This window comes from Rhodococcus sp. 06-470-2 (genome assembly GCF_002258235.1).
In the GTDB taxonomy this organism is placed as follows: Bacteria; Actinomycetota; Actinomycetes; order Mycobacteriales; family Mycobacteriaceae; genus Rhodococcoides.
In genome coordinates this window covers 397,054-627,256 of record NZ_NOYB01000010.1, presented here as the reverse complement: position 1 = coordinate 627,256, position 230,203 = coordinate 397,054, and the positions used below count along the sequence as shown (strand labels likewise).

Sequence of the window (230,203 nt, the reverse complement as noted above, 5' to 3'; positions counted from 1 at the left end):
TCGGCACGTGCCGCTTCCTCAACGACCTCGACGCAGCGGAGCTGGCCGATGTCCTGACGCTGCACAAGAAGATCTGCCTGGACTTCCCCCGGGCAGGCGAGGGCCTCGACATGTTCACCGCGCCGACGCCGTGACGAAGGCCCCGCGACCGGTGACCCCGACGACCATTCTGGCGCGTGAGCTGAGCGAGATAGCAGATCTGCTCGACGCCGGTGCCGGGGTGACCGACGAGCTGACCACCCGTGTTCATCGAGCCCGCGATCTCGCAGCGGGACTCGACCCGTATCTCGACACCTGTACCACCTCCCAATCCGCAGCGCTGGCGACACTGGCGTCGCGGACCCGCACCGAGGACTGGAGATCACGCGACGTGGTCTCCGGCTCGGGGCCCCTGGAGATGGAGATGCTCTCCGGCCACGTGGAGGGACGCTTCCTCGCGTTTCTCGTGCACATGACCGGGGCGAAGCGGGTACTCGAGATCGGTATGTTCACCGGCTATTCGGCACTGGCGATGGCCGAGGCTCTGCCTGCAGGCGGTGAGGTGGTGGCGTGCGAGGTGGATCCCTACGTGGCCGAGTTCGCGCAGTCCTGCTTCGCGGAATCACCTGCCGGCTCGTCCATCACGGTGGAGGTCGGTCCGGCACTGGAGACCCTTCGACGGCTCGACGGTCGGTTCGACCTGGTGTTCATCGACGCCGACAAAACCGGGTACCGCGCCTACGTGGAGTATCTGCTCGGTAGCGAACTGCTCGCCGAGAACGCCGTGATCGCGGTCGACAACACCCTGCTGCAGGGCCAGCCGTACAGCGAGCAGCCCACCGAGAACGGCAGGGCCGTCGCCGAATTCAACGACTACGTAGCGAAAGACCCTCGCGTGGAGCAGGTTCTGCTTCCTCTGCGCGACGGCGTCACGCTCATCCGTCGAACATGATTCGTACGGTTGCCGCGCTGCTCGGTCTCGCGGCCACCCTGCCCGTCGACCTCGCGGCGACGGCGGTGGCCGCGATCGGTGGCACTGCGCCGCCCACCCGCCGATCCGAGTCACCCAGAACGGTGCTGATCAGCGGCGGCAAGATGACCAAGGCACTGCAGCTCGCTCGCTCCTTCCACCTCGCCGGGCATCGGGTGATCCTGGTGGAATCGGCCAAGTACCGCTTCACCGGCCACCGGTTCTCCCGTGCCGTCGACCGATTTCACTGTGTACCCGATCCGGGTGCCCCGGGATACGCGCAGGCTTTGCTGGACATCGTTCGACGCGAGAACGTCGATGTCTTCGTCCCCGTGGCCAGCCCTGCGGCGAGCATTCACGACGCAGACGCCAGGGCCGTGCTCGACCCGCACTGCGAAGTGATCCACGGCGACGCGGACACCGTGCGAATGGTCGACGACAAGTCCCGATTCTCCGAGCACGCAACATCGTTGGGACTTCGCGTGCCCGACTTCCGGCGGATCACCGATCCGGCCCAGATCGACGACTTCGAGTTTCCGCCGGGTCGCGAATACATTCTGAAACGGATCTCGTACAACCCGGTCGGGCGAATGGACCTGACGCGGTTGTCGGCACGCACACCGGAGCGGAACTCGTCGTTCGCCAGGAGCCTGCACATCACGGACGACGATCCGTGGATTCTGCAGGAGTTCATCGCCGGTCAGGAGTACTGCACGCACGGCACGGTACGCCAGGGTCGGCTGCAGGTGTACGGCTGTTGCGTGTCCTCGGCGTTCCAGGTCAACTACGAGATGGTGGACAAGCCGGACATCCTGCGCTGGGTGGAAACATTCGTCTCTTCTCTGGACGTGACCGGCCAGCTGTCGTTCGACTTCATAGAATCCGCCGCCGACGGCCACATATACGCGATCGAATGCAACCCCCGCACCCACTCGGCCATCACGATGTTCTACGACCAACCCGACCTGGCGGCCGCGTATCTCGACGACGGCCACCCGGTGATCGTGCCGCGTCCGACGGCTCGGCCGACCTACTGGGTCTACCACGAGATATGGCGCTTGTTCTCCGAGGGCAACCGAAAAGCTCGCCTTCGCAGCATCTTCCGCGGCAAGGACGCCATCCTGACCGGATGGGATCCTCTGCCGTACTTTCTCGTGCACCACCTCCAGATCCCGTCCCTGTTGCTGCGCAATCTGCTGGCGCGACGTGGCTGGTCGCGCATCGACTTCAACATCGGCAAGCTCGTGGAGAACGGAGGCGACTGATGACCTTGTCGGTACTGGTGTTGGTCGGATCGTCGGTGGACGAGTTCCATTGCGATCTGTCACGGGTGTACGCGGGCGGATTCCTCGACGCGCTCGGCGGGAATCCCGACTACCGCTTCGAGGTGGCGTTCGTATCCCCCGGTGGGCTCTGGAGCTTCCCCGGCGGTATCGATGCCGCCAGTGTGGCTGCGGCGCAGCAGATGTCGTTGGCACAGGCAGTGGAAATCATGTCGTCGTGGCATTTCGACGTCATGGTGCCGCAGATGTTCTGCCTGCCCGGGATGACGACGTACCGCAGTCTGTTCGATCTGTTGGGCGTGCCGTACGTGGGCAACGGTCCGGACGTGATGGCGATGACGGCGGACAAGGCCCGTGCCCGAGCCGTCGTCGCTGCGGCCGGGGTCGCCGTACCCACCGGGGTGGTGGTCCGCTGCGGCGACGACATCGACGTCGACCTGCCCGTGGTCGTCAAGCCGGTCGACTCGGACAACTCGATGGGCGTCGCGCTCGTTCGCGAATCCGACCGTCTGGCAACCGCAGTGAGCGAGGCTCTGGCGTACTCGTCTGCGGCACTGGTGGAGTCGTACATTCCACTCGGCCGGGAGGTACGTTGCGGCATCATCGCCCGAGGCGACGAGCTGATCTGTCTTCCGCTCGAGGAGTACGCCGTCGAGTCGATCCGCACCAGCGCCGACAAGTTGAATCGCACCTCGGACGGAGATCTGTACCTGGTCGCGAAGGAGCAGACCAAGGCGTGGATGGTCGACGTCTCCGATCCGATCACCGAGAAGGTCTGGGCCGCAGCACGATCGTGCTATCGCTCTCTCGGCTGCCGACACTACGGTCTCTTCGACTTCCGAATCGACCCCGACGGGGAGCCGTGGTTCCTCGAGGCCGGCCTGTACTGCTCGTACTCGCCGTCGAGCGTGCTCGCGGTGATGGCCTCGGCGGCGGGCATCGCCGTCGACGAACTGTTCGTACGATCGCTCGACGAACTGTCGGTGAAGGAGCTGTCCTCGTGACGTTGGGAATCGAGATCACCGAGCTGGACCTGAGCTCTACCGACACCGAAGAACTGCGAGCGCTGTTGGCCGAACACGGCGTGCTGATTCTGCGCGAGCAGCCCTTGGACGACGCGGGTTTCCTGGCGTTTCTCCGACGGTTCGGCGACATGATGTTCACCGAGGGCGAGACGCCGGTGCCGGGCTTCCCCGATCTGAACGTCATCAGCAACGTCGGCCGAACCACACCGCCGAAGTCGGCGTTCCACGTCGACACCACGTATGTGCCGAATCCGCCTGCCTACACCGCGTTACGCGCGGTCGAGGTACCGGAAGCCGGAGGCAGCACGCTGTTCAGCGATCAGTACGAGGCCTACGACACACTGCCCGCCGACCTGAAAGCGAACCTGGCCGGACGAACCGTGACGCATCGAGTGACCGGGGTGGCGTCGGACACCGATTCCAGTGCCGAACATCCCCTGTTCGCAGTGCATCCCGTGTCCGGGCGCACTGCACTGGCGTTGTCGGCACCGGCGCGGTGCGTCGCGATCAGTGGAATGTCCCCCGAGGAGGCGCACGAGACCGTGCGAGTGCTGTTCGAGCACTCGACTCGCGAAACCAACCTGTTGCGGCATGCGTGGGCACCCGGCGATGTGGTGATGTGGGACAACCGATGTGTGATGCATCGAGCCGATCACAGCGGAGTCGTGGGAAACAGGGTGATGCATCGCGGAATGGTGGCGAATGGTGAATCGGCGTCGGTTATGTGATTGACAACTCAAAGATTTGCCGGTTCGCCCGTAGCCAGGAGAATCGAGTCATGACTTCTCCGGTGGCAATCAGCCGCGACACAGCAGTCGGTCCCGAAGCTCGTCTGTCCTGGATATTGTCCGGACTGGCCGGGATGGTGGGCGCAGTGGCGTTCTTGCATTCTGCCGGCTACTTCGTGACCTTCATGACCGGCAACACCGAACGTGCTGTCGTCGGGCACTTCGGGCACCCCGAGGGCAAGGAGGTCACCCCGGGCGCCTCACCGATAGCGGCTCTCGCGCTCATGGGCTCTTTTCTGGCCGGGGTGGTGATCTCGTCGATCTGCCGCCGTCGGTACTGGTCGAACCATCCCCACGGAGCAACGGTGCTGACCACGATCGCGCTCGCCGGAGCGGGAGCCATCGACATCGCCATCTCGGGATGGTCGTCGGCGAACGTGAACTTCTACCCGATTCTGTTGGTGGCCTTCGCACTCGGCGCACTGAACACCGCGTTCACGAAGAAGGAAGAGACCTACATTCCGCTGAGCTACGTCACCGGAACGCTGGTGAAGCTGGGCCAGGGTATCGAACGGCACCTGTTCGGCGGGGGAACGCGCTACGACTGGCTGTGCTACACAGCCCTTCTCGGATCGTTCGCGTTGGGCGGAGCGATCGGAGCCTTCATCGGCGTCGTCATCACCGGACCCCAGGTGCTGCTTCTGACCGCACTGCTCAGCTTCGGCGCAACGATCTTCACCTTCACCCACACCGAGCGTCGCACGCTGCTGGGATGAAGCAACGTCCCCCGGTCAGCCCTCGACCAACGGCGAGGCCACGATGATCTTGCGCAACATCTGCTCGATGAAGGTGGGGGAAAGGCGCGATCCGATCAGCACTTGCCGCTGAACGAGACCTTCGATCATCACCACGAGAGTTTCGGCGTCGGAGGGCGGATCCTCGGAGTCCAGCGAGGCGACGATCCACTGGGTGTAGGTGACGAATGCTGCACGTTGACTGTCGAACAACTCGCGGATTTCGTCGTCGTGCTGCGCCTCGCCGAGCATGATGTGGCGCGCGATCACCCGTTTGACCGCGTCTGCCGATGTCATGGCGTCGATGAAGTCGATGATGTGGGAGATCACGACGTCGACGGTGAGCGGTTTGACGTCCACCAGAGTGCCGAACGTCGCTCCGGCCACCTCGAAGTCGCGGACGAACAGTTGACCGAGAGCCAGGTGAAGCAGCCGACTCCGGGTGGGCGCGTGGTAGTTCACCGATCCGGGGCCGAGTCCCGCTGCGGCGTCCACCGCCCGGTGGGTCAAGCCGCGCAGCCCCTGCGTGGCGAGCACCTCGATGGCGGCAGTGGCGATCTCGTCGCGCCGACGCACTCTCGACTCGTCGTCCTTGGAGTGTGCCGACCTCATACCGCGCAGTGTAGTGCCAGGCCGTTGACATTCGTCGATTCCGAGACCTAGTCTCAACCGATGTTGAGCAACGGGGGGAACACGGGCCGGGGGCCCACCAGACGCCAGATCATGATCGGAGCGGCTGCCGCGGCCACCATCGCCGTCGTCGGCCCGGTCGCCAAGGCGGCAGCGGCCCCGGCGACCGGCTCGGGCGGCCAGTGCACCGAGCGCTACCAGGGCTACCGCGAGGCCGATCGAAACCTGCCGTATGCCAGATACATGGCACCGAGGACGACGCCCGCACCCGCGGTCGTCGCGGACGCCTACGCGGGACCTGCCCTCGCGCCCGAGTCGATCCCCGGATTCGATGCGATCACAACCGATCTCGCGTCCACCGGCTACTCCACGATCGAGACCGGATACGGTCGCCGCGCCGACGGGGTGACGTTCGTAGCGGTCCGTACGGTGATGCCGCGCGTGACGGCAGCGATGTGGGACTGGTGGTTCGGCTGGCATTCCACCGAGGCCGCGCGATACAAGCTGTGGCATCCCGATGCCCACCTCTACGCGGACTTCGCCGAGGATCGAACGTCACTCGACGTCCCCGACAAGGCCAAGTACATCGGCAACACGACGTTCGTGGACGAGTACGTCGGTCCGAAGCTGCAGCAGCTGGGCATTGCCTTTCGCGATCCGATCGCGCACGGATTCGACGTTCCCGCAGATCAGACGATCGTCTTCGGCCGAGTGGGCAGTTCCATCGCACCGGTGGATCTGGGCTGGCTGGCCCACCAGGTGCGCCCTGTCGACGGTGGTGCCGAGATGCGTAGCCGCTTCTTCCTGAACCTACGAGGGCTCCACGTACCGGACGTCAAGCAGGCCGCGTGCGCCGTCGGCCGTGGGGCGTCGGTGGACCCGACGGACCTCGTTCTTGGCCTCGATCTCGCCCGAGACCTCCTGCTGCACTGCGGACAGGAGATGAACCATCTCGCGGGCTTCCTACCGGAGTTGTACGCCGAGTTCGGGAGCTAGTGCCCCAGGAACACCTTCGCCAGCACGATCGACGCAGCAACCGCAGCGGTGGCCAGGCCACCCAGAAAGGCACGGAAGGTCAAGCGATTGCCGCGAATTCGCTGGGTGACCATCTGAATCGTGGCGATGCGCACCACGATCACTCCGCCGGCCAGCAGTTCCGACCATTGGCCCGGGAGCACCGACAACCAACCGAGGGCCAGCATCAACGCAGGGACGGTGCCGGAACTCAGGATGGGAACGGCATCGCGAAATTCCTCGACGGCCTTGAACTTGCGTTGCTCGTCGGTGGCATCACCGTGGGCTTCGGGGATCTGACTGCCCGCGACGAAGTCCGCGAACACATGCGCGAGAAACGTCGTCACCGCAGTGGCCAGAACCAGAACAGCCGCCGTTCCGTGCTCGATCGAGCTGGGCGTCGATGCTGCGACCGCCGCGAGGACCAGGATGTTTCCGTAGACGTAGGCGGAAAGCCTCCTGGCCGCCCGCGCGGGCTCGAGCGGGCCGTCCGCGCGGGTGACCAATCGGCTGTACAGCCGTGTTCCACCGATACCGGGTTCTGCGTCGCTCATGCCGGAGATCGTTGCACGGTAGGCGCGATTATTCGACGGGGACTCCGAGCCGACCGGCCTGGTAGTCCTCGAACGCCTGCAGCACTTCGGACTTGGTGTTCATCACGAACGGGCCTGCCATCGCGACGGGTTCCCGAATCGGCCGGCCACCCAGAACGAACACCTCGAGCGACTCCCCCTCCGCGGATGCGGACATCTCGATGGTGTCGCCGCGGCCGAACAGTGCCGTCTGCCCCATCCTGATCGGACGCTTCTCCGCGCCCACCGTGCCCTCTCCCGCGAGAACATAGACGAGTGCGTTGAATTCTCGATTCCACGGCAGCGTCAGCGCCGCTCCCGGCGCGATCGTGCTGTGCGAGAGCGCAATCGGGGTGTACGTCGAACCCGGTCCCTGCAGACCGGCGATCTCGCCGGCGATGACACGCACCAGCGCACCGCCGTCCGGACTCGACGCCAGCGCCACCTTGCTCCCGGTGATGTCCTGGTAACGCGGATGCGCCATCTTGTTCTCGCGCGGCAGATTGACCCAGAGCTGCACACCGTGGAACAGACCGCCCGACATCACCAGATGCTCGGGCGGAGCCTCGATGTGCAGAATGCCACCGCCCGCCGTCATCCACTGGGTGTCGCCACCGCTGATGATTCCGCCGCCGCCGTGGGAGTCCTTGTGCTCCATGATCCCGTCGATCATGTAGGTCACCGTCTCGAACCCGCGGTGCGGATGCCACGGCGTCCCCTTCGGCTCACCGGGCGCGTAATTCACCTCGCCCATCTGGTCCATGTGAATGAACGGGTCGAGGGACGACATGTCCAGTCCGGCGAATGCTCTGCGAACGGGAAAGCCCTCCCCCTCGTATCCCGTCGGTGCCGTTGTGACCGACCGGACCGGCCGGGGGACGGCGGTGGCGTCGGGCATGGGGATGCGGGGCAACGCGAGGATGTTGTCGACCGTCACTGCGGGCATGGGCTCCCTTTCGGCAATGTAGTTGACTCTGCAACTACTCTACGCGCTTCAACCCGGCGGTGTCCGACGGTATTCCCGCGGTCAGCCCTGCCGGTCGGCCAGCCACTGCCGGATCTCGTCGGTGACCGGTTCGACGATGTCGTCGTACTCCCGATGCTTACCCACGAAGGCGGCCACCAGTTCGCAGATCGGAACGATTCGCCTGGCGTCGGAACGGGTGGCGTCGAGCGCCTGCTGCACGAGAATCGTTGCCAGACCACGTCCGCCGTAGGCTGCGTCGACCTCGGTGTGGAAGAAGATGCGCCTGCCCTGCTCGTCGTCGGCGAACTCGGTGAAGCCGACCTGCGAACCCTCCACCGAGACGGTGAAACGGTCCGCCTGCTGGGAGATCTCGACCTCGGCACCGGTTTTGTCGACCGTCATTCCGCACTCCTCGTTCCCGGTAGGCGCGCACCGCACCTCGTCGGTCACGATCGTGCACGATCGGCGGAGATCTGTCGATCGTGAACCGCACCGAGCACCTGCGTACGGCGGGTTCGTGATCCACCGTCACCGACAGGGGTGCCGAGCGACCGTTTGCGCCTCTGTACGGTGGAGCGAAGGACCTCGACCGATGAATCATCAAGGGGAAGGAACTTCATGGCTCAGCCAGACAGGCTGGAGAAAGACCCGAACAAAGGTTTCGTGGCCCTGCTGGGCTGGAGTTTGGCCGCAGTGGAAGCACTGGACAAGTTCGATCGGCGCTACGTGGTCGTCGCCCCGGAGTGGGCCGAGGCGTACTGCACCGAGCACGACATTCCGTACCTCCCGTGGAACTTCGAGCGACTCAACGATCGCTCGCTGGAAATCGCCGAGACCCTGCAGGCCAAGGGCGTCGACGTCGCGATTCCGTTGTACGAGGAGACAGTGGAGTGGGCCGGTGCCATCAACTCGGTGTTGCTCGGCAACCCACGCCTGTTCGGTCAGGCAATGCTGTTGCGCGACAAGTCCTTGATGAAGCGCCGTGCTCAGCTCGGCGGCATTCGAGTGGGCATCTTCGAGGAAGCCCACGACCGTGAGGACGTCATTCGATTCCTCAAGCGTGTCAACCAGACGCTGCTCAAGCTCGACGGCGATCCCAACGACCCGATTCATGTCAAGGCCTTCGACAAGGCAGGTTGCCTCGGCCACCGCGTCATTCGCACCCCTGACGAGGTCGACTCCATTCCCGACGAGGAATTTCCGGCGCTGATGGAATCGCACCTCGACGGCTGGGAATTCGCGGTCGAAGCATGGATTCACAACGGCAAGATCAAGTTCCTCAACATCTCCGAGTACGTCAGGCTCGGTTACTCGGTGTTCGTCCCGGCCACACCGGAACTGGAGAAGTACCGCGAGCAGATCACGGTGCAGATCGAGAAGCTGATCAAGGCCTTCGACATCGAGTTCGGTTTCATTCACCCCGAGTACTTCGTCACCAGCGACGGCGAGATGTACTTCGGTGAAGTTGCTTACCGGCCACCGGGTTTCAAAGTCTTCGAGCTGCTCGAGCGCGCCTACGGCTTCAACGCGTACCAGGGCCTGGCATTGGCGTTCGACCCGAAGACCACCGAGGAGGAGATCGACGCCTTCTTCCCGAGAGAGGTGGTCGACGCCACCGGTCACGCCGGATGCTTCGGCGTCTACCCGCGGCGACGCGTCGTCAGCGATCTCGTCATCCCCGATGTCACCGCAGACGACGACTACTACGAGACCAACGACCTGTCCGCTCCGGTCGAGGAAACCGTCACCAAGAGAACAGCATTCGGTACTCACTGGGGCCTGCTGTACTTCTTCGGCGAGGACCCGTACCGAATGCGTGATCTGCTCAGGCAACAGGAAGAACTGGACTTCTACGTGTGAAGCAGCAACTCGGGGACGACACCGACCCGCCGTCGCAGACGATGCACGAGCCGGCACCGACGAACGCAACCACGGCCGTGGACCGGGCCCTGGCATCGCGACTGGCCCAACTCGACCACGCGATGCATGCTTTGGCCGACGCACCGGAGTTCAGCAAGAACACCAAGGTGCGACGGGTTCTCGACGGCCTGCATCGAGTGTTGTTGCAGCCCGGCGGTTGCAGCGCAATTCGCGAACGCGCCGCGATGCTCGAGCAGGCCGGACTGTTCGCAGGTACCGACTGGGCCCAGCCGGACATTCTCGTCCCGGCGTTCGTGGGGCCGAGCCTGCGCAGCGGCAACGACGACACCGTGGTGCTCGAGGCGACCAGCGAACTGCGCATGATCGCGATCGTCGCGGGTGAGTACAAGCATCCGGCCGTGACCGCCGAGGAGGCTCGACGATTTCTCTCGCAGGTTCTCGCACTCAACCTCGACGTGCTCTTCACACCGCCGTCGGAGTCGGAGCGAGTTCGATTGGGCCGCACCGCGCATCTGATTCGTGATCTGTTCGGCTACGTCGCGCAGCAGATCGGGTACGACAGCGTGCTCGACGAGTTGGTCGAGGAGATCTGGCGGATTCTGCGCCAGCGTCCGATTCAGGTGGACACCATCAAGGCGATGGTCACGCGCATCGCCATCTATCGCGACGACCCGACCGTGGACCTCGGCAACTCCGGGCAGGGCCTCGATCGATTGATCACGGCGCTGTTCGGCACCACCGATGCCTGCCGCGAGGACCCGGGCGTCGAGGTGTACCGGTCTCGGCTCGAGGCGATGGACGTCGAGGCATTGCAGTTCGAGGCCCGTGGATTCGCGCGGGCCATGCACGACACCGGTCTGGTCTCGCCGTACCACGCGACGCTGACGCAGTATCTCGTCGACCATTACTCGTATGTTCTGCCCGAGGCGCTCGGTCTGTCCGATACCGGCCGGACCTGCCTGACGCGGTATCCCGAACTGGTTCATCGCCTCATCGAGGAGACGGTGTATCCCGAGACCGCGCAGTGCCTCTACGGATTGGCGCTGCTGCTCGATCGGGGAATTCTGCACCAGCCGCCGATCGTGCCGTCCCTGTGGCGCCAGATCTCGCTGAAACTCGCTCCTGCGGTGCGGGAGCGACTGATCACCTCGTTCGGGCCCGTCCCCGCGCCGGAGTCACGCTTGCTCGGGGGTTTGCTCTCGATGCTCGGGCAGCCCCTGGGCGTCGGCCAGGGGGACAACCCGACGTGTCAGTCGGCGCGGGCGTTGTCGATGTGGGCCTACAACGATCCCGACTACCTGCTGCAGATGGTGGTGTGGGCGGCGCGTGACGAGGAGATCGTCATGCACTTCGAGGGGCAGTCGATCTCGTCGACCGAGAGCGTCAGCGGCGTCGCCACGTCCGATCCGGTGGACCTCGATCCCGCGTCGCTGTTGCTGGTTCCGCACCTCGACCGCATCTACGCCGAGATGGTCCGCCGTTGTGCCGATCGTCCCGGTGACCCGCACCGCTGGGTCAACCCAGAATTCCACGGCTGGTGGTCGGCGCGCGAATTCCACATCGACGTCGACGTCGCGACCGGCAATCTCGTGGACCTGGACGTCTTCCTGCGGCAGTTCTATGCCGCGTACCACCCGGAGTACAACGGGCACCAACCGTTGATCCATCCACAGCCGGCCGGTGTGGCCGTAACCGACAGTGCCGCACGGTATGTGGGGTGGCACGCGATCACGATTCTGCGCGTGTCCGCAGACCCCGACGGTGTCATGCGGGTGTACTTCTTCAACCCGAACAACGACAGCGGGCAGGACTGGGGCGACGGCGTCGTGGTGGGTACGGCGGGCAACGGCGAACGCGCAGGCGAAGGTTCGCTGCCGTTCGACCAGTTCGCCTCACGGCTCTATATCTTCCACACCGATCCACTCGAGCACGGCGAGCCGGAGAGAATCCCGGCCGAGGACATCGAGCGGATCCGTGGCTACATCGAACGGAGTTGGGGCGCAGAACGTTCGGTGCCTCAGGCCTGAGATCCTCCGATGCACCCGAGGCCGTGCACTCGGGTGCATCGAAAGAGCCGTGTGTCGTCAGTCCTTCTTGTCGAGCGCGTCCGGCTTGTGCACCGCGTCCTTACCCGACTTGTCGCTCTCGACTCGGTACTGCGGGTCGTCCTTCGACGCCTTCACGGTCCGGCCTGCGGCTTCGGTATCGGAGGTGATCTTCTCCACCACTTCGCCCTCGGTCTTCGTTCCGTGGGTCTGCCATTCGACCTTGTCGCCCTTGTGCAATTCGTCCTTCGACATGTTCGAGTCGTCCCTTCGTCGGTGTTGTCCACCGACGCGTACCCGCGCCGGTGTCGGCGCAATCACCTGGTTCCCAGAGCAGGTGCCAGCGTGGTGAACCACGCCTCGCGTAGCTGATCCTCGAACAGCGGCCAGGTGTGCGCGCCCTCCTCGCGCATGGACACCGTCGCCGGCACGTCGGCTCGGCGCAGAGCGTCGACGAAGATCGACGTGCAGTGGTTGACTATCGCTTCGACCGCCATCCCTCCGAAGGGCGGGATCGCGCCTTCGGGAATGCGATCGACAGGCCCCGGGAGTCCGCGGGACGAACTGACGTACACCGCGGTTCCGCGCAGCCGCTCGACGTTGAGCGATGGGTCGTGATCGCGCCATCCCTGGCTTCCCGGTAGCCCCCACATATTGAAGGGATTGTTGAGTCCGCCGGCGATCATCGCCGAGATGCCCGCAGTGGCAAGCGGGTTGGAGGGTGCCGGACACCCACTGAACGACGCGGCCGCGTCGAACACATCAGGGGCCTGGATCGCCAGGTCGAGTGCGGGACCACCACTCATCGACAGCCCCGCCACGCCGCGCCTGCCGGTCGATCCGTAGGCCGCGTCGACAGCGGCGGGTAACTCGCGGCTGAGGTAGGTCTGCCACATGTTGCTGCCGAGCACCGGATCCGTTGTCTGCCAGTCGGTGTAGAAGCTGAAGCGGCCGCCGATCGGTGCGACGACGGTGACGTTCTTGTCCAGGAAGAACTTCTCGACGCCGGAGTTGTTGAGCCACCCGACGCCGTCCTCGTTACCGAGTGCGCCGTTGAGCAGCACCAGAGTGGGTGCGGGTCCACCGTCGGGGGAATGCAGCACCTCGTTGGAGATGACGCGATTCATGGACGGGGAGAACACGTTCAGCACAGCGCGAGTCGCCGACACCTGATGGATGCCGACCGCTCCGGCAGCCGCGTCGGCCGATCCCGAGTTCCCCGGCAGCGCCTGCGCCGTCGTTCCGGTCATCAGCATCGACGCCACCGCGGCGGCCGTCACGACCACAGCGGATCGAGTTCGCTTCTTTCTCTTCTGTCCCACACGCAACATCAGCACCAATCGAGGGTCGCACGAATTTCGCTTCCTACCGCTAACGATCGGATTACGAAACCGATCGGTCCGTTCGCTCGCGGCGGTCTCGGCCGGCCCGTAACCGCGCGGCCTGCAGCGTCAGATGGTGCCGCTCGGGGATCGACGACGCCTGCTCCGCCGCCTGCACGTACAGGTCGGCAGCACGCAGCAGATCACCGGCCTTCTCGCACAGGTACGCGGCCGCCGCCGTGTGCCGCGGGACGGCCGGATCGACCTCGCCGAGTGCCTCGAGCCCCGCCGCCGGACCGTCGGCCTCCCCGATCGCCACCGCTCGATTGAGTCGCACGACGGAACTGTCGGTGAGAGCGAGCAACTCGTCGTACCACTCGACGATCTGCGGCCAGTCTGTCTCGTTCACAGTCGGCGCATCGGCGTGCAGGGCGGCAATGGCCGCCTGCGTCTGGAACTCGCCCAACCGATCCTGCGCGAGCGCTGCCTGCAGAATCCACACTCCCTCCGCTATCAGCGTTGTGTCCCAACGAGATCGGTCCTGCTCCGCGAGCGGGATGACGTGGCCGTCGGATCCGGTCCTGGCCGAACGGCGTGCGTGGTGCAGAAGCATCAGCGCCAACAGCCCGGATGTTTCCTCGTCGTCGGACAGTTTGGCCAACTGCCGGGTCAACCGGATCGCCTCGGCCGCCAGATCGACGTCGCCGGTGTACCCCTCGTTGAAGACGAGATACAGCACCCGTCGCACTGTCCCGACATCCCCGGGCGCGTCGAAACGCACGTCGCGCACTGTGCGTTTGGCTCGGCTGATGCGTTGCGCCATGGTCTTCTCCGGAACCAGGTACGCCTGCGCGATCTGCCGCGTCGTCAATCCCCCGACGGCACGCAGCGTCAGCGCCACCGCTGCCGCCGGACCGAGCGACGGGTGCGCGCACAGAAAGAACAACTGCAACGTGTCGTCGACGCCGCCGACACTGCCGGGATCCGGTTGGGCGGCGACTCGATCCTCACGTGCTCGTCGCGCGTTCTCGGAGCGTTGCGCGTCGAGAAATTTCCGCCAGGCAACGGTGACCAACCAGCCCTTCGGGTCGGTCGGTGCTTCGGAGACCCACGTCGAGATCGCCTCGAGCATCGCTTCCTGCACAGCATCCTCGGCCGCCGCGAAATCTGCTCCGCGGTGGACGAGAACGCCGATCACCGCGGGCGTCAGTTCCCGCAGAATCCGTGGATCCACGACGGTCGTCAGTCGGCGATGGTGGGAGGTGCCTCCATGAACGGACGCAGTTCGAGCCACTCGTCGATCGGCTTCCCACCGGCACCGGGCGCTGCCGACAGCTGCCCTGCCAGCTCGAGCGCGCGTTCGTAGGAGTCGACGTCGATCACCATCCAGCCTGCGATGAGGTCCTTCGTCTCCGCGAACGGGCCATCGGTGACCGGAGGCTTCCCTTCCCCATCCGAGCGCACCCACGTTCCCTCCGGGGCCAGAGCTTGCGCGTCGACGAATTCGCCGGTCTTCTCGAGTTCGGCGGCGAAGTCCTGCATGAACTCGATGTGGTCGCGCACTTCGGCGGGTGTCCACCGGTCCATCGGGATCCAGTCGGCAGGCTCGGGGGCTCCGCGGTAGTGCTTGAGCATGAGGTACTTGGCCATGGTGTCTCCTGTCGTCCGATGCGGCCATTCTTGCCGCATTCGACCCTGGGACGGAACCGGTCCGCAGATTTCGACACGCTCGACCAAAAAGATTCTCAGCGCATCGTGCGACCTGCCGAGCCCAGCATCTGCGTCGCCTCGACCACCCGAGCCGCCATCGCCGTCTCGGCTGGCTTGCCCCACGATCGCGGGTCGTAGGCCTTCTTGTTGCCGTACTCGCCGTCGACCTTGAGGACTTGGTCGTACTTGCTGATCATGTGCCCGGCGATGGACCGGGTGAACGCGTATTGGGTGTCGGTGTCGATGTTCATCTTGATCACCCCGCTCGCGACCGCGGAGGCGATATCTTCTGCGCTGGATCCCGATCCACCGTGGAACACCAGATCGAACGGGTTGTCCTTACCGGTCTCGGCTCCGACGACGGCCTGGATCTCGGCGAGGATTTCCGGGCGTAGGTGCACCGAGTCGGGGTTGTAGACACCGTGCACGTTGCCGAAGGTCAGGGCGGTCATGTAGCGACCGCGCTCCCCGGCGCCGAGCGCGGCGATCGTGGCCCGAGCATCGTCGACGGTCGAGTACAGCTGTTCGTTGATCTCGTGCGAGACGCCGTCCTCCTCGCCGCCGATGACGCCGACCTCGATTTCGAGGATCGTGTTCGCCTGCATCGACAGATCGAGCAATTCCCGAGCGACACGCAGGTTTTCGTCGAGCGGCACCGCCGAGCCGTCCCACATGTGCGATTGATAGAGCGGGTCGAGTCCGCGTCCGCGTCGGTCGATGGCGTCGGCCAGCAGGGGCCGCACCCAGTCGTCCAGATTCTCGGCTGGGCAGTGATCGGTGTGCAGCGCCACCGAGATCGAATAGTGCTGCGCCACTTCGTGGGCGTACTGTGCGAGCGCCTTTGAGCCGGCGAAGCGGTTCTGCACCGCATTGCCGGAGAGATAGAGCGCCGTGCCGACCGATACCTGAATGATCCCGTCGCTCTCGGCCTCGGCGAAGCCCTGAAGGGCTGCGTTGAGTGTCTGTGAACCGGTGACGTTGATCGACGGGTAGGCGAACCCGCCCTCCTTGGCGCGATCCAGCATGGCGGCGTACTGGTCCGGACTGGCAATCGGCATGAACTGTCCTATCTTTCGGGTGCGGCCGGCACGTCGGCTCGAGGTGCACTGCAGCCGCAGGAATTTCGGTGGGTGAAGGTGGTCGGTACTCGGATCGATCGGGGCGCGTCCTCGTGTCCCTCGATGCGCCGGAGAACCAGGTCGGCTGCGGTTCGGCCGATGGTCTGCACGTCCTGAGCTGCCGCCGTGAGCCGAGGCTCGAACAGGTCCGACCACTCGAAGTCGTCGTAGCAGACGAAGGCCAGGTCCGCCGGAATCGACAAACCCAGGCCTCGAACAGCTTTCAGCGATCCGATCGTCATCGAGTTGTTCATCGACACCAGGGCCGACGGCCGGTCCGGACCGGACATCAACTCACGCACCCGAGACTCGGCCACCTCGACGCTGGACCGGCCGTCGAGAATCAGTCGAGGATCGAGTTCGATTCCTCGATCGGCCAGCGCGCGGGCGTAGCCGTCGAATCGCTCGGTCGTGGAGGAGATCCCTTCGATGCCGCGCACGATCGCGATACGTCGGTGTCCGGCGTCGAGGAGGTGGGTGGTGAGCTCGTACGCCGACGCGTCGTTCTCCGGACCCACCTGATCGCAGGGGACGTCGAGCATCCGGTCGATCAACACCAGAGGCGTTCCACTGCGGACGATCTCGGGAATCGTCGAGAATTCGGAGCCCGCCGCGGGTGCGAGAATCATGCCGTCGACCTGACGGTCGAGCAACGAGTCCGTCACCCTCCGCTCGGACCTGGGCTCGTCGTGCGAATCACCGAGGATCAAGACGTAACCGGCCTCGGACAATCGCTGCTCGACGGCATGGACCAGGCTTCCGAAATACGGGTTGGTCAACGCGGCGATCGACAGTCCCACGGTGTGAGTCCGACCTGCCGCGAGCGATCGAGCGACGACGTTGCGTCGGTATCCGATCTCGGCAATCGCCGCGTCGACGCGTTCCCGGGTGGCGGCATTGACGTTGCGAGTGCCGTTGAGCACGTGCGAGACAGTCGATACCGAGACACCTGCCAATCGGGCGACGTCGTCCATCGTGGGCATGTCAGTCGGCCCAGCGCTGTCGTGTCTCGTGGTTCTGCGCAATCGTCATGTCAGCCGCAGGATTCGGTCGGCGCGACGTGCGGTGGACCCGATCAATTCCGCGTTGCGTTCGTCCGATCCCAGTGCCCAGAACTCCGCGTCCTCGTGCGACTTTCCGTAGGCCTCGTGCCTGGCCACCAGCCGCTCGTGCCGAACTCTCGTGTGTGGAGCCAGAAACCAGACTTCGTCGATCATCGCCCGCGCCGCCGGCCACGCATCGGATTCCATCAGCAGGTAGTTGCCTTCGGTGATGACCAGCGGAACAGCCGACGGGACCGGGATGGAGGAACCGATCGACTCCTCGATCTCTCGGCGAAATCTCGGCGCGTACACGAGCGGACCACCGGGCTGCTGATCGTGAACGGCCGCGATCAACCGCGCGTATCCACCGTCGTCGAACGTGTCGTGGGCACCCTTGCGATCGAGCCGGCCCAGCTCGATCAACACCTCGTTGGCGAGATGGAATCCGTCCATCGGAACCAGTACCGCGAGTTCGGGCCCGAGCGCGTCGACGAGTTGCTGTGCCACAGTCGATTTTCCGGCACCCGGTGCACCGGTCAGGCCGAGTATGCGCCGCTCACCCGGTACGGCCAGCTTTCGCGCCAGCTCCACGAGTTCGTCGAGGGTGGCTTCCTGTACGTCCTGGTCAATGCTCACCGTTGTCGCTTTCGAGTCCGTTGATGGAAAGTTCGCGTAGCCATGCTCTGGGGCCGATCACCGAGCAGCGCAGCGCGGCAACGTGAGCCGAGCTGTCGATGCGCTCGGCCAGCGAGCCCGGCTGCGTGCAGTAGTAGGCGTACGCGCCGTGGAACGCATCCCCGGCACCCAGAGTATCGACCACCGCGACCGGCTCCACATCGACCGATCCGGTCGATCCCTCGGACCACCACTCGACGGGCTCGCCGCCGTGGGTGGTGACGACGGTCCGCACACCGGATGCAACGAGTTCCGCGGCGTTCGCGGCCGTGTCCGAGGTGCCGGGGGCGCGAAAGTCCGCCGAGCACACCATGTCCGTGGCGTGCTCGATCAGCTCGGTCATCACCGGTTTCCAGCGACCGGCGTCCACGACCAACGTGGTAACCCGCGCCGCCGCATGTTCCGCGGCGGCGCAGGCGATCAGGGGGTGGTGCCCGTCGACCAGAACGACGTCGGCACCGGCGACGACGGCCTCCAGCCCCTCGGGCGGCGAGGCGTCGGATTTCACGGCGTCGGCCGAGACGACCGATCGATCGCCGGTCGATTCGATCACCGTCACCGCCGAGACGGGCACCGATCTGCTCGAGCCCTCGGCCGCGTCGATCACGCGGACGCCGAACGCAGCCAGGTCCGCCTTCACCAGCGCGGCCACCGGGTCGTCTCCGAGTGCGGTGACGAGCACGGCCGTCCCGCCGAGCGCGGCAAAGGTGACGGCCGCGTTGGCGGCAGGACCTCCCGCCGCGACGAACTGAGCGCTCGAGGTGATCTTCTGGTTGGGTGCCGGCGCTGCCGACACTCGATGGATGACGTCGAGTGTCGCCAGCCCGACGAAAACACCGACCGGGCTTGTCGATTCAGAGCCCGGCGCGTTCATCGTCGGTCGGCTCCTCCGCGCCGGTCATGAGCGCGACGACCTCGGACATACTGCGGTTCTTCGGATCGACCACGCCCGCCCGCTTGCCGAGGCGGTGGATGTGGATCCGGTCGGCGACCTCGAACACGTGCGGCATGTCGTGGCTGATGAGCACCACAGGTATGCCGCGGTCGCGAATGGTGCGAATCAGATCGATCACCATGCCCGACTCTCGCACACCCAGTGCGGCAGTCGGCTCGTCCATGATGATCACTCCGCGGCCGAACGCTGCTGCCCGCGCTACGGCCACACCCTGACGTTGGCCACCGGAGAGCGTCTCGACCGCCTGGTTGACCGACTTGATACCGATCTTGAGGTCCTGCAGATGCTTCGACGACTCCTCTCGCATCCTCGGCATGTCCAGCCGTCGAAAGAGACTGCCGCTGATGCCTTTACGCTTGATCTCGCGCCCCAGGTAGACGTTGGAGGCGATGTCGAGCGCCGGAATGACGGCCAGGTCCTGGTAGACCGTCTCGATGCCTGCCGCTCGTGCGTCGCGCGTGTTCTTGAACGACACCGGCGATCCGTTCATCAGGATCTCACCCGAATCCGGAATGACTGCCCCGGCCAGAGCTTTGATGAGACTGGACTTCCCGGCACCGTTGTCGCCGATCACCGCCAACACTTCACCGGCCCGCAACTCGAAATCTGCACCGTTGATGGCCGTCACGCTGCCGTAGGTCTTGACCAGACCACGCGCTTCCAGAGCGAGAGGGGCGTTCACTGTGACCTCCGACGTGCGAATTGATCGACGGCCACCGCCACGATGACGAGAATGCCGGTCGCGATGTTCTGGTACAGGCTGTCGACGCCTGCCTGGGTGAGACCGTTGCGCAACACACCGACGATCAGGGTTCCGACGAGAGTTCCGATGACGGTACCGCGGCCACCGAACAGGCTGGTTCCACCGATGACCACCGCGGTGATCGTTTCCAGATTGGCGTTCTGATACGCATTCGGGTCGGCATTGGGGATTCGTCCGAGAGCCGCCCACGCCGCGATCGCCGCGATGACGCCGGTGACGATGTAGACCGAGAACAGCACGCGACCGGACTTGATGCCGGAACGGTCCGAGGCCTGCGGACTCCCGCCGACCGCGTAAATATGCCTGCCCCAGGATGTTTGGGACAACGCGTACCACATCACGGCGTACACCAGCAGCATCACCACCACGCCGTAGGTGGTGGAGAAGCTACCGACCTTGAACGAGGTGCCGAGAAATGTCAGCGGTCCGCTCGGGACCTGATAGGTCTCGGATCCGGCCAACAGTCTGGTGGCCGCTTGGATCGCGGTGAACGTGCCGAGCGTGACGATGAACGGCGGCAGTCTCAGTACCGTCACCAATCCGCCGTTGATCGCGCCGAACGCCACGCACACGGCAAGCGTCGAACCCAACGCTACGACCGGTCCGTTCGCCCCGGCCGACTGTGCCATCACGATGGTGCCCATCACCGCGACCGCGCCGATCGACAGATCGATCCCGGACGTGAGAATGATCAGTGTCTGGCCGACGGCGAGAATGCCGACCACCACCGACTGCTGCAGAATCAGAGAGACGTTCTGCGGGTTGAGGAACGAGCTCGAAATAGAGCTGAACACGATGATGGCAATGACGAGCGCGGCCAACGGCCCGAGCAGCGGTTCACGCAGGACGGTTCCCACGTTGAACCGGCTCGGTGCCTTGGGAGGCGCAGCGGTTTCGGTACTCACTGATCAGTCCTCGTACTCGACGGCGGTCCGGGAATTCGCGATCAGCCCCAGCAATTCGCTTCGCCCCACGCGGTGTCCTGGGAATCGATTCCGGCAACGGGCTTGTCGGTGACGAGCTGCGAACCGGTGTCGTTGAAACCGCTGGGCTTGGTGCCGTCCTGCGCGAACTTCACCACTGCGTCGACGCCCTGCTCGGCCATCTTCGCGGGGAACTGCAGCACCGTCGCGCCGATGATGCCGGACTTCACATTCGCGATGCCGGTGCAGCTACCGTCGATCGACCCGATGGTGATCTGGTCGGCGCGACCGGCGGACTGGATCGCCTGGTACGCACCCGCAGCTGCAGGCTCGTTGATCGTGTAGAGAGCGTTGACGCCCGGAGCACGCTGCAGCAGGTTCTCCATGGCGGTCTGCGCCTTGGTCTGATCACCGTTGGTGTTCTCCTGGCCCACGATCTCCGGCGAACTGTCGGTCAGACCCATGCCTTCGAGGAACCCGTCGTGACGGAAGGTGTCGACCGTGCCGCCCGCGGTGCCGTCGAGCATGATGACCTGGGGTGCGGTGGTGCCGAGCGTGCCCTTGACCCAGGCACCCTGGCTCACTCCGGCCGCCTTGTTGTCGGTGGCGAAGGTGGCGTCGACCGCGTCCTCGGGGTCGGTTGCGGTGTCGAGGGCGATGACGACGACGCCGGCGTCACGGGCCTTCTTGATCGCGTCGAGGACTCCGGTGGACGAGTTCGGGGTGATCAGAATTCCCTTCACACCCTGGCCGACCAGGTTCTCGATCGCTGCGACCTGTCCTTCGTTGTCACCGTCGAATGCGCCGGCCAGAGCCACCAGCTCGGCTCCGCTGGAATCGGCCTTGGCCTGTGCTGCCTCGCGGAGCTTCACGAAGTACGGATTCGAGTCCGTCTTGGTGATGAGTCCGACCTTGACGCTGTCCGAATCCGAACTGCTGCAGGCGGTCAGACCCAGCACGAGCGAACCGGCCATGAGCACGGTCCCGATCGTCAGCGTGGACTTCCGACGGTGATTGAACATGTGGACTCCCTTGTCCCCTGGCCACGCGGTCGCGTCGCTCGATTGCAGGAGCCTAGGACGCATACAAGCGCTTGCGCATGCGCTTTCGCGAAACGAACTCGAAGTTTGTTTCAGCCGACCGGTCAGCCGGTTCGTGACAGGGGTCACTCCATCGCCACCGGTCGTCGACGTCCGCCATCGCCGGCCCGCCCTCCGCTGCCGGTTCCCCGGTCCCTCGCTGCCGGTTCCCCGCTCCCGGTCCCCCGTTCCCCGCAAACGCGCGCGCGTTCGCCATCCGCGCGCGAAACAGCGCCCGATCACCCGGCAATTCCGCTCGCATCCGACGAATGCGCGCGCGTTTGCCTCAGCCCGATCGGCCAGCGAACCGGCCGACCCCCGACTCGTCCCCCGCAGTCAATCCCTACGCGGCGACAGCAGCGCTCCCCAGCCCCTGCCCCGTTCACTCGCAAACGCGCGCGCACTTGCCATCCGCACGCGAATCAGCGCCCGATCACCCGGCAATTCCGCGCACCTGACGAATGCGCGCGCGTTTGCCCGTCGACCGAACCCATCTGTCAGCGCGCGAGCGAATTCCAGAAGTCACAGTGATGCTCGGCATCGGCGTCGATCACCGAGATGTCGTCGGAGACGAACTGCAGAACGGGGCTGACGTCTGCGGTGGTACGAGGCCACGGCGGTGCATTGTCTGCACTGGGTGTTCCGGTGTGGGCGAACGAGGTGAGGTACGCGATCATCGTTCGGGCGAGATCGTGCTGCGCCGGAGTCTTCAGCAGATCGTGTCCCGCAATGTCGAAGAAGTACGGCATATCCGTCGCATGTGCGGCATCCTGTTGCACGCCGGACGCACCGACGCCACTGACGTCAGCGGTCCCGGTATCGGCGAACTCGTACGAATACACCGGCGCATTCACTGCCAGAGCCCGGTTGTTTCGGTACGTCGGGCACGACCAACCGGCATCGGTGGTCGCCGACGCCCATGCCAGCGCCGCAGACGAAAAGTTCTGCAGCGGATACAGATCGGCTACGCGGGCGGCCTCGGGTCCGAATGCATCGGCGAGGAGTGCGGGATACGAATCGGCTGTCACCGAAGTCGGATCCGCCAACAGCGCCCCGCCGACGAACGAATTCTGTTCGGCCCGGTTGCCACCGGAGAACACCGGAACGTTCAGGGCTGCACCGGCTTCGACAGCACGCGCCGGATCGGCGGGTAGTAGCTCGGTACCGTAGGCGAGTTGATTGGAGAAATTCTGTCCCTGCGCTACGAGAGCATCGACGGGCAGCGCACGCAAACATTCGATCGCGCCCGAGCCCGAGCATCCCAGTTGCTTCGCCACTTCGGCTCCGGTGGCCTCGTTGTCGGCCAGCGCAACGTAAGGTCGTTGCTCGGGCACGCCCGGGTAGATCGAGTCGGTCGGAAAGTTCAACGCACACGACCCCGACATGATGGCCACCTTGTCCACCAACCCCTGCGCGGCAGGCGATGTCAGCGCAGCACACGCCGCCATACCGCCTGCGGACTCCCCGAACACGGTGACGTTGTCGGGGTCTCCCCCGAATGCTGCGGCATTGTCGTTCACCCACCGCAGGGACTGAATCTGATCGGCGAATCCGAAGTTGCCGCCCCCGTCCAGGTCGGGGAGCCCCAGGTAACCCAGCATGCCCAGTCGGTAGTTCACCGTCACCACGATGACATTGCCCTCCGAAGCGATCCGCTGAGCTTCGTATGCGGAGCCCGCTCCAGACGTGAAACCGCCGCCGTGCCACCACACCATCACCGGCAGTGGCTCGTTCGACGTCACCAGCGGAGTCGTCACATTGAGGAAGAGGCAATCTTCGTCCGTCGTCGGTGTTCCACCGGACTCGGCCGAGCTCTGCGGACACTGCGAACCCGGCGCAGTGGCGTCGGCATCGTCGTCGGATGCCGGAAGCGGTTGTGGAGGTGACCATCTCAGATCACCGACCGGAGGCTCCGCATACCTGATGCCGAGAAATTGCCGCGTGTTCTGCGCAGCAACCCCGTGCACGGTAGCTGTGGTCGTGGCGACGTCGAGGGGCGCGCTGTCGGATGGATCCGAGGTAGATGCGCACCCGGCGAGTACCAGGAGCACGGTAGCGAGGGCGACCGGCAACTTCCTCATCGGCCGTCCGATCGTGTTGCGGCATCGAATGTTCGACGCAGCTCGTCGGCCAGCTTCACCGCATCGTCGCCAGCTCCTACTTGCCACACGGCCGCGTCGAGAGCAGCGCGAATCGTCATGGCCATGATCCGGGTGTCGAAGGACCGGAACTCACCAGTCCGCTGCCCCGACTCGAGAAGGCCGTGGACTTCGAGCATCTCGGCTCCGTGCTCGGATCGTTCACCGCGAGCGGGAGCTGTGGCGAAGATTGCCGACAGTGCCTTCATGTGCCGAGGGTAGGCAGCGTAGAACATGACGCTGCCGCCGATGAACTCCAGCAACGCTTCTCGACTCGAACCTGCCGCACGAACGAGAGGTCCGACCTCCTGTTCACCGAGTGCGTAGACGAGCTGGACGACGCCATCGAGGAGTTCCTCGCGGGTGCCGAAATGGTAGGAGATGACGCCGCGACTGATTCCGGCGCGCTCGGCGATGCGGACGAACGACGCCTTCTCCGCCCCCGCTTCCGCGATGACATCGACAGCGCATTGGATCAGCTGTTCGCGACGGGCGTTCTGAATAAATGTGGGTTCGGGACGGTCCGCCTTGGGCGATGGCATGATCCCAACTTTAGCACTGACGCATTATTTTTCCCATGCATGTCAGAAATTTCGAGCCGCCAGGAGTGACCACGATTCGCATCCGAACACGGGATCCCGCTCGCGAGCAGAAACAGTGGACACACGGGTCACTTGGTCGGCGCGTCTTCCCCCGTCACCGAATCCGGCTCGTCGTAGGTGACGGTGATGTCCTGGAATCCTTTGTTGCGCTGCGCTTCTGCCTGTCCGGTGTAGGAGTTCTTGTCACCCTCGGTGAGTTCGACGTTGTCGGTGAACGGCGTCAACAGCGCCCGTGGGTGCAGGTGGTCGACCCGCACGGCATTGATTTCGATACACAGCACGATGAGCACCGACGAGACGTAGAGAAAGCCGAGCAGGCCGAGGACGATTGCAAAGATTCCGTTGCTGGCGCTGGCGTTGCCGACGACATAGCGAATGTAGATCCCGCCGAACGATTGCAGTGCCTGCCAGATCACCGCGGCGATCGCAGCGCCGGGCAGCACCTCACGCACGGTCAGGGCTCGGGCGGTGCCGATACGGAATGCGGCGGTGAAGACCACGACGTTGACGACCACGGCCCCGACGAGCGCCAACGCACCGCCGGCAAAACCGAACACACCCGAGGACGCGACTCCGTTGAGAACGGTCAGTCCGATGATCGCCGTGCCGACGGTGCTCAGCAGCAACAGCCCTCGCAGGCGTCCCTTGATCGGATCCGGTTGTTCGTTTCGCGGGACGGACCACGCGGTGTTCATCGCGTACTGCGCGGCAAGTGACACTCCGAGCCCGCCGTACAACGACCCCACCACGCCGATGACGATGGCGGTCGTTCCGCCGCTGAGGCGGTCCGGCTGACCGAGTTGGTCACCGATGACCGGGATCTGGCTCATCGCGGAATCGATGATTCGACTCTGCAATTCGGGGTCGCCGGCCAGCACGATTCCCAACACGGTGGTGAAGAGCAGCAGCAACGGGAACAACGAGAGAAACGAGTAGTACGCGATGAGAGCCGCGAGATATCCACCTCGATCGTCGAGGAACTTGTACAGAACTGCGAGCGGGAAACCCGCTGACGGGTGCCTGCGCTGAAAGCTGTCCACCTTGCCGACCATCATCGCTCGAATGTATCCGCCGTGCCGCTCCTCGAAACGTCGACCGAGCGCGGCGTCCGATGTGACCCAGATCTCATAGGTTCGGCGTGCGCTTTCCGGTTCGAGCATCGACCAACTACTGACACCGCACGAAACGAGAAAGGGACTCACATGAGCTTCATCGACAAGGCCAAGAACGCAGCAGAAGACGCCATCGGCAAGGCCAAGGAAGTTGTGGGCGACGCCACCAACAACAAGGACCTCGAGGCCGAGGGCAAGAAGGACCAGGGTTCGGCAGGCGTGAAGAAGGTCGGCGAGAACATCAAGGACACCTTCAAGTAAGACGCACCCGCGAGGGCCGTCGATCTGCGGATCGGCGGCCCTCGCTGCGCTTTCGGGTGCCTCCGCCGATGCTCGACGGTTCTACGTACAACCGTCCCGAAGGCAGCGTATAAAATGCACGGAGCCGACACCGTCGGCCGAATCGAGCGTCCAGCAGAAGGCGCATGATCTCGGATCTCTGCGACGAAGTCGGCAGGGGTCCCATGCGAGAGGACTGTGTGCATGCCGCACTCTTCTATCGAAGGCAACACAGCCGCATCGGCGGACGCCTCGAGCTTGGCCGAATTCGCCCGATCCTTGCGTGAGACTCGGCGCTCGATGCCGCAGACACTCGATGCGATTCTGCGTACTGCCATCACGATGATCCCGGGTGCAGTCACCGGATGCATCACCACGGTGAAAAAGGGCGAGCGGACGGTGGTCGCGTCCACCGATCCGGTCGCGGAGAAGCTGTGTCGCCTGCAGTACGAGCTCGGCGAAGGACCCATTTCCACCGAGGTTCATCACTTCGACGTCGTCGTCGCCGCCGATCTGACCGACGAGGATCGGTGGCCTCGATTCGCTGCCACCGCCGTCGAAGAGGGTTTCAAATCACTTGCTGCGTTCCAGCTCTACAGCAACGCCGACGACCTCGGTGCGCTCGTGCTCTACAGCGACCGACCCGGCGCATTCCACGCCGACGCGGTGACCATCGGTGAAGCGCTTTCTGCCCACGCTGCCATCGCGATGCTCAGCGCCCGTGACCACGAGCAGTTCCGAACCGGTCTGGCCAGTCGAGACATCATCGGTCAGGCCAAGGGCATGATCATGGAACGCTACGACCTCGACGCGGTGCAGGCCTTCGAGCTGTTGGCCAAGCTGTCACAGCAACAGAACCTCCCTCTGCACCTCGTGGCCCGTGATCTGGTGGAGACCGATCATCCGACGGACTCGACCTTCTGACGAGACGACGGGGTTTCGATTCGCCGCTCGCGAGGAATGGCTGTCAGTGGTATCGGCAGGCAACACGCGATACCCGCGGGCGGTTATCTCGTTGAGACAACAGCGATCGACCGCCCGTCGCTATTGCTCCGGTTGACAGCTCGGACACCACCACGTTCGACGCCTGTCCGGGTCACCGTTCACTTCTGCGACCACCCGAATCGATGTTCCGCACCGCAGGCACGGCTTCCCTGCTCGACCGGCGACCCAATGCGTGCTGCCCCGGCGAGTGTCCCCGGTGGTCACCTGCATCGCACCCGGGACCGTCGCCGAGTGACGCATTGCTCGTTCGAGCAACGCGACCAACCGCTGGGCGTCGACGGCGGTCGACGGAGTCCACGGCCACAGCCCGCGCAGAAAGCAGAGCTCGTTCGCCCACAGATTTCCCGGCCCGGCGATCACCCTCTGGTCCAGCAGCGTCGCGATGATCGGCCGCGTTCCCTGAGCGGCAATGTTGGCAACCGCTCGGTCTGCGTCGAACGTCGAGTGCAGTGGGTCCGGTCCCAGATGTGCGATCAGCGCGTTCATGTCCGGTGTGTATCCGTAATCGACGACCGGTAGCAGAATTCCGTAGGCGGTGGGCCCGTCGACCGCGGCGAGCCGCACCCGCACGTCGGGTCGGACACGCTGCGGAATCGAGCGACCGGCCCGCACCACCGTCCACGATCCGCTCATCCGCAGATGCGTGTGCAGCGTCGTGTCGTCGTCGAAATCGGTCAGCAGATGTTTGCCGTGGGTCCGGTGTGCGACGACGGTTCGCCCGGCCAGATTCTCGACTGCATGCGCGGGCACCTGCAGCCTTCCGGCCCGCAACGATGTGCCGTCCAATGCCCGACGCAACCTCGCGGCCAATACGAACACTGTGTCACCTTCGGGCATGACCTCCGGGTATCCCGCTCGAACGAAACGCAATCCGAACACCGGGCCCGCATCGGCCGGATGTGATCGTCGCTCGCTATGTCGAGAGCGACGCTGTCGGCGACACGCCCCGGCCGGCGTGGGCACGACAGAGCTGGTGGACAGACCCAGAACCTACGGCGCGACCGAGGATCGGAGAATTCCCGACGGCGTCGGCCGCAACACCGACGCGAGTTCGGCCAACGGCACCGGTGCCTCGACGAGGGATTCCCACGGATACTTCGCGCCGGTGTCGCGTAGGAAGGCAACGGCCTGATGGAGGTGCCGCGGCTCGTAGTTGTGGATGCCGGTGATGGTCAGCCAGTTCCGGACCACTGCTTCCGGGTCGACGGTGATCGGCGGACCCGGCGCGACGGATCCGGCAAGCACGAGCCTCCCACCGACGTCGAGTCGCCCCAACGCCGACTGCACGGCCTCCGACGATCCGGAGAAGTCGATCGCCACATCTGTTCGTGCACCGTCGTCCTCACCGGCCCCGAATGCACGAGATTGTCTCTGTCGCTCCGGGTCTCGATCGACGACCGTCACCGATGCCTCTCGCTCGCATGCCGCTGCGGCGGCGGTGACCCCCAGCATTCCGGCCCCGACGATCAGTACCCGTCGGCCGTCCAAAGCACCCGCTGCGTCGAGAGCCGCCATCACCGTGGCCGTCGCACACGCTGCCGGTGCGGCGACGGCATCGGGCATGGTGTCGGGAACCCGGGCCACTGCGGTCCCGCGAGGAAGCACGATGTGTCGGGCGTAGGAGCCGCTGAGAACCCATGGACTCTCGGCAGATTCGTGACCCACCTTGCGCACGGACGAGCACTTGGCCGTGAACCCGCGGCCGCATCGACTGCATCGGCCGCAGGGCACGGTCACCGACCACACGATCCGATCCCCGACCGCCGCTGGGGATGTGGCATCACCGGCGGCGACGACGCGACCGACGGCCTCGTGCCCGAGTACCGACGGGCACGCTCCGTGCCGTCGACCGGACACCGTGTGCAGATCGCTCCCGCACACCGTGGCGAGATCGACGCGCACCAGCAGATCACCCGACTCGAGGGCGGGAATCTCGATGTCCCACATCTCGATCCCGCTCCCCGTCCAGACGGCGGCCGGTGTCAGACCAACAATGATCTGATCCATCCGGAGACCCTTTCCACGATGTACACGACGACGAAGATGACGAGAACGATCGCACCGGCGACGGCGAAGTTCAGGGTACGAATCGACTCGAAGAGCAGGAAGCCGATACCGCCCGCACCGACGATCCCGAGAATGGTCGAGGTACGAATGTTCACGTCGAGCAGATACAAGCTCGAACCGACCATCGATGGAATGGCCTGAGGAACAACGGCACTCAATGTCCTGTTCCACCAACCGCCACCCACCGACGCCACCGCTTCGAGGGGACCGGGATCGATCTCCTCGATCGCGTCCGCCACGAGTTTGCCGAGAAATCCGACGGATCCGATGGCCAGTGCGCAGGTTCCCGCCACCGGACCCAATCCGAGCGCTGCGACGAACACGACGGCGAGGATGAGTTCGGGCACAGCCCGAACCAACACAATCCAGGATCGCGCAACCCAATACACCGCGGGATGCGGAGTTGCGTTGCGCGCAGCCAGAACTCCGACGGGAATCGACAGCACGATACCGATTGCGGTGGCCACGACTCCGATGGCGACGGTCTGTACGGCGGCGTCGAACAGGTCCGATCCCAAAGCGGAGAAATCCGGTGGGACCATTCGACCGAACACCTCGATCGACGGCCCGATCCAGGTCAGCAGCGAGCGCGGATCCAATTCGAGAACCACGAACGACGCCACGATCGCGAACAAGAGCACAGCCGACGCCCCGAGGCGCATCAGTCGATCGCGCTGCGGGCCGGCCGCGGACGGGACCAGCAGCATGCGGCGCAGAGCCATCGCTACAAATTCCATTGCGGCGATGATCACCAGGATCACCAACACGATTCCGAGAGCACGCGGGTAGATCAGTCCGCGGAGAGCGTCCTGCAGGGCAAAACCGATGCCGCCTGCCCCGACGAAGCCGAGCACGACCGACATGCGCAGATTGATGTCGATTCGATAGACGAAAGCGCCGATCCACGCCGGAACCACCTGCGGAACAACGGCATTGATCATCTCCCGGTAGTAGCCGGCTCCAGCGGCACGGAGCACCTCTCGCGGTCCGACATCGGTCTCTTCGATGGCGTCGGCGAACAGTTTGCCGAGCATGCCGATGGAATGTAGTGCCAGAGCCAGGATGCCGGGCAGCACACCGATTCCCAACGCCCGGACGAACAGCACCGCGAACAGCAGATCCGGCATCGCCCGGCAGAAGGTGATGACGGCGCGCGCGATGCCGTACAGGGCCGGGTGGGGCGAGGTGTTCCGTGCCGCGAGGAACGCCAGCGGTACCGAGACGACCGCTGCGAGCACGGTGCCCAGCACTGCCATGAGCAAGGTGTCGAGCGCGAGGGAGACGATCCTTCCGGTGTCGTCGACACGCGGCGGCAGCATCCGCTCGAGCAGGTTGCCCACATCCTCGAGACCGTCGATCAAGGTCGTCGGCGCGAAGTCGATGTAGCCCGCCGAGAGCACGGTGAGAACGAGCGCGACGACACCCAGTGCCGGGAACAGCCATCGACGCCGCTGCGGATCCTTCTGCCCTGCAGTGTTCGTGGGCTTCGGTTCGACGGTGACGGTCATGTCGGTGCCACCGTGGTCATGCTCCCGGGGTCGGGCGCGATCCGTTGATAGATCGGCATGATGTCATCACGCTGGAGACCGGCGGCGGGGCGATCGAGCACCACCCGACCGTCTCGGAGACCCACGAGGCGATGGGCCCAGCCGAGGGCGAGATCGACCTGATGCAACGTGCACACCACGGTCAGTTTCTCCTCGCTGCACACTCGCTGCAACAGATCCATCACCACGCCCGCGTTCTCGGGGTCGAGCGAGGCGACGGGTTCGTCCGCGAGGACGATCCGCGGACGCTGCATCAGGGTGCGTGCGATCGCCACCCGTTGCTGCTGTCCACCCGACAGCGTGTCGGCGCGCCGTTCGGCGAAGTCCGCCAACCCGACTCGGTCGAGGCACGCGCGGGCTTCCTCTCGCATCGCTTTCGGGTAGGTGAGTGCGCCGTAGCGCGGAATCGACAGTCGGCCGATGCCTCCCACGAGTACGTTCTCGAGGCAACTCAGCCGGCCCACGAGATTGAAGTGCTGGAAGACGAAGCCGACATCTCGGCGTAGCTCGCGCACACGGCGGCGGTTCGCCAGGTCGACCCGGATGTCGAGTGCAGTCACGCTCCCCGACGTCACGGGCTGCAAGCCGTTGATGCACCGCAACAGCGTCGACTTCCCGGAGCCGGAAAGCCCGAGCAGAACCAACATCTCACTCTGATGCACATCGAGATTCACGTTCTCGAGCGCTGTGGTGGATCCGAATGTCTTGGTGACGTTGCGAACACTGACCACCACGTCGCCCCGGTCCATCGGTGCGGACATCATCAGCCCTGGCACTTCTCGGAGCCGGTGACCTCGCATACGTGGCGCACGCCGTCGTAATCGCTGTCCTGGGCGGGAACGACGCCCCAGGCGTCCTCGTCGGTGATGCGGCATTCCTCGGCACAGATGCCGTCGGCCACGAAGGCATCCGAGTTCATGCCGTCGCTGAAGACGTCCTGGAGCTTGGCAATGGCGTCGGCACCGAGATCGTTGTTGGCTGCGAAGAGCGATCCGGCGATCATCTCGGACTTCCACACGGTCTTGAGCTCACCGGGTGCAAGTTCACCGTTGTCGATCATCGTGCGGTCGACCATGGTGTCGAACGCGAATCCGGCGTCGCAGTCTCCGGCCTTGACGGCCAGCGCCGATGCATCGTGTCCGCCGGCGTAGATCGGGGTCATCGCGGCGGAGATGTCGGCCTCGGAACCGGAGGAAATGACGTTGTCCTCGATGAGTCCCGCTGTCGGGTAGAGGAATCCGGAGGTGGAGCTCGGGTCGACGAAGCAGACCTTCTTGCCTGCGTAGTCGGCGAGACCGTTCACCGAGGCATTGTCCGAACGAGCGATTCCGTACGACTGGTAGCCGGGAGGAGTTCCCTCGTCCTGGACGGCGGCACCCAGCGGTGTCATCTCCGCACCGTTGATGCCTGCGACGACGTACGCGAAGGGGCCGAAGAACGCGATGTCGACGTTGCCTGCGATCAGGCCCTCGACCACGCCGGCGTAGTCCGAGGCCTGGATGAACTCGACGCTCGCTCCGGTCTCGTTCTCCAGCCGCTCGATGACGGGGTCGTAGCTGGCTTTCAGGTCTGTGGAGTTCTCGGCGGGAATGGCTGCGAGCGTGATGGTTTCGGGGAATCCCTGCTCGGTGGTGGCTCCCTCGGATGAGCTCGAACAACCGGCTGCGACGAGAGCCGCGGCAGAGAGCACGGCCGCGGCGGTTCCGGCACGACGGCGAGAGATGGTGGTCATGGCGTGATGTCCGTTCGGGGTGTGGTGGATGTTCAGGGCAGAGCTGTTCAGGGCAGAGCTGTTCAGGGCAGAACGATGGGGGGAAGGTCGGCGACGCTGTCGAGCACGTGGGTGGCACCTGCTTCGAGCAGCTGGTTCTCGGAATGAGCTCCGGTGAGCACGCCGACCAACAGCGATGCGCCGGCTCGGCGACCGGACAGGATGTCGCTCGACGTGTCACCGACGACGGCGACCGCGGAAATGTCGGTCACCTCGGCGAGCAGGGCGGCCGAGAGCACGAGATCGGGGTGCGGACGGCCACGACCGGCACTCCCGGGTGCGAGGAATGCGTCGGGCAGATCCCGCCAGCCGAGCGCGTCGATGATGCGATTCTGGGTGGGTGCCGAGAATCCGGTCGTCAGGACGACGGTGATTCCGGATTCGCGAAGCTTCGTGATCGCCTGGGCCGCACCGGGTACAGGTGAGACCCCGGCGTCGATGCGGGCGTCGTAGGCCGATTCGAAGGCGCGGTTGGCAGCCTGAGCGCGGTCCTCTGTTCCGAACAGTGCGCGGAACACCTCGATCTTGGACCGACCCATCGTGTCGAGGACGTAGCGGCGGGCGTCGTCGCGTTCCGGACCGGCGTCGGCAAGTCCGACGGCGGTGGCTGCGGCATCGAACGATTCCAGTACCAGACCGTCGTCGGTGACAGTGGTTCCGGCCATGTCGAGGACGACGAGCTCGACGGGGGTGCTGATGTTCGGGCTGGTGGAGTTCGGCATGGGGAAGAGACTGCCGTTTGGTATAGACCATTACGTGGAACGTAAGTGAACGGACCGTGAACGTCGCATGACAATTAGGTCTAGACCAATTGATGCTATGGTTGGTCCATGGCCGTGGACACCGAACCTCGCGTACTCAAGCATCAGATCGTCCGCAGAAGCCTCGACGCGATGCTCGACGGCATGTCTGCGGGCGACGCGTTTCCGTCCGAGCGCGATCTCGCCGATCGATACGACGTGTCCCGCGAGACACTGCGTCAAGCCATCCGAGAACTGTTGGTAGCCGGTCGAATCGAACGTCGCGGCCGGGCGACGGTGGTGGCCGAACCCAAAGTGGTGCTGCCGTTGGCGATCGGCTCCTACACCGAGGCCGCGCGCGAGAAGGGCATGAGCGCCACTCGAATTCTGGTCGGCTGGGAAGTGTTCCGAGCAGACGACGTGCTGGCGGAACTCCTCGCGATCGAGATCGGTTCGGAGGTGGTGCAACTCGAACGCGTCTTCACCACCGGCGACGTGCGAGTCGGACTGGAAACGACCCGCATTCCCGCCTATCGAATCCCGGGGCTACAGGACAGTTTCGATCACCGAACGTCTCTCTATGCCGAATTGGCAGCCCGGGGAGTCACGTTCGGGCGCGTTGTCGACACCATCGAAACCGTCCTCCCCGATGCCAGGGAAGCCGCACTGCTCACCGTCGACACTCGGACACCGATGTTTCTGCTCGGCCGTGTCTCCTACGACACGGACGGTGTTCCCATCGAACACCGACGGTCGCTCTATCGCGGAGACCGGATGACCTTCACCGCCGTCATGGACGCCTGACATGACCTCAGCAGAAAGACTTTCCGTATGACATCGACGTACGACGTCGTGGTCGTCGGGGCCGGGATCGTCGGCCTCGCACACGCGTATCACGCCCATCGGCGCGGACTCACCGTGGCTGTGATCGATCATGCCGATCGTGTCGCAGGTGCCTCCGTCCAGAACTTCGGACACGCCTGCATCACAGCGCAATCCGGGACCGCACTCGAGTACGCGCGAGCAGGCCGCAGTCACTGGCTCGACCTCGCCCGAAGAGCCGACTTCTGGGCAGCGGAATCGGGAACGCACTGCGTCGCCCGGCACGAGGACGAGCTCGCGGTGCTCGAGCAGTTCGCCGAACTACGGGGCGAGGATCAGGTACAGCTGCTGGACCGCAGCGAGGTACTGAACCGACTCCCCCTTGCCGACACCGATGTGGTCGGCGGCATGTACCTGCCTCTGGACGTCCAGGTGGACCCGCGCTCCGCCGCTCCGGCCGTCGCACGCTGGCTCGCCGATTCCGGGGTGGACTTCCACTGGCGCACCGCTGCAACGTCGTTCGCGCCGGGAATCGTTCGCACCTCCCGCGGCGACCTGCATGCCGGTGCCACGTTCGTCACCGTCAACCACGACATCGATCGCCTGTTTCCCGAGAGCGCCGAACGCGGCGGACTGGTGCGGTGCCGACTGCACATGATGCGAGCCACCATGCCGCTGCGTGCACCGCTTCCCTCGCCGCTGTTCACCGGCTGGTCGCTGCTGAGGTACTCGGGCTTCGAGAACCTGCCCGCCGTTGCAGACGTCGCTGCCCGCCTGCAGGCCGAGTATCCCGACTACGTCGAACTCGACCTGCACCAGATGTACACCCCACAACCGGACGGGTCGATCCTGTTGGGCGACACCCACGTTCGCGAGATCACCACCTCGCCGTTCCAGAGCGAAGACGGTTTCGAGGTGTTGCTCGGCGAAGCGAGAACGCTGTTCGGAGTCGACCGCATCGACGTCGTCGAGCGATGGCAGGGAACGTACTGCTCCGCACCGGGTTCGGAATTCCTGCTGGAAGAGCCCATCGACCGTGTGCACATCGTCACCGTCACGACCGGGATCGGCATGACCACCAGCATGGGTCTGGCGTTGTCCAACGTGGACAACGCGCCGACGCTCGTCTAGCGCCGACACCCCCGTCCTCGCCTCACCGCACTGTTCGGCTCGCGACACTACTGGGCACACCCCCGTGTCAAGATGTAGTCATGCCGCCGGTCGTTCGCCCCTACCGAGGTGTCGCCGCAGACAAACGTCGCCGCGAGCGCCGCGAGAAACTGCTCGACGCCTGCCTCGACGTGGTTGCGGAGTCCGGTGTCGCCGCCGTCACGGTCGACGGCATCTGTGCGCGCGCCGGCCTGTCCAAGAGGTACTTCTACGAAAGTTTCGGAGACCGCGACGCCATTCTGGTGAGCGCTCTCGACGACGTGATCGACACCGTGGGAACTGCTCTCGAAGAGATTGTGCAGGAACAGGGGTCGACCTCGGACCGCGTCGCCCAGACTGCAGCCGTTCTGGTGCGCGCGCTCACCGCCGATCCACGGTCGTCCCTGCTGTACACCTCGGCGTCGGCCAATCCCGCACTCGAGGCGCGACGCCGACAGATGGTCGACACGTTCACACCACTGCTGATGCGAGCAGTGCTCGACGCCGACCCCGCGAACCCACGGGCCGAGGCAGCGACCGTCCTGATGGTGGCAGGGACGACCGAGCTACTCGACCGGTGGCTTCGCGGCGATCTGGACTTCACCGAAGTGGAGTTCGTCGACACACTGACCGCGCTCGGCGTCGCCCTGGCGACCTCTTTCTGAGCGCACCCGTGTGTCGGGCCGTCACTCGAGCAGGCTCCGGCCCAGATAGCCGTCGTCGACCACTCCCGGCAGCACGGCGAACACCGCGGACCCGATGGGTGTCGTCCATTCGTTGAGCGCATCGAATTCGGCGAGGCGCCGCTGAATCGGGAGGAACTGGGTGAGCACATCGCGCTGATAGCTTGCGAACAGCAGCCCGGAGTTCGACACCGAGCCGGGAGCAGGTGGGTCGTCGTAGTTGTACGCCCGCCGGAAGATTCGCTCGCCGTCGTGAGTGTGCCGCGCCCGAGCGATGTGCGAGGACGGTGGGATGACCGGAATGCCGAATCGATCGGTCACGTCGAAATCGGCCTCTTCGAACTCGTCGGTTCCGGTCAACGGCGCACCGGTGTCGAGAGTTCGCCCCACCGACAACTCGCGGCCGGGTCGGTCCAATTCGTCCCAGGTATCCATCTCGATTCGAATGCGTCGCAACACCATCGACGTTCCGTGCTGCATCCAGGGCTGCTCGCTGCCGTCGTCCCAGACCAGACCGTCGAAGTCCGTACTTCCGGCCGCCGGATTGACCGTGCCGTCGACCTGGCCCATCAGATTGCGCATCGTGGTGCCCGATTCCTCGGTACCCCGCGAACGGCGGAACCCGCGCTGCATCCAGGCGATCGTCACCAACGACCGAACGTTCTTGGCGAGTACCCGCACTGCGTGCGCAACGGTCACAGGATCGTCCGAGCACACCTGCAGCAACAGATCTCCACCGGTGAATCCCGGTTCCAGACGGTCGATTCCGAACGCAGGAAGCGGCGCCAGCCACGTTGGGCGCCGATCCGGCAGACCGATCGCATCGAACACACCGGGGCCGAGTCCGACCGTCACCGTCAGACGCGCCGGTCGAAGTGCCAATTCCGCCTCGGTATCGGCCAGCGCGGGTGCACCGGCAGTGAGCCGTCCGATGTCCTCGGTCCAGACCTTCAGAATCCCGATCAGCTCGTCGCGTCCGACACGATCCTGCAGATTCAGACCGACGAACGTCGAGTGTGCCTGCGGCGGAACGGTATCGATCCCGGCTTGATGAATGCCGCGCCACGGCACCGTGTCGGCTCCGGTGGTCGTCTCGGCCGCATGGTTGCCGAAGACTCCGTAACCGGTCGCTGCTCCCACGCCCGCGACGCCGAGCGCGGCGACGCCTCCACCGAGGAGGCGTCGCCGGCTCAGCGAGCGTGGGGACCGGTTCTCGTTCTCAGCCACCGTGCGTCGGCGCAGGGGTCGCCGACCCGTCCGTGTTCACGCCCATGGTGCCGGGCTCGTAGTTCTCCTGGGCCCCGGAGAAGTCCCTGACCTGGGCGGTGAACGTCGCAGTCGACGCATCCTCGAACTCGAGGGTGAACTCTGCGTCGGCTCCTGGAGTGAGCGGAGAGGTCACATCCATGAGCATCAAATGGTCGCCGCCCGCGGCGAGCACATGCGTTCCGCCCGCCGGAATGACGAAGCCGCCCTCCTTCGGACGCATCACCATCGCTCCGTCGGCCCCGGTTGCCATCTCGTGCAGTTCCATTGTGCTCGACGCCGGCGACGACGCACCGACCACGTGCACATCGGAGTCGCCGGTGTTCTGCAATTCGGCGAACGCCGCGGTCATACCGGAGTCGGCGGCTTTGACCCACTGCTCGCGGACGACAACGGAATCGGACTCCTTCGCCGCGGCGGCCGACTCGTTGCTGGAACATCCGGTGAGGATCAGACCGGTGACCGACACGGCGGCCAACAAGGTCGAGGTGCGACGGGTGATATTCATGCGAGTTCGCTTTCGTGTCGAGAGGCAGCAGCATTGGCGGTTCTGGTCCGTGCTCGACGAATCGAGCCGAGCACGACGTCGACAGCGAGGAAGGCCACCAGGCTCAGCCCGAGGAGTGGGACGAACCAGCCGACTGCGACGGCGACGACCGCCAAGACGGCGACGGAGAGCGGCGAGATACGGCGAAGACCGCCGCGCAGAGGTGGCCGGCCCGCAGTGAGACCGGTTGCCTTGGTGGGCCGGCGCTTCCACCACATCATGTAGCCGCGCACGATGACCGATGCCAGCGCAACTGAAAGTGCGAGCAGGGCCAGCTGATTGGCCACACCGAACAGCGTTCCCATGTGCAGTTGAATACCCCAGGCAGCCAGCTTGGCCGCGAGCGGCCAGTCGGAGAAGTACAGGGTGTCGACAACCGTGCCGGTGCTGCCGTCGATCGAGATGGAATTGTTCGACATCAGCCAGGGCTGACGGGTTTCGGCGACGACGAACGCTGCGTCGTCCGACGCTGGGATCGACGCCTCCACGGCCCCGTCGATACCGTTGGCCTTCGCGATGTCGAGGACCGAATCGATGCGTCCGACATTGCTGTTCGTCGTCGACGCGTCGGCCGCCATGTCCATCGAATGCCCGCCGTGACCGGAATGATCGGGCGTCGCGGCGTCGGAAGAGCCGATGGTCTCGGTGATGGCGGGTGTGGTCCAGCTCAATGCCGAACGCAGCTCGGTGACGTTCTCCCCCGCGTAGGTGGACCACGTGAGTCCGGTGGCGGAGAGAAATACCAGACCGACGGCGATCCAGATGCCCGCCACACCATGCCAGTTCAAAGACCTGTTGCGGCCTTTGGATTTTCGATCGAAGGTCAGCAGCCTGGTTTTGTCGCGGTTGCGCCGGTAGCGCTCGACCCACAGGTAGAGCCCGCCGAGCGCGATCACCCACAGCCACGATGCGGCGAGTTCGCTGTAGAGCCGACCGGGCTCACCCAGGTGCAGGTGGCGGTGGAGTTCGGAAATCCAGGTGCGTAGAGGTAACGCGCCGGAGGAGCCGTACACCGTCGACTCGCCCACGGACGTCGCGGTCGAGGGATCGACGAAGACGGCCAGCCGCTTCGATTCACCGAGGGAGGGGTCGGTGAACATCACCCGGGTGGTGTCGCCGGGGTCGGTGGCCGGTCGCACTGCGGCGAAGGTGAGGTCGGGTTGTTCTGCCTGCGCAGCTCGGATCTGATCCGCCACCGGTACGGCCGGGCCGGTGGGGTCGACGTGCAGGTAGTCCCGATACAGGAGTTGTTCGATGGTCGGTGCGACGGCGTACAGCCCGCCGCTGATGGTGGCGATCAGGATGAACGGTGCGACGAGGATGCCCGCGTAGAAGTGCAGCCGCAGGATCAGCGGACGCCAACTGCGGGGGCTGGTCGGACGGGTGGGAGGGGAAGGATCGGCGACGCGTTCCATTTCCGGTGTGGACACGAGGACTTCTTTCGTGAAGGCATGACTGGGCGCGCGGATGTGCGCGAGGTGGCATCGCACGACGGATCGAGCCGTGCGCGGACGGCGCGAATCGACGACAGTGCGAAGTACAGGATCGAATGCGGCAACAACGCACTACCCGACGCCTGACGAGCAGGGAGGGTGTGACGGTGGGTTGTGCTCAGGCAGTTCGAGCCGGTGGCCCGCGGTTTCCGCAGCCAGAAAGGTCGAGAAGTCGCGGTGATCCCGGAATCCGGTACACCGGCAGTGGCGGGGCGATGCGCTTGTCGTCGACGACGAGGGCGGCCAGTAGTGGGAGAGCCCTGCCCAGCGAGGTCACCGCGCGTCGGATGCCGAGTTCTGCACCCCTGATGGCCAGGGCACCGACCAGGATGGCGACCACGTGGGCCGCGAACATCTGCTCGGTGATCATGGGACCGTGATGGTGACTGTCGACGACGGTGAGCAGTAGATGGCCGATCGACTGGGCCGCAGCGAGAACGACCAGCAGTCGAGTGCGCGGTGCAGCCCCCGTCGGTGCCACCGCGGTTGCGTATCCGACGGCCGAGCACACCAGCGCCAGCAGCACGATCGACGCATCGGACGGGGCCATCCCGCCGCCGACGGTGTGCGCCCAGGCGGTGACCAGCGCCGAGAGTCCGCCCACGGAGGCACCGCGCAGAGGCGCGAATCCTTCCGTCGGCTCGGACATGGACGGGAGCTTACTACCGACTACACCGAGTAGTAGTTCGGGCACGGCAGCGACGCTCCCGTTACACCAAAGCCGGTCCAGCGGTCTTTTTACAGTTGGTTATCCTGATCATCGGTACTCGAACGATCAACGGTCGAGCCGCGAGATCGAGAGTGGTCGCACATGGCAGAGAATTCGGACGCGGCTCAGGCGAGGGTGTTCGCCGACATGCTGACCGCCGAGATCGCGGCCGCGTCGAGTCGCATCGAGGACTCCGAGCAACTCGCCCGCAAAGCCCTGCGCGTCGGCGATTCCCGCAGCCACGTGTGGCACAGCGACGAAGCGCAGACTCAGAAGCAGTCGCTCTACGAGCTGCACCGCCAGCTCGATGCGTTGCGCAACCGATTCCCCGCCGTGCACCGCCCGTAGGAACGGCCGCCGATCGAAACATTCGACGCCTTATCGACACTGATTACCGTATTGGATTAGGGTCCAGCTCCATGGCCGAAGATTCGTTCGATTCCACGGTTGCGCGCGTCCATGATGTGCACCGACGCCTCGTCGATCGCGGCACCGGATCGGGCCTTCCGACCGTCCCCGCAGCCAACGGGACATGTGTTCTGCCGTCGCCGCCGCCACTCCCACCGATGCCGCTCCGCACAGCACTGCGCGACCGCCGGTCGCACTACCGATTCGCGGACATGGACGCGCTGCGGCTCTCGACTCTTCTCCGGTCGGCAGCGGGGCCCGGTCGAACTACCGAGCGGCCGGACGGCAGGCCACACACCTTCCGGATGAATCCGACGGCAGGCGGTCTCGATTCGATCGACCTTCATCTCGTGGTCCTCCGCGGTACAGGTGAGATCGGTCCGGGGACCTACCTTTTCGATCCACATCGACACGTTCTGAGCAGAACCGGCACCGGACCGTGCGTCGACGCACTCGAATCATGCCTCGTGCAGCCACAATTCGCGCAGCGGGCACCCTTCGTCGTGATTCTCGTCGGACGCCTCGACCGAACCCTGATCAAATACAGCGAACGCCACTATCGCACCCTTCACATCGACGCCGGCATCGCCGCACAGAACCTGTATTTGGTCGCGACTGCACTCGAATCGGCGTGCTGTGCAATCTCGGGCTTCTACGACGAAGAGCTCTCGCACTTGCTCCGCCTGGACCGACTGTCCGTTCCGTTACTGGCTTTCGCGCTCGGCTGACTCGGCGAGGACGGCGAGCAACGGTAGCCGCGGCACCCCGAGCCGCAGGGCTACCGCCCCCGCAAGAGCGAGCGCGCCCGCTCCGAGCACGACGGCCGCGGTCACGCCGAACATATCGGCAACGGCGCCGCCTGCCGCAGCTCCGAAGGGAGTTCCACCCATCGCGATCATCCGCGCCGTGGTGTTCACCCGGGACTGCAGGTGGTCGGGCGTGACGGACTGACGAACCACGATGCCGTTGACGACGATCATGGTGTTGGCGGCCTGATAGACGATCAGGAGCAGTAGAGACACAGCGAGTGCGCCCGTGACGGACCACGCCAGCATCGACAGGAAGGCCACCACCAAGCCGAGGAACGTGATCACGCCGGTCCCGAGCACCCGTTGAATTCGTGCACTGACCAGACTGATGAGGAATGCTCCGAGAGCCGTTGCTGCATAAAGTGATCCGATTCTCGCATCCTCGGCGGCGAGACCGAGCTGCCGAACGCCGACGACCACCATCAGTCCCACCACCACACCGTTGGCGATGCTCACCCCGACGCCGACCGCAGTCAGTGCCCGCACCACGCGGTGCCGCCGAATGAATGCCACACCCTCGACGATCGACCTGCCGAGATCGGAACCGCCCCGAGCCGACGCGGCGCTCACGGGTATCGCGATCGTCGAGGTGACCACCGTCGCGACGAGAAAGCACAGTGCGTCGATCGCGATGGCACCCGGCGGCCCCAGCGTCGTCGCGGCGATACCACCGAGCAACGGGCCCGCGATCCCGATCACCGTCCCGACGCTGACCAGTGTGCCTGTCGCGTCCGCGATTCGATGGCGTCCCACCAAGGCCGGTACGACGCCGAAGGACGCTGCATCGAAGAAGACGAACAGCGTCGACACGGCGAACGCAACGATCATCAGGTGTGCAACGGTCACCGACGCGATCATGTGGGCCGCCGGAATACTGGCCAGAGCCATAGCACTGCCGAGTTGAGCGGCGAGCAGGACTGCGCGCCGGTCGTACCTGTCGGCGAGCGCACCTGCGATCAGTCCGAACATCAGGTAGGGCAACGACTCCACTGCGAAGGCGACACCGGAGAGGAGCGGCGAGCCGCTCAGCTGATAGACCAGCATCGGCACGGCCACCGTGGACATCGCGTTGCCGATCCAGGCGACTGCACGCGCAAGGACGAAGCGTCGAAAGGCGGTCACAGGCTCGGAGGCGGAGCCAGCAGCAGTGTGTTCGGATCGGTCGGGTAGCAATCGGGCGCGTGCTGCCGAGCGATGTCGCGCCATCGGGGTAGCCCGAAGTAGGGAAATGCGGCCGGGGCGTTGGGAATCAAGCCAGAGGCACAGACCCGGGCCACCCTCAGTGGCGTCGACGCCACGTCCGAGGTGGTGATGTCGCAGACGACCACCTCGTGGCCCGCTACCGCGAGCGCGCTCCGCATACCGTCGGCGGTGCCGCGGGGAAGCTCGTCTATCGATACCGTCTCCGCCGGATTCGTGAAGCGGGGAAGATACGCGGCCTGAGTACGGGGATCGAGCCATACCTGGGCTTGTGCGCCCAGGTCGCGGACGTGTTCACTGCGCGCTCCAGCGGCATCGAGGTAGCTGCGATCGACGCGGTGGTCCAGGTAGAGACCCGGCGACAGCACCCCGGCGCGCATCGACCCGAACACCCAGCCGTCTGCCTCGACCAGCCCTCGGGTGAAGACCCAACTGTGGATCGCTTCGAGAACGGCCTTGCGTGCCGTCTCGACCGGGTCCAGCTTCGCCGAGAAGCCGCCTGCGACGATTCCGAGTTCGAGATCGTGAACAACGGCCGCTACCACCGGAACTCCGAAGTACGATGGCAGCTCGAGGAGATGACACCGCAGTCGTGAATCGCCGAGGTCTGCCGTGAGTCCAGGCACCGATGCCGGATCTATACCCCGCGCAGGCAGGTTCAAGTGCCACCAGAGCGACAGCGAATCTCGCTCCACGAGCTCGAGCAGTCCACGTGTGGCCGCGTCGTCGAGCCCCTGTCCGGTGGCGATGCCGGCGTAGTTCAGATGATGAATCCACGGGTCCTTCCTGCGAGATCCGCCGCGCCAGTTGAGGTACACGTACGAGGCCGGAACTGCGACACACGCCCCGTCGTCCGATGTCCCGTCGACCCAGGCGACTCGTGAGTTCTCGGTGAAACGCTCGAACGGAAAGCCTTCAGAGTTCAGCTGCCAGGGCGCGAAGAACTCGAATGTCTCGATCCCCCAATGGCGAACACCCTCGGCGCGCAGTTCTGCGGGAGTTGCGTAGCGCAGCGTGTTCGGTACGTAGTTTCCGCAGTACCGTTCCACTGCCTCGCCGATCGCCGCAATACGGGCCCCTGCGGGATCCGCGAAGGTGGTACCGAGCGACACCAAGTCGCACGGCCACTGTCCGAGCGCACGGGTATCGGCGATCTCCGCCGTCAGTCCGACGTACCGTTCCGGCATCCCGTCGAGCCTCTCGACCGGATGCAGCGCACGGATCAATCCGGTGAAGGGGTCGACCAGATCGTCTACGCGGAAGGAGACATCGCTCATACAGGCATCTCCAACTCGATGCCGCGCACGGTACGTTGCATCGGCACCGCTCGGGTTCCGTACAGATGATCGTCGTCGGTGTGCAGATCGCGGGCATATCGCGGGAAGGCGTGGGCCGAGATCATCAGTGTCAGTTCCTCTCCCTCGTGAATGTGTGTGGACAGCGGCGCGAGATGCACGACGGAGTCGAGGGACATGCCGTGAGTCAGTTGCTCCACCTCGCCGCCGCGCCGGTGGACGACGAGTATCGCGCCCCAATGCCGGTCGCAGTCGCCGCTGTCGACGCGCACCACGGGAGTTCCGACAACGGCTCCGGCTCGCCACGGCACCGGACGGGCAAGGCAATCCGAGCGTGTCGCCAGTCCACGAACATCGGTGCTGGGTGTACAGGAAGGGAAGGGCTGCAGAGGATCTGCGACGAAGCTGCCACCGGGCAGCTCGATCGTCGCTCGGGCAGTGGGCCACGTCTCCAGCCGCAACGGACCACCGGGGTGTCCGTACAGCTGCGCTCCGGTCCACGGCCGACCGTCGAGCGCCGCACCCAGCCATGCGCTCATGCGCTCGGCGCGACCCGACCCCCGCATCGAGTGATCCCACGGTCCGAGGGCGAGTGCCGACGGGCCACCCCACGACGACCAGAGGTCGACGGTGTCCTGGCCGAACCAGTCCGCAGTCCCACCCTGCGCCAGCAGCGGACAGTGTAGTGCTGCGGCGTGGTTCCTGCGTTCCGCATCCGACCTGCCGGCCTCCAGGACCGAGAGCCACGAGGGTATCGGGGGGCTCGACGAGCCTCCGATGTCGGACACCGGCAGCGTCTCCAGCAGATCCGCCGATGCCGAACTCTCGCGAGAGTGGGCAGCATCGCCGTGCTCGCACCACCAGCCGAGGCGCGACTGCAGGTAGAAGGCCCGGTCTCGATTTCGCGCCGTCTCCCCCATCCCCAGAGCGGGCACGACGACCGATACGCCGGCAATTCCCTCGACTTCAGCTGCAGCGAGAGCCGTTTCGGTGGCACAGTGCGCTCCGTAGGACGTGCCGTAGAGGAACAGGAAGGGGGCCTGCGACCACCACGCTTGTGCGGTGATCCACTCGATGCAGGCCAAGCCGTCGGCCCCTTCACCGTGATACGGGTGAAACGACCCGGTGGAGCCGTATCGGCCGCGCACGTCCTGGACGACGGTGGTGAATCCGCGCGCGGCCCAGCCCGCAGCCTCGGCGAGGTGAGCTTCGCTGTTGTACGGAGTGCGAATCGACAGCACGGCACGCGGACTCCGCGCCTTCACGACGAAGGTACGAAGTCCCCCGATCATGTACTCGCGCCCCGTCATCGAGGCGGTTCCGGTACAGGCAGAATCGGGTGCCGAGTCACCCGGAGCGTATGGAGGTCGATCGCCGTCACGCAATGGTCGGCCGTGGGATCGATGACCTCCGCCAGAACCTGAGCCGCCACGAATTCGGCCGCCGCGTCGGACACCGGATGGATCGACGAGATCAGACGCAGCCCGCCGGCGCGAGGGGCGTAGCCGTCCTCGATTCGTTGCCTGTTCCGACGGGAGGCGGCGCGCCGCATCGTCACATCGGTCAGCCGGACCCCTTCGGGCACAACGACGTAACGATTACCGTCACGGAAACAAGAGATCGACCCACCGGACCCCAGAAACTCGACGCCGTCGTCACTCACGGAGATCGATCGAGTCGCCGCATGCCCTGTGGACTTACCGACGCGTCCCAGCATTCCCACCAGCGCAGCCGCGACAGAGCCGCAGCCGAGCACCGCAACCTCCTCGGTCGACGAATCGGGAACGACATGGCCTGCGGTGAGTAGCGCGGACAGCGCCGTCTTCGGTTTCGCGGACACCGGTGCCACGGAGCCGGCCAAAGCTTGTGCCAGTTGGTCGAATTCGTCGCGGTCGAGCGCAAGAGCGAAGTGTTCGTCGTCGGCGGTGCGGAGCACGAATCCCGAATCGGATTCGTACAGTTCGGTTCTGGGTGCAAGTTTCATGGCGACGGCCCGGCCGGGGCCTGCACATCGTGGTGTGCAGACCCCACCGAGATCAGTCCTCGGCTTCCTCGAAGGGATTCTCGACCAGGGCGTTGCTGTGGCCCGCGGAGTGCGTCGCCAGGGATACCGGTGACTGGATCGAACGGAACAGCTCGTTGTCGTTCATGGTTCTCCTTCTTCGATGGGCAAATCGGTTGCGGTGCAACCGATCCATGGACTCGACATCGTCGAGGTGTCCAACCCTACGTCAAGTGATAATGATTTTCAATAAGGACTACAAGCTTTCGAGCTCATCGGTCACAGTGGCGAGCACCATGCGCAACGAGATCGTTCCGCGCCCTGTCGCCCATACTCCGGCGTCCACCTCGATCACCCGATCGTTGCGGGCCGCCGCCACACCCGACCACAACGGATTGCTCGCCAGCCGGTCCGAGAGAGGCTCATTGTCGGAGCCCGATGAAAACGCCTGCGCGAACACCACATCTGGATCCACCGACGCGATCTGCTCCACCGATACCGTCGCGAAGGCATCGGTTCCCGCCTGCCACGGATAGTCACTGACCTCCGCGAGAAGCGAGCCGACGGGGGTGTCGACGGAATCGACTCCGAGACTGCCCGGTTCGCCGTACATCGACAGCGTCGTGAGGCCACTCCACTTCCCCGCGGCCGCGTCGACCTCGGCGGTGAACGCCTCTGCAGCGGCGTCCGCCTCCTGCTGCCGGTCCGTCACACGGCCTATGGTGCGAAGGAATTCGACCGAATCCCGCCAGGATGTCGGGTTCACCAGGTACATCGGTGCCACTTCCTCGACGGCACCGCGCAACCCGTCCTGCACTCCCCCGAGTCCGATGACGAGGTCCGGTTCCGAGAGCGCGATGTCCTCGACGTTCTCTTCACCGAATCCGCCCGTGATCTTGCGCATGTCGGCATCCGGGCCGGCATAGCGGGGATCGGCCGCAAGTTCCTCACGGTAGGCGACGGGGGTCATGCCCACCTCCTTCAACGCGTCGACACACATGAGCGTCAGACACGCGATTCGCTCGACGGGTGCATCGAGCTCGATCACCGTCCCGCTGTCGTCGGTGACCGTGACCGCAGACGCCGCGTCGACGTCGCCCGCATCGGCAGTACCGCAGGCTGCGAGCGCGAACACCGAGAGTGCGAGTGCGCCGAACGATCGAGAAGAGCCGGACAACTTGCGCATGGGAACTCCTTTGCAGAATGATGTGTCCGAAATGATAACCATTACCGATAAAGGGGTCCACGCTGCGGGTACCTGCGCCTGCGTCGCCGTGATGGTGCTGGCCCTGTGCCTGGGTGAGCCGACTCTCGATCCGGCGCGCGCTGCACGCCGTGCTCGACCCGTCGAATGCCCTCCATCGGCACGTTGCGCTCGTTCGACTGCCGCGTGTGCTGTTGGGCCTGGTGAGCGGTGCGGCCCTCGGCCTGGCTGGCGCATTGATGCAGGATGTACTGCGCAACAGGATTGCCGGTCCGGAGATTCTCGGCGTGTCCTCCGGTGCAGCTGTCGCGATGACGGCCGTTGCCGTGTTTGCCATTCCGTTGCCGCTCACAGCTCTTCCCTATCTGGCATTGTGCGGCGCAGCTGTCGCCGGCATCGCGGTGATCACCACCGTCGGACCGACCAGCGACCCGCACCGAGTGGTACTGCTCGGCGCTGCGGTCAGCGCTCTCGCGTCGGGACTGGTCATCGCGCTGGTCAGCCTGGGCACCGAAGGGAACCTGCCACTGCTCTTTCGGTATCTGCTCGGCAGTCTCGGTGAGCGGGGGTGGACCCATCTCGGTGTCGCGGCACCCTGGCTCGCCGTCTTCATCCCGCTCGCTCTGCTCATGCGGCATCGGGTCGCTGCCCTTGCACTCGGCGACGATGTGGCTGCGGGACTTGGCATCTCCGTGGTACCGACCCGGCTGATCGCACTGGTGTGTGCCGCTGCGCTCACCGCCGCAGTGGCATCGGTGTGCGGTCCGGTTGCCTACGTCGCGTTGCTGTCCCCACATCTGGCTCGGTGGGCTCTGCACACGAGCAGTTCGCGGCGGGTATTTCTGCTCACGCCCGTCATCGGCGCATTCCTGCTCGCTGCCGCCGATCTGGCGTCGCGAATCATGCTGTATCCGATCGAGATTCCCGTAGGCATCACGACGACTCTTCTCGGGGTTCCGGTACTGCTGATCGCTCTGCACAGACAGGCCGCCACGCGATGAAGGCTCGTCACCTCGTGGTGATCGCGATGACGTGCGTCGCCGGCCTGGTGATACTTCACCTCGTCTCGGGGCGCAGCGAACTCGGAGCGGCCGAGGTTATCAGAGTACTGACCGGCACGTCGGAGGTACGGGCACACGAGATCATCGTCCGGAACTACCGCCTTCCACGGGTGCTCGTCGGATTGGTCGCCGGCGCACTCCTGGCACTGGCCGGCGTGTTGCTGCAAGCGGTCATGCGCAATCCCCTGGCCGAACCGTCGACCACGGGCGTGGGATCCGGTGCGGCACTGGGCGTTGTGTTGTCGATTCTGGTGCTACCTGCCTCCGGTGCCGCGCCCCTGGCGTCACTACTCGGTGCCGCAGGCGCCGGACTGGCTCTGTACCTCCTGGGCCGACGCTCCCTGGCGGTCGCGGGAATCCTGATCGGCGCTGTCCTGTCCGCGGTGACGTCACTGCTGCTCGTCGTCGATGCCCAACCGATGGGGGTGGTCCTTCGCTGGCTGATCGGCTCTCTCAATGCCAGGACTATCGACGATTGGAATCGACTGTGGCCCTGGGCAATCATTTTGATACCGGCCGGGCTTCTATGTGCGTCACTCGCCAATGCGCTCGTGCTGGGCGACGCGACGTCCACCGGCCTCGGGATTCGCCCCCACAGGACTCGAATGTTGCTGCTCGCCATCGCGGTACTGGCAACGGCAACGGCCGTCACGGCCGCGGGTGCCGTCGCGTTCGTCGGTTTGATCGCGCCTCACGCCGCGCGGGCCGCGCTCGGCGGCGACCACAGAGTATTGATTCCGGTCAGCGTGATCGGCGGTGCCGTGTTGCTGTCCTCCGCAGACCTACTCGCCTTCAGTGCGTCGATCGACATCCCAGGCAGCGGACCGGATGTATCAGGGCTTCCGGTCGGGGCCGTGACGGCACTCGTCGGCGCTCCCTATCTCATCTGGCTGATCAGAAAGGACGCCCGATGACGGGCTACGTCACCACACCGATTCTCGAGGCCGTCGACCTCGGGCTCGGGTATCGCAATCGGACGGTCTCGGAGCACCTCGACATCGCTATCGAGAAGGGAACGGTCACCGCGTTGGTCGGCCCCAACGGATCGGGCAAGTCGACGTTGCTGATGGCCTTGGCCAGGGTCTTGGCTCCTCGGCACGGACAGATACGGCTGGACGGCACCCCTCTTCGTGATCGGTCGTCGATCGAGACAGCCCGACGACTCGCGATCCTGCCCCAGACCGCAATCGCACCGCAGGGGCTGCGTGTCCGAGAGCTCGTCGAACAGGGTCGATACCCGAGGCTCGGTGCCCTGTCGATGCTCAGACGGCACGACGACGAGGCCATGCACACAGCGATGTCCTCGACCGGAATCCTCCACCTCGCCGACCGAACTGTCGATTCGCTCTCCGGCGGGGAGTGTCAACGTACGTGGATAGCAATGGCTTTGGCGCAGGAAACCGAAGTACTGCTACTGGACGAACCCACCACGTACCTCGACGTGCGTCATCAGATCGATGTGATGGAGCTGGTCGTCGATCTGGTCGCGAATCGGGGGAAGACCGTCGTGATGGTGCTGCACGATCTCAATCAAGCAGCGCGGTATTGCGATCGAATCGTGGCCATGCGCGATGGTGTCATCGTCGCCGACGGTCATCCGCGCGACATCGTGACACCGACGCTGCTCGAAGTCGTATTCGAGATCCGCGCCCGAGTGGTGGCCGACCCGGTTGTCGGTAGGCCGATGTTCATCGCCGAGTGAGCTGCGGGTCAGAGCTTTCCCACGACGGCGATGATCAACTCGGTCAATTCATCGGTCGCGTCCTCCGGTGCGAGAGTGCCGGATACCGCCGCCTGAGAGAGCGCCTCCGCTGCACCGAAGATAGCGGTGATCGACGGTGCCGAGATACCCCCGGATCCGCTGTACGGGTCGAGAATCGACCGGCATCGTTCGGAGTACGCCCGTTCGGCCGTTCTCTTGACCTGTTCGAGTTCGGGCGAGCCCTCCAGTGCCGCCAGCACACCCGTCAGCTCACGCCCCTGCGCCAACGCGCAGCCGACGTACGAGTCGGCGATGGCCTGTGCGCGTCCGTTCAACGAGTCGGGCGCGGATCGGAGCGATTCCTCGAGCATGACCGTTTGTCGGTCGTCGAATTCTGTGAACAGTGCGGCCAACAGTTCTGCACGCGAGGCGAAGTGGCTGTACACCACGGGTTTTGCGACGCCGGCATGTTCGGCGAGTCGGCCGAGCGTCAGAGCGTCGGCCCCCTCCGCTCGCACGAGAGCCCAGGAGACCGCCACCAACTGGTCGTATCGGTCGGAGCGAGACAGTCGCGTCCGGGCCATCGGGCACCTCCTTGCGCTATATACGAATAGTAACCTACTGTTGGTACATAGCCGTTTCGCCTCGCAGAAGGAACCAGCCATGACCGCACTCGTCGTAGTCTCCCATTCCGACCCCGACTCACTGACCCACCACGTCGTCCGATCCGTGACCGACGCAATCCGCACTGCAGGTGACGCCGTCGAGACGGCCGATCTCGCCGCGGAGAACTTCGACCCACGGTTCGCCGATGGCGACCTCGATCTGTTTCGGGGAAAGGGAAACACGCCCGCGGACGTGCGGGCCGAACAGGACAGAATCGACCGCGCCGATCACCTGGTTCTGGTCTTCCCGATGTACTGGTGGTCCATGCCTGCCCTGCTCAAAGGGTGGATCGATCGCGTCTTCGTCAGCGGATGGGCCTACGATCTCACTGCCGACTACGGCATCGTCAAGAAGCTGGATCGACTCACCGTCCACCTGGTCTCCCTTGCCGGCGACGACGCCGACAGCTTCGAGCGCCACGGCGTGTACGACGCATTCCGCACGCAGATCGAACGCGGTATCGTCGAATACTGCGGTGCCACAGTGGGGTCGACGACTTTCCTGCACGAAACCGATACCAAGACCCCCGACGCTCTCTCTGCGGAGGTCGCCGATCTCGCTTCTGCCATTGCCGCCCGAGTGGCCGGCCGACAGCAGGCCCTCGTGCACTGAAAGACCCATCACGTCAGGCGGCGCAAGTCATTCTCCGATCTTGTCGACCAACCACTCCACCGTCGACTTACGAACTGCGTCAGCGTGATCGGTGAACAGCTCGAAGTGCGATTCGGGGTAGGACACGTACTCGACCGTGTCGACGTCAGCGAACGCTGTGCGCACTCGCGAGGGCGGAGTGATGGTGTCGGATTCGGCGAGTATCGCGAGAACCGGAACGGTGAGTCGGGCTGCCGCCTTGCGCGTCGACCACCGCAACATGGCCGGTAGCGAAGCGACGGTCACCTCGTTGCGGTAGTTCTCCGCTCCGCGCGCCATCTCCTGTGACCATTCGTAGGCTCCGTCCGAGTTCATCGTCGCCACCTCACCCGGCCGTCCCGCCGCCGGAATGGTCAATCCCGGCCTACGGAACAGACGTCGTAGCGCATCCCGAACGATGACCGGTGCGAGCTCGAGATTGCCGGTGGGAGTGAGGCGGATGAACGGGATGATCGCGGCAACCGCCTTCACTCGCGGATCGTCCGCGGCCACAGCAATGGCATGCCCTCCCGACATGCTGGTACCCCACACGGCAATTCGGTCGGAATCGATCCGTGGGTCGCGCGCCAGTACGTCGAGCGCGGCATGGAAGGACCGCAACTGCTGAGGTAGGTCGATGTGCTGGCGTACGTCGCCTCCGCTTGCGCCGAACCCCGGGTAGTCGAATGCGAGCGATGCCACCCCACCTGCGGCCAGGTCTGCGCTGTAGTTCGGTATCAGCATTTCCTTCACTCCGGCGAACCCAGGAGCCGTGAACACCGCCGGGCACCGCATGGCGTTCTCTCCTTCGGGCAAAGTCAACACTGCGGCTACTTCGATACCGTCCACCGTGAAAGTCGTCTGTTCCTCGATCATCGTCCACCCCTCGGCCGTTCGCCCCCGTCCGAATCGACGGAAAACTACGATCGTAGTTTCTGCATACCGTACGGGAACGACATCCAACGCGGTTCGAAATCCGAGCGCGACGTTGTCGTCAGAGACCGAGCAACCTGCGAACTCCCTGCGCGACATCAGCACGCGTCGGTGCCCGGACCCCAGCGGTGACGTGTGCTAACAGCACACCGTCCGCCCAGGCCACAAGCTGAATCGCCGGATCGATGGAGGCCTCCTCGGAACCGACACCGGCTGCGGCACAGAGCAATTCCGCCAATGCGGTGAAGCGACTGCGCGCGGCGGTCAACAACGGTGCCAATTCGTCGGATCGTGAGGACTCGAGAATCAGCGTGTAGCGCGCGACGAGCAGAGTGCGATTGGCCGGCAGCAGCCACGCGTCGACCACATCCGCGAATACTTCGGCAGCGGTGTCCACACTCCACGGCCCTGGCTCACGATCGCCCAGAGCGTCGTACACGACCACCATTTCCTGCTCGACGAGCGCATCGAGAGCGGCCCGCAGCAGATCGATGCGACGACGAAAGACATTCGAGGTGGAGCCGGGAGGGATACCGAGCGCCTTGTCGAGACGACGGTGAGTCAGTCCGTGCACACCGTCGGTAGCCAGCAGCTCGATCGCCCCACCGGCCAGAAGCCGAGCACGATCGGAGCCGTGGAAACCGCTCACCCGAGTCACGGGCTTCAGTGTATGGAGAACTGCCTCGAAATCGGGCACCGCCACCGTCACGAGGGACACCCTCAGCTCTGGCCGCTTCGCTTCCTTCGAGTGACTCGAGGTCGTTCGGCGGGATCGATGCGCCCGATGCCGTGCCAGTCCCAATAGATTCGATGTCTCGAGATGAGGGGTCCGTCGAGCTCCACGATCTCGACGAGATCGAGTTTGTCGCCGTTCGCCGTCTGGCGCGGGTGTTCCCAGACCAGACGGTGCCCGTCGAACGTGTAGATGCCCACGCGGTCCGGCGACGGCGATTCGTTCTCGTCGGATCGCCGGCGCGTGGTCTCCTGCAGAAAGCTGTCGAGTGCGATTCGTCCTTCGACTATTCCGGATCGCAGATCGAACAGCACCGGAACCAAGGGGCTTTCGAGAACCGCACCTGCGGCGTACAACTCGGACAGAGCGGGCGCGTCTCGATCCCCGATGCGCTTGTGCCACTCACGAAAGACATAGGAGGCTTGCTCCACGGTTGCGGCCACGTCGAATCCTTCTGTGTTGCAGTATTGTCCGCGACGATTGTTCGCGGGTCGACCGAGGGGAAGCACGCTGTCTGGTGCCGGTGCCGGTCACGTTCGGCAGATGATCATGTTTCGCGAGCTGTCGACGAACGGCGCAGACGCCTGCGACACGAACCGACGAAGAGCCGCCGCTGTGGCGACACACGTGGTTCCCACGACAATGTGCATATCTCGTCCCCGTCGTCGAGCAGTGCAGTTCGACAAGCATTGTGCACCAACAGAAGCCATTCGGCACCTTCCGGTCCGATGGTCCCGAACCGATATCCGAAACCCGCGAAACCACGGTTATCGCGACAATTCCGGTGCCCCCGGGCATGTGCGGCAGCGGATCTGCTGCGCGGCGGCACAGCGTCCACCGAGACCGGCACCCCGAAATCGAGCGCAACCACACCGACTGTTCACCTGTAGGTCGACAAAGATTCCGCAGCCGTGACCCTGTGCCGCGAGCGAAGTGGGTTTAACCGAGCACTTCGCGAGCGCGGCGATCGACATCAGCACCGCGCCCGCACCGGCGCGATCGAGTCAGGCCGGCGTCAACCGAAAGATCGGGAACCGACGACCCTCCGCCGTCTCGACGTATTTCGCGAAGCCCTCGGACGCGTCCAAGAACTTCTGCCAGTTCGCGTCCCACTCGTCGTCGGGGAGTTCCGACACGGTCACCGCGATGGTTCGGACGGCACCGTCGCCGGGAACCTCGACGTCGATGGCGGGGTGTGCACGCAGGTTGTGCACCCACGCAGGATGTTTCGGTGAGCCGGCTGCCGAGCCCACGATCAGCCAGCTGTCGTCCTCCGGAACTGCCATGAGTGGGTTCAACCGGATCTCACCGCTCTTGGCTCCGATGGAGTGCAGCACGACGAGCGCATCACCGAACCCTGCCGTCGACACGTGTCCGCCGTTGCTCCGGAACTCGTCGATGATCATCTGGTTGAAGTCGGCCATAGGACGAGTATGCCGCCCACCACGTCGTTTCGGACCCGATCGAATGCCACGATTTCCATCGGCGCAAGACAAAGGTTAGCCTGTGCTCATACGCACATCGGTGTGTGCCGCCGTCGGGCAATCCCCGGCGGCTCGTTGCTGTCTGAACCCGAAGGACATTCCACGTGCTCAACGTTCCTCGCCGCGCAGGCACCCTCGCTGCCGCCGCCGCCCTGATCGGATCGCTCGTCGCCTGCGGAGCATCCGAGGAGGTCTCCGACGCCACCGCGGAGACCACCGACGGAGGGACGTCGTATCCGCTGACGATCGAGAACTGCGGCGAGTCGGTCACCTTCGACTCCGCCCCGCAGCGAGTGGTGTCACTCGACCAGAACTCCACCGAAATCCTTCTCTCGCTCGGTGTGCAGGATCGGATGGTGGGCACCGCATCCTGGACCGATCCGGTCCGCGACAACCTCGCAGACGCCAACGCCGCGGTTCCTCGACTGGCCGACAATGCCCCCACCTACGAGGTCGTCGTCGATACCGAACCCGACCTCGTCACCGCATCGTTCGGACGCCACTTCGAGCAGGGCGGCGTCGCGCAGCGTTCGCGCTTCACCGAAACCGGTGCCGCCACGTATCTTTCCCCCACCGACTGCGACGCCGGTCGTAGCGTCAACGGGGGCAACACCCGGACGACGCCGCTCACCATGGAGTCGCTGTACCAGGAGATCACCGAACTCGCGGCGATTTTCGACGTCAACGAGCGCGGTGCCGAATTCGTCGAAGAACTGAAGACCCGCATGGCCGACGCCACCGCGCGAACCGCAAATGCCGATGTGTCCGTGGCCTTCTGGTTCGCAGACACCAAGAGCCCCTACGTCGCAGGCACACGCGGTTCGGCCAACCTACTGGCCGATTCCGTCGGCACGACAAACGTGTTCACGGAGATCGACGACGACTGGTCCGCAGTCGGGTGGGAAACCGTGGTCGACAAAGACCCGACGGTGCTCGTCCTCGGGGATCTGGCGCGCAACCGTTTTCCCGGTGACCTGCTCGCCGACAAGATCGCATTCCTCGAGTCCGACCCCGTCACCAGCACGATGGCCGCCGTCCGCGACAAGCGCTACATCTCGCTGCACGGCGCGGAGATGAACCCGTCGATCCGGGCCGTCGACGGCGTCGAGAAGGTGTCGGCCGGACTGCGCGACCTGGGACTGTCGTCCTGACCGCGACCATCATCCCGCGGCGGACCGCCCAGCGATCGCACACCGACCTGTGGCGTTGGGGGTTGGCTCTGCTGGGCGGTGTCGTGCTGTGTGTGGTGTCTGTTCTCGTCGCCATCACGCTCGGGCCCGCGAACATCTCGCTGGTCAACGTTCGCGATGTGGTGCTCAACCATCTCGGCGTCACCGATGTGCCGGTGAAAGTGTCGAAGAACGCGATCGTCTGGGAGGAGCGGCTCCCCCGAGCACTCGTCGCTGCGGCCAGTGGCGTCGGGCTCGGGATCTGCGGCGTCATAATGCAGTCGCTTCTGCGCAATCCGTTGGCGGATCCATTCGTGCTCGGGGTGTCCTCGGGTGCGTCGACGGGAGCCGTGGTGGTCGGCGTTCTCGGTGTCGGCGGTGCCGCACTCGGTCTGTCGGGCGGCGCGTTCATCGGTGCGCTCGTTGCGTTCGGGCTGGTGCTCTTCCTTGCCCGCATGTCCGGTAGCGGAAACGACCGCGTCATCCTCGCCGGTGTCGCGACCACTCAATTGTTCTCGGCGCTCACATCTTTCGTGATCTTCGCGTTCGCGGACTCCGACGAGACCCGCGGCGTGATGTTCTGGCTCCTCGGATCGTTCGAGGGAGTGCGATGGAACGACGTCGTGCTCTGTGTGACCGTTGCCGGTATCGGCGCAGTGGTCTGTTGCTACTACGCGTACGTGCTCGACGCATTCGCGTTCGGAAACTCGGTGGCGTCCTCGCTCGGCTTCGACGTCAAGAAGGTGCGCCTGGCACTGCTCGTGGGAACCGCCCTGATCACTGCGACACTCGTCAGCGTGGCCGGTGCCATCGGTTTCGTCGGCCTCATTCTTCCGCACGCGGCGCGACTGTTGGTGGGGCCCAACCACAGCCGCCTCGTGCCCACCACTGCCGTCATCGGCGCGATCTTCATGGTGTGGGTCGACGCCGTCTCCCGAGTCGCCTTCGCCCCGACCCCACTGCCGGTCGGCGTCGGAACAGCACTGGTCGGCGTCCCTGCCTTCATCGCAATCATGGCTCGCAAGAGAGGAATTCGATGACACTGCACGCGTCGAACGTCTCCTGGAAGCGCGGCGGCGCACTCGTGGTCGACGGAGTGACGCTGCACCCGGCACCCGGCCGAACGGTTGGCCTGTTGGGGCCCAACGGTTCCGGTAAGTCCTCGCTGCTCCACCTGCTGGCTGGGGCCGCGTCGCCCACCTCAGGCGTCGTCGAGTTGGACGGTGCCGAGCTCGGTTCGCTCAAACGCAAGCACATCGCTCGCGCCGTCGCGGTCGTCGGACAGCACGCGCACACGGACGTCGACGTGACGGTCGGCGATGTCGTGCGTCTGGGACGGATCCCCCATCGCGGGGCGTTCGGCGGTAGCGACCTCGACGACGACGCAGTGGACGACGCGCTCGCGCAGACCGGACTCACCGACAAAGCGGATCGGTTGTGGCGCACGCTCTCCGGTGGTGAGCAGCAGCGGGCGCACATTGCACGCGCACTCGCCCAGCAGCCTCGCGAGATGTTGCTGGACGAGCCGACCAACCACCTCGACATCCATCACCAGCTCGAATTGCTGGCCCTCGTCGCCCGTCTGCCGATCACCAGCATCGTCGCGCTGCACGACCTGAATCTGGCCGCGATGTTCTGCGACGAGGTGCTCGTGCTCCAGGACGGCAAGGTCGTCGCAGGTGGCGCACCTGCGGACGTGCTGACCGAAGAACTCATCGCCGAGGTGTATCGAGTGCGGGCGCGGGTGTCGGTGGACGACGAGAACGGACGGGTGCACATCCGTTTCGATGCGGCGGCCGGGTACGAGACCGTCGAGGGTGAGCAGAACACCCGCGTGACGGCAGGCTCTCGCGGCTGATCGGAGTCGGACTGCAGTCCCGGGAGGTTGGGTGCCACGATTCGTGGTACCCCTGAACCATGAGCGAATCTTTCGGACCGGGCGTTTCGACCACGAGCCTGCCCCCATTCGGGTTCGAGTCGACCTTGGCCGACCAGGTCCCCGGCGTCACGTTGCCGTGGCAGGGCACCCACGCACCGGATCCTCGCGTTCTGATCCTCAACGACGGCCTGGCCCGGTCACTCGCGCTCGACCCGGCGTCCTTGGCCACCGCCGAGGGGGCAGGCGTGCTGTCCGGGTCCATTCCTCCGGCCGGGACCGCCACCGTGGCGATGGCGTACGCGGGTCATCAGTTCGGCGACTACCAGCCCTTGCTGGGGGACGGCCGAGCGCTGCTGCTCGGTGAGCTTCGCGACGATCAGGGCCGTCGGGTCGATCTGCATCTCAAGGGTTCCGGTGCCACGCCGTTCTCGCGCGGTGGTGACGGGCGTGCGGTGGTGGCAGCCATGCTGCGCGAGTACCTGATCAGCGAGGCGATGCATGCGCTGCACATCCCCACCACCCGCTCACTCGCCGTCGTCACGACCGGAGAACAGGTGGTGCGAGAGGGAGGTCCGCAGCCCGGCGCGGTACTGGCCAGGGTCGCGTCGAGCCATCTGCGGGTGGGCACCTTCGAGTTCGCTGCCCGAAGAGAGGGACTCGCGCAGACCCTCGCCGACCATGCCATCGCCCGCCACTACCCCGCACTCGTCGAGCTGCCTGCCGAGGATCGCTACCTCGCATTCTTCGAGGCCGTCGTCGAAGCCCAAGCATCGCTTGTCGCGCAATGGATGTCGGTCGGATTCGTACACGGTGTCATGAACACCGACAACACGACCATCTCCGGCGAGACCATCGACTACGGGCCGTGTGCTTTCCTGGACGCCTACGATCCGGCTACGGTGTTCAGCTCCATCGACCACGGCGGACGCTACGCCTATGGCAATCAACCCGCAGTGCTCGGCTGGAATCTGGCCAGATTCGGCGAAACACTACTGCCACTGGTCGATTCGACGCCCGATACCGCAATCACAGCTCTCACAGCGGTCCTGGACACGTACGGGGAACGCTACCGCCGACACTACGCGGCCGCGATGTCCGCCAAACTCGGCCTGGGAGACGAGGTCGTCGACGCGGAGCTGGTCGACGACCTGCACCGGGTGCTCACGGACCACCGCGTCGACTGGACCCTGACTTTCCGCGCCCTCGCCGAAAACCTACGCGGAAACTCGCTGCCGTTCGACTCCCTCGTCCCACCCGACGCCTCCAGGAGTTGGCTCGAGAGGTGGCGGACTGCGGTTTCGGCTCGGGGACAGGACTTTTCATCCGTTGCCGACGGCATGGACCGCGTCAACCCGGCATACATTCCCCGCAACCACCTGGTCGACGCTGCGCTCCAGGCTGCGACGACCGGCGATCTGGGACCCTTCGAGCGCCTGCTCGAGATCGTCACATCGCCGTTCGACCGACACGATGACCGGGCGGATTACGCCCTGCCTGCTCCTGAGAACTTCAGTGCCGGTTTTCGGACCTACTGCGGAACCTGACTTCCTGCGCGCACCTGCCTGATCGTCACCGCGGCGGCTCCATGAATTCGATGGTCTCTCCATTCGGGCCCACTGCGTACATGACTCGGGTGCCCACCTTGGTGCCGCCGGCAATCGGTTGTGGAGTTCCCTGCGCCGTCCACCCGAACTCCGCTATGCGCGTCAGGGCCGCATCGATGTCGTCGACCTCGAAAGCAAGGTGGGCGAAACCCGGATCGTAGGGTCGAGACGACCCAGACTCTCCGCGAATATCGCGGTACTCCAGCAGCTCGATCGTCTGACCCGCAACGGTGACCACCGCCATCCGAACTGCCGCTCCGTGTGCTCCGGTGACCTCTCCCAGAAATTCCCCGCCCATCTCCGCCGTCCGTTCGAGGGTTGCTCCGAGACCGTCGATCCAGAATCGAAGGGCGTCATCGAGCGACCCGACAGAGAATCCGACATGGTCGGAGCGAAGAATTCTGAAGGACGTGGCGTCAGTCATGGAAACCAGTATCCCTCCGAGCATTTCCATCGAGCCGAACCGCGCTTACGAGTTACGCTTCTGTTCGGCCCGGATCAGGCCGCCGCCGACGATCAACCGCTGGATCTCGCTGGTGCCCTCGTACAGACGCAGCAGTCGCACGTCCCGGTAGATGCGTTCGACCGGGACCTCTCGCATGTATCCGGCACCACCGTGAATCTGGACGGCGAGATCGGCGACCTTGCCCACCATCTCGGTGCAGAAGAGTTTCACCGCGGACGGCGCGATACGCCGATCGGTCTCCTGCACCCACGCCCGCGCAGCCTCACGGACCATGGCCCGGCCCGCCATCACCCCGACCTGCTGATCGGCGATCATGGCCTGCACCAGTTGGAAGTTCCCGATCGGCTCACCGCCCTGAGTGGACGCCGCCGCATGCGAGACCGATTCGTCCAGCGCACGCTGCGCCTGACCGACGGCCAGCGCCGCAATGTGTACCCGCCCCCGCGCCAGCGAGGTCATCGCCGCCTTGTAGCCGATATCGATCATGGGTCGTTCCGCAGGCTCCACTCCTGCATCGCTGTTGCCGCCAACCAAGGCGTCGGCCTCGACGCGTACGTCGGTGAAGTTCACGTCGGCCGTGCCGGATCCCTGCTGCCCCATCTTCGCGTCCTTGACACCGACCTCGATTCCCGCAGCGTCGGCGGGAACCAGGAATACCACAATACCGTTGCCGCTCAGCGGTTTCGGATCCAATTTCGCGAAGACGACGAACATGTTCGCGATCGGCGCATTGGTGATGTACCGCTTGCTGCCGTTGATGACCCACCCGGAGCCGTCGACCGTCGCAGTGGTCTTCAGGCCCGCCGGATTGGATCCGGCCCCGTCCTCGGTCAGCGCGAAGGACGCAACGACGTCACCGGACGCCATACCCGGCAACCATGTCGCCTTCTGTTCCTCGGTGCCGAACCCCACCAGCACCTGCCCGGCAATTCCGTTGTTGGTGCCGAACATCGATCGCAACGCCAACGAGGTGTACCCGAGCTCCATGGCGAACTCGGCATCCTGAATCAGATTCAGGCCCAGCCCACCCCACTCCTGCGGAAGCGCATAGCCGAACAATCCCATCTCGGCAGCCTGCGTGCGCAGATCCTCCGGGATGGCATCGGTGTTCATGATCTCGAGTTCGCGCGGGACGACACGCGACCGCACGAACTGCGAGACCTGCTTCAACACGTCGGCGAAGACGTCGTCGGGTACATCGGGATTCAGCGTGTCCATCGGACCACTATCTGTCAGAGCAACGTGATTCGTCCACTGCCGTGCGAGTGCTCGAACGACTGGAGGACCCGACGGTCGGGACTACTCCGGCCTCGTCGCGTGCGTACATCGGAGTCCTCGTGACTCTGTTGTCCATCAAGGGCTTCCCAGTGCCGGCCCCTCGGTGCGTCCGACGGCCTTGCGGTGGCCGAGTGTGGGAATGTCCAGCGGCTTGGGATGCCGCGTTCCGAAGTGGTCGGACCAGGATCGGTGGGGCCGATGCGGGCGAACGCCCTGAAATGCCAGGTACGCACCGATCGCCGGCGGCACGACATGCCGATGGCCTCGGGACGGCTCGGGCAATCGATGTATCGCACGCAGGTCTTCGGTGAACACCGACAGCAGAATGCCGTCGGCGAAGCGCTTCGTCCGACCGGGGAACCATCGCTCCTGCCAATCGAGGAACAATTGATCGACGATCTTGCGGGCACCGTCGGTGTGCTCGTACCGAGACTCGTAGTCGAAGGTCCAGCGCAAGAAGCGCTCTCGCGTCTGCGGAACATCGAGGCCCATGTACTCCCCGACCTGACGCCAGAAGCGAAAACGCGCTTCACGCTCGTTGTCGGTGAAGACGCTCAACCCGAGATGTTCGACGATGCGGTCCGGCTCGAAGGCCAGCGAACCCAATGTGTACAGCTTGTCGTCGTCGGTGATACCGAACCGCGAGTGGATCTGCTCCATGCGGTCGATGATCGATCGGCCGTATTCGCTGGAATGCCCGTGATGGAGCATCTCGCCGAAGAAGAGCAGCGTGTCGTCGTTGCGTCTGCGCACGTCGTGCATCATGTCGCCGGTACCGGTCCGGTACAGAATTCGCGCGATCGACGGAACCGCCACCTGTCGAGCGAATGCCACGGTGTACGCGGCATGGGCGAAAATGGCGTCGCCATAACGGACTTCGAGGCTCAGATGCGTGGCTTCCTCGTTGCCCACAACCGGGTCGAGTTCCTCGATCCGGCGACCGACCGCCCGCCCCGTCACCCACTTCCGAGACATCAGTGCCGCGTTCGTTGCCATGACTTACCTCCACGTTCCGTCATCGGCACCAAACAGGAACGGCACCGTTCTCAGTTCACCATGCAACTAGGAACGTCTTCGTGTCAATATGTCACCGGAGATCTGCGCCTCCGGTGGCAATTCCCCCCGTTCGCGCGCTGTGGGTCAGGACGAGGGGCGACTTTCCTGGCCCGCGGAGCTCATTCGCGGCGAAGGGCCGCACATCGTCGGCGCAGATCCTGCGTGACCGGTCAACGACGGGTTGCGGCGAACACGTCGACCGGATGTGGCACCCGGGGCCTGCCATCGGAACCGAGCACCGAGACCGCATCCAGGTAGGCCCGTACCGGCCCGCGCAGATCTGGCGTCAGCCGGGCCTGTACGGAGAAGTCGAGCACCTCGTCGCTCGCGGAAGAGAGGTCGATCTGCGCGTCCAGAGCGACCACGTCGTCGAGAAAGATCCCGGCGTCGACGAACGCCTTCTCGACGTCGGCGCTGAACCACTGCCGGTGGCCCTGCAGCGCCGGGGCGAGAACGCCGACCAACGCGTTGAGCGCAGCCGTCGGCGCAATGGCCACCCAGAGCTCGCCGCCGGGTCGCAACAATCGGAGCGCGGCACGCAGCGTCGCGCCCAGGTCGGGGACGTAATACATCGAGTGCACGAACAACACGACGTCGAAAGTCTCGTCGACCGGGGCGTCGCCGAAGGACGCGACGTGCGCATCGACGCTGAGCTCGGCGGTCGTCAGCGCGGCCATCCTGGCGGTGAACAGCTCCACACTCCCGGGCCAGGGGTCGACGCCGACGTACCGCACCGGTCGGCCGGGTACCCCCTGTATCAGCCCCGCGGCGAGCCGGGCGTCCAGCGAGCCGTCACCGCACCCCACCGACAGCACCGAGACCGGTCCGTCCCCGATCGCTGCCAGCCGGTCGGCGAAGTGCTCGGCGATCAGGCCGCGCTGGTCGGAGAGGCGCTCGAAGGCGGCATGCTCGCGTGCGTAGGACTCGGGCTCGAGGCCGGCCAAGGCCGGAGCACCACGCCGTGCCGCTCGCACACCGTCCAGAAGGACGGCCGCGATGTCGGTCGGAAGATTCGGAGCTATGTTGGACGTCACAGTGAGTCCATCATGACGCACCCACCCGGTGCTTTGCGGTCGGCTTCCAGAAGGAGTGGCATGAGCAGCGGAGATACAGCCGAACGCAGTCTCGAGCACTGGAGCGAGGCCGGCCGCACGGGCATGGAGGCCTTCTACGCCCTGGCCACGGAGGACTACCACCAACTGGCACTGGCCGCCGACTGGCCCGCCCTGCTCGCCGAGCACAGCCGCGACGGCTGGTCGCTGCTCGACGTGGCCTGCGGCAGCGGCAAGTTCCCCACCGCCCTACGCCGCTACACCGATCTGTCGACGGTGCCCGAGCTGGCCTACGACCTGCTCGACCCGTCTGCTTTCTCGGTGGCCGAGGCTCGCGGAGCCCTCGGCACACCGTTCGTGCCTCGAGACGACCTGGTGATGACCCTGCAGGACCTGCCCGCGGATCGGACCGGGTACGACATCGTGTGGGCCACCCACGCGCTGTACGCCCTTCCGCCCACAGAATTGGACGCCGCAGCCGAACGATTCGTGGCTGCACTGGCCCCCGGCGGCCTCGGTTTGGTCGCCCAGGCCACGGCGAGCTCCCACTACCTGGCGTTCTACGACGCCTTCCGGGCAGGCGTGCGTGATGCGACCCCATACACGACGGCCGAGCAGGTGCGCGACGCGCTGATCCGAGCCGGCGCGGATGTGCGCGACCAGCGCGTCACGTACACCACCGGGACATCCGATCGTGTTGTCGCCGAGGGCTTTCTGCAGCGCTGCGCCTTCGACGACTCCGTGTCGCTGGAGGAGATGGAGGCTGCACCGGTGTTGGGCGACTACCTCGCCTCCTGTCGCGACGAGTCGGGTTCTTACACCTTCTCGCACGAGGCGGCCCTGCTGTGGCTCTGAACGAACCTGCGGCTCCGACGAACGAACGGCTCCCCCAGCAGAATCGCGATGGCGGTATCGACCAGGACTGGGCAGGCGACGATCAGGACTGGTGGGATTGGTACGTCACTCTGGCTGCCAACGACCAGGTGCCCGCCGAGTTGGTCGACGGGCCGGGCCTGCCGGACGTCGACGCAGCGTCCGACGAGCAGGTCGAGCGTGAGCTTGCCGAGCCGTACGACCTCGACCCGGCCGCGGTCGAGTCCTTCGCCCGGGAGGCCTTCGTTCGGCTGCCCGCCGTGTTCTCCCCTGCCGTGGTACGACGCCTCGCCGAGCGCCTCGAGGAGCTACTGCGCGCCGAGCACGGCGAGAACGTCGCCGGTCGGTTCACCGCACTGGAGCAGATGTGGCTCCACGACGACCTGATGCGTGCCGTGGCACTCTCGCCCCGGATCGGCGGCCTGGCCGCGGCCTTGCTGGACGAACCGGCCGTGCGGCTCTACCACGACAACGCGCTGTCCAAGGAGCCCGGCTGTGGACGCACGCCCTGGCATCACGACGCGGAGCATTTCCCACTGCAGACCGTCCAGGCGGTCACCGCGTGGATGCCGATGTCGGCCATCCCCGGCCGAATGGGTCCGCTGTCGTTCGCGCGCGGAGCAGACGTGCTCGACGAGGTCGAAGACCTGGAGTTCGACAAGGTCGGCACGTCGTACGACGAGGCCGTCGCCCAGCGCTTCGTCGAGCGCAGCGTCGCGGTGGCATCGGAGCCATTCGAAGTGGGCGACGTGTCGTTCCACTCCGCGCTGTGCTTCCACACCGCCGGGCCGAACCGGACGACACAGCCGCGCCGAGCACTGGCCACCACCTATTTCGCCGACGGGGCTCGGGTCGTGGAATCGCCGACACTGATCAGTGGCACGTGGCGCGAGTTCCTCCCCGGTGTCGAGCCCGGCGGCCTCGCGGCCTCCGAACTGAACCCGGTGGTCGGCCGCCGAGACTGAGCCGACGGTACTCGCGCCGAGACCCCATGCGATGGGATCGGTCGACGCTGCCGTAGTGGCGCAACAGACCCTGGCACTACCGGCACCGATGCGACCGCTCCCTTCCGAATGAGGTGGGCTGCATCGCAGACGGAGGAACCGTCAAAGTTTCTCGGCGAGTACATCGAGGTAGCTTATTTCGGGCGGCGAGGCGAAGAGTTCGTCCGCCCGTTCGCCGAGAGCCTGGCCGACCGGTCCGTTGAGATGCGTTTCACGGGCGGCGTCGTCCGGGAAAGCATCGACGATGCCGAACGTCGATGGGCCGAACCGTACCGCCAACCAGGGTCGGGTGCCGGGCTCCTGTTCGACGAGCGGTTGGGCCGACCGGAGAAACTCCTCGACTGCATCTTCCTTGCCGGGCTTGGCTTCGAGTCGGACCAGCAGTGCCTTGGTGACCATGACGATTCTCCTGTTCGAAGTGGTGGACACGGCCAAGCATCACACCTCGGACCGGCAAAGGGAAGGGCCTGCAGTCCGCGCGCGATCGAATTTGGTTTTACCCCTAGTAATCTCGCAGCCGAGAGAGGAGACTCGACCGGTAGAGGGAATAAGCACGCCAGGTGCAGCGCCGGCCGAATTTCGGTCACGTCGCGAAACATGTTGATGTGCCAACGTTTTGGATTACCGGTCAGTTCAGTGTGCTGCTTCGAACTGCCCACACCGCGTATCGGCTCGAACATCACGATCTGTTGCACGGATACAGAAATATCGAACGACCGACACTGGCCGACGTCGACAGTCGCGACCAGGGATTCAGGCGGTCGACCTCCGTTGTACGGTGAATAATGCTGTCTACCAGCCGCATTCGTTCTCATCCCATCATTTTTCACTGCGGGTGCGTCGGCCACCTTCTCGACCTGCATTTCCCAACAGGCGTGCCGATCTCGACTCGTACCAACCAGTACAACCACCTCACTACGAAGTCTTCGCCGATGTCGGGGTAACGGACGCCGCTGTCCACATGCTCACCGGCCGGACCGATCGAAAGGAACGAGTCATGGCGACTGCTGTGGGTATAGACCTGGGCACCACCAACTCCGTCATCGCCAGCTGGCAAGGCGGCGAGCCGGTGGTGATCTCCAATATCGAGGGAGCGCGGACGACGCCGTCGGTGGTGGCCTTCACCGAGAGCGGAGAACGGCTGGTGGGTCAGCTTGCCCGACGGCAGGCGATCTTGAATCCGAAGGGCACGATCTACTCGGCGAAACGCTTCATCGGACGCCACTACGACGAGATCTCCGATGAGGCAAGAGCGGTCAGCTTCGACATCGTGGCCGGTGACAACGGCGAGGCCCGAATCGATGTGCGGGGCAAGAAGTATGCGCCGGAGGAGATCAGTGCCCTCGTACTGCGCAAGCTCGTCGACGACGCGAGCAAGTTTCTCGGCGAGAAGGTCAAGGAAGCGGTCATCACAGTTCCTGCGTACTTCAACGACGCGCAGCGCAACGCCACCAAGGACGCCGGCCGTATCGCGGGCCTCGAAGTCCTGCGGATCATCAACGAGCCGACCGCTGCGGCGCTGGCGTACGGCATGGACAAGCAGGTCCACGAAACCGTACTGGTCTTCGACCTCGGCGGCGGCACCTTCGATGTGAGCTTGCTCGACGTCGGCGAGGGCGTCGTCGAGGTTCGGTCGACGGCCGGCGACTCTCACCTGGGCGGGGACGACTTCGATCGACGCCTGGTGGACTACCTCGCCGACGACTTCCAGCAGGTGGAGAACATCGATCTGCGCAAGGACGCACAGGCGTTGCAGCGCCTTTTCGAGGCCGCAGAGAAGGCCAAGGTCGAGTTGTCCTCGGTGACCCAGGCCCAGGTCAACCTGCCGTTCGTCACCGCCGATTCGGACGGTCCCAAGCACCTCACGACCACCGTCATGCGATCGAAGTTCGAGGATCTGACGGCGGATCTCGTGGAGCGCTGCCTCGACCCGGTGAAACAGGCAATGAGTGATGCCAAGGTCACCGCCAACGACATAGACGAAGTGATTCTGGTCGGTGGTTCGACGCGCATCCCGGCGGTGCAAGCCCTGGTTCGCCGGCTCACCGGCGGCAAGGACCCCCACATGGGCGTCAATCCGGACGAAGTCGTGGCTCTCGGCGCGGCGGTTCAAGCCGGCGTGCTCAAGGGCGAGGTCTCCGACGTGCTGCTGCTCGACGTCACCCCGCTGTCTCTCGGCGTCGAGACACAGGGCGGGGTAATGACCAAGATCATCGAGCGCAACACGACCATCCCGGCCCGCCGCAGCGAAGTGTTCTCCACCGCGGAGGACGAGCAGTCCGCCGTGGATGTCGTTGTGCTGCAGGGCGAACGCGAGCGGGCCGCCGACAACCGTTCGCTCGGACGTTTCCGTCTGGAAGACATCCGGCCCGCACCGCGCGGCGACGCCCAGGTCGAGGTCACGTTCGATATCGACGCCAACGGCATCCTCAATGTCACGGCCAGGGACAAGGACACCGGCAAGGAACAGAGCATCACGATCAGTGAGCAGAGCAATCTGGACCCGAGCGAGGTCGAACGCATGCTGGCCGAGGCCGAACGGAATCGGGGCGATGACGAGGCGCTGCGCAAAGCTGTCGACGCGCGCAACGAACTCGATTCCGTTGCGTATCAGGTGGAACGGCGACTCGCCGAACTCGGTGACAGCGCGCCACCGCACGACAGGGCACGGGCCGAGATGCTGATCGCCGATGCCAGAAAGGCCGTGAAGGACGGCGCTTCGCCTGCAGATGTACAACCACTCGCCTCCGAGCTCCAACAGCTCCTCTACGGGCTCGTGCCGGTACAGGACGGCGGTGACGGACGTCAGGTCGGTGGCGCGGACGCGGCCTCGACCGATGACGACGACGTGATCGACGCCGAATTCGATCGAAGCTGAGGCACGAGATGGAAAGGGCTGCAGATCATTCGACACCCGAACCAGCGGCCGACGTCACGGAAGGAGATCGAACCGAGACGGTACCGGATCACGCCGCCACGAGTGCCGAGGAGGCTCGACTCGACGACCGCTGGCGCAGAGCCCTTGCCGATCTGGACAACCTGCGCAAGCGGTATGCCAAGGACCTGGAGCGAGAACGGGCCGCGGAGGTGACGAAGGTGTCCGCGGCGTGGCTGCCGGTACTGGACAATCTGGAACTTGCGTTGGCACATGCGGACAGCGATTCGCAGACCGTTGTCGACGGCGTCAAGGCGATCCGCGATCAGGCGGTGCAGGTGCTGTCACGGTTCGGTTTCGAGCGTCACGACGAGGTCGGAGTTCCGTTCTCCCCGCAATTGCACGAAGTGGTCAGCGTGGTGGTCCGGCCCGACCTTCCGTCCGGGACCGTGATCGACGTCGTCCGTCCGGGTTACGGAGAGGACGGACGGCAACTGCGGCCGGCGTCGGTGGTCGTCAGCCGCCCCGAGGGGTGAGCACCGATGGCGCGTGACCACTACGAATCGCTCGGAGTCCCGCGGGGTGCGAGCACCGACGAGATCCAGCAGGCCTACCGCAAGCTGGCTCGCAAGTATCACCCCGACGTGAACAAGGACCCCACTGCGGAAGACACGTTCAAGGAGGTGAACGAGGCCTACCAGGTGTTGTCCGACCCGGACACGCGGAAACGCTACGACCGGTTCGGTGCCGACTTTCGGCGTGTCCCCGAGGATTACGACGAACGGACCCGCACCAACTCGAGTGGGTACGGCGGTGGCGGGAACAGCGGCGGAGGATACGACCGCGGGAGCAGACGCGTGCACTTCGGTTCCGGTGGCGACGGTGGCGTCGATCTCGACGACCTCTTCGGGCAGATGTTCGGCGGCGGTGGCGGGTACGGGCCGATTCCCGGTGCCGATCAGGAAGCGGAACTGGCCTTGACGGTCGAGGAGGCGTACCGGGGCGGCACACGCACGCTCGGACTGGACGGACGGCAGTACGACGTCGACATTCCGGCCGGGGTCGTGGACGGCCAGCGAATTCGGTTGGCCGGGCAAGGCGGACGGAGCAATGGCGGCGCGCCGCCGGGGGATCTGTACCTCGTGGTGCGGATCGAGCCACATTCCCGGTTCCGAGTACAGGGCCGAGACATTCACGTCGACCTCCCGGTATCGCCATGGGAGGCGGTCCTCGGGGCGACCGTCGCCGTTCCCACCCCGGGTGGCGAGGCGAAAGTCAAAGTGGCCCCGGGCTCGTCGACTGGAAGGAAGCTGCGACTGCGCGGCGAAGGAATGCCGAATCCACGTGGCACCAACGGCAATCTGTACGCCGAGATCAAGGTGATGGTGCCGTCGAAACCGTCAGCACGCGAACACGCACTGTTCGAGCAGTTGGCCGCAGAATCGAACTTCGATCCGAGGACAAAGACATGAGCGACCCGAACCCGGTGGTCCGGTACGTACTGGTTCGACGCACCGAACTGTCGACCGACGCCTTCGCCGAACGTACGGGGCTGCATCCGGAACTTGCACGGAAGCTCGTGGTCCTCGGTCTGCTCGACGCCGACCGCGTCGTAGGTGGCGAAATGTTCTTCGCGCCAACCGAAGTGGCCCATGCAGCCCGCATTCGACGACTGCGGACCGGTCTCGGCCTGAACTACTCGGCAATCGGGCTCGTGCTCGACCTGCTGGAACGAATCGAGACACTCGAAGCATCTTCCCGCAGAAGGAGGACAACCACATGGACATCAGCAACCTGACCGAGAAGTCGCGCGAAGCGCTGCAGGAGGCCCAGAGCCTTGCGACCAGAATGGGTCACACCGAGGTCGACGGAGAGCACCTACTGCTCGCCTTGGTCGGTCAGCAGGATGGCTTGGTGCCCCGATTGCTCGAGCAGGCCGGTGCCGAGGTCGATGCCCTGCAATCCGATCTGGAACGTGAACTCTCGCGAAGGCCCAAGGTCAGCGGCCCCGGTGCCGGGACCGGTCAGGTGGCGATCACCCGACGCTTGTCCGTGCTCCTCGACGCCGCCGATCGAGAGGCGAAGCGGCTCAAGGATTCCTACGTGTCGGTGGAGCATCTCCTGATGGGCCTCGCCGAAGAGGGTTCGGCCACTGCGGCAGGGCGAGTACTCGCCCGTCACGGAATCACCAGGGACTCCTTCCTCACAGCGCTGACGAAGGTGCGCGGCAATCAACGCGTCACCTCGGCCAGCCCGGAAGGTGCGTACGACGCGCTGGAGAAGTACGGACGCGATCTGGTCGCCGAGGGGCGGGCGGGCAAACTCGATCCGGTGATCGGACGAGACGCCGAAATCCGCAGGGTCACGCAGATCCTGAGCCGCAAGACCAAGAACAATCCGGTTCTGATCGGCGACCCCGGCGTCGGGAAGACCGCGATCGTCGAGGGCCTTGCCCAGCGGATCGTCCGCGGCGACGTTCCGGAAGGCCTGCGCGACAGAACGATCTTCTCACTCGACATGGGTTCGCTGGTGGCCGGCGCGAAGTACCGCGGGGAATTCGAGGAGCGTCTGCAGGCGGTGCTGGCCGAGGTGAAGGCAGCCGACGGGCGGATTCTGTTGTTCGTCGACGAGTTGCATACCGTGGTCGGTGCGGGATCAGTGGGCGGTGAGGGGTCTCTCGACGCCGGCAACATGCTCAAGCCGATGCTCGCCCGAGGCGAGCTGCACATGATCGGTGCCACCACGCTCGACGAGTATCGCAAGCACATCGAATCCGATGCGGCACTGGAGCGACGGTTCCAGACCGTCCTCGTCGACGAGCCGAGCGCCGAGGATGCCATCTCGATCCTGCGCGGACTCCGCGAACGCCTCGAGGTGTTTCACGGCGTGAAGATTCAGGACGGCGCTCTCGTCGCTGCCGTCACCCTCTCGCACCGCTACATCACCGACCGCTTTCTCCCGGACAAGGCCATCGATCTGGTCGACGAGGCGTGCGCTCGGTTGCGCACCGAAATCGATTCGATGCCGGCCGAACTCGACGAACTCACCCGGAAGGTGACCCGGCTCGAGATCGAAGATGCCGCGCTGTCCAAGGAGACCGACGGCGCGAGCAAGGCACGTCTCGACGAGCTGCGCAAGGAGCTGGCCGACCTGCGGGCCGAGGCCGATGCCCGGCACGCTCAGTGGGAGGCGGAGCGACAGGCGATCCGCCGGGTGCAAGAGCTACGGAGCGAGCTCGAGCGCTTGCGCCACGAGGCCGAGGAGGCGGAGCGCGCCTACGACCTCAATCGGGCCGCCGAGTTGCGTTACGGCGAGATCGTCGAGCTCGAACGCAGGCTCGAGTCAGCAGAGGAGCAGCTGGTCACCAGACAAGGCCGGAGCCCGTTGTTGCGCGAAGTGGTCACCGAGGACGAGATCGCCGAAATCGTGGCTGCGTGGACTTCGATCCCGGTCGCTCGGCTGCAGGAAGGCGAGCGACAGAAGTTGTTGCAGCTCGACGAGATTCTGCACGAGAGGGTCGTGGGTCAGGACGAGGCGGTGCAGCTGGTCGCGGACGCGGTGATCCGGGCGAGGTCCGGCATCCGTGATCCACGCCGGCCGATCGGGTCGTTCATCTTTCTGGGCCCGACGGGCGTGGGAAAGACCGAGCTCGCAAAAACATTGGCCGGCGCTCTCTTCGACAGCGAAGACAACATGGTGCGCCTGGACATGAGCGAGTACCAGGAGCGGCACACGGTGAGCCGGCTCATCGGGGCACCTCCCGGATACGTGGGGTACGACGAGGGCGGACAGCTCACCGAGGCGGTGCGCCGAAAGCCGTACTCGGTAGTGCTTTTCGACGAGATCGAGAAGGCGCACGCAGATGTGTTCAATACCCTGCTACAGGTGCTCGACGACGGCCGGATCACCGATTCACAAGGCAGGCAGGTCGATTTCAGGAACACGGTGATCATCATGACCTCCAACATCGGTTCCCAGCATCTCCTCGAAGGAGTCACACCCGACGGCGAGATCGAGCCGAACGCCCGCGAGCGGGTTCTCGCGGAACTGCGTGGGCATTTCCGTCCCGAGTTCCTCAACCGAGTCGACGACATCGTGCTGTTCACCCCACTCACCCTGCCCCAGATCGAGCACATCGTCGGGTTGCAGCTCACCGATCTTCGAAACCGGTTGTCGGAGCGCAGGATCGATCTGGACATCACCCCGGACGCGCGCAGGCTCGTCGCCGAACGCGGATTCGACCCGGTCTACGGTGCACGGCCATTGCGTCGGTACATCGCCCACGAGGTCGAGACCAAGATCGGTCGCGCGCTACTGCGAGGGGACATCGAACCAGGCGGCACCATCACCGTCACGGTGGTCGACGGAGAACTCGTCGTCGCGTATGCGGAACCCGCCGTCGCGGCGGCCTGAGAGGAGATGTCGCCATGGAATCGGACAAGGTGAAGTGCGCGCACTGCGGCAAGGTCAACAGGGTGCCTGCCGCAGCGGACGGGACACCCCGGTGCGGGAACTGCCACGAGCCGCTGCCGTGGATCGCCGCAGCACGGGACGAGGACTTCGCGGAGATCGCCGAACACCCCTCGGTGCCCGTACTCGTCGATCTCTGGGCGACCTGGTGCGGACCGTGCCGCATGGTCAGCCCGGCGCTCGAACAGCTCGCCGGAGAACGCGCGGGCCGGATCAAGCTGGTCAAGGTCGACGTGGATGCCGCACCCCTGACGTCCGAACGATTCACCGTCAGGGCCGTGCCGACCCTGCTGGTGATGGATCGGGGTGAGGTCCTCGCTCGGCAGGCCGGTGCAGCCCCGGTACCCCAGCTACGCGCATGGCTCGATCGAGCGCTTTCGGAGAATGCAGGCAAGGAGGCGACATCATGACGTTCGTGCCAGTGGACCCGCACGTCGATGCAATCCGGTCCGTGGTGCCCAGAACTCCGCAGGGCTGCGAAGAATGCCTCCGTCTCGGGACCCCGTGGGTGCACCTGAGGCTGTGCCTGACATGCGGGCACGTCGGGTGTTGCGACTCCTCGCCGGGCAGACACGCGAGCGCGCACGCACATGTCGTCGGTCATCCGATCGTTCGGTCGATGGAACCCGGAGAAGATTGGAGGTGGTGTTATGTCGACCGAAATTTCGTCTGAGGACGCCGGACCAGCGGTCGTCGACGAGACCACGGACGAGCACGGCGCGTTCCCGCGGCTGACGGACGATCAGGTCGCAGTGCTCGAGGTCGGTGGCACACGTCGATCGGTTCGTACCGGAGAAGTGCTGATACGCGAGGGTGCGCCCAGCAATGACTTCTTCGTCGTTCTGTCCGGCAAGGTCGCCGTTCTCGACGAGGGTGACCGGGACGGTGAACGTCGAATACTTCGCGTGCACGGACCCGGCCGCTTCTTGGGTGAGCTCGGACTGCTCGAAGGTCAGGTGGCGTTCTACACCGCCGAAGCGATCGAAGACGGCGAGCTGCTCGTCACTCCCGCCGAACGGGTGCGCGAACTGGTTGCCCACGATCCAGTGCTGAGCGATCTGATCCTGCGGGCTTACCTGCTGCGTCGACACCTGCTGATCGGGCTCGGCTCGGGGTTCCGGATCATCGGGTCCTGCTATTCACCGGACACGTTGCGGCTTCGAGAATTCGCAATGCGAAATCGATTGCCTCACAAATGGATCGATCTGGAGCGGGACGAGCGGGCGGAGCAGCTGTTGCGCAGCCTGGACATCGCCCCCGAGGACGTTCCCGTCGTCATCTGGCACGGCGAGAAGGTACTGCGCAATCCGACGAACACAGAGCTCGCCCGCATCGTCGGACTTTCCGTGCCGAACGCTGCCCAGGACGTGTTCGATCTCGTCGTCGTGGGTGCAGGACCGGCCGGACTGGCCGCATCCGTATACGGAGCGTCGGACGGGTTGAACACGGTGACACTGGAGACGATCGCCGCAGGGGGACAGGCCAGCACCTCCTCCCGAATCGAGAACTATCTGGGATTCCCGGCCGGAATCTCCGGATCCGAATTGGCCGAGCGGGCTGTGATCCAGGCCGACAAGTTCGGTGCCCGCATCCTGGTCTCGGCAGAGGTGACCGGATTGACGTCCGAAGCCGGGTACCACGTGCTCCGGCTCTCTGACGGCGGCACGGTTCGCGGCCGGTCCATCGTGCTCGCCACCGGTGCGCGCTACCGCAAGTTGACCGTTCCCGGTATCGCGGAACTGGAAGGCACGAGTGTGTACTACGCCGCCACTCATCAGGAAGCCCGCATGTGCGGGACCGACCCGGTGGCCATCGTCGGCGGCGGTAACTCCGCAGGCCAGGCGACAGTGTTTCTCGCCGAACATGTTTCGGATGTCCACTTGCTCATCCGCAATGACGATCTCGGAAAGAGCATGTCCCGTTACCTGGTCGACCAGATCGAGCACCACCCGCACGTGACCGTGCATCGTCATACCGAGGTTCGCGCGGTCCGCGGCAAGAAGTACCTCGACGAAGTCGTGGTCGAGAACAACCGCACGGGCGAACAGGACACGATCAGGGCGCACGCCCTGTTCGTGTTCATCGGAGCGACGCCTTACACGGGGTGGCTTGCCGACGCCATCGCACTCGACGAACACGGGTTCGTCGTCACCGGTACGGACGCAGCTCTCGCTCGTGGAGACGGCGCCCTACAGATCGGAGCAGCGCTGTGCGGGACGCTCGAAACGAGCCGACCCGGCCTGTTCGCCGCGGGCGACGTCCGCAGCGGATCGGTGAAGCGAGTCGCATCCGCAGTCGGTGAAGGAGCGATGTCGGTACGCCAGGTCCACGAGTATTTCGAGCGACGGTGACGTGGGACAACCGCAACCATCGCAGCCCTGACGGATCCAGTGGACACACGTACACTGAATCGAGTGGGGAAGAGAACTCAGCGCACACAGGAGTTGGGTGAACTCGCAGAAATCGCGCTTCGCGAGCTGGCATCGGCCACGGGTGGTGTTCGCGCAGTTCACTCGGCCATTGCACGACGCACATTTGCCGCCGTGAAACTCGGCGTCGGGCCGGCTGCCGTGCCGACGCAGCTGATGCACGACGCGATCGCCGCCGGAACCTACGCGACCATCACAGCCGCCTGCACCGGCGCAGCCACAGCAGTCGGTGCACTGACCGGCAGTTCCGACGTGACCGGCGACGAGGTCACCGAGGACGATGCGCGGCCGTCACCGTCGCACACCACCCGCGGCGCTCAGACCATCGCCGTCCTGCACGGTCTCATCGGCGACGACATGGAGCGCAGTTCCCGGGTCCTCGCCTACCCGATGTCGATACGTGTCGACGGACGCCCGGTAGTTACCAAGTACCGCGCCCTGGCCACGGCGTTTCCCGACGCGGGAGCGCACCTCGTGGTGTTCCTGCACGGGCTCGTGGAGACCGAATCGGCATGGCGGCTCGGTGGGCGACCCACGTACGGGGAGCGCCTGGACTCAGAATCCGGAACGACCTCGATCTTTCTGCGCTACAACACCGGTCGTCGAATTGCCACCAACGGTGCCGACCTGTCGGACCTGTTGGAACAGCTCGTGCCGGCCTGGCCCGTCAGGGTTCACCGCATCACCCTGGTCGGTCATTCCATGGGCGGGCTGGTCTCGCGCAGCGCCGCACACCACGCTGCGGAGAGCGGCCGCCGATGGGTGGAGCTGTTGACGGACGTATTCACCCTGGGGACACCACATCTGGGTGCGCCGCTTGCGCGCGGCGTTCACGTCGCCACGGCAGCGCTGGCAATAGCGCCCGAGACCCGTCCGTTCGCGAACCTGTTGGCGCGTCGAAGCGCAGGAGTCCGCGACCTGATTCACGGATCGATCACCGAGGACGAGGGACATGCCAGCTACGCCGACGGATTCGACGTCGGAGCGGCCGCGGACATCTCGGTTCCGGAGGGGGTGCGGCATCATCACGCGTCCGCCGTCATCACAGGAAACCCGCGACACCCGATCGGAATCTTCGTGGGCGACGGCCTGGTCCGTACGGACAGCGCCGGAGGGCGGAACAAGCTGCGTGACATAGGACTTCGTCCGGACGACGGTCTGGCGATCAACAGCGCACACCACTTCACCCTCCTCAACGACGAGAGAGTGTACGAATGGATGCGACGCGCACTGGTCGGCCCATCTTCCGAATCGTCCCCCTGACTGTCGATTTCGGCCTACTCGGTCCATCGATAGTCGAGGAACTTCCCGTCGAACGTCACCACGACCCGATCTCCGTCATCGTGCGGTCGTCGTTCGATGTTCATCGTGAAGTTGATGGCGCTCATGATGCCGTCGCCGAATTCCTCGGCGATCAGTTCTTTGAGCGCAGGGCCGTACACCTGCAGCGCCTCGTGGAATCGGTAGACCGTGGGGTCCGAGGAGATGTCCAGCGACCCACGATAGGGAGCCAGGGTCAGCTCGAACAACGAACCGTCGGGCATGCCCAGTTTTTCGGCAAGGAGGTCGGCCTGGGCGAGGCTGAGGGGATGCTGTCCGTAGAGTGCCGACACCGTCCATGCCACCGGCATGTCGATGGCCTCGGCCACAGCGGCCCAACTCAATCCGGCTCGAGCTCGTGCAAGCCGAATCTCGCCGATCAATGGCTTACCTGAAAAATCGGTCAACAGCTCTCTCCTTCGTGGCCGTACTGCAGGCGCACACCGAGTGCGCCCCGAGTTCACAGTCTCAGCTCGATGATCCTGCCTCGCAACATCTGGTATCGATCACGCGAGCACGGTCCGATCGCAGATATGGTGGTTGTTTCCGCCACGGCACAACGAAAGTACTGACGACATGACCCAACTCGGTCTCGGCCTTGCCGCCCTCGGACGCCCCGAGTACCTGACGGTCGGGCACTCCGATGCCGTCGACGGGCGATTCGATCCGGCAGCCCTCGAGCAGCTGTGCCACGCAGTACTCGACGCCGCATGGGACAGCGGAATCAGACACTTCGACGTCGCGCGCTCCTACGGCTTTGCCGAGCGCTTCCTCGGCAGCTGGTTGTCGCGACACCCTTCTCGGCGAGACGAGCTGGTGATCGGCTCCAAATGGGGATACGCGTACGTCGCCGATTTCCAGCGGGGTGCCGAGGTGCACGAAGTGAAAGAGCACTCGGTTGCCCGCTTGGCCGAGCAGTGGCCGCAGACTCTGCGCGACCTGGGCGGTGCACCGGACCACTACCTGATCCACAGCGTCACCCCGGACAGTCCAGCCCTGAGCGACACTGCCCTGCTCGACGACCTACGTGCCATAGCCGAGAGTGGTACCCGAATCGGCATCAGCACTAGCGGGCCACATCAAGCCGACGTGGTGCATGCAGCGCTGGAGATCGGGGTGTTCAGCTCGGTGCAGTCGACGTGGAACCCCCTCGAGCCGTCCGCCGGCCCGGCCATGGCGCGCGCACACGAAGCCGGCTGGTTCGTCGTCGTCAAAGAGGCCATGGCCAACGGCCGGCTGGTGGCCGAAGATTCGGCACTCGCCCGCGTCGCGGACACCGCCGGAATCGGCCGCGACGCACTGGCGCTGGCACGTGCACTCGCCCAACCCTGGGCCGATGTCGTGCTCTCCGGCGCGGCCACTGCGGCACAACTCGAACAGAATGTCGCTGCTCTGTCGATCGACCGCGAACTGATCGCAGCGAGCGATCCGGATCTTGCAGAATCGCCAGAGATGTACTGGGACAACCGCTCTCGACTGGACTGGACGTGATCGGTTCTGGCACGAGCTGATCGTCCGCTGAATACTCGGATCCACGCCGATGTTCGCGGAGGCCGTCTCTGCGACCGACCACCTCGGATCGGCTCCTCCGTTTCGGATACCCGACTCCGATCGGCGTCGGGTTCACAAGAACGGGGAGCTGATTCGTGACGGCGGTATGGGGAGGGCGGATCGAACCGTCGAACGCTCGCAAGCGGGTGCGATCACACCCGAGCTTGTCGAGCCGGTGTCGAGCAGCATTGCGGCGTTTGGGACGATTCGGGCATGACGACGAACCGGCAGACACCCTCCGAACATGGTGACAAGGAGCAGGATCGACCCGGACTCGATGACGTTGTCAGGGGGCGGCCGCCGGCGACGGAATTGGCGGCCAACGTCGTTCGCGGCGGCCTGATCGGTCTGGCGGAAACGGTTCCCGGGGTCTCCGGCGGCACGGTCGCCCTCGTCACCGGCATCTACACCAGGGCCATCGCGTCGGCGAAGCATCTGACGGACATCCCCAAGGCCGTGCTCACACGATCCGACGTGCGCGCCGAGATCCGTCAGGTCGATTGGTGGCTGCTCGTCACGGTCGGCGTCGGCATGCTGTTGATGGTGTTCTCGGTGGCGGGGATCATGGCGGATTTCGTCACGGATCAGCCCGTCTACTCCAAGGCACTGTTCATGGGCATGATCGCGATGTCGGTGGCGATCCCGTTCATGGAGATCAGTCGTGGAGCTTTCCCCACCACCCGGTCCCGACTGTCCGCCGTGGCTCTGTTCGTCGTTCTCGCTGTCGCGGTCGTCGTTCTCACGTCGCTACCCGGGGTCGAGGCGTCGAATCCGTCGTTGATTCTGGTGTTCTTCGCCGCGACGATCGCAATATGTGCGCTCGTGCTGCCAGGTGTATCGGGGTCATTCTTTCTGCTGGTCATCGGCCTGTATGCGCCGACGCTCACGGCCGTCGACGAGCGGAACCTGACGTACCTGGCCGTGTTCGCCCTGGGTGCTCTGGTGGGGTTGGTCAGCTTCGTTCGAGTACTCGAACGGTTGCTGGCGAACTACCACGATCTGGCGATGGTCGCCGCTGCCGGCCTGCTGCTGGGGTCGTTGCGTGCACTGTGGCCGTGGCAGGGCGAGAACAGAGAACTGCTGGCCGTCGGCAACGAATGGCCCGCCGCCGTGGGACTCTTCGCCGTCGGAGTTGCGGTCGTGGCTGTGGTCGCCATCGTTCAGCATCGACTGGCAACCACGCGTACGCCCTGACCGAAACGGTCGGCGTACCCGGCAATCCACTCCCCTCGTCGGAATCCGCACCTCCTGCAGACGCCGTGAATTCCCACGAGGGCCGTGTATGCGCGCGAGCCGTCCGCACCGGCCCGCACAGACGAGAAAAACTCCGACCCCAGCAGCGGGATCGGAGCAGTGGAGCCTCCCAACGGGATCGAACCGTTGACCGCTCGCTCACAAGTATGTTGCGAGACAACCAGATACGTCCGTACAAAACCACCACAGCCGCCCTGACCTGGGCCGATCATCCAGGCGGGGAGCACCCGAATTCACTCTCGCACAGCCTGTCTCTGATCACATCTGCCACCGGACCGGCCTGGAAATGATCTCGGACAGCCGGCGGCGGTAGTACTTTGCGGTCTCCTGGACGAATGCGCTCATGGTGGCGGCGGCTGCGTCCTCGTCGCGGGCTCGCATCGCGTCGAGCACGTCCTGCTGCATCTCGATCGCGGCCAGTCGCGTGGCGATGGGATGCTCGTTCGGCTCCGCGTCCCGCACCAGCAGCCACAGAGTCTCCATGACGATGTTCAGGACCGGGTTACCGGCGGCGTCGTACACGCTGCGCTGAAAGGCCGAATTGTTGTCCTGGAAGTTGCCGTAGTCGCCCGGGTCTTCGCGCATTCGATCCAGAGCGGTCTGCATAACCTCGACCTGCTCATCGGTGATGTTTGCCGCGGCTTCCCGCGCCACGATCGGTTCGAGCATCAGCCTGGCGTCGATGACGTCGCTGATGTTGGCTCCGTCGATCTGGAGGAAGAGCTTCATTGTGTTGCCGAGCGATTCGAGCTGAGGGCGCTTCGCTACCGGCCCACCGCCGATGCCCGACTTGATGGTTACCAGGTCACGGCTTTCGAGGAGTCGAAGCGCCTCGCGGACGGTGGTCCGTGCTACGCCGTGCTCTGCCACCATGTCCTTCTCGGTCGGCAGCCGCTGTCCCTCGATGATGCCGCCGGTCAGGATCTGGTCGGCAATGAGGTTAGCGATCTTCGCGGACATCTTGGGCGCCCGCACGCGCGGGACGATCTCGCCGTCAGTGGTCACCATGAGATAACCATAGCGTCGGGGCCGTGTGATCTACGTTAAACCTATACATAGTTTGCGCGATTAGTTACTGTAGTTGTTGTCAGAAAAGTATCGACCGAACGGTAGGGAGTAGCGATGTTGCCGACAAGGCCGCCGAGCGCCGACCTCGCACACTCGTACCGGACCGACGGGCATTGGAGCGACCGACCGATCGGGCACTACCTCACCCGCGCTGCTCGTATGTACCCGGACGCCGTCGCCGTGGTTGACGGCAAGCGCCGAGCCACGTTTGCCGAGATCGATCGAGATGCGACCAGAGTGGCCGCCGCCCTGCACAACCGCGGCGTCACGTCCGACGACGTCGTGTCGTTCCAGCTCCCGAACTGCATCGAGGCAGTCGTCGTCTTTCAGGCCGTCATGAAGCTGGGTGCGGTCGCCAACCCCATCGTGCCCATCTACAGGTCTCGCGAGCTCCGCTTCATTCTCGGACAGTCACGAGCAAAGGTCGCTTTCGTCCCTGCCGAATTGCGCGGGGTCGACGTGGCCGCCATGTATCGCAATCTGGCCGACGATCTGCCGGACCTGGAACTCGTCGTATCCTTGGCGGAGTGGGATGATCTGCTGGACCGAGTCACGGACGAGATGATCTCGGACTTACGTTCGCGCACAGCACCTTCCGCAGACGATATCTGCCTGTTGCTCTACACATCCGGCACTACCGCCGACCCCAAGGGTGCCCTCCACAGCCATAACACCCTGGTCTACGAGAACTCGTCGATGATCGACTGGTTCGGACTCAACGAGACCGACGTGATCTTCAATCCGTCGCCGGTCACCCACGTCACGGGCGTCAATTGCGCCCTGATTCTGCCGTTTCTTCTCGGTACATCCGTTGTCCTACAACAAACGTGGGATCCTGCTATCGCGCTCCGCCGTATCGTCGACGAACACTGCAGCTTCATGATCTTCTCGACGCCGTTCCTGCGCGGACTACTCGACGAATCCGAATCCGCACAGGTACCGACACCGTCGATCAGGTACATCGTATGCGGCGGAGCCGACGTGCCCGACGCACTCACCGCGGCGGCCACGACTCGCCTCGGCACCGTGGTGCGCATGTACGGTGCCACCGAGGGCCCCTCCGTCACCACTGCCGATCGATGGGACTCCTCGGCCGTGCGTCAGAAATCCGACGGACGCCCCATCGCACCTACCGAGGTGATCGTGTCGGACGGAGCGAACGGCGTCGGCGAAATACTGTGGCGCGGACCGGATACGTTTCTCGGCTATCTCGACCCCACCCTCAACGACGACGCCTTCACCCCCGATGGCTTCTTCAAGACCGGTGACCTCGGCCGCTTCGACAGCGACGGTGCCATTCACGTTGTGGGGAGAATCAAGGACATCATCAACCGTTCCGGGGAGAAGATCAGTGCCCATGACGTCGAGAACCACCTCGGTGCTCACCCGTCCGTAATCGAGGTCGCCGTAGTCGCGGGACCCGATTCCCAAACGGGAGAGCGGGGTTGCGCGTTCGTCGTCACTCGCGATCACCGAGACCTCACCCTGGACGAGGTCCACCGATTCCTCCTCGACCGCGACATAGCCGTACAGAAGATTCCCGAAAGCATCTTCGTGGTGGACTCGCTACCCAAGACCGCCAGCGGCAAGGTGCAGAAGTTCGCACTGCGCAGCTGGACCCGCGATCGCACCGCAGTGCCGGCGCAGATGGCGGCGATGATCTTCGCCGCGTCACACGAGAAATAGAGGTTCCCTTGTCATTACAGCCTGCTGGAATCGACCACGTCGTGGTCACCGAGCCCGAGCCCGGTATCGCACTCGTCGAGTTGGCCCGCGGCAAGGTCAACGCGATCGACACCCAGATGTACCGGGAGATCGCCACCGTTTTCGAGGCACTGTCGGACAACCAGGACGTCCGCGTGGTGGTCCTGACCGGGCGGGGCCGAATCTTCTGTGCAGGAAACGATCTGGGAAGCTTCCGCGTCATGGACGCGACCGGCGGCGAGGTCGAGATGCGCGAAGTGCGCCGGTCGATCTTCGCGGTCCTGGACTGCTCGCTGCCGGTGATCGGGGCGATCAACGGGCCGTGCCTCGGAAGCGGATTCGGCCTGACGTCGGTGTGCGACCTCGTGGTAGCGTCCGAGCGGGCCACGTTCGGTCTGCCCGAGATGGGCGTCGGCGTGCTCGGCGGCGGGCGATTCACCGCCCGGATGCTGCCGCAACAGGCCATGCGGCGGATGTTCTTCACCGCCGAGGCCGTCGATGCGGAGACGTTGCGCGCGTGGGGCGCTCCCATCGAAGTCGTCGATCACGACGTCCTGCTCGACACAGCGATGACGCGCGCACGAACTATTGCGGCGAAGAGCCGCTACGCCCTGACCTTGGCGAAGCAATCGCTGAACGGGTGCGAGAGCATGGACCTCAAACGCGGGTACGAGCTCGAGCAGTCCTACACCCTTCGCCTGTCCGAACACCCGGATTCCAAGATCGCGGTCGAGGCGCGCATCGCCGAGATGGCGGGGGGAACGAAGTCATGACGATCGACGTTCAGGCATTCGCCGAGAAGTCCGAGGCCTGGCTCGCGGAGAACCTCGAACCCAGGACGAACTCCACGATGTCCGACCCCAACTACGCGATCTTCCACAATCGCAGTCACGACGAAGAACGCGAGCTGATCGACGCTGCGGCACACTGGCAGAGCCGCCGCGTCGATGCCGGGTTCGGGGCGATCACCTGGGCACCCGAATGGGGCGGACCGGGTCTCACCGCGAGCCACGAGCGCGCGTACGTCGGGATCGAACGGCAGTACAACGCACCGGAGCGACACGAGACCGTACTCGTGACAGTCGAATTGGTGGCACCTACCATCCACGCTCTGGGTTCCCCCGAACAGAAGAAGACATTCGTCGAACCCTTCCTGAGGGCCGATGAGCTCTGCTGCCAATTGTTCTCCGAACCCGGAGCAGGCTCCGACCTGGCCGGATTGTCGACCAAGGCAGTCAAGTCCGACGGCGGCTGGCGCGTGAACGGTCAAAAAGTGTGGAGTTCGGGAGCGCAGTTCTCCAAGTGGGGCCTGCTCATCGCCCGCACCGACACCACCGTCCCGAAACACCGCGGCATGACGGCGTTCATGATGCCCATGGACGCACCCGGGGTCGACATCAGACCTATTCGCCAAATGTCCGGCGGGTCGACGTTCAACGAGGTGTTTCTCGTCGACGTCGAGTTGCCCGACTCGTCGAGGCTCGGTGCCGAGGGCGACGGCTGGACAGTCGCGCTGACCACACTCGGTTTCGAGCGGAGTTCGAGCGCCGGGATCGTCAGCGCCGGCGGGAACGGCGCTGATCTGGTCCGGCTGGCCAAGAGCCTCGGCATTTCGGACGATCCGCTCGTCCGGCAACAGCTGGCCGAAGTTGCTGTCTACGAAAGAGCGTCGGCACTCATGGTCGCCCGGTACGCCGAGCGTGAATTGGCCGGAGCTGTTCCCGGAGTGGAGGGTTCGATCGGCAAACTGGTGTGGACCCAGAATCTCAAACGCATCGGCGACGCCGCAGCGACATTCCTCGGGCCCAAGATCCTGGCGGACACCGGTGCACCCGACACTTTCGCGTGGACCGAACATCTCCTCGGTGCCCCCGGATATCGGATCGCCGGCGGTTCGGACGAGATCCAGCGCAACATCATCGGCGAACGCGGGCTCGGCTTGCCTCGCGAACCACGATAGGAGCATGCCATGACACTCGAACTGACCGTCGAGCAACGCGATCTACAGGCCGGCCTCCGTTCGTCCTTGGCCAGAACGAAGATAGGCGAGGACGTCCGGCCTGCGCTGGTCGAGATGGGTCTCACGGAAATCCCGTTCCCGGAAAGGTTCGGCGGCGCCGGCTTCACGCTGAAGGACGCAGCAGTGGTGATGACCGAGCTGGGTCGTTCGCTCGGCAGGGCCCCCTATCTGTCTTCGGTCGTCCTAGCAGGCTTCGGTCTCCTCCACGCAGGGTCCGAACAAGCTTGCTCACAGAATCTTCCGACGATTGCCGACGGTACCCGGACGGCCACACTGGTGGCCCCGTTCCCCTTCGCAGCGTCCTCCATCGAGGCTACGGCGGGCAGCGACGGCACCCTCGTCCTCAACGGCGTTCGAGAAGCCGTGGTGGACGGAGCCGATGCGGATCTGCTGATCGTCGTAGCCAAGGGTCCGAACGGCACCGAGCTGGCGGTGATCGAGGGTGGCGCTGACGGAGTCACCCGAACACCCAGTGAGGCACTGGATTTCACCAGGGGCCTCGCACGGGTCGAGTTTTTCGGCGCGGTCGCTCACCGGGCGACGGGTGACGACATCGGTGCCGGCCTCGGCAAGGCGCAGGCGGCCGCGATCACAGCTCTCGCAGCCGAACAGGTCGGATCGGCGCGAGCATGCCTGGACATGTCGGTGGAGTACGCAAGAACCCGTCAGCAGTTCGGACGGGCCATCGGGTCGTTCCAAGCGATCAAGCATCGTCTCACGGACATGCTCATCGCGACCGAATTGGCCGAGGCGGCGGTGCTCGATGCAGCCGGGGCCGACGCGCGCAGCACAAGCGAGTTCGTCGCCGCCGCCGCGACTGCCCGTGTGCTCGCGTCCCGAGCGGCCACCTTCGCCGCCGAAGAATCAATTCAGATCCACGGCGGAATCGGCTTCACCTGGGAACACCCCCTGCACCACTACTTTCGGCGGGCAAAGACCAGTGAGTTGCTGTTCGGTGTCACCAGCGTGCACGCCGAGACGATCGCCGCTGCCCTGATCTGAGTCAGGGCGGCGGGCGGTTACGCCAGCACCAGCAGAAGATCGCCGCCGTCGACCTGAGAGGTACGGCCCATCGGAACGCGGGTGACCGTACCTGCCCTGGTCGCGGTGATCGTCGCTTCCATCTTCATGGCCTCGATCGACCCGACCGATTCACCTTGCGCGACCACGTCGCCCTCTTTGACCGACAGCGTGACGACACCGCTGAACGGTGCGGGTATGTGCCCGGGATCGGTGCGATCGGCCTTCTCGGCAGACCGGGCGGTGGTTTCGATGCTCCGGTCGCGAATCCTCACCGGACGCAGCTGGCCGTTGAGGATGCACAGAACGTTGCGGACTCCTTCGACGTCGGGGTCCGATACCGCCTCGAGCCCGATCAGCAGTTCGACGCCCTGCTCGAGCCGAACTCGGTGCTCCTCCCCCTGCCGCAATCCGTAGAAGTACTGATTGGTCGACAATTGCGAGGTGTCGCCATAGTCCTTGCGGTGCTGCTCGAACTCACGGGCGGGCGTTGGAAAAAGCAAACGATTCAGCGTGGTTCGGCGTTCGTGGCCGGGCGCGGACAGATTCTTCTCGTCCGCCTCGGTCAACGCAGTGGCGGCGCACGCTTCCGCCCGGCCGGTCAATGCCCGACTTCGAAGCGGTTCCGGCCATCCCCCCGCCGGTTCGCCGAGATCACCGCGGAGGAAGTCGACGACCGACCCTGGAATGTCGTAACTCGATGGGTCGTCGGCGAATTCGGCGGCCGTCGCGCCCGCACCGACCAGCGCCAGCGCGAGGTCGCCCACCACCTTCGACGACGGCGTGACCTTGACGAGTCGGCCCAACACCCGATCCGCCCCCGCGTAGGCAGCCTCGATGTCCTCGAAACGGTGCGCGAGCCCCAGCGCGGACGCCTGCTGGCGCAGATTGGAGAGCTGACCGCCCGGGATCTCGTGGGTGTAGACGCGCCCGGTGGGCGACGGGAGGCCTGACTCGAACGGCGCGTACGCGGAACGCACTGCTGCCCAATATGGTTCGAGATCGCAGACCGCCGCGAGATCGAGTCCGGTGGCACGGTCGGTGTTGTCTGTTGCAGCGACGATCGCCGACAACGCGGGCTGACTCGTCGTCCCGGCCAGGGCTGCACTCGCCCCGTCGACGGCATCGACGCCGGCTAGCCACGCGGCGTAGTACGTCGCGAGTTGGCCGCCGGGGGTGTCATGGGTGTGCAAGTGCACGGGAAGGTCGAAGCGCGACCGCAGCGCGGAGACCAGAGTCGCTGCGGCGGGCGGTCGCAGCAGGCCCGCCATATCCTTGATGGCCAGGACATGGGCACCCGCGTCGACGATCCGGTCGGCCAGGCGCAGGTAGTAGTCGAGGTCGTAAAGGGTTTCGTTCGGATCGGCCAGATTGCCGGTGTAGGACATCGCCACCTCCGCGACAGCGGTCCCGGTGTCGCGGACTGCGTCGATGGCAGGCTTCATCTGATCGACGTTGTTCAGAGCGTCGAAGACTCGGAAGATGTCGACTCCGGTGTCGGTGGCTTCCTGCACGAAGGCGTGCGTGACGCGGTCGGGGTACGCCGTGTAGCCGACGGTGTTTCGGCCGCGCAGAAGCATCTGTAGACAGATGTTGGGTATCTCCGCGCGTAGGGCGGCGAGTCGTTCCCACGGATCCTCGTGCAGAAACCGAAGCGCAACATCGTAGGTCGCGCCACCCCAGGCCTCGATCGAGAACAGCTGCGGGGTGAGGCGCGCAACGTGGGGTGCCACCGCGACGAGGTCGCGGGTGCGCACCCTGGTGGCCAGCAGGGACTGGTGCGCGTCGCGGAAAGTGGTGTCGGTAACGGCGAGTGCGGTCGCAGATCGCAGCTCGGCCGCGAAACCGGTCGGCCCGAGAGCGATCAGCCGGTCCCTCGAGCCGGTGGGAGGCGCGACTCGGGTGTCGACGGACGGAAGCTTGTCGATCGCGTAGACCGGCGACGGTCGCTCGCCGTGCGGGCGGTTGACGGTGACGTCGGCCAAGTACTGCAGGATGCGCGTGCCACGGTCGGCAGAGGTGTTCTGCGTCAACAGTTCCGGATGCTCCTCGATGAAGGTCGTGGTGACTTTCCACGCGAGGAAGTCCGGGTTGTCCAGCACCGCCTGCAGGAACGGGATGTTCGTCGCCACACCGCGTACCCGGAATTCGGCGATCGCCCGTCGTGATCTCGCGGAAGCGGTGGCGAAATCACGCCCGCGGCAGGTCAATTTGACGAGCATCGAATCGAAGTGCGACCCGATCTCCGACCCCACGCCGACATTGCCGTCGAGGCGCACACCCGACCCTCCAGGGGTACGGTAGGCGGTGACGCGCCCGGTGTCCGGACGGAAGCCGTCGGTCGGGTCCTCGGTGGTGATGCGGCACTGCATGGCGAAGCCGTGGATCACGATGGAATCTTGGCTCAATCCCAGATCGGCCAGGCTTTCACCGGACGCGATGCGCAGTTGCGAGCCCACCAGATCCACGTCGGTGATTTCCTCGGTCACCGTATGTTCGACCTGAATTCTCGGATTCATCTCTATGAACACGTAGTTTCCAAGCGCGTCGAGCAGGAATTCGACCGTACCCGCACAGGTGTAACCGATGTGGCGGGCAAACCTGACCGCGTCTGCGCAGATTCGTTCTCGCAGTAAGGGATCGAGCCCGGGAGCCGGGGCGACCTCGACTACCTTCTGATGCCTCCTCTGCAGTGAGCAGTCACGCTCGAACAGGTGAATGACCTCACCCGTCGCGTCGCCGAGAATCTGCACCTCGACGTGCCTGGGGTCGACGACCGCCTGTTCGAGAAAGACGGTCCCGTCGCCGAATGCGGTCCTCGCCTCGCGAGATGCGGCTTCGATGGCGTCGCGTAGTTCCTCCGGTGCGACCACCCTGCGCATGCCGCGGCCGCCACCGCCGGCGATCGCCTTGACAAAAATCGGAAACGACATCGTTTCGGCTGCCGCGATCAACACGTCCGGATCCTCGGACGGGGCCGACGATGCCAGAACCGGAAGCCCTGCCGCGGCGGCTGCGGCAACAGCGCGCGACTTGTCTCCGGTGAGCTCGAGGATCTCGGCGGACGGGCCGACGAACGTGATACCGGCGGCCTTGCACGCTGCGGCCAAGTTGGCGTTCTCGGACAGGAAACCGTATCCCGGGTACACCGCATCGGCACCGGATTTCTTTGCGGCCGAGATGATCTCGTCGACCGAGAGGTAGGCGCGGACCGGGTGACCCGGCTCGCCGATCTGATAGGACTCGAACGCCTTCGCCCGGTGCGCAGAGTTGCGGTCTTCATACGGATAGACGGCAACGGTGGAAGCGCCCAGTTCGACCGCCGCACGGAACGCGCGGACGGCAATCTCTCCGCGATTTGCAACGAGGACTTTTGCGAACATGATGTTCCTCCCGGGTAGGGGCCGGCGGCACGCCGACTGACGGGGTATGAGCCGAGTCTCCCACAAAACCAGGATTCTTACTAGATTGATAGTAAAGTTAGTAGCGCGGACCGTTCTCCAGAACAAGCTTCTCAAACTGCTGCGCAATATCTCTGTGCATGTTTCCATTGACCCACTGTTTCTATAGTGTGACTTGAAATACAGTCCACGCCACGGATGAGGAGGACTCGATGAGCAGCGACCAGAATTCCGACAGCTGGATCACCGATTGGGAGTTCAGCGAGCGGTACCCGGTCTACACACGGGCGAACGCCGGTGAGGTTCTGCCCGACCCGTCGAGTCCGCTCAACGTGACCCTCGTATGGAACAAGGGCCTGAACATCGGTTGGCGTGAAGGCTACGTCGAGCACCTCGGGACTCATCTCGCGTCCGAGATCGACGAAGGGATGCCGGAGATCATCGGCAACTTCGGTGGGTACCACTACACGAACTTCTCGATGACAGAACTCAACGGTGCCCGACTTCCCGGACTGACCGTTCCGGTCTGGAACAGCCTGTGGGTCGGCGATCATCCGGACATCCCCGAGTACGTCGAGAAGCCCGGCCACCAGAACGCCGAACTCACCGCGGGCCTGGCAGAGAAGACCGCGTGGTCACTGACCACCGACACATTCCCCGAGGCCGAAGAAGCCAAGCACCGTGCCGATCTCGCGCGCGCGAATCGTCCCGATGTCACGGCCATGAGCGACCAGGAGCTCGTCGATCACGCCCGCTCCTTCGTTCCAGACCTGATCTTCTGCTACGCCTATCACCCCGTCACCACTACCCTGTCGACGATGGGGCCGGCCGTCGCAGGCGCGCTGCTCGAATCCATCGGCGAAGCAGACAAGCTCGGCGATCTCCTCAGCGGCCTCGGCGGAGTCGACTCCGCGGAGCCCTCCTACGCACTGTGGAACATGGGCCGCCTCGTCGCCGGGTCTGCAGAACTGACCGCTCTCTTCGACGACGGCCTCGCCACGTTGCTCGAGGCCGTCGACGCGAGCGGCACCCCCGACGCGAAACAGTTTCGAACGGACTTCGACGAGTTCCTCTACAAGTACGGGTCGCGCGCGCCGAACGAATGGGACATCCGCTCGGACAGTTGGGAATCCAAGCCGGTCCTGGCGCTGCTCGCAGTCAACGGCATGCGGATGAGCCCCGTGGAGAACGACCCTGAGCTCATCCGAGAGCGTAACCAGGCCAAGCGCATCGCGCTCACCGCCGAACTCGCCGCCAAGATGCCCGACGACGCCACTCGGCAGAGCTTTCTCGACGCTGCCAAATCCATCACGAAATTCATGCCGTGGCGTGAACGAACCAAGACCGCATGCGTGAAGGTCATGGGCGAAATGCGGACTGCGCTCTACGAACTGGGCCATCGCATGGTGGATCGGGGAGTGATGGGCGACCACCACGACGTCACCATGCTGCTCGACGACGAGCTCGACGCGTTCGTGGCGGACCCTGAGTCGTTCGAGAACACCATTGCGGACAGACGTGAGCAATACCTGGCGCTGTTCGACCTCGAACCACCGTTCTTCCTGTTCGAGAAGCTCCCGTTGTCGCAGTGGCCCAGGCGGACCGAGCACAAGGCACAGATCGCGGCGCCTGGCGACGCGCTGTCCGGTGTGGCCGGTGCACCGGGGGTGAGCCGTGGCCGAGCCCGGATTCTGCACGATCCCTACGAGGTCGGCGATCTGGCCGAAGGCGACATCATCGTTGCGCCGCAGACCGATCCGGCCTGGACGCCACTGTTCGTCTTCGCCGGCGGTGTGGTGGTCAACGTCGGTGCCACTATCACTCACTCGTCGATAGTCTGCCGCGAGCTCGGCATCCCCTGTGCCGTGTCGGTGCAGGACGCCACGTCCAGGATCCCCGACGGAGCGATGATCGAGGTCGACGGCAACACCGGAACGGTGACCGTCCTGTGAGCCTACGTATCGGATTGAGCCTCCCCCAGCTCGGGGAACATGTCGACGTCGGTGCGGTGCGCGAGTTCGCCACTTCGGCCGAGGAACTCGGGTTCGCAAGCCTGTGGGTCCAGGAACACCTGTTCTATCCGGAAGTGAACGAATCGATCTACGGAGGTCGCCACACCACCAGCGTCCACCCGGCCTACCGCTCGGTGCTCGGGGCCACGGAACTCATGGCCTACGTGGCAGCCTGCACTCGGACGGTCACGATCGGCAGCAGCATCCTGGTCGCTGGCTACCATCGTCCCATCGAACTGGCGCAGCGACTTTCGACTCTGGACATCCTTTCCGGCGGACGGCTCGTCGCGGGTCTCGGTGCCGGCTGGTCCGACGAGGAACACACCCAGATGGACGTCGATCCGCGTACCCGTGGTCGACGAATGAGTGAACTCGTGCACGCCGTTCAGGCGTGCTGGGGTCCTGATCCCGTACGGTTCGACGGCGAATTCTTCACCATCCCCCGCTCCGTCGTTCGGCCCAAACCAATACAGCAGCCGCACCCGCCGCTCCTGTCCGGACTGCGGTCCACCACCGGATTAGCAAGGACCGCAGCCCTTTTCGACATCTGGAACCCCAGCAGCGGTACATCGGCAGCGCTGCTCGACCAGCTCGACACGATGGCCGAAATGCGCCCGGCCGGTATGGATCCCGTTCGACTTTTCCTGCGATCCTATCTGCAGCGACCGACCGATGCCGTCGGCTCGGCCGGTCAAGGCATCGAGGGTGTCGAGAAGGACATCCGGACCGCGATCGCCGCCGGCGCGGAGCAGTTGATCGTCGAGGTCAACTTCTGGGACGACATGCGATCACCCGCCGATTGGGCTGCGGCACCGGCACGGCTGGCCACCCTGCTCGAAACCGCCGCAGAACTGACCACGCCGAAAGCGAGTGCACTATGACAGCCCAGCGTTCGGCGGCGCCGGCCGGTCGTCGACCGTCGAGAGGGACACCGGGCCCGTTGCCGCTGGAGCAGGTGTCGTGACCGCCGGTCTCGTGGCGGTCGTGACCGGCGCAGCGTCCGGAATCGGCCGTGCCACGGTCGAGATCATTCTCGAACGCGGTGGGTCGGTGGTCGCCTTCGACACCACCTCGAATTCACTGGACTGGTTGGCGGGCAACGACAATGCGGTCGCCTTCGTCGGCGACGTCACCCACGCCGACGACAACCGCGCCGCCGTCGAGCAGGCCGAGCTTTCGTTCGGCCGACTCGATGCCCTGGTGCTCAACGCCGGAGTTCCGGCATCGGGCTCGATCGAGACACTCGACATGAACGTCTTCGACCGGTCGATCGACGTGAACCTTCGGGCGATCGCACTCGGTGTGCGCGAGGCGATTGCGGCGTTCCGCCGCGCCGGCGGTGGCTCGGTCGTCATCACTGCGTCGGCAACCGCGTTGGGCGGAGAGCCCAACCGGTGGCCGTACGCCGCAGCGAAAGCGGGTGCGGTGAACATGGCGAGGTCGTTCGCCCTCGACCTCGCGAATGACGGTATTCGCGTGAACGCCGTCTGCCCAGGTCCGATCAGTACCGGAATGACCAAGCGCATCGAAGAGAACACACCCGATCGCTACGAATCGCTCAAAGGCATGGTGCCCCTGCACCGTTGGGGCACCGCCCGCGAAGTAGGCGAGGTCATCGCATTCCTCGCCTCGCCGCTCGCGTCTTTCGTCACCGGGGTGGCGATCCCAGTCGACGGCGGCGCCACCTGCGGCAGCGGCCAGACCGTCCCCGTTCCCGCCGGCCCCTAGCGGTTCGGGTCCACCAGCACCTTGGCGTGGGTGCTGGTACCGCTGTCGAGTTCGTCGAACATATCGACCAACTCACCCAGCCCGATCGTCCCGGTGTGCAAAGACTTCACGTCGATCCGGCCCTCGGCGATCAGCGTCATCGTCCCCTTGAAGTCTTCGTGCGAGTACGCCAGCGAACCGATGACCGTCAGTTCTCGTGACTGCCAGTCCCCGTAGCTCACCGACGAGTCCGTTCCGGGATAGCCGAGCAGCGCCAACGTTCCACCCCGCCTGACCAACTCCGCCGAGGGCTGGAACAGCGCGGCGACGCCGGTGCACTCGAACAGCACGTCGGCACCGAGACCATCGGTGACGTCGTTCAGTAGAGCAGCGAGGTCCCCGGGCTCCACCACGTCAGCGAAGCCCAGATTGCGTGCCGCCGAACGACGTGCGGGTGACGGTTCGCTGACCAGCACTCGCCCGGCACCGGCGGTGCGCGCATGCTGAGCAGTCAGCAAGCCGATCGGTCCTGCACCCTGGACCACGACGATCGAGCCGAGCGTGATGGCCGCTCGCTTGACGGCATGGAACGTCACGGTGGCCGGCTCCATCAACGCGGCCTCTTCGTCGGACAGTGCGTCCAGCACCGGAATCGCCCGCCGTGCGGACACTTTCAGCGTGGTAGCAAAACCACCGTGGGCCGGTGCATCGTCGGTGATTCCGTTGGCCTCCGCAAACGCGAGATCGCAGTTGGCCGCGTGCCCGGCGCGGCACTGAGCGCACGCCCCGCATGCCGGCCCGACACCCGCGACCACACGCTGCCCGACACGCACCGTCGTCACCTCGGCACCCACCGCACTGATCGTGCCCGTCCATTCATGTCCGAACACCGCAGGCGGCAATGCTGCCGACGCGTATCCGTGCGTGTCGGTCGCGCAGATGCCGCAGTACCGAATGTCGACGACCACCCCGTTCGGGGCCGGTGTCACGGTGTCCTCGACGACGGTCTCCGCTTCCCTGGGGGCGACGATGTGGACGAACTTGTTCTCGACTGCAGTTGTCATGTCAGCGTTCACTTTCCGGTCGACACAAACTTTGTTGCTCATGAGTACAGTTTCTCATTGGTATGCACAAGCTCGTCGAGCACCGTCCACGTTGCCCGGCCGAGTTCGGCGATCCACCCGCCCGGATCGGTGACGCTTCGGGCCGAGGGTGCCTCCACACTGACGGCGGCCGACGCCGGGAGTGCTCGCAGGAGTTCGACGAGCGGAAGGGCACCCGTGCCCGGAGCCAGACGGTGGGTTCGGGCCTCGGTGATGGCCGCGTTCGGATCCACCGACGAGGCTGCCGACACCGCGTCGCACAGCTGGCAGTACGGCAGCAGATCCTCTGCGACGGCGGTGATGTCGGAGACCTCGGAACCCGCACGCGCCCAGTGCAACGCATCGACGAGTACGCCGGCCCGGCCGGCCACAGCCTCGACGAATGCTGCGGCCGCCGTCACGTCCCGCACCGACGAGAAGATCATCGGTTCCAGACAGGCGCGAAGTCCGTAGTCGCCGGACAGTTCCGCGAGTTCCGCGAAGTTGCTCTCGGCGCGACCCCGATCGTCGTCGAGCACCGTGACGAGTAGATAGTCCGCGCCGAGTTCCGCGCCGGCTTCGAGCACCGCCGACCAATCACCACGCGAGCTCCCGGGGTGCAGTTTCACCACTTCGACGTCGAGCACGCGCATCCCGTTGTCCGCCAGGGCGGACTTGGTGTCGCGCAGCAGCGCGGACCCGGCGGGGAGCTGAAATCCCCTGTCCTGCCCGGTCTGCGCCGCTCGGACACCCACTGCGTTGAACCCGCCCACGGCGGCGAACTCGACGAACTGCGGAGGCGGTACCTCGATCGCGGACAGGGACGACAACGACACGATGCGCTCGGCTGCCGCGTGGATCATGCGAATCTACTTCTTCCAGAGCGTCTTGAACTGATCCTGGTAGTCGGCGACACCCACGTAGTAACCGGTCTCCTCGTCGAGCACCGCCGTGTCGATGTTGTCTTTGTTCAGCAACTGAGTCGGCATGAACGCCGCGTCCGCTTCGGCGACATCGTCGCCGTTGAACTGGCGGGCCAACGTGTCGAGCACACGCCATCCGAGAATCTGGACCGGGAAACCTACCCACACACTGTTGTCGCCGTCCTTCAGCGACTGTAGGTTGTCCGGCGTCGGCGTCTGACCGGCGAACGTGATCTGATCCTGCAGGCTCGCTCCGCGTAGTGCCGCATCGACACCGAGGACGAGGTCGCCGAAGGAAAAGACCGCGTAGTTGATGGTCGGGTCACGCTGGAGCGTGCTGACAACGCTCTGCGGGGTCTTGGTTCCGAGATCGGTGACCTGCTGGTTGACGAGCTGGACCTTGCAGTCCGGGCACTGACTTTCCAACTGCGTGGTGAAAGCATCGGTGAAGACGTTGAGGATGGAGTAGTCGGTGATCGAAAAGATCGCGACATTGGCCTCACCGTTGCTGTCCGCGACCACCTGACTGGCCACCATCTTGCCCCACTCCTGCACCTGCGCATCGCCGTCGAGCGCGGTGGAGATGACACCGGGAACCGGTTCTCCTGCAATGCTGTCCGCAACCACCGGAATGCCCGCGGCCTCGGCGGAGGCGATCTGCTTCGACAGCATCGTCAACGGTGTGCCGGAGATGTGGATGGCGTCCGGCTTCAGGGCGATGGCCTGATCCATGGCCTTGGGTGCCGCTTCGGCGTCGGTGCCCATCAGAACACGCTGGTATCGCCACCCGAGTACGTCGGCTGCCTCCTGAATGGCGTCGTTCTTGGCGCTGGAGATCGGTTGGGGCGTCTCGATACTGATGACGTACTTGCCCTCCTCCGGCGCCTTGCTCAACGGTGTGGTCAGCACGAGATCGGTAGGCGCGGCCTCGTACTGATCGGCGAACGCCTGCGCACCGGCGACGTCTGCGGCCTCGCCGGTGGTCGTGTCGTCCGAGTTGCTGCAGCCGGTCAGGACCAGGCTTGCAGCAGCAATGCCGGCCAAAGCCTTTGTCCAGGTGTTGGTTTTCACGTGAGTTCCTTTCGGAGAACTAGTTGCGGCGAGCGGTCCGCGCAGCGAGCGCGACGGCGACGATGAGGGCGAGTCCGTTGAAGAGGTCGTTGACGAAGCTGGGTGCCCCGGCCAGTTGCAGGCCCTTCACACCGGTGGCGAGGAGATAAATGGCGATGAGCGTGCCGAGCACGTTGACGCGGCCGGCGCGGATCTGGGTGGAGCCCAGGAATACGGCGGAGAAGGCGGGAAGCAGGTACGACGGCCCGATGTCGGGCGCGGCGGTGCCCAGCTTGGCCGCCAAAACCACTCCGGTGAGCGCAGCGATCGTCGCCGATGTCATCAAGGCACCGAACATGATTCGTTCGACACGCAGGCCGGCGAGTCGCGCTGCCTGACGATTGCCGCCGGTGGCGTACAGGTAACGGCCCAACGGAGTCTTTTCGAGCAGAACGTACATCACCGCGGCGACGGCGATCATGTAGAAGAACGGCAGCGGCAGGCCGAGGAAGGGCTTGCTGCCCATGTCGAGGAAGCCATCGGTGAAACCCTCGGTGATCTGCTTTCCGTCGGTCACCCAGTAGGTTCCGGCCAGCAGGATGCTCGACATACCCAGCGTCGCAATGAACGAGTCGACGTGCAATTTGACCACGACGAAGCCGTTGACGGCACCGATCAGCGCACCGCACAGCAGGGTGGTGACGATGGCGACAGGCGTACTGATGCCCTGGGAGAGCTGGTAGGACACCATCGCGACCGAGAACCCCATGACGCCGGCGATGGAAAGGTCGAACACGCCCGCGGCCAACGGCACGATGAGGCCGATGGCCAAGATGGCGGTGATCGCCTGATCGCCGGCGACGATGCGGAAGTTGCCCTGGGTCATGAAGGTGTCGGGGATCCAGATCGCGAACAGCACGATGATGGCGACCCACACATACAGACCGCTGAAGCGATCGAGTCCGAGTGAGAACGTGCGCCCCTTCGTTCGGGCACTTGCGCGGTCGCTTCCGCTTGATGGTGGGCTCGCAGGCGCGGCCGCCGCTTCTTCGTGGGATTGGGTTGTCATGGTGATCCTTTCACCGAGTCCGAGTGCCGACGAAGGACGCGGCGGGAGCAGGTTTCTTCAACGTCGAAGCGGTCAGCCGATCGGGGTCGATCCGGGGCCGCGAGAATTCGTCGACAACACGGCCGACCGACAGCACGATCACCCGGTCACACAGTCGGGTGAGCTCGCCGTGGTCCGTGGACACCACCAGTACCGCTGCGCCGGCCTGAGCGGCGGCGTCCACGAGGGCGTGAATGTCGGCCTTCGCGCCGATGTCGACGCCCTGTGTGGGCTCGTCGAGCAGCAGCACTCGGGGATTGCGACGCAGCCACCGCGCGAGTACGACCTTCTGCTGGTTGCCGCCGCTGAGGGTGCTCATATGCCGTTCGGTATCACCCGTGGGCCGCACTCCGAGACGTTCGAGCCAGTGCGCCACATCGGATTTCTCACGCTTGACGCGCACCAGACCACCCTTGGCGAACCGCCACGGATCGGCGACCGACACGTTCTCGCGTAGGGATGCTGTTGCGAACGCTGCGTTGGAGAGGCGTTCGGCCGGCACACAGCCGATACCCGCCGACATCGCCAGGTCCGGGCGACCCTGTTCGACGGTCTTCCCGTCGACGGTGATCGCGCCCCCGCGGCTCTCCGCGCCGAAGAGTGCAGGCACTATCTGCTCTCGACCGGATCCGGTGATACCGGCAATGCCCAGTACTTCACCGGAACGAATCGAGAAATTGAATCCTTCCACTGCGCCACAGGACAACTCGACGATCTGCAGAACGGGGTCACCGAAGGAGTCGGTGGTCTCCTCCGGTTCGGCGAGGAACTCCTCGACGCGGCGGCCGATCATCAGTTCGACGAGACCGGATTCGTCGAGACCGTCGAGGGCCCTCGTGGTCACGATCTTGCCGTCTCTCATGACCGTCACGCTGTCGCAGAGGGTGAAGATCTCGTTCAGGTGGTGCGAGACGAACAGCACGGCCACCCCGCGGTCACTGATTCGCCGGACCAGATCGAACAACCGAACCGCCTCTGCGGCAGGGAGATTGGCAGTGGGTTCGTCGAGTACCAGCACACGGGCTCCACCGGAGCGATCCTGGACCGCACGGGCGATGGCAAGCATGGTGCGTTCACTCATGGTCAACGCCCCGGCAAGCTTGTCGAGGGCGAGGTCGACACCGAGCTCGGCAAGAGCCGCCTTGGCCCCAGAACGTTCTGCCCTGAAGTCGATGGTGCCGATGGCACTGGTCTTGTATCCGTGACCGAGCGCCAGGTTGTCGACCACGTCGAGGCTCTCGACCAGTCCGAGTTCCTGGTGGACGAAGCGAAGACCGGCAGCCTCACCGCTGCCCGGAATTCCGAGGTGCAGCTCATGACCGCCGACCGCGATCCGCGCACCGTCGTCGGGATCGTGATATCCGGCAAGCACTTTGATGAGAGTGGACTTGCCGCACCCGTTCTGCCCGACCAATCCGCGGATCTCGCCGGGTGCGAGGAGAAGCTCGACGTCGTCGAGTGCCCGATGACCGCCGAAGGTCTTGGAGAGACGGCTGATGCTCAGCGCATCTGTCATGGAATCCTACCTACGTGAGGTGAGTAACTTGAATGCTTGTGTTGTTACCTAGGTCATACTCAACTATGTACATGAATAAGTCCAGCATTCCGACAAAGTTGGTTTTGTGCACTGACGTGCCAAAACAGGTCCGTCGGGCGCGCGCTCAAGTGAAGTTGACACGATTCGGACCTCGACGCCTATCGAAGTATTTATAGTTGGCACCAAGTTAGCCAAGGTCTCCGAAGGAGAAACCAGTGCGCGAGTATCAGCTGGGCAGCGTCGTACAGATCGCCTACATGGTCGACGACGTACGGAAGGCGGCCGCGGACTTCTCGTCCCGCACCGGCGCCGGGCCGTTCTTCGTCCGACGCAACCCCGGAGCGTTCGATCACACCTCTGCCTACGGCCAGTGGGGGCACACCCAGATCGAATTGGTGCAGGCCCATAGGTCGACTCCACCGGAATTTGCGGAGACCACGACGGCACGACACTGCGTACACCATGTCGCGATCATGGTGGCCTCGTTCGCCGAGCAGCAACGCATCTTCACCGAAAGCGGTTGGCCCGCAGTGTTTTCTTCCACCACGCCGAACGGGAACAGCTTTGCGTTCCACGATGCCCGCGGCGAGCTGGGACATCTCGTCGAGATCTACGAACCGCGGCCGAGCATTCTCGCGTTGTACCGTCACGTCGCCGACGCAGCCACGAACTGGGACGGCACCGACCCGGTTCGTGACCTGTGACGGCGTTCGGTGCCGAACCGGTCAGGCGTCCGCGAGCAAGGCGGCCGCGCGCTCTCGGGCCATGTCCAGAATTTGCGGGTTACCCGAGTTCCACAGCACCGTCAGTTGCTTCTTGCAGATCTTCCACTCACCGTCGACCCGCCGGAGCGAATCGGTGTAGTAGCCCCCGATGGTGAACATCGCGTCGCCGGCTGTGTTGGGGAGCACGTGCTCCGCGCGCACATAAGAGATGACCGTTCCGCTGTCACCGTCGACGGTGATGTCGAGATTGGACAGAAAGTGCTGAGACGCTGCGAGTCCCGGAAAGAGCAGCCGCCCTCGCTGCACCCAGTCGTCCGCCTTGAACGGACCACCGTTGCCGGCGCGGTAGCTCGTGTAGTCGATCTCGATGTCGTCGGTGAACACCGACCGGTACATGTCCCAGTCCCGCAGATCGATTCCGCGCGCGAAGCGGGACATGAGCTTCGTGATCTCCTGATGATCGTCGGCGCTCATGTCACGTCGCCTTTGCGGGCAGCTGCAGCGAAACCGACTCGAAGTACTCGTCGAGGCCGTCGGGTCCGAGCTCGCGGCCGATGCCCGATTTCTTGAAGCCACCGAACGGTGCAGCCGCGTTGAACCGGCCACCGTTGACGGAGACCTGGCCCGTGCGCAACCGGCGAGCGATGGCAATCGCGGCGTCGTCGTCGCCGGCGAACACCGCTCCCGAGAGTCCGTAGTCGGAGTCGTTCGCGATTTCGACTGCGTCGTCGATGCCGTCGTAGGTGATCACGGCGAGGACAGGACCGAACACCTCTTCGCGCGCGATCGCGGACTTGTTGTCCACGCGGGAGACCACAGTCGGGCGCACGAAGAATCCCGATCGCAGATCCGCGTCGAGTCCCTGGACGTCGCCGGGTCCACCGACCAGGAAGACTGCGCCTTCCGGCACCTCGGCCAGATGTTTCAGCACGGACTGCTGCTGTTCCCGAGACGCCATCGGTCCGATGTCCACCGACTCGTCGAGGGGGTCGCCGACCGTCTGTGACCCCACCAGGTCCACCAGCTTTTTCTCGACCTCGTCGATACGGTCGGCGGGGACCAGCAATCGCGTGGTGGCGGTGCAGGTCTGACCGTTGTTGACATAGCAACCCCGAACGGCTGCGGTGACAGCGGCGTCCAGGTCGGCGTCGGGAGCGACGATGAACGCAGACTTTCCGCCGAGTTCCAAAGTGACTTTCTTGATTCCGGCTGCAGCTACTTGTCCGACGCGGGCACCGGCCGAAGTGGAACCGGTGAGGCTCACCAGGTCCACGTCCGGATGACCGGCCAATCGCTCCCCGACCTGGCCGCCCGAACCGGTCACGATGTTCAGCACGCCCGGCGGCAGCCCGGCCGAGTGGGCGATCTCGGCTACGACGAACGCCGCCAGCGGCGCGACGCTGCTGGGTTTGACGACGGTCGTGCAACCGGCTGCGATCGCGGGTGCCACCTTGGCTGCCAGCTGATACAGCGGGTAGTTCCACGGCGTGATCGCCCCGACGACTCCGATACCCACCTTGATGATCAGAGATGTACCTCGGCGCTCTTCCAGCGAGATGCTCTCGAGGGTATCCGCCATCGATCGGAAGATCGTGACGCCGAGTCCGACCTGCACGGTCCGCGACCGCGCAATGGGCGTACCGACTTCGCGAGCCATCATCTCGGCAAGCTCGGTCTCACGCTCGACGAGCCCGTCGGCGATCTGCCGCAGCACTGTCACTCGTTCGGTGATCGTCGACCGGGACCATCCACCGAATGCGCTGCGCGCTGCGGCGACAGCATCGTCGACGTCCGATTCGGTGCCGGCCGGTACCCGGGCCAGCAACTGCCCCGTTGCCGCTTCCAGCACGTCGATCGTTCCGTCGCCTGACGACGGAACCCATTTGCCGCCGATGTAGAGCTCATGCCGGTCGTTCATTCGAGGCCTCACTTCGTCTGCTGCACGGCCGAGTGGCGGCCATCACAGTCACCCTAGCGGGGTTAGAGGACTTGTTGTCAAGTAACTATGCCGAATCAAGTCTGTACATAGTTTGCGGATTGTTTCTTGACATCCACTACTAATTGGGTAGGTTATGAGCACCGTCACAGTCCTACCGACAGCAAGCGCCGCATCACTTGCCGATGACCGTCCCGACAGGGACCGGAGAAGAACGAGGAACACCATGAACGACCTCGCGATCAACATGTCCGCACCGACCGTCGTCACGAGCGAGTTGGTCGATCTGGTGGTCAAGGGCATGGTTCGTGGCACGATCACACCCGAACTGCAAGCAGTGGTCGATGCCGGAGATGCCGTCGCGAAGGGCCCCGTCGTCATGCCGACACAGGCCGGTATCGCCCACGCCGGAGCGCAGGTTCGCCTCCCCGAGGGCAGCGACGAGGTCAAGGCCGTCGCCGATCTGCTCCATGTGTTCCTTCCGGTCAACCGTCGCCTGCGCGAGCTGTGCACTGCTTGGCAGTGCCGCCCCGACGGCTCCGCGAACGACCATTCGGACGCCCAGTACGACGCGAGGATTCGCGATCGGCTCGAAGACATTCACAACGACGTGACCAAGATGCTCCGTCGGTCGGGAAAGCAGTGCCCGCAGCTCCTCGTCTACCGCGAGCGGCTGATAGCAGCGCTCGAACGGTTCGACAACGGCGACACCGCGTCTCTGACGTCGCCTCTGACCGACGGCTACCACACCGTGTGGATGTGGCTGCATCAGCACGTTCTCATGATGCTGGGTATGACCAGGGCCGAGGACGAGGCACTCGAAGAGAAGCTCGTCTCCGGTAGCGCAGAATGACCCTGTTCGACAACGTCATCCACGCATCGACACGAGCGGCAGTGCCCTACGGTCAGGGCCGGGCCCGAGGACTCGGCGCCGACGTACTGGGTATTCACGGTGTGGAGATGGACAACCTCGTGGCGCTCGGGTTGCCGGTGGTGCCCGGGCTGACCGTACCGATCGGGTCCGGTACCGGACTCGAGAACCGCGAGACCGCTTCCACCGCAATCGATCTGCTCGAAAAGCTGGCCGTCCGCGGAATCTGGCCCGATGTTCGCACCGAACGCAGGCCGATGTTGATGCATCTGCGCTGCAGCGCCCCGGTGGCAGTATCCGCTCTACCGCCCGCCATCTCGGCTATCGGTTTGTCGAGCCGCAACATCGACGCGCTCGTCGAGGTGATCGGCCGCGAACGCGACATCTACGATTCCTGGGCTGCCAATCTTCGGTTCGTCGCCGAGGGCGCTCTGGAGATCGACACCGACGATCTCGACGACCTCGACGACGACCACCCCGACAGTCGTGCCCGCGTGCCGGCACTTCTCGAACTGATCGAGAAGTCCACCGGTGCACCGTTTCCCACGGATCCAGCCGAACAGCTCGGCCTCGCCGCCAAAGCCATGCTCGCTCGCTGGGCCTCTCCGCGCGGACAGCGGGCGCGCAACGCCCTGTCGTTGCCGGGCGACCTGGGAATCGCTCTCCACGTTCGCGCCCTGCGGCTCGGTTCCTGGGACGAGTCCGGGTACGGATCGGCGATCAGTCGCGACCTGGAGAGCGGAAAATACGCGCCGCACGGTGTCTTTCATCTCGGAGTGCGCCGGGCCGACCCCAATCCCGGTCCGGGCGCACCACTCACACACACTCCCGGTGGCGTGCAGATTCTCGACCAGATCTTCGCCACGCTCGAGCCGCATCTCCGCGCGGTCGCAGAAGTGGAGTTCGAGGTCCGCGACCGCCAGCTAGCACTGCTCAGCGCCGGCGCGCTGGAACACCCGGGCCCCCGCGCGGTCACCAATCTTGCCGTCGATCTCGCCACCGGTCGGTCGATCGGACGCGACGATGCCGTCCGCATGCTCGAACCGGACCTGATGCAGGACCTCCTCCACGCGCAGCTCACACTCAGCGGCCGGGAACACCTACTCGCCCATGGTCTTCCCGCGTCGCCGGGTGCGGCCACGGGCGAGATCGCCCTGTCGAGCGACCGGGCCCTTCGGCTCGCCGCCGAAGGCAAGAACGTCATCCTCGTTGCGTCGGAGACCAGCCCGGCAGATGTCCCCGCCCTGCTCGCCGCGACCGCGGTGATCACGTCCAACGGTGGACTGGCGTCGCATGCTGCTGTCGTAGCCCGCGGCGCAGGCCGTCCGGCGGTGTGCGGGGCGACGACGCTACGCATCGACCTCGGTGCCGCCACCGTGACGTCCGACGGCATCACCCTGTCCGAGGGTGACACAGTGTCCGTCAACGGCCGAACCGGCGACGTCTACGCAGGTGCCGTGCCGATCAGGCCCGCGGAACCATCGCCGGAACTGGAGGTGCTACTCGGGTGGGCGGACGAGATTCGTCAACTGGGTGTGCGCACCAACGCCGACAACGCCGAAGACGCCGCGACCGCGTTCCGTCTCGGTGCCGAAGGGATCGGGCTGTGCCGCACCGAACATCAGTTCCTGGGTGACCAATTGCCGCTGGTGCAGCGGCTCGTTCTCGCCGAGAACGAAGCCGAGGAGATCGAGGCGATCGCCGCTCTGACGGCGGCTCAACAATCGGACTTCACCGACCTGCTTCGCGTCGTGGGCGACAGGCCGATCACCGTCCGGCTACTCGATGCACCGCTGCACGAATTCCTGCCGTCGGACGGGCACTACCGAGACGATGCCCAGGCCGAACGAGCGGCTGCCACACACGAGTCCAACCCGATGCTCGGTCTTCGCGGGGTGCGCTTCGCCATGGTGCAGACCCGCCTCTACCCCGCACAGGCGGAAGCATTGTTCCGCGCATGGGTCACGGTGAACGCCGAAGGACTCACGCCTGCACTCGAAGTCATGATCCCGCTCGTGTCCCTGCCAGGGGAGCTGACCGAGGCCATCGCACAGGTGCACCGCGCCGCCGAGACCGTCGCCGCGGACACCGGGGTCACGGTTCCCTATCTCGTCGGCAGCATGATCGAGACTCCACGGGCAGCGCTACTCGCGGCACCATTGGCCGCCGAGGCGCAATTTTTCTCCTTCGGCACCAACGATCTGACCCAGCTGACGTACGGATTCTCGCGAGACGACGTCGAGAAGACGATGCTCGCGCACTACCTCGAGCACGGACTGCTGACCGACAGCCCCTTCGCGGTACTCGACCGTGACGGTGTCGGCGCCCTGGTCTCTCTGGCCTCGGACAGCGCGCGCTCCGTTCGCCCCGACGTGAAGCTGGGCGTCTGCGGTGAGCATGGAGGCGACCCGGATTCCATCTCGTTCCTCAGTTCGATTGGGCTGCACTATGTCTCGTGCTCCCCGAGGCGTGTTCCGGTGGCCCGGTTGGCGGCTGCGCACGCAGCACTCGAAGCCGAGTGAGCAGACCTGACGTGACTACGGAACTCGACGACCTACGGGCAGCTGTGCGCGCTGCGACGGCCGATCTCGGCGGACCCGACCTGTGCCGCTCGCTCGATCCTGCAGGCCCGGGCTGGGATGCCGACGCATGGTCGGTCATGGCAGGACAGATCGGGGTCGCCGGCTTGGGACTGCCCGAATCCTGCGGCGGCCTCGGTGGTCGGGCCGAACTGACGGTGGTCGCCGAGGAGTTGGGCGCCGCCCTGTTTCCGGTCCCGTTTCTGTCGACGATCTTCGCCGGACAGGTGCTCGTCCACGCCACCGACGCCGACGACGTGATCGCGGACATTGCCGAGGGACGGCCGGCCGCGTTCGCGGGACTCGACAGGCGTGGATGGTGGTCACCCGGACACGAAGTCTTCACCGCCACCGAAACGGGCACCGGGTGGTCGTTGTCCGGCCACGCATCGGCAGTCCTCGGTGCCGCCGGCGCGCGGTGGCTCGTGGCCGTCGCTCACACACCGGACGGTCCCGACGTATTCGTCGTGGACGCCGCCGCAAGCGAACCTACGGTCACACCGCTGCGAACTCTCGACCTGTCGCGGGCGCAGGCCGCGCTGACCTTGTCGGGTACGCCGGCCCGGCGGCTGACGTTTGGTGGAAGCGCCTGGGCTGCAGTCGGTCCCGCTCTCGATGTGGTCTGCATAGTGCTGGCCGCCGAACAACTCGGCGGTGCACAGGTAAGCCTTGACCATACCGTCGCTTACGCGAAGGAACGACGCCAGTTCGGGAGAGCCATCGGCAGCTTCCAGGCCGTCAAGCACACGCTCGCCGACCTGATGATTCTCGTGGAGTCCAGCCGATCGGCAGTGGTTCGCGCGGTGGAGGCCACCGACCTCACCGAGGCGAGCGCAGTGGCGCAGGCGTGGTGTTCGGACGCCTACCGGACCGTGACCGCCGAAGCCGTTCAACTGCACGGAGGTGTCGGCTTCACGTGGGAACACCACTGTCATCTGTATTTCCGGCGAGCCCGCGCCGACGCTCAGCTCTTCGGCGGGGCCGCGTTCCACAGGGAACGGCTCGCCCTTTCTCTCGCCTGGTGAAAGTTCAGCGCTTGTCGCGCTGGGACCACGGCTGGTCACGGTTCTCCCGGGGCTCCGGCGGCAACCCGAGTACCCGCTCGCCGATGACGTTGCGCTGAATCTGGTCGGTGCCACCTGCGAGCCGGTAGCCCGGGCTGCCCAGTAGGTGTTCGGTCCAGGCGAAGCGGTCGTCGTCGACCGCGGCGGTGATCTCGGTGCCCAGCAGATCCGCCGCGATCTCGCCGATCTTGCCCAGGACGTCCGAAGCCATCAGTTTGCCGACCGATGCTGCCGGCCCCGGAGATGCACCCGCGGCAGCAGCGCGGGCAACCCGATCGGCCGTGGCCGCCCGCAGTTCCGATCGGATGTACACATCCGCGATGTTCTGCCGTACCAACGGATCGCTCGCGACACCGAGAGATTGCGCCAACGAGATCAATTCGGTTACCGAGCCACCCTTCTTGCGAGTCACCGATCCGGACGCGGTGCGCTCGAACGCCAGCGTGGCATTGGCGACCTTCCACCCTTGACCAACCTCGCCGAGGCGCATGCTGTCCGGCACACGGACCTCGTGTAGGAACACCTCGTTGAACGATGATCCTCCGCTCATCTGCCGAATCGGCCGAATGTCGACTCCCCCGAGATCCAGGGGAATCAGAAAAGCGGTGATGCCCTTGTGTTTCGGTGCATCCGGGTCGGTGCGGGCCAACAGCATCCCGAGATCGGCGAAGCGAGCTCCGGACGACCACACCTTCTGCCCGTCGAACACCCAGTCGTCACCGCGGCGGACGCCGCGGCACCCCAGAGCCGCCAGGTCCGATCCAGCGCCGGGCTCGCTGAACAACTGGCACGCGAGAATGTCGGTGCGAAGCAACGAGTTTGCGTAGGTGCGCCGCTGATCCTCGGATCCGAACATCACCACCGCGGGCCCGACTAGACCGGTTGTGACGCTGATGAGTTCGGTGGACGGCGGGACGTCGAACTCACGCTCGGCCTGCGCGATGGCCGAGGCGTAGGACGCGGGCAATCCGCGACCGCCGTGCTCAACGGACAGGGTCACCGCCCCGTAGCCGGCGTCGAACCGTTGTCTGCGGTAATGCCGTGCGGCGTCGAGCAACGATGTTTCGTCCTCGTCCGACAGGTTGCGGAAGACGGCGAGGTCGGGCCGGTCCTGCGGTGACGGTGCCGGCCGAGGCGGCAGGATGGACCCCAGCCACGAGCGTACGTCCGCCTGGAATTCGGCCAGTTCGGGGATGGTACCGAGACCCGTTGTCATGGTGCCCCTCTCGTCATTCTGCGGTCAATACGGTGCACGCCGACAACCCGGGTGCACCGTAAACGTGGGTGAAGCCGATTGTCGGCCGGCTCGGCACCTGATTTCCCAAGGCCCGGCCCTGCAATTGCCGGACGACCTCGTGTACCTGCCGCAACCCCGACGCACCTATCGGCTCGCCGCCCGCCAAACACCCGCCGTCGGTATTGATCGGCATGGAGCCGTCGTGGTGTGTGGCACCGGAGTCGAGCAATTTCGCCTGCTCGCCGTGCGCGCAGAGACCTGTCTCCGCCATATGGATGATCTCTGAGCCGGAGTCCGTGTCCTGCAACTGCGCCACGTGGACGTCGCCGGGTCCGAGGCCGGCGGCGGCGAACGCCGCCGCGGCCGCATCGATGCTCGGACTGCGTATCGGATGAGGAGCGAGCCATGGCGAGAACACCTCGAACGATCCGGACCGCCGAGTACGCACCTCCACCGCAGCAAGCCGAATCGGTCGCTCGCACAGGTCGTGCGCTCGGTCTCCGCGCGCGAGAACGAGTGCGACGCCGCCCTCACCCGGCGAACAGAACATGTACTGGGTGAGCGGGTCGTTGACCATGACGGACGCACGGACCTGCTCGGCGGTGAGTTCTTTTCGCCGCCACGCCATAGGATGCGCGGCCCCGTTTGCGAAGGCGCGCTCGGACACCGCCGCCAACGCGGACTCGTCCAGCCCGTGCTCGTGGAAGTACCGGCGGGTCTTCATCGCGAAGTACTGGGTGGTGACCATCATGCCGGTCCGGGCGTACCAGGGGTCCAGACCGTAAGCGGCCGGGTCGGACGCGAATGCACCGCGCGGGTGTTTGTCGAAACCGACCACTGCCACCACGTCGGCTCGGCGTGCGGTGAGCATGTCGGTGGCCGTGGACAAAGCTACTCCACCTGTGGCGCAACCGTTCTTGACCGTGATGAACGGAATGCCGGTCAGGCCGAGCCGCGAGACCAGCGAGTCGGGCTTTCCGGAAACATTGCTACCCCCGACAGCGGCGTCGACGTCGGACCACGCGACTCCGGCGTCGGCCAAGGCACCGCGCAGAGCGTACTCACCCATGTCCAGGCCGGAGACCCCGTCGTGCCGACCGAACGCATGCATGCCGGCTCCGACGACGTAGACGTCGTCGCTCATCGCTCGACCTTCTCGAAGGCGAACGTGACCTCGGTCTCGTTGACCGGAAGCAATCGAAGTTCGACTTCGTCACCTATAGCGACGACGCCGACGATACGAGATTCCGCCAGCACGCTGCCAAGGTCGACGTAGCCGACCACGAACTGCTCGAATCCCGACGCGGGCACCTCGAACGGCGGCTTGGGCGCGAACGACTGAGTGGTCCAGGTCCAGACCGACCCGCGTGTCGGCAACGCGCGCCGCACTACCGCCGACCCAGCGCACCCCGGGCACCGCGCTACTGGCGGAAACGCCACGACTTCACAGTCGCCGCACTCGCTTCCGGCCAGCACCGGCGGATCCAGTTGCGCGAAGAGCCCCTCGTCGACCGCGAGCATGCGCGCTATCCGGCCAGCAAGGCCAGAGGCCGGGCGAGAATCGTGCCGAGAGTGCGCAGGTACTCCGCCGCGGGAGCACCGTCAACTGCCCGATGGTCGAAGGTCAGGCTCAGGGTCATGACCTGCGTCCGCACCGGAGTCTCACCCTCCCAACGGAATCCGTCCTTGACCCTGCCGACGCCGAGAATGGCCACATTGCCCGGATTGACGACCGGGGTGAAGAAGTCGACGCCGTAGGCACCGAGTGTGCTGACCGAGAACGTCGCGCCCTCCATATCCGTCAGCCCCAGTTTGCCCGTCCGAGCAGCAGTGGCCACCGCGCGGGTGCGGCGGGCGATCGCGGCGAGCGACACAGCGTCGGCATTGCGCACAACGGGAACCACGAGTCCACCATCGACGGCGACCGCGATTCCGATGTTGATCTCCTCGAACAGTGTCACCTTGTCGTCGGCGATCCCAGCATTCAGCGCCGGATGCTGTTGCAACGCAAGGGCAGCGGCTTTGACGACGAAGTCGTTCAGGCTCGGTGGCTTCGAATCGGCTTGCACGCTCTCGGTCTTGAGTTGTTCGCGAACGGCGACGAGCGCAGTGACGTCCACCTCGTAGCCATGGGTGAGCTGCGCCATCGTGTGGAGGCTGTCGACCATGTTGCGGGCGATCGCGCCGCGCATACCCGAGAGCGGGATGACGTCACCGGGCTGCGGACCGGAGACACGGGCATGATTCGTCGCAGACGTAGTCGAAATAGTCTGTGGCGCAGCTGCGTTCTCCACATCGGCTTTGGTGACGCGGCCACCGATTCCAGTGCCGACGAGCCGAGTCAGGTCCACGCCGAGCTCGGCCGCCCGGCGCCGGATCAACGGGCCGACGAACTGTCCGGCCGCAGAGTTCGGCTCGGAGGCGGTGGATTCGGAGACAGTGGCCTCGGCGATGATCGTGGGCTCGGACGCCACAGTCATGGGTGCCGGAGAACCGGGTGTCGGAGAAGCGACGAGGAACTCCTCGACGTCTTCGGAGACGATGCGCCCGCCGGGACCGGTGCCCTGAACGGCGGCGAGGTCGACGTTCGACGCCGCTGCGACGCGACGGGCATTCGGCGACGCTTTGAGTCGAGTGCCGTCGGCCGAAACCGGTGCTGCGGAAGCCACTGCCGATGCGGTGTCGTCGACGACGGCGTCAGTGGTTGCGGGCGCGGCGGCACCGTTCGGTGCCTGCTCTCCGTCACCGAGAAGCCAGCCGATCACCGCGCCGACCGGCAGGACGTCGCCGGCCTTCGCGGAAGTGGCGAGGATGCCTTCGGCTTCGGCTTCCACGTCGACATCGACCTTGTCGGTCTCCAGTCGCAGGAGCACGTCGCCGAGGCCGATGCGCTGGCCCGCCTCGGCCACCCACTCCCCGATGACGCCTTCCTGCATCGTGAGACCCAGCTTCGGAAGCACGATCTGCTGTGCCACTTCTCAATTCCTCTCGAGCAGACGGCGGGCTCCGGAGACGATCCGGTCGGCGTCCGGCACGTAGGCCTTCTCGAGCGGGGTGCTGAACGGCACGGGGGTGAAGGGTGCGCCGATGCGCAGGACCGGTGCGTCGAGGTAGTCGAACACTTCTTCCTGGATCTGCGCAGCTACTTCGGCCCCGATGCCACCGAACGTGACGGCCTCGTGCACCACCAGAATGCGGTTGGTCTTCGACGCCGACTTCACAATCGTGGCCGTGTCGAGTGGCTGCACCGACCGCGGGTCCACGACCTCGACCGAGACTCCGGATTCGGCGAGAATGTCAGCGGCCTTCAGGGCTTCGGTGACCATACGGCCGAAGGCGACGATGGTGACGTCGTCACCCTGACGCGGAATCGCTGCCTGACCGATGGGGATCGAGTAGATCTCCTCCGGCACCTCGGCACGCGCTCCGAGGAGCACCTTGTTCAGCATGAACACGACAGGATTGTCGTCGCGTACGGCCGAGACCATCAGGCCCTTGGCGTCGTACGCGTTGGACGGCATCAATACCTTCAGTCCCGGCGTGTGAGCCAGCCAGGCTTCGAGCGACTGCGAATGTTGTGCACCCGCGCTCACGCCCGCGCCGTAGGCAACCGCGATGACCATCGGTACCTTGACCTCGCCGCCGTACATGAACTTCATTTTGGCGGCCTGGTTCACCACTTGGTCGAGGGCGACGGCCAGGAAGTCCATGAACATGATGTCGACGACGGGACGCAGCCCGCGCGCGGCGGCACCGACACCGAGCCCGATGAGACCCATCTCGGCGATCGGCGTATCGACCATGCGCCGTGGCCCGAACTCGTCGAGAAGTCCGTCGTACATGTGGAAGACGCCGCCGTATCCGGCCACATCCTCGCCGATTACGAAGACGTTCTCGTCCTCACGCATGGTCTGCGCGACGGCCTCGTTGTACGCCTTGACGTAGGTTGTGATGCGTGCCGACGCGGCCTCGGCCGGTGTGGTCGAATTCGGTGATGTTTCTGTTGCAGTAGACATCGTTCCAGCCTTTTCGATTCTTCAGTCGCTGTAGACGTTGAGGGCGAAGTCGGCCACGTCCGGGAAGGGACTGGCCTCGGCGAAGCTCACGGATTCTGCGATGTCCGCGTCCACTTCGGCCCAGACGGTAGCGAACTCGGATTCCGTCACCAGACCTTCGGACACGGCCCGTGCTTCGAGGAGCTTGATGGCATCGCGCTCCTTCCACGCCTCGACCTCTTCCTGAGTGCGGTAGGTCTTGCGGAGTCCCTTCACGCCCTGGTGGTCGTAGTAGCGGTAGGTCTTGGCCTCGACCAGAGTGGGTCCACCGCCGTTGCGGGCCCGTTCGACCGCACGCCCGACGGCGGCACGCACCGCGATCGCATCCATGCCGTCGCAGATCTCACTGGGAAATCCGTAGGCCTGTGCGCGATCGGCGACGTTCTCGAGCTTCATGTGATCCCGCAGTGCGGTGAATTCCGCGTATCCGTTGTTCTCGCAGACGAATACAACCGGGAGTTCGAGGATGCCGGCCATGTTCGCGGCCTCGTGGAACGCGCCGATGTTGCTTGCCCCGTCACCGAAGAACGGGATGGCGACGGAGTCCTCGCCGCGGTACTTGGCGGCGAACGCTGCCCCGACGGCGATCGGAATACCGCCGCCGACGATGCCGTTCGCGCCGAGCATGCCGATGGACAGATCGTTGATGTGCATCGAGCCTCCGCGACCCTTGCAGTACCCGCCGACGCGGCCGAACAATTCGGCGAACATCTCGCGGAACTGGGCACCCTTCGCGACAGCGTGACCGTGTCCGCGGTGTGTCGAGGAGATCTGATCGGTGTCTCGCAAATTGCTCATCGCACCGGCTGCGACGGCCTCTTGGCCGACGTACAGGTGCAGGAAACCTGGCAGCTTGCCGCCTTCCATCAGCCGGCCGGCCTCGGTCTCGAATTGCCTGATCCGAACCATGCGCCGGTGCAGATCCAGCAGGACCTCCCGGCTCGGTGTCGGATCGTTGGATCCGATGGGCTCGACGGCCTCACGGGTTGGGTCGGTCGCGGTCGAAGTCACCACGTACACCTCTTCTCTGGTCCGAACGATGCAACGAGCATTCCGGCGGGGACTTTGTTTACGTCTTCTACAGTATGGCCGCAACAGTAGCCGAATGTAAGTAGAATCACTATAAAGTTACTATTGCACATCCGAGGACCGAACCGTTGAAGGAGTGAGCCATGCTCGACCTCATCAGGGACCGAGCGACGGCCGACCCGCACGGCCTGGCTCTGGTGGACGACCGTAGAGCGATGACCTGGATGGACGTCGCCACCACCCTCGATGCCCTGGGCGAGGGACTGATCGCCATCGCCCCGAACTCCGACGAACGCGTCGCGGTGATCGGGGAGAACGCCGTAGAGACTCTCCTGGCGCATGTAGCCGGGATCCGGCGCGGCGTCGGCACGGTAGCCGTCTCCCGGCAGCTCAAGCCCGACGAAATGGCCGATCAGCTGGTGGACTCCGGGTCCGTGGCGGTGGTGACGGGGCCACTCGGCCTGACGTCATCCCTCGCAGCGGGCCTCGAGGTCGGCCTTCGGGCGGTGATCATCCACAACGCCGACGCCTTCGGCGGCGTCGACTGGTCCGAGTTCGTCGTGTCGCGAGAGGACGTGTCCGCGTCGGCACTTCCACTCGAACGCCCGGCTCGACCACCGCTCGTGTACACCTCCGGCACCACCGGCCGCGCTCGCGGCACGCAAGTGCGTTGGTCCGCTCCCGCCGAGACCGCCGCGGACTTCGTCGACGCGGTGTCCGCGCGGTCGGGCTATCCCGCCGGCGTCCATCTCGTCGTCGGACCGCTGCAACACAACGGTCCACTGACCGCGATACGCCATCTGCTCTCCGGTCAGCCCGTGGTGGTGATGGGCCGCTTCGACGCCGAACGCACGTTGGAGCTGATCGACAGTCACCAGGTCACGTCGACACTGATGGTTCCCACGCACTTCCAGCGTCTGCTGGGACTCGACGATGGCGTCCGCTCGCGCCACGACGTCTCGTCTCTGCAATACGTCGCGCATACCGGCTCCGCGTGTCCCCAGGACGTGAAGCGGTCGATGATCGACTGGTTCGGTCCGGTACTCGTCGAGTCGTACGGCGGCAGCGAGATCGGGTCGGTGTGCAAGATCGACTCGACGGAGTGGCTCGGGCACCCCCGGTCGGTCGGCCGAGCGGTCCCCCCGTTCGAAGCCGTGGTCGTCGGATCCGACGGCGGCGAACTCGGCCGCGGTGAGGTGGGTGTGCTCGGCTTCCGAACGCCGCCCGAGCGCAGCGTCGTCTTCCACGCCGATCCCGAAAAGACCGCTGCGGCTTACATTCTGCCAGGAGTCGCAACCCTGGGCGACGTCGGTTACGTGGACGACGACGGGTACGTGTTCATCACCGATCGAGTGGCCGACATGGTGGTTTCCGGCGGTGTGAACCTGTATCCCGCAGAGAGCGAGCGCGTTCTGTCGATGTACCCGGCCGTCGCGGAAGTCGCGGTGATCGGCGTGCCGGACGACGACCTCGGCGAAGCCCTGCTGGCCCTGGTGGTGGCGCGGCCCGACACCTCGCTGGACGTGGACGAACTCGCCCGCTTCGCGAAGGACTCGATGGCCTCCTACAAATGCCCGAAGAAGTACGTCGTGGTCGATGAACTGAGCCGCAACGCCATGGGCAAGCTCGACAAGAAGGCCATGCGTGCTCCGTATTGGAGTACCGAACGCACCATCGCCGGCTAGCTCCCACACCACCGAAAGGCAATCGATGATCGAGGTTCTACTGGTCCGGCACGGCCAACCGGTCTCCCGAGTGCGCAATCCCGGGTTGGCCCCCGAAGGCGTCGCGGATGCCCGCAAGCTGGCGACGTGGCTGCGGCACGAGAACATCGATGCGATCGTTGCCAGTCCCCTGGTTCGGGCCCGGCAGACGGCGGAAGAGCTTGCGGCAGGGATGGATCGGGAGCTCGATCTGGTGATCGAGGACCTGCGCGAGTGGGACGACGACATCAGCCCCGCGGACTACATGGCCGTCGAGGACATGGCACCCGACGATGCTCGACTGCGCGCGGTGGCCGACGGCCGGTTCGAGGAGTACGTTCCTGCCCTCGATCTGCCGAAATTTCGCGCCCGCGCTCGGTCGGCTCTGGATCAGGTCTTCGACCGGTATCCCTGCGGGCGCGTGGTGGCCGTGGCGCACGGCGGCATCATCAATGCAGTCGTCGCCGACATCCTCGAGATGCCGAAGACGTTCTGGCACAACCCCGCCTACACCTCGATCGCACGCGTGCAGAAGTTGGACTCCGGCGTGATCGTGGTCGCTTCCCTCAACGACACCGCACATCTGCGCGGCACGGTGTCCGCATGACGCAGGACACTCTCGCCACGGCGAGCCGGGTGATTCTGGTGCGGCACGGTCTGCCTGGCGAGGAGGGCGCGGCCGATCCCGGACTCGGGGACGCCGGTCACGGCCAGGCCCAACGCCTCGGTGCGTGGCTGCGCCGCGAACCGGTGGCGCAGGTGGTGTCGAGTCACTACAAGCGCGCCCATCAGACCGCGCTACTGGCGGCAAGACCACACGGACTCGACGTCATCATCGACGAGCGGTTCCGGGAATGGGACAGCGACCGCACCAGCTACGCCACCCCGGAGGCCATCGCCGACACACCTCAGGGTCGAGCATTCGCCGAGGGGCGGTTCGAGGACTTCGTTCCGAAGTACGACAAAGCCGAAGTCGCGCAACGAATGCGCGCTGCGGTCCTCGACGCCACGCGACGGGCACCGGGTCAGCTGACTGTGGTGGCGTCGCACGGCGGCGCCATCAACACGCTGTTGTCCGACATCCTGCAGGCACCATCACCGTTCTTCTTCAACCCCGGATACACGTCGATGAGCCGCATCGCGGTGCTGCGCTCGGAGCGCTTCGTCATCGAATCGGTCAACGATACGGGGCATCTCCGCTGAGCCGTCAGGACAATCGGACCAGCATCTTGCCGACGTTCCCGCCGCCGAGCATGGACAGGAACGCGTCGACCGCGTTGTCCAGCCCATCGTGGATGGTGGACTCGGCGATCAACTTCCCGGATGCCAGCCAGTCCGCGACCTGATCCTCGAACTCGGGCCGCAGATCCTCGTGATCGCGGACGATGAAGCCCTGCAACGTGATCCGTTTCAGAATGGCGTTCATCAGGTGATCCATGGGCGGACTGTCCGGACCCCCGTTGGATATCATGCCGCACAGCGCCACCCGACCACGCTGATTCATGGACCCCAGTGCAGCAACCAGGTGGTCGCCACCGACATTGTCGAAGTAGAGGTCGATGCCGTCCGGTGCGACTGTGCGCAGCGCGTCACCGATCGGCCGCTCGCGGTAGTCGATGCCTTCGTCGAAACCGAATCGTTCCGTGAGCAGCGCCGCCTTGTCCGGCCCACCGGCGCTACCGAGGACCCTCGACGCACCGAGCAGTTTCGCGAACTGGCCCGCAACACTACCGACCGCCCCGGCTGCTGCGGAGACGAACACGGTGTCACCGGTCCGAAATCCACCCGCGCGCACCAGTCCGACGTAGGCGGTGAAGCCCGTCTGGCCGAGCACTCCGAGCCAGTGGTGCAGGTCGATCCCCCGCGGCTCGATCACCGTGGCCGCAGCGATGTCGACCACCGCGTGCTCGCGCCAGCCCAGGCGATGCCGCACGTAGGAACCTGCGGGCACGTCGTCGGTACCGTCGACGACCACACCGAGTGCGGACCCGTCGAGCGGCGCGCCCACCTGAAAGTTGGTGGTGTAGTGCATCTCCGACGTCGCCAACCGTCCCCGCATCGATGGGTCGACACTCATGAACAGGTTGCGCACGACTACCTGGTCGGCGGTGCGTTCGGCGAGAGGGAGGTCACGGATCTCGAAATTCTGCGGCCCGGGGTCACCACCCGGACGCTCCGACAGGAAAACGGCCCGCGTGCTGGTGACGACCCCGGTCGTCACGGCAGTTCCAGGATCGTGACCGTGCCCTTGGATCCGTCGATCTCGACGAGCGTCCCGTTGGGTATGCGACGCGTCGCGGCCTGAACGCCGGCCGCACACGCGATACCGAGTTCACGGCTCACGATCATCGCGTGCGACCCCATGGCACCGACGTCGGTGATGGCACCGCCGGAGACCATGAACAACGGGGTCCACGACGGATCGGTTTGCGGTGCAACGAGAATATCGCCGACCTCGAACGTGTCCAGTTCTGCCATCGACGTGATCACGCGTGTACGCCCCTGCGTGATTCCAGGCGAGGCTCCGGAGCCCTGCAGGACATCGCCGACTTCCACGGGGGCGACGGCCGACTGACCCGTGCGGCCCAGTGTCGACAGGGCGGGAATCGGTTCACGAGTGTCGAGGAAGGTGGGCAGCTCCAGTCCGAACAGCTCCCGCCAGTCGCTGTGTCGTTGCGCCAGAGTGGTTCTCATCGATTCAGGGGCACTCGCCAGCGCGTCGAGTTCGTCGTCGACCGCCATGAAGACGTGGTCGGCCGAGTCGAGGTGACCGTCGGCGTGCAATCGGCGACCGAGTTCCACGAGCGGCACGCGGGCCTCGTGCAGGACCTTGATGCAGTTGGTCTTGGCGCGTTCACGCCATGCAGCGAATCTGCGGGCCGACGCCAACGCCGACGCGAGCGTCGCCTGCCCCGCCTCGTCGTCACCGACGATCTCCCGCGCTCGGGCCCATGCGTCGGCTCCGCCCGACGCCTGTTCGGACAGACGGACGTCCGGCGCGGCCGAGTCGTCCTGGAGCCGCAGCCGGTCGATGAGGCCGAGAACCAGCTCGGGCCGGGTCTCCCACGAAACGGACCCGAGATCCCACTCGTTGGGCCCTCGGTATCCGTAATCGAGAAGGAACCGGTCCAGGGTGGCGTCGAACTTCGGGTCGATTCCGACAATGCGATCACCGACACCGGCAACCCCGGAATCGAATGCCGCCATCAGTTTGTCGTCGGCCCGCACCAGGCGGCCGAGTTCCCACAACGCGTACGACGGCATGGCCGAGTCCACGTCACCGGCTGCACCGACCAGGGTGACGACGAGGTCTTGGTTTTCTGCGCCCAGCAGCTGGCCCAGAACGGCGGGACCCACCGCGGCACAGTTGGTGGCGATCACTTCCCCGCGCCACGCGACGCGCTCGAGCGGCATCACCGACCGGGCTCGCGCAACGAGCGCTGCCGGTGTCAGTGCGGACAGGTCGGGACGTTCGGCCCGCAAGCGGTCGGCGAGAGTTCGGTCCTCTTCCAGTTCCGGGAATGTCTCGGTCGACAGCGCCCACGCGTTACGGGCCTCCAGGCGGCTGCCTGCCTCGGCGTTCTCGTCGTCGGGATGGCCGACATACGCCGGGATGTTCGGGTCTCCGCCGTAGAAGAGCTGATCGACGAGTTCCACCGGTAGACCGCCACGGATGCCGACCAGGCGAGACATCGACAGGTTGATGTAGAGGTGCCCGTAGAAGATGCCGGACGAGGCCGCCACATCAGGTCTTTCCGCGAGCGAATAGCTACCGAGGCTGGCGTACCCGAAGTTCCACCCGGGCAGGATGTTCTGGATCCAACCCAGATCCGCACCGAGTGGCGTGATCGGGTCCGACAGCACATCGCTCGCGTTCAGACGCGTGTACACGGGCAGACGGGGGCTCGGGTCGGTGTCGACCAACCAACGCTGGTCGGACATTTCACTTCTCGTCTCTGACATCGGCGACTGCACCTCGTAGGTAGTTTTTTGAATCCGTCTGCAGAATCACTGTGACGTGAGCCACTCTACATGCCAGACTGTAGTCGATGACAAGTTACTTGTCTCTGGTCCTGAGCGAATCGGTATGGGAGAAAATCAATGAAGCTGCAAGACAAGGTTGTTGCCGTCACGGGCGGAACGCAGGGAATCGGTCGCGGTATCGCTGAAGCGGCGCTGGCCGAAGGGGCGAAGGTGTCTCTCAACGGACGCTCGAGAGACAAGGGCGAAAAAGCTCTCGCACAGTTCGGGGTCGGTGATCGCGCTGCCTTCTTCCCCGGAGACGTCACCGTGCAGTCCGATGTGGAGGACTTCATCGAGCAGACGGTCGCCACGTTCGGGCGGATCGACGTTCTCGTGAACAATGCCGGTGGGGCCAAGGACCTCCAACCCACGGCCGGCCTCAGCGACGAGGAGTGGACTCTGGTGATGAACTGGAATCTGAACTCGAACTTCTGGGCCACCCGCCGAGCCCTTCAACATATGCTGCCCAACAAGTCCGGCCGCATCATCAACATTTCGTCGGTGGAAGGCAAGCACGGCAAACCTGTGTTCACCGCCTACGTGGCCGCGAAGCACGCCATCAACGGCATGACGAAGTCCATCGCCCGTGAGGTCGGTACCGAAGGCATCACTGTCAACTCCATCTGCCCCGGTCTGGTGATCACCGACATCATCAAGGACAACGGCCCTGCCACGGCCAAGGCCATGGGAATGTCCTTCGAGGAGATGGTCGCGCTGTTCGCCGAGGAGTCGGCGCTCAAGCGTCCCAACACGATCGAGGAGGTTGCCGCGATGGCGATGCTCCTCGCCTCCGACGCCGGAGCCGGCATCACGGGCGCGATCCTCAGCGTCGACGGCGGCACTGCGAACTACTGACCGCAGTTTCCCCGACCGAACACTCCAAGGAGAGAACTTCGATGGACGTCACCGCTTCCGAATACTTCATCGACACCGGTACGGTGAGCAGGTCATGAGCCGGGCAGGCTTGTCGGCGAGTCGCGAGCTTGCCGACCGATACGGGTCCGTGGTCCGCAGTCTCACCGTCGACGAGTGGTCGGCTCCCAGCCGTTGCGCAGGCTGGTCGGTGAAAGATCTGGTGGCGCATACCGGTTCGAATTTCGCGGTCATGGTGGATCCGCCGCCTTCCGATCCGGCCGCGCCTACGCCCAGCACCGCCGAAGAATTGCAGAACCAGTTGGTCGACGCACGCCGGGAGTGGTCCAATTCGCAGGTTGCCGACGAGTTCCTGGACAACGTCGACGGCGCGATGGCGGTCCTCGAACCGATGCAGCAGACCGAGACGGCGTCGGCCCCGATGACACTGACCGATCTGGGAACCTATCGCACGCATCAGCTTTCGGATGCGTTCGCCTTCGACATGTGGTGCCACATGTATGTCGATCTGCTCGGATCCGACGGACCGGTCACCCGGGAGGTGCCCGACCCTGAAGACGATCTGGTGCGCATCGCCGTCGAGTGGATGTGGACCGGGTTGCCGCAGATGTGCACTCCGGTGAGTGGGGTACTCGACCGCCCGCTGGGGGTGCGACTCACCGGTCCCGGCGGTGGCGAGTGGACCCTGCGGCCGGGTTCGAAGCTGCTGACCGTCGAACCCGGGGCGGCGGCCGCCGACACCGTGATCACCTCGGCCGCTACCGATTTCGTCCTGTGGGGCACCACCCGCAGCCCGTGGCGCAAGCACGTGACGATCGTCGGCGACTCGGCCTACGCCGAAAGGGTTCTCGACACGGTGGACATCATCTGACCCAGCTCAGTGGTGGGCCGTCAGCTCTCCGGTGACGGCCCACGACAGACAGCGCTGGAGGACCGTTCGGAACTCCGGGACTGTCCAACTCCCTCGGTCGACCCGGCCCAGATCGTCGATTCCGAGGTCTTGGACGTCGACCCGACCCCGGCAATGTCCCAACGTGAAGTAACAGACCGTCCCGTCGCCGTGGTCCTTCAGGTACAGGACCGGCCTGGGCTCGTCCTCAGTGGTGTGCCCCTCGGCGAATCCCGTGGACTCACCGACGAAACGAGTGTGAGCGAGCACGCGAATCGGTGGATGAAGCTCACAGACGTAGAGCTCGTCGGTGACCTCGAACGGGCCGATCCCGGCGACGAACGGGTGCTCGGGTTCGGTGAACTCCACCGTGTACGGAGCGATCGGCGGGTGCCCCAGGAATTGGCTCCCCAGCACACCGGCCAGGTCACCCAGGGTCCGCGGTGTCACGTACTTGCTCGGCGATCCGTTCGGCGTCCGGTCGATCGCGGAGTTGGTGCCGTGCAATGCCAGCCAGCGACCACCGCGAGAAACGAATGCCTCCAACGCTTTCTGCTGCACGTCGGTCGGGACCCGATTACACGTGTAGGTGACCAGCAGATCGGCCGAAGCCAGAGCATCGAGACAGTCGTAGTCCTCGAACACCCTTGTCCGAACCAGCTCGTACTCACTCAGCGACGACAGCAGTTGCAGCCTCGCATAATCGAAGTCGTGCCACTGCCCACCGCAAACCACGACCGCGTCGAGCCGGCCTGCAGGTCCCGCCATCGTGTCCTCTTTCGGTGATCAGCCGTGCGCGTGCAGCGCTTTACCTGCCAGGGCCAAGTGCGCCTCGCCCAGTGCCTCTGCTTGAGTAGGGTGCGCGTGCACGTGTTGGGCGACGTCCCCCGCTGTCGCCTCCCAGTTGTAGATGAGCTGCGCTTCCCCGATGAGCTCTCCGACGCGCGCGCCGACGAGGTGGATGCCCACCACCGGTCCGTCCGGGCCGGCCTGGACCAGCTTCACCCCGCCTGCCGTGCGGAGTATGCGGCTCTTGCCGTTGCCACCGAGGTCGTAGACGACGGTCTCGACATCGCCGTACTGCGCTGCCGCTTCGCTTTCGGTCAAGCCGACCGACGCGACCTCGGGGTTGGAGTAGGTGACTCGCGGGATTCCCCTGTCCGCGACGGGCGTGCAATCCAGACCGGCCAGTTGCTCGGCCACCATGATCCCCTGCGCGAAGCCGCGGTGGGCCAGCTGTGGACCCGCCACGATGTCGCCGACGGCGAACACGCCCGGCACGGATGTCTGCAGCCACTCGTCGGTCACCACGAAGCCGCGATCGAGATCGACGCCCGCTTCGGCGAAGCCCATGTCCGCGGTGCGTGGACCGCGGCCGACGGCCACGAGCATGAGGTCGGCGTCGACGGTGGATCCGTCGGCGAGCTCGACGTGCACTCCTCCGCCTGTTCGAGCGGAGACGGCGGTGAACGACGTCTTCGTCTTCAGCACCATCCCGCGTTTGCGGAACGCTCGCTCGATCTGTTTCGACACCCACGGGTCTTCGGTAGGCAGCAACGTGGGTGCCGCCTCGACGATCGTCACATGTCCGCCGAGCGACGACCAGACGCTGGCGAACTCGCACCCGATCACTCCGCCGCCGAGGACGACGACGCTGTCCGGGACGGTGTCGAGTTCCAGTGCGAGGTCACTGGTAACGACCGAACCACCGATGTCCAGGCCCGGCAACGACTTCGACTGCGAGCCGGTCGCCAGGATCAGCGCCTCGCCGCGGTAGGTGGCGACACCACCGTCTGCGAGTTCGACCGCAACGGTGCGGTCACCGACGAGGCGACCTCGCCCGGCGACGAGCTCGATCGCACGGGAGGCAACGAGGCCCTGCAACCCGCGGTACAGGCCGGCGATCACGTCGTCCTTGTAACTGTTCACCGCACTCATGTCGACACCGTCGAGGGTCGCCTTGATTCCGAAAGTCGAAGCCTCGCGGACGGAATCGGCGACCTCGGCCGCATGCAGCAGTGCCTTGGTCGGAATGCATCCGTTGTGCAGGCAGGTACCACCGAGTTTGTCCGCCTCGATCAAGATCACCGACATGCCCAGCTGGGCAGCCCGCAAAGCGCAGGCGTACCCGCCGGACCCGCCGCCGAGGATCACCAGGTCGGCTGTGCCGGTCACATCAGACGACATGTCGGGACTCAGAAGTCGAAGCGGTTGGTGAAGCCGCCGTCGACCACCATGTTGATTCCGGTGACGTGTCCTGCGGCGGGTGACGACAGAAAGGTCACGGCGTTCGCAACGTCCTGTGCTGCACCCAGTTTGCCCAGCGACGCCGATCCGAGCGCAGCCTCGTAGAGAGCAGGACGACTCGTCTGGATGGTCTCCCAGGCGCCACCCTCGAAAAAGATGGGGCCCGGCGACACGGCGTTCACGCGAATACCCTTCGGACCGAGTGCCCGCGCCTGCGCCGAGGAGTGCTGCAGTACGGCAGCTTTCAGCGCACCGTAGCTGTTGGCGGTGCTGATCGGACCGGCCTCGAGCGCCGATGTGGTACTGATGGTGACCACCGACGCCGAGGTACTCGCTTCGAGATGGGGCGCGGCCGATTCGATGAAGTTGACCAGGCTCATGAGGTCGACGTTGAAACTGTCGATCCACGCCTGCGGGCCTTTGCCGGTGGCGGCGGAGGCGTTGACCACGACGATGTCGATACCACCGAGCGCCTCGGCGGCGTCGTCGACGAACGACTTCACGGCGTCGGCGTCACCGACGTCGACTGCTTTGTGGAAAACCGTTCCCAGCTCGGACAATTCGGCGGACACCTCGTTCAGGTGTTCTTCGCCGCGTGCGCACACACCGACCGATGCGCCTTCGGCGAGCAACGTGCGGGCTATCGCTAGGCCGATGCCGCGACTGGCACCGCTGACGATGGCGCGCTTGCCTTTGAGGTCGAGATCCATGTGATGACTCCTTGATCGGTGTTCAACTGCAGGACTTAGAGATTCATGGCTCCGACGGAAGTCTGGAAGTCGAGTACATGAGAGAAATCGTTGACCGATTGGACCGCTCGGCGCGTGTCGGCACCTCGGACCACGCTGATCGAGGTGTGGTGGACTCGAACAGGCATGTCCAGACCGCTGCCCAGAGCGTCGGCGAGCACTGCGTTGATGACGCCGCCGTGGCAGGTCACCACCACCCGCTCACCGCGATGGGAGTCGACGATCGTGGAAATCTGCCCGAGCACACGGCCGCGGAACGCCGCCCCGTCCTCGGCGTAAGGGAACGCGTCGTACCGACGCGTCCTGATGTGCTCGCGAAAGATCTTGGCGATCTCGTCGCGTGGCAGGGCGTCGAAGGGACTGAGGTCGGCAGGAGACTTCTGCCAGGGCTCGTACTCGGTGAGGTCGTCCCGCACCACGGGGACGAGTCCGTGTCGATCGGCAATCTCGGTTCCGGTACGTAGCGCTCTCCGAAGCGGAGAGCTGTAGACGGCATCGACGCGAGCCGTGGCCAGCCTCTGCGCCACAGCCTGTACTTGGCGTTCTCCGAGGTCGGACAGCGGCGGATCTACCGTCTCACCGGCACTGAGTTCTTTGCTCAGCACCTGCTCGCCGTGCCGGACCAGGACCAGTTCGCACAATCCCGTCAGTGGCGCGAACGGGTTGTCGAGATCGATGGATCGGGCACGCGACTGACTGAGCATGGTGCAAGTCAACCATAAACTGTCGTCGGTCTAAAGATACTTGCGCAAAGTTCCGGGTCAACGGCCCGCGGCCGAGCACTTAGTAGTGTTCGGCTCCAGCAGTCCTCACAAACTGGCGATGTCGGCGGCCAGTTCGCGAACCTCGTCGGAAAATCTCCGACGTCCGAGGTTGGCAAGAACCGTGTCCTCGGTCAGCCAGGACGACACCGAGACCTCGAGCAGACTCGACAGTGCAGTCGCGGCGGCAGCCTGTTTCGCTCGCGTCGTGACTCCGCTGCGGCTGCGCAACTCGGCGGTGAAGATGTTGAGCATCGTCAAACGCACTTCCCTGCGAAGCGACTCGATCGACAGGCTCCATCCCGGCGATCGCACGAAGTACACGAGCGACGCGGCCCGATGCCGATCCGTCCACTCCAGCAATCCAACGATGATGTCGCCCAGAGAGGCGTCCGGGTCGCTCTCGACCTGGGTGCGAAGCTCATCGAGCAAACCGTCCGCATAGAGCCGCAGCCCGCCGAGCAGAACCTCGTCTTTGGACGGGTAGTGGTAGTAGACGGCGGCGGAGGTCATCTGAGCTTCCGCGGCGATATCTGCAACCGTGACGTCCTCGATGGACCGGACCGAGTACAGATGCATCGCGGCGTCGACGACGACCTCACGCCGCGACGGACGATGCGCCGCTCGCTTTGCGCCCTTGCTCGTCGGAGCCGTCGCAGTCCGCTTCGGTGCCACTCCCTTGCCTGCCATGCAGTAGATCATGGCACCCACCGCTCGATCAGGGTGTCGCGACGTGCACCAGCGAGTAAATTGAGCCCGGTGCCACGACGACGAAACAGCGACCCCGAAAACGGTCACGCAGACGAGACGCCGAACGGCTGGGATTCAACGCCCGCCGCCGACGACGATCCGGTAGGCACCGTCTCGTCGAGTTCTGCCAACGCAGACGATGAGAACACCGTCGACACGCCGGCCGAGCCCGGTGCACCGAAGGGTTCTGCCCATCGGCCGTCGCGCCGGCACCTCATCGTCAAAGCAGCCGTCCGCGTCTTCTCCCGAAAAGGCTTCGCAGAAACGTCGATACAGGAGATCGCCGAGGCCGCAGGCATGGTGCCGACCGCGGTCTACTACCACTTCGCGAGCAAGGAAGAGCTGTTCGAGAGCGCCCTCGGGTATGCGATGGACGCCAGTTCCGCCGCCGCGCAGCATGCCCGGCCGGACGACGCCGAGGCCGACGCAGACACGTTCAAGAGCGTCATCGACGCCGTGTGGGACTGGACGGCCGAGCACCCGAACGCGGCGCGAATGCTGTTTCTGCAAATGGCCGGCGGCGCGACGCCCGGAACTCGCCTCCTGACGAAGGAGTACGAAGACCGGCACATCCGACGTGCATTCGATTACTTCCCGGTCGCGGAGACACCGGCCAACAAGCGGTCCGCGGCAGCGCAGCAGGCCGCGCGGTCGTTGCGGGTGCGGACGATGATCGCCACGACCATCGCCATCCAGCCGCTGCGCATCGAGGGTGGGCCGCTGGCCGGCATATCGGCACCTCGGCTGCGGGCGGCGACCACCGAGGTCTGTTCGAAGATGATCGAAGGACGCTGAACTACCGCCCTCGTCGAGTAACTTGACTGCATCACCAGTTGAAATTGATCGATGGGACACCCGTTCATGCGTATTGCGGCATTCACCGGTGGGCATTCGTTCGACCGAGATGCTTTCACCGAACTCCTGGACTCGTTGCCCGGCGACGTGTCTTGGCACGAACACCCGGACGCGGATCTCGGCCCGGACGACCTGGCCCGGTTCGACGTCTCGTTGCACTACGACATGCCCGGCACATTGCCCACACCGGCCGATCCACCGGAGGCCGTGCGCGCAGCTGTAGCCGCCGCTCCGACCAGCGGACACGGTTACGTGGTGCTGCATCACGCCATCGCCTCGTGGGCGAACTGGGACGAATGGGCCGAGTTCGTGGGTGGCCGATACCTCTACCGGCCAGGCATCGTCCGCGGTGTCGACTGCCCGGACTCCGGCTACCGACATGCAGTTCCGCAGACCATCACCGTCACCGATCGTGCGCACCCGATCACCCTCGGCATCCCCGATTCGTTCGACCTCGTCGACGAGACCTACCTGTGCCAAGTCTTCGAGGACGACGTCACTCCCCTGCTGCGCACCGACGCGGAGATGACCGACGGCGTGCACTGGTCGACGGCACTGGCCATGGCGGGCCGCCGCGACGAACGCGAGGGCTGGAGCCACCGACCGGGCTCGCAGCTGGTCGGGTGGACGAAAACCAACGGCCGCAGTCGGCTGGCGTATCTGCAGCCCGGCGACAAGTCGCCCACCCTCGCCGATCCCGTCTACCGCCGACTCGTGGCGGGAGCCCTACGGTGGGCAGCACGCACATGACCGGAGTTTTTGGAGTCAGCCTAAAGAAAAGTGTGCCCGCGATCACTGTTCGCTGTTACAGTTAATGCATTCGGCACCAAGTAAGGGCGTTGCCCCGTTCCAAGGAGATTGCGATGCGACAGATCAAGCATCCGATGAGCCACGCTATCTACGAATTCGATGACGACTTCAACGTTCTGGTCACGGACCGCCACGGCAAGACCGGAACGTTCGACCCCGAGGGCCGCTACCTCCACGGCGAGGTGAAAGCGGTCGACCCCGAGCTGGCCCGGTGGGTCGGACTCGGCCCCCGCGAACCCGTGCCGATCACACAGAACCGGCGATTCATGGGTGCGGCGAAACTACTCGAGAAGATGCAGTCCGACAAATTGGCGGAAGAGGCCCGCGCCATCACGCTCGAACAGGGAGGCAAACTGTGACCAACACCGAAGAACGCCCCGCCGAGGACGCCGGGTTCATCGAGAACGGCGTTGGCTACCAACGACTCCTGGACACCGACACCCATCCCGTACCGGAGATCCTGCGCATCGAGTCACACGAGATGTACGAGGACCAGAACTTCGTCCCGATCTCGCGTTACATCAGCCGCAAGTACCACGAACTCGAGCGAGATCGCGTGTGGTACAAGGTATGGCAGATGGCGTGCCGTGAGGAGGAGATCCCCGAGCCGGGCGACACACTGGTCTACGAGATCTGCGAGAAGTCGATTCTTCTCGTACGCGGCAAGGACATGGGAATCCGGGCCTTCTACAACTCCTGCCTGCACCGCGGACGCACCCTCCGCGAGGAGGACGGGCCGGCGGGCAACGAATTGCGTTGCCCCTTCCACGGTTTCGCGTGGAACTTCGACGGGTCACTGAAGTCGATGACGTGTGCGTGGGATTTCCCGCATGTGGACAAGGGCAAGATGGACCTCCCTCAGGTCAAGGTGGACACCTGGGGCGGCTTCGTCTTCATCAACATGGATCCCATGTCCGAGTCGCTGGACAGCTTTCTCGGTGACCTCGGAAAGCATTTCGAGGCTTGGCCGTTGGAGGACCGCTACATTCAGGCCCACGTCGCACAGGTGATCCAGGCGAACTGGAAGATCGCGCAGGAAGCGTTCTCCGAGGCGTTCCACGTCATCACCACGCATCCGCAACGCGTCGTCGGCACCGGGGACTCCAACAGCCAGTACGACACCTGGGGCAACTTCAACCGCGGCATCACCGCCAATGGCGTACCCAGCCCGCACATCAACTTCGTACCGTCCGAGCAGGAGATGTTCGACTCCATGGTCGACGCTCGCATCGACGAGGACCCGATGGTGACGCTGCCCGACGGTATGTCCGCCCGTGAGATGTCGGGCATGCTCGCTCGAGAAGGACTGCGCGACATCATCGGAGATGTCAAGGCCGACAACATGTCCGACGCCGAGTCGCTCGACAGCGTGTACTACACAGTTTTTCCGAATTTCCATCCATGGGGTGCGTACCAGCGCATCGTCTACCGGTTCCGTCCGAACGGCGACAACCATGAAACCTCGATCATGGACGTCTATCTGCTCGCGCCGTTCAAGGGCGAACGGCCGAAGCCGGCCAAGACCCAGTGGCTTCGCCCCGAGCAGTCCTGGTTGGAAGCAACGGTTCTCGGTAGCTCTGCGAGGGTGTTCGACCAGGACGCGTACAACATGCCGAAGGTGCACAAGGGCCTCAAGTCCGCGCAGTCGAAGACGTTGCCGTTGGCTCGCTATCAAGAAGTGAAAATCCGCCACATCCACCACTTGTTGGCCAAGTGGATCGGCGAAGAGGTGGATTGAACTGCGAACCCACATTGGCACCTGGCTATTGCACGGTGAGGCCGCATCGCGCATTCCGGGCAGAGGAGATGTCTGGGGTTCTGCCTCGATGGGATGGATTGGTGAACTGCGCGTTCCAGGCAAGGCTGTCCCGACGATGAACACAATCCTGGTCCGCGAAGTGCACACTCAGGTAACCGAGCAGGTGCGAGATCGGGTGATCCCGCTCGACCTGTGAACGCGCGATACCGAATTGCGTTGGCACCGAGTCCAGCTCGTCGGGACTGACTACTCCCCCAACCGAGTCTGCATCCGTACCAACGTCTTTCGCACGTTCTGAACATCGGCATTCTCGGCCAAAACCTTCGGGTTGCACTTCCGATACAACTGCTCCACCGCCGGCCACACCTCACCCTCTGCATCACAGAGCCCGGGACGCTTCATCAAATCCAAGACCGCCTGCTCCGCAGTCGTCACCAACACCGGACCCAACTCGGTATCGATGCGCTCCGCATCAAGACGCGCCGTGTCACGTACGGCGAACCGAACAATCGCCTGCTAGTCCGCCAACCGAATCGAATCGTCCCGCCTGGGGATTACAACCACAGCCGTCGCCAACGCCCGCGGAGTCACGCCATGCGACCGGGCCGCGCTGACACCCATCACGACGGCATCGTCGGTGCCGTTGGCCGCAACCGCGATACCGGCCGCCGCTACTTCCAAGCCCGGTCCCGACACGATCATCGGGCACCGCCACGTAGAAGCCCGTCGCCACTCGATGCAGCAGATCCAAGTCCATTAGTGGCGCGAGCTCGGCCCGCGGGTGCGCGCACCTCTGCCGCCGACGCGGCCCGCACCACCCGCAGCGGAAGCCGCGCAAACTCGGGAGGTAACCCGGTCTGACGGCGTCGCACATCGCTCGAAGTCACGTATACCGCCCATGAGTGTCGGAGACGTAGGCTCCGGGCCAAAACGTCCGGCGCTGATCACTCTGACCGCCGCGGATCCACGCACCTCGTCGGAATCCGCACCGCCTACAGGCACCGTGAATTTCCACGAGGGGCGTATGTGCGCGCGCGCCGTCCGCACCGGCCCGCACAGACAAAAAACTCCGACCCCAGCAGCGGGATCGGAGCAGTGGAGCCTCCTAACGGGATTGAAACGTTGACCGCTCGCTTACAAGTATGTTGCGAGACAACCAGATACGTCCGCATGGAACCACCATGGAGCTGCTGACCTGCATCGACCGTCCAAGCGGGACCATCCGAATCCACTCTCGTAGGTACCAACATGTGACACGCTCGTGACACCGAGACCCAACTCCACCCAAATACGGTAGTTGTAAACCGACGTTGTACAACACATCCGACACCTCGGCCCACTGGCTCGAACGAACATCAGTATTCTTTGGACCGACAAACACCCGGTCGTTCGCGCAGTCCCGTTGTGGTTGGTTTCGGTCTTGCCTGGCGTGAGGGCGAACGGTTGACTCGCGGCCCCGACGGGCAAGCCGGCGCACTGTGAATTTGCCGTCGGAACAGGCATTCGGAGTTGGGTGGGTCGTGCCGAATCTCAGGGAATCTCGATACCGGTCAGAACGAGCACCTTCTCCTGCGTCAGGTCCTCCATCGCCGAATGCACCCCTTCTTTGCCCATCCCAGAATCTTTGACTCCGCCGTACGGCATCTGATCGGCGCGGAAGCTCGGCACGTCACCGATGATGACCCCGCCGACGTCCAGGACGCGTGACGCAGTGAACGCCGTCTGCAGGTTCGACGTGAAGATGCCCGCCTGCAATCCGAATCGGGATTCATTGACCTGTTCGAGTGCCTCCGCATCCGAGGCGACTTTGCAGAGTACGACAACGGGCCCGAAGACCTCGTCGTCGACAACCTTGGCCCCTGGCGGTGCATCCTCGATGACCGTCGGTTCGACGACTGCGCCCGTGCGTCCGCCGCCGGCCAGAACGGTGGCTCCCCCCTCGACGGCTTCCTCGATCCACTCCTCCACGCGTACGGCTGCGCGCTCGTCGATCAGGGGGCCGACGTCGGTCTCGTCGTCGTCGGGTGAACCGGTCGACAGCGACGCGACGTGAGCCAGAATGCGGCGGCGCATGGCGTCGTAGAGACTGTCGTGGACGAAGACGCGCTGCACCGCGATGCACGACTGACCCGCTTGGTACATCGAGAATCGTGCGATCCTCTCGGCTGCGTACTCCTGTTTTTCCTCGTCGGCCCAGTCTGCGCAGACCACCACCGGGGCATTACCTCCGAGTTCGAGCGTGACGTGCTTGCGCGGAACGAGTTCTCGAATCGACCAACCCACCGGGACCGATCCAGTGAACGAGACAACCGGTAGCCGAGGGTCCACGACCATGTCCGATGCCTTGTCGTTAGAGACGGTCAGCACTGACCAAACACCCGCCGGAAGCGATGTCTCGGCGAGCATTTCGCCGAGCACCAAACTTGTCAGCGGGGTGGCCGGCGCAGGTTTGACGATGATCGGCGCGCCGACCGCCAGGGCTGGTGCCACCTTGTGGGCCACCAGATTCAGCGGAAAGTTGAACGGTGCAATTCCGAGGATGGGACCGCGTGGGACGCGCTGAATCAGCGCCAAGCGGCCGTCCGATCCAGCGTCGGTGTCAAGTCGCTGAAGATGCCCGCTCCATCGTCGTGCTTCCTCGGCCGCCCACCGAAATGTCGACACCGCGCGAGCGACTTCGACTCGCGCCCACTTGATCGGTTTGCCGGATTCGGCAGAGATGAGCCGAGCGATTTCCTCCCGACGCTCGTGCAGACGCGTCGAGACATGTACGAGCGCATCCGACCGAACGTGGGCCGGCGTTCCCGCGAACTCGTCCGCCACCGCGGCGGACGCCTCGATCGCGGCGTCGACGTGTTCCGACGCCGCTTCGAACACCGTCCCCACGATGCGACCGTCGAACGGATTGCGGATCTCGGTAGCGACACCGCTGGTAGTCGATTCGCCGGCAACCCAGTACGGAAAGTGTTTGGCAGACATCGGGATCTCCCTTTCGAGGGCCGAAAAGAATGCTCGCCGGCCCCGTGTCGGAGGCCGGCGAGCATGCGGGTGTGTACAGGGTCAGGTCAGACGGAGACCGAGGTGGACGCGGATTTCTGCAAGACCTCGAGCGCCTCGATAAGGTACGTCCGGAACACCGGGTGGTTCTCGCTCATCGGGAAGTGCCCGATGTCCTTCATCTCGATGAACTTCGCATTCTTGATCTGCGCAGCTGTGCGGGCACTGTCCTCAGGGGTGGTGAGGTAGTCGTAGTCGCCGGTCAGCATGACGACCGGGCAACGGTCGCCGTCGATCTGGTCGAGCTTGTCGCGCAGGTCGTGGTCCACGGAGTAGAAGTGCAAGTCGCCCTTGAACGCCTCGGATCCCTGCGTGTAGTAGAACCAGGTCTTCCAGCGGTCGGCTTCGGGCGACTGTGGTGCCATGAGATCCCATGTGCCACTTGCACACACCTGCGCAGCGTTCGCGTGGGGGTGCTGCCACCAGTCGAGGTAGAAGCCCGGTGAGTAGTCGGCTCCCTCGACCGGGATGACTCCGGCGAAGCGTTCCGGATGGCGAAGCGCCAGCTGCAAGGCGATGTTGCCACCGAACGACGAACCCATGAAGATCGGATTCTCCAGTTCGAGTGCATCGACCAGGGCCACGATGAAGTTGGCGTAATGGTCGGCCGAGAGCTTGTACTCCTCTTTCCACCACTCTGTGTTCTCCGGCGGATCGGACTTGCCGTGGCGGGGCAGGTCGTACGCGATCACGCGGTAATTCTGCGTGATGTCCTCGTCTTCGAGCAGTCCACGCCACTGGTGGTTGTGGCACCCGGCGGTGTGCTGGCATACCAACGGTTGGCCGGTGCCGTTCTCTAGGTAGAAGACCTTGTACAGAAGACCGTCGACGTCGACATCGACGTAATGGCCGGTCACAGGTGAAATCTTGCTCATGTTCTGTTCCTTCGGTGAGTCGTGTGTGAGTCGGGGACTAGACCGGAACGCCGACGGCGCGCAGCAGTTCGATCTGGCGGGTAACGCAGCGCAGGTTCTGCATCAGGACGAGGACATCTCCCTCGAGCTTCATGTCGCGCTGGAACGACGCCGCCCAGATGCCGTGAAACATCGGTGCCGGAACGGGAACTCCAAAGCCCTGCCACGTCTCGACGCCGGCGCGGATGGCGAACTGATATGGCCGGTCGAGCGGGCCTGGGTCGACGGCGATTGCGTGGACTTTGCCGTTCGACATCTCGATGACGAAGGAGTGGGTGTCCATGTCGAGGAGGTACGAGCAAGTGAAGTACGTGCCGTGCGCGGAGATCTCGGCGTCTGCGTCGGATGCTTGGGTGAACGCGTCGGCCCACTGTTCCGGGGTCTGGGTGGTGGTGTCGGTTGCTGTTGTCATGTGACCCATCACACGCTGGACCTGCGGGTTCGTCCAATACCAATCGGTCGCCCGATCGATAGGAAACAACTACTGGTGCTGGTCTAGCTGCGGGAATAGCATCGGGGACGTGAATCTTCCGTTGGAGCTCAGGCCGTTGTCGTATTTCGTGGCCGTCGCGGAAGAGCTTCATTTCGGCAAGGCAGCAGCGCGGCTGCATATCGCACAGCCCTCGCTCAGCGTCCAGATTCGCAAACTCGAACACTCCTTGGGAACCGCACTGTTCATCCGCGATTCCCGTCATGTCTCGTTGACCCCTGCCGGGGACAAGCTCCTCGAAGGGAGCAGGCAGCTTCTCGCCGATGCCGAGCGTGTCGCGTCGTTGACACGTCAGGTGGGCCGCAGCGGGCGCAACAACCTGATCGTCGGATTCCAGGCGAACGCTGCCGCGGAGCTGACGCCGGACATCTTGTCGGCTTTCCGTGCTCTCCACCCCGACGTCGCGGTCGAGATGCAGTCGTTCGACTTCACCGACCCCTACGTCGGACTCGGCGACGGGTCGGTCGACGTCGCGTTCGTCAGGCCGCCGGTCGTCGTGCAGGACTGGCTTGCGCTCGAGACACTGTTCGTGGAGCCGAGAGTGCTTGTCGTAGCATCCACTTCGCCTCTGGCGCAGCAAGATTCGACCAGTGTCGAAGAAGTGGCGGGGCAACCGTTCGTCGCGAGGCGCAGCCCGGAATCATGGAGGGACTTCTGGCTCGCCGTCAGCTCGAGGGATGGTGAGACCGTTCGTCTCGGTGCCGAAGTCTCCACTGTCGACGAGTGCTTCGAAGCCATCCTCTCCAGCAAGGGCGTGGCGTTCTCGCAAGCGTCGACTCAAAGATTCTATGCGAGGCCAGGTTTGGCATTCGTTCCGGTGACTGGCATACCCCCCACACCGTTGTCCATCGGGTGGCGTTCGGACGTCGACTCGCCTCTGACCCGCGACTTCGTGGCTGCGGCCCGCCGTGTCGCCGTCGATTGTCCGGTTCCGAACTCGTGGGCACCCCCGACCGCCGGCGTCCCGTCGCTCCTCGATCGCTACCAAGCCAAGCTCACGTCCTGAGACCCTCCCACAGGGTCGAGACTCAAAGCTTTCCTTGTCCCGTCCGGACTTCCCCCTTCGGAACACCTCGACACCCACAGTTGATATTTCAACAGTGCGTGTTTACCGTCAAGGTGTCGATGAACGACATCGACACCGGCACGGACGACCGCGGGCATATCCCCGCACAGGAGCGAGTTCGAACCACTCCCAGGTGAACACAATCCGCGGGGTACCACCGGTGATACCGAAAGCGGCGGGGAGACAACCACTCCCGTCGAAGGTTTCACCGTCGCAGCCGGGGAGGGCGAGCGGGTGTGGTTCGTCGCCGACACCATGATCTACAAGGCAACCGCCGAGAACACGGGTGGAAGCTTCGCAGTCATCGAATGCATCACCACCCCCGGCGGTGGCCCGCCCCCGCACATCCACACCAACGAGGACGAGTTCTGGACCGTTCTCGACGGGACGTTCGAGATCACCATCGGCGGCGCGACCCACGCCGCCGGGCCGGGTGACTTCGCGTTCGGTCCTCGAGGAATTGCCCACAGTTTCCGCAACACAGCAGATACACCGAGCCGAATCCTGCTGGGCTTCACCCCCGGCGGGATCGAAGGCTTCTTCCGCGAGTCCGGCCAACCCGCCACCAACAACGGCCCCGCCCCAGCCATCGACGACGCAGAGATCGCACGCATGATGCTCGCCGCACCCAAATACGGGATCGTCCTGATCGGACCAGACGCGTAAGAACACAACGCAGCGCTGCACGTAGCAGTGCACCTTCGATACTTCAGGCAGAGCTCCCGCACCCTGGCGTCACCGCCGGCGAAGCGCGGCCTACGCGATGTCCACTGAGGTCGATGAACGTGCCCGTCAAACTCGAAAACTACACTCGGGCGATGACGAGCGACCCCCAATGGCTGACCCGGGAGGAGATCCGGGCGTGGCTGACGCTCGCCGGTCTGGTCGAGTCGCTGCCGACAGTCCTGAGTGCCCAGCTCAAGCAAGACGCGGGAATCAACAACTTCGACTACATGGTCCTTTCATGTATGTCGGACACGCCCCATCAGACGGTCCGCAAGAGTGACCTCGCCGCATTCGTCGGTGGCTCTATCTCTCGCCTGTCACACACTCTGACCAAGATGGAGAATCGCGGCTGGGTGCGTCGCCGACCGGATACCGACAACGGTCGCTTCACAGAGGTGGCTCTGACGCAGGAGGGTAAGGACGTGGTCGCCCAGGCCGCCCCCCGGGCACGTCCGCGAAGTCAGGCGCGTCATGATCGACGTCCTAGGACACTCGCAGACGCTGCAACTCGGCACGCTCCTCGATCAGGTTCTCGCTGCGGTCAACCCCGATGTCCAACGCGTCTTCGATGAGCGCTTCCCCGATGTCGACCTCCACGCTTCCGACGGCTGATCGACCACCCAGCTCGCAAGATACGGGTCCGGACGCGCAAAAGCTTGCTCTCCCTATCGGATTCGGTCGGAGCATCCGCGAACTGCAATTCACCAGGCAACTTGTTCGTGGGCCCGAACCTCCGATACAAATCGGCCACTTCCGGTTCGAATGCGCCAATGCAATTGAGTGCCCACAGGTCCCACAGATCACGCGACGCCCGCCGCTCACACCAGGTCACCGTCTTACCCGCAACGAACGCGGGCTGCGTGGGCACCGTCAACTCAGCTCCCGGTGCATCCTCAAACCGTTGTTCGAGCCGCCGGTTTTCCAGCGGCCATGCTGGGCGACCCTCCGCCGACAGCAACTGCACCTTGACAGCCAGACCGGACTGCGACCTCACCACTGCACCGAGGCGCTCGGGCACCTCGCTGATCGCCGAGTCCCACACCAATCGCCCGTGGCTGCGCATCACCGCGCGTGGGAGAGCGCGGACGAGATCACGAGCGACCTCCGATCTGGAACCGACCGCAATCAGGTCGATGTCCTCACTGAGACGACCATCGACCAAATGGGTTCGAGCCAAGGCTGTTCCGCCGATGAATACATTCCGATCCGCGAAGTGCGCACTCAGATAGCCGAGCAGGTGCGAGATCAGGTGATCCCGTTCGACTTGAGCGCTCGCGACACCGAATTGCGTTGCCACCGTCTCCAGCTCGTCGGGATTCACTACTTCTCCCCCAACCGATCCTGCAGACGCGTCAGCGTCGTTCGCATCTTCTGAGCCCCAGCGATCTCGGCTAACGCTTCTGGACTGCACCGTCGATACAACTGCTCCACCGCCGGCCACACCTCACACTCGGCGTCACCGAGCCCGGACGCTTCACCAAATCCAACTCGGGCACGACGCGCTCCGCATCCAGACGTGCCGTGTCGCGCACAACTAGCCGAACCAGCGCCTGACGATCCGCCAACCGAATCGGATCGTGCCGCTTCGGCACAGTCACCACAGCCGTCGCCAACGCTCGTGGGATTACCCTGTGCAGCCGGGCCGCGCTGACACCCATTACGACGGCATCGTCGGCGGTTTAGGCCGCAATCGCGATACCTGCCGCCACAGCCTTCATACCCGGCATCCACCCGGTCCCGACCCGATCGTCGGGCACCGCCACCTAGAAGCCTTTTGCCACCAGATGCAGCAGACCCAAGTCCGTCAGCCGCGCAAGCTCGGCGCGCGGGTGCGCGTAGACATCGGCCGCCGTCGCGGCCCGCACCATCCGCATCGGAAGCCGAGCGAACTCCGAAGGTAGACCGGCCTGACGGCGTCGAACATCGCTTGTCGTCACAGACACCTCGATCCAGTGTCGGATACGTAGGCTCCAGGCCTACAGAACCGACACTGGATCCGACGGGCAATCCGGTCCGGCAACCTTCCGCCCAGTCCGTACGCGTCCACCTACATCCACGCGAACGCTCACCGATGAGTTGGCAACGAGTTGTGACATTCTGTGACACCGAACGCCGAATGGAGCCGCCGAACCAGCAAAACCCCAGGTCACAGTCGACACATAAACCCAGGTGGACGAACCGGGCTCGCGCAAGAAACGAGCGGCCGAGATAGGCCAAAAAGAGACGGCCCCAACCGTTTTCGCTGGTCAGAGCCGTCCGAAAGAGCCTCCTAACGGGATTGAACCGTTGACCGCTCGCTTACAAGGCGAGTGCTCTACCGCTGAGCTAAGGAGGCAGTGAAGCGAGGCAATCATATCCGTTCATCGGACGCTCAGTGTCAACAGGTACCTTGTCGGTGGATCACCCCAGCAACGTGTAAAGACGGTCATGACTTTCCTGCAAGACGTGACGGCTTCGCTGAGCCGTCTCACCGGTGAGCGTCGGGCCACCATCGATACACCGACCGCAGCACCGTCGCCCCTTCGTCCGATCGATCTGACCGACGATGCGTCGGTTGCGGAGGTCCTCGATCTCGCGGTTCGCGTCGGCGAAGTTCTGTTGGCCTCGGGCACGGCAGCGATGGATACGGCGACTCAGGTGCAGTTCATCGCCGCGACGTACGGCCTCGCACGGTGCGATGTGGACGTCACGTACAACTCGATCACCCTCAGTGCTCACCGCGGCCCGACGCGTCCCCCGGCGTCGACGATGCGCATCGTGCATTACCGGTCCATGGACTTCACGCGGCTGGCCGAGGTCGACCGTCTCATTCGCGCCGTGCGCGTGAAGATGGTGCCGCCTAGTGCGGCGCTCGAGCGGCTCGACGAGATCACCAAGGCTCCGCACCCGTACAACCGATGGATTGCGACTCTGGCGTGGTCCGGTATGGCCGCGGCCATCAGTGTGCTGCTCGGCGGTGGCGCGCTGGTTGCTGTGGTCAGCTTCCTGACGACGATGGTGATCGACCGCATCGGACGCGTACTCAACCGCGCGGGCCTGCCGTTCTTCTTCCAGCAGGTCGTCGGCGGCTTCGTGGCTGCGACACCGGCGATCACCCTCTACAACTTCCAGGACCAACTGAACATCGACATCTCGCCGTCGCAGATCATCGCGGCCGGCGTGATCGTGCTGCTCTCGGGTCTCTCGCTCGTCGGCTCGGTGCAGGACGCGATCACCGGTGCCCCGATCACCGCGGTGTCCAGATTCTTCGAGGTACTGATGATGACCGGCGGCATCATCGCCGGCGTCGCGACATCTCTGCGGTTGGCTGCGCTGATCGGCAGCGATCTACCGCAGATCAGCAATCTGGCCCCACCGGACATCCTGCAGGTCCCCACCAAGGTGATCGCCGGCGCGGCAGCGTCACTGTTCTATGCATTGGCCTGCTACGCCGAACGTCGTGCGCTGACGGCTGCATTCATGGGCGGCTTCGCGGGCTCGCTGGTGTATCTGCTCTCGCAGACTCTCAATGTGGGGCCGATCATCGCCTCGGCCATCGCCGCTACCGTCGTCGGATTCGCAGGTGGTCTGTTGGCACGTCGTGCGCTGATTCCGCCGTTGATCGTCGCCGTCGCGGGCATCACTCCGCTGCTCCCCGGCCTGGCGTTGTATCGCGGTCTGTACGCAATCCTCAACGACCAGCTACTGCTCGGCATCAGCTCGTTGTTCGCGGCGTTCGGCGTCGGCTGCGGTTTGGCCGCGGGTGTGACACTCGGTGAGTGGGGTGCCCGAACCCTGCGTCGACCACGCATTCTCGCGCGCACCGAGGAACTACTGCGCCCGACGCTTCGCCGCACAGAAGAACCGCGCCGACCGACAGTTCGTCGGCGGCGCGGTACGAGTCCTTCGTAGAAGGCGGAACTCAGGCCTCGGTGCTAGGGGTTCCCTCAGCGGATGCGCGTGCAGCAGCGTCGGCCTCCATGGCCTCACGCAGGCTGCGCGGACGCATGTCGGTCCAGTTCTTCTCGACGTACTCCAGGCACGCGGCACGGGTGTCTTCACCGAAGACGACACGCCATCCCTGAGGGACCTCGGAGAACGTCGGCCACAGCGAATGCTGGTCTTCGTCGTTGACCAGCACGAAGAAGCGTCCGTCTTCGTCATCGAACGGGTTGGTACTCATCTCGCCTCACTCGTCGCGAACGTTTGGTTGGTAAGTCTGCACCGTGAGGTGCCACACGACCCTAGCAACGCAGGTCGGGCCGTGGTGCCGTCAGGCCTTCAAGAAGCCGAGCAGTTCGGCGTTGACGGCCTCGGGACGCTCGAGATATCCGTAATGCCCGGCGTCCGCGATCTCCACATACCGGGCACCGGGGATGGCGTCGGCCAACTCCTTGCCCAAGTAGGGCGGGATCATCCGATCGTCGGCGAATCCGACCGACAGACACGGCACCGCCACCCCGCGATAGGCGGCAGTTCGATCGAAATCGTCGTCCATGCCCAGCTGAGCGCGCACTCCGGCGGACGGTGAGGACGCGGAGAACTCGAACAGGTCCAGCCAGTCACGCGCCCCGCGAGAATCACGCAACGTCGCGGGCGACAGGTTCATCACCGCGGTCACCGCGGCAGAGTAGGTGCCGGGAAGCTCCACGCGCTTGTCGTAGAGGGCTCGTTCACCCTGTGCAAGTGTTTTCTGGAACTCGTCGACCCGCGCGTGGCCGGCGAGGAACACCGCTTTGCGAACCAGGTCGGGCCTGCTCAGCGCAAGCTCCTGCGCGACGCGTGAGCCCATCGACGTTCCCACGACGTAGGCCTTCTCGTCACCGTTGCGGACGAGCTCGATCAGACCGGCGGTGTCGGCGACCATGTCCTCCATGGTGATGCCGTGTGTGCTCTCCGACGAGGGAGCGATGCCGCGATTGTCGAACGTGCACACCCGGTAACCCGCTGCTGTGAGCGCCGGCACCTGATGCAGCTCCCACACGCGACCGGGGCTGCCGGTGCCCATGACGAGAACGACCAGGTCTCCACTGCCCTTGACCTGGTAATTGATGTCGATGCCGTTGATCTTGGCGATTGGCATACGTCTCCTTACTGCTGATTCGTCCGTCGGGGATCGTATCGTCCGATACCGACGTGGGGTTACTCGAACAGCCAGTGGGTACCTGGTGTTACATGACTGACGAGAACGTAGCGGGCGAAGCACGCAAGGGACTGCTCGACGGAATCAAGGGCAAGGCCAAAGAGGTCGCGGGTGCGGTGACCGGCAACGACTCGTTGACAGCCGAGGGCCAGTTGCAGGCCGCGCAGGCCCGCGAGCGCAAGGAGGCCAACGCCACGGAGCGGGTCGCCGAGGCGCAGGCCACCGAGGCCGCCGAGGAGCTGGCCGATGTGCGCACCGCGGCGGAGAGCCGTCGGGAAGCCGCAGAAGAGAACGCCGCGGTCACCGAGGCCAACGCCGATCGGGTTCGCCAGACCCAGCTCGCCGCCGCCGAACAGGAGAAGCGTGAGGTAGTGGCGCAGGAGCGCGCTGCAGCCGAGGTCGACGCGACCGCCGAACAGATCGAGGCCGACGAGGACCGTCGCATCGAGCAGGCCGCGGCCGATTCCGACGAGATGGTGGCCGCACAGAAGCACCAGGAAGCACTTCGTCAGGCCGAAGCCGATCGCAAGAAGGCCGAAGAGCTCCGCAACCAGGCCTGAACCACTACCTCGAACCAGGAGTTTCGCTTCATGAGCGTTTTAGCCATACCACTCACCATCCTTCGCATCCAGTACAAGATCGCCCGAATTCCGTTGCAGCTCATCGAAACCAACGTCGTCGAGAAAATGAATGCAGAAGCACCCGCGCGTCTGGTGTACGAGCACACGCTCGGATCGCTGGACCGTGCCGTCGGAAACCTGTTGGGAGACAAGAGCCTCGCCGACCGCGGCGAGACCCTCGTCGACAGCACCGAGAACCGCGCCGAGGCAGCACGTCTCGACGCCGAGGCTCGGGCCAAGAAGGCCGCGGCCGACGACGAACTGAAGGTCGCTCGCGAGACGGCCGAGAAGGATCGCCGCGCAGCCGACGCCGCCGCTCAGGAAGCCACACGTGACGCCCGCCAGGAAGCCGAGCAACGCAAGCGCGAGGCCGCTCAGGACGCCGAGCGCAAGGCCGCTGCGGAAAAGAAGAAGGCCGACGAGCAGGCCGCTGCCGCCGCGAAGGCCGCCGAGGATCGCAAGAAGGCTCAGCAGGCCCAGGTCGACAAGCAGGAGAAGCTGGCCGCTGCGCCGTCCGAGGCCGAACTGGCCGAGGCCGCCGAGCGTTCCGACGAAGCCGCCGCAAAGAAAGACGAGGCGGAGCGCATCGAGAAGCTGTTCATCGCGGAGAAGAACAAGGACTGACTTCGGTCTTGTCGGCGAATGACGTCGACCGGTCCTATCTCCGACAGGACCTCACACCCTTTTTGCACGACTGCGCGCCCCTACTCGCATCAGAGTAGGGGCGCGCAGTCGTCGATCGGGGCGCGCGGTCCCACCATCAGTTGATCAATCGAGAACCCGAGCGAGAAACGCGGCGATGTTGTCTTCGACTGCAGCGGTTCGTGTCGGGACGTCGAAGTCCTCTTTGAACTGACGGCCCAGCGCCGGGGTCTTCTTCTTGCGCGCGTAGAGCGAGCAGGCGAGGTCCGAGCAGATGTAGGTGCCCACCGTGTTGCCGCGCCTGCCGGATTCGCCTGCTTTCGCGGCAGCCATCAGAGACACTCCGCCGTTGGCGTGCGTGGTGAGGCAGATGCTGCACATCTGCGCTGTGCGCGGACCACCGACTTTGTAGCGCAACGAGATTCCGCGCAGGCGATCCTCCGAAGGAACGACGATGTAGCTCCTCCCGGCGAGCTTGGGATCGACCCAACCGAAGAAGTCGAGATCGTCCCACGGCACAGCGTCGAACATGTCGGGAAGGGAGAGCCGACCGGCGTCGCCCTTGGAAGAGTTGACGAACGACGACCTGATGTCGCGTTCGGAGATCGGTTCCATGTCACTGCCTCCAGTGCTGTAAGAGTGTGTCGATTCCGTCGAGGATGCGGACCCAGGACTGCTGCGAGTCGGGGGCACTGTGAGCGAACGAGCCGGCCGCATCGAGGCTCGCGTAGCCGTGAAAGACACTGCCGAGCAATCGAACTGCGTGGACCTGATCCTCTTCGCCGAGGTCGTACCCGCGGAGAATCGCCTTCATCATCGCCGAGTGACGCACTCCCGCACTCGCGAGAGCGGTCTCGTGATCGAGTGGAAACTGCGTCGCTGCATAGCGACCTGGATGTTCGCGCGAATAGTCGAGATACGCGTTGGCGACGGCAACCAGAGCGTCCTTGCCCGCTCGGCCTGCCAGGGCCTCGGACACCCGATCGGCCAGTTCCTCCAACGCCAGCAGCGCGATCCCGACGTTCAACTCGTGCGAGTTCTTCAGATGCGAGTACAGGCTCGCCACCTTCACGTCGAAGCGTCTGGCTATCTCGCTGGCAGTCACGCGATCGAAGCCGACCTCATCGGCCAGATCCGCTCCTGCCTCCACGATGCGCTGCGCGGTCAATCCTGCGCGTGCCATGCCGGCCTCCTCGTCGATTCGAGGACACCGTAACCAAAACTAATAGCTTTAGGCAAATCCCTATATCGATCAGCGGCCTTGCCACGCCTCCCACAACTGTGCGTATCGTCCACCGGCCGCGACCAGCTCCTCGTGCGGACCCTGCTCCAGAATCCGGCCGTGCTCCAACACAACCACGCGGTCGGCCGCAGCGGCCTGCGTCAGGCGATGCGCGACGATCAACGTGCTGCGTCCCTTCGTGGCCGCCTCGGCGGCGGCCTCGAGATCGCGAGCACCGGAACTGCCGGCTTCCGCGGTGGCCTCGTCCAGCACCGCGACGGCGGGATCGGCGAGAACCAAACGTGCCAAGGCCAATTGCTGCGATTGTGCCGCGGTCAACTGGTGCCCGCCCTCACCGACGGCGGTGTCGAGTCCGTTCTCGAGCGCCTCGACCCACCCCCACGCTCCGACGGTGCGCAGCGCGGCTTCGACGTCGTCGCGACCGGCAGCCGGGGCGGCGAGCCGCACGTCGTCGATCAATCGGCCGGCGAACACGTGGACCTCCTGACTGACGATCGCCACATGTCGTCGTAACCCGTCGCTGCCCAGCGCATCCAGTGATGCTCCGCCGACACGAACCGTCCCCGCCGTCGACGCCATGGAACCGGCCGCGATCGCCGCGATCGTGGATTTGCCTGCACCGGTGGATCCGACGAGTGCGACGGTCTCGCCGTCACCGACCTTCAGGTTCACCCCGTGCAGCACCTCGTGCCCGGACTCGTACTCGTGCCGCAGATCGGTGACGTCCAAGGTGGCGTCGGCGGGCACGGAACCGTCGCCGACGGGTCGCTCGTCGGGGCTGTCGATGACGCCGACCAGACGCGCCAACGACGCACCGGCGGACTGGATGTCGTCGAACGTGAACAGCAGGGTGCCGATCGGATTGAACAGGCGATGGAACAGCAGCGCTGCGGCCGTCGTCTCGCCGACGGTGACGTAATCGCCTCGTACGAGCAGGAATCCGGCCAGCAGGATCACCGACAGTCCGACACACTCGGCGCGGTTGCTCCGAGATCCGAAGCGGGTGAACAGGCGGAACACGTCGACGCCGATGTCTCGGGCCTTCGCCGACGCTCGGTCGATCTCGCTCAGGTGCGCCGACTCGAGTCCGTACGCACGAACGGTTTTCGCGCCCTGCATGCTGCTGACGAACGACTGTGCTCGCTCCCCCATCGCGACGCGTTCGGCCGCGTACTTCGGCGCCGAGCGCGGCAGATACCACCGCAGCGCGAGGACGTACATCGGCAGCGCGACGAGCCCCGCCAGGCCGAGCCGCCAATCGATGCCGAGCATCGTGATCATGCTCAGACACACGAGCAGGATCGCACCGACCAGCTGCGGGATCACCTCACCGATCGACTTGGCCATCACAGCGACGTCGTCGCCGACCCGGGAGAGCAAGTCGCCCTTGCCCACTCGCTCCAATGTGGCAACGGGCAGATGCAGCGCGCGGCGCACGACGGCCTCGCGCAGCGACGCCAGAATGCCCTCACCGAGAGTGCTGATGAGATAGCCGCTGAAACCGGTGACGATGCCGCCGATCACCGCGGCCACCGAGATCACGACGACGACACCGATGATCGTCGACGTGTCGGCACCGTCGCGAACACGGTCGACCAGAACACCCAGCACGTAGACGGGTACCAGCGACATGGCCGCGGCAACCGCGCCGAGCAGCAGCGTCACCGCGGTGCGAACTTTCCGCAGACGCAGCTGTTCGAGCAGCCACCGACCGGAGCGAGCACCTGTGGCGATGGGAAGAAGTTCGGGGGTGGTCATCGCAGCACCGCGTCCTTGTACTGCGCGTCCGAGGACGCGAGATGGTGGTGCGTGCCCTCGGCGACGACGCGACCGTCGTCGACGACGAGAACGCGATGGGTCACCGACAGCAACGCGGGGCTCGTGGTGATGAGGATCGTTGTCTGCGAGCCTCGTTCGGTATGTCGAAGTTCGGCGATGCCGCGGGCGATGGCGTGCTCGGTGACGGCGTCGACGGCCGTGGTGGGGTCGTGCAGCACCAGGACCGGGGCGTCGACCGACAGTGCGCGCGCCAACGCCACTCGCTGGCGTTGGCCGCCCGACAGGCTGGCTCCGCGGTCGGTGACGGCGTGATCGAGACCGGCCTCGTGCAATTCGACGACATCGGTGGCCGCGGAGGCGTGCAGCACGACGTCGAGTTCGGCGTCGGGCCGCTCCCGGCCTGCGGTGACATTGCTGCGGACGGTTCCCGCGAACAGGTCGGTGATGTGGGGTTCGACGAGCACGGTCTCTCGGGCGCGTCGAAGATCGATCTCTCCCGCCGAAATACCGCCGATACGAACCGATCCGGTGTAGTCGCCGTCGGAGATCTGACCGGACAGCAGCGTAGCGAGCGCTTCCCCGTCCTGCGGTCGGTACGTGACCACGCCGAGCATCTCGCCCGGTTCGGAGCTGAACGTGAGACCGTCGAGCGATCGGAACCGAACGTCGTCGACGGCAAGATCTGTCTCTACCGGAACCGTTGACTCGGACTGCGGTAGAACGTGTTCCGCACCGAGTACGAGGGCGAGCCGATCGGCGGATCCGCGCACCATCGCCACCACGCCGGGGATCTTCGACAATCCGGTGAGAGGTTCGATGACGAACTGAGCGAGGCCGATGACGGTGATCAACTCACCGACCGAGATCCGGCCCTGCAGCGCGAACCACCCGGCGGTACCGGCGATTCCGACGGCCAGCAACGCGTTGACCGTTGCCGACAGGCCCTGATAGACGTTGTTCGCGCGAGCGAGCTTCAGAGTCGCAGCCAACGCTGTTCGACTCGATGTCACGAATCGCTGCGTCGCGGCATCTTCGGCACCGATTCCGCGAAGCGGCCGGACACCGCTGACCAGATCGGTTGCCATACCCGACACCCCGGCCACCTCGGCCTGCTGCGCGGTGGCAGCACGGGTGAGCAACGGAGCGAGTCGTTGCAGCGCGATGAGGATGACCGGTGTCCCGATGACGACGGCGAGACCGAGCGGAACGTCGATCACGATCAGCGCGACGGCGGACGCGACGACCGCCACCGCGGACGCGAAGACCCGTGCGATCAGATCGAGAATCCAGGACTCCTTCTCGGCGTCGGACGTCGAGACCGTCAGCAACTCGCCCGCCGACAACTCGGTACGCACACCCCGCGGATCGAGGACGCGACCGGCGACCTCCACGCGCACCAGGTGCGCCTCCCGCTCGATGGCGACCACGATGATGCGGGCACCGATCCGCCACGCGTACGACAGGGTGACGAACAAGGCCGCCAGACCGACCAACGAGAGCACCATCGCGGTCACATCACCGGTGTCGATGGCCCGCGAGACGATCAGTCCGATCGCCACCGGGACCATCGTTTCGCACAGTTGATGCACCCCGAACAGCAGCGACGAGACGATCAGGCGGGTGCGATGCCGTCGAACGGTGCGACGCAGAATTGCGGAGCCGGTGGCCGGAGAGGGCACCTCCACCACTGTCCGAGCGCGGCGGAGCGGCACAGAAACGGTCATTTGCTGCAGCCTAGGGCATCGGGAACTGGCGATGGGGTGCCACATTTACATAGAGTCGGGACCAACGAACACCATGTAAGCCCAGCAGAGAGTACGGAGAACACCATGCCTGCCAAGACCTCCACCGACAACGACATCGCCGACGAAGACATCGTCCCACTCGAATACGAGACGGCCAGCCAGGCTCAGCGCGTCGTCGCGGCCTACGCGACCGATGCCGACGAGTGCCGCATGTTGCTGTCGATGTTGGGTATAGATCCCGTAGCGAAGACCGACTGACGCTCTTCGCAGGACTGTTTACCCAAGGATCTACAAGCGGATTGGACAGTTGTGGCTGACGCCTCGCAGGGTTCGGATTTTGTCGTCGTAGCCAACCGGTTGCCGGTCGATCTGGAAAAGCTCCCGGACGGGAGCACACGATGGAAGCGAAGCCCTGGCGGGTTGGTCACCGCTCTCGAACCGATTCTGCGTGCCAACAAGGGCGCGTGGGTGGGGTGGGTCGGCGTCTCGGACGTCGACGTCGAGCCGTTCGTCGAGGACGACCTGCAGCTGCGGCCGGTGCCGATCAGCGAGAAGGAGTACACCCAGTACTACGAGGGCTTCTCCAACGCGACACTGTGGCCGCTGTACCACGACGTCATCGTCAAGCCGGAGTACGACCGCGACTGGTGGAACGCCTACGTCGAGGTGAACCGTCGCTTCGCCGAGAAGACATCCGAGGCCGCGGCACAAGGCGCGACGGTCTGGATTCAGGACTACCAGCTCCAGCTCGTCCCGAAGATGCTGCGGATGCTGCGCCCCGACCTGACCATCGGATTCTTTCTGCACATCCCGTTCCCGCCGATCGAGCTGTTCATGCAGATGCCGTGGCGCACCGAGATCGTCGAAGGACTGCTTGGTGCCGACCTCATCGGATTCCACCTGTCCGGCGGTGCCCAGAACTTCCTCTACCTTGCCCGACGCCTCGCCGGGGGAACCACGTCCCGCGGAACCGTCGGAGTGCGGTCGAAGTTGGGCGTCGTGCAGGTCGGCTTCCGGACCGTGCGAGTCGGCGCGTTTCCGATCTCCATCGACTCCGGTGACCTCGACACCAAGTCTCGCTCCAAGGCCGTCCGTGATCGGGCCAAGCAACTGCGCAAGGACCTGGGCAACCCCAAGCGCATCATGCTCGGCGTCGATCGCCTCGACTACACCAAGGGAATCGACGTTCGGCTCAACGCGTTCCGCGAACTGCTCGAAGAGGGCCGCGTCGATCCGGCCGAGAACGTCATCGTGCAGTTGGCGACGCCCAGCCGTGAGCGCGTCGAGAGCTACGTCGCCATGCGCGGTGAGATCGAGCAGCAGGTGGGCCGCATCAACGGCGAGTACGGCCAGGTGGGCCACCCCGTTGTCCACTACCTGCACCGTCCCATCCCCCGCGACGACCTGCTGGCCTACTTCGTCGCCGCCGACGTCATGCTGGTCACCCCATTGCGCGACGGCATGAACCTGGTCGCCAAGGAGTACGTGGCCTGCCGCAGCGATCTCGGTGGGGCACTGGTGCTCAGTGAATTCACCGGTGCCGCAGCCGAATTGCGACAGGCATACCTGTGCAACCCGCACGACCTCGACAGCGTGAAGGACGCTATCATCGGAGCCCTCGAGCAGGACCCGGAGTCGGGCAAGCGTCACATGCGCGCCATGCGCAGGCAGGTTCTCGCCCACGACGTCGACCGCTGGGCGCGCTCGTTCCTCACCGCGCTCGCAGCGCCGGCGGAGGGCACCAACCTCACCCGATAAATTCGCTTTCCTTCGAACCGTCGACGGCTGTAACTTTGGCGTCGACGGTTTCTTTTCGTGTATTCCAACAGTGAGGAGGTGGGCATCGTGGCCACCTGGACGAGCGCACACCCGAGCCCACGTCACTCCTCTCCGAAGGAACCCTCGCATGTCTTCTCTACTTCACTACGGCCTCGATCGGCACTGGCTCGATGAGTTCGAAAAGCATTCTCAGGACGCAGTTCTCGCCCGCGTAGTTCGCGTCGACCGCGGCGGATTCGACGCCGCCACCGAGAACGGAATCGCTCGATGTACGGGCGGTGCCGTCTGCACCGGGGATTGGGTGGCACTCGACGGAGAATCGTTCCGGCTGATCGCCATCCTGCCCCGCCGGACGGCAGTCGAACGCGCCTCCGCCGGAACCACATCCGACACACAGGTTCTCGCAGCCAACGTCGATACCGTCGTCGTCACGGTCGCGTCGGACACCGCCCTCGACCTCGGTCGCGTCGAGCGCTACATCACCCTTGCCTGGGGCAGCGGCGCTGTTCCCGTCCTCGCGATAACCAAGACCGACAGCGGAAGCGTCGCCGAAGAAGTGTTGTCGTCCGCCGCGCCGGGCGTCACCGTGTGCAGCACCAGTGCAGTATCGGACGGCGGAATCGATTCGCTGGCAGCACATCTGCACGGCACGGTCGCCCTGATCGGGCCGTCGGGCTCGGGCAAGTCGACACTCGGCAACGCCCTGTTGGGCGGCGCGGTTCTCGCCACCGGAGCGACCCGCGAGGGCGACAGCAAAGGCAGGCACACGACGGTGCATCGGGAATTGGTGCCCATCCCGGAGAGAGAGCTGGTGCTGCTCGACACGCCTGGACTACGTTCGGTGGGCGTCCAAGGATCGGAAGACGCTGTGGCGAGCGCCTTCTCCGACATCGACGAACTCGCCGCGTGGTGTCGATTCGCTGACTGCGCGCACGAACGCGAACCCGGGTGCGCGGTACTCGCCGCCGTCGACGCTGGCGAGCTCACCGACAGAAGGTTAAGCAACTACCGAAAACTGTTGCGAGAGAACGCCTGGGCCACCTCCAGGCACGATGCACGAGCACGCAGCGAGAAGCTGCGCGAGTACAAGCAGATCTCGAAGTCGCTGCGCCAGAAGTACGCCGTCGACGATAGAGGGCGGTAGGTCAGCTCTCGTCGAACAGTGAGGGGCTGTCGGTCTCCGTCTCTGCCTGCCGAGCCGAACCTTCACTGTTCGACGCCTTGCGCACCACCTCGACCGTGGTGGTGCGTACCGACAACCGATGACCGTCGTGGTGCTCGAGCAACGCCAGACCCTGACGGATCTCGAGCACCTTCCACGGGCCGGCATGCCCGGACGCCTGAACCAGGTCGCCTGGTGCGATCTCGGAAGCCACTGTTGTTCTCCATTCAGCGAGCAATCGGGTTCGAGCAAGTCTGTGACACACACCCTATCGGCCCTGCCCGGCCCGCAGCTCACTTGCTCGTCGAACAATTTAGGAGTACTCATGTAATAGTTGTAGATATACAAGCATTATCGTGGAGGTGAACGTGGCCGAGTTGACTCGACGACACCGGTATCTCGTGCTCGGCATCTGCTGCCTGAGCCTGTTCCTCGTCAGCACCGACAACACGATCGTCAACGTCGCGCTGCCGTCGATGCGCGCGGATCTGAACGCATCGGTCTCGGGTCTGCAATGGATCATCGACGCATACACGCTGGTCGTGGCATCGCTGTTGATGCTCGGCGGCTCGATGGCCGACAAGTACGGCCGCAAGCGCTTCTTCCTGATCGGCACCGGAACGTTCGTCCTCGGCTCCCTGCTGTGCAGCATCGCACCGTCGCTCGGCTGGCTCGTCGCCTTCCGCATGCTCCAGGCAATCGGCGGCTCGATGATGAACCCCGTCGCGATGTCGATCATCACCAACACCTTCACCGATCCGAAAGAACGCGCAGGAGCGATCGGCATGTGGGGTGCCGTCGTCGGCATCTCGATGTCGGCCGGCCCCGCCCTCGGCGGAGTCCTCGTCACCGGTGCCGGTTGGCAGTCGATCTTCTGGATCAACGTTCCGATCGGAATTTTCGCGCTGGCGATGACACTGAAGTTCGTCCCGGAATCCAAAGCCGAACACTCACGCAAATTCGACCCTGCAGGCCAGTTCCTCATCTTCGCGTTCCTCGCGTCCCTCGTGTTCACCATCATCGAAGGTCCCGCGAAGGGTTGGGGATCCCCGCTGATCGTGTTCACCGGCGCCGTCGCCGTCGGCTCTCTCGTCGGACTGCTGGTGGTCGAGTCGCGGATCGAGGAACCGCTCATCCAACTGAAGTTCTTCAGGAGCGCACCCTTCAGCGGAGCGACGGTGATCGCCGTGTGCGCGTTCGCATCCCTCGGCGGATTCCTGTTCCTCAACACCCTCTACCTGCAGGACGTGCGCGGATACTCACCACTGCACGCCGGTCTCTACACCCTGCCGATGGCGTTGATGACCTTGATCTTCGCGCCGATCTCCGGTCGCATCGTCGGCACCCTCGGAGCGCGCATTCCTCTGCTCGTCGCCGGAGTCGGCTTCGTGGCCTCGGCACTGATGCTCACCCGACTGACTCCGACGACGTCGTTCGCTTGGCTGGCCGTCGCGTACGTGATCTTCGGAATATCCTTCGGCATGGTCAACGCCCCGATCACCAACACCGCCGTGTCCGGAATGCCACGCAGCCAGGCCGGAGTGGCATCGGCCATCGCATCGACGAGCAGGCAGGTGGGTCAATCGCTGGGCGTGGCCGTCGTCGGATCCATCGTCACAGCGAGCATCGTCGGCGAGATCTCCGACGGCTTCACCGCCGCCGCGGTCCCTGCCTGGTTCGTCATCGCAGGCGCAGGCGTGATCGTCACCGCGCTCGCAGTGGTCACCACCGGCCGATGGGCACGCGCAACCGCCGATCGAATCGACCAACCGGTGCTCGTATGACCGGCGATGCAGCACACGTCTGGCGCGAGATGCGCGCACTGATGCTCGAGAAGCACGACACCCGAAGAGCCGTCGCCGACGCCATCGGGATGAGTTTCCTGCGAGCAAAGCTGCTGACCAAGTTGCTCACCGGCGATCGGACGATCACCGAGCTGGCCGAGATCCTCGCCTCCGACGCGCCGTACATCTCGCTCAACGTCCGCGAACTCGAGAAACGCGAGCTGGTTCTGCGTACCGAAGATCCCAAGGATCGCCGACGCCGCATCATCGGACTCACCGACACCGGACGTCTCCTCGCCGAGAAGGCCCGAGCAATCGCCGACGCCCCGCCGCCGGAATTCACGACAGTTTCCGCCGAAGACCTGGCGCACCTACGTCGGATTCTGCAACTGCCCTGATTTTCAGAGGACAGTGCTCGAGCGACGGATGGTGTCGAGTGGGGTGCCGATTTCGACCAGCGCGCGCACGGTCGCTGCTTCCATACCCGGTGAGCCGCAAACCAGGATCTGGCGATCCGGGAACGGCCCCTGCGTCGCGACGACGTCGGCCACACTGCCCTCCCAGCAATGCTCCGGCTCGAAGAACGATGCGCTGGAACCGATCTCGGCATGAATTCGGTCGTTCCATCGATCCGACGCCCACGGCTCGTGCAACTGATCGACCACGGGTACCACTGTCAACCACCGGAACTCCGCCGCCATCAGCCACAGCATGTCGCCCGCATACAGATCACGAGGCGACTTACCGCCGACGAAGAGCGTCACGTTCGGCGGCTGCTCTCGACGTGTGAGGTCGAGCAGAATCGCCCGCAACGGGGCGAGACCGGTGCCACCCGCAATCATGACCACATCGCGCCCTGAATCGTCGACATGGAGACCACCCTGCGGATCGCTGATCTGCCATACATGACCGGGCCGCGTCTCGTTGACGATCGATCCGCTCACCCAACCGGCAGGCACGGCTCGAACATGGAATTCCAGCTTGCCGTCTCGAGAGGGCGGCAACGCAGGTGAGTACCGCCGCGTCAGAGCAGTGTTCTGAGGAACCGTGACCGACACCGACTGACCCGCCCGAAACGGCACCGCGTCGCCCTCGAGTCTGATCACGGCGAGATCGTTCCGAAGACGGTGATACTGAACGACCGTCGAACTCCACGCCTGCATGCCGACCAGAATAGGGGTCGGCGCCGGGTGTCTCGCAAACGCGCGCGCGTTGGGCGGACGCGTCGGGTGGGCGCGCGTCGGAGTCGAGGTCGAGGTGGGCGCGCGTCGGGGTCGAGGTCGGGGTCGGCGCGCGTCGGCGTCGAGGTCGGGGTCGCGCGTCGGGGTCGGGCGCGCGTTGGGGTCGCAAACGCGCGCGCATTCGCTGAACGCGCGCGAAATGTCGACCGAATCACCGACGAAAATGCGCGCACCCGACAAAAGCGCGCGCGTTTGCGAGGAGGTGCGCCCGAGACACCCATAACGCAGCCCCCGTGAACCGATCCCGACCCACACAGCCCAGCCCCGCCCAGGTTCGCTCCTCAGCACCACTGGCCACCGCAAACGCGCGCGCATTCGCTGAACGCGCGCGAAATGGCGACCGAATCACCGGCAAAACTGCGCGCACCCGACAAGAGCGCGCGCGTTTGCGAACAGACGGGGCCGAAACTGCGCGCACCTGACAAGGGCGCGCGCTTTTGCGAACAGTCGCGGGAGAAACGTGAAGCGAATCTAACGCTGGTGGCGCGGCTTCCAGACCACGAGAGCGTTGCGCTGGATCGGCACCAGGTCGCGGCGATAACTGGCGTGCACGTTGGCCAAATCCTGAGCCAACTCCGAAACCCGTGCCTGCAATGCCTCGACCTGATTGGTCAGCTCGATGATGCGCTTGATACCGGCGAGGTTGACGCCTTCGTCCTGCGAGAGTCGCTGCACTTCACGGAGCAGTGCGACGTCACGCGGGGAGTAGCGTCGACCGCCGCCGGTGGTGCGGTGCGGGGTGACCAGTCCGAGCCTGTCGTAGGTGCGCAGCGTCTGCGCGTGCATACCGGCCAGCTGTGCCGCGACGGAGATCACAAAGATCTGCGCGTCGGGATCAGCTTGCGCTCCACCGCTTTTCGGGGAACCGCCCTCGGGAGGGACCGACATCACACACCTGCCCACCCGGCCCGCGGGTCGAATCCGCTGGCCTTCTCGGCTTCCAGATAGTTCTTCAGAGCGTCGGTAGCAGCATCGTCCAGTTTCTGCGGGACGGCAACTTTGACGGTCACCATCAGGTCGCCGGTACCGGACTTCTTCGGGATACCGCGTCCACGCACCCGCAGCACTCGGCCGTCGACGGTTCCCGGTGGCACCTTCACTCCGACGCGACCCTCGAGGGTGGGCACCGACAGCGTTGTACCGAGCACCAGTTCGCCGTAGCTCACCGGCACGGTCACCGTCAGATCGTCGTTGTTGCGGCCGAACACCTTGTCGGGCTTGACCCGTACGGTCACGAACAGGTCGCCCGACGGCGCTCCGCGCAGACCCGCTTCGCCCTGACCGGCGAGCCGGACCTTCTGTCCGTCGCTGATGCCGGCCGGTACCCGCACGGTGATGGTGCGGGTGCGGTTCTGCACTCCGGTACCACGGCAGTCGACGCACGGGTCGTCGATGATGGACCCGCTGCCACGGCAGTCGTCACACGGCTCACTGAAGCCGAACGCGCCTTGGTTTCTGTTGACGACGCCTTGGCCGTTGCATTTGGGGCACACGCGCGGGCTGGTTCCGGGCTTTGCACCGCTGCCGTGGCAGGTGGTGCACGAGGACGGGCTGGTCAACTTCAGGGGGACCGTAACGCCCTGTGCCGCTTCACGGAACTGCAGTGAGGTCTCGGTCTCGACGTCGCTGCCGCGTCGGGGCCGGTTGCTCTGGGTGCGCTGCTGCGCGCCGCCGCGATTGAACAGGCCGCCGAACAGGTCGCCGATTCCGCCGTCGCCGCCGCCCTGACCGAATATGTCGCCGACGTCGAAGGTCTGGCCTCCACCGCCGAATCCGCCTGCACCGGGCGAGAATCCACCGCCACCGCGGCTACCGAATCCGCCCGAGGCGAACAGTCGTCGTGCTTCGTCGTATTCCTTGCGCTTGGCCGGGTCGGCGAGGACGGCATGCGCCTCGCTGACCGCCTTGAACTTGTTCTCGGCCGAGGCGTTGCCGGGATTGGCGTCGGGATGGTTGTCCCTGGCCAACTTTCGGTACGCCTTCTTGATCTCTTCTGCAGTCGCGCTGGAGGAAACGCCCAGCTCCTTGTAGAAGTCCTTCTCGATCCACTCCCGCTGGCTCACCGGGCGTTTCCTCCTCTCGCTGTTTTCTGTCTACTGCTCGTCGGACGCAGGTGCATCCGATTCTTGCGCTGCACTGTCCACGACGCCGACCATCGCGGTCCGCAGGACGCGCTCGCCGAGCTTGTAGCCCGGACGCATCAGCGTCCCGACGACCGGACTGCTGCCGTCGCCCTCGTGGGAGACCGCCTCGTGGATGGCCGGGTCGAAGGCGTCGCCCTCGGCTCCGAAGGTGGTCAGGCCGATGTTCGAGAACACCCCTGCCAACTTGTCTGCCACAGCCTTGAGCGGTCCGGTTTCGAGATCGCCGTGCTGGCGAGCTCGCTCGAGGTCGTCGAGAACCGGAAGGAGCTGCGAGACGACGGACGCCTTCGCGTTCTCCGCTCCGGTCTGCTTCTCGCGGTCGGTACGACGCCGGTAGTTGGCGTATTCGGCCGACACGCGCTGCAGATCTGCGGTGAGTTCTGCGACCTGAGTGTCACGCGGGTCTTCCACGACGTCACCGTCGACGGTCCCTTCGTCCACCGAGTCGGGCTGGGGCGCAGCCCCGGTGCCCACCAGGGGCTCCGGAACTGCGTCACCTTCCCGTACTTCACCGGTCTCGGGATCGATCTTTCGCTTGTCCACGAAAGTGACCGGTTCTTGCTCGGTGTTCTCCGACGTCACTTCTTGTCCGTGTCGTCGGCGGGCTCGTCGACAACCTCTGCGTCGACGACACCGTCGTCAGCGGCCTGCGCGCCACCCTCTGCGCCGCCCTGCTCCTTGGCCTGAGCCTCGTAGATGGCGGTGCCGAGAGCCTGCGACTCGGTCGAGAGCTTCTCCACGGCGGTCTTGACTGCCGAGATGTCGCTGCCCGCGAGAGCCGTCTTGGCGTCGGCGATGGCGGTTTCGACGCGTCCCTTGAGCTCGGCGTCGACCTTGTCCTCGTTGTCCTTGACGAACTTCTCCGTCTGGTGGACGAGGGACTCGGCCTGGTTGCGGACCTCGGCCTCTTCACGACGAGCCTTGTCCTCGTCTGCGTGAGCTTCCGCGTCGGCGACCATGCGGTCGATCTCTTCCTTGGACAGGCCGGAGCCGTCCTGGATCTTGATCGTGTTCTCCTTGCCGGTGCCCTTGTCCTTGGCCGTGACGTGCACGATGCCGTTGGCGTCGATGTCGAAGGTGACCTCGATCTGCGGGACGCCGCGAGGAGCCGGGGGCAGCTCGGTCAGCTCGAAAGAGCCGAGGAGCTTGTTGTGCGAGGCGATCTCGCGCTCACCCTGGAAGACCTGGATCTGCACCGAGGGCTGATTGTCGTCAGCGGTGGTGAAGGTCTCGGAACGCTTCGTCGGGATGGTGGTGTTGCGCTCGATGAGCTTGGTCATCACGCCACCCTTGGTTTCGATGCCGAGGGACAGCGGCGTGACGTCGAGGAGCAGAACGTCCTTGACCTCACCCTTGAGCACACCGGCCTGCAGTGCAGCACCGACGGCCACGACCTCGTCCGGGTTGACGCCCTTGTTGGGCTCGCGTCCGCCGGAGAGTTCCTTGACCAGCTCGGAGACTGCGGGCATACGCGTCGAACCACCGACGAGCACGACGTGGTCGATGTCCTTGACGGCGATGCCGGAGTCCTTGACCACTGCCTGGAACGGCGCACGGGTGCGGTCGAGCAGGTCGGAGGTGATCTTCTGGAACTCCGAGCGGCTGAGCTGCTCGTCGAGGAAGAGCGGGTTCTTGTCGCCGTCGACCGTGATGTACGGGAGGTTGATCGAGGTGCTCTGCCCGGAGGACAGTTCGATCTTCGCCTTCTCGGCGGCCTCACGCAGACGCTGCAGAGCCATCTTGTCCTTGGTCAGATCGATGCCGTTCTGAGCCTTGAACTTGTCGACGAGCCAGGTCACGATGCGCTCGTCCCAGTCGTCGCCACCGAGGTGGTTGTCGCCGGACGTCGCACGGACCTCGACGACGCCGTCGCCGATTTCCAGGAGCGAGACGTCGAACGTGCCGCCACCGAGGTCGAACACGAGGATGGTCTGCTCGCTGTCGCCCTTGTCCAGGCCGTATGCGAGAGCTGCCGCGGTGGGCTCGTTGACGATGCGCAGGACGTTGAGGCCGGCGATCTGGCCGGCTTCCTTGGTGGCCTGACGCTGTGCGTCCTCGAAGTAGGCGGGAACGGTGATGACCGCGTCGGTGATTTCCTCACCCAGGTAGGCCTCGGCGTCGCGCTTGAGCTTCTGCAGCGTGCGCGCGGAGATCTCCTGAGGGGTGTACTTCTTGCCGTCGATCTCCACGGTCCAGTCCGTGCCGACGTGGCGCTTCACGGAACGAATCGTGCGGTCGACGTTGGTGACCGCCTGGTTCTTCGCGGGCTGGCCGACCAGCACTTCACCGTTCTTGGCGAAAGCGACGATCGACGGGGTGGTGCGTGATCCCTCGGAGTTGGCGACGACAACCGGTTCGCCGCCCTCGAGGACGGACACGACCGAGTTGGTGGTCCCGAGGTCGATACCGACCGCACGAGCCATAATGTTTCCTCCTGTTGTTGCGTGGATTCAGTCCCTGGGTGAGCGAACTCCACTCAAGTTTGCATAACGCGATCTGTCGCGTCAACTTCCAACTTGAGCCTCATCCACTCAAGGCTGCTGACCTGCACAACGGAGGGTGTGGCGAATTTGTTCCCGAGGGAGCGGCTGCGCCGCACGTGCATGGAAATTCGGTGCCTGCTACGAACTTCTACTCACATGGGGCGAAGCCCCTCCACAGCAGTACGCCGCGACGATCAGCAAGGATCGTCGCGGCGCAGCGGGGAGAAAGCTGTTGCGGAAGGAATTACTCGGCAGGCTCCTCGGCCGGTGCGGGAATGCAGCTGTGGCTGAGCAGGCCACCGGTGATGTTGTCGAGGAAGTTCGCATCGAGTGCACTGGCGAATGCCGCGGCACCGGCGGGACGAGCGATCCATTCACGATCGACCGAGGGCACGGTGTATGTGGCCGCTTCGCCTGCCTCGATGGTCGCCTCGGTGTTCTGACCCTGCACGCCCGGCAGTGCGCCGTAGTTGACGTTGACGTTCGAGGCGTCGTCCACGCCGACGTTGTCGACCTTGACCTGCAGTGCGACGACACCACCCTCGGGTGCGTCCTCGACCGTGGTGTCGCAGACGGCGGCCATGGTCACCACCAGGTCCGGGCTTTCGAGCACCACCGAGCCGAGCGGGCCGACGGGTTCGGGTGCCGGTTCGGCCGATGCTGCCGGTGCGAGGGCGACCGCACCGATGGCGGCGGCCAGAGCGGCCGTCGAGGCCAGGATCGATGTGCGGGCAAGACGTCGCATGAACAACTCCTGTAGCTGAGGGGGATGTGACTCATGAGTCTGATGTGACAGATGGGTCAGTTGGTACCTGACTCACTATGGCCTATCCGAATCAGACATTCCACACCAGGCGGTCTCGATTCGATGACGTTCGCATATCGAAGGAAAGGGCCCCTGACGAATCACACCCGTGTAGTTCGGCGTAGGTTTCACCGGTCGGCGAGCCAGGTTTCACCGCTCACCGATCAGGGGAACCACAACCCTGCGGATCGGCCGCGCCCTACGTAGGGTTGAGGAAAAGCGAGGCTACGGAGGCACATGGATCCCGAAGTGCAGCACGAACCGAGCGAGATCACCTACGACGAGAAGTTCTATCCGGCTCGGCCGAAACCACTTCGACCCTCGGTGCGTCGCGCCAACCGAAGCAACAGCCCCACTCCCGACAGCGAACCGGTGGCGTCGAACCCCGAGTACGTGGACTGGCTCACCGAACAGTCGATGCTGCGCGATGCCAAGTTGATCGCCGAGCAACTCTCGGGCAAGGGCAGCATGTGGCAGAACCCGTATGCCGACCCCGATCCGCGCGCCGCCGTCGAGCGCGCACCGGTGTGGTTCACCGCGTACCCCATCTCGGTGATCAACGCCCCACAGACGAGTTTCCTGAGCACTCTCGGCGACGAGAAGCTGTGGCAGGCGTTCTCCGAAATCGGTGTCACCGCAGTGCATACCGGCCCGGTGAAGGTGGCAGGCGGTATCCACGGTTGGCGTCCGACCCCCTCGGTCGACGGACACTTCGACCGGATCGGCATGCAGATCGACCCCGCATTCGGATCGGAAGAAGAGTTCCGACGCCTGTGCGTGGTGGCCTCGGCGTACGACGGCATCGTGATCGACGACATCGTTCCCGGCCATACCGGCAAGGGCGCGGACTTCAGACTCGCCGAGATGGCCGTGGCCGACTACCCCGGCATCTACCACATGGTCGAGATCGAACCGCAGGACTGGCATCTGCTGCCGCGAGTGCGGGCCGGTGCCGATTCTCAGAACATCGACGCCGAGGCCGAGGCCAATCTCGCCCGCGCCGGATACATCATCGGTCAGCTGCAGCGTGTCATCTTCTACGAGCTCGGCGTGAAGGAAACCAACTGGAGCGCAACACCTCCCGTCGTCGGTATCGACGGCGTCGAACGTCGCTGGGTGTACCTGCACTACTTCAAGGCCGGTCAGCCGTCGATCAACTGGCTCGATCCCTCCTTCGCCGGAATGCGACTGGTGATCGGCGACGCATGCCATTCCATCGCCGATCTGGGTGCAGGCGCACTGCGGTTGGACGCCAACGGTTTTCTCGGTGTGGAGCGTCGAGCCGAGGGACCGGGCTGGTCCGAGGGCCATCCACTGTCCGAGGCAGCGAACCACCTGATCGCCAGCGTGGTGCGCAAGATGGGCGGGTTCACCTTCCAGGAGCTGAACCTGACCATCGACGACATCAAGGCCATGGGTGCCAACGGAGCCGATCTGTCGTACGACTTCATCAACCGCCCGGCATATCAGCATGCCCTCGTCATGGGGAACACCGAATTCCTCAGGCTCACCATGACTTTGGCCCGCGATCACGGCGTCGACACGGCGTCTCTGGTGCACGCGTTGCAGAACCACGACGAGATGACGTTCGAGCTCATCCATTTCGCCACCCTGCACGCCGAGGACGAGTTCACCTACGGCGGCGAGGCGGTCAAGGGCAGCGATCTGGGCGACCGTATTCGCGGTGAGCTGACCGATCGACTCACCGGACGGTGGGCACCGTACAACCGAACGTTCACCACCAACGGAATCGCCTGCACCACAGCGAGCGTGATCACCGCATCGCTGGGCATCCGCGATCTGGACCGCATGGACGAGCGAGACATCGACACCGTCAAGCGGGCCCACCTGCTGTTGGCGATGTACAACGCCTTGCAGCCGGGCGTGTTCGCCCTGTCGGGCTGGGATCTGCTCGGCATTCTGCCCATCGACGCCGAGGAGGTCGACGACCTCATCCGCGAAGGTGACACTCGGTGGCTCAACCGTGGTGCACACGATCTGATGGGGTACTTCCCCGAAGCCGTGCGCTCGGAGTCGGGGATTCCCCGCGGGCGCAGCCTGTACGGCTCGCTCCCCGAGCAGCTGGCCGACCCACAGTCGTTCGCCCGCCAGTTGGCGCGAATCATCGAGTTGCGCAAGCGGTTCGGAATCGCAACCGCTCAGCAGATCGATATTCCGACGGTCTCGCACAAGGGCCTGCTGGTCATGGTGCACGAGCTCAGCCAGGGAACCATCCAGGCGACGGTACTCAACTTCTCGTCCGAGGAGATCAGTGCCACCATCCAGTCCAAGCACCTGGTGCCCGGTACATGCGCCGTCGATGTCTTCGACGACAACGAGATCGCCACCGTGGACGAGCTGAACAGCTTCCCGATGACCCTGCGTCCGTACGAGGGTGTGCCGGTGGTGCTGCGCTGAGACAGCAGCCCGTCACCGCCGACGGATAGACTCCTGCACGTGGCCGATGAACAGAACGACCCGACATCGCGGAGGCCCCGCCCTCCCCGTCCGCAACCACCGCGGCCCGATGTCGCCGTCGAACCGCTGCGGCCACGGCAAGAGCCCACTTCCTCGGTACTGCCGAAGGTCGCGAATGCGCTGTGGGCACTGACAGCGGCACTGATTCTCGCGTTGGCCGCCGCGGTCGCCCTGAACTGGGAGCCTGTGCTCTCCGGCGTCGAAACTGCAGTAGCGCAACAAGATTCGACAGCAAGTGCGGCCGACGTCCGCAACACTGCCTCGGCCACTCTGCTGTCCAGCGGGGCCGCCGCGGCTGTGCTCGTGCTGCTCGGTTTCGTGGCACTGAATCTACTGCGCAATGCAGCGACGTCGTCGAAGGTCCTGATGGGCGCGGTCGGAATCCTGACCGTCGGTGCATCGATCACGTTCTCGACGTTCGTCTCCGACGCTCCCGCGTTGCTCGGTGGCGTCCTGCACTGGGGGCCGTTCGTCGTCGCGGGTACCTCCGCGGCCACCACCCTCGTCGCGCTCGCACCCCGGCGCTGACGAGTCGCGTCCGCGCGTCCGAAGAACACACGGTACCGGTCATCGTGTGGTTGAGTGAGTGCCGACGTCCAGGAAGGTGCCTGCCGATGGTTGACGGAAACGATGGCCATCCCAGATTGCGGGTGGTCGGAGTCGGCAGTTCGGCCGGTGGACTGGACGCGGTCGCCCGGTTACTCTCCGGAGCTCCGGCCGCCGCTTCCTGGTGTTTCGTCGTGGCTCAGCACCGAGCTCCGAATCAGGACAGTGCCCTGGTGGAACTTCTCTCGCACCACACGACGATGGCAGTGGTGGCCGCCGTGGATGGAGCGAAGCTCGAACCTGGGGTCGTCTACGTGGGGCCTCCCGGCTCGGACATCGTGGTCGCGAAGGACTCGATACGACTTCCGCAACCCAGTCCACAGAAGCGACCATGGCCGAACATCGATCGGTTGCTGCAGTCGTTGGCCTCGGAATTCGGCCCCGACGCCGTGGGCGTGGTCCTGTCCGGCAGCGGCGGTGACGGTGCCGCCGGGGCGACCGCGATCCGCGACGGCGGCGGGGTCGTTGCAGTCCAGGACCCGACGACCGCGGCATTCGAGCAGATGCCCACCTCCACACTCGACACCGGGTCGGTGAATCTGACCGCTCCTGCCGAGTCCATCGGCACCGAACTGCACGACCTGTTGTTCGGGCGATCGGCGCGCCCTGCGGACGAGCAGACCGGTCCCACAACGCACGGGGCAGCGGACGACCGACCCCGGTCGGAAGTCTCGACCGACACTCCGGATCCGGACGCGGCATATCTGGCGACGATCGTCGAGTGCCTGCGCCTGGCCACCGGTATCGACTACTCGGGCTACAAGCGTTCCACGTTGAGTCGACAGATCGAGCGTCGTCGACACTATAAAGGGATCTCGGTGGCCGAGTATGCCGCCTCGCTGGCGGACGACACCGCCGAAGCCGGTGTACTCGCACGAGCGATTCTCGTCAGTGTCACCTCGTTCTTCCGCGACGGAGCAGTGTGGGAGACCGTGGGACTGCGGTTGAAGACCGTGGTCCGTTCGCTGGCGGCTCACGAACCCCTCCGCCTGTGGATACCCGGATGTGCAACGGGAGAAGAGGCTTACACGATTGCGATGTTGGCTGCCGATGCTCTCGATGGTGCCGAGAACAGGAGTGGGCTGAGCAGCAGATTGAAGGTGTTCGCCACCGACCTCGACGACTCTGCGCTGACCGTCGCGCGGCGAGGCCAGTACCGCGCCACCGAGGTCGAGGCCGTTCCACAACGGCTTCGTGACCGATGGATGTATCAGTCCACCGCCGGATGGGCCGTCGTCCCGGAACTGCGCGAGTGCATGATCATCGCTCGCCACAATGTGGCGTACGACCCGCCGTTTCCTCGGGTGCACCTGATCTCGCTCCGCAACACACTCATCTATTTCGAGCCGCGCCTCCAGGCACGGGTGATGGATCTGTGCCACTACGCCCTGGTGCCGGACGGGCTCGTCGTCCTCGGCTTGTCGGAGCGAATCTCCAATGTCGATGCCGTGTTCACCGCGGTCGACTACACACACCGAATCTACCGGCGGGGCGACTCGAGCCGCCTGCCGTCAATCGCCATGACTCGACGCCTTCAAGCTCCACCGGCCGGCGGGGCCAATTTCCCGAGCGGCACAGGCCCGACTCGCGCCGACACCGAACTCCCATACCGCCGCATACTCCAGATCACCTCGGCTCCGATGCTGATCGTCGACGACCGCGATGTACTGATCGAGGTGATCGGCGACGTCTCACGATGGTGCACGGTCGGCGAGGGTAGACAGACCGGGGCGGTGGCCGAGATCATCCGGGAACCCTATCGCCTCAAGGTGCGGACGCTACTCAGTCGACTGCGTCAAACCGATTCCACAACAGTGGAATTGGTGGCCGGCGAGGCACATCGCGTGCGCATCACGGGCGCTCGGGTATCGACGGAGTTCACGACCCGGACGGTCGTGTCGTTCCGCGCCGAGGAGTCTGCGCCCACGCACGGAACGGTGGATTCGTCCACACCCGTCCTGGACATGAATGCACAACTCGACTCCACGCAGCGGGCGCTGGAGGCCATCGTCGCCGACCTCGGATCTTCGAACGAAGAACTGCAGGCGATGAACGAAGAGCTGCAGGCATCCTCGGAGGAATTACAGGCCACCACCGAAGAAGCCCAGGCCGCCAACGAGGAACTCGAAGCGACCAACGAGGAGCTGACGACCCTCAACCAAGAACTCCAAGCGCGCACCAACGAGGCGCAACAGGCCAACTCCGATCTCACCAACATTCAGTCGTCGCTCACCAGCGGACTGATCATCATCGACCGCGAACTGCGCGTCACCCGCTTCACTCCCCTCGCCGTTCGCTTGTTCTCGTTGATCGACGCGGACCGAGGCCGACCGCTCACAGCCATTCCCTCCACGGTCGAGATCCCCGGCCTCGAAGAGGACCTCAACGCGACACTCGAACATCGCCAGTCGCGCATACGCGAAATCAGCAGCGCCAACGCCGATTACCTTCTGCAGACCCAGCCTTATCTGGGTTCCGACGGCGACGTGCGGGGTGTCATCGTGGTGGTGACCGATGTCGGCGAGATCAGCGCCACGAGGCGGGCTCGCGATGCCGCACTGAGCAATTTTCACCTCGTTGCCGACTCCATCCGCGAGATAGTCTGGCAGCGCGACGCCACCGGCACGCTGACGTTCGTCAACTCACGCGTCGAGGACATCTACGGTCTCGACCGCGACAGGGTCATGGCGGAGCCGCGGCTACTTCTGTCGACCGTGCACCCGGAGGACCGAGACCGAGTCGCCACTGTTTCTGCTGCTGCCGAACAAGATTGGACATGCGAGTATCGCATCGTCCGTCCGGACGGATCGATTCGTTGGATCGAAGAAGTTGCCCACACGGTCCGTACGACCGACCCCGCCGACCGACTGGTCATCGGCAGCGCCGTCGATGTCACGGACCGCCGAGTCTTCGAGGACCAGGCAGCGGAGCGGAGTGCCGTACTCGACGCACTCTTCGGCACGGTCACCGCCGGAATCGTCGTGCTCGATCGCGAGAACCGGATACTGTCCATCAGCACCGGTTTCACGGCCATCACCCGATTCGAGCCACACGAATTGATCGGAACGAGCCTGTCGATGCTCATCGATCGAAGGGCCGGAGCCGTGGCCCCTTCACCCGAGATCGAACCGGGTCCGGCGGACAACGGTGCGTTCGACAGCTGGACGGTCGTCGACGCACATGGATCGTCGCATCCGATCAGTATCGAATTCCGTGCCGTACCGGTGAAATCCGACTCGCCCGCCGGACCGCATTCGGTTGCAATCGTTCACGACACCTCACGGATACGCGAAATCAGCGCCGACCTGGCCGCTCGGGAACAGTTCGACCGACACACCGGTCTGCTCACCAGGCAGTTCTTTCGATCACGCCTCGCCGAACTCCTGGATTCCGGGACCACGAGAGTCGCTGCACTGTGGATCGACCTGGACGACTTCAAGGAGATCAACGATCGCTTCGGGCATCGTGCAGGTGATGTCGTACTGCGCACGGTTGCTGCACGACTGCAGCAGGCTGCACGCCGACACGACATCGTCGGTCGTCTCGGCGGCGACGAATTTGCCGTTCTCGTGACCCGAAGCGAGGACCTGGACAGCCTCGAGATCCTGACGCACAGAATTCTTCTGGACTTACGGAACCCGATCACCCTCGTCGACGCGACGGTGTACGTCTCGGCATCGATCGGTATCGCCCTGAGTCCGGACGACGGCACAACTGCGGACGCACTGCTGCACAACGCCGACACGGCCATGTACGAAGCGAAGAAAGGCGGCCGTGACCGTCACATGTACTTCGCTCCAAGCATGAACGCGATCGCAGACGACCGGGCATCGATCCGCCACGAGCTGGGAGAAGCGTTCCGCAACAAGGATTTCGAGTTGCACTACCAGCCGATCGTCGATGTGAGCACCGGCCGGGTGACGATGCTGGAGGCACTGGTCCGATGGCGGCGGAACGGGGTCGTCGTTCCCGCTCAGGAGTTCATCGACCACGCCACTCAGACAGGCCATCTCCGGGCGTTGGGAAAGATCGTTCTCACGTTGCTCGATGCGGATCTGAACCTACTCGAAGACGAACTCGGTGAGACCCGCCCACAGGTGGCCGCGAATTTCTCCGGAATCGAACTCGACGAACGCGACGTCATCGACCGTCTCATCACCTGGGCACCACCAGGAGGGTTCGACAAGCTCGTCATCGAGGTCACCGAATCGGCATTGCTCGACGAGCACGGTCGAGCCCGAAACACCCTGGGCATACTGAAACGATTCGGCGCGAAGATCAGCATCGACGACTTCGGCACCGGATACTCGAACCTCGAGCTGCTCGACAGACTCGAACCGGACGTCATCAAGATCGACCGATCTCTGCTTCAGCGAGCATCGAGTCACCCGCGCGGCCGAGCCATTCTCGATGCCGCTGTGCGACTGGCGAAAGCGCTCGATGCACGAACCGTAGTCGAAGGCGTGGAGAGCCAACAGATGTGGGACTACGTGTGCACACTGGGCGTGGACATGGCGCAGGGATATCACATTGCCCGACCGATGCCGCTACGCCAGGCGATCGACTGGATCGCCGCGGCCGATTCGGCCCGATAGATCAGGCCAGAGACGCGAGTATTCCTTCGGCGCTGCGGGCCGCCGTGGCGCACGAAGTCGAGGTGAACCGGTCCAGCAGTGGATGCTCGGACAATGCGCGCCACTTGTGCACGGCCGCCAGCGCGGTGTCGCGCTGCTGAGCTCGTCCGGCATCGGGAGGCAGATCGAGACGCTCGGTGGCAGCGATACCGAAGCCACCGATGATGCGCTGCAGCTCGAGCAGTCCGCCGTCGGGCAGTTTCGGTGTGGTGGAACGCAATCGACCGAGCAGACGCAGTTCGGCGAATCCGTGCACGTCGGCGAGCATTCGGCCGGCCTCGGTGCGAAGCGCGTGAGACTCCGGCCTGAACTCCAGGATCCGTTGCAGCGCAACCAGAGCCGAATGCAACTTCAGCTGGTCGGCACGTTGACCGAACTGCACGTCGATCACCGACCGAAGTTCGGTGAGCCCACTGCGCTCGACCAGATCGGCAGCCAGCGTCGGCGAATCGCGCACCCCGAGCCGAATCAACGTCACAGCCATCCGAATACCGAACAGCCCGAACCGGTCGACGATGCTGGCCCGCAGCGCTGCATCGACCGGGAGCGTGCTCTCCGCGCGCACGAAACGGTCGGCCGAGAGCATCGCCAACTGCAGATCCTCGGTGGGCACGGTCGCCAGCATCTCGAAGGCCGCGAACTCGTTCTGCCGCAGGGTTTCCGCGCCGAGCGCGAGCAGTCCTGCAACCGGAACCACCGCCTGGCACAGGCCGGTGGCCTCGAGTTCGGACGCGAATCGCGCAGCGACCTCCTTGGCCGACATCATCGCGTCCATCCGCCCCGAACCCACCTCGTCGGCTCGCGAGACGACGCCGATCACACCGAGCGGTCCCGAATCGCCGCCCACGTGCGCGCCGATCTGACCGAGAAACGACACGTCGGTCGCATTGAGAGTGCGCAGCAGATACACGACGGCGTCCGCACCCGACGACGAGTTCTCGGGCGTGAGCATCGCCAACGTGCGTGCCGACACGTCTCGCGACAGAGACGAGGTACCGGGGGTGTCGATGATCGTCGTCTGTGCCAAAGCGCTTGCAGGCCATTCGACGTCGAGTCGGTCGACCTGTGCGGCCGTCAACGACCCGAGGTCGAAGGTCAATCGCCCGTCGCGCCGTTGCACCGGCACGTTCGCGGCTCGGTCGCCGTCGTACCAGGCCGTGACGGCGGGAGTGACGCCGTTGCGATACCACGTGACGACCTTCGTGCACTCGGTGGCGTCGGTCGGGGCGATATCCTGCCCGACGAGAGAATTCAGCAGCGTCGACTTACCTGCCTTGAGTGATCCCGCGAGGGCCACCCGCAGCGGCTCGTCCAGGCGGTAGAGGCATTCGTCGAGCATCCAGGACGCTTCGGCATCACCGGAGTACGTCGATCGTGCCGCAGAGATGAGGTCGCGGGCCCGGGCGAGAGCCGCCACGCTCATACGGCAGCGTCCTCGACCAGAGATACTGCCCGAGAATTCAGTTCGGCCACCACCCGCATGTCCTTCTCCAGCGCGGCGATGCGAGCGGCACGGTCGGTGTTGTCGGCAGCGGCGGCCTCCTGCGCCGAGCGCAACGACTCGTTGAGCGAGCGCAGCGTCTGCTCGGCGATCGAGGTGAAGTGATCACGCAGGACTCGCTGAATCTGTCGCAGCCGGTCCTTGGACTCCTTGCCCACCTGGAAGCTGACGTCGTCGGTGAATCGCCTGATCGCGATCTTGGCCTCGGACCGCCGCGCTTTGACGCGGTTCTCCTTGTCCTCCTTGTACGCCTTGGTGCCCAGCAGTACGCCCGCACCGATCGAAATAGGGTTGAGCAGACTCAATCCGACGAACGTGGTGATCAGGCCGAACATCAGCACACCGCCGTAAGACCCGCGCATTCCCACCAGGACCTTCTGGGTGATTCCGATACGACCGGATTCCAGATCGGCCAGGGACGAGACGGGATCGAGGACGTTGTCGAGATCACCGAGGTCCAGATCGGGCAACGCTGCCGCTCCGGACGAGGCGAAGTGTTCGGCCACCAACTCCGAAAGCCACAGTGCCCGTTCGTGAGCCCAGACGAAGTTGTCGCCCACCGACGCGGCGATCTGCTCCTCGAGCCACTCGCCGAGCTGCGGCCAATCCTTGCCCGGATCCCCCTCGTCGACGGTCTCTTCGGCTTCCCGGGTGACGCGCCGCAACCGGTCGCGCAGATCGTGATCGATGTCGGAGGCGAGATCGGCGATACCGTCACCGAGCGTCTGCTGCCATTGCGACGACCGCTTGTGCAGCTCCTCGGCGGCGGCCTTGGCGCGCTGCAGCCCGGCGACGGCCGCGGCGGCCCGCTCCGGATCCTTCAGTGCCGCAAGCTCACTACCGAACGAGAGCGTCAGATGTTCGGTGACAGAACGGACATCGAGCGAGACCGAGGAGCGCGCCAGCACATCCGCCCGGGCCACCACGTCGTCCCGCAGAAACGCGTAGAGCTGCTGGAAACCGGACTCGGCGTTGAGTTCCTCGTCGTTCAAACGCAGTGCGTGCGAACGCAACAGAGACGAGACCGGCAACATCTGCACGTCGATGCCTGCGCGATCCAGGTGTCCACGATTGGCCTCGACGATCTGCCGCCAGTGCGGATACAGGTCGATCTTGGTGATCAGCACCGCCACGGCCGGGCACAGTCCCTGTACCTGCCGGAGAAAGGACAGTTCCGGCTCGGTGAATTCGCGCGAGGCATCGGACACGACGAGCACCGCGTCGGCCGACGGAATGAGACCCAATGTGCCTGCCGCGTGCGGATTCGTGTGCCCACCGACTCCGGGAGTGTCGACCAGTACCAACCCGTCGGCGAGCAACGGGCTCGCCACCCCGATGTCCAGGCGCAACACCTCACGGCCCTGGGCCAGCGGACTCGACGGGGTGACCGTCGTGATCTGCTCGGGCGGAACATCGACTCGAATCGGTTCGTTGCCCGGATCGGCGAGTACGAGCTGCGCGGACAGGCTCTCGGCATTGGACACCACGGTCGGGATGGCGGTGGTCTCGTCGTCTCCGACCGAGCACACCGTCAGATTGAGCAGCGAATTCACGAACTGACTCTTGCCCTGCTTGAGCGGTCCGACCACGATGATGCGTCGACGTGGATCCAGCACTCGCGAGCGCGCCGCCTCGACTCGATCCACCAGGTCGGATCTTCCCGCCGATGTCGCCACCGCCGCGGTTCGGCTCAGCAGCTCTGCCAGCTCCGTAGATTGCCCGTCCATACGCTCGTGCTCACAACCGTTCTCGTCGACTTCCGCGGTACCCGGGCTCCACTGACGCCCAGGAACGAACTCTAGCTACGACTCGGCCCCGAGTGCCGGGGAACACTCGGGGCCGAGTCATGTCATTGCCTACCCGCAGGCGAGGGGATCAGGGCTGCGTGGGGTCGAAGTCGTGATCGACGGTCACATGTCCCAGGGAGTCCGCTGCCGAGTCCACCGAACCGTGCAGGCTCGAGTCGCTGAACAGGCTCGAATCGGTCTCGCCCTGACCGAAGACGTCCGAGTCGACGCTCGACCAGCCGGAGCCGTTCGCCGTAGCCGAGGAATCGAACGAGCTGGACTGATCGAACGATCCCGATGCCGCGGAGGAAAGGCTGCCGCCGGCGTCCGCCAGTCCCTCGACACCCGACTGCAGGCCACCGGTGAGGCCGCCCGCGGCCTGGCCACCGAGGTCGGCAGCGGAATCAAACCCGCCGCCCGCGGAAGCCGCAGCGTCCGCACCAGCATCCAAACCCGCACCCACGGTGGACGCGAAGTCGCCTCCGATCGAGGCACCGGTGTCCAGTCCTGCGCCGAGGTTGGACGCGATCTCGCCGCCCACCGAGGTTCCGGCGTCGACTACTCCGCCCGCGGCACCCTCGAGGCCACCGGCAACCGAGCCTGCAGCTCCCGCGGCACCTTCGAGGCCCGCACCTGCGGACGCCGCTGCGTCGATTCCGCCGCTCACCGCACCGGTGACGGCTCCTTCGAGTCCGGCACCGGCCGAGGCCGCCGCATCCACGCCGCCTGCGACTCCGCCTGCCACTCCGCCTGCCACTCCGCCTGCCACTCCGCCCGCGATACCGCCGCCGAGGCTGCCGAGTCCGGCCAGGCCGCCGGTCAGACCCGCACCTGCATCACCCACTCCGGCCAGACCACCGGCCACACCTGCACCGACGTTCCCGACGCCTGCCAAGCCACCGGCCAGTTCGCCACCGACGTTTCCGACGCCGGCCAGGCCACCGGCCAGATCGCCACCCACGTTCCCGACGCCGGCCAGACCACCGGCCAGATCGCCACCGACGTTCCCGACGCCGGCCAAGCCACCGGCCAGATCTGCACCGACGTTTCCGACGCCTGCCAAGCCACCGGTCAGATCGGCACCGACGTTTCCGAGGCCTGCGAGTCCTCCGGTGAGGCCCGCGCCCAGTCCGCCGAGTCCGGCCAGGCCGCCCGACAGGTCTGCGCCGAGTCCGCCGACTCCGGCGAGTGCTCCTTCGACGGTTCCCGAGAGGTCTGCTCCGGCGGCAACTGCTGCGTCGATCGCTCCGACGAGTCCTGCGCTGACGTCGGCTCCGGCTCCGAGTGCGGCTCCGAGGTCGAGTGCTGCGCTGGTGTCGAGTACCGATTCGAGGGCGGTGCCGAGCTGGGCTCCGGCTGCTCCGCCGACGCCGAATGCCGTTCCGAGGATTCCTTCGAGGCCGCCGGCAACTCCGCCTTCGAGGCCGCCGACAAGTCCGCCGCCGATGTTTGCGCCTGCTCCGATCGTGCCGTCGAGTGCAGCGTCGAGTGCGGCGGTGAGGCTGCCGACTGCGCTGGTGTCGAGATCGAGTGCGGTTCCCAGTGCGCCGCCGACAACTGCGCCGAGGTTGCCGCCCGCGGCCAGCAGGGCGTCGACATCGAGGTCTGCGAGGGCACCTGCGTCGAGGACTGCTCCGAGCGCGGATCCGATGGATCCTGCGATGGCACCGTCTGCGGCGAAGAGACCGCCCAGGCTCGCGCCGACTCCGCCTGCGAGGTCGCCGACCAGTGCGCCGCCTGCGCCGAGCGCTCCGTTCAATGCGGCACCGATGTCGGTGGTCAGGTCTGCTCCGATGGTTCCCAGCCCACCGAGTGCGCCGCCGATTCCCGCGGTCAGAGCGGCACCGAGGTCGCCGGCGATGTCCAGTCCGGCTCCGGCACCGAGTGCGGCGTCGAAGACTCCTCCGAGGGCAGCGCCGAGCTCTGCGCCGATGGTTCCGCCGACTCCGAAGACCGCACCGAGTGCGCCGGCCAGGCCGCCCTGGATGTCGGCCAGTGCGCCGAGATCGACGGCACCGGTCGCGCCGATGGCGGCGTCGAGTGCTGCCTGCAGCTGTGCGGCGATGTCTCCGCCGATCTCACCGCCGATGCCTGCGCCTGCGCCGATCAGTCCGGTCAGTGCCGCGCCCAGTCCGACGGTTCCGCCGAGCAGACCGTCGAGGTCCAGATCCACGCCGCCGCCGAGCCCGCCGCCGATACCTGCGCCTGCACCGATCAGGGCGTCGAGTGCGCCGCCGAAGGCAGTGCCGAGCTCGAGACCGATCTGGCCTCCGACGGCCAACGCTGCTGCGAGTGCTGCCTGCAGGGAAGCAGCGATCTCACCGGTGACGTCGATTCCGCCGGTCAGGCTGCCGCCCGCTGCGAGTCCGCCGCCTGCGACTGCGCCCGCTGCCAATCCGAGTCCGGCGGACAGTCCGCCACCGAGGCTCGCGCCTCCGGCGAGTGCGCCGTCGAGTCCCGCCGACCCGCCTGCACCCAGGATGGCCGAGAGCTGGCTGCCCGCACCGGCGAACAGTCCCGACTCCGCGACCAGAGGTGCGACCGCGACGATGTCGGCGTGAGTGACGTCGCCGAGTCCCGCGGCGGCCAGCGTCGTCTCGGGATTGGCGCAGTAGGCGGCTGCGGCCTGGTCGTCGCGCAGCAGGCTGAGGATGAAATCGAGTACGGCGTTGGTAGCCATCGTGGGTCTCCTTGACGAGGGGTGTTTCGTGGTTGATCACAAAGCTATGCACCGCAGAGCCCCCGCCCAACGGGGCCGATCCCCCTACTCCCCCGGGGGTTGCCAGGGGACTTCGATTAGGGGATCTCGGCGCTTTAGGGGATTTCACTCGTTTCACGCTCTAACCTGCTGTGAGACGTAACGAATAGGTAGCTTCTGCCGACAGTGCGAGTAACGGCAGTAGTACCGACGGCAGCGCGAGACGAAGGCGGCGACACGACGATGAACGCAGGGCTCGGCATACGTATCGGTTCGGTGACGGCGGCGGCCGCACTGGACACCGATCCCGTCACCTCGGTGGTCAAGCGTTCGGCACTCGACCTCCGCCCGGGCGAAGCTCCGCGTCTGGCAGAGCTGTGGGACCGGTCCACTCGGAATCTGATCAGCGGCTTCGCCGACCGGGTCGGCGATCCGGTGGAACTGATCGACGACGACGGCCGCAGCCATCACGCCGAGGACCTGTACGCCACCGCTGCTCGCGCGCTCGTCGCCGAGGCCTCCGCCGGAACCGAGTCCGCTCCTACCGTCGTCGTCACTCACCCCACTCGCTGGAACGCGTACACCGCGGAGGTTCTCGGTGACGCGCTGGACCGCGCGGGGCTCACCGACGTCACGCTGGTCCCGGAGTCCGTCGCAACGATGCGCTGGCTCGAAGTCACCCGAGGAACGCAGTCCGATGGCCTGGCCGTGGTCTACGACCTCGGTGCGACCGCACTCGACGTCACTCTGATGCGCACCGGCTCCGAGGCAGGCACCGTCGGCACGGGGGTTCACTCGCAGGAGTACGGCGGAGCGCAGTTCGATCACGCGATCATGCAGTACGTGCTCGACACCGTCTCGGGCAGCCAGTCCTTCGAATTCGATCCCTTCGATCCCGATACCGTCGGCGCGCTGGTGGAACTGCGGGCACGCTGCGGTGAAGCGAAGGAACAGCTCTCCTACGACACCTCGACGTCTCTGACGGTCGACCTGCCGGGCCTGCACACCGAGGTTCGCCTGGTGCGCTCCGAGCTCGAAGAACTGGTGCGCGCATCGCTGCTCGGGTCGATCGGGGTGGTACGCGACGCCGTCACGGCCGCCGGTCTCGACGTCACCGACATCGACCAGGTGGTCCTCGTCGGTGGCAGCTCGGCCATACCACTGGTCGCCGAGCTGATGTCGTCCGAACTGCGTGCACCCGTGGTCGCCGGACCGCGTCCCGAACTGACCGTCGCAATCGGTGCCGCGATTCTCGGCAGCGACATCGCCGACGCCACCTCCTCCGACGACGCCGCAGCCTTGGCCGCGGCGCCCACCACGGCAGTGGCGTCCGCTGCGGCAGCCGCGCCGATGCCTCGCCCCACCCCCAGGCCCGCACCGACGCCGACCGCCGTCGAATCCGACGCAGGGATGTCCGGTCGCAAGAAGGCCGGCGTCGTGGCCGGATCCGTTCTCGTCCTCGCCCTTCTGGCCGGCGGAGGCCTGTCGGTGGGAACGGCGTTGACCTCCGACAACACCACTCCGGCTGAATCGAACGCGGAAACGTCGATCTCGAGCACCGAGACGCCGGGAACCACCGCAGCGGTGGCGGATGCCGCTACGACGACGGCGGCCACCGGCGAGAACGGTGTCGCCGCAACCGGATCCGAGAGCGCACCGACCACGGTGGTCAACGCCGACGGCACGGTGACGCAGATCGACCCCGCCACCGGCGCTCCGGTCGCGGGAGCGCCTGCTGCAGCCCCAGCCGACAACGGCGCGGCCACGGTTCCGACTGTCCCGTCCGTCGCTGCTCCGACCGTTCCCAACTACCAACCGCCTGCCGTGCAGGTTCCGCAGGCACCGAGCGTCCCCCAGTACACTCCTCAACCGTTGCCGAGCGTCGGCAATCCCATACCGCGGGTGACAAATGGTCTTGAGAACACTGTCGACGCCGTAACGGGTCTGGTTCCGAATGTTATAGACGGCCTCACGCAGTAATTCACGTGACCAGCACCCATTCCGGACTCGTCGGCGTCGAGCGTGCCGATCGTTTCGTCCGTGATGCACTCGCCGCCGACGGATTTCATATCGTCGTCGGAGTGAACGGCTCCGGCCGATCCGCGGTTCTCGAGTCGGTTGCGGCGTCGACGGACGTGTACGCGGGCACCATCGCCGACGCGCCGTCCGGCTCCACGATTCTCGTCGATGATGCGCACCTGCTGTCCGAGCAGCGTCTCGACGAGATCGCAGCGGCTGCAACCCGATCCGATATCACTCTGATCGTCGCCACCGCGCCGCGCAGTTTCGATTCACGCATCGAGAAGCTGATCGCGTCCGCCGGCTCCAACCGATTGACACTGGTTCCGCTGGACAAGGTGGCCATCGCGGCCAGGGCTGCAGCAACCGTCCGGCCGATCTCGGCGTCGCTCGCCGCTGCCGTCGCCAAGGCGACCGGCGGAGTTCTCGCCGCTGTCGACGCGGCCCTCGGTGCGCTCGGCGGGGACCGTTCCGATCCGGCTCCGCTTCGCGTGGTCGCCGAATCGATTGCCGAACAACACCGTCGGATGCTGATCGAGAGCACCGACGACACACGGGCACTGCTGCTCGCAGCTCGGTTCGGCGTCACGCCCGACCCGGCATCGGCCGCGCAGGTCGTTCCGCGTGCGACCGATGTCGAGTCGATCGTCGATCTGGCCTGCAGCTCCGGCATGCTCGACACCACGGGCACGTTGATTCCGTCCGCCGAGGCCCCGCTGATCGAGATGATCGGAGACGGGCGCTGCCGCGTCCTGCTCTCGTCGATCACCGAGGTCGCCACCCGATCCCGCCTGCTCGACGCCACCGCGGCCCGTGCGTTGGCGGAGCGCGGCGTCGTTCATGCCGGGCTCGCCGATTACCTTGTTCAGCAGGCGGATTCGGCTCCCGTCGATGCCGCCGGTGCCCTGTACGGCGCGGCCGTCGAGGCAGGGTTCGATTCGATGATGCTGGCTGCGAGACGGTCCGAGGTCGCGGCGGCCACCGGGGATCTGGACGAGGCGGCGAGATTCGCCGATGCGATTCTCGACGGCGCCGCGGGGTGCGATGCGGCGGATCTGCGGACCGCGGTGCGAGTGTCGGCGTCGATTGCGGCGCAACGCGGAATGTCCTCGCGCAGTGCGCAGTTGTTCGCCTGGCTCGGCGAGGACCGACTCGGACCCGACGCCGTGTGGGCTGCCCTGTCCGCCGCGGCAGCCGGTGATCGCAGCGCCGCCGACCGTTCCATGGCTGCCGTGTCCGCTCTCGCGCCGACGTCGAGTACCGCGTCGGGCAGCCTGCTGGTCACCGGAGTGATCGGGTCGATCGATTCGCGGAACGCAGCGGCGTCGAGTGCGAGTGCGAATGCACTGATGCGGGCAATGACGTTGACGGGCAATGCATCCGATCGCTCGTGCACACCGGATACTGCCGCTGCCGTGTCGGCCTTGCACGCGGTGCACTGCGGCGATCTGCCCCGGGTGGATTCCATCGTGACGCGGGCACTCGGCGAACATCGTCCTGGTTCCGAGGCGCACACCAGGCTGAGCCTCGTCGGGGCCTGGGCGTCGATGCTGCGGGGAGAGACCGCCGATGCCGGTGCCGCGATCGAGGCACTGCGGATTCCGGTGTCGCACGTGCGCAATCAGTTGTTTCTGCACGCGATTCGGGTGGGTCTGGCTCGTAGGTCCGGTGACTCGGGGTCACTGATCACGGCATGGACCCAGGCGCAGAGCGTGATCGCCGAGTACTCCACAGACCTGTTCGCGCTGCTGCCCCTGGGCGAGTTGCTACTGGCCGCAACACGACTCGGCCAGGTGGACCGCGTCGAACATCTGGTGTCGCAGGCAACCGATCTGCTCGCAGCGCTCGGCGATCCGCCCGTCTGGGCGTCGGCGCTGCACTGGTACCAGGTTCAGGCGGCCATCGTGGCCCAGACTCCCGACGCGTTGGTGCCGCACGCCAAGGCCCTGGCCGCTGCCGCTCCGACTCACCCGTACAGCGCCGCTCTCGCCGCTGCCGGTCGCGCATGGCTCGGGGTGTTGCAGGGCAGACCCGACGCAACCGAGGTGGAGACCTCCGCGCGCACCCTCACCGCCTTCGGGCTGCCATGGGACGGAGCCCGACTGGCGAGCGAGGCCGCCCTGACCGTCACCGATACTGCGACGGCGACGTCGCTGCTGCACATCGCCAGGTCGTTGCGCCAACCCAGCTCGACCGGGCGCGACAACCCGCGGTCGACGCCGCAGTCGACGGGCTCGCTGAGCGAACGCGAGGCCGAGGTCGCCGAACTGCTCGTCCTCGGAGTCACCTATCGCGAGGTCGGCAGCCGGCTCTACATCTCCCCGAAGACCGTCGAGCATCATGTGGCCCGCATCCGGCGCAGGCTCGGTGCCCAGTCGCGATCGGAGCTGATCTCGATGCTGCGCGCCATGGGCTACGGGGCCTCGACCAGCGTGGGCGTCGACCCTGTAACTGTGCGGGGACCGGGAGCGACATAACGACCGAGCACCACTCCCCGAGTCGAGAACAGGTAGCAGCACCATGACCGAGCAGCCCGGCAGTGCGAGTGTCGGCGCACCGGATGTCGGCCTCTACCTGGGCGACGAGCGCGCCGTCGCCGCCGTGTCCCATCCGATCGCGCCCGGACCCTCGCTGCACCTGGCGTCACTGCACGAGACCGTGCTCAACACTCATCCCGACGGCACCGTCTCGCTCGGAGATGCGACCGACGACGAGTCCGAGGCCTACACACATTTTCTCGACACCCTCGCCGACGGCGTGGGTGTCAGCGGCAGCAAGGGCACTGTTCTGCCTGCCGAGCAGCTGACGTCGATGGCCCTGCTGTGCCTTCTCACCGAGGTCGCGTCGTCGATCGATCTGCAGCCGCGTGATCTGGCGGCGGCCGCGACCTACCCTGCCCGCTGGACGGCCGAGCAGGTGTTCGCTCTGCGTTCGGCGATGAACGCACACGGCCTCGCCCACGTCTCGCTGGTGCCCGAAGCCGAGGCGCTCGCCGCGTGGAACGCGTCGGTCCTGCAGACCCTGCAGAAGAAGGACTCCGCCGTCGCCGCCGCCCGCGGTGCTGCGATTCTGGCTGCTCAATTCCCCGTCGATGCCGTCACCGAGCGGTTCGCGGTGATCTCCCCGACCGGATCCGACCGTCGCCCACTCTTCGCTGCGGCGGCGTTCGCTGCTGCGTTGACCGTCGGTGCCGCACTCGTCGCGCTGCAACTCGGTACGTCCACCGATACCGCGGTCCCCACCATCGACAATGCCCAGGTGGTGCCGCCGACATCCTCGATCGGCTCCGGGTCGGGTGGCCCGATCGACTTCCCCACCGTCGTTCTCGAGCCTGCCGCCGAAATCGCTCCCGTCGTTCCGCTGCCCGCGACCACCACGTTTGCGGAGGAGACGACTCCGACCGGAACCTCCGACCTCCCGCGGAGCGAGCCGACCGAGACCGAGATCTCGACACGCCCGGCGAACGAGGCACCCGAGGACACCACCCCCGAAAAGCCTCCGATCTTCGTCGAACCGGTCGAGCCGGAACTGCCGGTCGAGGAGCCGACCGACCCGCCCACCGAGACTCCCGAATCCGGCCAGGACACCGAGCAGACTGCATCCGAGCAGGTTCCGGCGGCCCGCGGCGGCACACCCTCCGACCGGGAGCCGAACAACCGATCGACAGGGGACACTCGATGAGCGGTACCGGTCACCTCGGAATCACCGTGGGCAACACCAGGTCCGTCGCGGCCTACCGCGCATCGGTGGAGGACGAACCGACGATCGTCGTCCTGCCGACGACCCTGCGCTTCGACGAGGACGGCCGCGCCCACCTCGGTGAATCGGCCGACACGGCCCCGTTCACCCGGTTCGTCGATCTGGTCGGTCAGCAGGAGGATCTCGAGCCCGACGCCGACGCCTACCGCGCCGAGGACCTGATGGCCAACGCCGCCAATTGCCTCGTGACGATGGTGTCGGCGAAGGACGGCGTGGTCGGCGACATGCCCGTCACGACCATGACGTACCCGATGCGGTGGACCCGGGCCGCCGTCGCCCTGCTGCGCGACGCCCTCGATCACACCGGCCTCGCCGACGTTGCCCTGGTGCCCGACGCCAAAGCCTCGAGCGCGTTCGCGCAGCCGAGCTCTTCGGCTGCGGTCACGGTGGTCGACATCGGAGCCACCGGCACCGACATCTCCACCTATCCCGGAGGTGGGACCGTCCGTGTCTCCGGCGTCGGCGGAGACGCCTTCACCGACGCACTCTTCGATCACGTGGTGACCGATCGCGAGCACATCGACCTGTCCGACGCGGCAGTGCTGGCTGCCCTTGCCGGCGTCGTCGCCTCGTGCGAGGCGGCCAAGCAGACCCTGAGCACCGCCGAGACCGCCACGATCTCCGTCGAACTTCCCGGTGTCTCGCAGTCCACGACGGTGACACGAGCCGAGTTCGCGGACCTCGTCGCGCCGTTGCTACACCGGCTCGACGTACCGGGGACCGGCACCGTGATACTCACCGGTGCCAGCGCCGCACTCCCGTCGGTCGCGACGCACCTCGGTGAACGCTCGTCGGGCCGAGTCCTCGTCGAGCCGCTCGCGGCGACCCGCGGCGCACTGATACTCGCCGAGGTCGAGGACGTCGACGGCAACTCCCTGGTGACCGGTGCCGCGCCGATCGTCACCCGTAACGACGGCACGGAGTCCCTCGACACCGACGCCATCCCGGTCGTCGCGCCGGAACCGTCGCTCGCCTTCTCCGAGGCCATTCCCGCGGTCGCTCCGGTGTTCGACCATTCGGAATTTCGATCCGAGCCGATCGTTCCGGTCGACGAGAAAGCCGCGACAACCGGTTACGTTCCCGCCACCCCGGTTGTCGACGCATCGGCAGGGGCGAAGAAGGAACGCAGCGAGCGCTCCCGAACGATCGCCACCATCGTGGCCGGCGCAGCGGCAGGCGTGGTCATCGTGCTCGCCATCGCGGCAGTGAGCGGAGTGTTCGGCTCCGGCCCCGCCGCGACGCCTCCGACCGTCACCGATGCCGGCTCGCCGATCGTCACCTCGACTCGCACGCCGTCGACCACCACCGCGAGCCCCGTCGAGCCCGTCGTCGTTCCGGAAGTGATCGACGAGCCGACGTACGAGCCGTACGTCCCGCCCGCGCCTGCTCCCCAGCCTGCCCCGCCGCCTGCGCCGGTGCCCGCGCCGACGAGGGTGGTCCCCACCACGACACCGGTGGTCACCACGACTCCGGTGACGACAACCCCGGTCACCACCACGACTACGACCACCACCACGACCTCGACTCCGGTAACGACCACGACCGACCCGGTCCCCAACCCCTGACCTGCACGAACACTGATTCTGCGCCCGATGCCCTAGGGTGGGTCGCTGATGCCAAGCACCCGATGAAGGGATTTCATGCGTAACACCGGGGCGCTGCGTGCCGCAGTGCTGTGTTCGACGGCTTTCGTTCTTCTCGCTTCGTTCTCCGGGACGGCAGCAGCGGACCCCGTCGTCCAGTCACCCGCCGATCAGCTTCCCCGCGAGCTCGTCGAGGCCGTGCAGCGAGATCTGAAGATCTCCCCGCAGGAGTACCTCGATCGTGCTGCTCGCGCGCAGGAACTGTCCGCATACGCATCGGACTTCCGGGCCAGCCGTCCCGCCGACTTCGCCGGTGCCTGGATCGGGCCCGACGGCAATGCCGTCGTCGCCGTCACCTCGCCTGCTGCCGCGCAGGCCGTCGCCAAGGACGGATACGCCACCGCGCAGTCGCCCGTGTCGGCAGACGGACTCGAGAAGTCGCTGGCCGATCTCAACAGTTGGATCGCGGGCCTCCCCCGCGAGATCTCGGAGCAGATCAACGGAACCGCCATCGACTTCATCGACAATCAGATCGTCATCGACCTGGTGAACAGCCCGATCGGCAGCGCACTGAATCTGCCGACACTGCTGGCGAACATCAAGGTCATTCTCTCTCCCGGCGGAAACAAGCCGGTCGACCCGACTCCGATGGGCGGCGACACCTACGTCACCACCTCCGGACCCATAGCCGACGCTCCGGCCACCGACATCAGCATCTGCTCGTTCGGCTTCAACGCCGTCGACCCCTCCGGTGCCGCCGTCAATCTCAGCGCAGGCCACTGCAATCCCGACAAGGCCACCGGATCCGGCGGCGCACCGGTCTATCTTCCCGACCCGGCCGATATCGCACGCAGCACGCAGATCGGGTCGTTCGATCGGTCGAGTCTGGGGGCGGAGGACGGCCTCGACTGGTCGGTCATCGCGTTGAACGACACCGGCATCGCGTCCGGACTCGACCGCCCCACCGTCCGTGGCGCGAACGGCAGCACCGTCACCGTCACCGGAACAGCATCACCGGTCATCGGCGCACCGGTCTGCAAGTCCGGGCAGTCGTCGTCGTTCACCTGTGGAGTGGTTGCGGCCGATCGCGTCGAGACGCAGCTCTACATGGAGGACGGCACGTCCCGCACCGTACGCGGATTCGCCAGCACCGCATGCACTCTCGCAGGCGACAGCGGTGGCGCCATCGTGACCGGGACACTCGCCCTCGGAATCACCAGCGGATCCAACAGCGGCGGCGCACCCGACTGCAACGAGGCGAACCTCGCGCTGGCACAGTACGGCGGCACCGCCAGCCTGGGCATTCCCATCGATCAGGTCACGCGCGCAACGGGAGCCACGCTGCGAACCGACTGAGTCGGGTACTTCGGGAGCCCTCCACCGCCTATAGTCGTACTCCAGGGTGAACGGCATCACATCACCAGATGCCCGGGGGAGAGGTTTCTATGCGTCGCCGAGCTTTCCGGCTGTCGTTCGTCGCGGTTCCGATTCTGGCGACGATGGCGGTGTTCGCACCGACCGCGAGCGCAGAACCACCATTGCCTCCCGCCCTCGCCGACGCCGTGGCCCGTGACCTCGGCCTGACTCCGCAACAATTTCTCGATCGTGCCGACGCGGCACGTCGACTGGCCGACTTCACCGATACGGTCGGTTCCGACGGGGTCGCGAGCGCGTGGCTGGACGCCGACGGACGCCCCGTCGTCGCGGTGGCGGACGGACCTACCCGCGCCGACGTGGCAGATGCCGCGTCCGCCAACGGCTTCGAGATCGATGCCTCGCCCCTCGTGATCCCGCAGGCCATGTTCGATGCCGTCCAGCCGCTGTGGGACCTGCTCCCCTTCGATCCGTCACCGACGGCAGGCCCGATCCGTGCGAGTTCGTATCTCGGCGGCGACAGCTTCCTCGCGGGCACACCGGCCGGCCTCGGACAACGTTGCTCCCTCGGATTCAATGCCGTCGACCCGACGCGCGGATCGGTGAACATCACTGCAGGCCACTGCAATCCGAGCACCACCGATACCGGCTCCGCAGCACTGACGGGCGCGTACCCGATGTACGGCAGTCTCGTGGGCTCGAAATTCGGAACGTTCTACCGAACGAGCCAGTCGCGCAACGACTACGCCTTGATCGACATCGACGACGCAAACGTCGCCGAATTCGAGAGCAACGCAGTGCGAGTCCCCGGAGCTGACCCGCTGCATGTCACCGGCACGGTCGACCCGATCGTCGGCGCACCGGTCTGCAAGTCCGGATCCAGAACCGGATTCAGTTGCGGCACAATTCTTTCCACCGGCCTGCAGGTGGCACTGGGAGACAACGTCCTGGACCGCAGTTTCTCCACCTCGATCTGCGCGCTACGCGGCGACAGCGGCGGCCCCGTCGTCAGCGGCACCCTCGCCGTCGGCATCGCCAATGCGTCGAACGTGGGAGACCAGCCCTCCTGCGAGATCGCGACCGTCGTCAGCATGCTGCAGGGTCAGCGACCCGAGCTGTTCGCCACCCCCATCAACGACGTACTCGCAGAGAACCCCGGTCTGACCATCCGCACCTCGTAGGCGTCCACCCGGACAAACACACCCGCGCTCCGTATGATCCGACGAGTCCATCGCTGCGAGGCGCATTGTCGCGCTCGAACAGTGCACCCGTTCGACTGCTGAGGCGGAACCTTCCATGACCGAACTGCTGTCCGTCGGATTCACACTCTTCGGCTACGCCTACACCATCGTCGTCGAGGCCATCTCGCTCGCCACCATCCACGGAGCCTGAACGATTCGAAAACGAGAAGCCCGCACTCCTCGTGAGGAGTGCGGGCTTCTGCGAAGAGATGCTTACTTGGCCCAGACCGTGGTGCCCGGTGCCGCGTTCAACGTGTTGATCAAGTCGATACCGGCAACGACGAGAGTGGGACCGCCGGCGACGATCGTGCCGACGACGCCACCGATGCCTGCACCGGTCACGACGGCCGGGATGACTGCGGGGCCGCCGATAATGCCGATGAGCCCCAAGCCAGCTCCGATTATGGTGCCGGTGAGCCCACCGACCGCGGTCGCAATACCGAGCTGCGACGAGAAGTTCTGCTGTGCCCTGAGGTTCTCCTCGGGCGAGGCGACGGTCGTCGCGCCGATGCTGCGCGAGTTGGCCGATGCCTTCGTGAAGTCGAGGTTCGGAACCAGACGCAGGGTCTTGCCGTTGTCGTCGACGTTCTGCTCGTAGGGGAAGTTGAGTCCGCCGAGGTTGAACGAGAGCGGAAGCGTCACGAGGGTGTTGTCGGCGGCGTCGAGGACGTCGACCGTCTTGCCGTCGTCGGCGACCTTGAAGACGCCTGCATCGATGGTGGTGACGATCGTGCGATCTTCGAGGTCGACGGTGTAGTTGGTGTCACCGGGGGCTGTTTCCTCGGCGGGCTGCGCGTACGCGGTTCCGCTGGCCAGGCCCATCGCGACTGCGACGAGGGCCGATGTGACGGCCAGTTTGCGAAGTTTCATGTGGAGTTCAGTTCCGTTTCTGTGCAGTGGGTGCTTGGCAGTTCCGCTAGGCAACCGTCAAACGCAAAGTCACCCCGATGACGCGTCTGAGACTTGTGGTGCGCACGAAATTGTAGCGTACAAATCGGACCGATCGTTGTTCTTCTGAAACCGCCCCGACCTCCACCACTTGTTCACTGTCACAGTCGGATTGGCCGCCTGCGCAGCATCGACATACGTGAACTCCATCGAAGTCGCTGCAATCTGACGCAGCCCCCGACACTGGAGCGCAACCAGTACTCGGCGTCGGTTTCCGCCGGATACCGATACGACGACTCCCCGCCAAGTAAGGACTGCCTTTGCGAGAACACCTCGACGGCCTACGCATACGGTGATCTGCGAGACAACCTACTGACGAGTTCAGCCCACCCGTCGGACGGCCTCATTTGCGCACCAACCAGCATCGCTTCACCCGGCGATGCTAAGTTACCCATCAGTACAGCGGAATTACTACTGACGAGTAACATAGACCGGAATCCAGCTCGACGGGCTGAACCCGCGGTAGCCCTCCAGCTGCCACCTTTAGCGAAAGGCCGCGACATGAACGCCCTGACGATCACGTTGGGCACAGTCGGTGCTCTGCTCAGCCTCGTGTGTTGGTACGTCTTCATTCGCGGGGGCCTGCGGATGTTCAACATCGTGCGACTGGGCCAGCCGGCACCCGACCGCTGGCGACCGATAGTCCCTCGCTTCAAGCAGATGGTCGTCGAGTTCCTGGCTCACACCAAGATGGTCAAGTTCCGCACCGTCGGCTGGGCGCACTGGCTGGTCATGATCGGCTTCATGCTCGGTGCCATCGTCTGGTTCGAGGCCTACGGCCAGACGTTCAACCCCGAGTTCCACTGGCCCATCGTCGGTGACACCGCGGCCTACCACCTCATCGACGAGCTGCTCGGACTCGGCACCGTCATCGGCATCACCACGCTGATCATCATTCGCCAGCTCAACCACCCGCGTAAGCCCGAGCGCCAGTCGCGCTTCGCCGGCTCCGGGTTCAAGGCCGCCTACTTCGTCGAGGCCGTCGTGCTCATCGAGGGCCTGGGCATGGTGTTCGTCAAGGCGGGCAAGATCGCCACCTACGGACACTCGAACCCGTACACCGACTTCTTCACGATGCGCCTGGCCGAGCTCCTGCCGGCCAACTCGAACATGGTCTCGGTGTTCGCGTTCATCAAGCTGATGTCCGGCATGATCTGGCTCTACATCGTCGGCTCGCGCATCAACTGGGGTATCGCGTGGCACCGCTTCACCGCGTTCCCCAACATCTACTTCAAGCGCATGGACGACGGCACCGTCGCACTCGGACCGGCCAAGCCGATGATGTCCGGCGGCAAGGTCCTCGAGATGGAAGAGGCCGACCCCGACGTCGACGCGTTCGGCGCAGGCAAGATCGAGGACTTCAGCTGGAAGGGCTGGCTCGACTTCACCACGTGCACCGAGTGCGGCCGCTGCCAGTCGCAGTGCCCCGCCTGGAACACCGGCAAGCCCCTCTCCCCCAAGCTGCTGATCATGTCGCTGCGCGACCACAGCCACGCCAAGGCCCCGTACCTGCTGGCCGGCGGCAAGAAGGACATGGCGGGCGACGAGGTCGGACTCGTCGACGCCGAGGGCAACGTCGATCAGAAGGCGCTCGACGCCATCCCGCAGAACGCTCGTGACGAAGCCGATCGCAAGCTCGTCGCCGACGCCATCGAGGGCGGCATCATCGATCCCGAGGTGCTGTGGAGCTGCACCACCTGCGGTGCGTGCGTCGAGCAGTGCCCGGTGGACATCGAGCACGTCGACCACATCATCGACATGCGCCGCTACCAGGTGCTGATCGAATCGGAGTTCCCGTCCGAGCTCGCAGGTCTGTTCAAGAACCTGGAGAACAAGGGCAACCCGTGGGGCCAGAACTCCAAGGACCGGCTCAACTGGATCAACGAGATGGACTTCGACATCCCGGTCTTCGGCCAGGACGCCGATTCGTTCCAGGACTACGAGTACCTCTTCTGGGTCGGCTGCGCCGGTGCCTACGAGGACCGCGCCAAGAAGACCACCAAGGCCGTCGCCGAGCTGCTCGCCACTGCAGGCGTGAAGTTCCTGGTGCTCGGTGCCGACGAGACCTGCACCGGTGACTCCGCTCGCCGCGCAGGCAACGAATTCCTGTTCCAGCAGCTCGCCATGCAGAACATCGAGACGCTGAACAACGTCTTCGAGGGTGTCGAGCAGAACAAGCGCAAGATCGTCGTCACCTGCGCCCACTGCTTCAACGCACTCGGCAACGAGTACCCGCAGGTCGGCGGCGACTACGAGGTGGTCCACCACACCCAGCTGCTCAACCGACTCGTGCGGCAGAAGAAGCTGATCCCGGTGGCCTCGGTCAGCCAGGACATCACCTACCACGACCCGTGCTACCTGGGCCGTCACAACAAGGTGTACGACGCCCCGCGTGAGCTCATGGCGGCGTCGGGCTCCAACCTCAAGGAGATGCCGCGTCACGGTGAGCGGTCCATGTGCTGTGGTGCCGGTGGCGCACGCATGTGGATGGAAGAGAACATCGGCAAGCGCATCAACATCGACCGGGTCGACGAGGCACTGGCGACCAACCCCAAGAAGATCGCCACGGGTTGCCCGTTCTGCCGCGTCATGCTCACCGACGGTGTCACCGCACGTCAGGAAGGCGGCGCACACGAGGGCGTCGAGGTCGTCGACGTCGCACAGTTGATGCTCGAGTCGATCACCCGCGTCGAGTCCTCGGTGCTGGCCGAGAACATCAAGGTCATCCCCCGCGAGCGCACTCCTCAGGAGGAGCTGGCAACGGAGAATGCCGCCGAGGTCGAAGAGGCCGAGCGGATCGCACCCGTCGAGGAACCGGCCGAGGCGAAGTCCGCTCCGGCAGCTCCGGCTCCCAAGGCCGGCGGACTGAAGATGAAGGGTCTGGCCAAGGCTCCGGGAGCCAAGGCACCCGGTTCCGCTGCACCGGCCGACAGCGCCGACGCAGAACCCGCCGCCAAGCCCAAGGGTCTCGGCATGGCCGGCGGCAAGGCACCCGGCGGCAAGGGCCTGCAGATGAAGGGCAAGGCACCCGGCGCGAAGGCGGCTGCACCTGCACCTGCCGAGACTCCCGCGGCGGCCGAAGCACCTGCCACCGCAGAGACCTCGGAGTCGACTCCGTCGGTCAAGCCCAAGGGTCTGGCCGTGAAGTCGGGCTTCAAGAAGCCGGGTGCCAAGGCACCGGGTAAGCCCGCCGAAGCCCCTACTGCCGAGGCCACGGCGTCGGAGGCACCCGCCACCGAGGCTTCAACCGAATCCAAGCCGACCGTCCAGCCCAAGGGCCTGGCCGTGAAGTCCGGATTCAAGAAGCCGGGCGCCAAGGCACCGGGTAAGCCTGCTGCCGAAGCTCCTGCTGCTGAGGCTCCCGAGTCCGAGGCTCCTACTGCAGCGGCTCCTGCTGCCCAGGCTCCTACTGCCGAGGCGAAAGCGTCAGAGGCATCCGCCACCGAGGCCGCAACCGAATCCAAGCCGACCATCCAGCCCAAGGGCCTGGCCGTGAAATCCGGATTCAAGAAACCGGGCGCACGCACGCCCGGTGCGGCCGCAGCGACACCCGCCGAGCCGGAGACTGCAGAGCCCGAGAAGGCCGAGCCGACCGAGGAAGCCGCTGCACCCGAGGCCCCGAAGTCCGAGGCACCGGCAGCAGAGGCACCGAAGGCGGAGGCGTCGGACGCTGCGGGTGAATCCGACGATCGCACTCCGCCCAAGCCGAAGGCCGGTGGACTCGGATTCGCTCCGGGGGCAAAGGTTCCGGGTCGCCGGAAGTAACTTCACACCCTTTTCACCGACTGCGCGCCCTTGCTCACCTCAGAGCAGGGGCGCGCAGTCGTCAGTAAGGGTGTGAGGTCCACTTCTACGAGTTATCCACAGGCACACCGGTTATCCACAATCTGCCGAGTGGGGGTTGTCGAAAGCGATTGCGCCCGAGAGCATTCGTTCATGACCCGCATCGTCTCGCGATCCGACGCACTCTCCCGTGGCATTTCCGACGCAGAGTTGCAGCGCTACTGCCGAACGCGAGCGTGGCGTCGACTCCGTCCAGGACGGTTCGTCAGCAGAGACGAATTCGACGCACTGCCCAGGGAAGACAAGCATCGGGTCATCGCCGAGGCGGTGTTCGACGCGACCATCGCTCCCGATGCCGTGGTCAGCCATGTGAGCGCAGCGATATTCCATGGTCTCGACGTGTGGAATGCTGACCTGAGCCGGGTGCACATCACCCGCAATCGTGCCCGGGGCGGCGGTCGTAGCAGTGCCGTTCGAGCAGTGCACACCTCGCCGTACACCGACGAAGAGATCGTCGACCTCGGCGGCGTGCGTGTCACCGGTCCGGCGCGCACGGTTGCCGATTGTGCTCGCACGCTTCCGTTCGAGACGGCCGTCTGCATCGCGGACTTCGCTGCGAGAAACCGCGGGCTCACCTCCGAAGATGTTGTTGCAGCGCTAGATTCATGTCCGAACCATCCAGGCAACCGGATGGCGCGTCGAGTCGCGGAATTCATGGACGGCCGGTCCGAGAGTGTCGGGGAGTCACGTGCCCGAGTAGTGCTGCATCAGCTGGGCTACACACCGCAGCTGCAGGTGCCGATCACGGACTCCCGCGGTTTCGTCGGGCGCGTGGATTTCGATCTGCCCGACCTCGAGACCGTTGTCGAATTCGACGGCAAGGTGAAGTACGGACGCTACGTGCCCGAAGGGAAGTCTGCGGCCGATGTGTTGTGGGACGAGAAGCGTCGCGAGGATCGCATTCGCGCAACCGGCCGCCAGGTGGTGCGCATCGCCTGGTCGGATCTCGATCACCCCGAGCTCGTCGATCGGATGATCCGCGACGCTGCCGACAGAGCCGCACGAGGCAACCTGGGCAACCGAGCGACCGTTCTACCGACCGCTCGCCCCTCGTCGCGTCGAAACACGGGCGCGCACCCTGCACAAGCGGTGTGAGGTTGCCGAGCACCCCCCTCGAAAGTGCCCGAATCGGACACCGTGAGTATGGTCGGACCCGAAGGCGTACCGACAAGTAGGGAGCAGGCATGACCGACGACGCGGACAAGCTCTTTCGCCGCTACGACGAGTGGTGGACGGCGTTGACCCCCGACGACCGAGCGCACGTCGAGCAGTGCTGCGAGTCCGGCCGCACCGACGAGCGCCTCTGTGCCCTCATCCTCGAGAACGACGGCCCGTCCAAGGCAGCGTTCGAGGTGGGCAGCAGGTTGTCCGAGGGCAACAGCAAGTACTGCGCCATCCCCAGCGCGCTCCTCGAATTTCTGGAAGCGAAGCGCGCGCACCCACCACTCAGCTAGCGGGACGCCACAACTGCAGCTCCGGGATTCCGGGCGGAGTGAAGCCCATCACCTGGCCGTAGAAGGACAGTTCTGATTCCCGCGCGTTCACCTGCGTTTCCAGTTTGCGGAATCCGTGCGACTCGCCCGCATAGGCCAGGTAGGCGTGCGGAATTCCCTTCTTCACCATGGCATCTCGGAACCGCTCGGCCTGCGACGGCGGCACGATCGGATCGTCGAGCCCCTGCAACAACAGCACCGGGCAGGACAGTCCGTCGACGTTGTTGACCGGCGCGCGGGTGCGGTACAGGTCGATTGCCTCGGGCAGAGGTCCGATGAGCCCGTCGATGTAGCGGGACTCGAAGTCGTGGGTCTCGGCGACGAACAACTCCAGCTCGGCGACGCCGAAGTACGATGCACCGCAGGCGAACACGTCGGAAGATGTCAGCGCGGCCAACACCGTCCAACCACCTGCGGACCCGCCTTCGATGGCCAACCGGAGTGGGTCTGCGAGCCCGCTGTCGGCTAGCCCCTGCACCGCGGCGATGGTGTCTTCGACGTCGACCACTCCCCACTGCCCGCGCAGCCGGTTGCGGTATTCGCGGCCGTATCCACTCGACCCGCCGTAGTTCACATCGACGACGCCGATGCCGCGGCTGGTGAAGTAGGCGAACAACGGGTTCAGAGCAGGGGCGACGTGCGCTGTCGGGCCGCCGTGAACGAACGCGACGTACGGCGGCAGTTCACCGTCCAAGCCCTCGTACGACGGGTTGCGCGGCGCGTAGGTGATGGCGTGCACCTCACGGTTTGGCCCCTGGAATGTCACCTGACGTCCCTCGGGCAGGTATGCGCTGTCGGGTACGGATTCGAAACCCGAACGTACCGAGGTCAGGTCGCCGGATTCCAGGTCGAGGGCGAACAACCCCGCTGCCACCCTGGCTCCACTGCACTTGAGGAGCACCGTCGACCCGGCGCGCCCACCGAGCCCCACCGAGGTCACACCGTCGAGCGTGATGTCCTCCAGTGCCCCGGAGGCAGGATCGAGCACCGCCAACGTGTCGGTGCCGACGGTGCGCACGGTGAGCAGCTTCCCGTCGTCCAGCACCGAATACCAGATCGACCCCAACCGCCACAGCGGAGCCCCGAAGTCGGCGTCGAGCGTCACCAGCGGAGTCACCGAACCGTCGAGCGTGACCGAATACAGGTTCCACCAACCACTTCGATCGCTGATGACGTACAGCGATTCGTCGTCGATCCATTCCGGCTGCATCACCGATTCCTCGGTCGAACCGAGCAGCACCGTCCAGGACGACGGATCGGCCAGCGAAGCCACGCGCAATTCTGTTCCGTCCCAGGGCATCTGCGGATGGTTCCAGGCGATCCAGGCAATTCGGGTGCCGTCGGGCGAGAGTCTCGGGAACGCAAGGAAGTCCGAGCCCGCCACCAGCGAACGCACCCCACCGCCGCCGAGATCGATGGCCACGATGTCTCGCGACACCGCGCCTGCGTCGTGCATCTCACGAACTGCGATCACGTCGGTGCCGACCACCGAGAGATCGCCGTACCGGATGGCCGACGCCACAGCAGGTTTCGGAGTCAGCGGTACCGGTGCCCCGCCTGGGGTGAGTCGGTAGACGCGTTGATCGGAGAACTCGGCGAACACCAGGTCTCCGTCTGCCGTCGCGGTCCAGGCTCCCCCGCCGTATTCGTGGACGCGGGTGCGGGCGTTGAACGGTGCGGGCAGAATGGGCTGCACTTCGCCGTCGACATAGCGGCAGATGGCCGTCCTGCCCTGCTCGGCGGGCCGCAGTTCCGACCACCAGATCTCGCTGCCTACGAAGCAACCACCCTCGACGGGGTGGCCCGCCGAGGACAGATCTGCTGCGGTGATGGGTGAGGGCCAGGATCCGAAGGCGAGTGCGGTCACCCCGACCACCCTAGTGAACTGACGCGCACGTAACGCAGTGTTCACCGGCTCTTCAACCGTGACCCGGATGATGGGAGGCAAGTAATACGAGGGGGAACACCATGCGCCGGACCACTACCCATTCGGTGGACCACGAGATTCTGACATTCGGCCGAACCTGGCGTGGGTACGGCGGTGGCAGCGACGAGGACATCTACGTGGCATTCGGCGTCGACGCGCGTACCTACTTCCAGCGACTGCGTCGCATACTGGATTCGCCGGTCGCCGAGGAGCTGACGCCGGACGAACGGGCCGCGATCGCCGACATCTGCCGGTTGCGACTCGCCTGAGCCACCCCTACACCGGCGTCAAGAGCTCCGGGCTGTTGTTCTTCACGCTGTTCACCGCGGTACTCACCTCGTAGGGCTCGAGCCGTGGTTCCGGGATCGCGGCCAACAGGTCTCGCACGTCACCGAGGTCCGTCACCGCAGGGTCGAGCCAACTCGCGCGCAGATCCGGCGGGAGCACGACGGGCGAGCGATCGTGGATGTGGCCGAGCGCATCGGCGGCAGGCGAGGTGAGCACGGTGACCGACCAGACCCAACGTGCTTCGTCGTCCTCGGCCTTGGTGGGGTCTCGCCACAGCTCGTACAACCCGGCCATCGCGAGCACGCCGTCCTGGTGCAAGAAGTACGGCACCTTCGCGCCGTCGCGCTTCTCCCACTCGTAGTACCCGTCGGCAGGGACGATGCATCGTCGACGGCTTGCCGCCTTCTTGAACGACGGCTTCTCGGTGATGGTCTCGGATCTGGCGTTGATCAGTCGGGAACCGATTTTCGCGTCCTTCGCCCACGACGGAATCAGGCCCCACCGCACCGACCGCAGTTGCCGCACGGCGTCGGCCTCGGGTTCGTCCTTCGGCGACCGTTCGAGCACTGTCCGCACCGTCTGTGTGGGGGCCACGTTGTACGACGGTGGCACCTCCGCACCGACGGTCTCGGCGATGTCGAACACCGCCTGCAGGTCGCTGTCACTCCGGGTACTGGCATACCGTCCGCACATGGAACGAGATTGTTCCACCCGGCACCGACAACGCGCTCGAACAACCCCGCGCGAAACAACCTCGTGGAAACCGATACCGCCCACCTGGCACGATGTGACGGGTGACCACTCCGCAGATCCACTCCCAGCCGCGTTATCGCACGTTGCAGCAATCGACCAAGCTGCAGAACGTGCTGTACGAGATCCGCGGACCGGTACACGCCCATGCCGCCCGGCTCGAGGCCGAGGGGCATCGCATCCTCAAGCTCAACATCGGCAATCCGGCACCGTTCGGATTCGAGGCCCCCGACGTGATCGTTCGGGACATGATCGCGGCGCTGCCGGTGGCCCAGGGGTACTCGGAGTCCAAGGGCATTCTGTCGGCGCGACGGGCCATCGTGACGCGCTACGAGCTCGAACCGGGTTTCCCCGAGCTCGACGTCGACGACATCTATCTGGGCAACGGAGTCTCCGAGCTCATCACGATGACGATGCAGGCGTTGCTCGACGACGGTGACGAGGTCTTGATCCCGGCCCCGGACTATCCGCTGTGGACGGCGATGACGACGCTGTCCGGTGGCAAGGCCGTGCACTACATGTGCGACGAGGAGAACGGGTGGAATCCCGATCTGGCGGACATCGAGTCCAAGATCACCCCGAAGACCGTCGCACTGCTGGTGATCAACCCGAACAATCCGACCGGCGCGGTGTACTCGAAAGAGGTACTGCAAGGCATCGTCGATCTGGCGCGCAAGCACCAGCTGCTGTTGCTCGCCGACGAGATCTACGACCGGATCCTCTACGACGACGCAGAGCACACCTCGCTGGCGAGCCTGGCTCCCGACCTGCTGTGCCTGACGTACAACGGCCTGTCCAAGGCGTATCGGGTGGCCGGGTACCGCGCCGGATGGCTGGCGATCACCGGACCGAAGGCCCACGCCGCAGGTTTCATCGAGGGCATCGACCTCCTCGCGTCGACGCGACTGTGCCCCAATGTGCCTGCGCAACATGCCATTCAGGTCGCACTCGGCGGATATCAGAGTATCGAGGATCTGATCCTGCCCGGCGGCCGACTGCTCGAGCAGCGCGACGTCGCGTGGGAGAAGCTCAACGCGATCCACGGCGTCTCGTGCGTCAAACCGCGGGGTGCACTCTATGCGTTCCCGCGACTCGATCCCGAAGTCCACGAGATCTACGACGACGAGAAGCTCGTCCAGGATCTGCTGCTGCAGGAGAAGATCCTGGTGGTTCAGGGCACCGGATTCAACTGGCCCGGCCACGATCACGTGCGCATCGTCACGCTGCCGTGGGCACGAGATCTGGCCGTGGCAATCGAGAGGTTCGGCAATTTCCTCGCGTCGTACAAGCAGTGAGACACGAAGTTACCGAAAAGTAGTTGAAAGTGATGCACAAAACATCGGGGCGATCCCGCCTGAACGACGAATGATCTGTACATTGGCGGACGGCACTTCGGTGCCCGCGAGCCCTGGTCGTACCCCTCCCCCCCCGGGTCGGTCAGGTGGTGGCGGGGGACGCCCCCCCTGCTCCCCGCCACCGAGCTCCTCGCATCGGCCACTAGCCTGACACCGTGGAATCACACGGCAGTCCTTCCGACGGCAGTAAACCGAGCCTCGGATCTCATGTGGGTCATGGTCACGGCCACAGCGACTCACCGGTGCCGTTGGGACCGGTGGCGGCCAAGGTGGTCGTCGGACTGCTGGTCGCCATAGCCATCGCCGTGATCGGCGGGGCCGTCGCTCTGTGGCCCAGCCAGCAGAGCATCGACATCCCGCTGCCGTTCCAGACCGCAGGCGGTGGCGCGGTGTCCACCGAGGCAGGCACCATCACCTCGCAGAGCATCGGGCCGTGCGGAAGTCCCGACGCAGGCCGGGCGTTCACCGGCGACCCGACGCCTGCGGTCAACGACTCGTACGAATGTCAGCGCAGCATCGTCGACATCACCACCGGTGCCGACGCAGGCAAGCGCACGGTACTCGAGATCGCGCCCGGGCCCGGCCAACCGAGCCTGAGCGCCGGTGAGGACATCCGGCTGGTCGTGCAGACCGACCCCGCCGGTGGAGTCCGCTACTCCTTCAACGACTACTCCCGCGGACTGCCGCTGGCGCTGATCGTCGGCGTGTTCGCCGTGGTCATCTGCGTCGTCGCGCGCTGGCGGGGATTCCGTGCACTGGTCGGGCTGCTCATCGCGTTCGCCGTGCTGGTGGTGTTCATGCTGCCCGCCCTGCTCGACGGTGCACCCGCCATTCCGGTCGCCCTCGTCGCCGGGGCGGTGATCCTCTACGCCGTGCTGTATCTGGCGCACGGGGTGAATCTGCGCACCAGCTCGGCGCTGCTGGGCACTCTGACCTCCATGGCGGTGGCGGCGGTGCTGTCCTACGTCGCCATCCGTATGACCCACCTGACCGGGTTGTCCGAGGAACAGAACACCGCCGTACAGACGTACATCGGCAACGTCAGCGTCACCGGCCTGCTGTTGGCCGGCTTCATCATCGGCTCGCTCGGAGTGCTCAACGACGTGACGATCACGCAGGCCTCGGCCGCCTTCGAGCTCGCCTCGGTGGACGAGACGGCGTCGCGGCGCGAGATCTTCACCGCCACGATGCGGGTGGGGCGTGACCACATCGCCAGCACGGTCTACACGCTCGTGCTCGCCTATGCCGGTGGCGCGCTGCCGCTGCTGCTGCTCTTCAGCGTCGCCGACCGGTCCATCCAGGACGTACTCACCGGCGATTCGGTGGCCATCGAGATCGTTCGGTCCGCGGTGGGCGGTGTGGCGCTGGCGTTGTCGGTTCCGCTGACCACGGCGATCGCTGTGCTGTTGGCGCGGCCGATCACCGTCGCAGGAACCTCGAACCGAGCAGAGCGCCGGGCCGCGGTACCTACCCGCAAGACCCGGCGCTCCGGCCGCCACAGTGCGTAGAGCGGCTTCGCCCCATGTGAGCAGAAGTTCGTAGTGGGCTACGAATTTCCGTGCACGTGCGGCGCAGCCGCTCCTCAGGCGAAAGCGGCCGCGACGGTTTCCGAGAGCAGGGCGCCGTTGTGCGTGCTCAGTCCCGCCTTCAGCCCCGGGTCCGCCTCGCATGCAGCTTCCCAACCCTTCTCGGCGAGGGCGACGACGTACGGCAGGGTGGCGTTGGTGAGCGCGTAGGTGGAGGTGCGCGGTACGGCACCGGGCATGTTGGCGACGCAGTAGAACACCGACTCGTGCACCTTGTACGTGGGATCGGCGTGGGTGGTTGCGTGCGAGTCCTCGAAGCAGCCACCCTGATCGATGGCGATGTCGACCAGAACCGAACCCGGCTTCATGCGCTGGACCAGGCTGTTGGACACGAGCTTCGGTGCTTTCGCGCCGGGCACCAGTACGGCACCGATGACGAGATCTGCTGCAAGAACGGCCTGTTCGAGTTCGTAGGCGTTCGACACCAGCGTCTTGACGGCCCCGCGGTACTGATCGTCGATGGCGCGGAGCGCCTTCACATCGAGATCGAGCACGGTGACGTCGGCGTGCATGCCGAAAGCGATTGCAGTGGCGTTCTTTCCGGAAACGCCGGCTCCGATGACGACGACGTTGGCGGGCCGCACTCCGGGAACTCCGCCCATGAGAACTCCACGTCCGCCTTCGCTCGACATCAGGTGGTAGGCACCGGCCTGGGGCGCGAGGCGTCCGGCAACCTCACTCATCGGTGCGAGCAACGGCAGGGAACCGTCTGCCGCAGTGACGGTTTCGTAGGCGATGGCTGTGGTACCCGACCCCAGGAGCGCGTCGGTGCATTCCTTGGATGCGGCGAGATGCAGGTAGGTGAACAGCACCTGCCCCTTGCGCAAGCGTGAATACTCCTCGGCGATGGGCTCTTTGACCTTGAGCAGCAGGTCGGCCGTCTCCCAGACCTCGTCGACATCGGTGAGGATCTGCGCACCTGCGGCCTTGTAGTCGGTGTCGGTGAACGACGATCCGGCCCCTGCCTCGGTTTCGACGATCACTTCGTGTCCTCGCGAGACCAGTTCGTGCACGCCCGCCGGGGTGATGGCCACCCGGTATTCGTGGTTCTTGATCTCGCGTGGAATTCCGATCTTCATGGCGGCCTCCTCGGTGGTGGGTGACGTGAAGCCGAGGCTCCATCCGTGTAGGCCAACTATGAATTATCTACGAAATCGACGCAACGGAAGTGAACATAATTCTGTACAGTCGAGAAATGGCACGCAATAGTTCATTCGAGGGGGTCGAAGAGGGTGCGCAGCCGAACGATGTTCGGCCGGTCCCCCTGGACCGAATCGACCACATCCTGCTCGACGAGCTCCGCCGCGACGCCCGCACACCCAACAACGCGCTCGCCGCGGCGGCCGGTATCGCTCCGTCCACCGCACTGGCCCGGGTTCGCGCCCTCGTCGAACGTGGCGTCATCCGCGGCTTTCACGCCGACATCGACCCCGAGGCTCTCGGCCAGGGCATCCAGGCCATGATCTCGGTGCGGCTGCAAGCTGATGCTCGACGCCGCATCAGCGAATTCGGATCGAAGATCGCCTCACGGAAGGAGACGCTGAACATCTACTTCATTGCCGGTGCGGACGACTTCCTGGTGCATGTGGCGACCGTCGACACCGCCACTCTGCGCGACTTCGTCGTCGAGAATCTCAGTGCCGACCCGGCCGTGGCCGCCACCGAGACCATCCTGATCTTCGAGCACATCCGACCGCGAAACAAGCACGCGGACAAGTGAGTTCGATCAGGGAGCGGGAGGAGCGACCGGCGGGAACACCGGCAACGTGAAGTCCGGGAAACCCGGGATCAGCGGCGGCGGCTGCTGCGTCGTCGTCGGAGGAACGGACTCGACGGGCGGCGGCGGTGCGGGCTCGGCCGTGGTCGTGGTCGTCGTCGGCTCCGGCGTCCACGGCTCCTGGTAGACCTCGGTCTCCGGCGGCACCGTGGTCGGTGCGACGGTGGTCTCCGGTGCGGGCGGCGGCAACACCGGAGCCGGCACCACGGACGTGGGCACCGTCGTGGTGACCGCCGGCACCTCGGCCTGGGTGCGACTGACCGAGGTGTCGACCACCTGCGGTGTGTTCTGTTGAGTGAGCATGAACGCGGAGACGCCCACCACCGACGCAAGACCCAGTGCGAGAACACCTCCGGTGCGAAGCCTGCGCCGAGCCCGGGTGCGATCGTCCTCGCCATCGTCGTCGTCGTAATCGGCGTCGAGCCAGTAGACGTTCTTCAGCTGGAACGGAACCGGCTTGCCGTCGTCGGTTGCCTCGGACTGGGCAACAGAGCCCTCGGCAGACGAATCCCCCGTGTTCGTACTCAACGCAACGACCTCCCCGTCGACCCGCGCCCCCTGCACGTGGTCGTCGAGAACATCTTCCACTACCGGTGTCGTGTCCGAAACCGTTTCGACTGCACCGGACTCCGACGAGTCGGTGAATCTCGAGGACGCGAAACCCTCCACCGTTTCGATCGGCTCGGCCGCGACCTCGGACACCGGGGCATCGGACACCGGGATATCGGACACCGTGTCCTGAGACTTCGAGCCCTCGCCGATCGGTGCCGCCGCGATCCAGGGACGGGCGGGGACGGGACGCGCTGCAGTGGGCCCTGGCGCTGGTGCGGCCGGCGCGGCGTGCTGGGAATCGGCGCGAGCCGGGACCGGCCGGACCGGAGCGGGAAGCGGAGGTGGCACCGGAGCAGGTTCCGCGCGTACCTGCGACGTGGGTGCGATCGGTGCGGCGGACTCCACCGGCCTACGAGCGTCCGGCGATCGCCGGGTTCCGGTTCGCGTGCGCGAATGCGGCCGTGCCGTCAGTGCGGCCCCACGTGCCGCGACGGTCTCGGGCTCGGTCGGCACGATCGACGGCAGTTCGAGCAGCGGTCCGACGCGTTGCTGCACGATCGGCATGCGTGCGCCGCCGCCGATCAGCACGACGGCGTCGATGGGAACGTTGGCCCCGATCATCACCTCGCGAGCGAACTCGATGGCCTCGTCGAGCAGGTCGGTGATGAGCAGCTCGAAGTTCTCACGGGAGAGCAGGATCATCCCGCTCGCATCGGGCAGGCACACCGCGTCCTGGGTGGACAGGCGTTCCTTGGCGATTCGGCAGCGCTTCTCGAACAGCGCCATGTCCGGGTCGGTCGACTGCTTGCCGAGGCGTTGGAGCTGATTGTTGCGGACGTAGGCGTCGATCAGATCTCCGCTGTACTCACCGGATCGCTGCGAGGCGACGACGGTGCGCTGAACCAGGTCCACGACGCTGACGGTCAGTCCGGAACTTCCGAGGTCGAACAGGGCCACGGAACTGCAGTTGCGGGCTTCACCGGTCGCCGCCAGGTACTCGACGACAGCTTCCACCTCGTGGACCAGGTGATAGTTGTGCAGGTGCGCACCGCTGAGGGCAGCATGCAGGGCGTCGGCCTGACGGGGGTCGCGGTAGGCCACGCCGGTGGCGAGTTCGGGCTCGGTTTCGGCTGCCGCACCGATCGATTCGGCGGCCAGATGCGGAAGGTCCCCGCCGACGCTGTCGATGAGTTCGTTGCGGAAGAACAGCGGCCGGTCGATGTCGCTGACCAGGCCGGAAGGATCGGCGACCGGTGCCCCGAACTGCTCGGCTCGGGGCTGCGCCGTGCGCACGGCTCGGGTCCCCATGGACACCCCAAGCAGCACAGTCACGCGTCAGGCCTCACTTCGATCGACAATGTTTCTCGGACGCGGTACACCCCGTCCAGAGCGCCAGGCTACCGCTTCGGCCGAATCGGCGGGGCGCGCGCCCCAGTGGGCTGCGCACCCGCGCGTGACGGAACCGGTCGCGTTCCCCGAGCGGCCCGCGCGAACAAGACCCCCGGTCTATTCCGGCAGCTCCGGATCGACGACCGGTTGGTACATCTCGCCGTCGTAGCTGAAGGCACGCTCGTACAGGTCCGCGTCGGACAGTCGAGCGGGCCCGAGGACAGGTAATTCGACGGGACCCGGCGCGGCCTCGTCGGCGGGACCCGCGGCGGCGGAAAGGGCCGCGGCGAACGTGGAATCGAAGGGAATCTGCTGCTCGATCAGCGGGGTGGGTGGCGGCGTGTTTCCTCGGGTGAACACCAATCCCACCACCGCGACGATCAGCACGCTCACAGCGGCGAGTACGGACGCGTCACGAATCGACCAGGTGCGGCGGCCTCGGCGTACCGGCTCGGCAACGACGCCGGGCTCGGGTACGGCCGGTTCCGACACCTCGGGCTGGAGGGGTACGGGTTCGAGAAGGTCGGTCTCGAAGGTGGTCGACGGGATCGTCAGGTCCTCGGTCGCGAGTTGGTCGACGGTCAGGCCGTCGACCATCCACTCCTCGACGGGGTCGAGCACGAAGGTGTCCGGTGCATCGAGGGTGTCGGGAGCGGCGAGCGCCTCGGGTGCGTCGAGCAGCTCCGACGCATCGTCCGGGACAGTGATTGTTCCCACATCGGCGTCGAGCGAGGCTCGGGCGGGTCGTTCGTCGAGTGCCGCGCCTTTGGCGACGGCCATCGCAGGGGCGTCGGGCACGTGGACCGGGACGTTCCATTTGTCTTCGATGATGGTGCGCACTGCGGGAATGGCTGCACCGCCGCCGATCAGCAGTACCGCGTCGGGTGCCTGCTTGGAGGCCCAGTCCAAGGCGTCGGAGACGAGCGGAGTGATCTCTCGCTCGAACTCCTTTCGGCTGAGCAACATCGGGCCGCGGTTGGGAGCCCTGACGCCCACCGACGAGCTCACCAGTTCCTTCAGTTCCCGGAAGAAGGCCTGGTACTCCTGGTCGCCCTCGGGTCCGACCGGAGCCGGCAGAATTCCCTTCGCCATCACGATGCCTCGGACCACTTCGTCGAAGCGGTCGCCGCTGATGTCGACGGTGCGTGCGGTCCACTCCACGTACTCGCCTGCGACGTCGAGTGCGGTGGCCGAGAGTCCCTTCTTGCCCAGGTCGACGACCAGGACGTAGTCCTTGTCGGCCAGTTCCGGAACGGTGCGGGCGTAGGCGAGAAGGGCGCGGGACTCCTCGACCATGCGGGCTTTCGGTACGGTGCCGTCACCGAGGGTCTCCAGCAGAGCCGTCACGGCTGCGGTGTCCCACCCGGCGAGCACGATGTCCTCGAACGGTCCGAGGTCGACGAGCTTGCCCGGCAGCAGGTCGTGTGCGCCCTCTGCGTCGATGGAGTCCTCGACGCGGCGGCCGTCGGCGATGTACGCGATGCGCACGGCACCGGTACCCACTGACACCCCGCAGACGCCACCCATAGACCAGACAGTCCTTCGCAGATTGTGTTTCGACGCCCGATCGGGCGTCCGTACGAGCCCCCGCTCCACTCGAAGTGTACGGCGGTCCTCGAACCCGATGCGGGCATCCCGGTAACGCTACTAAACAATCTACGATATTGTTTGGAGGGGTCTGGGGAGACTTTGGGTCGAAAAGGCGCACAGCCAGCCGACCCTGAGTCGACGACGAGGCCGTCCGGTCTCGTGGTTAACGCGATCGGTGGAGGTTTCGATGCAGACGCTCAATGCTCACGACGTGGTTCGAGTGCGAACCGTTCTGGAGAAATTCGGAAAACTGCCGGTCCCCGTGGAGGGCATCGACGAGGCTGCCGATCTCTACGACAGCGGCCTCACCTCGCATGCCAGCGTCAACGTGATGATCGCGCTCGAGGACGAATTCGACGTCGAATTCCCCGACACGATGCTGCAGAAGTCGACGTTCGGCAGCATCAACGCGATAGCCGCGGCCATCGCCCAGCTGACGGACTGAGGCCATGACCACCGTCTACGAGAGCTCGATCGACCAGTCGATCACCGACGTGCTGGCCGTACTGCGGACCTATGCCGACGAGGTCGACCGCGATGCCCGTTTTCCCACCGAATCGGTGGATGCGCTGCGCGACGCCGGCTTGCTCGGGGTCGGAATTCCGCGGGAGTTCGGCGGAGGCGGGGCAACACTGACCGACATAGCGCGGATCTCGCGTGCTCTCGGTGCTGAGTGCGCATCGACGGCGATGATCTTCGTGATGCACCAGTCGCAGGTGCTCAGCATCGTCCGCCACGGCAAGTCCGACGCGATGGCAGACCTGCAGCGTCGCATCGTGACCGATCGCATACTGGTGGCGTCTGCCACCACCGAGATCAACATCGGCGGCGACGTTCGCTCGAGCAGCTGTGCGGTGGAGTACGACGGCGAGCAGATCACGCTCAGCAAGAACGCACCGGTCATCTCCTACGGCGAGTACGCACAGATCGTGTTGGCGACGGCGCGGCGCAGCGTGGACAGCCCGCCGAGCGATCAGGTGCTCGTGGTGTGCGAGAAGCCCGACGTGACGCTGGTCAAGACCGGCACCTGGGACACCCTCGGCTTCCGTGGCACCTGCAGTCCCGGCTTCATGCTGGAGGCACGCACGACGACGTCGAACATCCTCGGCGACAACTACGGCGACATCTCCGCTCAGACCATGCTCCCGGTGGCGCACGTGCTGTGGGGATCCGCGTGGCTCGGTATCGCCGATGCCGCGGTCACCAAGGCCCGTAAGTCGGTCCAGAAGGCCGCACGCAAAACTCCGGGAACGCCGCCGCCGAGCGCGCTGCGTCTCGCGGAGCTGATGGTGGTGCACGAGCAGTTGGTGGACACGGTGTTCGGTGCCGCAGCCAAGTTCGAGGCGATCGCCGACAGCCCCGCGGAGCTCGGAGCCATCGGTTTCGCGCTCAAGATCAACAACGTCAAGGTCACCGCATCCTCGCTCGTCATCGACATCGTCGGCAAGGCTCTGCAGATCTGTGGCATCTCCGGCTACCGACAGGGCGGCGAGATGAGCATCGGCCGTCATCTTCGTGATGCACACGGGTCCGCGATCATGGTCAGCAACGAACGCATTCTGGGTCACAACGCTCAGCTCTCCCTCGTCTACAAGGGCAAGTGATGACTACCACGCATTCCGCACCGGAGACAGAGATCAGCGAACTCGACTCCGCCCGAGCAGCTTTCCGCGCCGAGCTCATCGACGCCCGCTTGTTGGTACCCAGTTCGATTCCCGGATTGTACGGGCGCAGTGGCGAATTCGAGGACATCATCGAGTTCGTCGACGCCAGAGTCACCGCGGCCGGGGTCGCCGAACACGGCCGTCAGGCCACCAGGTTTCGATTCGCTCCGGTCTTTCCACGAGAAGCGTTCGAGCGCACCGACTACATCGCGTCGTTCCCCAACCTCACCGGTGCGATCAACACGTTCGAGGGCGACAACAGGGCCCACGCGGAATTGTTGGCAGAGCGGTCCGACGGCAAGGACTGGGATCACTTCCTCCAGTCCGCGGGCACCATGCTGGTCTCGGCTGCGTGCCACCCGTCGTACTCGATGCTCACCGGCACGCTGCCCGACGAGGGCACGCTGATGGACATCTACGGCTACTGCTTCCGGCACGAGCCCGCCGTGGATCCGGCTCGGATGCAGGCATTTCGGATGCACGAGTTCGTCCGAGTCGGCACCCCCGACGAAGCAGTGGCACACCGCGAACGCTGGGTACCGCGCGGGCTCCAGGTGCTGGCGGATCTGGGACTGGAAGCCGAGGCGGTCATCGCCAACGATCCCTTCTTCGGTCGCGCCGGACGCATGCTCGCGGCGAACCAGCGCAACGAGAACCTCAAGACCGAACTGGTCGTCAAGCTCTACGGAGATCTCGACGAGGGCACCGCGGTCGTCTCGTGCAACTGCCACCGTGATCACTTCGGGCACACCTTCGGCATCGAGACCGTCGACGGTGAACCCGCCCACAGCGCGTGCGTCGGTTTCGGCATGGAACGCATCGCACTGGCGATGCTCCGCACCCACGGACTCGATCGATCGGGCTGGCCTGCCGCACTGCGCAACTGATCGTTCCCGCTTCACCCGTGTACGTACACGAAGGACCAAATCTGTGAACAGCTCCCGCACCGCTCCTCGGCGCATCGGCTCAGTTCCCGCCGAGTCCTCTCCACGTACGGCGGGCGGCAAGTACCCGACGTGGTTCGGCCCGTCCGATTCGCCGCTGTTCGGTGCCGTCCACGTGCCGTCCGGCGGTCGGGCACGCGGCGGCGTCGTCCTGTGCCCGCCGCTCGGCAAGGAGCAGGTCGATTCGTATCGCGGTATGACCCTGCTTGCGCAGAAGCTCTGTGAGCAGGGACTTCTGGTGCTGCGGTTCGACTACCGCGGCACCGGCGATTCGTGGGGTGATCAGGATCAGCCCGGCGCGGTCGAGCACTGGCGGCGGAGCATCGTCGAGGCCGTCGACTACGTTCGAGGTTGCGGGGTGAGCGAGGTCGGCCTCGTCGGTCTACGCGTCGGTGCCTTGTTGGCGTGTTCGGTCGCCGCGGAGTGCGGGCCACTGACCGCGTTGACGCTGTGGGATCCCGTCGTCAAAGGGCGGTCGTATCTGCACGAACAGCGCGCGCTGTATTCGGTGAGCGTCACCACCGACTCCGAGTCCGATCCCAGGGTGTCGATCATCGGCGCTGTGCTGCATCCCGATTCGGCCGCGGACTTCTCCGCACTGGACGCCGCGAATACGAGTACCGACGCGCCGGTGCTCGTCGCCACCCGCGCCGAGCGGGGCGATACGAAGCCGGTACGCAAGCTGGTCGAGACTCTCGCGGCTCAGGAACACACGTTGACCGCTCACGACGACTTTCTCGAGCCGAGCGATTTCGAGGTCATCATCCCGACGGCCGACATCGCCTACCTCGCGACGTGGACGGCATCGAGATTTCCGGTCGAGCGCGCACGAGAGATCGAGCTGAAGCATCGCTCGACGTCCGTGGTCGACGGAATCCACGAGAACATCGAATACCTGGGTGCACAGCAGCTTTTCGCGATTCGGTCCACCTCGGATCGATGCCGGGCGGGCGGACCGACCGTGGTACTGTACCCCACTGCCAACGAGCACCGCGTCGGCCCGGTCCGCATGTGGGTGGAGCTGGCGCGGCTGCTGCCCCGCTTCGGAGTCTCCACGGTGCGTTTCGATCGACGCGGCACCGGCGAGAGCGGAATCGTGTCCGATGGGGAGTTGACCCGGCTCTACAGCGACGAAGGCAACGAGGACGCGCTCACCGCTGTCCGGCAGTCGGGGACCACTCCTGACAACGTCATGGTCGCCGGAATGTGCTCGGGCTCATGGTATTCCAGCTTCGCCGCCAGGGAACTGGGGGTTCGGGCCGCAGTGCTGCTCAACACCCTGGACTGGACCACTCGTCGTCTCGAATTCGTCAAGCGTTCCTCGATGCACATCGAGGAAACGGGACTGAAGGCGCGCGCACTCGACCGTCTCCACCACTGGGGTGTGCGGACCAAGAATGCACTGCAGCCGCGGATTCCGTACGCGCTGTGGATCTGGCTCGGACGGCGCGGATTGATCCAGGTTCCCGAGATCTCGTTGCGCATTCTCAGCGACCGTCAGGTGCAGACGCGGGTTCTGCTCTCCCCCAGCGACACCACCTGGTTCGAGACCAATCGGGGCCCGGAGGGAATGCGCCGACTTCAGCGTCGATCGTCGGTACCCACTGTCACCTCCTTCGACTCCGGTGATCACTCGCTCTACGGTCGCGATCTGCGCGAGAACGTACGAGCCGAACTGGTGACGGCCGCCTCTGCTGCCTTCGACGTCGAGATCGCCGCCCCGTCGCCGCCCGTGCCGGTGGGGAAGGTTCGATTGTGAAGCACCGCGCTCCCAGGATCCTGCCGCCCAAGCACGAACAGCTCGAACAACTTCGGTGGTATCCGGTCGAACCGGCTCGGTTCGACCTGGGTCTGATGAACAGCCCGACGATGCCGGTGCCGACCGTACCTCGGCACGATGCCGTGCACTCGGTCGACGTTTCCCCGATCGCCGACGTCGTCGAACGACCGCAACCCGACAGCGGACCGGGCTCGAAGGCCTCCGATCGCAATCTCGCGCTCAACTCGATGGCCCTGATGCTCTCGACGGCCATCACCGGCGCTCTCGGCCTGCTGTTCTGGGCCGCAGCCGGTCGGCTGTATCCCGTTGCCGAAGTGGGCAGCGCGTCGGCCGTCATCACCTCGGCGGTGATGCTCTCGACGCTGTCCAATCTGAGCCTCGGTTCGATGTACGAGCGATTCCTGCCGATCTCGGGTCGGTTGGCCAAGTCGTTCATCGTGCGCGGCTACCTCACCGTCACGGCATTCGCGTTCGTGCTCGGCGGCGGCTTCCTGCTGGTCGCGCCGGTGGACGAGATGTTCACCAGCACTGCCGAGATCGTGTCGTTCCCGTTCTTCGTCGCGGTGCTCGCGGTGTTCGCGCTGCAGGATCAGACCTCCTCCGGCCTGGGCGTCGCACGTTGGGCGGCCGCCAAGAACGTCTTCCACGCCGTCGCCAAGTTCGTGCTGCTGTTGGCCCTCTTCGCGACCGAGCGCAGTACCTCGATCATTTCCGCCTGGGCGGTCCCCGCCGTCGTGGCGTCGATCTTCGTCCTGCGCGCGATCATGAAGAACGTCCGGACCGAACAGCGGTACGCCGGCAAGCCGGACCTTCCGCCCACGCGCGAGATGTGGGCCTACTTCGGCTCGGCATACGGCATCACCGCTCTCGGCTCGCTCGCTCCGCTGCTCGTGCCGATGATCGTCGTTGCCACCCTCGGCGCCGAGGAGAACGCGTACTTCTCCCTCACCTGGTCGATCGTCAGCGCCCTCTACATCCTGATCAGCGTTCTGATCGGACCGTACGTGGCCGAGGTGGCGGCACACCCCGCGCAGTTCCACCGCCTGACCAAGCGGTTCATGACGCTCGTGTGCATCGTCGCACTGGGCGGGTCGATCTTTCTCGCGTTCATCGCGCCGTTCGGCCTCGGATTGATCGGCCAGGGCTACCGCGATCAGGGCACCATCATCGTGCAGCTGGCCGCGCTGACCATCCCACTGTCGGTCGTCGGTTCGCTGTACGACGGTCTGGCCCGCGTCCGTCGACGCATGCGACTGGCCGTGATCGTGCAGGTGGTGGCCACCTCGATCATCATCGGCGGCTCGGTGGCACTGTCGTCGTCGATGGGCATCGCTGCCGTCGGCTGGGCGTACCTCGCCGCCGAGGCGTTCGGTGCCGTCGTCCTGATCGTGCCGCTCGTTCGCTGGATTCGTGAACTGTCCGCAGGTAGCAACGGCGAGTCCGGTGGGAACCCGGGTCCGTCGGACTCCCCCGGACCTCGCGGGCCGATCGACGATCACGACGCCGGATCGCCTCGATCGCGTCACCGACAACCCCGAGACGGTGGACCTCGGCACCGTGAACCGCATCCACGTGAGCGCCAGGACGGTCCACCGCCGCTCGACGATCCGTCACCGCGCCGTATTCCGGTCCATGCTCAACACAGGACGGCACCATGACTCAGACCTATCGCGCCAGCTCGTTGGACATGCTGCGGTCCGATTCGCGCATCGTGACCGTCCTGGGACCGGCGGACTTCGGCGATCTCGCCCGGGTGCAGAGCCGCGTACTCGCACTGGCCTCGATCGGTCCTGCCACACGGCTGGGCCTGCGCGCCGACCAGTCTTCGGCGGGCTGGGTCTACGAACCGGAGCGGGTGCTCGAGCACATCGCCGATGGACCGGCCGTGGGTCACGAGCAACTGGCCAAGGAACTCACCGAGTTCTCGCACGCGTCCACGCCCGGAATTCCTCTTCGGATGCGTCTGGCCGGTCGCTACCTGTTCCTCGATCTCAATCACGGTCTCGGCGACGCTCTGTTGCCGGTCGACCTGTTCGCGTACCTGGCCGACGCGCGTCCGGATGCACCGCTTCCGGCGTGGGCCGACCGTGCCGTGGACGGCCATCCTCTTCGAAAGGCCTTACTGCGCTGGGTCGTTCGCAATCCCAGGAAAGTCGTCGACACGATCTACGACCGCGTACGCCCCGGCTCGAACCACGAGTCCACCACCTCGGCCGCCGCACCCGACACCCCGTCGCCGACCGCATTTCGGCCGTGGGCACCCTCGGCCGCGGTGGCCACCGCGGTGACCCGGCTCGGTACCACCGACGCAATCCGGCGGTGGCGGGAATCCCATCTGCCCGGCGCGAGCGTCAGCGCGGTGATGTGCGCTGCGGTGGCCTCGGCGTTCGCCCGCACGTCGTTCCCCCTCGATCGTTCTGCTGCCTTCCTGTTCGACTGCAGGCGATACCTTCCGCCATCGTCCGTGGTGCTCGGCAACTTCGCGGCCGGGATCGGCTTCACCGACATCGATCCCACCTCGGCCGGGGACGTGCACGACGCACTGGCCGGTGCCATCGCCAAGGGCCGTCCCATCGCGTCGGCGACGATCAGCACCATCAAGTACAAGCGAGAGCACCGGGCCGTGTCCGGTGTGTTCGACGACCGCGTACCGGTCCGGCCCAAGGTCAAGCTCATGTACTCCGATGTCGGTAGAGTCAGGCAGCTGGAGCCGGTCTCCTGGTTGGCCGAGCCCGCCGACCGCGCCTTCTTCGTGATCGCCGATCCGGGTCGACCGGAGTCGGTGATGATCACGATGGAGACCATCGGTTCGGTCGTCTTCGTCTCGGCGTCGTTCCACGACAATGTTTTCGACAGCCACACCGTGCAGGCCGCACTCGATCTCGTAGCGGCAGACCCCCTCGCATTGCTCGCCCCTCAGGAGAAGACCGCATGACCACCGAAGCGAAACGCCCCACGAAACCCGATGCGAACCGGCCGACGTCGGACACCGTCGCGCCCGCGCGCTCGAGTTTCGTCGCCCATGTCGCTCGGTGGGCCGGCCTGTCGGTGGTGCAGTTCGTCCTCGTCGAGTACATCGTCTCGGCCACGTGGCGCGGGCTCTACAGCTACCGGAACAACTACATCAGCGAGCTCGGCATCCCGTTCTGCGGGCCCACCGGCAACTGGCCGTGCAGCGAGCTCTACGTTCTGCTCAACGCGTCGATGGTGCTGTTCGGCGTGGCGATCGCGGCCGTGGGCGGATCCTGGTACATCGTCCGCCGAATCGACGGCAGAGCCGCCTCGTTCTTCGTCGTCGCAGGTGCCGGTGCCATCACCGCAGGCGTCGTCAACCAGGGCGTGAACTACCCGATCCACTCGTTCGGGGCCACCGTGTTCTTCGTGTTCGGAAACTTCGGCCTCGTCATCGCGGGCGGGCACCGAAGCCTGCGACGCCCCATCCGCGTCGTGGTCACCGCGCTCGGAGCCGTCGGGCTGGCCGGCTACTTCGCCTACATGAGCGGTCACGAGTTCGGACTCGGTATCGGCTCCATGGAACGTATCGCCACCTATGCGCTCCTCGTGGGCATAGTCGTACTGTCGGTGTCGCAGTTCAAGGCGACGCGGGTACCGAAGACCGGCGACGAGACCACGTGAGTCGTCACGCCGCATCCAGCCGAGAGTCCGGCGCGGGGACCGTCGAGGTTTCGCGGCTTCCCGGAACCGGACTCATCGTCGAGCCTCCCCGACGGCGGTGGCCGTCCGTTCTGGCGTTCCTGATCGTGCTCGGTCTGGTCGTGGCAGGCACGGTGTACGGGCTTTCTCACCGCTCGGACGGAGCCGACATCGATCCCGACTCCACCGCTGGAGGCACCATCGACGCGAGTTCCACGACGTCGGCGTCCAACACTGCCGCCGCCAAGCCCGGATTCACCGTCTACGACGACTTCTCGGGGACGGCCGGCGACGCCGTGTCGGACGACCGCTGGAGTCACGACGTGGGCCAGACCGGTTGGGGCAACAACGAAAAGCAGAATTACACCGATTCGACCGAGAACTCGTCTCTCGACGGTGACGGCAACATGGTCGTCAACGCGATGCGCAACGGTGACGGGTACACCTCGGCCCGGGTGACCACCAAGGACAAGTTCGAGTTCACCTACGGCCGCGTCGAGGCTCGGATCAAGATGCCGGCCGGAGCCGGACTGCATCCGGCTTTCTGGATGCTCGGTACCGACCTGGACTCCGTCGGCTGGCCGCTGTCCGGCGAGATCGACATCATGGAGACGCTGAACCAGGCCGACCAGTACCACACCGGAATCCATGCCCCCCAACCCGATTCGTTGACGAGCCAGAAAGTTGACGCGGGCGGCATTCCGCCGGAGCCGCTGTCCGAGAACTTCCACACCTACTGGGTCGAGCGGTCGCCGGGTCGCGTGACCACCGGTATCGACGGCACCACCTTGGCCACCGTCACTCCGGACGACCTGATCGGCGGCGACAATTACTGGGTCTTCGACAAGCCGTTCTTCCTGCTGTTCAACGTCGCGGTCGCCGGCGACTGGCCAGGTCCCACCGACAACTCCACGCCGTTCCCGGCGACGATGTCGGTCGACTGGGTGCGGTATCGCACCGACTGAGACCGAGCTGCACTTGCCCGTACGTGTCACCCCGAAAGGACCATCCCCGTGTTACCTCCCGCGCTCCCCAGACACCAGGCTCCCGAATGGGACGGTGCCGTGTGGATCGGTGACATCGACCTGGAGCAGGATCTTCCGGAGTTTCTCACCCTCGACGATTCCGACGGTTACCGCCGTGCCCGACTGTTGATCCGACGCGGACTCGACCCGCTCGGCTTCGTCGAACTCGATGTCGTCGACGGCGCGGTCGCGGCACACGACGTTCGACGGGCTGCGATGTCGCTCGCGCAGGTTCCGATGCCCGACGCGCTGCCCGACCCCGATGGGACGCTGCCGCCGATCACCGTGGTGATCTGCACCCGCGACCGAGTCGAGCACTTGAAGGGCGCGCTCGCGTCGGTGTCCGCTCTGGACTACCCCGACTTCGAGGTGGTCGTCGTCGACAACGCGTCTCCGACCGATGCCACGCAGCAGTACGTTCGCGGGCTGGGCGACCCCCGCGTTCGCGTCGTGTCCGAGCCGACGGCGGGACTGTCGAGGGCAAGGAACACGGGGTTGCGGGCGGCCCGACACGACATCGTCGCCTTCACCGACGACGACGTCGCCGTGGATGCGAGGTGGTTGCGGAGCATCGCGCGCGGTTTCGGGCGGGCCGATCGGGTGACGTGCGTGTCCGGCATCGTGCCCAGTGGCGAGATCCGAACTCAGGCGCAGGCGTACTTCGATCGCCGCGTCGGGTGGGCGAGTTCGGTGACTCCTCGGGTCTACGACCTGAAGAATCCGCCGGCCGACGTGCCGCTGTTTCCGTTCCAGGTCGGGATGTACGGGACCGGAGCCAATTTCGCCGTCGACCGCGGACGGATGTTCGACCTGGGAGGATTCGACGAGGCGTTGGGAGTGGGATCTCCGACCAACGGCGGTGAGGACCTCGACATGTTCTTCCGAGTGCTGATGGCCGGCGACAAGCTGGTCTACGAGCCCGCCGCCATCGTGTGGCACCGTCATCGCGCCGATTCGGAGGCGTTGGCGGTACAGGCCCGCGGATACGGGCTCGGACTCGGCGCGTGGCTGTACACGGTCGCCACCGACCGCAGATCGGCAATGTTGGCCGCCACGGTGGCCGTCCGCCGACTCGGCAGCGCGATTCGGTTGTCCGCCAGGATGAGCAAGGTCGCCTCCCCTCCCGACGATCTCGCTGCCGACCTTCCCGACGGCATCGGCCGGATGGAACTGCTGTCCATCGCCAAAGGCCCCGCGGCCATCCGGCGCAGCAGGCGCGAAGGTCGCGAACGCACTCCTCTGGCGGGGGTGAACCGTGACCCAGTCCTCGACTGATTCCGGATACCGGTCCATCGCGGATCTGCGGCACAAGCTGTTCGTTCCGTCCGATTGGACCGTCGACTGGCCCATCGGCACCACCGACTCCGCTGCAGGAACACGGCGGCGCGCAGGTAGCCGACTGCGCTACGCCGACATCAGCGTTCTCGCTGCGCTGTCCGGTCTGACCTCCATGATCGCGCTGCCGACACTGGTTCGCGTCGTGCTTCTGACGGTCCTGCTGTTCTTCGGACCCGGGGCCGCGATCCTGTCCTGGGTCCGTATTCCTCGCACCGCGGTTCCTGCTGCCCTGCCGATTCTGAGCATCTCGGTGGTGACCCTGATGGTGTCGGCGGCGATGTGGGGCTACCGCTGGTCGCCCCGGATGTGGACGTTGTGGCTGTGTCTGGCCCTGATCGGGTCGTCGCTGCTTTGGTACCGCAAGCACGGCCGTCCCGACCTGCCGGTGTGGATCTCGCGGGCACGTGAGGTCGTCGCTCCGTCGTCGCGAGCGTCCGCCCTCGCCCACGTGCGGTTCGTGCTGACCGATCGCGAGACGTTGCGACGCAACGTCGCCGGCCTGATTCTGGCGTTGGCGTTCTTCCTGTGGCTGCCGCTGTTGCCGGGTCTCGAGCGCGCGACGTACTCGCAGTTCGGGCTGTTGACCGCCGGAACCGGCCCCGGACTGGTGCTGTGCATGGTCCTGGTCATGGCGGCGTTCCTGATCGCGTTGCGGCGTCATCAACTTCGCACCATGGTGGTCGCCATCGGCCTGGCCATCGTGGTGCAGCGATTCACCGTCACGCTCGTCACGTCCGCTCCGATCTACGACTGGACGTACAAGCACGTCGCCGTCACGGAGTTCGTTCTGGATCTGAACCGACTGGCACCGAGCGGCGTCGACATCTACAGCGAGTGGCCCAGCTTCTTCCTCGTCTCGGCCTGGTTCCAGCACGTCACCGGATACGACACGCTGTCCCTGGCGCACGTGTTCGCGCCGATGATCCACGTGGTGCTCGCGGCGGCCGTCTACGGCCTCGCACGGGTCATGAAGTTCGACAAGCGCGCAGCGATCACGGCGGCGATGCTCGCCGAGGTCATCAACTGGGTTGGCCAGGACTACTACTCACCGCAGGCGTGGGCGCTACTGCTCGCCGTGGGCTTCCTGGCGCTGTTGATGTCCTCGACACTCACCAGGTCCGCGGCGTACGTGTCCATCGTTCCGTTCGCGGCACTGGTCCCCACACACCAGCTGACCCCGTACTGGCTGATGGCCGTCACCGGCGTGCTGCTGGTGACGCGACGAGCCAAGCCGTGGTGGTTGATGATTCCGCTCGGCATCATCCTGCTGGGATACCTGTATCCGCGACTGCCGATCGTGGCACCGTACGGACTCTTCCAGGGGTTCGATCCCGTGCAGAACGCCGCGAGCAACGTCGAGGCGGAGGGTGTGCTCGGCAAACAGATCACGTCTCTGGTCTGCCGCGCACTCTCCGGTGGGGTGTTCGTGCTGGCGTTCGCCTCGGCCGTCTACGCCTGGCGCACCAAGAAGACGTTCTGGGCTCCGATGGTGATGGCGTTCGGCTCGATCATGCTCCTCGCCGGCCAGAGCTACGGCGGTGAGGCGATCTTCCGGGTGTACCTCTATGCGATTCCCGGTTGCGTGCTCCTGATCGTTCCCCTGTTCCTGGCGCTGTTCGATCGGACGCCGTCCCAGGATCGCCCGTCCCGGGCCCGCAGGCTGACGGCCAGGACCTCGGTTGCGGTCGCCACTGCCGGGGCCATCGGCTCGGCTGTACTGGGCTTGCAGAGCTACTTCGGCCTGTGGCCGATCGTCCTCGAGAATCGCGAACAGATCGACGACGCAAGAGCGGTGGCCGCGCAGTCGCCGAACGGAACCGCGATCACGATGCTGTACTCCTCGGGCTACCCGGCCCGGTCGACGTCGGACTACGGACGACTGACCGCGGCCAACGAATACTGGGACGTCCCGCTCTACGCGCTCGGCCCCGAGTACATGGAGGGCTTCCCGACGCCCGAGAAGCTCGGCCAGATCGACTACAACGCGTCGATCAGCGACACACCTACCTACATGGTGCTGACTCGTCAGTCGCTCGAGGCGATGCAGTACTACGGTTTCGTCGCCGACGATGCGGTCGCCCGTTTCCGGCAGTGGCTCGCCACCAATTCGGCGTGGTCGGTGCGGTATCAGGACGCCGACACGATCGTCTATCAGTACCGATCTCGTTGATTCGGTTCACAAACTATGACGTGAATCTCCAAACAATCTTCCAGTTGGTTTGTTTGCAGCTTGACAAACCAGCAGCTTCTTTTAAGCTTGCTTTCAGTCAAAGGAAACAGTTCTTACGCTTCAGAACGAACGTCAAGGCACTGTCTGTGGATGCGGCGGGGGTCGATTCACGGAGCTCGGAGACATCTGCCCATCGCACTCGACCCATGTGGAATGGATATGTTGAATCGTCAGAATCCCCGCGTCAGTGTCGTCATCCCGACGCTCAACGAGGCCGCGAACCTTCGTCACGTCCTCCCCCTGCTCTCTCACGACTACGAGCTCGTGCTGGTCGACGGTGGATCCGTCGACGGCACCATCGACGCGGCACGCGAGATTCGCGGTGACATTCGCATCATCAAGCAGACCCGCAAGGGCAAGGGCAACGCGCTCGCATGCGGCTTCGAGGCCGCTACCGGTGACATCATCGTCATGTTCGACGCCGACGGTTCCGCCGATGCCGCCGAGATCCCGCGCTTCGTCGACGCCCTGATCGCCGGTGCCGACTTCGCCAAGGGCAGCCGGTTCTGCGAGGGTGGCGGGAGCCACGACATCACGCCGCTGCGCCGCGCGGGCAACGGTGGCCTGCACCTGGTGGCCAACACGCTCTTCGGAACTCGCTTCTCGGATCTCTGCTACGGCTACAACGCTTTCTGGCGCGATCTGGTGCCGGTCCTCGACCTGCCCGTCGTCGATCAGCCGGGTGCCGAGGGCATGATGCTCTGGGGCGACGGTTTCGAGATCGAGACCATCATCAACTGCCGCTTCGCCGAGGCGTCCGTGCGCATCGAGGAAGTGCCGAGCGTCGAACTGGCCCGCATCTACGGCCAGAGCAATCTGCGCACGTTCTCGGACGGCTTCCGGGTGTTGCGCACCCTGATGACCGAACGCATGCGTGCCCGCAGGATCAAGCGCAGGTCCATCGTGCGCCCGTTGCGCGAGTCGATCGACGCCCGTACCGACATGGACCTCGAGTTCGAGGCTCTGGAGTCGTACAACGAGGTTCTCGAACTCCGCGAGAAGACGGCGTGAGTCTGCCGACTTCCTCGGTAGTCATCTGCGCGTACACGTTGGCTCGATGGTCCGAACTCCGGGCCGCCGTGACGGCCGTCCTCGACCAGGACGTGCCTGCCGACGAACTGATCGTCGTCATCGATCACAATGCGCAACTGGCCGAACGCGCACGCGACGAGTTCTCGCCGCTGCACCGGGGCGTGAACGTGGTGGAGAACAACCACCCTCGCGGCCTCTCCGGAGCGCGCAACACCTCGCTCGATATCGCGACCGGTGAGATTGTCGTCTTTCTGGACGACGACGCCTCACCGCGCACCACAGAGTGGCTCGGAGCCATTCTGTCCCATTACTCGGACGATGCCGTGTACGCCGTTGGGGGCTCTGCATACCCGGTATGGCCGGACAAGCGTCCGGCCTTCTTACCGGCCGAGGTAGTGGGTGAACCCGGCGAACTCGATTGGGTCGTCGGGTGCACCTACCGCGGGCAGCCGACGGAAACCGCTCAGGTCCGCAATCTCATGGGCGCGAACATGTCGTTCCGCCGTGAGCCCGTCGTTGCACTCGGCGGATTCGTCTCCGGCATCGGCCGGATCGGACGTGTCCCCCTCGGCTGCGAGGAGACGGAGTTGTGCATCCGTCTGCGCCAGACGCATCCGGACGCCCAGATCGTGTTCGATCCTTCCATCGTCGTCGATCACACGGTCAGTGCCGACCGCACTCGTCCGCGCTACCTCATCACGCGCAGCTACGCCGAGGGCGTGTCCAAGGCCGCCATCGCCCGGTTGATCGGGGCCGAGGACGCACTGTCCTCGGAGCGGGCGTACACCGCCAAGATTCTGCCTCGTGCGGTCGGCCGGGAGACCAGCGCCGCTGCGCGCGGCAACCCGGCACGCGCATGGGGTGCGATGGCCGTGGTGGCAAGTGTCGGTGCAGCCGGAATCGGCTATGCCCGAGGCAAACTCAGCACGAGCCGCTAGCAGCACGTGCACAGAAATTCGTAGCCCACTACGAATTTCTGCTCACGACCTCGGTGCCACCGAGGCCCGCTCCACCGAGTTGAGCGCGCGCACATGTCCGCGCGGTGCACTCGCGCCACGACCGACGAGAGTCAGGGTACGAGGTTCGTTCGGTGCCAGGTGGAACCACGAGTCCGACACCTCGAAGCCGTCGATGTCGACGCAGACGTACTGCGCCGGCCAGTCGGCTCGGACGGTCAGTTCCCAGTTCCCCGAGATCGTTTCGACGACACTGGCGACCAATCCCACCGTGTTCTGCCGACTCTGCGCGCCGACGAGCGCGGTGGTTCGCGCCACCTCCACACCATTGTCGTCCGAGAACACGACCGTGACGGCGGAGTAGGTTCGACTGCCGAAGCGGTAGGCATGGTTGGCGTCGGTGAAGGTACCGACGATCGAATCCACCGTCAGTGCGACGGATCCGTTCGCCGGGGCGTGCACCGCGCGTTCGTACTCGTGGCTGCCGCGGGAGGCGTGCAACACCACTCGGATACTGCCCGAGCGTGCCGGCCCGTCGTTGACCAGTTCCACCGAATAGCCGTCGAGTCCGTTGTCGGACAACAGCAATGCCACCGGGGCGCTTGCCCGCGCCAATGCGTAGAAGGGAGCCTTGGGCACACCGGCGGTGTCGACAATGCCCCAGCCTGCGCCGGGGACGGTGTCTCGTAGCGTCAGCACGAGGGCTCCGGCGCACCCCGAGGATGCTCGACGCCAATGGCCGAACGCTTCGGTGAAAGCTTCGACGATCGCCGCTCTGCCGTAATCGAGGTACAGCTCTGCGTCGTCCCGCCGGATCAGGTGCGGGTCGACGCCGAAGATCGTGCGTACGTAGTGATCTCGCACGTCCTCGAAATCCCAGGACGAGCCGCGGTCACGGGGGACGGCAGCCTTCCAGTCCGGGTGGTGACCGGCGACGGCCGCGGACCCGAAGAATTTCTCCACCTGCGCCCGCTCCGGGGGGACTGCGAAGGCCAGGCATTCTGCCGCGAAACGCACGCCGGCAGTGCGGATATCGGACAGTGGCCGGAGGTATCCGCCCACGCCGAAGTAGTGCGCGATGCCGTCGCCCACGTGTGTGTGCAGTTCTCCGCTCACGCTGGACGGGCTCGATGTCACGTATGCGACTCCGGGTAGGCGATCGGCGAGAAAATCGGGAACGACGCTGTCCAGCATCGTCATTCGCTGATCATCGGCCGCAAGTCCCACCATCGTGGGTTGCTGCTGGGTCTCGCTTCCGCCACTGACGACCATCAGGGCAGGGTTGGCCGATACGGTGTCGGCGAACGCGTCGAGCTCGCGGGCGACCGCTGCGGTGTAGGCGTCGTCGGAGGGCGGGTCGATGGTGCCGAACATGACGTCCTGCCACACCATGATGCCCAGTTCCGCACACAGGGACCAGAATTCGGGCTGCTCGTACACCAGGGTGCCGACGATACGCACCATGTTCAGGCCCGCCGATCGGAGCTGCTCGAGTGCCGCCCGCAGTTCGGGCTCCGGCGACCACAACCGCACCGGGTCAAGCGGGGTCCACGTTCCTCCGCGACAGAAGACGTTCTCACCGTTGACCGTCAGGATTGCGCCGCCGGCCGTGCGGTCCAGGTCGACCGTACGAAACCCGACGACGCCCATGGGATGCACGACGCCGTCCACCTCGAGCGCGACGCGATAGGTCCGCGGTCGGCCGTGAGTGTGGGGCCACCAGAGTTCGATGTCGGGTAGCGTCACCGACCGGTCGATGTGTTCGACGGTTCCGAGTTCGACCGTGTGAACTCCGGACACGGTGTCGTCGATCATGATTCGAGCCGCCCCTGGGGCATCGAGCTCGGCGCGCAGTGTGACGATGCCGTCCGTACCCGATACCGCCGTCGACAGGGCGACACGACGAACGTCGGGGATCACCGACATCGACACCGGGCGCCACGGTCCGACCGGTACCGGAAGGGGCCCGTACACGGGTGCGCGTCCGAGCATCGTCGTCCGCTCGTGCCTCAGCCCCTGCGCGGCGATCATCGACGATCGCCAGCGACCGCGTGCGCGTCGAGACTTCAGATGCGCACTCAGCGATTCGATGTGGACGGCGATGGCGACGGTGTCACCGCAGTCCGTCAGATCGAGAGTCTCGGGAACGAACATCGACGTCACGGTTCGGCGATGGACGCCGTCGATCCAGATCTGGGCACGGGTTGCGATGCCACCGAAACTCGTTCGCACCCGGCGATGGTCACCGGTGGGGACATCGGCGACGAACCACCAGTCGTGATCGTCCGGATTCACTGCGAGTGAGCTCCCGAGCGCGGTGGCAACCGTGCCCGGCACCACCGCGTCGATCCAGTCGAGATCGTCTCGTAGGTCGCGGGGGTCGAGAACGGAACCGGCGTCGGTTCGGGCCAGACGCCACCGAACGCCGTCGAGCAGATCGATCACGTGCCCAATGCACCCGCAACGATGTCCATGGCCGCCATCCAGTTCTTGCTCATCTCGATCAGCGGCTCGTCGAGCACCACGTCCCGGCCACGTGCTGCGCGTGCCATCCGGAACTGAACGGCCTTGGCACCGGAGGCGGCGGCGAGAAAGTGCGGAGCGGCAACGGCGGCGCCCGCCACGCCTCGGCCTTCGAGGTAGTGCACATAGTTCGCGGCGAGTTCTGCCGTTGCGCCGAACTGCCGGAGCAGGCCGAACGACCACAGATGGAAGGCGTCGGGGCCGGCGGTCTGCACGAGCGGGATGTCGGCGATGATTCGGCGGGCCAGCGCATCGACCGGGTTACCCGGAGCGCGGCGCGCCAGGTGTGCGCGAGCGACATCGAGGTCACGGTCACCGAAACCGGCGTCGAGAACCGTGGCGTCCACTTTGATCTGCTCGACGTACGGCAGCAGCACCTCGGCGTGCGGTTCCGGAGCGAGATTGAAGATGCCGTCGAAATCGGCCCCGGTGAGCTCGAAGTAGCCCCGATTGTGGAAGTACCCCATCACCTTGGCGTCGCGATCGACGAGGTTGGGCACGATGGTGGTCTTGGTGTGCTGATTGCGGTAGCTGGTCCCCGCGGTGTCGGGCAGCCAGAAGCCGTCGACCTCCACGGTGACGTGGATGCCGTCTTCCAGGCCTTCGACGACGTGCTCGAGCACCGGGCGCCACACGTTCATCTCGGCGACACCGATGCCGTACAGGGTGCGTAGGTCCTCGGGCGCGATCTTCACGAAGTCCCACTGTCGCCCGTCGCATCCGGCGCTCAGCACGAAAGCGAGAGCGGGGGTCGGATCGGCACCGAACGAATGCAGAACTTCGATCCACAGGTCGACGTAACAGTTGGTTTCGGTCCAGATGCGGTCGTGATTGTGTATCGGGTGCGGTCGGTAACTGATGGGGTCGAGTTCCAGGACTCGAAGGCTGGTCCCGAGCCTGTCCAGCACTGCATCGTTCGACATGAAGCCTCTCCTACCGGATCGAATGTCGGACGGTCCCCGAGCCGCATTTGTCCGTATTGCCTGTATCCAGGCCCCTAATCCTAACGAATCGGTTTGTTCTTCGCACTCGATCGGACGGTAGGATTGTTTTTGCCCGGACGAACTACCTGCGCGGCCACCACCTCGACAGCAGTGATTCCTGACCCCGATACCGGGGGCAATCACAGAGCGAGCAGTCGGTTCCGCGCCGGTAATGCTGGTGCGCAGCTTGTTCGTGATGGCACTTACACAATGGCTCTGAGCTGGGCACATGCCGAGTGTAGACAACACCTGACACATCCACGCCCAACTCGGGTTCGCATGAGGAGGCACACGCGCGATGCGCCGTTTTGCAACCAGCGCCGCGCTGGTCATCGGCTGGGCTCTGCTCGCAGCCGTAATCGGAATGTTCCTCGTTCGCCAGATAGGTATGACGGAGATCACTTTCGTTGCCTTCGTCGTCGGCGCTCCGTATCTCGGTATCGCCTCGATCGTCGCCGTGCTGTTGTTCGCCGCGGCGCGCTCGCGTATCGGATCGGCCGTCGCAGTACTGGTGACCATCGCGGTGGTCGGGGTTCAGGTGCCGATGTTCCTCGCGGACGGCCCGGACAACACCGGACCGGAACTGTCGGTCCTGACGATCAACGTGGCGCACGGTGACGCCGACGCCGCGTCCATCGTCGACGCGGTGCGCAGCAACGATGTCGACATTCTCGCTGTCCAGGAACTGACCCCGGAAGAGGTCACCGATCTACAGGCCGCGGGCATCGACGACCTTCTGCCGTTCTCCTTCACCGCTGCGCTCCCGGTCGCCGATGGCACCGGACTGTGGAGCCGCACCCCGCTGACCGACGGCACCCGCCTCGACAACTTCGGATTCGTACCGGTGCAGGCGAGAACCACCGTCGACGGGCAGGAGCTGACCGTCGTGTCCTTCCACGCCATGTCTCCTGCCACACCGCGCCACACCACCGAGTGGGATGCGGACCTGGCCCGGATGCGGTCGATCATGGACACCTACCAGGGCACTGTGCTGGTCGCCGGCGATTTCAACGCCACCAACGACCACCGGCAGTTCCGCACACTGGCATCGTCCCCGTTCTCCGACGCGGCCGACGGGGCGGGTGCCGGCCTGTTCCGCACGTTCCCGTCGGAGCGTCCGCTCGCGCGCCTGGACCATGTGGTGACGAGTGAGAACGTCCGCGCCCGGTCGGTCGAGCCGTTGACGATCCCGGACAGCGATCACCTGGCCGTTCTCGCGGAGTTGCAGCTGCCCTGAACTGGGCGGCCGCCGGCTAGAAGCGGGGCAACTCGATCACCGGTGCGGGCGGAAGCTGGATCTGCGGCAACTGGATCTGCGGCAGGCCGGGGATCAGCGGAGCCGGGGCCGGCGCAGGAGCAGGCGCGGCGGGCGGCACGTATTCCGGCTCGGAGTACGTCCGGGCCGGAGCCTGAGCTGCCTCTGTGGTCGGCGGCACCGTGGTGGTGGGTGCTGCGGTGGTGGGCGGCACGGTGGTCCTCGGCGTCGTGGGCTCCGCAGTGGCGGGTGCGGTCGTCTCGGTCGGTGCACTCGTCGGCTCCGTGGAGCTGCCGCCGTACCCCAGGGACAACCCGAGTGCGGCGACTGCGACGAGACCGCCTGCGACCAGTACTGCGCCGCGCACCTTGCGCTTGGAGTCGGCGGGCTTGTCGGCTCCGGGCTCCGGGCTCAACCAGTCCGGAGCCCCGGTCAACGATGCGGGATCGGACGGAGACTGCCGAACGCCCGGCTGCGGGCCCGGTCGGCGCGGTGCGTCGGCCACCGGAGTCGCGAGCAGCGCCGCGCCGCGTGCGGCCACCGATTCCGGGTTCGCCGGGGTTACGACGGGGAGGCCGATCCACGCCGTGAGAATCGATTCGACCAGCGGAATGCGTGCTCCACCGCCGATGAGGAACAGCGCGTCGACGTGCTTGGGTGACCGACTGATCACGTCACGGACCAACCGTGCCGAGTACTCGATCGGAACGGTCACCAGAGACTCGAACGACTCGCGCGAGATCAGGATCACGCCGCCGTCACCGGGCAGGCAGACCGCGCCGCTGGTCGAGAGCTGCTCCTTGGCCACTCGGCATCGCGCGGTGAACTCGCTCAGTTCCTGGTTGTCGGCGATGTCGACGCCCTGCTTGGCGAGCTGGTTGTCCGAGATGAGCCGATCGAAATCGTCGCCGCTGATGTCGATGGTGCGCTCGGCGAGCAGGACCTGCCCGGTGCCGCGGTCGATGACACTGATCGTCAGTCCGGAGCTGCCGAGATCGTAGAGAGCGATGGTGCCGAAGTGTCCCAGTTCGCCCGACGCCTCGAGGTACTGCAACGCTGCTCGCGCCTCGGGAACCAGTCGGTAGTTGTAGAGCCGCTGACTCGCCATCGCCTGCTGGATCTCGCCGAACTGCTGCTGGTCTCGATACGCGACGCCCGTCGCTTGCACCGGTCCGCCGTCGCCCGGCTGCGAGAGCACGACGCCGATCGATTCGGCGGCCAATTCCTCCGCGCGGTCCCAGTAGGCGTCGACGGTGTCGTGATGGAAGTCGAGCCGACCCGAATCCTGAGGGCGCGCGTCGGGGCGAGCCATGCGCACGGCACTGGCTCCCACCGACACGCCGAGAACTTCGGTCATTACCCGCCTTCGGTCGACTTCCCCGTGAACACACGCCGAGACTCGATGTCACGAACGAGTCTCGATCCCCCTGCCAATGGCTCACTGTAGCGCGTCCCGCAGTGCACAGTGCAGCACCCGACCACAGCACTACAGTTGCGGGCATGCGCGTTCTGTTCGTCTGCACCGGGAACATCTGCCGATCGCCCACAGCCGAGCGACTTGCGGCTGCTTTCGCGCGCGAGGGCGGGTTCGAGCTGACCGCGAGCAGCGCCGGAACGCAGGGTTTGACCGGACATGCCATGGACCCGACGGCTGCGACGGTGCTGACGCAGCTCGGCGGCGACCCGGACGGTTTCGTCGCCCGACGCCTCACGCCTGCGATCGCTGCCGACGCCGACCTCGTTCTGACGATGACGGCGGCACACCGAGACGCCGTTCTCGCCCTTGCACCGCGACAGATGCGTCGCACCTTCACGCTGCTCGAGGCGGCCGGTCTCGCTGCCGCGTCGGGCGCGAGCACCGTTGCCACCCTGGCCGACGCACGGGCGGTGCACCGTGTCGACACACTCGACATCGGCGATCCGTATCGGCGTGATCACTCGGTGTACGAGCAGGCCGGGGAGTTGATCGCGGAGACGCTGCCTCATGTTCTGCGGTTGGCGACCCAGTGACCGTCCACCTCTCACCACTCCGCTCGCTGAGGTAACGTTCTCGCATCATTGCCGACCATCCGGGTCCGGCCACGGCGTTAGGGTCTGTGCATGCGCGACAAGGTCATCGCGTCGGCAGCAGTGGCGAGCGCCGGCGTGGCCGTCGCAGTGGGTTTGACCATCGGCGCTCTCGGTGGTGCGTTCGACGACTCGAGCGAGACCGTTCGTCCGCCGGCTCTGAAGTCGGACAGCCTGAGTTCGGTCGAGACGACACCGACCTCGACGATCGTCATCGTCCCGCCGTCGCCTACATGGCAGGTCGCGGTACCCACCACCGCTCGCCCCACGACGACGACTCCGGATCGGCCCGAGACCACGACGCGTAGTCCGCGCCGAACCCCATCCTCGGACCGCACGACGACCACCACCTCGACGGAGGATTCGGACGACGAGAGCAGCACCACGGAACCCGAGTCGGACGCCGGCCCCTAGGCACCGGCAGAATGCGCTCAGGCGGGCTTCGTCAACGCCGTGTTGTCACCGATTCGCAACGCGGCCACCAGTTCTCGGTAGAGCGAGTCGGTGTTCATGAGCTCGGAGTGCGTGCCTCTGGCGCGGACAACTCCGTCCTCCATCACGAGGATCGTGTCGGCGTCGAGCACGGTGGACAACCTGTGCGCGATGGTCACGACGGCCGAGTCGGTCGCGATCGATCGGATCACCTCGTGGATCGCCGCCTCGGTGCGGCCGTCGACCTGAGCGGTTGCCTCGTCGAGCAGAAGAATTTCCGGACGCCGAACGATGGCCCTGGCCAACGCAATTCGTTGACGCTGTCCACCGGAGACGGTCGATCCGATCAGGTCGGTGTCCAGCCCTTCGTCCAACGCACGGATCGCCGAGTCCAGATGCACCGATTCGAGCGCCGCCCAGATGTCGGCCTCGCTGGCCTCGGGATGGCTGAACAGCAGGTTCTCTCGGATCGAGCCGGGAAGAACCGGCGTCTCCTGTTCCACGTAGGACAACCGGGCTCGTACCTCGTCGATGGTCAGCTCGTCGTACGGGGTTCCGCCGAGCCTGATCTCGCCGGCCTCGGGCGTCAGGAAGCGCAGGATCAACGAGAAGACGCTGGTCTTGCCCGCCCCCGACGGTCCGACGATCGCGGTGTGTCCACGCGCGGGCACCTCGAGGTCCATCCCGCGCACGGCCGGCTCCCTACCCGGTGCGTATCGTGCTGTGACGCTGCGGAATTCGAGGGCCGGAGCGGGCGCACGGGTCTTCGCAGACCGGATCGAACCCGTCTCCCCTTTCTCGGTGACCAGGTCGTCGATCTGGCGAATTCGGGCCGCCGCGGCCATACCGGCCTGCAGTGCGGTGATGTTCGTGGCCAGTGTGGACACCGGGCCCATCACCTGGAATGCGTACAGCAGAAACGCGATCAGGCTGGACACGGCCAGCGCTCCGGTACTGACGCGATAGCCGCCGAGGCCGAGGATTCCGATGATCGCCAACTGCACTCCGCCTCCGGCGAACGTCCATGCCAACGCGGAGATCTTGACCGCCCTGACGCTGTGCTGAGCGGAGATTCGCGCCTCGGAGATGACTCGCTCCGATTCGCGGGCCTCGGCCCTGCTGGACTTGACGGTCCGAATCGCCCGCAGCGTGCCGTCGAGAATTCCGCCGAGGCGGCCCACTGCCTCCTGGGATTGCCGCTGTGCGACGGCGATCGGAGGCATCAGGCGAGCGAACAGCACCGCGATCGCAATGATGGCCACGGCGATCGCGCCGAGCAGCACCAGATCCAGCACGGCCATGAGAATCAGTGCGCCGACGAGGCCGACCACACTGTTGACTATGGCCACCAACGCATTCGAGGTGGCCTCGCGTAGCAGAACGGTGTCGGAGGTGACCCGGGTGACGAGTTCTCCGGTGGGCCGGGTGCCCAGACTTCCGACGGTGGCACCGAAGTACTTGCGCACGATGGATTTACGGGCGTCCAGGACCACGCGTTCGGCCAGGACCCCCAGCACGATCCACTGCAGATACAGAACCAGTGAGCCCACCACGAGCAGACCGACCAGGATCAGCACCGGCATCACCAGGGACGAGTCGGTGCCGAGACCGTCGAGCACTCCTTTGGCGACCATCGGCGTCGCCAGGGCTGCTCCGGTGCCGATCAGACCGAGTGTCAGGCCGAGCGAGAGAGTCCGGCGGTGCGGGCGAACGAACTGCCACAGCACGCGCAGATTCGGGACCGTGATCTTCTTCTTCTCTGCCGTAGCGATCTGCACGTCGACCATGGCACCAGTGTGCCGGATCGGGCGGTGGGGTCTAGGTCGCGTTCCAGATCATGTGCACGGTCGTACCGTCCTGGTCCGAGGTGACGGCGGCGCTGTCGGCCAGCGCCCGCATCAGCGGCACACCACGCCCGCGGTTGGGATCGGAATTGTGCGATGCCCAGTCCCCGCGATCGGTCACCCGCACTTCTATCCGACCCTCCGCGGCACATGTGACCCGAATGTCGAGTGTCCCGCGATCGGTGTGGTCTCGATACGCGTGCTCGACGCTGTTCGCTATCGCCTCGTACGTGGCCAGCACCACGTCGTACGCACGATCGGGGTCGACGCCCACATTGCCCAACCAGTCACCGAGCTCACGACGAAGCTCCGACGCTCGATCCGCATCGGCAGGTTCACCGGTGAACAGCAGTTCTTCCATTCGCGCACCTGCCGTCGAGATCGAGCTGTCGGTACGTGAGTCGTCACCTCCGAAGAGAGTCGCCATCATGAATCCCGTCTACCCAAAAGTTCAGGATCTACCCGCATGAATTGCAACGAATGCTTCGTCGACCGTTGCATAGATTCCGAACACCTCGTCCAAACCGACGAGAGTGAGAGGCCGTCCGGTCGCCGGACCGTCCGCGACCACTGCAAACCCGGCCCCGCCGCCGAGCTGCTGATGCGTCGACGCCAGCAGAGACATGCCCGCAGAGGCGAGAAATCCCACATCACTGAGATCGATCACCACAGCCGTCGGCGATTTCTCGAGCACGAGAGCGACCGACTCGGACAGATCGGGGGCAGTCACCAGATCCAGTTCACCGGACACCGCCAGAACGACGTCCTGGTCACGCCATTCCACGATCACATCGAAGTGCTGGGGCCCGAGGCCCATGTCGTCCGCAGTCACACGAAGACTTTACCTCGCCTCCCCCTGGCGGACTTTCTCCCGATCGGCCGACCGACCCGACTCCCGTTAGGCTCGCTTCGGTGATCGAGGGACTGCACAGCGCGAACCGTCGCGAATCTCGCCGTCGTTCGGTCGGCGAATACGTCGCTGTCACGGTCGGCGGCGCGGTCGGTGCGGCGTTGCGGTACGAGGTCTGGACGTGGCGGGCATCGCCGAGGTGGCTGCTGGTGAGCACCTTCGGAGTGAACGTGTTCGGATGCCTCGTCGTCGGTGCGGCGTTGGGGTATCTGTGGGGCCGACCGGCTCCGGTTGCCCGTGCAACAGTGTTCGGGCTGGCGTGCGGGTTCACCACGTTCGGTCTGTACGCATTCCACGCCGTGACGCATCGTGGTGCATGGAATTCGGTTGTCTATCTGCTGGCCACACCGGTGGTGGCGCTCGTCGCGATGGCATTCGGCGCGGCGATCACGAGGCCGAGGACGGGCAGCGCTCGATGACGACGATGCTCCTGGTGGCCGCCGGAGGCGGACTCGCTGCGCTCGGGCAGTTCGTGTTCTCGCATGCGATCAGGTCTCGGCCACGGTTGTCCGCACTGAATCTGGTGGCGTGCGCGGCCTTGGGACTGGTGTTCGCGCTCGATCCACCGGACCGGTTTCGTTCGCTCGTGGGCGTCGGATTTCTGGCCTCGGTGGCTCCGATGGCCACCGTGGTGCTGGCCACGCTTCGGCTCACTCGGGATCAGCAGTATCGCAGCGCTGCAACGTTCTTCGCAACGAATGTGGTGGGCGGTATCGCCGCGGTGATGTTCGGGTTCCTGGCGTGGAAGTCCGGGATCACGCTCTATCACAAGATCGTCTGACTCGGATCCGTCAGTCGCTCGTCGAGTCCTCGCACCACCCCTGCAATCCGGCCTTGACGAATCCGGCGATCTGATAGAGGTAGGTGAATTCCCATTCGACGAGGGAGAAGTCGTAGGAGCGCGGCGTCGGACGCATGGTGACGGTGCCGTCGAAGCATCGATCGAAGATGTAGCGGGCGCGCGGTAGGTGATATCGCCAGGTGACGACGATGACGTGGTTCCACCCGCGTTCGCGGGCGAGTTCCTGGGTGAAGATGGCCTCTCCGCGCGTGGTCGACGGAACCGGCGGGATACACAGCACCTCGAACTTCTGTGACGATGTGGCACACGCCTTCTTCATCGTCGAGTCACCGGATCCGTAGGGATCGGAGAGCACAACCGTCTTCGCCAGACCCTGCTCGGCGAGCGAGATTCCGTAGGCCTCGCGGCCGTCGTGTTCACCGCCCAGTACGACGATCGCGTCGGCCGTGGTCAGCGGATCGACGCGAGCCTTGGTGAACGTGACGTATCCGCCGACACCGATCGCGGACACCAGGACAACAGGGATCGCGAAGGCGAGAAACAGCAGCAGGCGTCCGCGGAACACCTCCCCAGGTTAGGGAAGGCGCTCCGCGGGCGCGCGGTCAGCGACTGACATCACTCACTCGGCTGCGGAACCGTGACGTTGCAATCGGTCACCTCGGGGTTGATACCGAAGTAGTTGAGCGGGCCTGCGACGACGGTCAGCGCAATGGTGCCTGCGCCTGCGCAGTTCTCCGGTGCGCTCTCGAAATCTCCGCGCTGGTACGACGCGAATGCGCCGATGATCAACCAGACGAGAACGATCAGTGTTACGAACCTCATGGTGCCCCCTTAGGCGGTCAGCCGCCGTTCGGCTGTCGGGAGCCAGGTATGTCCGATTGTCGCAGTCTTCAAACTGTGTCTAGTCGTTCTGCCTGGCCAACGTCTGCGACAGGTAGTCGCTCAGTGCCTGTTCCTGGACGCGATCGAGGGCGCGAGCGAGTTCTGCCTGTGCCGATTTCATCGCCAGTGCGCGCATCTTCTCGAACATCTCGGTCGTCTCGGCCACCTCCCCCGATTTGGGGAGCCAGCCGGGACCGTGTTGGTTGATCAAGTGGTCGGTCACGCTGCCCACCATCGACTCGGCGATGGCGTTCATCTTCGAGGCGGTTCGTTCGTGCTGGTCGAGCAGTTGTTCCAGGGTGAAGCCGTACTGGCTCAGATCGACGAACACCTCGAGGAGGGTGGGGTCGAGAATCTCGCATTGGTCCCCGTCGATTCTGATCAGTTTCGCTTCGATCAGGCGGGCAACGATGTCGTCGTTGTCCTCGCCGAGAAATTGCGCAATCAGTTCGACGGGAATGACCGTGGTCTCGGCCGACGACCACTTGCGAGTCACGATTTCCTGCAGGCCCAGTATCTCTTCCAGGTCCTTGCCCTGCTCCCAGCCCGAGAGGAAATCCGCGATGTGCGCCGAGGTGAAACCCCGCTGGAGCAGCGAGTCGATCACTTTCAGTCGCGTCAGGTGATCGTCGTTGTAGATGCCGACTCGTCCTCGGAGCGTGGGCGGCGGCAGCAGACCGCGTTCCTGATACGCCCGCACGTTGCGAGTGGTCGTCTTGGCCTCTCGGGCCAAGTCGTCGATTCGATACTCCACCGAGCTCCCTACCTCCGCCGCGCGTCGACCCACAGGATATACGTCGACAACGCGGCGGAAGGAGGATCGCAGTCCGAACGTCAGCACGGCGACGGGCGTGCTCCGGAGCAATTCACGACCGGGCGACGGCCCGTGCCGGTTCGAGCCGCACGTCGACGCGGCGCGGAACGATGGTGAAGTCGTCCTGCTCGACGTGGCGGAGTTGATCGACGTACTGGGTGGCGAAGCCGGGGAACATGGTGGCGTTGAAGCCGTCCTCGGTGAGATACCAACTGCTGCAACCGGAATTCCAGGTCGTCTTGGCGAGTTTGCGCTGCATGTCCTCGTTGTACGCATCCTGGACGTCCTGGCGTACATCGGCGCTGTGCAGATTTCCCTCGAGCACGAGAGAGATCGCCTCGACGAGGTAATCGATCTGCGCCTCCATGTACACCAGCGCCGAACTGTGCCCCGGGCCGGAGTTGGGACCGAACGTGAAGTACATGTTCGGATAGCCCGATACCGCAATACTCTTGTACGCCTTGGCCCCTGCGCTCCACTCGTCGGCCAGCACCCGACCGTCGCGTCCGGTGATCGGTATGGGAGTCCCGGTATTCGAGACGTCGAATCCGGTGGCGAACACGATCGCGTCGAATTGGTGCTCGACGCCTTCGACGGTCCGAATTCCCTTGGGCGAGAGCGTCGCGATCGGCCAGGTCACCAGCGTGCAGTTCGGCTTCTGCAGCGCCGGGTAGTAGTCACTGGTCATCAGCAGTCGCTTGCAGCCGGCCCGGAAACGAGGTGTCAGCTGCCGCCTCAGCCAGGGATCGCGAACCTGACGGCGCAGATGGGCTCGTCCGACCGTTTCGACGATGCGTGTCAACGGGGTCTTCCACACGACACCGAGTGCGACGGATTCGTGCCCCCAGAACCACAGCGACCGGGCCAGGGTCTGGGCCTGCGGGAACCGCGCGTACAGACGCTGCGTGCTGTTCCGCGTTCTCCGATTGACTCGGGGCAGCGTCCACCCGGGGGTGCGTTGGAACACCTTGACCGTATCGGCGATCTTCACCAGTTCGGGAACGATCTGCACGGCGCTCGCTCCGGTTCCGACGACGGCGATCTTCTTACCCGCGAAGTCGTAGTCGTGATCCCACCGAGCACTGTGAATCTTGCGCCCCTCGTAGGTGTCGATTCCACGGATGTTCGGCAGGCTGGCGTTGGCGAGCGGCCCCGACGCCATGACCACCGTGCGTGCCCGAACATCGGCGTGCCCGTCGATGCTCAGGTGCCAATGCCCGGACGCCTCGTTCCAGATGATGTCGACGACGTTGTGCCCGAATCGAATACGCGACTCTATGTCGAACTCGTCGACCATCGTGTGGATGTAGTCGAGAATCTCGCTACTACCGGAGTAGGTGTGCGACCAGTTCGGATTGGGCGCAAAACTGTACGAGTACAACCGGGACGGGATGTCGCACGCCGCGCCCGGATAGGTGTTGTCGCGCCAGGTTCCGCCGACGGCGCTGCCGCGTTCGAGGATGACGAAGTTCTCGATACCCCTGTTGCGCAGTCGGATGGCGGAGCCGATTCCGGCGAAACCTGCACCGACGATCACCGCGTCGAGTACGGCTTCGCGCACGTCGAACTCGCTCATGCGACGGGCTCGTAGGTCAGTTCCTTGGCCCAGGTCGGCTCGGAATTGAGTGTCCTGCTCGGGTATCGGCGAGTGAGCTTCACCAGCCCGTCCGCCAGGACGTGGTACGGGTGCTTGCGGTTGATCACGATGCTGCCGTGCCACTGCACGATGCGATACATCGGTACCCGCAAGGCCACCGGGCTGCGTTCCCCGACACTCTTGAATCGCTTCATCGCGGTGTACAGCCGCTCCTCGTCGACGCCCATCTCGACGATGTTGTCGCGCATCTTGTTCAGCAGCGGGATGTACCGCAGTGTGCCCACGATGAGGGCGGGGTTCATCCAAGCCCCGACGGTGTCGACCAAGATCTTGCGCATCCGCGAATGTCCGAGCAGTTCGATGACCGCGAAATCGACTGCCAGGTGGCGTGATTCGTCGGAGTTGATCTTCTTGAAGACCGCCTGACAGACCGGATCCTCGATCTCGTCCATGATGAATTTCACCAGCGCGCCGTCCAGCGCCACCTCGAGCATCGGTATGACGGTGCCCAGCACGGCCAGCGACAATCCGTCGGAATGCTTGTCGAGCCAGTCGATCACGAGCTTGACGTTGATGTTGGGCTCGGGCATCTCGTCGCCGTCGAGCATGCCCCAACGACGCATGAGAGCGAGCTCGGCGTTGGCGTGCTTCTGCTCCTCGGCGTGGAAGTAGCGATAGATCTCCGCCAGCGTCTCGTTCGGAGCCTTGAGCGCCATCGCCGCGAAACCACGAGCGCCCACGTTCTCGATCCACATCAGATCCGACATGAAGGGCTTGAGTTTGGCGTGCAGCTCGGGACCGATGGTCTCGGCGCCGGGGCCGTCCCAGTCGATGTCCGCCAAGGCCCACTGACGGTCCTTGATCTTGGTCAACATGTCTTCGAAATCCATTGCCATGTCAGGCTCCTGTGGTCGTCGAGGTGAAAGATTCGTTCTTCGCCTGCTGCTGCTCGGCGGGCATCACACGATTGAGCAACCCGAGAAAACGCACGTAGACCGCAGGCAGCAGTCTCTTGAATCGCCAGACTGCCTTGGCGTCGAACTGGGGCACGACGTAGAGCCGACCCCGGTCGAAGGCGTCGAGGGTTCGGGCAGCGATCTTGTCGGGAGACCGTCCGGTCCAGCGCATCGCGAACTCGGCCAGCCGCGACGAGCTGGCGGTGATCCGGCCGTCGACGGCCACGTTGGTCTTGACGAACGTCGGGCACAGAACCGACACCCGTACACCGGTACCCGACAGCTCCGCCGCCATCGTTTCCGACAGGCTCATCACTGCGGCCTTGCCGACGTTGTACGGACCCATCAGCGGCGCAGCGGCAAAGCCTGCCGCGGACGCGACGTTGATGATCCCGCCCTCACCGGCGGCACGCAGTCCAGGGGTGAACACCTCGCAGCCGTGGATCACACCCCAGAGGTTGATTCCCAGAGCCCAGTTCCAGTCCTCGAAACCGATGCTGCCGACCGGCTTTCCGCCGATTCCGACGCCTGCGTTGTTGATGACCACCGTGGTGGGCCCGTCGAATTCGATGCCGGCCCGCAGCGCCAGCTCCTCGACGTTCTCGCGAATCGACACATCGCATTCGACGGCGTATCCGGTGCCGCCGAGAGCGTTCACCATCGCGACGGTCTCCTGCGCTCGCGGCAGCGAGATGTCGGCGCACATGACGGCTCCTCCGCGACGAGCCAGTTCGAGCGCGAACGCACGGCCGATGCCGCTGCCCGCGCCGGTCACCACCGCTCTCGACCCGTACGAGGGTCTTCCGGCCTTGGTCCTCATCTGCTCACCTGTTCCTTCGAATCATGTTGTCCGACTTGACTGTCGAGTGCCCTGGTGACGAACTGGGCTGCACGCTCGAGCGCATGTTCGGCCTCGGGTATCAACCGTGGGAGGGCCTGGAACACGTGCATCTGATCGGGCCAGATTTCGAGTTCGCTGCAGCCTCCTGCCTGGTCGATCATCGAGTGCAGATGCCGCGCATCGCCCCGCAGCATCTCGGCTCCGCCCACTTGGATCAGCGTCGGTGGCAGCTCTCGCACACGGCCGAGATCGAGCCGTAGTCGCGGGAGGCTCGCGTCGTGGCCGTTCGTGTAGAGCGAGACCAGTCCTCGCGCCGCCTTCGCCGAGATCATCGGGTCCTTCCGTAAGCGCTCCATCCGGGCCGAGAGCTCGAAATCGAGATCGATCAGCGGCGAGAACAGCACCATCGCTCCCGGTTGCGGCGTGCCGGTCCGGTCGTTCTCGATCAGCAGGTCTGCGGCCAGGTGTCCACCGGCCGAGTCCCCGGCGATGACGATGTTCGCAGCGTCGTACCCCTGACTCAGCAGCCAGCGGTACGCGGCTTCGAGGTCGTCGGCCGCCGCGGGAAACGGGTGTTCCGGGGCGAGTCGATAGTCCACCGTGAACACCGGCAGGCCGGTGGACATGGACAGCCTCGCGGTCAGGCCACGATGCGTCCGCGCCGAGCAGATGACGTAGGCACTGCCGTGGATGTAGAGGATCACTCGCTGCCCCGGCGTTCGGCCGGGCGCTCGTACCCATTCGCCGCGCACCGAGCCGTCGGCCACCAGGTCCACCGTCGTTCCCTTCGGCACAGGACCGAACAGGTTCATCGAGGTGGCGACGAGGCGTCGAGTGAACTCGATGCCGCCGCGGGAGGTCGGAAGCAGGTTCGTCACCGGACGCAGAAGCAGCCGAGTCGTCACGGCAGCGAGACGTGTTCGCCTGCAGCCTGATCGCGATACGCCGTGCGGCAGATGATCGTCGTCGATGGTCGAGGTCACGTGATCACTGTCACCCTCTATTCGCCATTTGTCAATGGCCTATTAATTGGTGGTGAAGTGTGGAACAGTGACGGCCGACACCATGTACGCAAGGAGAGCGAGCACACGTGACGATTTTCGAGAGCTCACCATCGGCGGATCTCGATACCTCTGCCATCGGTCCCGAGGACAGGATCTTCGAGGTGGAGATCGCCGAGGTGACCTACGAAATCGACGATGCGATCTCTCTCGGTTTCAGGGTCCCCGAGGACCACGAAGACCGGTTTCGGTACGAGCCGGGTCAATTTCTCACCCTCGAGATTCCGTGCACCGACGGCGGTTCGGTGGCCCGCTGCTACTCCTTCTCGAGCTCCCCCGTCCGTGACCCGCTCCCCACCGTGACAGTGAAGCGCATCCAGGGCGGAATGGCGTCACACTGGTTGCACGACAACGCCGTTCGCGGGATGCGACTGAGGGCGCTGAAACCGTCGGGCATGTTCGGACCCGAGAGCTGGGACGTGGATTTCGTCCTCATGGCCGCAGGCAGCGGGATCACCCCGATCATGTCGATCGTCAAGACCGCCCTGTTCGAGCACGACAATCGGATCACCCTCGTCTACGCCAACCAGAACCGTGACTCGGTGATCTTCGGGGAGCAGCTGACCGAACTACGGTCTCGCTTTCCCGATCGTCTCGACATTCACCATTGGTACACCTCGGATTCGGGGCTACCCACCGCTGTCGGACTGGCGTCGATGGACGCGAGAGTTCCCGACGAATGCGAGGCGTTCCTGTGCGGGCCTGCGCAGTACATGAACGTCGCCGAGGAATGGCTCACCCGCACCGGCACGACCGCGCACAGAACCCATCGAGAGGTGTTCTCCTCCTTCGAGTCCAATCCGTTTCGGACCGCCGACACCGAGTTGCCCCGCCGAACCGATGCGAACTCCGTCACCGCTCGGGTCGAGATCGACGGAATGGACACCGAGTTCACCTGGAATGCGGACACGAAGCTGCTCGACCGCCTGCTCGAACTCGGTCTCGATCCGCCGTACGTGTGCCGCGAAGGAACCTGCGGCGGGTGTGCCTACACGCTCACCGAGGGCACCGTGACCATGCTCGCGAACGAGACTCTCGACGAGTACGAACTCCAGCACGGCGTCCGATTGGCGTGCCAGTCCGTGCCCGATTCGACGACGGTACGCGCGGTGTTCGACCGCTGATGCCGGAGTGGGGCGCTCAGCCCTCGAGCGTCAGCGAGTGAGGCTCCGACGTGAAGGTCGCAGCCGATCCCGCAGCGCGCGCTATGCCCGCGATTCCGCCCCAGACCATCATGGTGAGGTAGTCGACGAGTTCGTCGGCCGTCATGGTTCGATCGAAGATCCACCAGTGCGATGCCAGCCGGACCGCACCGATCATGGCGAATGCGATGGGCATCGAGCCGGCCGTCGAGAACTCGCGCTCTCCGAATCTGTCGATGATGACCGTGGCCAGCAAGTCGGCGATCAGCCCCTCCGCCGCGGTGATGATCTCCTGATTGCCGCTGACTGCATTGTTGGCGTGGACGTAGATGTAGATATCGGGATCGGTGGCGACCGTCGTGACGTAGGCACCGATCACTGCGCGGGTGAGCCGGTACTCGTCGAGGTCCTCGGACATCGCGTCCTGGATCCGAGGCATCAGTGCAGTCTCGACGTATCGAGCCATCGCGGCGTCGGCGAGACCCTTCTTGTCGGTGAAATGTTTGTACAGAACGGTTTTCGAGACACCGTTCGCGGAGGCGATGGCATCCATACCCACGTCGTGTCCGTGCTCGCGAATTGCTGCCAGTGTGCGATCGAGCAGTTCACGTCGCCGGGTGATTCTGTGCTCGCGCCACCGGTCGCTACGACCGTCCACCTTCACCGCAACGCTCATGCCGATTGCGATACCGCTCGTGATCCCCTCAGCAGAATCGACGCCACCAACTCCGGATCGTCCGACATCGGCACGTGTCCGAGCCCCGAGTACGTCGTCACGTCGGCCTGCGGAAAGATTCGACGCACCAGCGGTGCCTGGTACACCGGCAGAACCCAGTCGCGACGCCCCCACGCGACGGTGACGGGAACGGTCTCGTCGACCGGAACGCTGAAGCGCGGCACCGCGTTACCCGCTGCGTCGATCGCACGGTTGGTGGTGATGCTCAGCGCATCGATCGTGGCCGTCGCCGCTGGAACTCGCCACGGCCTGGCGTAGAACACGCCGTTGGCGATCGTACGACCGACGACGTTCCTCATGACGGCCGGTGCGATCGGACCGATGACCCGGGACGCGGCCCTGAGAAAGCGAAAGACGAGCAGTGCTCGTGTCTGATCCCAGTGACCGCGGAAGAAGCCCGCCGGTGAGAGTGCGGTGGCCGAGGCGACCGACCCACGGGCCGCGAGCTCGAGTGCGAAGTACCCACCCAGCGAATTTCCGGCCACGTGTGGCTTCTCACCGTCCACGGCCACGTGCTCGAGGAAGCGTTCGAGCTCTGCCACGATCCACGGACCGAGGTCGAATTCCTCGGTGGGTAGTTCCGGTGACGCTCCGTGGCCGGGCAGATCCACCGTCACCACTCGCCGGTGCCGTGCCAGAGTCTCGACGACGCTGTCCCACGCGTGTTGCCGGTGCACGATGCCGTGAATGAGCACCAAGGTAGGGCCCTCACCCCGGATCGTGTGAGCCAGGGTGAGTCCATCGATGTCCGACGTCACTGCATACCGATCTTTCTCGGCTGGATCCGGTACACGTTCGCCGTTCCCGACGAGGCCGTCCCAGCCGCGCTCGACTTCGCCGCACGGCCGAAGGTCATCGATTCCGTCAGATCGTCGAACCGTGCGTCGATTCTGTCCAGAATGTAGTTCTGGCGTACCGACCACGGGCGTTCGGTCCCCGATTTCGGTAGCTCGTTCAGAGACCGCGTGACGTAACCGGCGGCCAGATCGACGACCGGACGAGAGTCGACAGCCTTGCCCTGCCGGTCCGGGATCGCATGGGTGTATCCGTGAGATCGCATGTACACCAGGAGTTTCGCCACAGCCTGCGCTGTCATGTCCGCCTTGAGCGTCCACGATGCGTTCGTGTACCCGATGGACCATGCGACGTTGGGTACGTCCTCGAGCATGTGGCCCTTGTAGACGAACTTGTCGTGCGCTTCGAGCCGCTCACCGTCCAGCGACAACTCGATACCGCCGAACGCCTGCAGCTTCAATCCCGTTGCGGTGACGATGATGTCGGCCGGGATTTCGTCACCCGATTCCAGCAGGATGCCGTCGGTGGTGATCTCGGCGATTCGGTCGGTCACCACGCTCGCTCGACCGGAGCGGATGGCCTCGAACAGATCGCCGTCGG

At 65.2% G+C, this 230,203-nt stretch carries 215 protein-coding genes, 1 tRNA gene and 2 pseudogenes (2 of these 218 running past the window's edge); 105 read left to right on the top strand and 113 right to left on the bottom strand.

Features of this window, described 5'->3' with window-relative positions:
• The 6 genes in view from CH276_RS06375 to CH276_RS06350 are tightly spaced (at most 50 nt apart) and all read left to right on the top strand, a layout consistent with a single transcriptional unit that may run on beyond the window.
• Positions 1 to 134: the 3' portion of a sedoheptulose 7-phosphate cyclase gene (locus CH276_RS06375; protein WP_045196776.1), read on the top strand. The gene continues 1,078 nt to the left of window position 1, outside the view; the window shows 134 of its 1,212 coding nt (coding positions 1,079–1,212); its start codon lies beyond the left edge, outside the window; its stop codon occupies positions 132 to 134.
• 17 nt (positions 135 to 151) lie between these two features.
• A complete protein-coding gene (locus tag CH276_RS06370) occupies positions 152 to 931 on the top strand; it encodes an O-methyltransferase (protein ID WP_045200333.1) in 780 nt (259 codons plus the stop codon).
• On the top strand, positions 928 to 2,214 hold the full coding sequence (locus CH276_RS06365; protein ID WP_094630398.1) for an ATP-grasp enzyme: 1,287 nt from the start codon (positions 928 to 930) through the stop codon (positions 2,212 to 2,214). The genes CH276_RS06370 and CH276_RS06365 overlap by 4 nt, the downstream gene beginning before the upstream one ends.
• Positions 2,214 to 3,236: a D-alanine--D-alanine ligase family protein gene (locus CH276_RS06360; protein ID WP_094630397.1), complete on the top strand. Its 1,023-nt coding sequence runs from the start codon at positions 2,214 to 2,216 to the stop codon at positions 3,234 to 3,236. The genes CH276_RS06365 and CH276_RS06360 overlap by 1 nt, the downstream gene beginning before the upstream one ends.
• Entirely contained in the window at positions 3,233 to 3,985 is a 753-nt protein-coding gene (locus tag CH276_RS06355; RefSeq protein WP_094630396.1) for a TauD/TfdA dioxygenase family protein, read from the top strand. The genes CH276_RS06360 and CH276_RS06355 overlap by 4 nt, the downstream gene beginning before the upstream one ends.
• A 50-nt stretch (positions 3,986 to 4,035) precedes the next feature.
• On the top strand, positions 4,036 to 4,761 hold the full coding sequence (locus CH276_RS06350; RefSeq protein ID WP_045196782.1) for a YoaK family protein: 726 nt from the start codon (positions 4,036 to 4,038) through the stop codon (positions 4,759 to 4,761).
• A 15-nt stretch (positions 4,762 to 4,776) separates the two neighbouring features.
• Here CH276_RS06350 and CH276_RS06345 read toward each other — a convergent pair whose 3' ends face one another.
• Positions 4,777 to 5,391, bottom strand: a complete 615-nt coding sequence (locus CH276_RS06345; protein ID WP_052049656.1) for a TetR/AcrR family transcriptional regulator — start codon at positions 5,389 to 5,391, stop codon at positions 4,777 to 4,779.
• A gap of 60 nt (positions 5,392 to 5,451) precedes the next feature.
• On the opposite strand from CH276_RS06345, the gene CH276_RS06340 reads away from it, so the two are divergent.
• Positions 5,452 to 6,405 (top strand): DAPG hydrolase family protein, encoded by a 954-nt coding sequence (locus CH276_RS06340; RefSeq protein WP_254924174.1) that lies wholly within the window; start codon positions 5,452 to 5,454, stop codon positions 6,403 to 6,405.
• Here CH276_RS06340 and CH276_RS06335 read toward each other — a convergent pair.
• The 3 genes from CH276_RS06335 to CH276_RS06325 form a co-directional block, all read right to left on the bottom strand.
• Positions 6,402 to 6,977 carry a hypothetical protein gene (locus tag CH276_RS06335; protein ID WP_094630395.1) on the bottom strand — a complete coding sequence of 192 codons (576 nt, stop codon included), beginning with the start codon at positions 6,975 to 6,977 and terminating at the stop codon, positions 6,402 to 6,404. The genes CH276_RS06340 and CH276_RS06335 overlap by 4 nt on opposite strands.
• Positions 6,978 to 7,005: 28 nt before the next feature.
• A complete protein-coding gene (locus tag CH276_RS06330) occupies positions 7,006 to 7,941 on the bottom strand; it encodes a pirin family protein (RefSeq protein WP_094630394.1) in 936 nt (311 codons plus the stop codon).
• A gap of 81 nt (positions 7,942 to 8,022) precedes the next feature.
• Entirely contained in the window at positions 8,023 to 8,364 is a 342-nt protein-coding gene (locus tag CH276_RS06325; RefSeq protein ID WP_032396329.1) for a GNAT family N-acetyltransferase, read from the bottom strand.
• Between the two features lie 216 nt (positions 8,365 to 8,580).
• Between CH276_RS06325 and CH276_RS06320 the strand changes: the two genes are divergently transcribed.
• On the top strand, positions 8,581 to 9,822 hold the full coding sequence (locus tag CH276_RS06320; protein WP_094630393.1) for an ATP-grasp domain-containing protein: 1,242 nt from the start codon (positions 8,581 to 8,583) through the stop codon (positions 9,820 to 9,822).
• 41 nt (positions 9,823 to 9,863) lie between these two features.
• On the top strand, positions 9,864 to 11,870 hold the full coding sequence (locus CH276_RS06315) for a hypothetical protein (protein WP_094630641.1): 2,007 nt from the start codon (positions 9,864 to 9,866) through the stop codon (positions 11,868 to 11,870).
• 57 nt (positions 11,871 to 11,927) lie between these two features.
• On the opposite strand, the gene CH276_RS06310 is transcribed toward CH276_RS06315, so the two are convergent.
• The 14 genes from CH276_RS06310 to CH276_RS06245 all read right to left on the bottom strand — a co-directional run bounded on the left by CH276_RS06310 (position 11,928) and on the right by CH276_RS06245 (position 25,268).
• Positions 11,928 to 12,143 (bottom strand): DUF2945 domain-containing protein, encoded by a 216-nt coding sequence (locus tag CH276_RS06310; protein WP_032395999.1) that lies wholly within the window; start codon positions 12,141 to 12,143, stop codon positions 11,928 to 11,930.
• A 62-nt stretch (positions 12,144 to 12,205) separates the two neighbouring features.
• Positions 12,206 to 13,168, bottom strand: coding sequence for an alpha/beta hydrolase (locus CH276_RS06305; RefSeq protein ID WP_254925916.1), 963 nt, complete (start codon positions 13,166 to 13,168; stop codon positions 12,206 to 12,208).
• 103 nt (positions 13,169 to 13,271) lie between these two features.
• Positions 13,272 to 14,444, bottom strand: a complete 1,173-nt coding sequence (locus CH276_RS06300) for an RNA polymerase sigma factor (protein ID WP_094630392.1) — start codon at positions 14,442 to 14,444, stop codon at positions 13,272 to 13,274.
• Positions 14,445 to 14,452: 8 nt separating this feature from the next.
• Entirely contained in the window at positions 14,453 to 14,860 is a 408-nt protein-coding gene (locus CH276_RS06295) for a YciI family protein (protein ID WP_045196792.1), read from the bottom strand.
• Between the two features lie 95 nt (positions 14,861 to 14,955).
• Positions 14,956 to 15,978, bottom strand: a complete 1,023-nt coding sequence (fbaA, locus tag CH276_RS06290; RefSeq protein ID WP_032396002.1) for a class II fructose-bisphosphate aldolase — start codon at positions 15,976 to 15,978, stop codon at positions 14,956 to 14,958.
• A gap of 8 nt (positions 15,979 to 15,986) precedes the next feature.
• A complete protein-coding gene (locus CH276_RS06285) occupies positions 15,987 to 17,021 on the bottom strand; it encodes a LacI family DNA-binding transcriptional regulator (protein ID WP_094630391.1) in 1,035 nt (344 codons plus the stop codon).
• A gap of 45 nt (positions 17,022 to 17,066) precedes the next feature.
• Complete coding sequence (locus CH276_RS06280; protein WP_094630390.1) at positions 17,067 to 17,717, bottom strand: nucleoside/nucleotide kinase family protein; 651 nt, start codon at positions 17,715 to 17,717, stop codon at positions 17,067 to 17,069.
• Positions 17,707 to 18,630, bottom strand: a complete 924-nt coding sequence (locus tag CH276_RS06275; RefSeq protein ID WP_094630389.1) for a PfkB family carbohydrate kinase — start codon at positions 18,628 to 18,630, stop codon at positions 17,707 to 17,709. The genes CH276_RS06280 and CH276_RS06275 overlap by 11 nt, the downstream gene beginning before the upstream one ends.
• Positions 18,611 to 19,393 carry an ATP-binding cassette domain-containing protein gene (locus CH276_RS06270; RefSeq protein ID WP_032396006.1) on the bottom strand — a complete coding sequence of 261 codons (783 nt, stop codon included), beginning with the start codon at positions 19,391 to 19,393 and terminating at the stop codon, positions 18,611 to 18,613. Before CH276_RS06270 ends, CH276_RS06275 begins: the two co-directional genes overlap by 20 nt.
• Entirely contained in the window at positions 19,390 to 20,379 is a 990-nt protein-coding gene (locus CH276_RS06265) for an ABC transporter permease (protein WP_032396007.1), read from the bottom strand. Before CH276_RS06265 ends, CH276_RS06270 begins: the two co-directional genes overlap by 4 nt.
• A 41-nt stretch (positions 20,380 to 20,420) precedes the next feature.
• Positions 20,421 to 21,419, bottom strand: a complete 999-nt coding sequence (locus CH276_RS06260; protein ID WP_094630388.1) for a substrate-binding domain-containing protein — start codon at positions 21,417 to 21,419, stop codon at positions 20,421 to 20,423.
• 554 nt (positions 21,420 to 21,973) lie between these two features.
• Complete coding sequence (locus CH276_RS06255) at positions 21,974 to 23,557, bottom strand: carboxylesterase/lipase family protein (RefSeq protein WP_094630387.1); 1,584 nt, start codon at positions 23,555 to 23,557, stop codon at positions 21,974 to 21,976.
• Complete coding sequence (locus CH276_RS06250) at positions 23,554 to 24,156, bottom strand: TetR/AcrR family transcriptional regulator (protein ID WP_094630386.1); 603 nt, start codon at positions 24,154 to 24,156, stop codon at positions 23,554 to 23,556. Before CH276_RS06250 ends, CH276_RS06255 begins: the two co-directional genes overlap by 4 nt.
• A gap of 128 nt (positions 24,157 to 24,284) precedes the next feature.
• Positions 24,285 to 25,268, bottom strand: a complete 984-nt coding sequence (locus CH276_RS06245; RefSeq protein WP_094630639.1) for a YihY/virulence factor BrkB family protein — start codon at positions 25,266 to 25,268, stop codon at positions 24,285 to 24,287.
• Between the two features lie 150 nt (positions 25,269 to 25,418).
• On the opposite strand from CH276_RS06245, the gene CH276_RS06240 reads away from it, so the two are divergent.
• Together CH276_RS06240 and CH276_RS06235 are read left to right on the top strand one after the other, a co-directional pair.
• Positions 25,419 to 25,589 (top strand): CsbD family protein, encoded by a 171-nt coding sequence (locus CH276_RS06240; RefSeq protein WP_027495724.1) that lies wholly within the window; start codon positions 25,419 to 25,421, stop codon positions 25,587 to 25,589.
• 222 nt (positions 25,590 to 25,811) lie between these two features.
• Positions 25,812 to 26,531 (top strand): GAF and ANTAR domain-containing protein, encoded by a 720-nt coding sequence (locus CH276_RS06235; RefSeq protein WP_032396011.1) that lies wholly within the window; start codon positions 25,812 to 25,814, stop codon positions 26,529 to 26,531.
• 120 nt (positions 26,532 to 26,651) lie between these two features.
• Here the strand turns inward: CH276_RS06235 and CH276_RS06230 are convergent, their stop codons facing one another.
• The 6 genes from CH276_RS06230 to CH276_RS06205 form a co-directional block, all read right to left on the bottom strand.
• Positions 26,652 to 27,449: a DNA-formamidopyrimidine glycosylase family protein gene (locus CH276_RS06230; RefSeq protein WP_094630638.1), complete on the bottom strand. Its 798-nt coding sequence runs from the start codon at positions 27,447 to 27,449 to the stop codon at positions 26,652 to 26,654.
• 153 nt (positions 27,450 to 27,602) lie between these two features.
• Positions 27,603 to 28,619 (bottom strand): zinc-binding dehydrogenase, encoded by a 1,017-nt coding sequence (locus tag CH276_RS06225; RefSeq protein ID WP_094630385.1) that lies wholly within the window; start codon positions 28,617 to 28,619, stop codon positions 27,603 to 27,605.
• Positions 28,595 to 30,187 (bottom strand): phosphonate ABC transporter, permease protein PhnE, encoded by a 1,593-nt coding sequence (gene phnE / locus CH276_RS06220; protein WP_094630384.1) that lies wholly within the window; start codon positions 30,185 to 30,187, stop codon positions 28,595 to 28,597. The genes CH276_RS06225 and phnE overlap by 25 nt, the downstream gene beginning before the upstream one ends.
• Complete coding sequence (gene phnC, locus CH276_RS06215) at positions 30,184 to 30,990, bottom strand: phosphonate ABC transporter ATP-binding protein (protein ID WP_176459126.1); 807 nt, start codon at positions 30,988 to 30,990, stop codon at positions 30,184 to 30,186. Before phnC ends, phnE begins: the two co-directional genes overlap by 4 nt.
• Positions 30,990 to 31,958: a phosphate/phosphite/phosphonate ABC transporter substrate-binding protein gene (locus tag CH276_RS06210; protein WP_094630383.1), complete on the bottom strand. Its 969-nt coding sequence runs from the start codon at positions 31,956 to 31,958 to the stop codon at positions 30,990 to 30,992. Before CH276_RS06210 ends, phnC begins: the two co-directional genes overlap by 1 nt.
• A gap of 62 nt (positions 31,959 to 32,020) precedes the next feature.
• Complete coding sequence (locus tag CH276_RS06205) at positions 32,021 to 32,719, bottom strand: phosphonatase-like hydrolase (RefSeq protein WP_094630382.1); 699 nt, start codon at positions 32,717 to 32,719, stop codon at positions 32,021 to 32,023.
• 108 nt (positions 32,720 to 32,827) lie between these two features.
• Here CH276_RS06205 and CH276_RS06200 point away from each other — a divergent pair, with 108 nt between their 5' ends.
• The 3 genes from CH276_RS06200 to CH276_RS06190 all read left to right on the top strand — a co-directional run bounded on the left by CH276_RS06200 (position 32,828) and on the right by CH276_RS06190 (position 35,373).
• Positions 32,828 to 33,541 carry a GntR family transcriptional regulator gene (locus tag CH276_RS06200; RefSeq protein ID WP_032396017.1) on the top strand — a complete coding sequence of 238 codons (714 nt, stop codon included), beginning with the start codon at positions 32,828 to 32,830 and terminating at the stop codon, positions 33,539 to 33,541.
• A 27-nt stretch (positions 33,542 to 33,568) separates the two neighbouring features.
• Positions 33,569 to 34,690, top strand: a complete 1,122-nt coding sequence (locus CH276_RS06195) for a TIGR03364 family FAD-dependent oxidoreductase (RefSeq protein WP_094630381.1) — start codon at positions 33,569 to 33,571, stop codon at positions 34,688 to 34,690.
• 80 nt (positions 34,691 to 34,770) lie between these two features.
• A complete protein-coding gene (locus tag CH276_RS06190; protein ID WP_052049660.1) occupies positions 34,771 to 35,373 on the top strand; it encodes a TetR/AcrR family transcriptional regulator in 603 nt (200 codons plus the stop codon).
• A gap of 21 nt (positions 35,374 to 35,394) precedes the next feature.
• On the opposite strand, the gene CH276_RS06185 is transcribed toward CH276_RS06190, so the two are convergent.
• From CH276_RS06185 to CH276_RS06175, 3 genes are read right to left on the bottom strand one after another with little or no spacing between them, the layout of a single operon-like run.
• Entirely contained in the window at positions 35,395 to 36,618 is a 1,224-nt protein-coding gene (locus CH276_RS06185) for a Dyp-type peroxidase (RefSeq protein WP_094630380.1), read from the bottom strand.
• Complete coding sequence (locus tag CH276_RS06180; protein WP_094630379.1) at positions 36,611 to 37,165, bottom strand: copper chaperone PCu(A)C; 555 nt, start codon at positions 37,163 to 37,165, stop codon at positions 36,611 to 36,613. The genes CH276_RS06185 and CH276_RS06180 overlap by 8 nt, the downstream gene beginning before the upstream one ends.
• The gene (locus CH276_RS06175; RefSeq protein WP_094630378.1) at positions 37,162 to 38,634 is read right to left on the bottom strand and encodes a PepSY-associated TM helix domain-containing protein; all 1,473 of its coding nucleotides are present in this window, start codon (positions 38,632 to 38,634) and stop codon (positions 37,162 to 37,164) included. The genes CH276_RS06180 and CH276_RS06175 overlap by 4 nt, the downstream gene beginning before the upstream one ends.
• Before the next feature lie 21 nt (positions 38,635 to 38,655).
• Here CH276_RS06175 and CH276_RS28905 point away from each other — a divergent pair, with 21 nt between their 5' ends.
• Entirely contained in the window at positions 38,656 to 38,784 is a 129-nt protein-coding gene (locus CH276_RS28905; protein WP_254924171.1) for a hypothetical protein, read from the top strand.
• A 31-nt stretch (positions 38,785 to 38,815) separates the two neighbouring features.
• Here the strand turns inward: CH276_RS28905 and CH276_RS06170 are convergent, their stop codons facing one another.
• Entirely contained in the window at positions 38,816 to 39,346 is a 531-nt protein-coding gene (locus tag CH276_RS06170) for a hypothetical protein (protein ID WP_094630377.1), read from the bottom strand.
• Between the two features lie 162 nt (positions 39,347 to 39,508).
• Here CH276_RS06170 and CH276_RS06165 point away from each other — a divergent pair, with 162 nt between their 5' ends.
• Positions 39,509 to 39,754, top strand: a complete 246-nt coding sequence (locus CH276_RS06165; protein WP_045196818.1) for a hypothetical protein — start codon at positions 39,509 to 39,511, stop codon at positions 39,752 to 39,754.
• A gap of 71 nt (positions 39,755 to 39,825) precedes the next feature.
• Positions 39,826 to 40,542, top strand: a complete 717-nt coding sequence (locus CH276_RS06160) for a SagB family peptide dehydrogenase (protein WP_094630376.1) — start codon at positions 39,826 to 39,828, stop codon at positions 40,540 to 40,542.
• Here CH276_RS06160 and CH276_RS06155 read toward each other — a convergent pair.
• The 6 genes from CH276_RS06155 to CH276_RS06135 form a co-directional block, all read right to left on the bottom strand.
• Entirely contained in the window at positions 40,519 to 41,745 is a 1,227-nt protein-coding gene (locus CH276_RS06155; RefSeq protein WP_176459125.1) for an MFS transporter, read from the bottom strand. The genes CH276_RS06160 and CH276_RS06155 overlap by 24 nt on opposite strands.
• Positions 41,742 to 43,100 carry a YcaO-like family protein gene (locus CH276_RS06150; protein WP_094630374.1) on the bottom strand — a complete coding sequence of 453 codons (1,359 nt, stop codon included), beginning with the start codon at positions 43,098 to 43,100 and terminating at the stop codon, positions 41,742 to 41,744. Before CH276_RS06150 ends, CH276_RS06155 begins: the two co-directional genes overlap by 4 nt.
• On the bottom strand, positions 43,097 to 44,428 hold the full coding sequence (locus tag CH276_RS06145; protein ID WP_094630373.1) for a CocE/NonD family hydrolase: 1,332 nt from the start codon (positions 44,426 to 44,428) through the stop codon (positions 43,097 to 43,099). The genes CH276_RS06150 and CH276_RS06145 overlap by 4 nt, the downstream gene beginning before the upstream one ends.
• Positions 44,425 to 45,102 carry a hypothetical protein gene (locus CH276_RS06140; protein WP_094630372.1) on the bottom strand — a complete coding sequence of 226 codons (678 nt, stop codon included), beginning with the start codon at positions 45,100 to 45,102 and terminating at the stop codon, positions 44,425 to 44,427. The genes CH276_RS06145 and CH276_RS06140 overlap by 4 nt, the downstream gene beginning before the upstream one ends.
• 52 nt (positions 45,103 to 45,154) lie before the next feature.
• Positions 45,155 to 45,268, bottom strand: a complete 114-nt coding sequence (gene amiA, locus CH276_RS28900) for a streptamidine family RiPP (RefSeq protein ID WP_254924168.1) — start codon at positions 45,266 to 45,268, stop codon at positions 45,155 to 45,157.
• A 108-nt stretch (positions 45,269 to 45,376) separates the two neighbouring features.
• Positions 45,377 to 46,306 (bottom strand): ABC transporter substrate-binding protein, encoded by a 930-nt coding sequence (locus tag CH276_RS06135; RefSeq protein ID WP_176459124.1) that lies wholly within the window; start codon positions 46,304 to 46,306, stop codon positions 45,377 to 45,379.
• Positions 46,307 to 46,419: 113 nt separating this feature from the next.
• Here CH276_RS06135 and CH276_RS06130 point away from each other — a divergent pair, with 113 nt between their 5' ends.
• The 3 genes from CH276_RS06130 to CH276_RS06120 are packed head-to-tail and all read left to right on the top strand — an operon-like array spanning position 46,420 to position 49,087.
• Positions 46,420 to 47,325, top strand: coding sequence for a FecCD family ABC transporter permease (locus CH276_RS06130; RefSeq protein WP_094630370.1), 906 nt, complete (start codon positions 46,420 to 46,422; stop codon positions 47,323 to 47,325).
• Positions 47,322 to 48,299, top strand: a complete 978-nt coding sequence (locus tag CH276_RS06125; RefSeq protein ID WP_094630369.1) for a FecCD family ABC transporter permease — start codon at positions 47,322 to 47,324, stop codon at positions 48,297 to 48,299. The genes CH276_RS06130 and CH276_RS06125 overlap by 4 nt, the downstream gene beginning before the upstream one ends.
• Entirely contained in the window at positions 48,296 to 49,087 is a 792-nt protein-coding gene (locus CH276_RS06120) for an ABC transporter ATP-binding protein (protein WP_094630368.1), read from the top strand. The genes CH276_RS06125 and CH276_RS06120 overlap by 4 nt, the downstream gene beginning before the upstream one ends.
• 8 nt (positions 49,088 to 49,095) lie before the next feature.
• Here the strand turns inward: CH276_RS06120 and CH276_RS06115 are convergent, their stop codons facing one another.
• Complete coding sequence (locus CH276_RS06115; RefSeq protein ID WP_094630367.1) at positions 49,096 to 49,671, bottom strand: TetR/AcrR family transcriptional regulator; 576 nt, start codon at positions 49,669 to 49,671, stop codon at positions 49,096 to 49,098.
• A 79-nt stretch (positions 49,672 to 49,750) separates the two neighbouring features.
• Here CH276_RS06115 and CH276_RS06110 point away from each other — a divergent pair, with 79 nt between their 5' ends.
• Complete coding sequence (locus CH276_RS06110) at positions 49,751 to 50,365, top strand: NAD(P)H-dependent oxidoreductase (RefSeq protein WP_094630366.1); 615 nt, start codon at positions 49,751 to 49,753, stop codon at positions 50,363 to 50,365.
• Positions 50,366 to 50,392: 27 nt separating this feature from the next.
• On the opposite strand, the gene CH276_RS06105 is transcribed toward CH276_RS06110, so the two are convergent.
• The 4 genes from CH276_RS06105 to CH276_RS06090 all read right to left on the bottom strand — a co-directional run bounded on the left by CH276_RS06105 (position 50,393) and on the right by CH276_RS06090 (position 53,473).
• A complete protein-coding gene (locus tag CH276_RS06105; protein WP_176459123.1) occupies positions 50,393 to 51,259 on the bottom strand; it encodes an alpha/beta hydrolase in 867 nt (288 codons plus the stop codon).
• A 118-nt stretch (positions 51,260 to 51,377) separates the two neighbouring features.
• A complete protein-coding gene (locus tag CH276_RS06100; RefSeq protein ID WP_141214671.1) occupies positions 51,378 to 51,974 on the bottom strand; it encodes a TetR/AcrR family transcriptional regulator in 597 nt (198 codons plus the stop codon).
• Positions 51,975 to 52,036: 62 nt separating this feature from the next.
• The gene (locus tag CH276_RS06095) at positions 52,037 to 52,492 is read right to left on the bottom strand and encodes a nuclear transport factor 2 family protein (protein WP_141214670.1); all 456 of its coding nucleotides are present in this window, start codon (positions 52,490 to 52,492) and stop codon (positions 52,037 to 52,039) included.
• A 561-nt stretch (positions 52,493 to 53,053) separates the two neighbouring features.
• The gene (locus CH276_RS06090) at positions 53,054 to 53,473 is read right to left on the bottom strand and encodes a nitroreductase/quinone reductase family protein (protein ID WP_094630362.1); all 420 of its coding nucleotides are present in this window, start codon (positions 53,471 to 53,473) and stop codon (positions 53,054 to 53,056) included.
• 164 nt (positions 53,474 to 53,637) lie between these two features.
• Between CH276_RS06090 and CH276_RS06085 the strand changes: the two genes are divergently transcribed.
• The 4 genes from CH276_RS06085 (at position 53,638) to CH276_RS06070 (ending at position 58,125) form a co-directional block, all read left to right on the top strand.
• A complete protein-coding gene (locus tag CH276_RS06085; protein ID WP_094630361.1) occupies positions 53,638 to 54,684 on the top strand; it encodes an ABC transporter substrate-binding protein in 1,047 nt (348 codons plus the stop codon).
• A gap of 92 nt (positions 54,685 to 54,776) precedes the next feature.
• On the top strand, positions 54,777 to 55,742 hold the full coding sequence (locus CH276_RS06080; RefSeq protein WP_032396341.1) for a FecCD family ABC transporter permease: 966 nt from the start codon (positions 54,777 to 54,779) through the stop codon (positions 55,740 to 55,742).
• A complete protein-coding gene (locus CH276_RS06075) occupies positions 55,739 to 56,560 on the top strand; it encodes an ABC transporter ATP-binding protein (RefSeq protein ID WP_094630360.1) in 822 nt (273 codons plus the stop codon). Before CH276_RS06080 ends, CH276_RS06075 begins: the two co-directional genes overlap by 4 nt.
• A gap of 59 nt (positions 56,561 to 56,619) precedes the next feature.
• Entirely contained in the window at positions 56,620 to 58,125 is a 1,506-nt protein-coding gene (locus CH276_RS06070) for a protein adenylyltransferase SelO (protein ID WP_094630359.1), read from the top strand.
• Positions 58,126 to 58,150: 25 nt separating this feature from the next.
• Here CH276_RS06070 and CH276_RS06065 read toward each other — a convergent pair whose 3' ends face one another.
• The 4 genes from CH276_RS06065 to CH276_RS28400 all read right to left on the bottom strand — a co-directional run bounded on the left by CH276_RS06065 (position 58,151) and on the right by CH276_RS28400 (position 62,019).
• Positions 58,151 to 58,609: a VOC family protein gene (locus CH276_RS06065; protein WP_094630451.1), complete on the bottom strand. Its 459-nt coding sequence runs from the start codon at positions 58,607 to 58,609 to the stop codon at positions 58,151 to 58,153.
• A 45-nt stretch (positions 58,610 to 58,654) separates the two neighbouring features.
• Positions 58,655 to 59,869 (bottom strand): acyl-CoA dehydrogenase family protein, encoded by a 1,215-nt coding sequence (locus CH276_RS06060; RefSeq protein ID WP_094630358.1) that lies wholly within the window; start codon positions 59,867 to 59,869, stop codon positions 58,655 to 58,657.
• A 135-nt stretch (positions 59,870 to 60,004) separates the two neighbouring features.
• Positions 60,005 to 60,925, bottom strand: a complete 921-nt coding sequence (locus tag CH276_RS06055) for an oxygenase MpaB family protein (RefSeq protein ID WP_094630357.1) — start codon at positions 60,923 to 60,925, stop codon at positions 60,005 to 60,007.
• Between the two features lie 230 nt (positions 60,926 to 61,155).
• Complete coding sequence (locus tag CH276_RS28400) at positions 61,156 to 62,019, bottom strand: class I SAM-dependent methyltransferase (RefSeq protein ID WP_176459122.1); 864 nt, start codon at positions 62,017 to 62,019, stop codon at positions 61,156 to 61,158.
• A 60-nt stretch (positions 62,020 to 62,079) separates the two neighbouring features.
• On the opposite strand from CH276_RS28400, the gene CH276_RS28395 reads away from it, so the two are divergent.
• Positions 62,080 to 62,892 carry a class I SAM-dependent methyltransferase gene (locus tag CH276_RS28395; RefSeq protein WP_176459121.1) on the top strand — a complete coding sequence of 271 codons (813 nt, stop codon included), beginning with the start codon at positions 62,080 to 62,082 and terminating at the stop codon, positions 62,890 to 62,892.
• Complete coding sequence (locus CH276_RS06045; protein ID WP_094630355.1) at positions 62,883 to 63,875, top strand: phytanoyl-CoA dioxygenase family protein; 993 nt, start codon at positions 62,883 to 62,885, stop codon at positions 63,873 to 63,875. The genes CH276_RS28395 and CH276_RS06045 overlap by 10 nt, the downstream gene beginning before the upstream one ends.
• Positions 63,876 to 64,016: 141 nt before the next feature.
• Here the strand turns inward: CH276_RS06045 and CH276_RS06040 are convergent, their stop codons facing one another.
• A complete protein-coding gene (locus tag CH276_RS06040; protein ID WP_032376247.1) occupies positions 64,017 to 64,313 on the bottom strand; it encodes a putative quinol monooxygenase in 297 nt (98 codons plus the stop codon).
• Between the two features lie 598 nt (positions 64,314 to 64,911).
• Here CH276_RS06040 and dnaK (CH276_RS06035) point away from each other — a divergent pair.
• The 9 genes from dnaK (CH276_RS06035) (at position 64,912) to CH276_RS05995 (ending at position 74,951) form a co-directional block, all read left to right on the top strand.
• On the top strand, positions 64,912 to 66,792 hold the full coding sequence (dnaK, locus tag CH276_RS06035) for a molecular chaperone DnaK (protein ID WP_032396347.1): 1,881 nt from the start codon (positions 64,912 to 64,914) through the stop codon (positions 66,790 to 66,792).
• 8 nt (positions 66,793 to 66,800) lie between these two features.
• Positions 66,801 to 67,325, top strand: coding sequence for a nucleotide exchange factor GrpE (locus CH276_RS06030; RefSeq protein ID WP_032396037.1), 525 nt, complete (start codon positions 66,801 to 66,803; stop codon positions 67,323 to 67,325).
• Between the two features lie 6 nt (positions 67,326 to 67,331).
• A complete protein-coding gene (locus CH276_RS06025; RefSeq protein ID WP_094630354.1) occupies positions 67,332 to 68,261 on the top strand; it encodes a DnaJ C-terminal domain-containing protein in 930 nt (309 codons plus the stop codon).
• Positions 68,258 to 68,587, top strand: a complete 330-nt coding sequence (locus CH276_RS06020; protein WP_032376243.1) for a chaperone modulator CbpM — start codon at positions 68,258 to 68,260, stop codon at positions 68,585 to 68,587. The genes CH276_RS06025 and CH276_RS06020 overlap by 4 nt, the downstream gene beginning before the upstream one ends.
• Positions 68,569 to 71,202 (top strand): ATP-dependent chaperone ClpB, encoded by a 2,634-nt coding sequence (gene clpB, locus CH276_RS06015; protein WP_094630353.1) that lies wholly within the window; start codon positions 68,569 to 68,571, stop codon positions 71,200 to 71,202. Before CH276_RS06020 ends, clpB begins: the two co-directional genes overlap by 19 nt.
• Before the next feature lie 14 nt (positions 71,203 to 71,216).
• Entirely contained in the window at positions 71,217 to 71,669 is a 453-nt protein-coding gene (gene trxA / locus CH276_RS06010) for a thioredoxin (protein ID WP_045196849.1), read from the top strand.
• The gene (locus CH276_RS06005) at positions 71,666 to 71,932 is read left to right on the top strand and encodes a ubiquitin carboxyl-terminal hydrolase 14 (RefSeq protein ID WP_082898839.1); all 267 of its coding nucleotides are present in this window, start codon (positions 71,666 to 71,668) and stop codon (positions 71,930 to 71,932) included. The genes trxA and CH276_RS06005 overlap by 4 nt, the downstream gene beginning before the upstream one ends.
• The gene (locus CH276_RS06000) at positions 71,910 to 73,610 is read left to right on the top strand and encodes an FAD-dependent oxidoreductase (RefSeq protein ID WP_068055991.1); all 1,701 of its coding nucleotides are present in this window, start codon (positions 71,910 to 71,912) and stop codon (positions 73,608 to 73,610) included. Before CH276_RS06005 ends, CH276_RS06000 begins: the two co-directional genes overlap by 23 nt.
• A 63-nt stretch (positions 73,611 to 73,673) precedes the next feature.
• On the top strand, positions 73,674 to 74,951 hold the full coding sequence (locus CH276_RS05995; protein ID WP_082898842.1) for an esterase/lipase family protein: 1,278 nt from the start codon (positions 73,674 to 73,676) through the stop codon (positions 74,949 to 74,951).
• A gap of 14 nt (positions 74,952 to 74,965) precedes the next feature.
• Here the strand turns inward: CH276_RS05995 and cynS are convergent, their stop codons facing one another.
• A complete protein-coding gene (gene cynS / locus CH276_RS05990; protein WP_045196854.1) occupies positions 74,966 to 75,415 on the bottom strand; it encodes a cyanase in 450 nt (149 codons plus the stop codon).
• 169 nt (positions 75,416 to 75,584) lie between these two features.
• On the opposite strand from cynS, the gene CH276_RS05985 reads away from it, so the two are divergent.
• Together CH276_RS05985 and CH276_RS05975 are read left to right on the top strand one after the other, a co-directional pair.
• Positions 75,585 to 76,499 carry an aldo/keto reductase gene (locus CH276_RS05985; protein ID WP_094630351.1) on the top strand — a complete coding sequence of 305 codons (915 nt, stop codon included), beginning with the start codon at positions 75,585 to 75,587 and terminating at the stop codon, positions 76,497 to 76,499.
• A 273-nt stretch (positions 76,500 to 76,772) separates the two neighbouring features.
• Positions 76,773 to 77,753, top strand: a complete 981-nt coding sequence (locus tag CH276_RS05975) for a DUF368 domain-containing protein (RefSeq protein WP_094630349.1) — start codon at positions 76,773 to 76,775, stop codon at positions 77,751 to 77,753.
• Positions 77,754 to 78,071: 318 nt separating this feature from the next.
• Here CH276_RS05975 and CH276_RS05970 read toward each other — a convergent pair whose 3' ends face one another.
• Positions 78,072 to 78,821 (bottom strand): FadR/GntR family transcriptional regulator, encoded by a 750-nt coding sequence (locus CH276_RS05970; protein ID WP_094630348.1) that lies wholly within the window; start codon positions 78,819 to 78,821, stop codon positions 78,072 to 78,074.
• Between the two features lie 114 nt (positions 78,822 to 78,935).
• On the opposite strand from CH276_RS05970, the gene CH276_RS05965 reads away from it, so the two are divergent.
• Genes CH276_RS05965 through CH276_RS05950 form a run of 4 tightly spaced genes read left to right on the top strand, consistent with a single transcriptional unit; the run spans position 78,936 to position 83,607 of the window.
• The gene (locus tag CH276_RS05965) at positions 78,936 to 80,567 is read left to right on the top strand and encodes an AMP-binding protein (RefSeq protein WP_094630347.1); all 1,632 of its coding nucleotides are present in this window, start codon (positions 78,936 to 78,938) and stop codon (positions 80,565 to 80,567) included.
• A 41-nt stretch (positions 80,568 to 80,608) separates the two neighbouring features.
• Entirely contained in the window at positions 80,609 to 81,358 is a 750-nt protein-coding gene (locus CH276_RS05960) for an enoyl-CoA hydratase-related protein (protein ID WP_094630346.1), read from the top strand.
• Positions 81,355 to 82,545: an acyl-CoA dehydrogenase family protein gene (locus CH276_RS05955; protein ID WP_094630345.1), complete on the top strand. Its 1,191-nt coding sequence runs from the start codon at positions 81,355 to 81,357 to the stop codon at positions 82,543 to 82,545. Before CH276_RS05960 ends, CH276_RS05955 begins: the two co-directional genes overlap by 4 nt.
• A 9-nt stretch (positions 82,546 to 82,554) precedes the next feature.
• Positions 82,555 to 83,607: an acyl-CoA dehydrogenase family protein gene (locus tag CH276_RS05950; protein WP_094630344.1), complete on the top strand. Its 1,053-nt coding sequence runs from the start codon at positions 82,555 to 82,557 to the stop codon at positions 83,605 to 83,607.
• Positions 83,608 to 83,624: 17 nt separating this feature from the next.
• Here the strand turns inward: CH276_RS05950 and CH276_RS05945 are convergent, their stop codons facing one another.
• A complete protein-coding gene (locus tag CH276_RS05945) occupies positions 83,625 to 87,008 on the bottom strand; it encodes a pyruvate carboxylase (RefSeq protein WP_094689106.1) in 3,384 nt (1,127 codons plus the stop codon).
• 230 nt (positions 87,009 to 87,238) lie between these two features.
• On the opposite strand from CH276_RS05945, the gene CH276_RS05940 reads away from it, so the two are divergent.
• From CH276_RS05940 to CH276_RS05930, 3 genes are all read left to right on the top strand, one after another.
• A complete protein-coding gene (locus tag CH276_RS05940; protein WP_094630342.1) occupies positions 87,239 to 88,978 on the top strand; it encodes a PEP-utilizing enzyme in 1,740 nt (579 codons plus the stop codon).
• Positions 88,975 to 89,919 (top strand): TIGR03619 family F420-dependent LLM class oxidoreductase, encoded by a 945-nt coding sequence (locus CH276_RS05935; RefSeq protein ID WP_094630341.1) that lies wholly within the window; start codon positions 88,975 to 88,977, stop codon positions 89,917 to 89,919. Before CH276_RS05940 ends, CH276_RS05935 begins: the two co-directional genes overlap by 4 nt.
• A 79-nt stretch (positions 89,920 to 89,998) precedes the next feature.
• Positions 89,999 to 90,766 (top strand): SDR family NAD(P)-dependent oxidoreductase, encoded by a 768-nt coding sequence (locus tag CH276_RS05930; RefSeq protein ID WP_094630636.1) that lies wholly within the window; start codon positions 89,999 to 90,001, stop codon positions 90,764 to 90,766.
• Here CH276_RS05930 and CH276_RS05925 read toward each other — a convergent pair.
• Genes CH276_RS05925 through CH276_RS05905 form a run of 5 tightly spaced genes read right to left on the bottom strand, consistent with a single transcriptional unit; the run spans position 90,763 to position 96,424 of the window.
• A complete protein-coding gene (locus CH276_RS05925) occupies positions 90,763 to 91,809 on the bottom strand; it encodes a zinc-dependent alcohol dehydrogenase (RefSeq protein ID WP_094630340.1) in 1,047 nt (348 codons plus the stop codon). The two genes, CH276_RS05930 and CH276_RS05925, sit on opposite strands and share 4 nt — an antisense overlap.
• 38 nt (positions 91,810 to 91,847) lie before the next feature.
• Entirely contained in the window at positions 91,848 to 92,690 is an 843-nt protein-coding gene (locus CH276_RS05920) for a sugar phosphate isomerase/epimerase family protein (protein WP_254924167.1), read from the bottom strand.
• Between the two features lie 6 nt (positions 92,691 to 92,696).
• Complete coding sequence (locus CH276_RS05915) at positions 92,697 to 93,821, bottom strand: sugar ABC transporter substrate-binding protein (protein WP_176459120.1); 1,125 nt, start codon at positions 93,819 to 93,821, stop codon at positions 92,697 to 92,699.
• Between the two features lie 19 nt (positions 93,822 to 93,840).
• Entirely contained in the window at positions 93,841 to 94,869 is a 1,029-nt protein-coding gene (locus CH276_RS05910) for an ABC transporter permease (RefSeq protein WP_254924166.1), read from the bottom strand.
• Positions 94,870 to 94,879: 10 nt separating this feature from the next.
• Positions 94,880 to 96,424, bottom strand: coding sequence for a sugar ABC transporter ATP-binding protein (locus CH276_RS05905; RefSeq protein ID WP_094630338.1), 1,545 nt, complete (start codon positions 96,422 to 96,424; stop codon positions 94,880 to 94,882).
• A 236-nt stretch (positions 96,425 to 96,660) separates the two neighbouring features.
• Here CH276_RS05905 and CH276_RS05900 point away from each other — a divergent pair, with 236 nt between their 5' ends.
• The gene (locus tag CH276_RS05900; RefSeq protein WP_094630337.1) at positions 96,661 to 97,149 is read left to right on the top strand and encodes a VOC family protein; all 489 of its coding nucleotides are present in this window, start codon (positions 96,661 to 96,663) and stop codon (positions 97,147 to 97,149) included.
• 21 nt (positions 97,150 to 97,170) lie between these two features.
• Here the strand turns inward: CH276_RS05900 and CH276_RS05895 are convergent, their stop codons facing one another.
• Together CH276_RS05895 and CH276_RS05890 are read right to left on the bottom strand one after the other, a co-directional pair.
• On the bottom strand, positions 97,171 to 97,644 hold the full coding sequence (locus CH276_RS05895; RefSeq protein WP_094630336.1) for a nuclear transport factor 2 family protein: 474 nt from the start codon (positions 97,642 to 97,644) through the stop codon (positions 97,171 to 97,173).
• Between the two features lies 1 nt (position 97,645).
• Positions 97,646 to 99,088, bottom strand: coding sequence for an aldehyde dehydrogenase family protein (locus CH276_RS05890; RefSeq protein WP_094630335.1), 1,443 nt, complete (start codon positions 99,086 to 99,088; stop codon positions 97,646 to 97,648).
• Between the two features lie 244 nt (positions 99,089 to 99,332).
• Between CH276_RS05890 and CH276_RS05885 the strand changes: the two genes are divergently transcribed.
• Genes CH276_RS05885 through CH276_RS05875 form a run of 3 tightly spaced genes read left to right on the top strand, consistent with a single transcriptional unit; the run spans position 99,333 to position 103,581 of the window.
• Entirely contained in the window at positions 99,333 to 99,959 is a 627-nt protein-coding gene (locus CH276_RS05885; protein WP_094630334.1) for a hypothetical protein, read from the top strand.
• Positions 99,956 to 102,499 (top strand): putative PEP-binding protein, encoded by a 2,544-nt coding sequence (locus tag CH276_RS05880; RefSeq protein WP_094630333.1) that lies wholly within the window; start codon positions 99,956 to 99,958, stop codon positions 102,497 to 102,499. Before CH276_RS05885 ends, CH276_RS05880 begins: the two co-directional genes overlap by 4 nt.
• Positions 102,500 to 102,510: 11 nt before the next feature.
• On the top strand, positions 102,511 to 103,581 hold the full coding sequence (locus tag CH276_RS05875) for an acyl-CoA dehydrogenase family protein (protein ID WP_094630332.1): 1,071 nt from the start codon (positions 102,511 to 102,513) through the stop codon (positions 103,579 to 103,581).
• Between the two features lie 4 nt (positions 103,582 to 103,585).
• Here CH276_RS05875 and CH276_RS05870 read toward each other — a convergent pair whose 3' ends face one another.
• Genes CH276_RS05870 through CH276_RS05845 form a run of 6 tightly spaced genes read right to left on the bottom strand, consistent with a single transcriptional unit; the run spans position 103,586 to position 109,923 of the window.
• Positions 103,586 to 104,836, bottom strand: coding sequence for an acyl-CoA dehydrogenase family protein (locus CH276_RS05870; RefSeq protein ID WP_094630331.1), 1,251 nt, complete (start codon positions 104,834 to 104,836; stop codon positions 103,586 to 103,588).
• A gap of 13 nt (positions 104,837 to 104,849) precedes the next feature.
• A complete protein-coding gene (locus CH276_RS05865) occupies positions 104,850 to 106,001 on the bottom strand; it encodes a thiolase family protein (RefSeq protein WP_094630330.1) in 1,152 nt (383 codons plus the stop codon).
• Positions 105,998 to 106,378 (bottom strand): Zn-ribbon domain-containing OB-fold protein, encoded by a 381-nt coding sequence (locus tag CH276_RS05860; RefSeq protein ID WP_094630329.1) that lies wholly within the window; start codon positions 106,376 to 106,378, stop codon positions 105,998 to 106,000. Before CH276_RS05860 ends, CH276_RS05865 begins: the two co-directional genes overlap by 4 nt.
• A 5-nt stretch (positions 106,379 to 106,383) precedes the next feature.
• A complete protein-coding gene (locus CH276_RS05855) occupies positions 106,384 to 107,832 on the bottom strand; it encodes a 2-oxo acid dehydrogenase subunit E2 (RefSeq protein WP_094630328.1) in 1,449 nt (482 codons plus the stop codon).
• Between the two features lie 3 nt (positions 107,833 to 107,835).
• The gene (locus tag CH276_RS05850; protein WP_217901386.1) at positions 107,836 to 108,873 is read right to left on the bottom strand and encodes an alpha-ketoacid dehydrogenase subunit beta; all 1,038 of its coding nucleotides are present in this window, start codon (positions 108,871 to 108,873) and stop codon (positions 107,836 to 107,838) included.
• Between the two features lie 21 nt (positions 108,874 to 108,894).
• Positions 108,895 to 109,923: a thiamine pyrophosphate-dependent dehydrogenase E1 component subunit alpha gene (locus CH276_RS05845; protein WP_254924165.1), complete on the bottom strand. Its 1,029-nt coding sequence runs from the start codon at positions 109,921 to 109,923 to the stop codon at positions 108,895 to 108,897.
• 161 nt (positions 109,924 to 110,084) lie between these two features.
• Here CH276_RS05845 and CH276_RS05840 point away from each other — a divergent pair, with 161 nt between their 5' ends.
• From CH276_RS05840 to CH276_RS05830, 3 genes are read left to right on the top strand one after another with little or no spacing between them, the layout of a single operon-like run.
• Positions 110,085 to 111,626 carry an AMP-binding protein gene (locus CH276_RS05840; protein ID WP_094630326.1) on the top strand — a complete coding sequence of 514 codons (1,542 nt, stop codon included), beginning with the start codon at positions 110,085 to 110,087 and terminating at the stop codon, positions 111,624 to 111,626.
• A gap of 25 nt (positions 111,627 to 111,651) precedes the next feature.
• On the top strand, positions 111,652 to 112,251 hold the full coding sequence (locus CH276_RS05835) for a histidine phosphatase family protein (protein WP_094630325.1): 600 nt from the start codon (positions 111,652 to 111,654) through the stop codon (positions 112,249 to 112,251).
• Entirely contained in the window at positions 112,248 to 112,847 is a 600-nt protein-coding gene (locus CH276_RS05830) for a histidine phosphatase family protein (RefSeq protein WP_094630324.1), read from the top strand. Before CH276_RS05835 ends, CH276_RS05830 begins: the two co-directional genes overlap by 4 nt.
• Positions 112,848 to 112,851: 4 nt before the next feature.
• Here CH276_RS05830 and CH276_RS05825 read toward each other — a convergent pair whose 3' ends face one another.
• Together CH276_RS05825 and CH276_RS05820 are read right to left on the bottom strand one after the other, a co-directional pair.
• Positions 112,852 to 113,865, bottom strand: coding sequence for an NADP-dependent oxidoreductase (locus CH276_RS05825; protein WP_094630323.1), 1,014 nt, complete (start codon positions 113,863 to 113,865; stop codon positions 112,852 to 112,854).
• Positions 113,862 to 115,586, bottom strand: a complete 1,725-nt coding sequence (locus CH276_RS05820) for a PEP-utilizing enzyme (protein ID WP_094630322.1) — start codon at positions 115,584 to 115,586, stop codon at positions 113,862 to 113,864. The genes CH276_RS05825 and CH276_RS05820 overlap by 4 nt, the downstream gene beginning before the upstream one ends.
• Positions 115,587 to 115,745: 159 nt before the next feature.
• Between CH276_RS05820 and CH276_RS05815 the strand changes: the two genes are divergently transcribed.
• Together CH276_RS05815 and CH276_RS05810 are read left to right on the top strand one after the other, a co-directional pair.
• Positions 115,746 to 116,522, top strand: coding sequence for an SDR family NAD(P)-dependent oxidoreductase (locus tag CH276_RS05815; RefSeq protein WP_094630321.1), 777 nt, complete (start codon positions 115,746 to 115,748; stop codon positions 116,520 to 116,522).
• A 94-nt stretch (positions 116,523 to 116,616) separates the two neighbouring features.
• Complete coding sequence (locus CH276_RS05810; protein ID WP_094630320.1) at positions 116,617 to 117,411, top strand: maleylpyruvate isomerase family mycothiol-dependent enzyme; 795 nt, start codon at positions 116,617 to 116,619, stop codon at positions 117,409 to 117,411.
• A 6-nt stretch (positions 117,412 to 117,417) separates the two neighbouring features.
• Here the strand turns inward: CH276_RS05810 and CH276_RS05805 are convergent, their stop codons facing one another.
• The 5 genes from CH276_RS05805 to CH276_RS05785 form a co-directional block, all read right to left on the bottom strand.
• Positions 117,418 to 118,197, bottom strand: coding sequence for a ThuA domain-containing protein (locus CH276_RS05805; protein ID WP_094630319.1), 780 nt, complete (start codon positions 118,195 to 118,197; stop codon positions 117,418 to 117,420).
• An 18-nt stretch (positions 118,198 to 118,215) separates the two neighbouring features.
• Entirely contained in the window at positions 118,216 to 119,616 is a 1,401-nt protein-coding gene (gene lpdA, locus CH276_RS05800) for a dihydrolipoyl dehydrogenase (protein ID WP_176459119.1), read from the bottom strand.
• 8 nt (positions 119,617 to 119,624) lie between these two features.
• Entirely contained in the window at positions 119,625 to 120,386 is a 762-nt protein-coding gene (locus CH276_RS05795) for an SDR family NAD(P)-dependent oxidoreductase (protein ID WP_094630318.1), read from the bottom strand.
• Between the two features lie 35 nt (positions 120,387 to 120,421).
• Positions 120,422 to 121,129, bottom strand: coding sequence for a histidine phosphatase family protein (locus CH276_RS05790; protein ID WP_094630317.1), 708 nt, complete (start codon positions 121,127 to 121,129; stop codon positions 120,422 to 120,424).
• Positions 121,130 to 121,234: 105 nt separating this feature from the next.
• On the bottom strand, positions 121,235 to 121,876 hold the full coding sequence (locus CH276_RS05785; RefSeq protein WP_254924164.1) for a TetR/AcrR family transcriptional regulator: 642 nt from the start codon (positions 121,874 to 121,876) through the stop codon (positions 121,235 to 121,237).
• Positions 121,877 to 121,945: 69 nt separating this feature from the next.
• Here CH276_RS05785 and CH276_RS05780 point away from each other — a divergent pair, with 69 nt between their 5' ends.
• The 4 genes from CH276_RS05780 to CH276_RS05765 all read left to right on the top strand — a co-directional run bounded on the left by CH276_RS05780 (position 121,946) and on the right by CH276_RS05765 (position 125,339).
• Entirely contained in the window at positions 121,946 to 122,731 is a 786-nt protein-coding gene (locus tag CH276_RS05780; RefSeq protein ID WP_094630631.1) for a TetR/AcrR family transcriptional regulator, read from the top strand.
• A 66-nt stretch (positions 122,732 to 122,797) separates the two neighbouring features.
• Positions 122,798 to 123,541 (top strand): ThuA domain-containing protein, encoded by a 744-nt coding sequence (locus CH276_RS05775; protein WP_094630316.1) that lies wholly within the window; start codon positions 122,798 to 122,800, stop codon positions 123,539 to 123,541.
• A gap of 113 nt (positions 123,542 to 123,654) precedes the next feature.
• The gene (locus tag CH276_RS05770; protein ID WP_094630315.1) at positions 123,655 to 123,960 is read left to right on the top strand and encodes a hypothetical protein; all 306 of its coding nucleotides are present in this window, start codon (positions 123,655 to 123,657) and stop codon (positions 123,958 to 123,960) included.
• A complete protein-coding gene (locus tag CH276_RS05765) occupies positions 123,957 to 125,339 on the top strand; it encodes an aromatic ring-hydroxylating oxygenase subunit alpha (RefSeq protein ID WP_094630314.1) in 1,383 nt (460 codons plus the stop codon). The genes CH276_RS05770 and CH276_RS05765 overlap by 4 nt, the downstream gene beginning before the upstream one ends.
• Positions 125,340 to 125,606: 267 nt before the next feature.
• Here the strand turns inward: CH276_RS05765 and CH276_RS29270 are convergent, their stop codons facing one another.
• From CH276_RS29270 to CH276_RS05740, 5 genes are all read right to left on the bottom strand, one after another.
• Positions 125,607 to 125,810, bottom strand: coding sequence for a hypothetical protein (locus tag CH276_RS29270; protein ID WP_369597425.1), 204 nt, complete (start codon positions 125,808 to 125,810; stop codon positions 125,607 to 125,609).
• A 66-nt stretch (positions 125,811 to 125,876) separates the two neighbouring features.
• Positions 125,877 to 126,062: a hypothetical protein gene (locus tag CH276_RS05755; RefSeq protein WP_094630312.1), complete on the bottom strand. Its 186-nt coding sequence runs from the start codon at positions 126,060 to 126,062 to the stop codon at positions 125,877 to 125,879.
• An 828-nt stretch (positions 126,063 to 126,890) separates the two neighbouring features.
• Complete coding sequence (locus tag CH276_RS05750; protein ID WP_094630311.1) at positions 126,891 to 128,339, bottom strand: aldehyde dehydrogenase family protein; 1,449 nt, start codon at positions 128,337 to 128,339, stop codon at positions 126,891 to 126,893.
• Positions 128,340 to 128,425: 86 nt separating this feature from the next.
• A complete protein-coding gene (locus CH276_RS05745; protein WP_008719926.1) occupies positions 128,426 to 129,292 on the bottom strand; it encodes an alpha/beta fold hydrolase in 867 nt (288 codons plus the stop codon).
• A 37-nt stretch (positions 129,293 to 129,329) separates the two neighbouring features.
• On the bottom strand, positions 129,330 to 129,743 hold the full coding sequence (locus tag CH276_RS05740; RefSeq protein WP_094630630.1) for a hypothetical protein: 414 nt from the start codon (positions 129,741 to 129,743) through the stop codon (positions 129,330 to 129,332).
• A gap of 109 nt (positions 129,744 to 129,852) precedes the next feature.
• On the opposite strand from CH276_RS05740, the gene CH276_RS05735 reads away from it, so the two are divergent.
• The 4 genes and pseudogenes from CH276_RS05735 (at position 129,853) to CH276_RS28895 (ending at position 132,225) form a co-directional block, all read left to right on the top strand.
• Positions 129,853 to 130,827, top strand: coding sequence for a LysR family transcriptional regulator (locus tag CH276_RS05735; protein ID WP_094630310.1), 975 nt, complete (start codon positions 129,853 to 129,855; stop codon positions 130,825 to 130,827).
• 294 nt (positions 130,828 to 131,121) lie between these two features.
• Entirely contained in the window at positions 131,122 to 131,553 is a 432-nt protein-coding gene (locus CH276_RS05730; RefSeq protein WP_094630309.1) for a cupin domain-containing protein, read from the top strand.
• A 113-nt stretch (positions 131,554 to 131,666) separates the two neighbouring features.
• A pseudogene (locus CH276_RS29265) lies at positions 131,667 to 131,939 on the top strand (hypothetical protein); the annotation flags it as partial.
• A 145-nt stretch (positions 131,940 to 132,084) separates the two neighbouring features.
• Positions 132,085 to 132,225: a hypothetical protein gene (locus CH276_RS28895; RefSeq protein WP_254924215.1), complete on the top strand. Its 141-nt coding sequence runs from the start codon at positions 132,085 to 132,087 to the stop codon at positions 132,223 to 132,225.
• 70 nt (positions 132,226 to 132,295) lie between these two features.
• Here the strand turns inward: CH276_RS28895 and CH276_RS28890 are convergent.
• A pseudogene (locus CH276_RS28890) lies at positions 132,296 to 132,775 on the bottom strand (nucleotidyl transferase AbiEii/AbiGii toxin family protein); the annotation flags it as partial.
• Between CH276_RS28890 and CH276_RS28885 the strand changes: the two are divergent.
• Positions 132,665 to 132,988 carry a hypothetical protein gene (locus tag CH276_RS28885; RefSeq protein WP_254924214.1) on the top strand — a complete coding sequence of 108 codons (324 nt, stop codon included), beginning with the start codon at positions 132,665 to 132,667 and terminating at the stop codon, positions 132,986 to 132,988. The pseudogene CH276_RS28890 and the gene CH276_RS28885 sit on opposite strands and share 111 nt — an antisense overlap.
• A gap of 388 nt (positions 132,989 to 133,376) precedes the next feature.
• On the opposite strand, the gene CH276_RS28880 is transcribed toward CH276_RS28885, so the two are convergent.
• Both CH276_RS28880 and CH276_RS05710 read right to left on the bottom strand, forming a co-directional pair.
• A complete protein-coding gene (locus tag CH276_RS28880; protein ID WP_254924161.1) occupies positions 133,377 to 133,556 on the bottom strand; it encodes a hypothetical protein in 180 nt (59 codons plus the stop codon).
• Positions 133,557 to 133,876: 320 nt separating this feature from the next.
• Positions 133,877 to 133,948 (bottom strand) — tRNA-Thr (locus CH276_RS05710).
• Positions 133,949 to 134,040: 92 nt separating this feature from the next.
• On the opposite strand from CH276_RS05710, the gene CH276_RS05705 reads away from it, so the two are divergent.
• On the top strand, positions 134,041 to 135,504 hold the full coding sequence (locus CH276_RS05705) for a threonine/serine ThrE exporter family protein (protein WP_094630307.1): 1,464 nt from the start codon (positions 134,041 to 134,043) through the stop codon (positions 135,502 to 135,504).
• 10 nt (positions 135,505 to 135,514) lie between these two features.
• Here the strand turns inward: CH276_RS05705 and CH276_RS05700 are convergent, their stop codons facing one another.
• On the bottom strand, positions 135,515 to 135,775 hold the full coding sequence (locus CH276_RS05700) for an MbtH family protein (protein ID WP_008710007.1): 261 nt from the start codon (positions 135,773 to 135,775) through the stop codon (positions 135,515 to 135,517).
• A gap of 90 nt (positions 135,776 to 135,865) precedes the next feature.
• Complete coding sequence (locus CH276_RS05695; RefSeq protein WP_094630306.1) at positions 135,866 to 136,675, bottom strand: alpha/beta fold hydrolase; 810 nt, start codon at positions 136,673 to 136,675, stop codon at positions 135,866 to 135,868.
• Positions 136,676 to 136,767: 92 nt separating this feature from the next.
• Here CH276_RS05695 and CH276_RS05690 point away from each other — a divergent pair, with 92 nt between their 5' ends.
• Positions 136,768 to 137,295, top strand: a complete 528-nt coding sequence (locus CH276_RS05690; protein ID WP_094630305.1) for a general stress protein CsbD — start codon at positions 136,768 to 136,770, stop codon at positions 137,293 to 137,295.
• A 30-nt stretch (positions 137,296 to 137,325) separates the two neighbouring features.
• Positions 137,326 to 137,979: a hypothetical protein gene (locus CH276_RS05685; protein WP_094630304.1), complete on the top strand. Its 654-nt coding sequence runs from the start codon at positions 137,326 to 137,328 to the stop codon at positions 137,977 to 137,979.
• 144 nt (positions 137,980 to 138,123) lie between these two features.
• Here CH276_RS05685 and CH276_RS05680 read toward each other — a convergent pair whose 3' ends face one another.
• From CH276_RS05680 to CH276_RS05665, 4 genes are all read right to left on the bottom strand, one after another.
• The gene (locus CH276_RS05680; protein ID WP_094630303.1) at positions 138,124 to 138,612 is read right to left on the bottom strand and encodes an FBP domain-containing protein; all 489 of its coding nucleotides are present in this window, start codon (positions 138,610 to 138,612) and stop codon (positions 138,124 to 138,126) included.
• A 1-nt stretch (position 138,613) separates the two neighbouring features.
• On the bottom strand, positions 138,614 to 139,180 hold the full coding sequence (locus CH276_RS05675; RefSeq protein ID WP_094630302.1) for a TetR/AcrR family transcriptional regulator: 567 nt from the start codon (positions 139,178 to 139,180) through the stop codon (positions 138,614 to 138,616).
• Positions 139,181 to 139,249: 69 nt separating this feature from the next.
• Positions 139,250 to 140,998 (bottom strand): ABC transporter ATP-binding protein, encoded by a 1,749-nt coding sequence (locus CH276_RS05670; protein ID WP_094630301.1) that lies wholly within the window; start codon positions 140,996 to 140,998, stop codon positions 139,250 to 139,252.
• Positions 140,995 to 142,743 carry an ABC transporter ATP-binding protein gene (locus CH276_RS05665; RefSeq protein WP_176459118.1) on the bottom strand — a complete coding sequence of 583 codons (1,749 nt, stop codon included), beginning with the start codon at positions 142,741 to 142,743 and terminating at the stop codon, positions 140,995 to 140,997. Before CH276_RS05665 ends, CH276_RS05670 begins: the two co-directional genes overlap by 4 nt.
• A gap of 105 nt (positions 142,744 to 142,848) precedes the next feature.
• On the opposite strand from CH276_RS05665, the gene CH276_RS28390 reads away from it, so the two are divergent.
• The 3 genes from CH276_RS28390 (at position 142,849) to rsgA (ending at position 145,687) form a co-directional block, all read left to right on the top strand.
• On the top strand, positions 142,849 to 143,022 hold the full coding sequence (locus tag CH276_RS28390) for a hypothetical protein (RefSeq protein WP_008710019.1): 174 nt from the start codon (positions 142,849 to 142,851) through the stop codon (positions 143,020 to 143,022).
• A gap of 51 nt (positions 143,023 to 143,073) precedes the next feature.
• Positions 143,074 to 144,522 (top strand): alpha,alpha-trehalose-phosphate synthase (UDP-forming), encoded by a 1,449-nt coding sequence (locus CH276_RS05660; RefSeq protein WP_032396066.1) that lies wholly within the window; start codon positions 143,074 to 143,076, stop codon positions 144,520 to 144,522.
• A gap of 148 nt (positions 144,523 to 144,670) precedes the next feature.
• Positions 144,671 to 145,687 carry a ribosome small subunit-dependent GTPase A gene (gene rsgA / locus CH276_RS05655; RefSeq protein WP_094630300.1) on the top strand — a complete coding sequence of 339 codons (1,017 nt, stop codon included), beginning with the start codon at positions 144,671 to 144,673 and terminating at the stop codon, positions 145,685 to 145,687.
• Between the two features lies 1 nt (position 145,688).
• Here the strand turns inward: rsgA and CH276_RS05650 are convergent, their stop codons facing one another.
• Entirely contained in the window at positions 145,689 to 145,919 is a 231-nt protein-coding gene (locus tag CH276_RS05650; protein WP_032396068.1) for a hypothetical protein, read from the bottom strand.
• A 154-nt stretch (positions 145,920 to 146,073) separates the two neighbouring features.
• Here CH276_RS05650 and CH276_RS05645 point away from each other — a divergent pair, with 154 nt between their 5' ends.
• Together CH276_RS05645 and CH276_RS05640 are read left to right on the top strand one after the other, a co-directional pair.
• Positions 146,074 to 147,489 carry an MFS transporter gene (locus tag CH276_RS05645; RefSeq protein WP_045200377.1) on the top strand — a complete coding sequence of 472 codons (1,416 nt, stop codon included), beginning with the start codon at positions 146,074 to 146,076 and terminating at the stop codon, positions 147,487 to 147,489.
• Positions 147,486 to 147,887 (top strand): MarR family winged helix-turn-helix transcriptional regulator, encoded by a 402-nt coding sequence (locus CH276_RS05640; protein ID WP_176459117.1) that lies wholly within the window; start codon positions 147,486 to 147,488, stop codon positions 147,885 to 147,887. Before CH276_RS05645 ends, CH276_RS05640 begins: the two co-directional genes overlap by 4 nt.
• 3 nt (positions 147,888 to 147,890) lie before the next feature.
• Here the strand turns inward: CH276_RS05640 and CH276_RS05635 are convergent, their stop codons facing one another.
• The 6 genes from CH276_RS05635 to CH276_RS05610 all read right to left on the bottom strand — a co-directional run bounded on the left by CH276_RS05635 (position 147,891) and on the right by CH276_RS05610 (position 154,102).
• Entirely contained in the window at positions 147,891 to 148,652 is a 762-nt protein-coding gene (locus CH276_RS05635) for an FAD-binding oxidoreductase (protein ID WP_045200378.1), read from the bottom strand.
• A gap of 549 nt (positions 148,653 to 149,201) precedes the next feature.
• Entirely contained in the window at positions 149,202 to 149,618 is a 417-nt protein-coding gene (locus CH276_RS05630; protein ID WP_094630298.1) for a heat shock protein transcriptional repressor HspR, read from the bottom strand.
• A complete protein-coding gene (gene dnaJ / locus CH276_RS05625) occupies positions 149,618 to 150,793 on the bottom strand; it encodes a molecular chaperone DnaJ (protein WP_094630297.1) in 1,176 nt (391 codons plus the stop codon). Before dnaJ ends, CH276_RS05630 begins: the two co-directional genes overlap by 1 nt.
• Positions 150,794 to 150,823: 30 nt before the next feature.
• Positions 150,824 to 151,456, bottom strand: a complete 633-nt coding sequence (gene grpE, locus CH276_RS05620) for a nucleotide exchange factor GrpE (RefSeq protein WP_032396072.1) — start codon at positions 151,454 to 151,456, stop codon at positions 150,824 to 150,826.
• Positions 151,453 to 153,297: a molecular chaperone DnaK gene (dnaK, locus tag CH276_RS05615; protein ID WP_032376212.1), complete on the bottom strand. Its 1,845-nt coding sequence runs from the start codon at positions 153,295 to 153,297 to the stop codon at positions 151,453 to 151,455. Before dnaK (CH276_RS05615) ends, grpE begins: the two co-directional genes overlap by 4 nt.
• A 304-nt stretch (positions 153,298 to 153,601) precedes the next feature.
• Positions 153,602 to 154,102, bottom strand: a complete 501-nt coding sequence (locus CH276_RS05610; RefSeq protein WP_094630296.1) for a Pro-kumamolisin, activation domain family protein — start codon at positions 154,100 to 154,102, stop codon at positions 153,602 to 153,604.
• Positions 154,103 to 154,399: 297 nt separating this feature from the next.
• Here CH276_RS05610 and treS point away from each other — a divergent pair, with 297 nt between their 5' ends.
• The 3 genes from treS (at position 154,400) to CH276_RS05595 (ending at position 161,841) form a co-directional block, all read left to right on the top strand.
• Positions 154,400 to 156,580 (top strand): maltose alpha-D-glucosyltransferase, encoded by a 2,181-nt coding sequence (gene treS / locus CH276_RS05605; RefSeq protein ID WP_032396074.1) that lies wholly within the window; start codon positions 154,400 to 154,402, stop codon positions 156,578 to 156,580.
• Between the two features lie 39 nt (positions 156,581 to 156,619).
• Positions 156,620 to 157,168: a hypothetical protein gene (locus CH276_RS05600; protein WP_032396075.1), complete on the top strand. Its 549-nt coding sequence runs from the start codon at positions 156,620 to 156,622 to the stop codon at positions 157,166 to 157,168.
• An 86-nt stretch (positions 157,169 to 157,254) separates the two neighbouring features.
• Positions 157,255 to 161,841, top strand: a complete 4,587-nt coding sequence (locus tag CH276_RS05595) for an EAL domain-containing protein (protein ID WP_094630295.1) — start codon at positions 157,255 to 157,257, stop codon at positions 161,839 to 161,841.
• A 1-nt stretch (position 161,842) separates the two neighbouring features.
• On the opposite strand, the gene CH276_RS05590 is transcribed toward CH276_RS05595, so the two are convergent.
• The 3 genes from CH276_RS05590 to CH276_RS05580 form a co-directional block, all read right to left on the bottom strand.
• Positions 161,843 to 163,303 carry a dynamin family protein gene (locus tag CH276_RS05590; RefSeq protein ID WP_032396077.1) on the bottom strand — a complete coding sequence of 487 codons (1,461 nt, stop codon included), beginning with the start codon at positions 163,301 to 163,303 and terminating at the stop codon, positions 161,843 to 161,845.
• Positions 163,300 to 165,108: a dynamin family protein gene (locus tag CH276_RS05585; RefSeq protein WP_032396078.1), complete on the bottom strand. Its 1,809-nt coding sequence runs from the start codon at positions 165,106 to 165,108 to the stop codon at positions 163,300 to 163,302. The genes CH276_RS05590 and CH276_RS05585 overlap by 4 nt, the downstream gene beginning before the upstream one ends.
• A 148-nt stretch (positions 165,109 to 165,256) precedes the next feature.
• Positions 165,257 to 167,848 carry an IniB N-terminal domain-containing protein gene (locus CH276_RS05580; protein ID WP_094630294.1) on the bottom strand — a complete coding sequence of 864 codons (2,592 nt, stop codon included), beginning with the start codon at positions 167,846 to 167,848 and terminating at the stop codon, positions 165,257 to 165,259.
• Positions 167,849 to 168,109: 261 nt separating this feature from the next.
• Here CH276_RS05580 and CH276_RS05575 point away from each other — a divergent pair, with 261 nt between their 5' ends.
• The 6 genes from CH276_RS05575 to CH276_RS05550 all read left to right on the top strand — a co-directional run bounded on the left by CH276_RS05575 (position 168,110) and on the right by CH276_RS05550 (position 177,782).
• Positions 168,110 to 169,846: an Hsp70 family protein gene (locus CH276_RS05575; RefSeq protein WP_094630293.1), complete on the top strand. Its 1,737-nt coding sequence runs from the start codon at positions 168,110 to 168,112 to the stop codon at positions 169,844 to 169,846.
• A gap of 5 nt (positions 169,847 to 169,851) precedes the next feature.
• On the top strand, positions 169,852 to 172,362 hold the full coding sequence (locus CH276_RS05570) for a helix-turn-helix transcriptional regulator (RefSeq protein WP_094630292.1): 2,511 nt from the start codon (positions 169,852 to 169,854) through the stop codon (positions 172,360 to 172,362).
• Between the two features lie 43 nt (positions 172,363 to 172,405).
• Positions 172,406 to 173,566, top strand: a complete 1,161-nt coding sequence (locus tag CH276_RS05565; RefSeq protein ID WP_094630291.1) for a hypothetical protein — start codon at positions 172,406 to 172,408, stop codon at positions 173,564 to 173,566.
• Positions 173,563 to 175,209 (top strand): Hsp70 family protein, encoded by a 1,647-nt coding sequence (locus CH276_RS05560; RefSeq protein WP_094630290.1) that lies wholly within the window; start codon positions 173,563 to 173,565, stop codon positions 175,207 to 175,209. Before CH276_RS05565 ends, CH276_RS05560 begins: the two co-directional genes overlap by 4 nt.
• 75 nt (positions 175,210 to 175,284) lie before the next feature.
• The gene (locus CH276_RS05555; protein ID WP_032396082.1) at positions 175,285 to 176,583 is read left to right on the top strand and encodes a S1 family peptidase; all 1,299 of its coding nucleotides are present in this window, start codon (positions 175,285 to 175,287) and stop codon (positions 176,581 to 176,583) included.
• Between the two features lie 89 nt (positions 176,584 to 176,672).
• Complete coding sequence (locus CH276_RS05550; RefSeq protein ID WP_094630289.1) at positions 176,673 to 177,782, top strand: S1 family peptidase; 1,110 nt, start codon at positions 176,673 to 176,675, stop codon at positions 177,780 to 177,782.
• Positions 177,783 to 178,055: 273 nt separating this feature from the next.
• Here the strand turns inward: CH276_RS05550 and CH276_RS05545 are convergent, their stop codons facing one another.
• Positions 178,056 to 178,712 carry a hypothetical protein gene (locus tag CH276_RS05545; RefSeq protein ID WP_045196887.1) on the bottom strand — a complete coding sequence of 219 codons (657 nt, stop codon included), beginning with the start codon at positions 178,710 to 178,712 and terminating at the stop codon, positions 178,056 to 178,058.
• A gap of 579 nt (positions 178,713 to 179,291) precedes the next feature.
• Here CH276_RS05545 and CH276_RS05540 point away from each other — a divergent pair.
• The 3 genes from CH276_RS05540 to CH276_RS05530 all read left to right on the top strand — a co-directional run bounded on the left by CH276_RS05540 (position 179,292) and on the right by CH276_RS05530 (position 184,087).
• Entirely contained in the window at positions 179,292 to 182,555 is a 3,264-nt protein-coding gene (locus CH276_RS05540; RefSeq protein WP_094630288.1) for a (Fe-S)-binding protein, read from the top strand.
• 171 nt (positions 182,556 to 182,726) lie between these two features.
• On the top strand, positions 182,727 to 183,728 hold the full coding sequence (locus tag CH276_RS05535; RefSeq protein WP_094630287.1) for a hypothetical protein: 1,002 nt from the start codon (positions 182,727 to 182,729) through the stop codon (positions 183,726 to 183,728).
• Between the two features lie 89 nt (positions 183,729 to 183,817).
• Positions 183,818 to 184,087, top strand: coding sequence for a hypothetical protein (locus CH276_RS05530; protein ID WP_032396085.1), 270 nt, complete (start codon positions 183,818 to 183,820; stop codon positions 184,085 to 184,087).
• Here the strand turns inward: CH276_RS05530 and CH276_RS05525 are convergent.
• On the bottom strand, positions 184,080 to 185,993 hold the full coding sequence (locus CH276_RS05525) for a dipeptidyl-peptidase 5 (protein WP_094630628.1): 1,914 nt from the start codon (positions 185,991 to 185,993) through the stop codon (positions 184,080 to 184,082). The two genes, CH276_RS05530 and CH276_RS05525, sit on opposite strands and share 8 nt — an antisense overlap.
• A gap of 101 nt (positions 185,994 to 186,094) precedes the next feature.
• Between CH276_RS05525 and CH276_RS05520 the strand changes: the two genes are divergently transcribed.
• Positions 186,095 to 186,322 carry a DUF3263 domain-containing protein gene (locus CH276_RS05520; protein ID WP_032396086.1) on the top strand — a complete coding sequence of 76 codons (228 nt, stop codon included), beginning with the start codon at positions 186,095 to 186,097 and terminating at the stop codon, positions 186,320 to 186,322.
• A gap of 7 nt (positions 186,323 to 186,329) precedes the next feature.
• Here CH276_RS05520 and CH276_RS05515 read toward each other — a convergent pair whose 3' ends face one another.
• On the bottom strand, positions 186,330 to 187,034 hold the full coding sequence (locus CH276_RS05515; protein ID WP_032396367.1) for an SOS response-associated peptidase: 705 nt from the start codon (positions 187,032 to 187,034) through the stop codon (positions 186,330 to 186,332).
• Positions 187,035 to 187,135: 101 nt separating this feature from the next.
• On the opposite strand from CH276_RS05515, the gene CH276_RS05510 reads away from it, so the two are divergent.
• Together CH276_RS05510 and CH276_RS05505 are read left to right on the top strand one after the other, a co-directional pair.
• Positions 187,136 to 188,386 carry a pyridoxal phosphate-dependent aminotransferase gene (locus CH276_RS05510; protein WP_032396087.1) on the top strand — a complete coding sequence of 417 codons (1,251 nt, stop codon included), beginning with the start codon at positions 187,136 to 187,138 and terminating at the stop codon, positions 188,384 to 188,386.
• 215 nt (positions 188,387 to 188,601) lie between these two features.
• Positions 188,602 to 189,954 carry a YibE/F family protein gene (locus CH276_RS05505; protein ID WP_094630286.1) on the top strand — a complete coding sequence of 451 codons (1,353 nt, stop codon included), beginning with the start codon at positions 188,602 to 188,604 and terminating at the stop codon, positions 189,952 to 189,954.
• 74 nt (positions 189,955 to 190,028) lie between these two features.
• Here the strand turns inward: CH276_RS05505 and ald are convergent, their stop codons facing one another.
• Positions 190,029 to 191,111, bottom strand: a complete 1,083-nt coding sequence (gene ald / locus CH276_RS05500; protein WP_094630285.1) for an alanine dehydrogenase — start codon at positions 191,109 to 191,111, stop codon at positions 190,029 to 190,031.
• A 116-nt stretch (positions 191,112 to 191,227) separates the two neighbouring features.
• On the opposite strand from ald, the gene CH276_RS05495 reads away from it, so the two are divergent.
• On the top strand, positions 191,228 to 191,752 hold the full coding sequence (locus tag CH276_RS05495; protein ID WP_176459116.1) for an Lrp/AsnC family transcriptional regulator: 525 nt from the start codon (positions 191,228 to 191,230) through the stop codon (positions 191,750 to 191,752).
• 6 nt (positions 191,753 to 191,758) lie between these two features.
• Here CH276_RS05495 and CH276_RS05490 read toward each other — a convergent pair whose 3' ends face one another.
• Both CH276_RS05490 and CH276_RS05485 read right to left on the bottom strand, forming a co-directional pair.
• Positions 191,759 to 193,693 carry an Hsp70 family protein gene (locus CH276_RS05490; RefSeq protein WP_094630283.1) on the bottom strand — a complete coding sequence of 645 codons (1,935 nt, stop codon included), beginning with the start codon at positions 193,691 to 193,693 and terminating at the stop codon, positions 191,759 to 191,761.
• A 174-nt stretch (positions 193,694 to 193,867) separates the two neighbouring features.
• Positions 193,868 to 195,259: a rod shape-determining protein gene (locus CH276_RS05485; protein WP_176459115.1), complete on the bottom strand. Its 1,392-nt coding sequence runs from the start codon at positions 195,257 to 195,259 to the stop codon at positions 193,868 to 193,870.
• Positions 195,260 to 195,527: 268 nt separating this feature from the next.
• Here CH276_RS05485 and CH276_RS05480 point away from each other — a divergent pair, with 268 nt between their 5' ends.
• The 12 genes from CH276_RS05480 (at position 195,528) to CH276_RS05425 (ending at position 209,945) form a co-directional block, all read left to right on the top strand.
• A complete protein-coding gene (locus tag CH276_RS05480; RefSeq protein WP_032396368.1) occupies positions 195,528 to 195,785 on the top strand; it encodes an acyl carrier protein in 258 nt (85 codons plus the stop codon).
• A gap of 4 nt (positions 195,786 to 195,789) precedes the next feature.
• On the top strand, positions 195,790 to 196,944 hold the full coding sequence (locus CH276_RS05475; protein ID WP_032396093.1) for an acyl-CoA dehydrogenase family protein: 1,155 nt from the start codon (positions 195,790 to 195,792) through the stop codon (positions 196,942 to 196,944).
• Entirely contained in the window at positions 196,944 to 197,891 is a 948-nt protein-coding gene (locus tag CH276_RS05470) for an amino acid--[acyl-carrier-protein] ligase (protein WP_094630281.1), read from the top strand. The genes CH276_RS05475 and CH276_RS05470 overlap by 1 nt, the downstream gene beginning before the upstream one ends.
• A gap of 43 nt (positions 197,892 to 197,934) precedes the next feature.
• Positions 197,935 to 199,707 (top strand): hypothetical protein, encoded by a 1,773-nt coding sequence (locus CH276_RS05465; protein WP_254924160.1) that lies wholly within the window; start codon positions 197,935 to 197,937, stop codon positions 199,705 to 199,707.
• Complete coding sequence (locus tag CH276_RS05460) at positions 199,704 to 201,386, top strand: lipopolysaccharide biosynthesis protein (protein WP_176459114.1); 1,683 nt, start codon at positions 199,704 to 199,706, stop codon at positions 201,384 to 201,386. The genes CH276_RS05465 and CH276_RS05460 overlap by 4 nt, the downstream gene beginning before the upstream one ends.
• Positions 201,383 to 202,663, top strand: coding sequence for a hypothetical protein (locus CH276_RS05455; RefSeq protein ID WP_094630280.1), 1,281 nt, complete (start codon positions 201,383 to 201,385; stop codon positions 202,661 to 202,663). The genes CH276_RS05460 and CH276_RS05455 overlap by 4 nt, the downstream gene beginning before the upstream one ends.
• The gene (locus CH276_RS05450) at positions 202,660 to 203,364 is read left to right on the top strand and encodes a DUF998 domain-containing protein (RefSeq protein WP_094630279.1); all 705 of its coding nucleotides are present in this window, start codon (positions 202,660 to 202,662) and stop codon (positions 203,362 to 203,364) included. The genes CH276_RS05455 and CH276_RS05450 overlap by 4 nt, the downstream gene beginning before the upstream one ends.
• A complete protein-coding gene (locus tag CH276_RS05445; protein ID WP_254924159.1) occupies positions 203,361 to 204,347 on the top strand; it encodes a glycoside hydrolase family 16 protein in 987 nt (328 codons plus the stop codon). Before CH276_RS05450 ends, CH276_RS05445 begins: the two co-directional genes overlap by 4 nt.
• 48 nt (positions 204,348 to 204,395) lie before the next feature.
• Complete coding sequence (locus tag CH276_RS05440) at positions 204,396 to 205,682, top strand: glycosyltransferase family 2 protein (RefSeq protein WP_254924158.1); 1,287 nt, start codon at positions 204,396 to 204,398, stop codon at positions 205,680 to 205,682.
• Complete coding sequence (locus CH276_RS05435) at positions 205,663 to 207,915, top strand: hypothetical protein (protein WP_094630277.1); 2,253 nt, start codon at positions 205,663 to 205,665, stop codon at positions 207,913 to 207,915. Before CH276_RS05440 ends, CH276_RS05435 begins: the two co-directional genes overlap by 20 nt.
• A 213-nt stretch (positions 207,916 to 208,128) precedes the next feature.
• Positions 208,129 to 208,986, top strand: a complete 858-nt coding sequence (locus tag CH276_RS05430) for a glycosyltransferase family 2 protein (RefSeq protein WP_082073801.1) — start codon at positions 208,129 to 208,131, stop codon at positions 208,984 to 208,986.
• Positions 208,983 to 209,945: a glycosyltransferase family 2 protein gene (locus CH276_RS05425; RefSeq protein ID WP_094630276.1), complete on the top strand. Its 963-nt coding sequence runs from the start codon at positions 208,983 to 208,985 to the stop codon at positions 209,943 to 209,945. The genes CH276_RS05430 and CH276_RS05425 overlap by 4 nt, the downstream gene beginning before the upstream one ends.
• A gap of 42 nt (positions 209,946 to 209,987) precedes the next feature.
• Here the strand turns inward: CH276_RS05425 and CH276_RS05420 are convergent, their stop codons facing one another.
• Together CH276_RS05420 and CH276_RS05415 are read right to left on the bottom strand one after the other, a co-directional pair.
• Positions 209,988 to 212,408: a glycoside hydrolase family 2 protein gene (locus tag CH276_RS05420; protein WP_094630275.1), complete on the bottom strand. Its 2,421-nt coding sequence runs from the start codon at positions 212,406 to 212,408 to the stop codon at positions 209,988 to 209,990.
• Positions 212,405 to 213,409 (bottom strand): DUF1839 family protein, encoded by a 1,005-nt coding sequence (locus CH276_RS05415; RefSeq protein ID WP_094630274.1) that lies wholly within the window; start codon positions 213,407 to 213,409, stop codon positions 212,405 to 212,407. The genes CH276_RS05420 and CH276_RS05415 overlap by 4 nt, the downstream gene beginning before the upstream one ends.
• A gap of 358 nt (positions 213,410 to 213,767) precedes the next feature.
• On the opposite strand from CH276_RS05415, the gene CH276_RS05410 reads away from it, so the two are divergent.
• Entirely contained in the window at positions 213,768 to 214,706 is a 939-nt protein-coding gene (locus tag CH276_RS05410; RefSeq protein WP_094630273.1) for an endonuclease/exonuclease/phosphatase family protein, read from the top strand.
• 16 nt (positions 214,707 to 214,722) lie between these two features.
• On the opposite strand, the gene CH276_RS05405 is transcribed toward CH276_RS05410, so the two are convergent.
• Entirely contained in the window at positions 214,723 to 216,081 is a 1,359-nt protein-coding gene (locus CH276_RS05405; protein ID WP_045196908.1) for an Hsp70 family protein, read from the bottom strand.
• Positions 216,082 to 216,224: 143 nt separating this feature from the next.
• Between CH276_RS05405 and CH276_RS05400 the strand changes: the two genes are divergently transcribed.
• Both CH276_RS05400 and CH276_RS05395 read left to right on the top strand, forming a co-directional pair.
• Entirely contained in the window at positions 216,225 to 216,734 is a 510-nt protein-coding gene (locus CH276_RS05400; protein WP_094630272.1) for an arsenate reductase/protein-tyrosine-phosphatase family protein, read from the top strand.
• Positions 216,735 to 216,824: 90 nt separating this feature from the next.
• Positions 216,825 to 217,205 (top strand): hypothetical protein, encoded by a 381-nt coding sequence (locus CH276_RS05395; protein WP_032396102.1) that lies wholly within the window; start codon positions 216,825 to 216,827, stop codon positions 217,203 to 217,205.
• Positions 217,206 to 217,222: 17 nt separating this feature from the next.
• Here the strand turns inward: CH276_RS05395 and CH276_RS05390 are convergent, their stop codons facing one another.
• From CH276_RS05390 to CH276_RS05380, 3 genes are read right to left on the bottom strand one after another with little or no spacing between them, the layout of a single operon-like run.
• Entirely contained in the window at positions 217,223 to 219,010 is a 1,788-nt protein-coding gene (locus CH276_RS05390) for an ABC transporter ATP-binding protein (RefSeq protein ID WP_094630271.1), read from the bottom strand.
• Positions 219,011 to 219,041: 31 nt separating this feature from the next.
• Positions 219,042 to 219,497, bottom strand: a complete 456-nt coding sequence (locus CH276_RS05385) for an ATP-binding protein (protein WP_052049716.1) — start codon at positions 219,495 to 219,497, stop codon at positions 219,042 to 219,044.
• A 21-nt stretch (positions 219,498 to 219,518) separates the two neighbouring features.
• Positions 219,519 to 219,899, bottom strand: a complete 381-nt coding sequence (locus CH276_RS05380) for an STAS domain-containing protein (RefSeq protein ID WP_373557271.1) — start codon at positions 219,897 to 219,899, stop codon at positions 219,519 to 219,521.
• Between the two features lie 80 nt (positions 219,900 to 219,979).
• Here CH276_RS05380 and CH276_RS05375 point away from each other — a divergent pair, with 80 nt between their 5' ends.
• Together CH276_RS05375 and CH276_RS05370 are read left to right on the top strand one after the other, a co-directional pair.
• Positions 219,980 to 220,396 carry a fluoride efflux transporter FluC gene (locus tag CH276_RS05375; RefSeq protein WP_094630270.1) on the top strand — a complete coding sequence of 139 codons (417 nt, stop codon included), beginning with the start codon at positions 219,980 to 219,982 and terminating at the stop codon, positions 220,394 to 220,396.
• The gene (locus CH276_RS05370) at positions 220,393 to 220,758 is read left to right on the top strand and encodes a CrcB family protein (protein ID WP_176459113.1); all 366 of its coding nucleotides are present in this window, start codon (positions 220,393 to 220,395) and stop codon (positions 220,756 to 220,758) included. Before CH276_RS05375 ends, CH276_RS05370 begins: the two co-directional genes overlap by 4 nt.
• Before the next feature lie 10 nt (positions 220,759 to 220,768).
• Here CH276_RS05370 and CH276_RS05365 read toward each other — a convergent pair whose 3' ends face one another.
• The 7 genes from CH276_RS05365 to CH276_RS05335 form a co-directional block, all read right to left on the bottom strand.
• Entirely contained in the window at positions 220,769 to 221,344 is a 576-nt protein-coding gene (locus tag CH276_RS05365; protein WP_094630268.1) for a YdcF family protein, read from the bottom strand.
• A gap of 50 nt (positions 221,345 to 221,394) precedes the next feature.
• Positions 221,395 to 221,601: a hypothetical protein gene (locus CH276_RS05360; protein WP_032396107.1), complete on the bottom strand. Its 207-nt coding sequence runs from the start codon at positions 221,599 to 221,601 to the stop codon at positions 221,395 to 221,397.
• Positions 221,602 to 221,680: 79 nt separating this feature from the next.
• Positions 221,681 to 222,415, bottom strand: coding sequence for a MerR family transcriptional regulator (locus CH276_RS05355; RefSeq protein ID WP_094630624.1), 735 nt, complete (start codon positions 222,413 to 222,415; stop codon positions 221,681 to 221,683).
• 112 nt (positions 222,416 to 222,527) lie between these two features.
• Positions 222,528 to 224,051 carry a flavin-containing monooxygenase gene (locus CH276_RS05350; RefSeq protein ID WP_094630267.1) on the bottom strand — a complete coding sequence of 508 codons (1,524 nt, stop codon included), beginning with the start codon at positions 224,049 to 224,051 and terminating at the stop codon, positions 222,528 to 222,530.
• Positions 224,048 to 224,968 carry a hypothetical protein gene (locus tag CH276_RS05345; RefSeq protein ID WP_032396109.1) on the bottom strand — a complete coding sequence of 307 codons (921 nt, stop codon included), beginning with the start codon at positions 224,966 to 224,968 and terminating at the stop codon, positions 224,048 to 224,050. Before CH276_RS05345 ends, CH276_RS05350 begins: the two co-directional genes overlap by 4 nt.
• Before the next feature lies 1 nt (position 224,969).
• On the bottom strand, positions 224,970 to 225,848 hold the full coding sequence (locus CH276_RS05340) for an SDR family NAD(P)-dependent oxidoreductase (protein ID WP_094630266.1): 879 nt from the start codon (positions 225,846 to 225,848) through the stop codon (positions 224,970 to 224,972).
• Entirely contained in the window at positions 225,845 to 226,852 is a 1,008-nt protein-coding gene (locus tag CH276_RS05335) for an alpha/beta hydrolase (RefSeq protein ID WP_303396051.1), read from the bottom strand. Before CH276_RS05335 ends, CH276_RS05340 begins: the two co-directional genes overlap by 4 nt.
• A gap of 107 nt (positions 226,853 to 226,959) precedes the next feature.
• On the opposite strand from CH276_RS05335, the gene CH276_RS05330 reads away from it, so the two are divergent.
• A complete protein-coding gene (locus CH276_RS05330) occupies positions 226,960 to 228,054 on the top strand; it encodes a ferredoxin--NADP reductase (protein WP_303396050.1) in 1,095 nt (364 codons plus the stop codon).
• Between the two features lie 16 nt (positions 228,055 to 228,070).
• Here CH276_RS05330 and CH276_RS05325 read toward each other — a convergent pair whose 3' ends face one another.
• The 3 genes in view from CH276_RS05325 to CH276_RS05315 are tightly spaced (each overlapping or abutting the next) and all read right to left on the bottom strand, a layout consistent with a single transcriptional unit that may run on beyond the window.
• Positions 228,071 to 228,748: a TetR/AcrR family transcriptional regulator gene (locus CH276_RS05325; RefSeq protein WP_045196924.1), complete on the bottom strand. Its 678-nt coding sequence runs from the start codon at positions 228,746 to 228,748 to the stop codon at positions 228,071 to 228,073.
• Positions 228,745 to 229,566 carry an alpha/beta fold hydrolase gene (locus CH276_RS05320; RefSeq protein WP_094630265.1) on the bottom strand — a complete coding sequence of 274 codons (822 nt, stop codon included), beginning with the start codon at positions 229,564 to 229,566 and terminating at the stop codon, positions 228,745 to 228,747. Before CH276_RS05320 ends, CH276_RS05325 begins: the two co-directional genes overlap by 4 nt.
• A protein-coding gene (locus CH276_RS05315) for a flavin-containing monooxygenase (protein ID WP_176459111.1) crosses the window boundary here: on the bottom strand, positions 229,563 to 230,203 show its end. It continues 928 nt past the right edge of the window; the window shows 641 of its 1,569 coding nt (coding positions 929–1,569); the start codon falls outside the window, past its right edge — the gene reads right to left on this strand; the stop codon is at positions 229,563 to 229,565. Before CH276_RS05315 ends, CH276_RS05320 begins: the two co-directional genes overlap by 4 nt.

What these genes read in the sequence shown, in the direction of transcription:
- CH276_RS06365 (WP_094630398.1), top strand. Translation starts at nt 928, where the DNA reads ATGATTCGTACGGTTGCCGCGCTGCTCGGTCTCGCGGCCACCCTGCCC.
- CH276_RS06360 (WP_094630397.1), top strand. Translation starts at nt 2,214, where the DNA reads ATGACCTTGTCGGTACTGGTGTTGGTCGGATCGTCGGTGGACGAGTTC.
- CH276_RS06350 (WP_045196782.1), top strand. Translation starts at nt 4,036, where the DNA reads ATGACTTCTCCGGTGGCAATCAGCCGCGACACAGCAGTCGGTCCCGAA.
- CH276_RS06345 (WP_052049656.1), bottom strand. Translation starts at nt 5,391, where the DNA reads ATGAGGTCGGCACACTCCAAGGACGACGAGTCGAGAGTGCGTCGGCGC.
- CH276_RS06340 (WP_254924174.1), top strand. Translation starts at nt 5,452, where the DNA reads ATGTTGAGCAACGGGGGGAACACGGGCCGGGGGCCCACCAGACGCCAG.
- CH276_RS06335 (WP_094630395.1), bottom strand. Translation starts at nt 6,977, where the DNA reads ATGAGCGACGCAGAACCCGGTATCGGTGGAACACGGCTGTACAGCCGA.
- CH276_RS06330 (WP_094630394.1), bottom strand. Translation starts at nt 7,941, where the DNA reads ATGCCCGCAGTGACGGTCGACAACATCCTCGCGTTGCCCCGCATCCCC.
- CH276_RS06325 (WP_032396329.1), bottom strand. Translation starts at nt 8,364, where the DNA reads ATGACGGTCGACAAAACCGGTGCCGAGGTCGAGATCTCCCAGCAGGCG.
- CH276_RS06320 (WP_094630393.1), top strand. Translation starts at nt 8,581, where the DNA reads ATGGCTCAGCCAGACAGGCTGGAGAAAGACCCGAACAAAGGTTTCGTG.
- CH276_RS06315 (WP_094630641.1), top strand. Translation starts at nt 9,864, where the DNA reads ATGCACGAGCCGGCACCGACGAACGCAACCACGGCCGTGGACCGGGCC.
- CH276_RS06310 (WP_032395999.1), bottom strand. Translation starts at nt 12,143, where the DNA reads ATGTCGAAGGACGAATTGCACAAGGGCGACAAGGTCGAATGGCAGACC.
- CH276_RS06295 (WP_045196792.1), bottom strand. Translation starts at nt 14,860, where the DNA reads ATGGCCAAGTACCTCATGCTCAAGCACTACCGCGGAGCCCCCGAGCCT.
- fbaA (WP_032396002.1), bottom strand. Translation starts at nt 15,978, where the DNA reads ATGCCGATTGCCAGTCCGGACCAGTACGCCGCCATGCTGGATCGCGCC.
- CH276_RS06285 (WP_094630391.1), bottom strand. Translation starts at nt 17,021, where the DNA reads ATGCCCACGATGGACGACGTCGCCCGATTGGCAGGTGTCTCGGTATCG.
- CH276_RS06275 (WP_094630389.1), bottom strand. Translation starts at nt 18,630, where the DNA reads ATGAACGCGCCGGGCTCTGAATCGACAAGCCCGGTCGGTGTTTTCGTC.
- CH276_RS06260 (WP_094630388.1), bottom strand. Translation starts at nt 21,419, where the DNA reads ATGTTCAATCACCGTCGGAAGTCCACGCTGACGATCGGGACCGTGCTC.
- CH276_RS06255 (WP_094630387.1), bottom strand. Translation starts at nt 23,557, where the DNA reads ATGAGGAAGTTGCCGGTCGCCCTCGCTACCGTGCTCCTGGTACTCGCC.
- CH276_RS06250 (WP_094630386.1), bottom strand. Translation starts at nt 24,156, where the DNA reads ATGCCATCGCCCAAGGCGGACCGTCCCGAACCCACATTTATTCAGAAC.
- CH276_RS06245 (WP_094630639.1), bottom strand. Translation starts at nt 25,268, where the DNA reads ATGGTCGGCAAGGTGGACAGCTTTCAGCGCAGGCACCCGTCAGCGGGT.
- CH276_RS06240 (WP_027495724.1), top strand. Translation starts at nt 25,419, where the DNA reads ATGAGCTTCATCGACAAGGCCAAGAACGCAGCAGAAGACGCCATCGGC.
- CH276_RS06235 (WP_032396011.1), top strand. Translation starts at nt 25,812, where the DNA reads ATGCCGCACTCTTCTATCGAAGGCAACACAGCCGCATCGGCGGACGCC.
- CH276_RS06230 (WP_094630638.1), bottom strand. Translation starts at nt 27,449, where the DNA reads ATGCCCGAAGGTGACACAGTGTTCGTATTGGCCGCGAGGTTGCGTCGG.
- CH276_RS06225 (WP_094630385.1), bottom strand. Translation starts at nt 28,619, where the DNA reads ATGGATCAGATCATTGTTGGTCTGACACCGGCCGCCGTCTGGACGGGG.
- phnE (WP_094630384.1), bottom strand. Translation starts at nt 30,187, where the DNA reads ATGACCGTCACCGTCGAACCGAAGCCCACGAACACTGCAGGGCAGAAG.
- phnC (WP_176459126.1), bottom strand. Translation starts at nt 30,990, where the DNA reads ATGATGTCCGCACCGATGGACCGGGGCGACGTGGTGGTCAGTGTTCGC.
- CH276_RS06210 (WP_094630383.1), bottom strand. Translation starts at nt 31,958, where the DNA reads ATGACCACCATCTCTCGCCGTCGTGCCGGAACCGCCGCGGCCGTGCTC.
- CH276_RS06205 (WP_094630382.1), bottom strand. Translation starts at nt 32,719, where the DNA reads ATGCCGAACTCCACCAGCCCGAACATCAGCACCCCCGTCGAGCTCGTC.
- CH276_RS06200 (WP_032396017.1), top strand. Translation starts at nt 32,828, where the DNA reads ATGGCCGTGGACACCGAACCTCGCGTACTCAAGCATCAGATCGTCCGC.
- CH276_RS06195 (WP_094630381.1), top strand. Translation starts at nt 33,569, where the DNA reads ATGACATCGACGTACGACGTCGTGGTCGTCGGGGCCGGGATCGTCGGC.
- CH276_RS06190 (WP_052049660.1), top strand. Translation starts at nt 34,771, where the DNA reads ATGCCGCCGGTCGTTCGCCCCTACCGAGGTGTCGCCGCAGACAAACGT.
- CH276_RS06180 (WP_094630379.1), bottom strand. Translation starts at nt 37,165, where the DNA reads ATGAATATCACCCGTCGCACCTCGACCTTGTTGGCCGCCGTGTCGGTC.
- CH276_RS28905 (WP_254924171.1), top strand. Translation starts at nt 38,656, where the DNA reads ATGACTGGGCGCGCGGATGTGCGCGAGGTGGCATCGCACGACGGATCG.
- CH276_RS06170 (WP_094630377.1), bottom strand. Translation starts at nt 39,346, where the DNA reads ATGTCCGAGCCGACGGAAGGATTCGCGCCTCTGCGCGGTGCCTCCGTG.
- CH276_RS06165 (WP_045196818.1), top strand. Translation starts at nt 39,509, where the DNA reads ATGGCAGAGAATTCGGACGCGGCTCAGGCGAGGGTGTTCGCCGACATG.
- CH276_RS06160 (WP_094630376.1), top strand. Translation starts at nt 39,826, where the DNA reads ATGGCCGAAGATTCGTTCGATTCCACGGTTGCGCGCGTCCATGATGTG.
- CH276_RS06150 (WP_094630374.1), bottom strand. Translation starts at nt 43,100, where the DNA reads ATGAGCGATGTCTCCTTCCGCGTAGACGATCTGGTCGACCCCTTCACC.
- CH276_RS06145 (WP_094630373.1), bottom strand. Translation starts at nt 44,428, where the DNA reads ATGACGGGGCGCGAGTACATGATCGGGGGACTTCGTACCTTCGTCGTG.
- CH276_RS06140 (WP_094630372.1), bottom strand. Translation starts at nt 45,102, where the DNA reads ATGAAACTTGCACCCAGAACCGAACTGTACGAATCCGATTCGGGATTC.
- amiA (WP_254924168.1), bottom strand. Translation starts at nt 45,268, where the DNA reads ATGAACGACAACGAGCTGTTCCGTTCGATCCAGTCACCGGTATCCCTG.
- CH276_RS06135 (WP_176459124.1), bottom strand. Translation starts at nt 46,306, where the DNA reads ATGCGCAAGTTGTCCGGCTCTTCTCGATCGTTCGGCGCACTCGCACTC.
- CH276_RS06125 (WP_094630369.1), top strand. Translation starts at nt 47,322, where the DNA reads ATGAAGGCTCGTCACCTCGTGGTGATCGCGATGACGTGCGTCGCCGGC.
- CH276_RS06120 (WP_094630368.1), top strand. Translation starts at nt 48,296, where the DNA reads ATGACGGGCTACGTCACCACACCGATTCTCGAGGCCGTCGACCTCGGG.
- CH276_RS06115 (WP_094630367.1), bottom strand. Translation starts at nt 49,671, where the DNA reads ATGGCCCGGACGCGACTGTCTCGCTCCGACCGATACGACCAGTTGGTG.
- CH276_RS06110 (WP_094630366.1), top strand. Translation starts at nt 49,751, where the DNA reads ATGACCGCACTCGTCGTAGTCTCCCATTCCGACCCCGACTCACTGACC.
- CH276_RS06105 (WP_176459123.1), bottom strand. Translation starts at nt 51,259, where the DNA reads ATGATCGAGGAACAGACGACTTTCACGGTGGACGGTATCGAAGTAGCC.
- CH276_RS06090 (WP_094630362.1), bottom strand. Translation starts at nt 53,473, where the DNA reads ATGGCCGACTTCAACCAGATGATCATCGACGAGTTCCGGAGCAACGGC.
- CH276_RS06075 (WP_094630360.1), top strand. Translation starts at nt 55,739, where the DNA reads ATGACACTGCACGCGTCGAACGTCTCCTGGAAGCGCGGCGGCGCACTC.
- CH276_RS06070 (WP_094630359.1), top strand. Translation starts at nt 56,620, where the DNA reads ATGAGCGAATCTTTCGGACCGGGCGTTTCGACCACGAGCCTGCCCCCA.
- CH276_RS06065 (WP_094630451.1), bottom strand. Translation starts at nt 58,609, where the DNA reads ATGACTGACGCCACGTCCTTCAGAATTCTTCGCTCCGACCATGTCGGA.
- CH276_RS06060 (WP_094630358.1), bottom strand. Translation starts at nt 59,869, where the DNA reads ATGGACACGCTGAATCCCGATGTACCCGACGACGTCTTCGCCGACGTG.
- CH276_RS06055 (WP_094630357.1), bottom strand. Translation starts at nt 60,925, where the DNA reads ATGGCAACGAACGCGGCACTGATGTCTCGGAAGTGGGTGACGGGGCGG.
- CH276_RS28395 (WP_176459121.1), top strand. Translation starts at nt 62,080, where the DNA reads ATGAGCAGCGGAGATACAGCCGAACGCAGTCTCGAGCACTGGAGCGAG.
- CH276_RS06040 (WP_032376247.1), bottom strand. Translation starts at nt 64,313, where the DNA reads ATGGTCACCAAGGCACTGCTGGTCCGACTCGAAGCCAAGCCCGGCAAG.
- dnaK (WP_032396347.1), top strand. Translation starts at nt 64,912, where the DNA reads ATGGCGACTGCTGTGGGTATAGACCTGGGCACCACCAACTCCGTCATC.
- CH276_RS06030 (WP_032396037.1), top strand. Translation starts at nt 66,801, where the DNA reads ATGGAAAGGGCTGCAGATCATTCGACACCCGAACCAGCGGCCGACGTC.
- CH276_RS06025 (WP_094630354.1), top strand. Translation starts at nt 67,332, where the DNA reads ATGGCGCGTGACCACTACGAATCGCTCGGAGTCCCGCGGGGTGCGAGC.
- CH276_RS06020 (WP_032376243.1), top strand. Translation starts at nt 68,258, where the DNA reads ATGAGCGACCCGAACCCGGTGGTCCGGTACGTACTGGTTCGACGCACC.
- clpB (WP_094630353.1), top strand. Translation starts at nt 68,569, where the DNA reads ATGGACATCAGCAACCTGACCGAGAAGTCGCGCGAAGCGCTGCAGGAG.
- trxA (WP_045196849.1), top strand. Translation starts at nt 71,217, where the DNA reads ATGGAATCGGACAAGGTGAAGTGCGCGCACTGCGGCAAGGTCAACAGG.
- CH276_RS06005 (WP_082898839.1), top strand. Translation starts at nt 71,666, where the DNA reads ATGACGTTCGTGCCAGTGGACCCGCACGTCGATGCAATCCGGTCCGTG.
- CH276_RS06000 (WP_068055991.1), top strand. Translation starts at nt 71,910, where the DNA reads ATGTCGACCGAAATTTCGTCTGAGGACGCCGGACCAGCGGTCGTCGAC.
- CH276_RS05985 (WP_094630351.1), top strand. Translation starts at nt 75,585, where the DNA reads ATGACCCAACTCGGTCTCGGCCTTGCCGCCCTCGGACGCCCCGAGTAC.
- CH276_RS05975 (WP_094630349.1), top strand. Translation starts at nt 76,773, where the DNA reads ATGACGACGAACCGGCAGACACCCTCCGAACATGGTGACAAGGAGCAG.
- CH276_RS05970 (WP_094630348.1), bottom strand. Translation starts at nt 78,821, where the DNA reads ATGGTGACCACTGACGGCGAGATCGTCCCGCGCGTGCGGGCGCCCAAG.
- CH276_RS05965 (WP_094630347.1), top strand. Translation starts at nt 78,936, where the DNA reads ATGTTGCCGACAAGGCCGCCGAGCGCCGACCTCGCACACTCGTACCGG.
- CH276_RS05955 (WP_094630345.1), top strand. Translation starts at nt 81,355, where the DNA reads ATGACGATCGACGTTCAGGCATTCGCCGAGAAGTCCGAGGCCTGGCTC.
- CH276_RS05950 (WP_094630344.1), top strand. Translation starts at nt 82,555, where the DNA reads ATGACACTCGAACTGACCGTCGAGCAACGCGATCTACAGGCCGGCCTC.
- CH276_RS05945 (WP_094689106.1), bottom strand. Translation starts at nt 87,008, where the DNA reads ATGTTCGCAAAAGTCCTCGTTGCAAATCGCGGAGAGATTGCCGTCCGC.
- CH276_RS05940 (WP_094630342.1), top strand. Translation starts at nt 87,239, where the DNA reads ATGAGCAGCGACCAGAATTCCGACAGCTGGATCACCGATTGGGAGTTC.
- CH276_RS05925 (WP_094630340.1), bottom strand. Translation starts at nt 91,809, where the DNA reads ATGACAACTGCAGTCGAGAACAAGTTCGTCCACATCGTCGCCCCCAGG.
- CH276_RS05920 (WP_254924167.1), bottom strand. Translation starts at nt 92,690, where the DNA reads ATGATCCACGCGGCAGCCGAGCGCATCGTGTCGTTGTCGTCCCTGTCC.
- CH276_RS05910 (WP_254924166.1), bottom strand. Translation starts at nt 94,869, where the DNA reads ATGACAACCCAATCCCACGAAGAAGCGGCGGCCGCGCCTGCGAGCCCA.
- CH276_RS05905 (WP_094630338.1), bottom strand. Translation starts at nt 96,424, where the DNA reads ATGACAGATGCGCTGAGCATCAGCCGTCTCTCCAAGACCTTCGGCGGT.
- CH276_RS05895 (WP_094630336.1), bottom strand. Translation starts at nt 97,644, where the DNA reads ATGAGCGCCGACGATCATCAGGAGATCACGAAGCTCATGTCCCGCTTC.
- CH276_RS05890 (WP_094630335.1), bottom strand. Translation starts at nt 99,088, where the DNA reads ATGAACGACCGGCATGAGCTCTACATCGGCGGCAAATGGGTTCCGTCG.
- CH276_RS05885 (WP_094630334.1), top strand. Translation starts at nt 99,333, where the DNA reads ATGAACGACCTCGCGATCAACATGTCCGCACCGACCGTCGTCACGAGC.
- CH276_RS05880 (WP_094630333.1), top strand. Translation starts at nt 99,956, where the DNA reads ATGACCCTGTTCGACAACGTCATCCACGCATCGACACGAGCGGCAGTG.
- CH276_RS05870 (WP_094630331.1), bottom strand. Translation starts at nt 104,836, where the DNA reads ATGACAACGGGTCTCGGTACCATCCCCGAACTGGCCGAATTCCAGGCG.
- CH276_RS05865 (WP_094630330.1), bottom strand. Translation starts at nt 106,001, where the DNA reads ATGAGCGACGACGTCTACGTCGTCGGAGCCGGCATGCATGCGTTCGGT.
- CH276_RS05860 (WP_094630329.1), bottom strand. Translation starts at nt 106,378, where the DNA reads ATGCTCGCGGTCGACGAGGGGCTCTTCGCGCAACTGGATCCGCCGGTG.
- CH276_RS05850 (WP_217901386.1), bottom strand. Translation starts at nt 108,873, where the DNA reads ATGTCTACTGCAACAGAAACATCACCGAATTCGACCACACCGGCCGAG.
- CH276_RS05840 (WP_094630326.1), top strand. Translation starts at nt 110,085, where the DNA reads ATGCTCGACCTCATCAGGGACCGAGCGACGGCCGACCCGCACGGCCTG.
- CH276_RS05835 (WP_094630325.1), top strand. Translation starts at nt 111,652, where the DNA reads ATGATCGAGGTTCTACTGGTCCGGCACGGCCAACCGGTCTCCCGAGTG.
- CH276_RS05830 (WP_094630324.1), top strand. Translation starts at nt 112,248, where the DNA reads ATGACGCAGGACACTCTCGCCACGGCGAGCCGGGTGATTCTGGTGCGG.
- CH276_RS05820 (WP_094630322.1), bottom strand. Translation starts at nt 115,586, where the DNA reads ATGTCCGACCAGCGTTGGTTGGTCGACACCGACCCGAGCCCCCGTCTG.
- CH276_RS05815 (WP_094630321.1), top strand. Translation starts at nt 115,746, where the DNA reads ATGAAGCTGCAAGACAAGGTTGTTGCCGTCACGGGCGGAACGCAGGGA.
- CH276_RS05810 (WP_094630320.1), top strand. Translation starts at nt 116,617, where the DNA reads ATGAGCCGGGCAGGCTTGTCGGCGAGTCGCGAGCTTGCCGACCGATAC.
- CH276_RS05805 (WP_094630319.1), bottom strand. Translation starts at nt 118,197, where the DNA reads ATGGCGGGACCTGCAGGCCGGCTCGACGCGGTCGTGGTTTGCGGTGGG.
- lpdA (WP_176459119.1), bottom strand. Translation starts at nt 119,616, where the DNA reads ATGTCGTCTGATGTGACCGGCACAGCCGACCTGGTGATCCTCGGCGGC.
- CH276_RS05795 (WP_094630318.1), bottom strand. Translation starts at nt 120,386, where the DNA reads ATGGATCTCGACCTCAAAGGCAAGCGCGCCATCGTCAGCGGTGCCAGT.
- CH276_RS05790 (WP_094630317.1), bottom strand. Translation starts at nt 121,129, where the DNA reads ATGCTCAGTCAGTCGCGTGCCCGATCCATCGATCTCGACAACCCGTTC.
- CH276_RS05785 (WP_254924164.1), bottom strand. Translation starts at nt 121,876, where the DNA reads ATGGCAGGCAAGGGAGTGGCACCGAAGCGGACTGCGACGGCTCCGACG.
- CH276_RS05775 (WP_094630316.1), top strand. Translation starts at nt 122,798, where the DNA reads ATGCGTATTGCGGCATTCACCGGTGGGCATTCGTTCGACCGAGATGCT.
- CH276_RS05770 (WP_094630315.1), top strand. Translation starts at nt 123,655, where the DNA reads ATGCGACAGATCAAGCATCCGATGAGCCACGCTATCTACGAATTCGAT.
- CH276_RS05755 (WP_094630312.1), bottom strand. Translation starts at nt 126,062, where the DNA reads ATGATCGTGTCGGGACCGGGCTTGGAAGTAGCGGCGGCCGGTATCGCG.
- CH276_RS05750 (WP_094630311.1), bottom strand. Translation starts at nt 128,339, where the DNA reads ATGTCTGCCAAACACTTTCCGTACTGGGTTGCCGGCGAATCGACTACC.
- CH276_RS05745 (WP_008719926.1), bottom strand. Translation starts at nt 129,292, where the DNA reads ATGAGCAAGATTTCACCTGTGACCGGCCATTACGTCGATGTCGACGTC.
- CH276_RS05740 (WP_094630630.1), bottom strand. Translation starts at nt 129,743, where the DNA reads ATGACAACAGCAACCGACACCACCACCCAGACCCCGGAACAGTGGGCC.
- CH276_RS28895 (WP_254924215.1), top strand. Translation starts at nt 132,085, where the DNA reads ATGATCGACGTCCTAGGACACTCGCAGACGCTGCAACTCGGCACGCTC.
- CH276_RS05705 (WP_094630307.1), top strand. Translation starts at nt 134,041, where the DNA reads ATGACTTTCCTGCAAGACGTGACGGCTTCGCTGAGCCGTCTCACCGGT.
- CH276_RS05700 (WP_008710007.1), bottom strand. Translation starts at nt 135,775, where the DNA reads ATGAGTACCAACCCGTTCGATGACGAAGACGGACGCTTCTTCGTGCTG.
- CH276_RS05695 (WP_094630306.1), bottom strand. Translation starts at nt 136,675, where the DNA reads ATGCCAATCGCCAAGATCAACGGCATCGACATCAATTACCAGGTCAAG.
- CH276_RS05690 (WP_094630305.1), top strand. Translation starts at nt 136,768, where the DNA reads ATGACTGACGAGAACGTAGCGGGCGAAGCACGCAAGGGACTGCTCGAC.
- CH276_RS05685 (WP_094630304.1), top strand. Translation starts at nt 137,326, where the DNA reads ATGAGCGTTTTAGCCATACCACTCACCATCCTTCGCATCCAGTACAAG.
- CH276_RS05680 (WP_094630303.1), bottom strand. Translation starts at nt 138,612, where the DNA reads ATGGAACCGATCTCCGAACGCGACATCAGGTCGTCGTTCGTCAACTCT.
- CH276_RS05675 (WP_094630302.1), bottom strand. Translation starts at nt 139,180, where the DNA reads ATGGCACGCGCAGGATTGACCGCGCAGCGCATCGTGGAGGCAGGAGCG.
- CH276_RS05670 (WP_094630301.1), bottom strand. Translation starts at nt 140,998, where the DNA reads ATGACCACCCCCGAACTTCTTCCCATCGCCACAGGTGCTCGCTCCGGT.
- CH276_RS05665 (WP_176459118.1), bottom strand. Translation starts at nt 142,743, where the DNA reads ATGACCGTTTCTGTGCCGCTCCGCCGCGCTCGGACAGTGGTGGAGGTG.
- CH276_RS28390 (WP_008710019.1), top strand. Translation starts at nt 142,849, where the DNA reads ATGCCTGCCAAGACCTCCACCGACAACGACATCGCCGACGAAGACATC.
- rsgA (WP_094630300.1), top strand. Translation starts at nt 144,671, where the DNA reads ATGTCTTCTCTACTTCACTACGGCCTCGATCGGCACTGGCTCGATGAG.
- CH276_RS05640 (WP_176459117.1), top strand. Translation starts at nt 147,486, where the DNA reads ATGACCGGCGATGCAGCACACGTCTGGCGCGAGATGCGCGCACTGATG.
- CH276_RS05635 (WP_045200378.1), bottom strand. Translation starts at nt 148,652, where the DNA reads ATGCAGGCGTGGAGTTCGACGGTCGTTCAGTATCACCGTCTTCGGAAC.
- CH276_RS05630 (WP_094630298.1), bottom strand. Translation starts at nt 149,618, where the DNA reads ATGTCGGTCCCTCCCGAGGGCGGTTCCCCGAAAAGCGGTGGAGCGCAA.
- dnaK (WP_032376212.1), bottom strand. Translation starts at nt 153,297, where the DNA reads ATGGCTCGTGCGGTCGGTATCGACCTCGGGACCACCAACTCGGTCGTG.
- CH276_RS05610 (WP_094630296.1), bottom strand. Translation starts at nt 154,102, where the DNA reads ATGCGACGTCTTGCCCGCACATCGATCCTGGCCTCGACGGCCGCTCTG.
- treS (WP_032396074.1), top strand. Translation starts at nt 154,400, where the DNA reads ATGGATCCCGAAGTGCAGCACGAACCGAGCGAGATCACCTACGACGAG.
- CH276_RS05595 (WP_094630295.1), top strand. Translation starts at nt 157,255, where the DNA reads ATGGTTGACGGAAACGATGGCCATCCCAGATTGCGGGTGGTCGGAGTC.
- CH276_RS05590 (WP_032396077.1), bottom strand. Translation starts at nt 163,303, where the DNA reads ATGAGCGTGGCGGCTCTCGCCCGGGCCCGCGACCTCATCTCTGCGGCA.
- CH276_RS05585 (WP_032396078.1), bottom strand. Translation starts at nt 165,108, where the DNA reads ATGGACGGGCAATCTACGGAGCTGGCAGAGCTGCTGAGCCGAACCGCG.
- CH276_RS05580 (WP_094630294.1), bottom strand. Translation starts at nt 167,848, where the DNA reads ATGGCTACCAACGCCGTACTCGATTTCATCCTCAGCCTGCTGCGCGAC.
- CH276_RS05575 (WP_094630293.1), top strand. Translation starts at nt 168,110, where the DNA reads ATGAACGCAGGGCTCGGCATACGTATCGGTTCGGTGACGGCGGCGGCC.
- CH276_RS05565 (WP_094630291.1), top strand. Translation starts at nt 172,406, where the DNA reads ATGACCGAGCAGCCCGGCAGTGCGAGTGTCGGCGCACCGGATGTCGGC.
- CH276_RS05560 (WP_094630290.1), top strand. Translation starts at nt 173,563, where the DNA reads ATGAGCGGTACCGGTCACCTCGGAATCACCGTGGGCAACACCAGGTCC.
- CH276_RS05555 (WP_032396082.1), top strand. Translation starts at nt 175,285, where the DNA reads ATGCGTAACACCGGGGCGCTGCGTGCCGCAGTGCTGTGTTCGACGGCT.
- CH276_RS05550 (WP_094630289.1), top strand. Translation starts at nt 176,673, where the DNA reads ATGCGTCGCCGAGCTTTCCGGCTGTCGTTCGTCGCGGTTCCGATTCTG.
- CH276_RS05545 (WP_045196887.1), bottom strand. Translation starts at nt 178,712, where the DNA reads ATGAAACTTCGCAAACTGGCCGTCACATCGGCCCTCGTCGCAGTCGCG.
- CH276_RS05540 (WP_094630288.1), top strand. Translation starts at nt 179,292, where the DNA reads ATGAACGCCCTGACGATCACGTTGGGCACAGTCGGTGCTCTGCTCAGC.
- CH276_RS05535 (WP_094630287.1), top strand. Translation starts at nt 182,727, where the DNA reads ATGACCCGCATCGTCTCGCGATCCGACGCACTCTCCCGTGGCATTTCC.
- CH276_RS05530 (WP_032396085.1), top strand. Translation starts at nt 183,818, where the DNA reads ATGACCGACGACGCGGACAAGCTCTTTCGCCGCTACGACGAGTGGTGG.
- CH276_RS05520 (WP_032396086.1), top strand. Translation starts at nt 186,095, where the DNA reads ATGCGCCGGACCACTACCCATTCGGTGGACCACGAGATTCTGACATTC.
- CH276_RS05515 (WP_032396367.1), bottom strand. Translation starts at nt 187,034, where the DNA reads ATGTGCGGACGGTATGCCAGTACCCGGAGTGACAGCGACCTGCAGGCG.
- ald (WP_094630285.1), bottom strand. Translation starts at nt 191,111, where the DNA reads ATGAAGATCGGAATTCCACGCGAGATCAAGAACCACGAATACCGGGTG.
- CH276_RS05495 (WP_176459116.1), top strand. Translation starts at nt 191,228, where the DNA reads ATGGCACGCAATAGTTCATTCGAGGGGGTCGAAGAGGGTGCGCAGCCG.
- CH276_RS05480 (WP_032396368.1), top strand. Translation starts at nt 195,528, where the DNA reads ATGCAGACGCTCAATGCTCACGACGTGGTTCGAGTGCGAACCGTTCTG.
- CH276_RS05475 (WP_032396093.1), top strand. Translation starts at nt 195,790, where the DNA reads ATGACCACCGTCTACGAGAGCTCGATCGACCAGTCGATCACCGACGTG.
- CH276_RS05470 (WP_094630281.1), top strand. Translation starts at nt 196,944, where the DNA reads ATGACTACCACGCATTCCGCACCGGAGACAGAGATCAGCGAACTCGAC.
- CH276_RS05455 (WP_094630280.1), top strand. Translation starts at nt 201,383, where the DNA reads ATGACTCAGACCTATCGCGCCAGCTCGTTGGACATGCTGCGGTCCGAT.
- CH276_RS05450 (WP_094630279.1), top strand. Translation starts at nt 202,660, where the DNA reads ATGACCACCGAAGCGAAACGCCCCACGAAACCCGATGCGAACCGGCCG.
- CH276_RS05430 (WP_082073801.1), top strand. Translation starts at nt 208,129, where the DNA reads ATGGATATGTTGAATCGTCAGAATCCCCGCGTCAGTGTCGTCATCCCG.
- CH276_RS05415 (WP_094630274.1), bottom strand. Translation starts at nt 213,409, where the DNA reads ATGTCGAACGATGCAGTGCTGGACAGGCTCGGGACCAGCCTTCGAGTC.
- CH276_RS05410 (WP_094630273.1), top strand. Translation starts at nt 213,768, where the DNA reads ATGCGCCGTTTTGCAACCAGCGCCGCGCTGGTCATCGGCTGGGCTCTG.
- CH276_RS05405 (WP_045196908.1), bottom strand. Translation starts at nt 216,081, where the DNA reads ATGACCGAAGTTCTCGGCGTGTCGGTGGGAGCCAGTGCCGTGCGCATG.
- CH276_RS05400 (WP_094630272.1), top strand. Translation starts at nt 216,225, where the DNA reads ATGCGCGTTCTGTTCGTCTGCACCGGGAACATCTGCCGATCGCCCACA.
- CH276_RS05395 (WP_032396102.1), top strand. Translation starts at nt 216,825, where the DNA reads ATGCGCGACAAGGTCATCGCGTCGGCAGCAGTGGCGAGCGCCGGCGTG.
- CH276_RS05390 (WP_094630271.1), bottom strand. Translation starts at nt 219,010, where the DNA reads ATGGTCGACGTGCAGATCGCTACGGCAGAGAAGAAGAAGATCACGGTC.
- CH276_RS05385 (WP_052049716.1), bottom strand. Translation starts at nt 219,497, where the DNA reads ATGATGGCGACTCTCTTCGGAGGTGACGACTCACGTACCGACAGCTCG.
- CH276_RS05370 (WP_176459113.1), top strand. Translation starts at nt 220,393, where the DNA reads ATGACGACGATGCTCCTGGTGGCCGCCGGAGGCGGACTCGCTGCGCTC.
- CH276_RS05360 (WP_032396107.1), bottom strand. Translation starts at nt 221,601, where the DNA reads ATGAGGTTCGTAACACTGATCGTTCTCGTCTGGTTGATCATCGGCGCA.
- CH276_RS05350 (WP_094630267.1), bottom strand. Translation starts at nt 224,051, where the DNA reads ATGAGCGAGTTCGACGTGCGCGAAGCCGTACTCGACGCGGTGATCGTC.
- CH276_RS05345 (WP_032396109.1), bottom strand. Translation starts at nt 224,968, where the DNA reads ATGGCAATGGATTTCGAAGACATGTTGACCAAGATCAAGGACCGTCAG.
- CH276_RS05340 (WP_094630266.1), bottom strand. Translation starts at nt 225,848, where the DNA reads ATGAGGACCAAGGCCGGAAGACCCTCGTACGGGTCGAGAGCGGTGGTG.
- CH276_RS05325 (WP_045196924.1), bottom strand. Translation starts at nt 228,748, where the DNA reads ATGAGCGTTGCGGTGAAGGTGGACGGTCGTAGCGACCGGTGGCGCGAG.